This is a genomic window from Flavobacterium sp. H4147 (genome assembly GCF_029360735.1).
In the GTDB taxonomy this organism is placed as follows: domain Bacteria; phylum Bacteroidota; class Bacteroidia; order Flavobacteriales; family Flavobacteriaceae; genus Flavobacterium; species Flavobacterium endoglycinae.
The window spans coordinates 346,029-576,714 of record NZ_JARKNB010000004.1; the positions used below are offsets into that span (position 1 = coordinate 346,029).

General features: G+C 34.2%; 199 protein-coding genes, 11 tRNA genes and 1 other RNA gene (2 of these 211 only partly in view). 83 read left to right on the forward strand and 128 right to left on the reverse strand.

All coding sequences use genetic code 11. From position 1 onward, the window contains the following. From P2W75_RS18875 to P2W75_RS19005, 27 genes are all read left to right on the forward strand, one after another. Positions 1 to 1,455 carry the 3' portion of a hypothetical protein gene (locus P2W75_RS18875; RefSeq protein ID WP_276381659.1) on the forward strand. The gene continues 786 nt to the left of window position 1, outside the view, so only the last 1,455 of its 2,241 coding nucleotides appear in the window; its start codon lies beyond the left edge, outside the window; it ends in the stop codon at positions 1,453 to 1,455. Between the two features lie 59 nt (positions 1,456 to 1,514). Continuing rightward, the gene (locus tag P2W75_RS18880; protein WP_276381660.1) at positions 1,515 to 2,054 is read left to right on the forward strand and encodes a hypothetical protein; all 540 of its coding nucleotides are present in this window, start codon (positions 1,515 to 1,517) and stop codon (positions 2,052 to 2,054) included. A 62-nt stretch (positions 2,055 to 2,116) separates the two neighbouring features. After that, positions 2,117 to 2,686 (forward strand): hypothetical protein, encoded by a 570-nt coding sequence (locus P2W75_RS18885; RefSeq protein WP_276381661.1) that lies wholly within the window; start codon positions 2,117 to 2,119, stop codon positions 2,684 to 2,686. A gap of 44 nt (positions 2,687 to 2,730) precedes the next feature. Beyond that, positions 2,731 to 3,501 (forward strand): hypothetical protein, encoded by a 771-nt coding sequence (locus tag P2W75_RS18890; RefSeq protein WP_276381662.1) that lies wholly within the window; start codon positions 2,731 to 2,733, stop codon positions 3,499 to 3,501. A 3-nt stretch (positions 3,502 to 3,504) separates the two neighbouring features. Further along, positions 3,505 to 4,239, forward strand: coding sequence for a hypothetical protein (locus P2W75_RS18895; protein WP_276381663.1), 735 nt, complete (start codon positions 3,505 to 3,507; stop codon positions 4,237 to 4,239). Between the two features lie 324 nt (positions 4,240 to 4,563). Continuing rightward, positions 4,564 to 5,580 carry an RNA ligase gene (locus tag P2W75_RS18900; protein WP_276381664.1) on the forward strand — a complete coding sequence of 339 codons (1,017 nt, stop codon included), beginning with the start codon at positions 4,564 to 4,566 and terminating at the stop codon, positions 5,578 to 5,580. A 261-nt stretch (positions 5,581 to 5,841) separates the two neighbouring features. Then, positions 5,842 to 7,119, forward strand: a complete 1,278-nt coding sequence (locus tag P2W75_RS18905) for a hypothetical protein (protein ID WP_276381665.1) — start codon at positions 5,842 to 5,844, stop codon at positions 7,117 to 7,119. Between the two features lie 3 nt (positions 7,120 to 7,122). Continuing rightward, positions 7,123 to 8,307, forward strand: coding sequence for a hypothetical protein (locus P2W75_RS18910; protein ID WP_276381666.1), 1,185 nt, complete (start codon positions 7,123 to 7,125; stop codon positions 8,305 to 8,307). A gap of 12 nt (positions 8,308 to 8,319) precedes the next feature. Then, entirely contained in the window at positions 8,320 to 9,219 is a 900-nt protein-coding gene (locus P2W75_RS18915) for an AAA family ATPase (RefSeq protein WP_276381667.1), read from the forward strand. Positions 9,220 to 9,565: 346 nt separating this feature from the next. Next, positions 9,566 to 9,892: a S24 family peptidase gene (locus P2W75_RS18920; protein WP_276381668.1), complete on the forward strand. Its 327-nt coding sequence runs from the start codon at positions 9,566 to 9,568 to the stop codon at positions 9,890 to 9,892. 144 nt (positions 9,893 to 10,036) lie between these two features. After that, on the forward strand, positions 10,037 to 10,834 hold the full coding sequence (locus P2W75_RS18925) for a TatD family hydrolase (protein ID WP_276381669.1): 798 nt from the start codon (positions 10,037 to 10,039) through the stop codon (positions 10,832 to 10,834). A 91-nt stretch (positions 10,835 to 10,925) separates the two neighbouring features. Continuing rightward, complete coding sequence (locus P2W75_RS18930) at positions 10,926 to 11,639, forward strand: DUF434 domain-containing protein (protein ID WP_276381670.1); 714 nt, start codon at positions 10,926 to 10,928, stop codon at positions 11,637 to 11,639. A gap of 88 nt (positions 11,640 to 11,727) precedes the next feature. Then, complete coding sequence (locus P2W75_RS18935) at positions 11,728 to 12,414, forward strand: hypothetical protein (RefSeq protein ID WP_276381671.1); 687 nt, start codon at positions 11,728 to 11,730, stop codon at positions 12,412 to 12,414. A 2-nt stretch (positions 12,415 to 12,416) separates the two neighbouring features. Next, on the forward strand, positions 12,417 to 13,787 hold the full coding sequence (locus P2W75_RS18940; protein WP_276381672.1) for an SDR family NAD(P)-dependent oxidoreductase: 1,371 nt from the start codon (positions 12,417 to 12,419) through the stop codon (positions 13,785 to 13,787). Between the two features lie 6 nt (positions 13,788 to 13,793). Then, a tRNA-Trp gene (locus tag P2W75_RS18945) sits at positions 13,794 to 13,863 on the forward strand. Between the two features lie 2 nt (positions 13,864 to 13,865). Beyond that, positions 13,866 to 13,939: transfer RNA gene (locus tag P2W75_RS18950), tRNA-Ser, on the forward strand. Positions 13,940 to 14,112: 173 nt separating this feature from the next. Continuing rightward, positions 14,113 to 14,186 (forward strand) — tRNA-Ala (locus tag P2W75_RS18955). Between the two features lie 519 nt (positions 14,187 to 14,705). Next, positions 14,706 to 15,140, forward strand: a complete 435-nt coding sequence (locus tag P2W75_RS18960; RefSeq protein WP_276381673.1) for a hypothetical protein — start codon at positions 14,706 to 14,708, stop codon at positions 15,138 to 15,140. An 86-nt stretch (positions 15,141 to 15,226) separates the two neighbouring features. Beyond that, positions 15,227 to 20,305, forward strand: a complete 5,079-nt coding sequence (locus P2W75_RS18965) for a DUF4132 domain-containing protein (protein ID WP_276381674.1) — start codon at positions 15,227 to 15,229, stop codon at positions 20,303 to 20,305. Between the two features lie 774 nt (positions 20,306 to 21,079). After that, a tRNA-Arg gene (locus P2W75_RS18970) sits at positions 21,080 to 21,153 on the forward strand. 20 nt (positions 21,154 to 21,173) lie between these two features. Next, positions 21,174 to 21,246 (forward strand) — tRNA-Asp (locus tag P2W75_RS18975). A gap of 121 nt (positions 21,247 to 21,367) precedes the next feature. Then, positions 21,368 to 21,439, forward strand: a tRNA-Ile gene (locus tag P2W75_RS18980). Between the two features lie 84 nt (positions 21,440 to 21,523). Continuing rightward, positions 21,524 to 21,596, forward strand: a tRNA-Leu gene (locus P2W75_RS18985). Positions 21,597 to 21,753: 157 nt separating this feature from the next. After that, positions 21,754 to 22,323, forward strand: a complete 570-nt coding sequence (locus P2W75_RS18990; RefSeq protein WP_276381675.1) for a DUF5565 family protein — start codon at positions 21,754 to 21,756, stop codon at positions 22,321 to 22,323. Positions 22,324 to 22,355: 32 nt separating this feature from the next. After that, complete coding sequence (locus P2W75_RS18995) at positions 22,356 to 23,141, forward strand: hypothetical protein (protein ID WP_276381676.1); 786 nt, start codon at positions 22,356 to 22,358, stop codon at positions 23,139 to 23,141. A 121-nt stretch (positions 23,142 to 23,262) separates the two neighbouring features. Further along, positions 23,263 to 23,823, forward strand: coding sequence for a metallophosphoesterase (locus P2W75_RS19000; RefSeq protein WP_276381677.1), 561 nt, complete (start codon positions 23,263 to 23,265; stop codon positions 23,821 to 23,823). Between the two features lie 27 nt (positions 23,824 to 23,850). Beyond that, positions 23,851 to 24,396 carry a 3'-5' exonuclease gene (locus tag P2W75_RS19005; RefSeq protein WP_207295278.1) on the forward strand — a complete coding sequence of 182 codons (546 nt, stop codon included), beginning with the start codon at positions 23,851 to 23,853 and terminating at the stop codon, positions 24,394 to 24,396. A 164-nt stretch (positions 24,397 to 24,560) separates the two neighbouring features. Here the strand turns inward: P2W75_RS19005 and P2W75_RS19010 are convergent, their stop codons facing one another. The 10 genes from P2W75_RS19010 to P2W75_RS19055 form a co-directional block, all read right to left on the reverse strand. Further along, entirely contained in the window at positions 24,561 to 26,339 is a 1,779-nt protein-coding gene (locus P2W75_RS19010) for a long-chain fatty acid--CoA ligase (RefSeq protein WP_276381678.1), read from the reverse strand. 176 nt (positions 26,340 to 26,515) lie between these two features. Continuing rightward, on the reverse strand, positions 26,516 to 26,947 hold the full coding sequence (locus P2W75_RS19015) for a hypothetical protein (protein ID WP_207295280.1): 432 nt from the start codon (positions 26,945 to 26,947) through the stop codon (positions 26,516 to 26,518). Between the two features lie 261 nt (positions 26,948 to 27,208). Next, entirely contained in the window at positions 27,209 to 27,922 is a 714-nt protein-coding gene (locus tag P2W75_RS19020; protein ID WP_276381679.1) for a sulfite exporter TauE/SafE family protein, read from the reverse strand. 4 nt (positions 27,923 to 27,926) lie between these two features. Next, complete coding sequence (gene hypD / locus P2W75_RS19025; RefSeq protein WP_276381680.1) at positions 27,927 to 29,003, reverse strand: hydrogenase formation protein HypD; 1,077 nt, start codon at positions 29,001 to 29,003, stop codon at positions 27,927 to 27,929. Between the two features lies 1 nt (position 29,004). Beyond that, entirely contained in the window at positions 29,005 to 29,631 is a 627-nt protein-coding gene (locus P2W75_RS19030; protein ID WP_276381681.1) for an FKBP-type peptidyl-prolyl cis-trans isomerase, read from the reverse strand. Between the two features lie 3 nt (positions 29,632 to 29,634). After that, positions 29,635 to 31,911, reverse strand: coding sequence for a carbamoyltransferase HypF (gene hypF / locus P2W75_RS19035; RefSeq protein WP_276381682.1), 2,277 nt, complete (start codon positions 31,909 to 31,911; stop codon positions 29,635 to 29,637). Between the two features lie 11 nt (positions 31,912 to 31,922). Beyond that, complete coding sequence (locus P2W75_RS19040) at positions 31,923 to 32,432, reverse strand: HyaD/HybD family hydrogenase maturation endopeptidase (protein WP_276381683.1); 510 nt, start codon at positions 32,430 to 32,432, stop codon at positions 31,923 to 31,925. A 38-nt stretch (positions 32,433 to 32,470) separates the two neighbouring features. Next, complete coding sequence (gene cybH, locus P2W75_RS19045) at positions 32,471 to 33,211, reverse strand: Ni/Fe-hydrogenase, b-type cytochrome subunit (RefSeq protein WP_276381684.1); 741 nt, start codon at positions 33,209 to 33,211, stop codon at positions 32,471 to 32,473. A 17-nt stretch (positions 33,212 to 33,228) separates the two neighbouring features. After that, on the reverse strand, positions 33,229 to 34,965 hold the full coding sequence (locus P2W75_RS19050) for a nickel-dependent hydrogenase large subunit (protein ID WP_276381685.1): 1,737 nt from the start codon (positions 34,963 to 34,965) through the stop codon (positions 33,229 to 33,231). Positions 34,966 to 34,982: 17 nt separating this feature from the next. Beyond that, positions 34,983 to 36,110: a hydrogenase small subunit gene (locus tag P2W75_RS19055; RefSeq protein ID WP_207295288.1), complete on the reverse strand. Its 1,128-nt coding sequence runs from the start codon at positions 36,108 to 36,110 to the stop codon at positions 34,983 to 34,985. Positions 36,111 to 36,274: 164 nt separating this feature from the next. Here P2W75_RS19055 and hypA point away from each other — a divergent pair, with 164 nt between their 5' ends. Genes hypA through hypE form a run of 4 tightly spaced genes read left to right on the forward strand, consistent with a single transcriptional unit; the run spans position 36,275 to position 38,748 of the window. Continuing rightward, positions 36,275 to 36,616 carry a hydrogenase maturation nickel metallochaperone HypA gene (gene hypA / locus P2W75_RS19060; RefSeq protein WP_207295289.1) on the forward strand — a complete coding sequence of 114 codons (342 nt, stop codon included), beginning with the start codon at positions 36,275 to 36,277 and terminating at the stop codon, positions 36,614 to 36,616. Positions 36,617 to 36,624: 8 nt separating this feature from the next. Then, on the forward strand, positions 36,625 to 37,491 hold the full coding sequence (gene hypB, locus P2W75_RS19065; RefSeq protein ID WP_276381686.1) for a hydrogenase nickel incorporation protein HypB: 867 nt from the start codon (positions 36,625 to 36,627) through the stop codon (positions 37,489 to 37,491). Positions 37,492 to 37,493: 2 nt separating this feature from the next. Beyond that, entirely contained in the window at positions 37,494 to 37,730 is a 237-nt protein-coding gene (locus tag P2W75_RS19070) for a HypC/HybG/HupF family hydrogenase formation chaperone (RefSeq protein ID WP_276381687.1), read from the forward strand. Positions 37,731 to 37,737: 7 nt separating this feature from the next. Continuing rightward, positions 37,738 to 38,748 (forward strand): hydrogenase expression/formation protein HypE, encoded by a 1,011-nt coding sequence (gene hypE, locus P2W75_RS19075; protein WP_276381688.1) that lies wholly within the window; start codon positions 37,738 to 37,740, stop codon positions 38,746 to 38,748. Between the two features lie 93 nt (positions 38,749 to 38,841). Here hypE and purL read toward each other — a convergent pair whose 3' ends face one another. The 5 genes from purL to P2W75_RS19100 form a co-directional block, all read right to left on the reverse strand. After that, entirely contained in the window at positions 38,842 to 42,513 is a 3,672-nt protein-coding gene (gene purL, locus P2W75_RS19080; protein ID WP_276381689.1) for a phosphoribosylformylglycinamidine synthase, read from the reverse strand. A 394-nt stretch (positions 42,514 to 42,907) separates the two neighbouring features. Then, positions 42,908 to 44,755 carry an endonuclease gene (locus P2W75_RS19085; protein WP_276381690.1) on the reverse strand — a complete coding sequence of 616 codons (1,848 nt, stop codon included), beginning with the start codon at positions 44,753 to 44,755 and terminating at the stop codon, positions 42,908 to 42,910. 163 nt (positions 44,756 to 44,918) lie between these two features. Beyond that, positions 44,919 to 45,491 carry a hypothetical protein gene (locus P2W75_RS19090; protein WP_276381691.1) on the reverse strand — a complete coding sequence of 191 codons (573 nt, stop codon included), beginning with the start codon at positions 45,489 to 45,491 and terminating at the stop codon, positions 44,919 to 44,921. A gap of 98 nt (positions 45,492 to 45,589) precedes the next feature. Continuing rightward, positions 45,590 to 46,174, reverse strand: coding sequence for a hypothetical protein (locus P2W75_RS19095; RefSeq protein WP_276381692.1), 585 nt, complete (start codon positions 46,172 to 46,174; stop codon positions 45,590 to 45,592). A gap of 58 nt (positions 46,175 to 46,232) precedes the next feature. Beyond that, positions 46,233 to 47,741 (reverse strand): hypothetical protein, encoded by a 1,509-nt coding sequence (locus P2W75_RS19100; protein ID WP_276381693.1) that lies wholly within the window; start codon positions 47,739 to 47,741, stop codon positions 46,233 to 46,235. A 231-nt stretch (positions 47,742 to 47,972) separates the two neighbouring features. Here P2W75_RS19100 and P2W75_RS19105 point away from each other — a divergent pair, with 231 nt between their 5' ends. The 4 genes from P2W75_RS19105 to P2W75_RS19120 all read left to right on the forward strand — a co-directional run bounded on the left by P2W75_RS19105 (position 47,973) and on the right by P2W75_RS19120 (position 50,537). Then, positions 47,973 to 48,404 (forward strand): PaaI family thioesterase, encoded by a 432-nt coding sequence (locus tag P2W75_RS19105; RefSeq protein ID WP_207295298.1) that lies wholly within the window; start codon positions 47,973 to 47,975, stop codon positions 48,402 to 48,404. 3 nt (positions 48,405 to 48,407) lie between these two features. Continuing rightward, complete coding sequence (locus tag P2W75_RS19110) at positions 48,408 to 49,478, forward strand: chorismate-binding protein (RefSeq protein WP_276381694.1); 1,071 nt, start codon at positions 48,408 to 48,410, stop codon at positions 49,476 to 49,478. A 202-nt stretch (positions 49,479 to 49,680) separates the two neighbouring features. After that, positions 49,681 to 50,397 (forward strand): bacillithiol biosynthesis deacetylase BshB1, encoded by a 717-nt coding sequence (gene bshB1, locus P2W75_RS19115; RefSeq protein WP_276381695.1) that lies wholly within the window; start codon positions 49,681 to 49,683, stop codon positions 50,395 to 50,397. A 66-nt stretch (positions 50,398 to 50,463) separates the two neighbouring features. Then, a tRNA-His gene (locus P2W75_RS19120) sits at positions 50,464 to 50,537 on the forward strand. Between the two features lie 365 nt (positions 50,538 to 50,902). Here the strand turns inward: P2W75_RS19120 and P2W75_RS19125 are convergent. The 8 genes from P2W75_RS19125 to P2W75_RS19160 form a co-directional block, all read right to left on the reverse strand. Continuing rightward, positions 50,903 to 51,751 (reverse strand): neutral zinc metallopeptidase, encoded by an 849-nt coding sequence (locus tag P2W75_RS19125; RefSeq protein WP_276381696.1) that lies wholly within the window; start codon positions 51,749 to 51,751, stop codon positions 50,903 to 50,905. A gap of 92 nt (positions 51,752 to 51,843) precedes the next feature. Beyond that, positions 51,844 to 55,896, reverse strand: coding sequence for a PAS domain S-box protein (locus tag P2W75_RS19130; RefSeq protein ID WP_207295302.1), 4,053 nt, complete (start codon positions 55,894 to 55,896; stop codon positions 51,844 to 51,846). A gap of 87 nt (positions 55,897 to 55,983) precedes the next feature. Continuing rightward, complete coding sequence (locus P2W75_RS19135) at positions 55,984 to 56,778, reverse strand: hypothetical protein (RefSeq protein ID WP_276381697.1); 795 nt, start codon at positions 56,776 to 56,778, stop codon at positions 55,984 to 55,986. A 123-nt stretch (positions 56,779 to 56,901) separates the two neighbouring features. Then, positions 56,902 to 58,230, reverse strand: a complete 1,329-nt coding sequence (locus tag P2W75_RS19140) for an aldehyde dehydrogenase (RefSeq protein WP_207295304.1) — start codon at positions 58,228 to 58,230, stop codon at positions 56,902 to 56,904. A 77-nt stretch (positions 58,231 to 58,307) separates the two neighbouring features. Next, a complete protein-coding gene (locus P2W75_RS19145; RefSeq protein ID WP_276381698.1) occupies positions 58,308 to 58,997 on the reverse strand; it encodes an RluA family pseudouridine synthase in 690 nt (229 codons plus the stop codon). 182 nt (positions 58,998 to 59,179) lie between these two features. Then, entirely contained in the window at positions 59,180 to 59,998 is an 819-nt protein-coding gene (gene panB / locus P2W75_RS19150; RefSeq protein ID WP_276381699.1) for a 3-methyl-2-oxobutanoate hydroxymethyltransferase, read from the reverse strand. A gap of 50 nt (positions 59,999 to 60,048) precedes the next feature. Beyond that, positions 60,049 to 61,242, reverse strand: a complete 1,194-nt coding sequence (locus tag P2W75_RS19155; protein WP_276381700.1) for an SH3 domain-containing protein — start codon at positions 61,240 to 61,242, stop codon at positions 60,049 to 60,051. A 109-nt stretch (positions 61,243 to 61,351) separates the two neighbouring features. Next, positions 61,352 to 62,779, reverse strand: coding sequence for an L-serine ammonia-lyase (locus P2W75_RS19160; RefSeq protein ID WP_276381701.1), 1,428 nt, complete (start codon positions 62,777 to 62,779; stop codon positions 61,352 to 61,354). A gap of 282 nt (positions 62,780 to 63,061) precedes the next feature. Here P2W75_RS19160 and P2W75_RS19165 point away from each other — a divergent pair, with 282 nt between their 5' ends. From P2W75_RS19165 to P2W75_RS19175, 3 genes are all read left to right on the forward strand, one after another. Next, positions 63,062 to 65,209 (forward strand): cation:proton antiporter, encoded by a 2,148-nt coding sequence (locus P2W75_RS19165; RefSeq protein WP_276381702.1) that lies wholly within the window; start codon positions 63,062 to 63,064, stop codon positions 65,207 to 65,209. Between the two features lie 84 nt (positions 65,210 to 65,293). After that, complete coding sequence (locus P2W75_RS19170; RefSeq protein WP_239023093.1) at positions 65,294 to 65,971, forward strand: DUF2625 domain-containing protein; 678 nt, start codon at positions 65,294 to 65,296, stop codon at positions 65,969 to 65,971. Positions 65,972 to 65,992: 21 nt separating this feature from the next. Further along, complete coding sequence (locus P2W75_RS19175) at positions 65,993 to 66,358, forward strand: VOC family protein (protein ID WP_276381703.1); 366 nt, start codon at positions 65,993 to 65,995, stop codon at positions 66,356 to 66,358. 60 nt (positions 66,359 to 66,418) lie between these two features. Here the strand turns inward: P2W75_RS19175 and P2W75_RS19180 are convergent, their stop codons facing one another. The 17 genes from P2W75_RS19180 to P2W75_RS19260 form a co-directional block, all read right to left on the reverse strand. Then, positions 66,419 to 67,102 carry a 2'-5' RNA ligase family protein gene (locus tag P2W75_RS19180; protein WP_276381704.1) on the reverse strand — a complete coding sequence of 228 codons (684 nt, stop codon included), beginning with the start codon at positions 67,100 to 67,102 and terminating at the stop codon, positions 66,419 to 66,421. A gap of 5 nt (positions 67,103 to 67,107) precedes the next feature. Continuing rightward, positions 67,108 to 67,476: a DUF1801 domain-containing protein gene (locus P2W75_RS19185; RefSeq protein ID WP_276381705.1), complete on the reverse strand. Its 369-nt coding sequence runs from the start codon at positions 67,474 to 67,476 to the stop codon at positions 67,108 to 67,110. Between the two features lie 438 nt (positions 67,477 to 67,914). After that, the gene (locus P2W75_RS19190; RefSeq protein ID WP_207295314.1) at positions 67,915 to 68,382 is read right to left on the reverse strand and encodes an SRPBCC family protein; all 468 of its coding nucleotides are present in this window, start codon (positions 68,380 to 68,382) and stop codon (positions 67,915 to 67,917) included. A 106-nt stretch (positions 68,383 to 68,488) separates the two neighbouring features. Continuing rightward, entirely contained in the window at positions 68,489 to 69,070 is a 582-nt protein-coding gene (locus P2W75_RS19195) for a TIGR00730 family Rossman fold protein (protein WP_276381706.1), read from the reverse strand. 57 nt (positions 69,071 to 69,127) lie between these two features. Next, the gene (locus tag P2W75_RS19200; RefSeq protein WP_276381707.1) at positions 69,128 to 70,252 is read right to left on the reverse strand and encodes a lactonase family protein; all 1,125 of its coding nucleotides are present in this window, start codon (positions 70,250 to 70,252) and stop codon (positions 69,128 to 69,130) included. 173 nt (positions 70,253 to 70,425) lie between these two features. Further along, complete coding sequence (locus P2W75_RS19205; protein WP_276381708.1) at positions 70,426 to 71,529, reverse strand: MBL fold metallo-hydrolase; 1,104 nt, start codon at positions 71,527 to 71,529, stop codon at positions 70,426 to 70,428. A gap of 1 nt (position 71,530) precedes the next feature. Further along, positions 71,531 to 71,953 carry a DUF1801 domain-containing protein gene (locus tag P2W75_RS19210; protein WP_276381709.1) on the reverse strand — a complete coding sequence of 141 codons (423 nt, stop codon included), beginning with the start codon at positions 71,951 to 71,953 and terminating at the stop codon, positions 71,531 to 71,533. Between the two features lie 7 nt (positions 71,954 to 71,960). After that, entirely contained in the window at positions 71,961 to 73,007 is a 1,047-nt protein-coding gene (locus P2W75_RS19215) for a serine hydrolase (RefSeq protein WP_276381710.1), read from the reverse strand. A gap of 49 nt (positions 73,008 to 73,056) precedes the next feature. Then, on the reverse strand, positions 73,057 to 73,425 hold the full coding sequence (locus tag P2W75_RS19220) for a nuclear transport factor 2 family protein (RefSeq protein WP_207295321.1): 369 nt from the start codon (positions 73,423 to 73,425) through the stop codon (positions 73,057 to 73,059). A gap of 74 nt (positions 73,426 to 73,499) precedes the next feature. Then, positions 73,500 to 73,712, reverse strand: coding sequence for an ArsR family transcriptional regulator (locus P2W75_RS19225; RefSeq protein ID WP_276381711.1), 213 nt, complete (start codon positions 73,710 to 73,712; stop codon positions 73,500 to 73,502). An 8-nt stretch (positions 73,713 to 73,720) separates the two neighbouring features. Further along, positions 73,721 to 74,635 (reverse strand): AraC family transcriptional regulator, encoded by a 915-nt coding sequence (locus P2W75_RS19230; RefSeq protein WP_276381712.1) that lies wholly within the window; start codon positions 74,633 to 74,635, stop codon positions 73,721 to 73,723. A gap of 12 nt (positions 74,636 to 74,647) precedes the next feature. After that, positions 74,648 to 75,541: an SDR family oxidoreductase gene (locus P2W75_RS19235; protein WP_276381713.1), complete on the reverse strand. Its 894-nt coding sequence runs from the start codon at positions 75,539 to 75,541 to the stop codon at positions 74,648 to 74,650. Between the two features lie 122 nt (positions 75,542 to 75,663). After that, positions 75,664 to 76,149 carry an SRPBCC domain-containing protein gene (locus tag P2W75_RS19240; protein WP_276381714.1) on the reverse strand — a complete coding sequence of 162 codons (486 nt, stop codon included), beginning with the start codon at positions 76,147 to 76,149 and terminating at the stop codon, positions 75,664 to 75,666. Positions 76,150 to 76,304: 155 nt separating this feature from the next. Beyond that, complete coding sequence (locus tag P2W75_RS19245; protein WP_207295326.1) at positions 76,305 to 76,718, reverse strand: 3-hydroxyacyl-ACP dehydratase FabZ family protein; 414 nt, start codon at positions 76,716 to 76,718, stop codon at positions 76,305 to 76,307. Between the two features lie 165 nt (positions 76,719 to 76,883). Beyond that, the gene (locus P2W75_RS19250; RefSeq protein ID WP_276381715.1) at positions 76,884 to 77,333 is read right to left on the reverse strand and encodes an L-lactate permease; all 450 of its coding nucleotides are present in this window, start codon (positions 77,331 to 77,333) and stop codon (positions 76,884 to 76,886) included. Between the two features lie 164 nt (positions 77,334 to 77,497). Beyond that, a complete protein-coding gene (locus P2W75_RS19255) occupies positions 77,498 to 77,704 on the reverse strand; it encodes a helix-turn-helix transcriptional regulator (RefSeq protein ID WP_053471727.1) in 207 nt (68 codons plus the stop codon). A 2-nt stretch (positions 77,705 to 77,706) separates the two neighbouring features. Beyond that, a complete protein-coding gene (locus P2W75_RS19260; RefSeq protein WP_276381716.1) occupies positions 77,707 to 78,246 on the reverse strand; it encodes a DUF2975 domain-containing protein in 540 nt (179 codons plus the stop codon). 182 nt (positions 78,247 to 78,428) lie between these two features. Between P2W75_RS19260 and P2W75_RS19265 the strand changes: the two genes are divergently transcribed. Continuing rightward, positions 78,429 to 80,936 carry a M14 family zinc carboxypeptidase gene (locus tag P2W75_RS19265; protein ID WP_276381717.1) on the forward strand — a complete coding sequence of 836 codons (2,508 nt, stop codon included), beginning with the start codon at positions 78,429 to 78,431 and terminating at the stop codon, positions 80,934 to 80,936. Between the two features lie 35 nt (positions 80,937 to 80,971). On the opposite strand, the gene P2W75_RS19270 is transcribed toward P2W75_RS19265, so the two are convergent. The 22 genes from P2W75_RS19270 to truA all read right to left on the reverse strand — a co-directional run bounded on the left by P2W75_RS19270 (position 80,972) and on the right by truA (position 105,997). Beyond that, the gene (locus tag P2W75_RS19270; RefSeq protein WP_276381718.1) at positions 80,972 to 81,361 is read right to left on the reverse strand and encodes a DUF1801 domain-containing protein; all 390 of its coding nucleotides are present in this window, start codon (positions 81,359 to 81,361) and stop codon (positions 80,972 to 80,974) included. A 15-nt stretch (positions 81,362 to 81,376) separates the two neighbouring features. After that, the gene (locus tag P2W75_RS19275; RefSeq protein WP_276381719.1) at positions 81,377 to 81,808 is read right to left on the reverse strand and encodes a GNAT family N-acetyltransferase; all 432 of its coding nucleotides are present in this window, start codon (positions 81,806 to 81,808) and stop codon (positions 81,377 to 81,379) included. A gap of 108 nt (positions 81,809 to 81,916) precedes the next feature. After that, positions 81,917 to 82,819, reverse strand: a complete 903-nt coding sequence (locus P2W75_RS19280; RefSeq protein WP_276381720.1) for an arginase family protein — start codon at positions 82,817 to 82,819, stop codon at positions 81,917 to 81,919. Positions 82,820 to 82,910: 91 nt separating this feature from the next. After that, the gene (locus P2W75_RS19285) at positions 82,911 to 83,309 is read right to left on the reverse strand and encodes a hypothetical protein (protein WP_276381721.1); all 399 of its coding nucleotides are present in this window, start codon (positions 83,307 to 83,309) and stop codon (positions 82,911 to 82,913) included. Positions 83,310 to 83,329: 20 nt separating this feature from the next. Next, complete coding sequence (locus tag P2W75_RS19290) at positions 83,330 to 83,974, reverse strand: suppressor of fused domain protein (RefSeq protein WP_276381722.1); 645 nt, start codon at positions 83,972 to 83,974, stop codon at positions 83,330 to 83,332. Between the two features lie 178 nt (positions 83,975 to 84,152). After that, positions 84,153 to 84,662 (reverse strand): YgcG family protein, encoded by a 510-nt coding sequence (locus tag P2W75_RS19295; protein ID WP_207295334.1) that lies wholly within the window; start codon positions 84,660 to 84,662, stop codon positions 84,153 to 84,155. Positions 84,663 to 84,794: 132 nt separating this feature from the next. Then, positions 84,795 to 85,544, reverse strand: a complete 750-nt coding sequence (locus tag P2W75_RS19300; RefSeq protein ID WP_276381723.1) for a DUF2314 domain-containing protein — start codon at positions 85,542 to 85,544, stop codon at positions 84,795 to 84,797. A 138-nt stretch (positions 85,545 to 85,682) separates the two neighbouring features. Beyond that, positions 85,683 to 86,651: a DUF6620 family protein gene (locus P2W75_RS19305; protein WP_276381724.1), complete on the reverse strand. Its 969-nt coding sequence runs from the start codon at positions 86,649 to 86,651 to the stop codon at positions 85,683 to 85,685. 27 nt (positions 86,652 to 86,678) lie between these two features. Then, the gene (locus P2W75_RS19310; RefSeq protein WP_276381725.1) at positions 86,679 to 87,638 is read right to left on the reverse strand and encodes a hypothetical protein; all 960 of its coding nucleotides are present in this window, start codon (positions 87,636 to 87,638) and stop codon (positions 86,679 to 86,681) included. An 11-nt stretch (positions 87,639 to 87,649) separates the two neighbouring features. Continuing rightward, a complete protein-coding gene (locus tag P2W75_RS19315) occupies positions 87,650 to 87,892 on the reverse strand; it encodes a hypothetical protein (protein WP_276381726.1) in 243 nt (80 codons plus the stop codon). Beyond that, positions 87,892 to 88,845: an SPFH domain-containing protein gene (locus P2W75_RS19320; protein ID WP_276381727.1), complete on the reverse strand. Its 954-nt coding sequence runs from the start codon at positions 88,843 to 88,845 to the stop codon at positions 87,892 to 87,894. The genes P2W75_RS19315 and P2W75_RS19320 overlap by 1 nt, the downstream gene beginning before the upstream one ends. A 189-nt stretch (positions 88,846 to 89,034) precedes the next feature. Further along, complete coding sequence (locus P2W75_RS19325; RefSeq protein ID WP_276381728.1) at positions 89,035 to 89,592, reverse strand: hypothetical protein; 558 nt, start codon at positions 89,590 to 89,592, stop codon at positions 89,035 to 89,037. Between the two features lie 115 nt (positions 89,593 to 89,707). Beyond that, positions 89,708 to 90,709, reverse strand: coding sequence for a hypothetical protein (locus P2W75_RS19330; RefSeq protein ID WP_276381729.1), 1,002 nt, complete (start codon positions 90,707 to 90,709; stop codon positions 89,708 to 89,710). Between the two features lie 158 nt (positions 90,710 to 90,867). Next, on the reverse strand, positions 90,868 to 92,256 hold the full coding sequence (gene lpdA, locus P2W75_RS19335; protein WP_207295343.1) for a dihydrolipoyl dehydrogenase: 1,389 nt from the start codon (positions 92,254 to 92,256) through the stop codon (positions 90,868 to 90,870). A gap of 442 nt (positions 92,257 to 92,698) precedes the next feature. After that, entirely contained in the window at positions 92,699 to 93,283 is a 585-nt protein-coding gene (locus tag P2W75_RS19340; RefSeq protein ID WP_207295344.1) for an NUMOD4 domain-containing protein, read from the reverse strand. Between the two features lie 224 nt (positions 93,284 to 93,507). Next, on the reverse strand, positions 93,508 to 94,272 hold the full coding sequence (locus P2W75_RS19345; protein WP_276381730.1) for a LytTR family DNA-binding domain-containing protein: 765 nt from the start codon (positions 94,270 to 94,272) through the stop codon (positions 93,508 to 93,510). A 196-nt stretch (positions 94,273 to 94,468) separates the two neighbouring features. Then, the gene (locus P2W75_RS19350; RefSeq protein WP_276381731.1) at positions 94,469 to 95,788 is read right to left on the reverse strand and encodes a RagB/SusD family nutrient uptake outer membrane protein; all 1,320 of its coding nucleotides are present in this window, start codon (positions 95,786 to 95,788) and stop codon (positions 94,469 to 94,471) included. A gap of 11 nt (positions 95,789 to 95,799) precedes the next feature. Beyond that, a complete protein-coding gene (locus P2W75_RS19355) occupies positions 95,800 to 99,138 on the reverse strand; it encodes a SusC/RagA family TonB-linked outer membrane protein (protein ID WP_207295347.1) in 3,339 nt (1,112 codons plus the stop codon). A 15-nt stretch (positions 99,139 to 99,153) separates the two neighbouring features. Further along, complete coding sequence (locus P2W75_RS19360) at positions 99,154 to 101,748, reverse strand: zinc-dependent metalloprotease (RefSeq protein ID WP_276381732.1); 2,595 nt, start codon at positions 101,746 to 101,748, stop codon at positions 99,154 to 99,156. Positions 101,749 to 101,833: 85 nt separating this feature from the next. Next, the gene (locus tag P2W75_RS19365) at positions 101,834 to 103,405 is read right to left on the reverse strand and encodes a histidine kinase (RefSeq protein WP_276381733.1); all 1,572 of its coding nucleotides are present in this window, start codon (positions 103,403 to 103,405) and stop codon (positions 101,834 to 101,836) included. A 17-nt stretch (positions 103,406 to 103,422) separates the two neighbouring features. Then, positions 103,423 to 105,177, reverse strand: a complete 1,755-nt coding sequence (locus P2W75_RS19370) for an ABC transporter ATP-binding protein (protein WP_276381734.1) — start codon at positions 105,175 to 105,177, stop codon at positions 103,423 to 103,425. 85 nt (positions 105,178 to 105,262) lie between these two features. Then, positions 105,263 to 105,997 (reverse strand): tRNA pseudouridine(38-40) synthase TruA, encoded by a 735-nt coding sequence (truA, locus tag P2W75_RS19375; RefSeq protein ID WP_207295351.1) that lies wholly within the window; start codon positions 105,995 to 105,997, stop codon positions 105,263 to 105,265. A gap of 419 nt (positions 105,998 to 106,416) precedes the next feature. Here truA and P2W75_RS19380 point away from each other — a divergent pair, with 419 nt between their 5' ends. Together P2W75_RS19380 and P2W75_RS19385 are read left to right on the forward strand one after the other, a co-directional pair. Next, positions 106,417 to 108,333, forward strand: coding sequence for an SPFH domain-containing protein (locus P2W75_RS19380; protein WP_276381735.1), 1,917 nt, complete (start codon positions 106,417 to 106,419; stop codon positions 108,331 to 108,333). Between the two features lie 202 nt (positions 108,334 to 108,535). Continuing rightward, on the forward strand, positions 108,536 to 109,030 hold the full coding sequence (locus P2W75_RS19385; protein WP_276381736.1) for a metallophosphoesterase: 495 nt from the start codon (positions 108,536 to 108,538) through the stop codon (positions 109,028 to 109,030). Between the two features lie 2 nt (positions 109,031 to 109,032). Here the strand turns inward: P2W75_RS19385 and P2W75_RS19390 are convergent, their stop codons facing one another. The 3 genes from P2W75_RS19390 to P2W75_RS19400 form a co-directional block, all read right to left on the reverse strand. Further along, a complete protein-coding gene (locus tag P2W75_RS19390; protein ID WP_276381737.1) occupies positions 109,033 to 109,941 on the reverse strand; it encodes a sensor histidine kinase in 909 nt (302 codons plus the stop codon). A 22-nt stretch (positions 109,942 to 109,963) separates the two neighbouring features. Then, positions 109,964 to 110,626, reverse strand: a complete 663-nt coding sequence (locus tag P2W75_RS19395; protein ID WP_207295355.1) for a response regulator transcription factor — start codon at positions 110,624 to 110,626, stop codon at positions 109,964 to 109,966. A 159-nt stretch (positions 110,627 to 110,785) separates the two neighbouring features. Continuing rightward, on the reverse strand, positions 110,786 to 111,202 hold the full coding sequence (locus P2W75_RS19400) for a DUF4293 domain-containing protein (protein ID WP_276381738.1): 417 nt from the start codon (positions 111,200 to 111,202) through the stop codon (positions 110,786 to 110,788). 185 nt (positions 111,203 to 111,387) lie between these two features. Between P2W75_RS19400 and rho the strand changes: the two genes are divergently transcribed. Further along, entirely contained in the window at positions 111,388 to 113,217 is a 1,830-nt protein-coding gene (rho, locus tag P2W75_RS19405) for a transcription termination factor Rho (RefSeq protein ID WP_276381739.1), read from the forward strand. A 155-nt stretch (positions 113,218 to 113,372) separates the two neighbouring features. Here the strand turns inward: rho and P2W75_RS19410 are convergent, their stop codons facing one another. The 7 genes from P2W75_RS19410 to P2W75_RS19440 all read right to left on the reverse strand — a co-directional run bounded on the left by P2W75_RS19410 (position 113,373) and on the right by P2W75_RS19440 (position 121,321). Continuing rightward, positions 113,373 to 114,392 (reverse strand): M28 family peptidase, encoded by a 1,020-nt coding sequence (locus P2W75_RS19410; protein ID WP_207295358.1) that lies wholly within the window; start codon positions 114,390 to 114,392, stop codon positions 113,373 to 113,375. A gap of 8 nt (positions 114,393 to 114,400) precedes the next feature. Beyond that, a complete protein-coding gene (locus P2W75_RS19415) occupies positions 114,401 to 115,372 on the reverse strand; it encodes a DUF3667 domain-containing protein (RefSeq protein ID WP_276381740.1) in 972 nt (323 codons plus the stop codon). Between the two features lie 40 nt (positions 115,373 to 115,412). Then, entirely contained in the window at positions 115,413 to 116,186 is a 774-nt protein-coding gene (locus P2W75_RS19420) for a dienelactone hydrolase family protein (RefSeq protein WP_207295360.1), read from the reverse strand. 98 nt (positions 116,187 to 116,284) lie between these two features. After that, the gene (locus P2W75_RS19425) at positions 116,285 to 118,480 is read right to left on the reverse strand and encodes a penicillin acylase family protein (RefSeq protein WP_276381741.1); all 2,196 of its coding nucleotides are present in this window, start codon (positions 118,478 to 118,480) and stop codon (positions 116,285 to 116,287) included. Positions 118,481 to 118,482: 2 nt separating this feature from the next. Continuing rightward, on the reverse strand, positions 118,483 to 119,346 hold the full coding sequence (locus P2W75_RS19430; RefSeq protein ID WP_276381742.1) for a cyanophycinase: 864 nt from the start codon (positions 119,344 to 119,346) through the stop codon (positions 118,483 to 118,485). 12 nt (positions 119,347 to 119,358) lie between these two features. Continuing rightward, entirely contained in the window at positions 119,359 to 120,849 is a 1,491-nt protein-coding gene (locus P2W75_RS19435; protein WP_276381743.1) for a M20/M25/M40 family metallo-hydrolase, read from the reverse strand. 19 nt (positions 120,850 to 120,868) lie between these two features. Next, positions 120,869 to 121,321: an Lrp/AsnC family transcriptional regulator gene (locus P2W75_RS19440; protein ID WP_207295364.1), complete on the reverse strand. Its 453-nt coding sequence runs from the start codon at positions 121,319 to 121,321 to the stop codon at positions 120,869 to 120,871. Positions 121,322 to 121,539: 218 nt separating this feature from the next. Here P2W75_RS19440 and rocD point away from each other — a divergent pair, with 218 nt between their 5' ends. Both rocD and P2W75_RS19450 read left to right on the forward strand, forming a co-directional pair. Then, positions 121,540 to 122,790, forward strand: coding sequence for an ornithine--oxo-acid transaminase (gene rocD / locus P2W75_RS19445; protein ID WP_276381744.1), 1,251 nt, complete (start codon positions 121,540 to 121,542; stop codon positions 122,788 to 122,790). A gap of 258 nt (positions 122,791 to 123,048) precedes the next feature. Next, positions 123,049 to 123,498: a DUF1810 domain-containing protein gene (locus P2W75_RS19450; protein WP_207295366.1), complete on the forward strand. Its 450-nt coding sequence runs from the start codon at positions 123,049 to 123,051 to the stop codon at positions 123,496 to 123,498. 118 nt (positions 123,499 to 123,616) lie between these two features. On the opposite strand, the gene P2W75_RS19455 is transcribed toward P2W75_RS19450, so the two are convergent. From P2W75_RS19455 to P2W75_RS19530, 16 genes are all read right to left on the reverse strand, one after another. Next, positions 123,617 to 125,017: a RagB/SusD family nutrient uptake outer membrane protein gene (locus tag P2W75_RS19455; RefSeq protein WP_207295367.1), complete on the reverse strand. Its 1,401-nt coding sequence runs from the start codon at positions 125,015 to 125,017 to the stop codon at positions 123,617 to 123,619. 10 nt (positions 125,018 to 125,027) lie between these two features. Beyond that, positions 125,028 to 128,012, reverse strand: a complete 2,985-nt coding sequence (locus tag P2W75_RS19460) for a TonB-dependent receptor (protein ID WP_276381746.1) — start codon at positions 128,010 to 128,012, stop codon at positions 125,028 to 125,030. Between the two features lie 362 nt (positions 128,013 to 128,374). Next, positions 128,375 to 130,306, reverse strand: a complete 1,932-nt coding sequence (locus P2W75_RS19465) for a family 2A encapsulin nanocompartment cargo protein cysteine desulfurase (RefSeq protein ID WP_276381747.1) — start codon at positions 130,304 to 130,306, stop codon at positions 128,375 to 128,377. Then, complete coding sequence (locus P2W75_RS19470) at positions 130,290 to 131,210, reverse strand: family 2A encapsulin nanocompartment shell protein (protein WP_207295370.1); 921 nt, start codon at positions 131,208 to 131,210, stop codon at positions 130,290 to 130,292. The genes P2W75_RS19465 and P2W75_RS19470 overlap by 17 nt, the downstream gene beginning before the upstream one ends. A gap of 105 nt (positions 131,211 to 131,315) precedes the next feature. Further along, positions 131,316 to 132,236, reverse strand: a complete 921-nt coding sequence (cysK, locus tag P2W75_RS19475) for a cysteine synthase A (RefSeq protein WP_276381748.1) — start codon at positions 132,234 to 132,236, stop codon at positions 131,316 to 131,318. A 38-nt stretch (positions 132,237 to 132,274) separates the two neighbouring features. Continuing rightward, a complete protein-coding gene (locus tag P2W75_RS19480; RefSeq protein WP_276381749.1) occupies positions 132,275 to 133,933 on the reverse strand; it encodes an arylsulfatase in 1,659 nt (552 codons plus the stop codon). A 644-nt stretch (positions 133,934 to 134,577) separates the two neighbouring features. Further along, positions 134,578 to 135,165 carry a YeiH family protein gene (locus P2W75_RS19485; RefSeq protein ID WP_373921651.1) on the reverse strand — a complete coding sequence of 196 codons (588 nt, stop codon included), beginning with the start codon at positions 135,163 to 135,165 and terminating at the stop codon, positions 134,578 to 134,580. Next, positions 135,110 to 135,670, reverse strand: coding sequence for a putative sulfate exporter family transporter (locus P2W75_RS19490; protein ID WP_276381750.1), 561 nt, complete (start codon positions 135,668 to 135,670; stop codon positions 135,110 to 135,112). The genes P2W75_RS19485 and P2W75_RS19490 overlap by 56 nt, the downstream gene beginning before the upstream one ends. A 105-nt stretch (positions 135,671 to 135,775) precedes the next feature. After that, positions 135,776 to 137,392 carry a sulfatase-like hydrolase/transferase gene (locus P2W75_RS19495; protein ID WP_276381751.1) on the reverse strand — a complete coding sequence of 539 codons (1,617 nt, stop codon included), beginning with the start codon at positions 137,390 to 137,392 and terminating at the stop codon, positions 135,776 to 135,778. Between the two features lie 209 nt (positions 137,393 to 137,601). Then, a complete protein-coding gene (locus tag P2W75_RS19500; protein WP_276381752.1) occupies positions 137,602 to 138,315 on the reverse strand; it encodes a rhodanese-like domain-containing protein in 714 nt (237 codons plus the stop codon). A gap of 4 nt (positions 138,316 to 138,319) precedes the next feature. Next, positions 138,320 to 139,381, reverse strand: a complete 1,062-nt coding sequence (locus P2W75_RS19505) for a sterol desaturase family protein (protein WP_207295376.1) — start codon at positions 139,379 to 139,381, stop codon at positions 138,320 to 138,322. A gap of 239 nt (positions 139,382 to 139,620) precedes the next feature. After that, positions 139,621 to 140,214, reverse strand: a complete 594-nt coding sequence (locus P2W75_RS19510; protein WP_276381753.1) for a DUF1214 domain-containing protein — start codon at positions 140,212 to 140,214, stop codon at positions 139,621 to 139,623. Between the two features lie 25 nt (positions 140,215 to 140,239). After that, the gene (locus P2W75_RS19515; RefSeq protein ID WP_207295378.1) at positions 140,240 to 140,791 is read right to left on the reverse strand and encodes a DUF1254 domain-containing protein; all 552 of its coding nucleotides are present in this window, start codon (positions 140,789 to 140,791) and stop codon (positions 140,240 to 140,242) included. A 60-nt stretch (positions 140,792 to 140,851) separates the two neighbouring features. After that, entirely contained in the window at positions 140,852 to 142,768 is a 1,917-nt protein-coding gene (locus P2W75_RS19520; protein ID WP_276381754.1) for an arylsulfatase, read from the reverse strand. 125 nt (positions 142,769 to 142,893) lie between these two features. Continuing rightward, positions 142,894 to 144,366 carry a RagB/SusD family nutrient uptake outer membrane protein gene (locus P2W75_RS19525; RefSeq protein WP_207295380.1) on the reverse strand — a complete coding sequence of 491 codons (1,473 nt, stop codon included), beginning with the start codon at positions 144,364 to 144,366 and terminating at the stop codon, positions 142,894 to 142,896. 15 nt (positions 144,367 to 144,381) lie between these two features. Then, on the reverse strand, positions 144,382 to 147,507 hold the full coding sequence (locus tag P2W75_RS19530; protein ID WP_207295381.1) for a TonB-dependent receptor: 3,126 nt from the start codon (positions 147,505 to 147,507) through the stop codon (positions 144,382 to 144,384). A 916-nt stretch (positions 147,508 to 148,423) separates the two neighbouring features. Between P2W75_RS19530 and glp the strand changes: the two genes are divergently transcribed. From glp to moaA, 9 genes are all read left to right on the forward strand, one after another. Then, positions 148,424 to 149,596: a gephyrin-like molybdotransferase Glp gene (gene glp, locus P2W75_RS19535; protein ID WP_276381755.1), complete on the forward strand. Its 1,173-nt coding sequence runs from the start codon at positions 148,424 to 148,426 to the stop codon at positions 149,594 to 149,596. 185 nt (positions 149,597 to 149,781) lie between these two features. Further along, positions 149,782 to 150,528, forward strand: coding sequence for a sulfite exporter TauE/SafE family protein (locus tag P2W75_RS19540; RefSeq protein ID WP_207295383.1), 747 nt, complete (start codon positions 149,782 to 149,784; stop codon positions 150,526 to 150,528). 227 nt (positions 150,529 to 150,755) lie between these two features. Next, positions 150,756 to 151,322 (forward strand): molybdenum cofactor guanylyltransferase, encoded by a 567-nt coding sequence (locus tag P2W75_RS19545; RefSeq protein WP_276381757.1) that lies wholly within the window; start codon positions 150,756 to 150,758, stop codon positions 151,320 to 151,322. A 10-nt stretch (positions 151,323 to 151,332) separates the two neighbouring features. After that, entirely contained in the window at positions 151,333 to 152,127 is a 795-nt protein-coding gene (cobA, locus tag P2W75_RS19550; RefSeq protein WP_276381758.1) for a uroporphyrinogen-III C-methyltransferase, read from the forward strand. Then, the gene (locus tag P2W75_RS19555; protein ID WP_276381759.1) at positions 152,124 to 152,363 is read left to right on the forward strand and encodes a MoaD/ThiS family protein; all 240 of its coding nucleotides are present in this window, start codon (positions 152,124 to 152,126) and stop codon (positions 152,361 to 152,363) included. The genes cobA and P2W75_RS19555 overlap by 4 nt, the downstream gene beginning before the upstream one ends. Before the next feature lie 191 nt (positions 152,364 to 152,554). Then, a complete protein-coding gene (moeB, locus tag P2W75_RS19560; RefSeq protein WP_276381760.1) occupies positions 152,555 to 153,655 on the forward strand; it encodes a HesA/MoeB/ThiF family protein in 1,101 nt (366 codons plus the stop codon). Between the two features lie 96 nt (positions 153,656 to 153,751). Further along, the gene (locus P2W75_RS19565) at positions 153,752 to 154,183 is read left to right on the forward strand and encodes a molybdenum cofactor biosynthesis protein MoaE (protein ID WP_073416564.1); all 432 of its coding nucleotides are present in this window, start codon (positions 153,752 to 153,754) and stop codon (positions 154,181 to 154,183) included. A gap of 9 nt (positions 154,184 to 154,192) precedes the next feature. Beyond that, positions 154,193 to 155,107 (forward strand): bifunctional molybdenum cofactor biosynthesis protein MoaC/MoaB, encoded by a 915-nt coding sequence (gene moaCB, locus P2W75_RS19570; protein WP_276381761.1) that lies wholly within the window; start codon positions 154,193 to 154,195, stop codon positions 155,105 to 155,107. Continuing rightward, positions 155,094 to 156,101: a GTP 3',8-cyclase MoaA gene (gene moaA, locus P2W75_RS19575; protein WP_276381762.1), complete on the forward strand. Its 1,008-nt coding sequence runs from the start codon at positions 155,094 to 155,096 to the stop codon at positions 156,099 to 156,101. Before moaCB ends, moaA begins: the two co-directional genes overlap by 14 nt. A 120-nt stretch (positions 156,102 to 156,221) precedes the next feature. Here moaA and P2W75_RS19580 read toward each other — a convergent pair whose 3' ends face one another. The 7 genes from P2W75_RS19580 to P2W75_RS19610 form a co-directional block, all read right to left on the reverse strand. Continuing rightward, positions 156,222 to 156,797, reverse strand: a complete 576-nt coding sequence (locus tag P2W75_RS19580; RefSeq protein ID WP_276381763.1) for a hypothetical protein — start codon at positions 156,795 to 156,797, stop codon at positions 156,222 to 156,224. Between the two features lie 299 nt (positions 156,798 to 157,096). Continuing rightward, positions 157,097 to 157,717 carry a class I SAM-dependent methyltransferase gene (locus P2W75_RS19585; RefSeq protein WP_276381764.1) on the reverse strand — a complete coding sequence of 207 codons (621 nt, stop codon included), beginning with the start codon at positions 157,715 to 157,717 and terminating at the stop codon, positions 157,097 to 157,099. A 215-nt stretch (positions 157,718 to 157,932) separates the two neighbouring features. Continuing rightward, a complete protein-coding gene (locus P2W75_RS19590) occupies positions 157,933 to 158,298 on the reverse strand; it encodes a hypothetical protein (protein WP_276381765.1) in 366 nt (121 codons plus the stop codon). A 137-nt stretch (positions 158,299 to 158,435) separates the two neighbouring features. After that, positions 158,436 to 159,704, reverse strand: coding sequence for an alginate export family protein (locus P2W75_RS19595; RefSeq protein WP_276381766.1), 1,269 nt, complete (start codon positions 159,702 to 159,704; stop codon positions 158,436 to 158,438). Positions 159,705 to 160,042: 338 nt separating this feature from the next. Continuing rightward, complete coding sequence (locus P2W75_RS19600) at positions 160,043 to 160,702, reverse strand: response regulator transcription factor (RefSeq protein WP_276381767.1); 660 nt, start codon at positions 160,700 to 160,702, stop codon at positions 160,043 to 160,045. Between the two features lie 153 nt (positions 160,703 to 160,855). Further along, positions 160,856 to 161,962 (reverse strand): ATP-binding protein, encoded by a 1,107-nt coding sequence (locus P2W75_RS19605; protein WP_276381768.1) that lies wholly within the window; start codon positions 161,960 to 161,962, stop codon positions 160,856 to 160,858. 10 nt (positions 161,963 to 161,972) lie between these two features. Then, positions 161,973 to 162,557 carry a DUF4202 domain-containing protein gene (locus P2W75_RS19610; protein WP_276381769.1) on the reverse strand — a complete coding sequence of 195 codons (585 nt, stop codon included), beginning with the start codon at positions 162,555 to 162,557 and terminating at the stop codon, positions 161,973 to 161,975. A 374-nt stretch (positions 162,558 to 162,931) separates the two neighbouring features. Here P2W75_RS19610 and P2W75_RS19615 point away from each other — a divergent pair, with 374 nt between their 5' ends. Next, on the forward strand, positions 162,932 to 163,705 hold the full coding sequence (locus P2W75_RS19615; protein WP_276381770.1) for an META domain-containing protein: 774 nt from the start codon (positions 162,932 to 162,934) through the stop codon (positions 163,703 to 163,705). Positions 163,706 to 163,864: 159 nt separating this feature from the next. Here P2W75_RS19615 and P2W75_RS19620 read toward each other — a convergent pair whose 3' ends face one another. Then, a complete protein-coding gene (locus tag P2W75_RS19620; protein WP_276381771.1) occupies positions 163,865 to 165,157 on the reverse strand; it encodes a DUF2130 domain-containing protein in 1,293 nt (430 codons plus the stop codon). Between the two features lie 182 nt (positions 165,158 to 165,339). Next, positions 165,340 to 166,218 carry a LysR family transcriptional regulator gene (locus tag P2W75_RS19625; protein ID WP_276381772.1) on the reverse strand — a complete coding sequence of 293 codons (879 nt, stop codon included), beginning with the start codon at positions 166,216 to 166,218 and terminating at the stop codon, positions 165,340 to 165,342. A 367-nt stretch (positions 166,219 to 166,585) separates the two neighbouring features. Between P2W75_RS19625 and P2W75_RS19630 the strand changes: the two genes are divergently transcribed. Continuing rightward, a complete protein-coding gene (locus P2W75_RS19630; RefSeq protein ID WP_276381773.1) occupies positions 166,586 to 167,293 on the forward strand; it encodes a class I SAM-dependent methyltransferase in 708 nt (235 codons plus the stop codon). Between the two features lie 88 nt (positions 167,294 to 167,381). On the opposite strand, the gene P2W75_RS19635 is transcribed toward P2W75_RS19630, so the two are convergent. The 4 genes from P2W75_RS19635 to P2W75_RS19650 all read right to left on the reverse strand — a co-directional run bounded on the left by P2W75_RS19635 (position 167,382) and on the right by P2W75_RS19650 (position 170,180). Then, positions 167,382 to 167,846, reverse strand: a complete 465-nt coding sequence (locus tag P2W75_RS19635; RefSeq protein ID WP_276381774.1) for a DUF3291 domain-containing protein — start codon at positions 167,844 to 167,846, stop codon at positions 167,382 to 167,384. A 172-nt stretch (positions 167,847 to 168,018) separates the two neighbouring features. Continuing rightward, positions 168,019 to 168,297 carry a putative quinol monooxygenase gene (locus tag P2W75_RS19640; RefSeq protein WP_276381775.1) on the reverse strand — a complete coding sequence of 93 codons (279 nt, stop codon included), beginning with the start codon at positions 168,295 to 168,297 and terminating at the stop codon, positions 168,019 to 168,021. Positions 168,298 to 168,299: 2 nt separating this feature from the next. Beyond that, entirely contained in the window at positions 168,300 to 168,905 is a 606-nt protein-coding gene (locus P2W75_RS19645; RefSeq protein WP_276381776.1) for an NAD(P)H-dependent oxidoreductase, read from the reverse strand. Between the two features lie 288 nt (positions 168,906 to 169,193). Beyond that, positions 169,194 to 170,180, reverse strand: coding sequence for an aldo/keto reductase (locus tag P2W75_RS19650; protein ID WP_276381777.1), 987 nt, complete (start codon positions 170,178 to 170,180; stop codon positions 169,194 to 169,196). Positions 170,181 to 170,296: 116 nt separating this feature from the next. On the opposite strand from P2W75_RS19650, the gene P2W75_RS19655 reads away from it, so the two are divergent. Then, positions 170,297 to 171,142, forward strand: coding sequence for an AraC family transcriptional regulator (locus P2W75_RS19655; protein WP_276381778.1), 846 nt, complete (start codon positions 170,297 to 170,299; stop codon positions 171,140 to 171,142). Positions 171,143 to 171,355: 213 nt separating this feature from the next. On the opposite strand, the gene P2W75_RS19660 is transcribed toward P2W75_RS19655, so the two are convergent. Next, the gene (locus tag P2W75_RS19660) at positions 171,356 to 172,117 is read right to left on the reverse strand and encodes a C40 family peptidase (protein ID WP_276381779.1); all 762 of its coding nucleotides are present in this window, start codon (positions 172,115 to 172,117) and stop codon (positions 171,356 to 171,358) included. 67 nt (positions 172,118 to 172,184) lie between these two features. Continuing rightward, entirely contained in the window at positions 172,185 to 173,363 is a 1,179-nt protein-coding gene (locus P2W75_RS19665; RefSeq protein WP_276381780.1) for an acetyl-CoA C-acyltransferase, read from the reverse strand. A 240-nt stretch (positions 173,364 to 173,603) separates the two neighbouring features. On the opposite strand from P2W75_RS19665, the gene P2W75_RS19670 reads away from it, so the two are divergent. The 4 genes from P2W75_RS19670 to P2W75_RS19685 all read left to right on the forward strand — a co-directional run bounded on the left by P2W75_RS19670 (position 173,604) and on the right by P2W75_RS19685 (position 174,773). Next, positions 173,604 to 173,687, forward strand: a tRNA-Ser gene (locus P2W75_RS19670). Positions 173,688 to 173,701: 14 nt separating this feature from the next. Then, positions 173,702 to 173,776: transfer RNA gene (locus P2W75_RS19675), tRNA-Pro, on the forward strand. Positions 173,777 to 173,791: 15 nt separating this feature from the next. Beyond that, positions 173,792 to 173,865 (forward strand) — tRNA-Arg (locus P2W75_RS19680). Positions 173,866 to 173,981: 116 nt separating this feature from the next. Then, positions 173,982 to 174,773: a Fic family protein gene (locus P2W75_RS19685; RefSeq protein WP_276381781.1), complete on the forward strand. Its 792-nt coding sequence runs from the start codon at positions 173,982 to 173,984 to the stop codon at positions 174,771 to 174,773. Positions 174,774 to 174,804: 31 nt separating this feature from the next. On the opposite strand, the gene P2W75_RS19690 is transcribed toward P2W75_RS19685, so the two are convergent. Together P2W75_RS19690 and P2W75_RS19695 are read right to left on the reverse strand one after the other, a co-directional pair. After that, positions 174,805 to 175,581 (reverse strand): ThuA domain-containing protein, encoded by a 777-nt coding sequence (locus tag P2W75_RS19690; protein ID WP_276381782.1) that lies wholly within the window; start codon positions 175,579 to 175,581, stop codon positions 174,805 to 174,807. 25 nt (positions 175,582 to 175,606) lie between these two features. Further along, positions 175,607 to 177,379, reverse strand: coding sequence for a glycoside hydrolase family 9 protein (locus tag P2W75_RS19695; protein ID WP_276381783.1), 1,773 nt, complete (start codon positions 177,377 to 177,379; stop codon positions 175,607 to 175,609). Positions 177,380 to 177,671: 292 nt separating this feature from the next. Here P2W75_RS19695 and P2W75_RS19700 point away from each other — a divergent pair, with 292 nt between their 5' ends. Continuing rightward, entirely contained in the window at positions 177,672 to 178,493 is an 822-nt protein-coding gene (locus tag P2W75_RS19700; RefSeq protein WP_276381784.1) for a phospholipase A, read from the forward strand. Here the strand turns inward: P2W75_RS19700 and P2W75_RS19705 are convergent. Then, positions 178,490 to 179,239 carry a hypothetical protein gene (locus tag P2W75_RS19705; RefSeq protein ID WP_276381785.1) on the reverse strand — a complete coding sequence of 250 codons (750 nt, stop codon included), beginning with the start codon at positions 179,237 to 179,239 and terminating at the stop codon, positions 178,490 to 178,492. The two genes, P2W75_RS19700 and P2W75_RS19705, sit on opposite strands and share 4 nt — an antisense overlap. Before the next feature lie 222 nt (positions 179,240 to 179,461). Here P2W75_RS19705 and P2W75_RS19710 point away from each other — a divergent pair, with 222 nt between their 5' ends. Next, positions 179,462 to 180,565: a fatty acid desaturase gene (locus tag P2W75_RS19710; RefSeq protein WP_276381786.1), complete on the forward strand. Its 1,104-nt coding sequence runs from the start codon at positions 179,462 to 179,464 to the stop codon at positions 180,563 to 180,565. 32 nt (positions 180,566 to 180,597) lie between these two features. On the opposite strand, the gene P2W75_RS19715 is transcribed toward P2W75_RS19710, so the two are convergent. Then, on the reverse strand, positions 180,598 to 181,836 hold the full coding sequence (locus P2W75_RS19715) for a M20 family metallopeptidase (protein WP_276381787.1): 1,239 nt from the start codon (positions 181,834 to 181,836) through the stop codon (positions 180,598 to 180,600). A gap of 79 nt (positions 181,837 to 181,915) precedes the next feature. Continuing rightward, positions 181,916 to 183,664 (reverse strand): CocE/NonD family hydrolase, encoded by a 1,749-nt coding sequence (locus P2W75_RS19720; RefSeq protein ID WP_276381788.1) that lies wholly within the window; start codon positions 183,662 to 183,664, stop codon positions 181,916 to 181,918. 75 nt (positions 183,665 to 183,739) lie between these two features. On the opposite strand from P2W75_RS19720, the gene P2W75_RS19725 reads away from it, so the two are divergent. Beyond that, the gene (locus P2W75_RS19725) at positions 183,740 to 184,393 is read left to right on the forward strand and encodes a M15 family metallopeptidase (protein ID WP_276381789.1); all 654 of its coding nucleotides are present in this window, start codon (positions 183,740 to 183,742) and stop codon (positions 184,391 to 184,393) included. Here the strand turns inward: P2W75_RS19725 and P2W75_RS19730 are convergent, their stop codons facing one another. The 8 genes from P2W75_RS19730 to tsaD all read right to left on the reverse strand — a co-directional run bounded on the left by P2W75_RS19730 (position 184,394) and on the right by tsaD (position 191,563). Then, positions 184,394 to 184,960 carry a hypothetical protein gene (locus tag P2W75_RS19730; protein WP_207295422.1) on the reverse strand — a complete coding sequence of 189 codons (567 nt, stop codon included), beginning with the start codon at positions 184,958 to 184,960 and terminating at the stop codon, positions 184,394 to 184,396. A gap of 2 nt (positions 184,961 to 184,962) precedes the next feature. Beyond that, positions 184,963 to 186,144: a class I SAM-dependent methyltransferase gene (locus tag P2W75_RS19735; protein ID WP_276381790.1), complete on the reverse strand. Its 1,182-nt coding sequence runs from the start codon at positions 186,142 to 186,144 to the stop codon at positions 184,963 to 184,965. Positions 186,145 to 186,146: 2 nt separating this feature from the next. Then, positions 186,147 to 187,238: an AI-2E family transporter gene (locus P2W75_RS19740; RefSeq protein ID WP_207295424.1), complete on the reverse strand. Its 1,092-nt coding sequence runs from the start codon at positions 187,236 to 187,238 to the stop codon at positions 186,147 to 186,149. Positions 187,239 to 187,363: 125 nt separating this feature from the next. Further along, complete coding sequence (locus P2W75_RS19745; RefSeq protein WP_207295425.1) at positions 187,364 to 188,326, reverse strand: zinc metalloprotease; 963 nt, start codon at positions 188,324 to 188,326, stop codon at positions 187,364 to 187,366. Positions 188,327 to 188,659: 333 nt separating this feature from the next. Next, positions 188,660 to 189,157 (reverse strand): TrmH family RNA methyltransferase, encoded by a 498-nt coding sequence (locus tag P2W75_RS19750; protein WP_276381791.1) that lies wholly within the window; start codon positions 189,155 to 189,157, stop codon positions 188,660 to 188,662. Between the two features lie 10 nt (positions 189,158 to 189,167). Then, entirely contained in the window at positions 189,168 to 189,806 is a 639-nt protein-coding gene (locus P2W75_RS19755) for a DUF4159 domain-containing protein (protein WP_276381792.1), read from the reverse strand. 18 nt (positions 189,807 to 189,824) lie between these two features. Continuing rightward, entirely contained in the window at positions 189,825 to 190,538 is a 714-nt protein-coding gene (locus P2W75_RS19760) for a 16S rRNA (uracil(1498)-N(3))-methyltransferase (protein WP_276381793.1), read from the reverse strand. Between the two features lie 2 nt (positions 190,539 to 190,540). Then, the gene (tsaD, locus tag P2W75_RS19765) at positions 190,541 to 191,563 is read right to left on the reverse strand and encodes a tRNA (adenosine(37)-N6)-threonylcarbamoyltransferase complex transferase subunit TsaD (RefSeq protein WP_276381794.1); all 1,023 of its coding nucleotides are present in this window, start codon (positions 191,561 to 191,563) and stop codon (positions 190,541 to 190,543) included. A 204-nt stretch (positions 191,564 to 191,767) separates the two neighbouring features. Here tsaD and P2W75_RS19770 point away from each other — a divergent pair, with 204 nt between their 5' ends. From P2W75_RS19770 to P2W75_RS19790, 5 genes are all read left to right on the forward strand, one after another. Continuing rightward, positions 191,768 to 196,252, forward strand: coding sequence for a translocation/assembly module TamB domain-containing protein (locus tag P2W75_RS19770; protein WP_276381795.1), 4,485 nt, complete (start codon positions 191,768 to 191,770; stop codon positions 196,250 to 196,252). 309 nt (positions 196,253 to 196,561) lie between these two features. Further along, the gene (gene pfkA, locus P2W75_RS19775) at positions 196,562 to 197,548 is read left to right on the forward strand and encodes a 6-phosphofructokinase (protein WP_207295430.1); all 987 of its coding nucleotides are present in this window, start codon (positions 196,562 to 196,564) and stop codon (positions 197,546 to 197,548) included. Positions 197,549 to 197,640: 92 nt separating this feature from the next. Further along, positions 197,641 to 198,645: a type I glyceraldehyde-3-phosphate dehydrogenase gene (gene gap / locus P2W75_RS19780; RefSeq protein WP_207295431.1), complete on the forward strand. Its 1,005-nt coding sequence runs from the start codon at positions 197,641 to 197,643 to the stop codon at positions 198,643 to 198,645. A gap of 125 nt (positions 198,646 to 198,770) precedes the next feature. After that, positions 198,771 to 199,622 carry an N-acetylglucosamine kinase gene (locus P2W75_RS19785; RefSeq protein ID WP_207295432.1) on the forward strand — a complete coding sequence of 284 codons (852 nt, stop codon included), beginning with the start codon at positions 198,771 to 198,773 and terminating at the stop codon, positions 199,620 to 199,622. Positions 199,623 to 199,632: 10 nt separating this feature from the next. After that, positions 199,633 to 200,007, forward strand: coding sequence for a methylglyoxal synthase (locus tag P2W75_RS19790; RefSeq protein ID WP_207295433.1), 375 nt, complete (start codon positions 199,633 to 199,635; stop codon positions 200,005 to 200,007). Here P2W75_RS19790 and P2W75_RS19795 read toward each other — a convergent pair. Further along, entirely contained in the window at positions 199,988 to 200,368 is a 381-nt protein-coding gene (locus P2W75_RS19795; protein ID WP_276381796.1) for a RidA family protein, read from the reverse strand. The two genes, P2W75_RS19790 and P2W75_RS19795, sit on opposite strands and share 20 nt — an antisense overlap. A 24-nt stretch (positions 200,369 to 200,392) precedes the next feature. Continuing rightward, positions 200,393 to 203,128 (reverse strand): putative LPS assembly protein LptD, encoded by a 2,736-nt coding sequence (locus tag P2W75_RS19800; RefSeq protein ID WP_207295435.1) that lies wholly within the window; start codon positions 203,126 to 203,128, stop codon positions 200,393 to 200,395. Between the two features lie 49 nt (positions 203,129 to 203,177). Here P2W75_RS19800 and P2W75_RS19805 point away from each other — a divergent pair, with 49 nt between their 5' ends. The 7 genes from P2W75_RS19805 to P2W75_RS19835 all read left to right on the forward strand — a co-directional run bounded on the left by P2W75_RS19805 (position 203,178) and on the right by P2W75_RS19835 (position 210,131). Continuing rightward, positions 203,178 to 204,293, forward strand: a complete 1,116-nt coding sequence (locus P2W75_RS19805; protein WP_207295436.1) for an N-acetylmuramoyl-L-alanine amidase — start codon at positions 203,178 to 203,180, stop codon at positions 204,291 to 204,293. 51 nt (positions 204,294 to 204,344) lie between these two features. Further along, on the forward strand, positions 204,345 to 205,310 hold the full coding sequence (locus P2W75_RS19810; protein WP_276381797.1) for an MlaD family protein: 966 nt from the start codon (positions 204,345 to 204,347) through the stop codon (positions 205,308 to 205,310). A 6-nt stretch (positions 205,311 to 205,316) separates the two neighbouring features. Next, positions 205,317 to 206,654 carry a (Fe-S)-binding protein gene (locus tag P2W75_RS19815; protein WP_276381798.1) on the forward strand — a complete coding sequence of 446 codons (1,338 nt, stop codon included), beginning with the start codon at positions 205,317 to 205,319 and terminating at the stop codon, positions 206,652 to 206,654. A gap of 133 nt (positions 206,655 to 206,787) precedes the next feature. Then, on the forward strand, positions 206,788 to 207,579 hold the full coding sequence (locus P2W75_RS19820; RefSeq protein ID WP_207295439.1) for a (Fe-S)-binding protein: 792 nt from the start codon (positions 206,788 to 206,790) through the stop codon (positions 207,577 to 207,579). 101 nt (positions 207,580 to 207,680) lie between these two features. Then, positions 207,681 to 208,163, forward strand: a complete 483-nt coding sequence (locus P2W75_RS19825; protein ID WP_276381799.1) for an ABC transporter ATPase — start codon at positions 207,681 to 207,683, stop codon at positions 208,161 to 208,163. Positions 208,164 to 208,544: 381 nt separating this feature from the next. Then, complete coding sequence (bshA, locus tag P2W75_RS19830) at positions 208,545 to 209,681, forward strand: N-acetyl-alpha-D-glucosaminyl L-malate synthase BshA (RefSeq protein ID WP_207295441.1); 1,137 nt, start codon at positions 208,545 to 208,547, stop codon at positions 209,679 to 209,681. A gap of 24 nt (positions 209,682 to 209,705) precedes the next feature. Next, entirely contained in the window at positions 209,706 to 210,131 is a 426-nt protein-coding gene (locus tag P2W75_RS19835) for a protease complex subunit PrcB family protein (RefSeq protein ID WP_276381800.1), read from the forward strand. A gap of 108 nt (positions 210,132 to 210,239) precedes the next feature. Here P2W75_RS19835 and P2W75_RS19840 read toward each other — a convergent pair whose 3' ends face one another. Both P2W75_RS19840 and P2W75_RS19845 read right to left on the reverse strand, forming a co-directional pair. Further along, positions 210,240 to 210,737 carry a hypothetical protein gene (locus P2W75_RS19840; RefSeq protein WP_207295443.1) on the reverse strand — a complete coding sequence of 166 codons (498 nt, stop codon included), beginning with the start codon at positions 210,735 to 210,737 and terminating at the stop codon, positions 210,240 to 210,242. Between the two features lie 154 nt (positions 210,738 to 210,891). Continuing rightward, positions 210,892 to 211,716, reverse strand: a complete 825-nt coding sequence (locus P2W75_RS19845) for a UDP-2,3-diacylglucosamine diphosphatase (RefSeq protein WP_276381801.1) — start codon at positions 211,714 to 211,716, stop codon at positions 210,892 to 210,894. 188 nt (positions 211,717 to 211,904) lie between these two features. On the opposite strand from P2W75_RS19845, the gene aroC reads away from it, so the two are divergent. Both aroC and P2W75_RS19855 read left to right on the forward strand, forming a co-directional pair. After that, complete coding sequence (gene aroC / locus P2W75_RS19850; RefSeq protein ID WP_207295444.1) at positions 211,905 to 212,963, forward strand: chorismate synthase; 1,059 nt, start codon at positions 211,905 to 211,907, stop codon at positions 212,961 to 212,963. Between the two features lie 51 nt (positions 212,964 to 213,014). Continuing rightward, a complete protein-coding gene (locus P2W75_RS19855) occupies positions 213,015 to 214,295 on the forward strand; it encodes a dicarboxylate/amino acid:cation symporter (RefSeq protein ID WP_207295445.1) in 1,281 nt (426 codons plus the stop codon). Between the two features lie 85 nt (positions 214,296 to 214,380). On the opposite strand, the gene P2W75_RS19860 is transcribed toward P2W75_RS19855, so the two are convergent. After that, the gene (locus P2W75_RS19860; RefSeq protein WP_262898894.1) at positions 214,381 to 214,515 is read right to left on the reverse strand and encodes a hypothetical protein; all 135 of its coding nucleotides are present in this window, start codon (positions 214,513 to 214,515) and stop codon (positions 214,381 to 214,383) included. 403 nt (positions 214,516 to 214,918) lie between these two features. On the opposite strand from P2W75_RS19860, the gene P2W75_RS19865 reads away from it, so the two are divergent. After that, positions 214,919 to 217,060, forward strand: a complete 2,142-nt coding sequence (locus P2W75_RS19865; protein ID WP_276381803.1) for a response regulator — start codon at positions 214,919 to 214,921, stop codon at positions 217,058 to 217,060. On the opposite strand, the gene P2W75_RS19870 is transcribed toward P2W75_RS19865, so the two are convergent. Beyond that, the gene (locus tag P2W75_RS19870; protein ID WP_276381804.1) at positions 217,057 to 218,304 is read right to left on the reverse strand and encodes a DEAD/DEAH box helicase; all 1,248 of its coding nucleotides are present in this window, start codon (positions 218,302 to 218,304) and stop codon (positions 217,057 to 217,059) included. The two genes, P2W75_RS19865 and P2W75_RS19870, sit on opposite strands and share 4 nt — an antisense overlap. A 124-nt stretch (positions 218,305 to 218,428) precedes the next feature. Then, on the reverse strand, positions 218,429 to 219,475 hold the full coding sequence (locus tag P2W75_RS19875) for a formimidoylglutamase (RefSeq protein ID WP_207295448.1): 1,047 nt from the start codon (positions 219,473 to 219,475) through the stop codon (positions 218,429 to 218,431). Positions 219,476 to 219,572: 97 nt separating this feature from the next. Here P2W75_RS19875 and P2W75_RS19880 point away from each other — a divergent pair, with 97 nt between their 5' ends. After that, a complete protein-coding gene (locus P2W75_RS19880) occupies positions 219,573 to 220,454 on the forward strand; it encodes a hypothetical protein (protein WP_207295449.1) in 882 nt (293 codons plus the stop codon). An 88-nt stretch (positions 220,455 to 220,542) separates the two neighbouring features. Here P2W75_RS19880 and hutI read toward each other — a convergent pair whose 3' ends face one another. Together hutI and P2W75_RS19890 are read right to left on the reverse strand one after the other, a co-directional pair. Further along, on the reverse strand, positions 220,543 to 221,781 hold the full coding sequence (hutI, locus tag P2W75_RS19885) for an imidazolonepropionase (protein WP_276381805.1): 1,239 nt from the start codon (positions 221,779 to 221,781) through the stop codon (positions 220,543 to 220,545). A gap of 114 nt (positions 221,782 to 221,895) precedes the next feature. Further along, on the reverse strand, positions 221,896 to 222,945 hold the full coding sequence (locus P2W75_RS19890) for a glutaminyl-peptide cyclotransferase (protein ID WP_276381806.1): 1,050 nt from the start codon (positions 222,943 to 222,945) through the stop codon (positions 221,896 to 221,898). 88 nt (positions 222,946 to 223,033) lie between these two features. Between P2W75_RS19890 and ffs the strand changes: the two genes are divergently transcribed. From ffs to fsa, 3 genes are all read left to right on the forward strand, one after another. Continuing rightward, positions 223,034 to 223,131: signal recognition particle sRNA small type (gene ffs, locus P2W75_RS19895), an RNA gene on the forward strand. A gap of 212 nt (positions 223,132 to 223,343) precedes the next feature. Next, positions 223,344 to 224,147 (forward strand): SDR family oxidoreductase, encoded by an 804-nt coding sequence (locus P2W75_RS19900; protein WP_276381807.1) that lies wholly within the window; start codon positions 223,344 to 223,346, stop codon positions 224,145 to 224,147. 177 nt (positions 224,148 to 224,324) lie between these two features. Further along, positions 224,325 to 224,981, forward strand: a complete 657-nt coding sequence (gene fsa, locus P2W75_RS19905; RefSeq protein ID WP_202004015.1) for a fructose-6-phosphate aldolase — start codon at positions 224,325 to 224,327, stop codon at positions 224,979 to 224,981. Between the two features lie 176 nt (positions 224,982 to 225,157). On the opposite strand, the gene P2W75_RS19910 is transcribed toward fsa, so the two are convergent. From P2W75_RS19910 to P2W75_RS19920, 3 genes are all read right to left on the reverse strand, one after another. Beyond that, the gene (locus P2W75_RS19910) at positions 225,158 to 226,627 is read right to left on the reverse strand and encodes an MFS transporter (RefSeq protein WP_207295453.1); all 1,470 of its coding nucleotides are present in this window, start codon (positions 226,625 to 226,627) and stop codon (positions 225,158 to 225,160) included. A gap of 169 nt (positions 226,628 to 226,796) precedes the next feature. Next, positions 226,797 to 227,498, reverse strand: a complete 702-nt coding sequence (locus tag P2W75_RS19915) for a LytTR family DNA-binding domain-containing protein (RefSeq protein WP_207295454.1) — start codon at positions 227,496 to 227,498, stop codon at positions 226,797 to 226,799. Next, positions 227,488 to 228,540: a sensor histidine kinase gene (locus tag P2W75_RS19920; RefSeq protein ID WP_207295455.1), complete on the reverse strand. Its 1,053-nt coding sequence runs from the start codon at positions 228,538 to 228,540 to the stop codon at positions 227,488 to 227,490. The genes P2W75_RS19915 and P2W75_RS19920 overlap by 11 nt, the downstream gene beginning before the upstream one ends. A 270-nt stretch (positions 228,541 to 228,810) precedes the next feature. Here P2W75_RS19920 and P2W75_RS19925 point away from each other — a divergent pair, with 270 nt between their 5' ends. Further along, positions 228,811 to 230,686: the 5' portion of a SusC/RagA family TonB-linked outer membrane protein gene (locus P2W75_RS19925; protein ID WP_276381808.1), read on the forward strand. Its footprint extends 1,322 nt past the window's final position; 1,876 of the gene's 3,198 nt are visible here — the first part of the coding sequence; it begins with the start codon at positions 228,811 to 228,813; the stop codon falls past the right edge of the window.

Consider the following 230,686-nt stretch of genomic DNA (forward strand, 5'->3'; position numbering starts at 1 on the left):
AATCAGCACTTTCATTATTCTTTGGATACAAGTGCGCAGGCTAGAATTGCATCTAAAAAAGATTTGAAACTAAAATATTCTCGAAAAGAATGTTTAATGGTTGCCAATTGGTTAAATAATATGGAGTTGGATGTCGAAGTAATGTGCGAAATCATGCATCCAAAAAGAGGAATGTGGGTTCGTTTTATCCGAGCGTTGCGTTTGGCAGAATACAGCAAAAGAAAAGGATTTGATAAATTGAATTTTTTACTAGATGTATTCTACAACCAAGTCTACGATGTTTGGCAAAGCAAAGTGAATTCGTCAAGACTGAAATTTGATGCCGATAAAACATTTGGATTATTGAAACAACGTCCAGGTTTGTTTGCTCGTTCATTATTTTCGAATATGCTTTGGTTTGGAGCCGATGAAACAATCGCTCATTTCGAAGAAGTTATCGATAAAGTTCCAGCGAGATTGGTGTTTACCTTAAACATGTATGCGCAAAATTATTTTGATGTGAACATGCAGAGAAGTGTGAAACCTTTGGGTGGAACGAACAAACGTGTGGGATCAAACCCATTGTTGAAGTTGTACGATGATAATCAGTTGGAAACAATGAAAAATCAAATCGAAGACTTGACAATTCTGGCAATGAAAAAACGATTTGCGTCGGTTTCAAATTCAAATAAAACAATATATATCGATCCGCAATTGTTTAATATACCGGTTTCTATTGGAGACCGAAGCGAGACCATTCAAGATTTGCTAGTTGCTTTAATGGGAACACGTTTCCCAGTTGAGGGAAACGAAGTGCGATTGTTTATGCAATGGGGTAAAGACTTGCCAGCGCAGCATTTAGATATGGATTTAAGCTGTCATATTGCTTATGAAGACCGTTCAGATATTTGTTCTTTCAGCCGATTAACAACTACGGGTTGTCAGCATAGTGGTGATATCAGAAGTATTCCAAATAAAATTGGAACTGCTGAATACATCAATATCAACATCGACGAATTGGCGAAAGCTAAGGCAAAATTTGTAACTTTTACTTGTAATGCGTACAGCAACGGAAGTATTACGCCAAATCTAGTTGTTGGTTGGATGAACAGCAAATATCCGATGAAAATTTCGGAGAAAACGGGTGTTGCGTACGATCCGTCGTGTGTAGACCATCAGGTTCGTGTGACGCAAAGTGTTGCCAAAGGTTTGGCTTTTGGAGTGTTGGATGTAGCCAAAAGAGAAATCGTTTGGTTAGAGATGACTTTCGGAGGTCAGATTGTAGGAGGTTTGGATTTTAAAGGAGTTCAGGCACTATTGGCAAAATTGAACAGCAAATTGAATATTGGTAATTTATTACAGCTAAAAGCAGAAGCTCAAGGTTTAACCATTACCGAAAATGAAATCGCTGATGAAGTATACACAGCGCAATGGGCGATGAACCCAGCGGTGGTGACGCAATTGTTAATAGATTAAATTTAAGACCACGGATTCATTTCGTTGATTTCGTGGTTTTTTACCTTAAAAACAGGAATATGTTGACAATTAAAGATATCAAATACAAAGCTGAAAAAAAGTTTAAAAGAATAAAAATCAGAGATGATGTTTGGGGATTTCAAGTACAATCAAATGCTAAATTTTTAAAAGGAATAAGTAGAAAGAAAATTGATGAATTGCAAACGTTGTTTGGATTTGATTTTCCTTGGGAATACAAAGAAATGCTATTGATTTTTTCTAATATAGACACACATTTGATTTCAATTAACCCTGAAGACGAAACAGATATTGAATATGGTAGAGAAAACCTTTTTTATGAGTATCCGGAGGATTACGAAAAATCACGATGGATTATAGACGAAATTAATGAAAATAAATCGACAGCAGAATTGGTTCTTACAGAAGCGGGTTTTGATATTTCAAAAATCGTAGGATATATTCCAATGCATAATCATCGCGTTTTGGTGGTTTTTGAAGATAAATATCTTTCTCCCGTTATTTCTGCTTGGGGTGCTGATATTATTATGTTTGGAAATAATTTGAAAGAATATTTAAAAAATGAACTTTTAAGATTTTAATACATCTACACAGAATAACTGCGCAGATATGTTTGAATCTTTGAAAAAACAAATCAATAGATATGAGAAATTCAGAATTTGAAATCCATCCTTTTAATGAAGATTTCTACGTTGAATCTTTATTTAATAAAACACGTTCAATTTTGAATGATGTTGAGTCATTAAACAAATTTTGGAAAAACGGAAATCATGATTGCAAAAACGATAATGCAATTCTAGATTTACTTCAAAATATTATTCTAAATGTGGGAGGAATTTCTCGATTTTTTTGGCCTCCAAGCAGTGATGCATATCATAAAAGACGAGGAGAAAAACTAAGAGAGGTTTATCATATTAGTGATTCAAGTATTTTAAAAAATAGAGATATGCGAAATCTTATGGAACATTTTGATGAGAAATTAGATGATTTTTTAAGAAAAAATAGAATATACAAAGTGATGAAAAAATACGTCGGGCCAATAACTTACGTAGATGATGATAGAACATTTTTTAGAGCTTATTTTTATGATAAGCAGATTTTTAAAATGCTCAATGTGGAATATGAAATAAAGCCAATAATAGCTGAAGTTAGAAGAATTCATGAGATTTTGTTAAGACAAAAAGAAAATAATGGTCGATTTAAATTGGAATAAAAATCTAAAAATAAATGTGTTAGAAAATAAATAATTAATAAGAAATGAAAACCAATTTTCCATATCCCTATTACTTCTATGGTTCTGATGATTCTACAGACGAAGACGTAATTATTGTTATTTCAAAAGAAGAAATGCCTGAAAAGCAGGAAGACAGAAAAAATACAGTATTGGCACTTTTGAAAGAATATGATCTTAATTGGAATGCAACTTTGGCGGTAATAGAAAACGGAAAAATATTAGATACTATTTTTACCAAATCATGGATTGATTCACTTAACAATGCACTGTTTGAAACATATTTTTTGCATCAACAAAAACACGAATTATTAATAAAAGAAAAACATATCAGAAATAAAACATTGGCTATTTACAAAGCTGTCCGTACCGTTTTGACAATGCTGACAAGAACTGAATATCGAACTCAGATTCGTCCAATTTTAAAAGGAATTCATGATTTTAATTTAAAACTAGAAGCGCTTAATAAAATAGATTTTACTTCGATTTCTCAATTCAATCAAAAGAATACAAATGATATTGATATTTGGAAAATTATTGCTTTTTATGTCGGACAAAATATTGCTTTAATTGAGAATGATATTGAAATATATACGAAGAAAAAACTCATAAGCCATTTCCCAGATTTGGAACCATTTATTTATCGAAAAGTGCTTGTAGAAAGTGATAAAATAATATTGCAAAACCACATTAATCATTGGTTGTTGTTAATACACAATTTCGGGGAATTTAAATCGGCTGATGGATTTCTGACTTGTAAAAATGAATGTATTGATATGTTAAATGAAAAGTTTTAAAAAATGAAACCAATCTATCAAATATTCGGTTCTGAAAATTCTCTGGATCTCGATTTGGTTTTCTTTATTGAAAAAATGCCCGAAACGATACTAGAAAAACTTTCACTGTCTAAAGAACTCAGCCAATCGATTATTCCATTTTTTCCTGAAAAAGAAATCAACGCTAATCTTGCAGTGCAAAAAAATGGTCATTTAGTTGAGGTTTACAAAGGCACAACAGACGAATTGAATAATGCATTATTCTGCACCTATAAAAATCATAATCAGAAATTCGAAAATCAGATAACAAAACTTTTGGTTAGAGATATTGATTTGAAATTTTTAAGAAGTACACGTATGATCTTGTCGTTTTTAAGCAAAACCGAACACAGGATTTTAATTAAAAATGCTTTAAAAGGAAATTTAGACGAAAAGATTCAGGCGTTAGAAAAAATAGATTTAAATCAAATTACTTCTTTCGGGAAAAATACGAATCATTTAAATATTCTAAAATCAATTGCATTTCAGTTAGGACAAGCAATTTCGCTTCATGAAGAAAAAGAATTGTACACCAAAAATGAAATTGCAAATGCATTTCCAGATTTAAAAAAATATCTATTAAGAGAAGAAAATTCCAATTTTGAAAATTTACAAAAATGCTTCTCCAATTTCATTACGATTCTCAAAGACAGAAGTCTTAAAATGAAAAATAAATCCGAATATAAATATGAAGATGAAAATGATGTTTTTGAAAAATAGAAAAATTTAGATTCATCTTTTTATATGCGTCGTTCCTACGGAACTCAATTCTGAAAACGTCTTTTTTTCAACGGATTAAAATCCGTTGCTACAACATTTAGCATTCCTACGGAATTTTTTAAAGTTATATATCTTTTAATGAACCAACTAACCATGTGAAAGTTTCGTAGAAACGATTTATTTTGTAGCAACGGATTTTAATCCGTTGGAAAATAATCGGCCACAAAATAAAATTCTGTAGGAATGATAGATATTAATTTTTAAAACTACTACGCAAAATCTCTGCGCAGTAACTTTTGAATCTTTGTTCAAAGATTAGAACTCATGAATACAACATTATTAAAAGAGATGATTTCGCAGAATTATGTCAAGGTAAACAAACATCCTGAACATGATTTGTATATTTATAACTACACTCAAACGGCTCAATTTGAAAGAGTGTGGAATGAAATTACAATAACCTGCCGCGGACTTATTCTAGATGCTGAGGGAAATGTTGTGGCAAGACCTTTTCCTAAGTTTTTCAATTTGGGTGAAATGAAAAATGAAATCCTTCCAGACACTTCTTTTGAAGTATACGATAAAATGGACGGTTCGCTTGGCATTTTGTATTGGATCAACGATAAACCTTTTATGGCACGCCGTGGTTCATTTTCTAGCGAGCAGTCAGATAAAGCAAATGAAATGCTGCACGGAAAATATAAAAATACCTGGTCATTATTGGATAAAACCAAAACCTATTTATTTGAAATTATCTACCCAGAAAACCGAATCGTTTTAGATTACGGAGCATCAGAAGAATTGGTTTTACTGGCCGTTATCGATACAAAATCTGGCGAAGAATTTGAACTTGAAGATATTGGATTTCCAATAGTTCAAAAGTTTGATGGAATCAAAGATATTCATGCTTTATCAGCTTTAAATCAAAATAATAAAGAAGGATTTGTGGTTAAGTTTGCCAATCATTTTCGGGTAAAAATTAAATTTGAAGAATATCTTCGTTTGCATCGAATTATTACTCAGATTTCCAATTTAAATATTTGGGAATATCTGAAAAACAATCAGCCATTTGATGAAATTTTAGAACAAGTTCCAGATGAATTTTTCAACTGGGTAAAGCAAACAAAAGCCGATTTAGAAAATGAATTTAAAGCAATCGAAGATCAATGTAAATTAGATTTTAAAATTCTGGAATCCCGTAAGGAAACCTCTTTTTATTTTCAAACTTGTAAACATCCCAAAGTGTTATTTTCAATGCTTGACGAAAGAGATTATTCAGAAATAATCTGGAAAAAAATTCGGCCAAAATTTGAAAAACCTTTTAATAAAGAAGAAGAATAAATCTCTTGGGTGTAATTTTTCAACACATAGAAACAGAGTCTTATAAAGATTTAAAAAGACTTTTCACTAATTTAAATACACATAGCCATGTGAGGAAACCGGTTTCTTTTAGTATCTTTTTTAGACGTAAAAAAATCTATGTTTCTATGTGTTAAAATTAAATTGTATTCAATTTAAGTCAACAGCTAAAAAAATAATTTTAAACTGCGCAGAATTACTGCGCAGTGACAAAGCTATATTTGTCACAGAAAAATAAACGCCATGATTATAAAAATAAAATCAGATAATAAATGCTTTTTGGACATCCTTCATAAAAACCCCAATACAGATCAGGGACTTTATTTGAAGGAGTTGAAAAACGGAATTTTAATTGGAAATGTAATAGCCGAAAACGAATATCACTGTCTGTTTTTAGATGGTAAACACAGTTATCTGCCTGAAGAAGGAAATCAAATCGATTTTCAGAGTCATTGCAGTCCGTTATTGGCATTAAACATAATGAGCGAGTTTTTTAATCATCTGTATAAAGAAAACAACACTTTGGCAGCAACTGTGATTCCGTGGTTAGAGAAAAATTACGAAGCAGTAGATACAGAGAAATGTACAATAGAAGTTCCTACATTTTTTATTGATTCAAACTGGTACAAAAACGGAAAATATCTGTTATCAAAATATATTGACGGAATTATACTTGTCAATAAAATAGGAAACAATTTCGAACTAAAAATCGAAGGCGCTACAGTAAGAGAAGCGATGCAGAAATTCTCGTTGGTATCATTGTTTTCGCATTTTACAAACAAATATGCGGTGTACACTTTTATCGATGATCATTTCATTCAGAAACATATCACAATGTTTACCAATCTTACTGGAATTCCGTATTTCGTATTTTACCTTTTTATAAAAAGAATTATGCGTTCTCCAAGTCAGTTTGAGAAATTTAAACCTCAGTTAGAAGCCTATTTTAATAATGAAGTTCAGTTTGTATTTACAGATACACATCAGTCTAGAAAAGAATTTATTTGCAGTAGAATCAATTTTGAAGAATCTGTCTTAGACTTTGGCTGTGGCGAATTGCAATACTACAAACAGCTTCATAAAAAAGGATTTAGAGAGGAATATTATGCTTACGACGAAGTTGATTTTAAACATATTGCCGATAAAATTCAGGAATCAGAAAGAACAGAAAATCTAATCTGGGTAGAAAGCTTAGAAGAAATAAAAGACTTTGAAGGTCAGATTGTTTTAAGTGAAGTAATTGAACATAACTCATTGGAAGAAGCAAAAAACATCTTGATTTGGATAAGAGACAATACAAAATTTACCAAACTTTTTGTTACAACGCCAGACAAAGACTTTAATGTAAATTATGAATTGACAGAAGAATTTAGACATGACGATCATGATTTCGAATTATCAAATGCAGAGTTCGTATCGCTTATAAATGAAATTTTTCCAAATCCTAAAGAATTTCACGGAGTGGGAGATTGTGTAAAAGGAGTTTATCCGACAAGTGCGGTAATCATTCAAAAAAAGTAGAAAATGTTAGACTTTAGAGTAAGAAATAGAATAGACTGGTTTTGTAAAAACAAAATCAATGATTTTTCGCCAACCATTTCGCCAGCACCAAAATACAAAGCAAAAAACGAAATAGAGAGTATCGAAACAGCGATTCATTATTATATGGAAAATGGTGTGACCGAATTTGTAGTTCAAAAGAAATACATGGGATCTTACTGTACCATTTATTTGAAGAGAAATATTGAAGAAACGTACTTTGTTTCCCGAAATGGTTTCAAAATGGATCATATCGATACAGAGCAGGCAATAGAAAGTCTGAGAAATTTACATGCTAAAATGCTCGTAGATTTCCCAGAATTCGAAACCCTTTTAATTGCTTCTGAATTATTGCCTTGGAAAGTGCTTGGAGGAGGATTAATCGAAAAAGAATTCACAGGTTATTACGACGCTTTACAGACGCAAAATTTGTACTTGAAAGAATCTGGATTGATCGAAAAAATAATCAAGGTCAAAAATGACGAAGCGTTTACAACTTATGTTTCAGATAAAGAGAAGCTTTCTAGAAAAGAATTTGCTGCGAAACATAAAACGCACATTATACGTCAGTATGATGCTTTGCAGGCGATAAAAATTCCGGATTTAGAGAAACAGCAAGAATCATTGAATGTATTTAAAAATCAGATCGATACCTTTGGAATTGAAGGCGAAATCTATTTTAAACCTTTTACAATCTTAAAAGAAGTAAAAATTTCTGGTGAAGAAATATTGCCAAACAGCAATTTGACTTACGAATTGATAAACAACGATCCGTTTTTGCATTTAGAAATTAATGCTTCAAACAGAGAAGAAAAGCTAAAAGAAATTTATGCCTTTTTTGAAAAACTGACCAAAGCAAACGAAGAAGGAATCATGATAAAACCGGTTCAGAATTACATTAAAGGTTTGCCACCCTGTTTTAAAGTCAGAAACAACAATTACCTGACGATGATTTATGGAGTGAATTTCCATCAGGATTTCGATTATTATTTAGATAAAAGAAACGTAAAAAGAAAATTAGAACAGTCTATAAACGGCTGGGAAATCAATCAGAAGATGCTTCAGATTCCGTATAAAGATTTAGGAGATGAAAATTATTTAATACGTCTGCTTCTTTTGAAAAGAATCAACAATGAAGAAATAGAAAAAACATTAGATCCAAGATTATAACACGATTATAAAATGAAAAAGACACCAACATTAACGATATTAGTCGGATGCCCGGCATCAGGAAAAAGTACGTTTGCCGAATGGAAAGTGAGAACTGAAGCCAAAACCATGCGAATTAGTCGTGATGAAATCAGGTTTTCTCAATTTCAGGAAGTAATGGATCCATCTGTTGAAAGTATGATTTCTAAAATTATCAACGTGCAGATTAAAACCCTGCTTTCAAATGGATGGAATGTAATTTTGGATACTTGTAATGCTAAAGCAGAATATCTGAAACAACCTGTAATCGAATTTTCTGAAATGGCAAATATTGAATTCAAAATGTTTGATTTACCATTGGAAGAACTTTTTACCAGAAATGATAAAAGAGACCGAAAAGTGCCAAGAAAGGTAATCGAAAAGATGTATTACGAATTGAAGAAAACCAAAGAAAAATTTGATTTCAAACCTGTAAAAAAGATCGAAAAAAACTTGGAATACTGTGATCAAAATCCAGATTTGCCAAAAGCAATTATCTGTGATCTTGACGGAACTCTTGCCTTAATGAACGGAAGAAACCCTTTTGATGCCAGCAAATGTGATGAAGACGAAATCAACAATCCAGTTGCAAACGTATTGAGAAACTATAAGAAATTAGGATATGAAATATTACTGGTTTCTGGAAGAGAAGACCGATACAAAGAACCCACCTTGCGATTCCTTCAAAAACATGAAATTGAATACGATGATTTAATCATGCGTAAAACAAAAGACAGCCGAAAAGATTCCATCATCAAAACAGAAATCTATAACGAATTTATAAAAGATAAATATTTCGTAGAATTTGTATTAGATGATAGAAACCAAGTTGTTGATACTTGGAGAAATGATTTAAAACTTCCTTGTTTCCAAGTGTATTACGGAGATTTTTGATTTTGAAAGGAACAAAGGGACAGAGCAACAAAGCGGCAAAGGTTTTTTTAACGCATCAATTGTAGAGACGCACTGCAGCAGTGCGTTCTAAGATAAAGAAATTAAAACATCCAAAAGACGAGGGTTCAAATCCTTCCTGCGCAGCCAATAAGCCGCGGTAGTTTAGCAAGGGAAAATAGTTGGGTTTTTATTAAGTGTAAAGTTTGTTTCACTAAGATTGAAATCATTGTTAATCTACGGCAAAAAAACGCAGCGCCTTAGTGGCAAAATAAAAATAATAAATAAAAAGCACAAAGAGGAGAAAACCTCTGAACCTCTGCCTCTTTGAGCCTTAGCAACTTAAGAAATGAATAAATATGAGCGACTGAAAACAGAATTAGAAGCAGTCGGAAATGGAAAGATGAAAGCGTTTGGAGATTCAATGCTCCCGATTCTAAAAAATGGAAGTCTGCTGACTTTCGAAAAAAGCGACGATTATCAAATAGGCGATATCGTCTTCTGTAAAGTAAAAGGCCGATATATTGACGCCCACAAAATCATAAAAACCGATAAAAGCAAAGGTTTCCTAATCGCCAATAACCACGGATTCGAAAATGGCTGGACCAAAATTATCTACGGAAAAGTGATCGAAGCAGAATTTAAAAACCAGATTATTTACGGGAAGAGAGAATAGAGAATGAGAGAGTGGGATAGAAGCAAGAAGCAAGAGGAAAGACTTTTGAAACTTCTGTAAAATTTAAATAAGAAAAAATTAAAGACTCAAAGAGAAGAAACCTTTGTCACTCTGTCCCTTTGAGCCTTTGTAACTTTAAAAAAAATGACATATATAGACATAGGAATCAACCTAACCAACAAACAATTCCAAAACGACATAGACGATGTTGTACAAGACGCAATTGATGCCGACGTATCGCAAATGATATTAACCGGCACAAGTGTACGAAATAGTGAAGAATCGGCTAAAATTGCCCGACAATATCCAGGCGTATTATATTCAACGGCAGGAATTCACCCGCATGATGCGAAGAGTTTTGATGCACAGAGCATTTCGAAATTAAAAAATCTATTACAACAAAAACACGTAATTTCCGTTGGAGAATGTGGACTCGATTTCGATCGTGATTTTTCCCCAAGAAACAAACAAGAAGAATGTTACAAAGCCCAGCTGGAATTGGCGATTGAAGTTCAGAAACCTTTGTTTTTGCACGAAAGAGCTGCTTTTACTTCTTTTATGAACATCACAAAAGAGTATCTGCCGAAACTTCCAAAAGGCGTTGTACATTGTTTCACAGGAAGTCTGCAAGAAGCCAAAACCTATCTTGATAACGGATTTTATCTCGGTTTTACAGGAGCCATTTCAGATACCAAACGTTTCAGCCATTTAAAAGAAGTCATTCAGTACGTACCGCTCGACCGAATGATGATTGAAACCGATGCGCCATTTATGCTTCCTAAAAACGTTCCGAACAGCCTTTTAAAAAAATACCACGAACGACGATGCGAACCGTCTTTTCTGCCTTATGTAGCAGGAACAATTGCGCAGTTTAAAGGAATTGCTTTGGACAAAGTGGCGACAGAAACAACTAAAAATGCCAAAAGCTTTTTTGGGATTTAAAAGAATCCCATAGGGATGAAATATTTATAGAAATTATAAGATTATGTGAATAGAGCCCCATCGGGGTGACATATTATACATTTGCAAGATCATGACCAATCTTAAAAACCGAGGAAAAGAAGCCAGCGACGACGCTTTATTCGGAACGGCAAAAATGCAGTCCAAACTGAAAGAAGCTGTAACCGATATGCATTATTTTTTGAGCAGAGGTTACGGCGAAAAATCGACTTTGACTTTAGTTGGAAACCATTATCGCTTAAATGCACGTCAGCAGCAAGCCGTTCGTGGCATGAGCGCTTCTGAGCAGCAAATCAAAAACCGAAAATCAAAAGAAATCCAAAGCCAGGATTTGGAAGGAAAAGAAATTTGTATCGACGGATTTAATGCTTTGATTTTACTCGAAAGTACGTTGTCGAATGCTTATGTTTTTAAAGGACAAGACGGTTTTATCCGCGATTTGTCGAGTGTTTACGGAACATATAAAAAAGTAAATCAGACTTCGCAGGCGATTGAAATTATAACCGGTTTTTTCAGAAATGAAAAAATTAAAAAAGCAGTCTGGTTATTTGATAAACCCGTTTCAAACAGCGGGAAGTTAAAACAGATGATAGAAGAAGTCGCTCTGAATAATAACTTAAATTGGGAAGTACAATTAGTAAACAATCCTGATAAGGTAATTGCTGAAAGTGATTATATTGCCATAACTTCTGATGCTTGGATTCTGGATAACGCTTCTGCTAATTTCAATTTAATGAAATATGTTTTGGCACAAATAGATGCAAAAGAAACGGTAATAGATTTGTAGAATATGTCCCGTTGGGGACATTTCGTTGGTAAAAAAAAATGATAGGCAAGGTATTATGTCCCATCGGGACATTTGATTAACACAAAAAATGAATTCAAATCTTCTTTTTAATGAAATAAAAGCAGTAACTCCTCTTTTGAATAAAAGCTGGAAAGAAAGGTATGCTCGGTTTTTAACAGACGAAAATCTGTGTCTTTTTTCTAAAAACCTGATTTCATTTCACAATCAAAAAACAGAAATTTCGAGACTGCCATATTTTAAAGATGAAATTATCGTTTCATTGCAAGATGCCGTTTCCTATTTTAAAAATGCGCTGGAAAATTTTGAAAATGAATCAAATGAGTTTCAAACCAGTTTAATTCAAGCATTCGAAAAAACACCTTTCGAAAGTATTTTACTTATTTTAGGACAGCGTTTAACTCCTGCGAGTGTGCGTGATGAAAACGGAATTCCGCCTGCAAAAGAAATTCTTTTAGAAAGTTGTTTTCAGCCTTATAATAAAGAAATTTCGATAGCAGCCAGAGCTTGGGAAAAACACGTGGGAAGAAATAAAAACAGTATTTTCGGAGAAATAAAAGGAAATACAATCCAGAAAAAAGAAAAGGTAGAAAACCTCATTCAGTACATCATCAGTCATAAAACGTGGTGGAATATTTTCTACCATTACAAACACAATCTCGTATACGAAATTCGAGTAGAAAACGGACAAGGACTACGATGGACTTCCGATGGAAAACAGTTCATAGGATTTTTAGAAGACTTTTTAGAAGAATAAAAATGGAAACAAACAATAAACATAGTTTTACAAACGAAGAATGGGAAACTTGTATAAAAGTTTTGCAGACTCTAAAAGACAATCCGTTTGAAAATCCCGATAATGATTTGTTTGCGGGACTGATTACCAAGATTCATAAAAATGCCAAAAAGAATCTGCGCAGTGTTAGTTATTTTTCAAAAAAAGAAGAAGATCTTCAGGTAAGTCTAAATGCGACTTTGGTTTCAAAAGCTTTAAACGGAGAAACCTTATTTGCCGAAAAGGAAAATCCAGACGAACAGCAATTTACTGAATTGCATCTGCCTAAAAACTGTTATGCCTGCAATAAATCGTATAAACTGGCGCATAGTTTTTACACGAGACTCTGCCCAGAATGTGCCGAAGAAAATTATGAAAAGCGTTTTCAAAATATAGATCTGTCAGGACGAAATGTAATCCTAACTGGCGGACGTGTAAAAGTAGGTTTTGCAACCGCGTTAAAGCTTTTGCATAATAATGCCAATGTTGTCCTTACAACCCGTTTTCCGGCACTTGCTTTAGAACAATTCAAACAAGAAGAAGATTTCGAAAAATGGAAAGACAATCTGATAATTTACGGTCTTGACTTACGAAATTTAAACGCCATAAATGAATTTGTATCGTTTTATAAATCCAAATTTGATACTTTGGATATTTTGATAAACAATGCCGCACAGACTATTAAATATCCAGATGAATATTACACGCCTTTGATTCAAAAAGAAGAAAATCTTTTAATTGGATTTTCAGCAAATTCAAAATTAATTGCCAATAAAACTCCAGTCGCTGCCGAAGTAAAAGCGCTTGAATATGGATTTGAAGAAAAAACAGAAATAGCACTTTCACGTTTCGGGCAGCCGGTTGATAATCGTGAGAAAACAAGCTGGAATTCGACTTTGGAAGAAATTAGTATGTACGAATTGGTTGAGGTGAATTTGATCAATCAGATTACACCTTATTTTTTAATTAAAGAACTCAAACCATTGTTTTTGAATTCTGAATTTAACGAACGATTTATCGTAAATGTAACATCGTCTGAAGGGATTTTTAGTTATACCAATAAAACCATTTTTCATCCGCATACCAATATGACAAAAGCGGCTTTGAATATGATGACACTTACTTCGGCGAAAGAATTTGCAGAAGATTCCATTTATATGACCAGTGTCGATGTCGGTTGGATTTCGACTGGAGCCAAAGAAAGTCTTCGAAAGAAACAATTTGAAGAAGGTTATATTCCGCCATTGGATTCTGTAGACGGCGCGAGCAGAATTTTAGATCCAATAGTGCAGGGAATCAAAGGAAGCAGTATATTTGGCGTTCTGCTAAAAAATTATAAAGTCTCAGACTGGTAAAAATTTGGGTAGTAGTTTAATTGGAAAAACATTCCCACCAAAGGAAAAGTTTTGGGTTCGAGTCCCAACTATCCTACTAAGGTGTTAGCTCAATTGGAAGAGCGTCAGTTTGCTAAACTGGAGGATGCGGGTTCGAGTCCAGGCACACCTTTTTTTAAAAATTTCTATGTTTTTTTGTAAAAACTTGTAAAGTGATTTAACCGAAGATCACTAAGGTTACGCAAAGAATTATACCTAATTGTTTCATTTCATTTTTGAAGGAACACAAAAAAACTCTTACTCTTGATAACTATCAGGATGGTGATAAATCCAAAAATAAATAAATATGGTGTTAGTTCAACTTGGAAGAACACTTACTATGCAAGTAAGAGGCTGCGGGTTCGAGTCCCGTACACCATACTTTTTTTCTAAAGGTTCAAAAGGTATTTAAAATTTTTAATAAAAACAGCAATCCGTAAAATACAAGATGGTTTGGTAGAAAACCGTTTTTGTTGTTTTTTGCAAACCGTAAATATATTCTTTTTCTTACTTTATCAAAAGCGTTATTTTTGAAAAGAACTTCGGTTTATCAATACTTTTATCTTCTATATTTGCATTATTTAAAAATACATAATAATTTTAAAAATGACCATTGAAGATTTAAAATCCCAAAGCCTAATTCTTTTCGAAGCCTGGAACCGGAGGTGCTAAAGTAACTTTGGAAAAAATCAGCGTAGCTAAATAAATTAAACTCGTTTTTCTACCAATAAAAAGTGAAACCCTGCAAATACCAATTTGCGGGGTATTTTTTTTTATCAATTGGTAATTTTATTAGAAGTCTGTTAAAATACTTTTTTTAACACTTAAAATATGTCATTTTTGCATGTGCATATTTTATAATTTATTATTTTACACGTTTCAAATAAAAGCCAGTAAAAAATGAATATAAGCATATCAATTAAACAATTAGGGAAAAAACATCCCCTTCTTCAGGAAAAAAACATCAGTTTAGATAATACCACTTCAATCATTACTGTTCGTACTTTCTTAGAATTAATTGTAAAAAATCAAGTTGAACTTTTCGAATCTTCTTCATTTGAGTTTGAAGACGAAGACAAAATCCATCTTCCAAAAGAAAATTATTTGCCCATTCTGACCGATAACGGAAAAGTAGGTTTTGGCGCGCTGTACAATCACAACCAAGTAGATTTGGCGAAAGCGCAGGAAAATGCCATTCAAGCTTTTGAAGACGGTTTATATGCTGTATTCTACGGAGAAGATCAATTGGAAACTTTAAATGAGGAAATTGATTTATCCAAAAACAATTCCATCACTTTTATCAGACTTACTTTCTTGGCGGGAAGCTACTGGTAAAATCAATTAAAAATTAAAAATTGAAATGGCAATATTAAAAATCAATTGCAATGTCAATTCAAATCTAAAAATCTAAAATATTATCCATGACGATAGAAGATCTTTTAAAAAGTAAAGTAATTGAAAATCCAATTAAGAGATTTAAAAAAGAACTGGAAGAAATAGTAAACAGCAATCTGGTTACGAAATTATTTTCTGGATCAAAACTAAAAAAAGAGGTGGCGGAGTTTGGTCTGGAACTTTTGAAACTTCAGGACAATTATTACAGTAATTATATTTCGCTAGGATCTAAAGAAACCGAAAAGTTTGCGACTTTGGTAAAAGAGAATATCTGGGACGAAAAAAATTACTATGATTTACTGCTTTACTTTTTTGGTGAAGAAAACGCTTCATACGTAAAAGAAGCTTGGAACAGACTGCCTCAAAAAATGTATCAAACGGGTTATGCGCGTAGAGCTTTTAGAGCACCAAATCATAAGAAATATTTGTTAGTCAATCAGATCAATTTTCTGCGTTCTTTGCTAAACGGACCTTACAAATACAATTATCAGGACAGCAGTACTTTTTACTACAATTTAAGTATTGAAGATGAAGTTCGCTATGATACTGAGATTTCAAATTCGATGAATAAATTCATGGTTTGGTCTTCGGCATTGGATGCTGGAAAAGAAGGACTTTACCAATTGTTTGAAGACATTATTTTCAATAAAGATACACACGGAAAAGTATCTAGAAATATCATCAAAACGCTTTTAAACAGCGAAAAACAAGAAAACTGGGAATTGGTAGAAAAACTGCTTTTGGCGGCTCAGCGTCAGGAAGGTTTGCGCCAGACAATTCTAGAAGCTTTAGACGAAACGAGTATCGGCGCTTTGCAATACATGATTAAAGTTTTGATCGATAATAAACTGACTCGTTTTTCATCGGTTGTACGAGCAATCGACACGTGGACAGGGTTAGGTTGGGTATCAGAAAAAGAAACTACGGTTCGTACAATTATAGAGCTGGCTTCGGGTTATTTTTCAAAACCAGAAACGATTCCGACTGGCGTAAAAAGCAAAAACAACAACGAAGTCTATATGGCACTTTGGGTTCAAGGTGTTTTGGATGTAGAAAAAACAGTTCCGTATCTGCATGAATTATTAGAAAAAGGTTCTGTGGAGAAGAAATCTTTGGCATTAAAATTTGCTGGAGAAACGAACGATCCTTATATCGAAATGCCACTTTATTTTAAAGCTTTAGAAGATGAAAATTTACAGGTTTTAGCCTTTGCAGTTCCAAGAATGAATGCTTTGTTGGAAGCGAATACCAAATCGAAATTCTATATTGAAAATGCGGATTATCCGAACTTCTTTGATAAAGTTTACAATCTGGCACAAAGTATCACCGACAAAGAAAAAACTTTTGAAGGAAAAGTATTTTCGTGGCTGAATGTAAAATTCGAAAGAGATACGCTTTATGCTGCAGCCATCAATTTGGTTGGTGATAATAACGAAAGATTAGAAGCGGTTTTACAGCATTTTGAAGGTTTCTCGATCAACTTAAGAGAGAAACTGACCAGAAATTTATTGGGTAGTTTTTATCATTATTCGTATTATAGTCTAAAGGAGAATACTTTACAAGGAATGAAGACTCCTTCTGAATTCCAAAGAAATTTTGCATTACGAATTTTAAAAGATAGGGGAGAATCTCTTGTTGCTTCGGCAATTTGTGTCTTAAATAATTTGAGTTTAACAGAAGAAGAATTGACAATTTTTCAGGAATTGTTTAAGCGTAAAAATTCTCATTTAAAGAAAAATTTAACCGCAATTTTAATCAAACAAGAAGATCAAAAAGTAATCAATTTTGTGGATCAGACCGTAGAAAAAGGCGATTTAGAACAGCGTATGTCAATGTTGGACGTTATGTTGCAACTTCAGAAAAACAATAAACTGACAGATAAGGTTAACGATTGGGTAAAAGAGTATCTGGAAAGACCAAAAATTACAGAGAAAGAAACCAAATTTATAGAGCAGTTAGAACCTTCAAAAAAGCAAGATCTTTTAAGCGTCGAAAACGGTTACGGATTTTTTACGCCAAACGAAATTTCGGCTTATGAGCTTCCAAAAACAAAGTCAGATTCTCTGTATATAAAAGCGATAAAAGAACATCAATACGGTTTCTCCAAATCGATGTCGCATATTAAAGCAGAAATTGCGAAACTTTATAAATTGTTTGAAGAAAACAGAAATTACGAATACGAAATCGAGAATTACGATAATAGTAAATCGACTGTTTTATTGGGAAATTCTTTTGGACCGTTAAAAAAACTAAAAGACGAAAAGAACTCAGAAGTAGTGGCAACCAATTATCCGTTGTATGAACTTTGGGAAGAATGGTTTACAAAATCGGGTCTTGCCAATAGAGATTTGTTTTTGATGACAATGATAAGCAATTGCGATCGAAAAATTTGGAGAGACTTTCTAGAAAAGTATGTTTTTTACTTTAAAGAATTACTGCCTCATCCAAACAAAAGAGGTTACGATTGGGACAATGCTATTTTGAACATTCTGAATGCCTTACAATTGAAATATGTTTTTGAAGAAAAAGCCGATTTCTTAATTGATGCTTGCAGTACTTTGTATGCAGATCTTCCAGAATCTGTAAAAGATTTCGAATATGTGCCTGGTAAAAATGAATATTATTATTACAACAATAACAATGGAAACGGTTGGCAGAATCAAGGATTCTTCGATATTTATTTGAATAAAATTGGCTTACTTGATTTAACAGAAGAACAAAATGCTAAAGTTTGGAATCTGTACAGATGGAGACAATTAAACGGTTTAGAAAAAAATATATCGTTTACGAAACCACCTATTCATTTGTATTGCGTGGCGTTCGAACAAAAATTAATTACTGAAGGCGAATTGTACGAAGGGATTTTAGAAAGCGAAAGAATTTCTGTTTTAACCAGCGAGACCAAACATTACAGACATTTTGGAAGCGAGGAGTTAATTAAGAAGTTTCCGTTCTTAGTTCCGATGATTGATAAAATCAGAGAAACGTTTTTGGATGTTGAGGTAAAAAGAGGAGATTCTAATACTTCGGTTACGCATTTAGTACAGAGTTTCCAGAAGATTTTTGGAGCAAACCGTTTGGTTGAATTGATTACAGCACTTGGAAAAGCAAGTTTGTATAAAGGTTATATCTACTCGTGGAGTTATACCGATTTAACAAAACAGAAATTATTTAGTTTCTTATTGAAAAGATGTTATCCAGTTGCGACCGACACTCAGGAAAGTTTTAATGCTTTAATTAAAAAAGCTAAAATCTCTGAAGAAAGATTGATTCAAACTGCGATTTATGCGCCACAATGGCAAAAATTTATCAGCAGTTATTTGGATTGGAACGGGCTGGATGAAGGAATCTGGTGGTTTCATGCGCATACCAAAACAGCTTCTTACAGTGCTACCAATTCAGAATTAGAAAGTGAAGCAGCAAGATTTTCAACTTTAGATTTGCAAGATTTTAAAGATGGCGCTGTCGATAAAGATTGGTTTACATCGGCTTACAAAAAATTAGGAAAAGCAAAATGGGAACTTTTGTACGAATCTGCGAAATACGTAACAGACGGAAACGGCCACAGACGTGCTAGGTTATACGCGGATACGATTACAGGAGATTTGAAAATTAGAGAAGTTACAGCCAAAGTAAAAGACAAACGTGATCAAGATTATTTAAGAGTTTATGGATTGGTTCCGTTAAGTAAAGCGAGTCTAGAAAAAGATATTTTGTCGCGTTATGAATATTTACAACAGTTTAAAAAAGAAAGTAAAGAATTCGGTTCGATGAAACAGGCGAGCGAATCTTTGGCGATTCGTGTGGCTTTAGAAAACTTAGCAAGAAATGCAGGATATCCAGATCCAATTCGTTTGACTTGGGCAATGGAAACGAAGCAAGTTCAAAATATTTTATCAAAAGAAACCGAAGTGGTTTTAGATGATGTAACGATTAGTTTGGTAATTAATAAGGAAGGAAAAGCCGATTTGGTTACGTACAAAGCAGGAAAAGAATTAAAATCGATTCCGCCGAAATACAAAAAAGACAAAGGAATTCTGGAATTAACAAACTACAGAAAAACCATGCGAGAGCAATGGACACGTTCTAGAAAAGGTTTAGAAGAAAGTATGATTCGCGGCGATGAGTTTTTATTCGCAGAAATGCAGAATCTTTTTGAACATCCCATTATTTCGAAACATCTGGAGAAATTAGTTTTTATTTCTAATAACGATAAAATAGGTTTTTATGTCGATGGAAGTTTAGTGACTGGTTTAGGCGAAATGATTTCGTTAAACGAAAAACAGACTTTTAGAATCGCGCACTGTTTTGATTTGCATAAAAATAATGTTTGGGTCGATTATCAGAAATATTGTTTTGATAATAAATTGCAACAGCCGTTTAAACAAGTTTTCAGAGAATTGTATGTGCCAACGCCAGACGAATTGAAAGAGAAATCAATTTCAAGACGTTATGCTGGACATCAAGTGCAACCGAATCAAACTTTAGCTTTATTGAAAACAAGAGGCTGGAAAGTAGATTACGAAGAAGGATTGCAGAAAGTTTTCCATAAAGAAGGTTATCAGGTAAAAATGTATGCCATGGCCGATTGGTTTTCCCCAGCAGACGTGGAGAGTCCGACTTTAGAAACCATCGAATTTCATTCTTTAAAAGATTATAAAAACATTGCTTTTGAAGATATCAATCCGAGGATTTTCTCAGAAGTAATGCGCGATATTGATCTAGTGGTGAGCATTGCTCATGTAGGTGGCGTAGATCCAGAAGCAAGTCATTCTTCAATCGAAATGAGAGGCGTTTTATTGAGAGAAACATTGCGATTGTTTAAAGTCAAAAAAAATGTTGAAATCAAAGAAAACCATGCCATCATAAAAGGAAAACTGGCGGATTACAGCGTACATTTAGGAAGTGCGGTTGTGCATCAGCTTCCCGGTAAATATTTATCGGTGCTGCCAATTCATTCGCAACACAGAGGACGTTTGTTTCTTCCGTTCGCAGATGATGATCCGAAGTCGGCTGAGGTAATGTCTAAAGTTTTATTGTTTGCTAAAGATGATGAAATTCAAGATCCGACTATTTTGGGGCAAATTGATAAGACATATGCTTAATAGTTAAGTATTAGAAATATTAATTTTAACATTTTTGTCGTAAAATGTTAAATTAAGAAATAAAATATTACATTTGTCCCGTAATTAAAAAACAGAGAAATACATATGACACTTTCAATAGCAAAATATTTTGACCACTTAGCAGGATCACTTCCGGCTGAAGTATCAGGATGCAATATGTATTTTTATGAAATCGAAATGTAAAATTTAGAGTCAAACTCATCATAAAATATAAAAAGCGTCTTGATTTCAAGGCGCTTTTTTTTGTTTAGGACAGTAAAAAGCAAAACAAAAAATGAGTAAAAACACTTTTATCAAAAATTATTTAAAAAATTATTGCAACAAATGTTTAATGAGTAGTCAAAATAGTGAAATACAATCTTAAGAAGTAATCCAATGAGAGACAGTCATTTGATACGATTAAGGAATCTGCACCAGTATGCGGACAGGAATTTCTATCTATTTACTTAAGATGTAACTAATTGATAATCAGTAAAATAATTTTAAAAATAATTTGGATAATTGATTTTTTCGACTTTATCTTTGCCGAAGAAAATCAGAACAAAGATTTCCAGATAAAAACGATTTCAAAATATAATACAGCATATAAAATGAATTTTGATTTAAAAATATACAGTGAAAGACTACTACAATCAAGACTAGATTTTGGATGTAACATAATACAGGTGCATGAATATGGACAATAGGATAGGTATATCTTATAAATCTTGAAGCACCTTTAATCGGGTGCTTTTTTTATGCCCAAAAATAAATGATTTTGTAGCTCAGTTGGATAGAGCGTCTGCCTTCTAAGCAGATGGCCGAAGGTTCGAATCCTTCCAGAATCACTCGTTCTCTAGAAGGAACTGGCTCATTGGGGTTACTGGCTAACCTTCCCGACTGTCTCTCGGGAGAAACGGGTTCGACTCCCGTATGAGCCGCTTTTTTTATAAATGCACTGATATGCTAAGTCGCTAAGGTACTAAGGCAAAGATGTAAAGTTTAAAAGGAAAAAAACTCAGACCCTCAGAATCTTAGTTCCTTAGAACCTTAAAAATAAAAATGAGAAGAGAACGATGGTCGTTCGTCCGCCTTATATGCGGGAGGCTGCAGGTTCGATTCCTGTTTCTCATTAAAAAAATATTTTGCCACAAAGACACAAAAACTCAAAGAGAATAAAAAACTTGACGCTTTAGCGTCTTTGTGGCAAATAAAAAAGCAGGAGTGGTGAAATGGTAAACACGGCTGATTTAGGATCAGTTTTTTGAGAGTTCGAATCTCTCCTTCTGTACAAAATTTTTCTTGCGAAGATGCAGAGAGAAATTAAAAATTAAGAATTAAAAATTAAAGCTTAGCGAATCTGAGAGAGTTAGACAATGTATAGAAAAGTATACAAGAAAAAACTTAGAGTCTTATCGCCTTAGCAGCAAAAAAAACAAAGAAATAACATGAAAAAGATAAGTACATTATTTGCTAAAAACCCTGCCGATTTAGGAAGGGTAATTAATAAAATCAATATAGAAAACCATTGGGTTTTTAATGGAGAAGCCATTGCAGCCAGAAAATTTGACGGTACATCAGCAGCTATCATTAGTGGCGAAATATTTAAAAGATTCGATGCTAAAAAAGGAAGAACAATTCCAGATGGTGCAATTCCGTGTCAGGAAGCAGATCCAATTTCAGGACATCACCCGCACTGGTTAAAATGCGACCGATCAAAGTCTGAAGACAAACATTTCTTCGAAGCTTTCGACCGTTTAGAAAACAAAACAGACGGAACTTACGAATTATGCGGACCCAAAGTACAAGGAAATCCTGAAAAGTTTGAGAAACATACTTTGGTAAAACATGGTAGTGAAATCCTTGATTTTGTAAATCTTGATTTCGATGATTTGAAAAACTTCTTATTAGAAAATGATATTGAAGGTATTGTTTTCCACCACATTTCAGATGGAAGAATGTGCAAATTAAGAAAAACAGATTTTGGAATTAAACGCTTAAAACTCGAAGCAGTGTAGAAATAAAACAAGTAACATTAAAATTTAAAACGATGAAACAAAAATACAACCGAATTGCCCTTGTGGGAATTGAACAGGAAGAATATGATAGTATAAAAGCCCAATATCATGGACATATTATCTGGCACCAATCTATACCAAAAATTGTGGTAAAAGATGAGGTTTTGTATATGGAAAAATCGAACGGAATTGGAATGTTACCTGTAGATAAAGTTGTCTATTACGGAATTTACGATAATGATTTTGATTTTATTTCAGGTCTTGCGATCTGGAAAGGAGATTGTTATCCAAATCCGGCTGCGATGCTCGAATGCCGATTTAAGATTCCTTGTCTCATAAAAGCGTTATCTCTTTCGAGATTCGGCGCACCGAGAGGTTTTGTAAGCGCTGGAGCTTTTGTAAATACTACAAATGATACAGTTGCAAAATGGGGTAACTGGCATTGCGGTGAAAATAAACACCGTTTTACCGGAGAATGGGAAAGTGAGTTTACCGCTACCATTGAACCGTATTATGAAGGTGAGGCCGTTCGTATTATGATGATAGGCGATACCTATTGGCAGATTAAACTGGAAGGTGATGACTGGCTGAAATCGATTCATCCTGACAATGCTGGTTTTATGCCTGTCGATGATGATTTGCTTGCCGACACACTTAATATCAAAGAAGCTTTAAAAATGGACATGATTGGAAATGATTATATCGTGGCCAAAGACGGTTCGAAATATTTACTTGAAGTAAATCATATTCCGAATATTACTCGATTTGAAGAAGTCAGACAAGTTTATTTATCGACTGTTATCGAATGGATTAATTAATTTTTTTTACGCTGCGCAGAATAATTGCGCAGTGTAATTTGAATATTTGACAAATCAAATTAAAAAGAATGAAAAAAGAGAAATCATTGCGAATGGTTTCCATTTTAAAAATTAAAAAACAATGAATCAAAATATATTTTTTACGTCTGATCATCACTTTGGTCACACGAATATAATCAGGTTTAGTGAGCGCCCGTTTGCCTCGGTAGAAGAAATGGATGCGGAACTCATTAAACGATGGAATGAAAAGGTAAGTCCGCGGGATATTGTCTATCACTTGGGCGATATTTCTTTGGCAAGACCAGAACGAACAAAAGAAATTTTAGATCAATTAAATGGTTCTATTTTTCTTATAAAGGGCAATCACGATAAATCGGCATTGAGTTATGCAAAACGATTTGAATGGATCAAAGATTACTACGAATTAAGTGTCGCTGATGAAGATGCACCAAACGGCAGACAAAAGATAATCCTATTTCACTACGCAATGAAAGTATGGAGAAGTTCTTTTAGAGGTACATGGCACTTATACGGTCACTCTCACGGACATTTGTTCGATGATGAAACGATGCGATCTTTTGATGTTGGCGTAGACTGCCATAATTATGAACCGCTTTCTTATGATGAGGTAAAAACCCGCATTTTAGCGAAAGATTGGAAAGCTCCTTTTGGAGACAGATAATTATAAATTTTTTAAAAATTAGAAAAAATGAAAACTACAGATAAAATTATTATTATCGATTTAGAAGCCACATGTTGGCAAGGTCCCGTCCCGAAAGGCCAGCAAAATGAAATTATTGAAATTGGTCTGGCTTTACTAGATACAGAAACAGGCCAGATTTCTAAAAATAAAGGCATATTAGTAAAACCACAACGCTCTAGCGTAAGTTCGTTTTGTACAGAACTAACAACCATTACCCAAGATTTACTGGATAAAAACGGAGTATTTTTTGAAGATGCCATCAATCAGCTTATTGATGATTACAATCCGGATTTGTACACTTGGGCAAGTTACGGTCAGTACGATTTGAATATGCTGAAAAACCAATGTAAATCATTTGGTGTTCCCTATCCAATGGCAGAAGATCATATCAACGTAAAAGAACATTTTGCTGAAAAGTTTGGTCTTAACAGGCAGACGGGTATGAACGGTGCTTTGCAAATGTTGAATATTCCATTAGAAGGAACACACCATAGAGGTATTGACGATGCCAAAAACATCGCTAAAATTTTGAATTGGTGCCTGAAAAATTAGATTTTAATTTGTTAATCGCAGTTATCAAAAGGGATAGTTGATATCTGCACAAGGAAACTGCATATCTTCGTATTTGCAGTTTCTGTTTTTAGATGAATTATCAAAATATTAAAAAGGCTGTCTTTATAAGACAGCCTTTCCCTTGGTTAAATTATTTTGATTTATTAATTGTTTCCGTAGATTTTAGCGTAAAGATCTTTATAGGTCTCTTTAATAATTTTTCTTTTTAATTTTAAAGTAGGAGTAAGCTGTCCACCATCGATTGACCAAACATCTGGAGTTAACTCAAAACGTTTAATTTGTTCCCAGTGACCAAATTTTTTATTGATACTTTCTACTTCTTCGTCAATTCTTTTAATGACATCTGGATTTGAAGCGATTTCAGCGTCAGTACTTCCTAAAGTAACTTTGTGGATTTTAGCCCATTCTTTTACAAACTCAAAATTTGGCTGAATAAAAGCAGCTGGCATTTTTTCGCCTTCACCAATAACCATAATCTGTTCAATAAAACGAGATTGTTTCATCGCATTTTCAATCATCTGCGGAGCAATATATTTTCCTCCTGATGTTTTGAACATTTCTTTTTTACGGTCGGTGATTTTTAAGAAACCTTCACTGTCAATTTCTCCAATATCTCCCGTATGGAAATAACCGTCTTGTAAAGCTTCAGCTGTTTTTTCAGGATCGTTATAATATCCTAACATTACGTTTGGTCCTTTACAAAGAATTTCTCCATCTTCAGCAATTTTCACTTCAAGATTACGGATTGGTTTTCCAACAGTTCCAATTTTAAAACCTTTATTTCTTTGATCGTTTACCGCAATTACAGGAGAAGTTTCTGTTAAACCATAACCTTCCATAACCGGAATTTCTGCTGCAGCAAAAACTCTAGACAAACGAGGCTGTAAAGCGGCACTTCCAGAAACCATTAAATCTAATTTTCCTCCCAAACCTTCTTTCCATTTACTGAAAATTAGTTTGCGGGCAATTTTTAATTGAAACTCATACCAGAAACCGTTTGCTCCGTATGGCTCGTATTTTAAACCTAAATCAATAGCCCAGAAAAACAGCTTTTTCTTGATACCAGTTAATTCGGCTCCTTTGGCATAAATTTTATCGTATACTTTTTCAAGAAGTCTAGGAACAGCTGTAATAACTGTTGGCTGTACTTCTTTTAAATTGTCGCTGATTTTGTCGATCGATTCTCCAAAATAAACCGAAACACCATAATATTGATAGATGTATAGAATCATTCTTTCAAAGATATGGCAGATAGGAAGGAAGCTCAATGCAGTACTGTTTCCCGCATCAAATGGAATTCTAGGTGCGCTGTCTAAAACATTCGAAACAATGTTTTGGTGTGAAAGCATAACACCTTTAGGCCTTCCTGTAGTTCCAGAAGTATAAATAATCGTTGCCAGATCATTTGTATGAATACTTTCTTTTCTAGCTTCAACTTCATTTTGGTTGCTTTTGTCTGCTCCCAAATTCAGTAATTCTGACCAGTGTTTACAGCCCGAAATTTCATTAAAAGAATATACCTCTTTTAATGTTGGCACATTCGCTTTAATAGCATTTACTTTCTGAAGTACTTCTTCATCAGAAACAAAACAGTAAATACTGCCGCTGTGGTTTAATATATATTCGTAGTCTTCTTCAGCAATTGTTGGGTAAATAGGAACATTTTGAGCTCCTGTCTGCAAAATTCCAATATCCATTACATTCCATTCCGTGCGGTTGTTGGAAGAGATCAAAGCAATTTTGTCATCTTTCTGAACTCCCATACGCAATAATGCTCTTGAAATAGCATTAGCTTTTGCAATATATTCCTGGCTAGATGTTTTTTCCCAGACTCCGTTTTTTTTTGTTGCTAAAGCAACTGGAAGGTTGTAAGTTTCTTGTTGATAATAGGGAAAATCAAAAAGTCGAGTGATTGAAATCATGTTTAATATATTGAATTATATTGCAAATTAAATAAAAATTGGGAATGATTTTTAGTTTTCTAAAATTAAATAGGAAATTTTATGACAACTATTAAAATTTTACGAAAACGTTTTCTTTTTAGTAGAAATTCTTCCAAAAACCAATAAATATTTAATTTGAAGCCTGCTTATGACTGTTATTGTACGTTGTAATCTTCGTATTCTTTTACTCTTTCGCCCATTAAAAACATTTTTTTCTTAGCAAAATGAATGGAGAATTGAGAGTAAAACCATTCATTGCTGTCATTTGGTCTGTACCAAAATGTATAGGATTTACTATTGAAGCCTTCTTTAAAAATAGGAGTTCCTTCTTCAGTACACTCAATTCCCCAGTTGATTTTCTGTTTGCTCAAATCATCGGCTTGAATGGAACCTGTTCCATCAGGATTTAAAACGGTAATAGGCTGTTTCATGCCAATTGGGGCATAAGTTCCCTGAACAGGATAACCAATAGTTGTAGTGATGTAGCGTTCTTTAGAATTGTGGGTAATTTGATCTACTTGTACTTGAGAATAGGATTGAAAGGAAATAAAGAATACTGTTGCCGCTAATAATTGTAAAAATTTCATCTATGTAGGATTAAGTGGTTTTGTGACTGAAAAAATCGGTTGGGGTGATTTCTTTCAGCGAATATAATTCAATTTTTCAATAGAATTATAAAGTGCCTTAATATACTAGTAAATTAAATTTAGGGTAAGTTAACAGTCTTAAGAAAACGAGTAGAGAAAAAGGTATTTTTTAACATTAAAAACAGGAAAAAGCAAATTAGATTGAACTTAGAAGACTAATAATCTACACTTTGACATCTAGTCATTTTTAAAATATGATTTTCAAAATAAGTTGCTGTATATAATTTTGAATCCGAATAAAATGCAGATTACAGAAGAAATTACGATTAACGAATATTGAAGTTTTTTAGACCCCAAAACATTTTTTGTAAAAGGAATGCTGAAAAGCCCAGCAGCAGCAAACATTCCTAAAATAGAACCAATTCCAAAAATTAAAATATATACTAATCCTTCTAATGGTGTTTTCATTTGAGAGATAACGAGTATAACCAAAGATCCGCTGCCTGCCAATCCGTGAACTAATCCTACCCAAAATGCCGTCTTATAATTGGCAGTTTCAGAGTGATTATGCGGGAAGATATCTATAGGGTGAGAGTGGGTGTAGGTGTGAGCGTGCATATGAGTATGGGTAACACCATTGCTATGCGTATGCTGATGGCTGTGGTAATAAGTATGAGAATGTTTTTTCTTGTAAAATAATTTTGCCATACGATAAACTCCAAGAAAAACAAGCATTATACCCACCACAGCTTCGAGATAGCTAAAAATATTTTCGCTAATCGAAATTTTAAAACCAATCATAAGTATGCCCACAATAAATATGGTTGAAGTATGGCCAACTCCCCAGGATATTCCATCTTTTAAGGCATCTTTGATCTTGCTTCTATTGGTAACCAAATTATTTACTGCTAGCAAATGATCGGCCTCAAAGGCATGTTCTAGTCCGGCATAAATTGTAATTAAAAATCCAATCATAGTTTTACAAATAGTTGAAATATGCAGCACAAGCACCTTCAGAAGATACCATTGGCGCGCCTAAGGGATTAGAGGGCTTGCATTTTTTTCCAAATTCAGGACACTCATTGGGGCGTTTGTGTCCCGTTAAGATTTGTCCGGCAATACAGGATTGGTCTTCTTCTTTGTTTAAAGTTGCTATAGCAAATTTTTGGCTGGCATCATACATTTTATAGTCTTTTCTCATTACAAGTCCACTATTTTTAATTGCACCAATGCCTCGCCATTCTTGAGTTCCGATGGTAAAAACAGTGTTTACTACTTCTTTTGCTTTTATATTGCCTTCTTCCTTAACTAATCTTGTATATTGATTTTCTACTTCATATTTTCCTTTTTCTAGTTGAAGTACGGTATGGTAAATTGCTTGAACCATATCCGTAGGTTCAAATCCTGAAACTACGATTGGAATTTTGTATTTTTCGGCAATGGGATAATATTCTTCCAAACCAACAATAGTGCATACATGACCAGCTCCTAAAAAAGCATTTATGGTACAAAACTCATCAGATAAAATTGCTTCCATTGCGGGCGGAACCAAAACGTGAGAAACCAGTAAGCTAAAGTTGGTAAGACCTAATCGTTGCGCATAAATAACGGCCAAAGCATTGCTAGGCGCAGTCGTTTCGAAACCTACAGCAAAAAAAACGACTTCTTTGGACGGATTTTTCACGGCAATATTTACTGCTTCTAAAGGAGAATATAAAATACGAAGATCGCCGCCTTCGGCTTTGGCTTGCAACAAACTTTTTGACGATCCAGGAACACGAATCATATCTCCAAACGAACACATTATGACACCTTTCTTCATTAGCTCAATAGCTTTGTCGATTAATGAAATAGGAGTTACGCAAACAGGACAGCCAGGCCCGTGAATCATTCTGATATTTTTTGGCAGTAAATCCAATAATCCGTTTTTGACCAATGAATGGGTTTGTCCGCCACAAATTTCCATGATATTCCATGGTTTGGTCGTGATTTTATGAATTTCACTTATATAATGGTTGACCAATTCTGGATTACGATATTCAGACATGTATTTCATTTTAAACAATATTTAAGAGTTCAATAATAAATATCAAAGTAGAGTTGGGCTGAATCATTGGTGGCGCGCCTATGTGAGAATAAGCTAAGTCATGCGGAATATATATTTTCCAGCGAGAGCCTTCGGGCATTAATTGCAGTGCTTCCTGCCAGCCTTTTAAAGTTTGTGCAACCTGCATTTTTTGAGGTCCAGTTTCTTTTGTAGAATCAAAAACATTTTTATTAAGCAGAGAACCTTCGTATACAACATTTACGGTATCTGTAATTTTAGGCAACTTCCCGTTTCCTTCTACCAAAACTTCGTATTGCAAACCAGAAGGAAGTGTTACAATGCCTTCTTTTTTAGCATTTTTTTCTAAAAAAGCTTTTCCAATTTCGGCATTTTTTACTTTTAGTTCTTCCTGCAAAAGAGCAACGTAATTATTGAAGATTTCGATTGAACGTTTAGGAGAAATTTTTTCAGAAGTCTTTTCGAAAACAGACTTCATACCATCTGTAAAATCTTCGTACATTATTTCTTCAAATCCAATATCTTTTAAGCTTAATGCCATAACAACACCAGCAGAATAAGAGATTTTGTCTTTTTCTTCTGTTTTTCCTATATGTCCTAATAATTCAAGAATGTCCATAAATTATTTTTTAAAATGTAAATAATGATTAAGCTGACCAAACGAAATGTTTTCATCGTTGGGCGAAAGCATTTTGTGAAAATGTAATTTGTATTTTGTTTGCAAATGATCTTTTATGAGATCGATAAGAACGGCATTCTGAAAAACGCCACCGCTAAAAGCGATTTCTTTTGATTTGGAAAAAAAGGCAATCTTCTCAACGCATTTTACCAATGTGTAATGGAAATTTAAAGCAGCAATTTCTAGATTGGCATTTCTTTTTACTGCTTTGACCAGATTTAATAAAAGTTTTTTTGTCGGAATCGTATTGGTTATTTTTTCGTTTTGCAGATAGTCTTTCAATTTTACATTAGAGCTGTTGTAAGCTTTTTGAGCAAGATTTTCTAAATACATACCTGCTTCGCCTTCAAATAAAATAGGACTTTTAAACCCTAGTGTAAAGGCTGCCGCATCAATCAATCGTCCCACAGAAGAAGTTCTGATCGAACTGTCTTTGATATACTTGGAGTAAATTTTGATTTCGTTTTTGTCGCAGTATTGCTGAAAATATTTGTGATTACTACTGATTGAAAGTGCAGCGATTTTAGGATTTTTAGACATTTGATCGCCTAAAACCCATTTAAAATACTCTAAATGTCCAAGCCTTTCTATTGGTTTATTAATGCTGTATGCAAAAAAATCTCCACCCCAAATCTCTGTGTCATTGCCAAACCCCATTCCGTCCCAGATAACACCTAAGATTTTTGATTTTTTCCATAGTTTCTTTTCACTTAAAATGGCCGCAAAATGCGCTTCATGATGCTGAATTTTAAAGGTTTTTACTGTATTATTCTGGGTGGTGAAATCAATAATTTTTTTGGCGTTTTCGTAATCGGGATGACTGTCATAAATAATGGTTTTGGGAATGAATCCGAAAAAATCCTGATAACGGCTTATTTTTTTATCAAATCGGTTATAAGTATCGTAATTGGATAAATCGCCAATATATTCGCTCGTGTAAATTTGTTCGTTTGGTGCAATAGTGATCGTATTTTTTAAATCGGCACCTAAACAAAGCAATTGTTCTGATTTGGGAGCAGAAAAAGATAAATCAAGATTTGGGGCAAATCCTCGCGCGCGGCGCAGTATAATTTTTTGTTTGTGCTTTCTTGAAAATTTAATGACAGAATCATCCTGCGAATGTTGAATGTCTAAAGTATGATGCAGATAAAAATCAGCCACAAAGCGTAACGTTTCCATTACTTCATCTTGATCTGTACATATGGTTGATCCGTTAAAATTGCCGCTGGTTGCTACAAGCGGTTTTTGGAACAGATTTGAAATTAAATGCAAAATACCTGAATTGGGCAGCATGGCACCAATTGAATTCAGGCTTGGTGCGATTTGCTGTACCGCCAGATTGGCTTGATTTTTTAAAGGTAAAATGACAATTGGCGCTTGAACAGAGCTGATTGCTTTTTTTTCTGTTTTGTTGCAGAATAAAAAATTGTCAATTTGATCCAAATCTGTAAATAAGACTGCAAATGGTTTTGTGAGACGTTTTTTTCTGTTTCGCAATTCCTGAACAGCTTCTGGATTTGTTGCATCACATAAAAGCAGATAACCGCTCGTGTTTTTTACCGCAACTATTTTTCCGTTGTTTAGTTTCTCCGAAACGGCTTCGAAGATTTCCTTGTTTGTTCCAGAAATAACTGCTCCTGAGTTATCTGTAAATAAAATTTTTACTCCGCAATCCGGACATGAATTGGTTTGAGAATGAAAGCGTATATCTTTTGGATTATGATATTCTTCAAGACAATTTTCGCACATCTCAAATTCTTTTAAACTTGTATTTTCTCTTTCAAAAGGAAATTTGTGTGCAATTGCATATCGAGGCCCGCATGAAGTACAGCTTATAAAGGGATAGTAGTAGCGATTGTTTTCGGGATCGAGAACTTCTTCTTTGCAATTTTTACATATCGCAAAATCAGCAGTAAGCTGCGAATTGATAGAAATGTTTTTGTCGGTGGGTTTTATAATAAAATCAGGATACTCTTCCTCAATTAAAATTTCCGAAATTTTGATATTGCTTATTTGGGCATTTTTAGGATGTTTCTTTTTAAGCTCTTTATAAAAATCAGCTATAATTTCCTTTTTGTTCTGTACTATTATAATTACTCCAGATTCAGTATTGGAAACATAACCCTTTAAATCGTAGTTAAGAGCTAAATTGTATATAAAAGGTCTAAAACCAACGCCTTGCACAACGCCAGAAATTGTTATTTGAAATGTTGGAATCAAGAAAAAAGGAATTATATATTTTTAAAATTTTCAATCTGAGAAATGATTTTTGCGGTGACTTTTTGTATCGCTTTGTTTACTTTTGGCGAAAGATTTAGAGACATTGGCTCCATTTTTAATATTGTAATGGTGTACAGATAGATTTCGGGCATGGCGTTGAGCATCGATAAAATATCAACCATGTCTTTCAGTCCAAAATTATGGCCACTTAAAGATGGAGGAAAATCTTGCGTAAAACGTGGTTTTAAAAGCGTAACTGTTCCTTCTGGTTTGCCATCCATAGTGGCGTCTACAATAATTACTTTTTTATGATTTTCGATATACGGAATTAAAGTAAAACCTCCAGTTCCTCCATCAATAAAGGAAATATTTTCAGGAAATTGGGTTTTGTCTATTCTATTTATAAAATGTACGCCAACACCTTCGTCGCCCATTAAATAATTGCCAATTCCGAGCACTAAAATTTCATTTCCGTCGGTATGAAACTCATCTGTTTTTTTCGCAATAATTTCTTCTTGCATATCATTTTATTTTCGAAACCTATTAAACAATTTACTTGCTATTGCTGCTGTACTATTTGATCCTGTTTCTCTAGATTCTCGTCTTTTTTAATTCTTTCTGTTCGTACAAACTTATAACCGCTTACCATGGCCGATGTTTCGCCTAATCCTTCCAGCCAATCATGAAAGAAGACCAAGTAAATATGAACAATGGCAAACAAAATAAAAGTCCAAGTGGTAAAATGATGAATCGTTCTAACATTAAAATCACCTCCAACAAAATTGGTTACCCAAGCAAACATTTTAGGAAAAAACCATGTTGAAGTAGGAGCATACATCGCAAATCCTGTAGCAATCATGATAAGTGCCATAAAAAACATTATTAAATAAGAAGCTGCTGCCACACTATTGTGACCAACAGCTCCTGTTGGCGAACCATTTGTATTTTCGTTTTGTAGAAAAATATCATATTTAATAACATGCCACATTCGTTTGAAACCTTCCTTTTTGAAAGGAAAAAACACGCGCCAGTTGGCATATTTATTTCCTTTGAAAGCAAAATAAACTCTCAAAATCATGACAGCTGTTAACAAATAAGCACACCCAAAATGGATTTCTCGAATGTATCCAAACCAAAACTGATTTGTTGCTTCTTTTGTCGAAATGATGCCAGGCGGATGGCCGATCATAAAACCTGTTGCAACCAGTCCTGTAATAGCCCAAGCATTAACCCAATGAAAAATGCGTATTGGCAGCTGCCATATATAAGCCCTTTTATAATCGTTAGTTTTTGTTGGCATGTTGTACAATTTTTAAATTAGACGGTACAGATAGAGATGTCGTTTACTTCTTTGATAATACTGCCATTTTCATCGTATAAATGCACTGCGCAAGCAATACATGGATCGAATGAATGTATTGTTCTAATGATTTCTAAAGGAAGTTCAGGATCTGCGACAGGAGTATTTAATAAACTGCTTTCGTAAGGCGAACGCTGTCCTTTAGGATCTCGAGGTGAAGCATTCCAAGTAGAAGGAACCACCTGCTGATAATTGGCAACTTTGGCATCTTTTATTACAATCCAATGGCTTAATGCTCCTCTGGGTGCTTCTACTAGTCCTACACCTTGTGCTTCTTTTGGCCAAGTTGAAGTTTCCCATTTTTCCATATTGGCCATTTTGGTATCTCCTTTTTTAATATTTTCAATTAATTGGTCAAAGAATTCCAGATTCCAGCCTGCTACTAATTTTGATTCTAAAGCTCTTGCTGCAGTTCTGCCTAAAGTAGAAAATAAAGCTTCGGCAGGAATTTGCAGTTTTGACAATGCCGAATCTATGGTATCTTTAAATTCTTCTCTTCCAGAGGCATATCCTACGAGCATTCGCGCAAGCGGACCAGCCTCCATAGCATGGCCTTTCCATCTAGGTGTTTTAATGAAACTGTATTTTTCATCCACATTCAAATGAGTATACGGCGGTTTTGGACCTGTATAATTTATTTTGGTTTCTCCGCTCCAAGGCTGTCTTCCGGTATTGCCGTCTCCTTCATAATCATACCAAGAATTGTTTACATACTCTTCAACTGTTTTTAAGTCTCGTAAATCCAGATCGAGAACTTTTGTTAAGTCTTTATTCAATATAACCCCAGATGGAAATTTGAAGGTATTGTTATTGGTGTTGTTGTACCCTTGAGTTGGAAAATCGCCAAAAGTCATGAAGTTATGAAAACCTCCAATTGCGCCCCAGTCTTTGTAAAAACTCGCTATGGTCATAACATCTGGAAGATAAACCTGTTCTACAAATCGTTTTCCTTCTTCTAGCAGCTGTCTTACAAAAGCTAATCTTTCAGCATTTAAACCACTGGCATCATCAAGATTGATGGAACAAGCCATTCCTCCAACAAGAAAATTAGGATGCGGATTTTTACCGCCAAAAATGGCATGCACTTTTACAATTTCTTTTTGCCATTCTAAAGCTTCCAAGTAATGTGCCGTGGCCATTAAATTGGCTTCAGGAGGCAGTTTCATTTGAGGGTGTCCCCAATATCCATTTGCAAAAATTCCTAATTGACCGCTTGCTACAAACTTTTTTAATCTTTTCTGTAAGTCAGAAAAATAACCTGGCGAACTTTTTGGCCAATTGGATATAGATTGTGCCAATTGAGATGTTTTTACCGGATCTGCATTTAAACCGCTCAATACATCGACCCAATCAAAAGCATGCAAATGATAAAAATGAACTACGTGATCGTGCAGGTATAGCGAACCTAACATAATGTTTCTAACAATTTCAGCATTGGGCGGTACAACAATTCCAAGTGCATCTTCAACAGATCGTACAGATGCTGTAGCGTGTGTTGAAGTACAAACACCACAAGTTCTTTGCACAAATGCCCATACATCTTTTGGGTTTCTGTCCTTTACAATATTTTCTAAACCTCTCACCATTGTAGAAGACAAAAACGCTTCTTTTATCGTACCATCAGAAATTTCTACTTCGGCTCTAAGATGCCCTTCAATTCTGGTAATTGGATCTACAACTATTCTCTCTGCCATGTTTGTTTTTATTTAGATTATAAATCCTCTAAGTGTTTTTCGTTTTCAGTTCCCTGATTGATTCTTTGTGTAAGCTCTTTTCTTTTGGATACATTAGAAAGTATAGCATGAACTCCGATGCCTGCAGCAACACTTCCTAAAGCAATTTTTCCTAAGGTATCAGCATTGGCTTCAATATTTCCTGGATTTACAGCTGTATCTCTAGAATAAAAACTTCCTGCATCCCAAAAATCCTTCGCGCTACAGCCTATGCACCCGTGACCAGACTGAATAGGATAACTTACGCCGCCGTTCCATTTCATATTACCGCAAGCATTGTACGTACTTGGACCTTTACAGCCTACTTTATATAAGCAATATCCTTTTTTAGCATTTTCGTCATCAAAATTTTCTGCAAATAATCCCGCATCAAAATAAGGTCTGCGGTAACAGCTGTCATGAACCCTTTTGGAGTAAAAGGCTTTCGGACGTCCAGAACTGTCTAATTCAGGCAGTTTTCCAAAGGCCACTACATGAACAATAATTCCAGCCATTACTTCACCGATAGGCGGACAGCCCGGAACGTTTATAATAGGTTTGTCGGTTATAATTTTATGAATTGGCACAGCACCAGTCGGATTTGGTTTTGCAGCCTGCACACAACCAGATGTAGCACAGCTTCCCCAAGCAATAATGGCTTTTGCTCCCGCTGCCGCTTCTTTTAGAATATCAACAGCGCTTCTACCTCCAATGCAACAGTAATTTCCATCGGCACCCATTGGCACAGAACCTTCAACACAAAGAATATATTCTCCTTTGTATTTGTCCATCGTTGCCTTTTTGGCAGCTTCGGCCTGATGTCCAGATGCCGCCATTAAAGTCAAAGTATAGTCTAAAGAAATTTTATCGAGAATAATATCAGCAACAATAGGATGGTCAGAACGAATAAAAGATTCGCTGCAACAAGTACATTCCTGAAAATGTTCCCAAATCACAGGCAGACGCGGAGTGGTTTCGAGTGCTTTGGCAATTTGGCCAATTGCAGAACTCTGAACTCCCATATAGGCACCAATATAAGCTACAAACTTTAAGAAATCTCTCCTGCTGTAGCCTTGTCTTTCAATACTATTATAATAGGTTTCGTTTCCTTGTTTTTTTTCCTCCATTCTGATTCTGTTTTTAATTATCGATGAAAAAACTTTTAGTTGTTTTATTTAGGAATTTAAAATTATCTAAACCTTTACGGTAGGAATGTGATAAATATCAGTTTTTGAGATTTATTTTATGAATATCTTGCGAGATTGAAATATACTTTGAAAAGTAGATAATTATGCATGAGCTTTCGGTAGTTACGTCAATTGTAAAAATTGCAACACAAGAAGTAGATAAAATCAAGGGAACAAAAGCGCTTGAAATTTATCTTTCGATAGGGAAATTATCAGGGGTAGAAATGAGTTCTTTCCATTTTGTATGGCCACAATGCATTGATGGAACGGTTTTAAAGGATGCCGCATTATTTATTGAAGAACCAGAAGGAAAAGCAAAATGTGCTGAATGCGGTACAGAATTTCAAATTGAAAGGAGTTTTGATAATTGCCCCGAATGTAACAGCCCTTTTAAAGAAATTACCGCTGGAAAAGAATTAAAAATCAAGAAAATAATCATAAAATAAGTTGAGTTATGTGTACTACTTGCGGCTGCAGTTCTGATGAAAACGAGATTAGATTTACCAAAATTGGAAGCAAAAATTCCTATTCTCATTACCATTCGGGACATTTTCATCACCATCATGATCACGAAGACCATCATCATGAACACCATTACGATCATGACCATGAGCATGATAGCCATGACCATGAACATAATCATGATTATAAACACTCGCATTCTCACGAAATAAATGTAGTGCAGTTAGAAAAAGATATTTTGTATAAAAACCAGCTTACAGCAGAAAGAAACAGAGGCTTTTTTGAAGCACTGAATATTTTTTCAATTAATTTGGTAAGTTCTCCTGGTTCTGGAAAAACCTCTTTGCTGGAAAGAACCATTTCGGATCTGAAAGCCAAAATGGCATTTTCTGTGATAGAAGGAGATCAGCAGACGACAAATGATGCCGATCGAATTCATAAATTGAATGTTCCAGTGCTACAGATCAATACAGGAAAAGGATGCCATTTGGATAGTGAAATGATAGCAAAAGCAGTAAAAGAATTAAAACCCGTTCAAAACTCTGTTTTAATGATTGAAAATGTTGGGAATTTGGTTTGTCCAGCAATGTTTGACCTTGGAGAGTTGAAACGAATTGTTATTATATCAGTTACCGAAGGAGAAGATAAACCGCTTAAATATCCTGATATGTTTTCAGGATCTCAGGTCTGCATTATAAACAAAATAGATTTGCTGCCCTACCTAAAATTTGATTTAGAAAAATTAAAAGAATATGCCAAAAAGGTCAATCCGCATTTGATTTTCTTCGAACTTTCTGCAACGTCAGGCGAAGGACTTCAGGAGTGGTATGATTATTTGGCGCAATCTATAAAACAATAAATATGTGTTTAGCAGTTCCAGGCCGTTTAGAAAAAGTCACAGTAGAACTTGATGAAACTTTTAGAATAGGAAAAGTATCATTTGAAGGGATAATAAAAGAAGTCAATTTAGCCCTTGTACCAGAAGCCAAAGTAGGAGATTATTTGTTAGTGCATGTTGGTGCGGCCATCGGAATTATTGATGAAGCAGAAGCCAAGCGAACTATGGAGGTTCTAAAAGAAATGGGCGAACAAATTTAAGTATGAAATGAATAAGAATAGCGAAGTAATTCATCTGCATCACGGCAGTGGCGGCGAGCATATGGCTAAATTGCTCAATGAAGTAATTTTTAAGATTTTAAAAAATGATGTTTTAGAAGTTCGCCACGATGGTGCATTTTTAAACCTTCAAGGTAATTTGGCATTTTCAACAGACAGTTATGTGGTTTCTCCCATATTCTTTAAAGGCGGTAATATTGGCGAACTTGCTGTAAACGGAACGGTAAACGACCTTTCGATGTGTGGTGCTGTTCCTAAATATCTTTCTCTGGCTTTAATTATAGAAGAAGGTTTTGGTTTGGACGAATTTACCCAAATTATTAAATCCATAAAAGAAGCCGCTGACAAAGCAAATGTTCAAATAGTTACCGGAGATACCAAAGTGGTCGAAAAAGGAAAAGGCGATCATATTTATATAAATACATCAGGTATTGGTGTTGTGCACGAAAAAGCCAATATCAAAATCGAGAATATAAAAGAAGGAGATGCCATTATTATAAATGGAGCAATAGCTTCGCACGGAATGGCAATTATGTCTGAAAGGGAAGGGCTGGAATTTGAAAGCGATATTCTGAGTGACACTATTAATTTGAATCATACGATTAAAGATTTAATGGATCGTTTTGGAGATAAAATCCATTTTTTGAGAGATGCAACGAGGGGCGGACTAGCTTCTGTATTGAATGAAATAGCGGTTGATGCGAATCTCGGTATTTCAATTTTTGAAGAAAAAATAAAAGTAGAGAATCAAGTAAGAAGCGCTTGCGAATTATTAGGTTTAGATCCTTTGTACGTTGCAAATGAAGGTGTTTTTGTGTGTATAACGGCCTCTGAAATTAAAGAAGAGGTGGTGCGAATTCTACAGAAAATAAATCCTAATGCTTCTGAAATAGGATTTGTTACAGCCGAACATCCGTCAAAAATAATTATTGAAAGTGCTTTTGGCGGAAAGAGAGTCGTAAAACCTCTTGTAGGTGAACAGCTGCCGAGAATTTGTTAAAAGTTTTTCTTGTAAGGTTTCAAAACCTTGCGGAATTATAATAAAAAAAGCGCCCGAATTTATCGGGCGCTTTCTGTAATAAAAATATATTTTTTAGTTTTTCTCAATCCATTTTCTGGCGTTTACAAAAGCTTCATGCCAAGGAGAAACTTCGTCGTTTCTGTCTTTTGGATAATGCGCCCAGTTCCATTGGAAAGTTGAACGCTCAATGTGTGGCATCATAACCAAATGTCTTCCAGTTTTGTCGCACATCATTGCCGTATTGTAATCAGAACCGTTAGGGTTTGCTGGATATCCTTCATAAGCATATTTAGAAACAATGTTATAGTTTTCTTCAGCAAGAGGCAATTTAAACTTACCTTCTCCGTGAGAAACCCAAACTCCTAAAGTACTTCCTGCCAAAGTCGATAACATAACCGAATTGTTTTCCTGAACGGTTACAGAAGTAAAGATACTTTCGTGTTTCTGGCTTTCGTTATGAAGCATTTTTCCGTGAACTTCATGTTCTGGATTAATTACTTCCAATTCCATAAACAACTGGCATCCGTTACAGATTCCAACCGATAAAGTATCTTCTCTTTTGAAGAAATTATCTAAAGCTGTTTTTGCTTTTTCGTTGTATAAGAAAGCTCCGGCCCAACCTTTAGCAGAACCTAAAACGTCAGAGTTAGAGAAACCGCCAACAGCTCCGATGAATTGAATATCTTCAAGAGTTTCACGACCAGAAATTAAATCCGTCATATGAACGTCTTTTACGTCAAAACCTGCCAAGTACATTGCATTTGCCATTTCACGCTCAGAGTTACTTCCTTTTTCACGGATAATCGCTGCTTTTGGTCTTGGTTTAGAATTATCGATTTCTGGTTTTTTTCCTGTAAAATGTGCAGGGAAAGTATAATTTAAAACCTGATTTTTATAGTTTTCGAAACGTGCTTGAGCTCTTCCGTTTTTAGATTGTTTTTGATCTAATAAATAAGAAGTTTCAAACCAAACATCTCTGTAAGTTGGAATATCCAATTTATAAGTTCCAAAATCCAAACTTGCAGTTTCCTGAACCGAACCTAATTTGAAGAACTCGATATTGTTCGCTTTTAATTTAGCTTCAACTGTTGCATCTGATTTTGCTTGGAATACGATTCCGATGTTTTCCGCGAAAAGGATTTTCAATAAGTCTTTTTCCGCGAAAGCGCTGAAATCAATTTTAGCTCCAAGATTTACATCAGCAAAACACATTTCTAATAAAGTAGTGATTAAACCACCGCTTCCGATATCGTGTCCTGCTAAAATTTGGCTTTCGCCGATTAATTCTTGAACCGTATTAAATGCATTTTTGAAGAAAGCCGAATCTTTAATAGTAGAAGTTTCGTTTCCGATTGCATTTCTGATTTGTGCAAAAGACGAACCTCCTAATTTGAAGTCATCTTGAGACAAATTGATATAATAAATTGATTCTCCGTTTTTCTGTAAAACAGGTTCAACCACTTTTCTAATATCGGTACAGTTTCCAGCAGCCGAAATAATAACCGTTCCAGGTGCAATTACTTCATCATTTGGATATTTTTGTTTCATTGAAAGCGAATCTTTTCCTGTTGGAATATTGATTCCTAATTCAATTGCAAAATCTGAACAAGCCTGAACAGCTTCGTATAAACGAGCATCTTCACCTTCGTTTTTACAAGCCCACATCCAGTTTGCAGATAATGAAACTCCTTTTAACTGATCTTTAATTGGAGCCCAGATAATGTTTGATAACGATTCTGCAATTGCATTTCTAGATCCAGCAGCAGGATCAATCAAAGCCGCGATAGGAGCGTGCCCGATAGAAGTTGCAATTCCTTCCTTTCCTAAGTAATCCAAAGCCATTACACCCAAATTGTTCAATGGCAATTGTAACGGACCTGCATTTTGCTGTTTAGCCACTTTTCCTCCCACACAACGGTCAACTTTGTTCGTTAGCCAGTCTTTTGAAGCAACAGCCTCTAAAAGTAAAACGTCTTTTAAGTAGCTTTCAAAATCTCCTGCGTTGTAAGCAACATCAGCATATTTTCTGTCTACCGTTTTATCGGTCATGATGGTTTTTGGAGAACTTCCAAAGAAATCTTCCAAAGCATAATCCATTGGTTTAGAACCATTCGATTTTGATTCGAAAGTAAAACGGTGATCTCCCGTTACATCTCCAACTTCGTACATTGGAGAACGCTCTCTATCAGCGATTCTTTGTAACGTATCGATGTCTTTCTGACCAATAACCAATCCCATTCTTTCCTGAGATTCATTACCAATAATTTCTTTTGCAGAAAGAGTAGGGTCTCCAACAGGCAATTTGTCTAAATCGATCAAACCTCCAGTTTCTTCCACTAACTCAGAAAGGCAGTTTAAGTGTCCGCCCGCACCGTGATCGTGAATCGAAACAATTGGATTATTGTCGCTTTCTACCAATCCTCGGATGGCGTTTGCAGCACGTTTTTGCATTTCTGGGTTTGAACGCTGAATCGCATTCAACTCAATTCCTGAACCGAAAGCTCCTGTATCTGCAGAAGAAACTGCAGCACCACCCATTCCAATTCTATAGTTTTCACCTCCCAAAATAACGATTTTATCGCCTTCTGTTGGTTTGTGTTTTATCGATTGGTCTAATTTTCCGTATCCAATTCCACCTGCTTGCATGATTACTTTATCGTAACCAATTTTTCTGTTTTCTTCTTCGTGTTCAAAAGTTAAAACAGAACCTGTAATAAGCGGCTGTCCAAATTTATTTCCGAAATCTGAAGCTCCGTTTGAAGCTTTGATCAAAATATCCATTGGTGTTTGGTACAACCATTTTCTTTCTTCCACCGCATTTTCCCATTTTCTGTCGTCCTGAGTGGAGTCGAAGGATTTCAAACGAGAGTAAGAAGTCATGTAAACCGCAGTTCCAGCCAATGGCAATGAGCCTTGTCCTCCTGCTAAACGGTCACGGATTTCTCCTCCTGATCCTGTAGCAGCTCCGTTGAAAGGTTCAACAGTAGTTGGGAAATTGTGTGTTTCGGCTTTTAATGAGATAACCGAATCAAATTCTTTTATTTCGTAAAAATCAGGTTTATCAGCCGATTTTGGTGCAAATTGCTGCACTTTTGGTCCTTTTACAAAAGCAACGTTGTCTTTGTAAGCAGAAACAATATCGTTAGGATTTTCCTGAGATGTTTTTTTGATTAATTTGAAAAGAGAAGTTTCTTTTTCTTCGCCATCGATCACAAAAGTTCCGTTGAAAATTTTGTGACGGCAGTGTTCTGAATTTGCTTGAGAGAAAGCAAAAATCTCAGAATCCGTTAATTTTCTACCCAGTTTAGCTGAAAGATTGTTTAAGTATTCAACTTCTTCTTCGCTTAAAGCTAAACCTTCAACTTTGTTGTAAGCCGCAATATCATCAATCTCCAAAATTGGTTCTGGCTGAATGTTGATAGTGAAGATTTCTTGATCTAATTCGTTGAATTTTTGGAAAAGCATAGGATCAAAATCAGTAAAATCTGCCGTTGCCGGATGAAATTCTTCAATTCTGATAATGCCCGGAACACCCATATTTTGAGTGATTTCTACAGCATTTGTGCTCCACGGTGTGATCATAGTGGCACGGGGACCAACAAAAAAACCCGTCAGTGCGGATTTTTCGATCTTATTTGCGTCGGCAAAAAGCCAGTTTAATTTTGAAATGTCTTGAGCTGAAATTTCGTTTTGCGTTTGTACGGCAAAAACAGTTTTGCTTTGGTTTTCAAAGAAATGGATCATTGTGATGTGTAGTTTGTTGTATTGAGCTGCAAATTTAGTTTAAATAAATAGCAAGCGCAAATTTGATAACAAACTCTTTTGAAAAAAATGAAATTGAACTGAAATTAAGTTAAAAATTAAGAATGTGGTTGGTTTTTGTAGAGTTGCTAAGATGATGAGTTTTGTTTCACGCAGATTTAGCAGATTTATTTTTTTTACTGAATTAAAAAACTTTGTCTATAATATATTTTTGATCTGCTTATCTGTGGGAGAAATATTTCCCAAAGGAAGCAGAATTTTTTATTCACGCAGATTTGGCAGATTGTACAGATTTAATTTTTTGAGTCATTTAAAAATCTGTGTCAATTAATTTTTAAGTTTTAATCTGTTTTGATCTGCCAAATGCGTGAAAAAATTATTCTATTGCAATTTTCTTAGTGATCGTTTTTGAATCTTTTTGGATTTTAACGACATAAATTCCTTTTGCGAGATGACCAGCTGTAATGACAGCATCAGTACTGTTTTGTTTTTCGAAAACTTTTTGTCCTGTAAAAGAGAAAATTTCTAAGTCGTAAGGAGAATCAAAATTGTCTAAACCTATATTGAAGATTCCATTTGACGGATTTGGGAAAATCAAAACTTCATTAGATGTTTCAACCACTTCTTCTTCAATTGGGCGAGCCATTTTGCTTCCTAAATTATTGCAGGTATCTTGTGAAAACGAATCCCATTGAGCGCTTAAGTTAAAAGTGGTGCTTGGAGAAGTTACGGTTGATTTTCTTCTTAAAGTGACATCAATAGCAAAATTGGCTGTTCCGCCATTAAAGGTTCCGATGATGTCAATCAAAACGCCATTTTTGAATAAACCTACGGCATCATTTCCATTGAAAGTTAATTCGGTTGCCGTTGTTGAGATATTAGCTGAACTCGTAGAAAAACAACTTGATGACATTGAACTGTTTACCACAACAAATTTGCTTCCTGTTGCTAATGTACCACTCAGAGCCAATCCTGTGCTCCATGAACCAGCACCGTTTGTCTGTTTTTTGATCGTATAAGCAGATAAGTTTACAGAACTTCCAGTATTGTTGGCAATTTCTAAAGCTTTGTTATTTCCAGAACCTTCAATGTATTCAGAAAAAAGAAGATCTGTTGCAGTTCCTGTTCCGCTGCTGTTGGTTGTAACTGAAATAGTATTGCTTGAAGCAGAAGCATTTCCAGCCGCATCTTTTGCTTTTACATAAATTGAATAAGTGGTAGAAGCGGTTAAACCCGTAATGGTAGCTGTAGTTCCAGAAACAGTTGTTTTTAAAACGCTATTAGCATAAACATCATATCCTGTTACGGCCACATTATCTGTAGAAGCGGTCCAGCTAAGCGAAATTGAAGTTGCTGTTTTTGTGGTTGAAGCCAAACTTGTTGGAGTTGTTGGTGCTTGAGTATCTCCAGAAGGAGGAGTGCCGCCCCAAATTTGATTTACATATTCAGGATGATCGATAAACGGATTTCGGTTGTTCTGACGTGCGTAAATCGCATTGTTTCTTGCAATTTCTCTTGCGCTCACAGGGTCTTGCGCGTGCCAAGCTAAAAGCATGTTTAAGAATGCTGTCGTAAAAACTTGATTGCTTGAACCGTTAAACATAGCGTACGAATATCCCGCAACGGTGTTTTCATATCGTGTTGCAAAATAGAAATACATTCTGGCAATATCTCCTTTAAAAGCATTTATTGGTTCGAAAACTGTTCCCGAATACCCAGAAACGGCACTTGAACCCAATTTGCTTCCGTTTTGAGAAGTATAAGTAGCTGAATTTACATTTCCGTGAGGGTAGTTCGAACGCATTCCGTTTACTTTTCCGTCAGTTGGGGTAATAAAATGCGCATCCGCAACCATTGGGGACTGTTCATTAAAAACCGACTGTGGAATAATGTGTTCTCTATTATAGCAATCTCCTTCGGCAGAATAGTTTCCGCATCTTTGCGTTGTTCCTGTGGTGTAGTTATATGGATCTGTTCCTGATGGATTTTCAGAATACATGTCTAAAATAGTTCCGTCATTTTCATAAAAATTATCAACGTCAGAAGTTTGATAAGTGGTGTAAAGTCCGGCATAACCGTTATTGGTGTGGTCTTTAATAATGTTATACAATTGTGTTTTTAAAGTATAACCCGTTCCGGTTGCAGTGCTGTAATAACCCGAAGGGATTTGAGCAAAACCAATTGTGGCAAACATCAATAACAGTAAAAAGTAGTTTTTTTTCATAAATTAATAGTTTAAAATTTGGTTACGGTTTTTTGTTTTTAACTTTTAAATGTCTGAATTTTAATTGATTAAAAACGAATTGTAACAAATCTACTACTTTTATGAATGCAATACGTTAAGCGATGTTTAATTTTAGATATATTTTCTTACGGGTGTTTTGAGGTTATTTAAAGTAACTTTTTTGAGCCTGAATTTTGTTAATTGACAATCCTCTAAATTTATTTTCCTTAATAGCTTTTTCAATGATTTGAGTAGTTTTAACGCCAAGAATAAAAGATGGACTTATTTCTCTTCCGCTTCCAAAACCTACACTCGTAGAGAATATTCCTTCTTCAATTATTTTACCTGTTTTGTGAAAGAAATCTGGAACAGGAACGACTTGATCATTGTATTGATTGCATTTATTACAAAATCTATCCTTTTGCCAAGCAGAAAACTCTAAAATTTCTAAAGGTTTCATTAAAAATAAAGAGTTATCTTCATTAAGTGGAAGAAAATCAACATTAAAATTTAATCCTTCAATGTATTTTTTAAATTTTAATGATGAAATAAACCTACGTTCATAAGTGGCGCTAAAGTCGGCTTTATTTCTTATTTTAAAACTGGTAGGTAAATACGAAAAATCGATACGACATTCACACTCATCACAGAATACTGATTTAGGTGCATTTTCAAAAAAATACTCATGATTGTTAATACAGCTAAGATTGTATGCTATTGTAATATTCTCTTCCATTTTTGTCTAACAATTTGTTATGCAAAAATAATATTATTTTAAAGAAAAAACCTACTTTGTTTAATTGCTCAAAAAAAATAATGAGTTGATTCAAAGATTCACTTTTTTGCTGAAATCTTTTTAATGGCTTTCTGGTATTCTTTTTCAAAATTCTTTCCGTGATCATCAACTATTGTGATGCCATAATCGTAAATGCGGTTCTTTTTTATTTGGTAAAAGGAAACCCAATCTTGACCAGATGCAGCATAACTTTCTACAATATTATATTTTGGATTGTATGTCGGATTTTTGATTTCTTCAAAACCAATGACTTTTATAAAGTTGTTTGTTTTTGGATTGTAGAGATACAAGTTATAGGTCCAATTGCTTCTTACATCAGAAATGTTCTGAATCAAAATATCTTTTATGCCGTCATTATTGAAATCTTGGAATTCGATTTTTTGAGTACTGCTAAAAATCGAATCTTTTACTAAAACAGAAGATTTGTTATTTGTCTTTTGAATTATACTTAAAATTGAATTTTTTTCACCATCGTAACCGTCTTTTTCAGTCTCAAAGTTCTTGAGTTGTATTGTAAATCCTTTGTTTTTATAAATAGAATCACACTGAATCGTTTTGGTATTTTGTGCAAACGTGCTCATGCAGGCTAGAATAAAAACTGCGATAGAAAGATTTTTCTTCATTTGATTATCGTTTTAGATAAAAAACTTTTAAAACTTAGAGTTTATACTTTGTATCTTTTTACTTCGGAAAATCTTTACTCTGATAAGCGCCCAAATCCGGTGGAGAAGTTCTGGTAATTCCTAAAATATCTGTTGGAATGATGAATGCCTGATTCCCTTTCGCGAAAGCGGCAGAAGTTTTATCGATATTCAGCTGATTTTTTGAAACGTTGTAAAACTTCGGATTTTCATTTAAAATGATGTTGTTGTAGTGTTCTGTATCGGTTTTGAATTGATAATCAGCATTTGTTGAACTTCCAAATTTCAGCAGGCAATTGTTTAATTGATAAATGAAAGCTGCGCCTGTATTTTTGCTCAAATTGAATTCGTACGATGTTGAACCGTAAATAATGCAATTGTTGAAAGTTGCCTGTGTCAGCGGATTGGTTTCGGGTGATGCTCCTGCCAGACTATTACTTAAATTAACGGCAAATTGAGAACTGCCCGACCAATTATTGTTAAAAGTACAATGTGTAAAACTGTAATTTCCGCCATAAACACAAGATAAACCGGCTAAACCAGCATAATTAATGGCGATATTTTCTCCTGTAATATGTGCATTTTGAGCTAAAATTCCGTACTCAACGCAATTGTAAATTTGAGTGTTTTTAATTTCAATCGTATTTGACGGACTTCTGAATTCTAATCCCGTAACAGCATTTTTTAAAGTCAAATGATTGATAGAATGATTGGCACTTCCTTTTTCAAAAATCACAGATTTCCATTGTCCTGGAATATCTGAGTAAAGTGATTCTAAACGATCGCCTTCAAAAATGACTTCTTTTTCAAGTTTGTCAGTTGTAGAAACCGCTCCGTTAATTTGAAGAGAAGCCTTATCGCCAACATATAATCCTGAACCGGCATGAAAATGAACTCTTGCGCCGGCTTCAAACGTGACGGTTTTATTTTCGGGAACTCCAGCGTACCCATAAATTACATAAGGTTTCGTATTCGTAAAAAGAAGTTCATTTCCGTTTACAGCATCATTCTCGTCCAGATAAAATCCATCAACAGCTTTACCGTCGATTTGGATTTTTTCTTTTGTTCCGTCAGGATTTTGTTTTGGATATAAAAATACTGCATCTTGAATCAATGTTACCAAAGCGACTTGTTGAAGATTTGCACCGCTGTCAAATTGAATTTCATCGGTATACAAGAAATCAGTTGGATTGGCATCCGTAATATCGGCAGTGGTTTCTATAAAAATATAGAGGCTGTCTTTTGCTAAAAGTGTAACATTGTTGAAAATCTTTCCGTTGTTGCCATTCATTCCGTCAACGGTCATTCGGTATTTAGAAGCCAGACCTTTTTTCAGCTGTATAATCGGAATTGAAATGTCGTTTTTGCTTCTATTAAAGACTTTTAATTGATAAGTGCTTGAACCGATGTTTTTGAAAACAGTATCCAAATATACAGTGTCTTTTGAAAACTTTAAATCTCCAGTGCTGGCAACGGTATCAAAATCAGTTCTACAGGAACTCATCGCGATGAACAAACCAAAAATAAAAAGTATAAAGTGTTGACGCATTTGAATAGTTTTTGTCACAGATTAAAGATTGTATATTCTACATTATGCAAAAAGAAAATAATCTGTTTAATCAGTGGCAAAAAAATATTTTTCAGCCAAAGATAGTTTCCGATTGTTTTTGTAAAAATAACAAAAAACTTACATGTTTGAAGTTGATTTTTAATTTTCGAATGGGATTTTTCAATTTGTGTCAATATCTTCTTTAATTTTACGATTTTAAAGAATAATTTAATGAATCATACAAAAGAGCAGATTTTGGCGCGCTGTAATGAGTTTACAAAAAACACATTAATGGAAACGCTGAAAATAGAATATATCGATGCCGGAGAAGATTTTTTAACTGCAAAAATGCCTGTAAATCCAAGTGTTCACCAGCCAATGGGATTGTTGCACGGCGGCGCTTCGGTAGCTTTGGCAGAAAGCGTTGGAAGTGCTGCTTCTTTCTTTTTTATCAATCCAAAAGAGCAGGAGGTAAGAGGTATCGAAATTTCGGCAAATCATCTAAAAAGTATTCGCGAAGGTTATGTTTTTGGGACAGCCAGAATTATTCACAAAGGAAGAAGCCTGCATCTTTGGGAAATCAAAATTACCGACGAAGAAGGAAATCTGGTTTCACTTTGCAAACTGACGAATATGGTTTTAGATAGAAAGAAAAGTGAATAAATTATGAATCCATTTTTCTTAAAAATTAAAAATCATAAAGAACAAAATTTACCCTTTGTACTTTATTCAAAACCCAATACCGCAAACCTAATTGGGATTTTACAACAAAATAATACGCTGCACACCGTTTTTGATTATAGCGAAAAAGGATTTGTTTTTGCTTCTTTTGATGAAAAACAACTAATTCTGATCCCAGAGAATGAATCGGAAATTATTACTGCGAATAAAGAAATAACTGCATTTGAACCTATTGAAATCGATGATTTGAGTTCTGATTCGGAAGCTAAATTTCAATATGAATATTTGGTCGCGCAGGGAATTCAGGCGATTAAGAATGAAGAATTCAAAAAAGTGGTTTTGTCACGAAGTGAAGAAGTGCCTTTAACCGAATTTGATTTTATTGAAACATTTCAGCACTTGGTGCAGTTATATCCAGCGACTTTTTGTTATTGTTTCTTTCACCCAAAAATCGGACTTTGGATGGGAGCAACTCCAGAAAAACTGTTGAAAGCCAATGGAAATGTTTTTGAAACCATGGCTTTGGCAGGGACGCAGAAGGATAATAATGAAACTGAAATCGTTTGGCAGCAGAAAGAAAAAGACGAACAGCAATTTGTGACTGATTTTATTGTAAAACGTCTTCGAGAATTTACAGCTTTGGTTGTAGTTTCTGAACCTTACAGTTTAAAAGCGGGATCGATCTGGCATATTAAAACGGATATTTCGGGAGTTTTAAAGGATAATTCAACTTTAGAAGAGGTGATTGATACTTTGCATCCAACGCCAGCAGTTTGTGGTCTTCCAAAGAAAAAATCGAAAGCGTTTATTATCGAAAATGAAAATTACGACCGTACTTTTTATACTGGTTTTTTAGGCGAATTAAACAGCACTTTTGCTGGAGCTGATGCAAGTTCTGATTTATTTGTAAATTTACGATGCATGCAGATTCAGGAAACTAAAGCCATTTTATACATGGGCTGCGGTATTACCAAAGAAAGCATTCCCGAAAAAGAATGGGAGGAAAGCGTGAATAAATCCATGACGATGAAAAGGGTTTTGAGAGTTATGAGTTAGAAGTTATGAGTTAGAAGTTATGAGTTATGAGTTGTGAGTTAAAAGTTATGAATTATAAGTTTTAGAACTGAATCTCTTTAAACAAAGTTTGAATTCGTGTGTCACCCTGAGCGAAGTCGAAGGTCACAAAGGGCTTCGACTCCGCTCAGCCTGACAACTTGAAACCTGAAACCTGAAACAAAATAAACAAAAAAACAAAAAAATGAAACTAGATATATTAGCTTTTGGGGCGCATCCGGATGATGTTGAATTAGGTTGTGCCGGAACTATTTTAAAAGAAGTTTCCCTTGGGAAAAAAGTGGGAATTGTTGATTTAACGCGAGGCGAATTAGGAACGCGTGGAACGGCCGAAATAAGAGATCAGGAAGCAAAAGATGCTGCGAAGATTTTAGGGGTTCTGATTCGTGAAAATTTGGCCATGCGCGATGGGTTTTTCGTTAATGATGAAAAACACCAATTAGAAGTCATTAAAATGATTCGTAAGTACAAACCTGAAATTGTATTGTGTAATGCTGTCGACGATCGTCATATCGATCATGGAAAAGGAAGCAAATTAGTTTCTGATGCTTGTTTTCTTTCGGGTTTGATGAAAATTGAAACTTCGATTGACGGAGAGAAACAAGAAGCTTGGAGACCCAAAGTGGTTTATCATTATATTCAGTGGAAAAATATCACTCCGGATTTCGTTGTAGACATTACAGGATTCGAAGAAAAGAAAGTCGAAGCGATTATGGCGTATAAGACTCAATTTTACGATCCAAATTCAAATGAACCTGCAACGCCAATTACGAGTAAAAACTTTTTTGAGAGTTTAAATTATCGTGCGCAGGACTTGGGAAGGCTAGTTGGGAAAGATTTTGCCGAAGGATTTACAGTTGAAAGGTGTTTGGCAGTCAATAGCTTAGAAAATTTATTGTAATTTTTTCATTTTTTTCTTTGTAGAACTCAACCTTTGTTCTATATTTGCACTCGCTAAGCAAAAATGGTGGTTGTAGCTCAGCTGGTTAGAGTAGCGGTTTGTGGTGCCGCGGGTCGCCGGTTCGAACCCGGTCAGCCACCCAGATTTAAAGCCTTGAAGAAATTCAAGGCTTTTTTTGTTTTTGGCTGAAAACAAATTTCAATAATAGAAAATCCAAATTCCAAAATGTAAAGATTTGGAATTTGGATTTTTATTTTAGAATTATAAAGCTAGCTATTTTAAGATAAGGGGAAATCTTCTCAAGAAATAATTGGAATCTTTGTCAAAGTTTTAAAATTTAACAAAGATAATACGTAAGCATTATTATTAAACTTTATGAAAGCTAATTACGAAGATTTTTATCTCTTTAGAAAACCGAATTTTTTAATATTGGTATTTAATAAAAAAAAGCACAACGGTTAAGTTATGCTTTTTGGAATGGTTATTATATTTGGTTTATGTATTATCAGATTTCCTCAAATGTAGTTCCTTCTTTAATGTCGCCAGTTTTATAACCTTTTTTAAACCAGTACATTCGTTGTTCAGATGATCCGTGTGTAAACGAATCGGGAACTACACGTCCTTGCATTTTACTTTGAATAGCATCGTCTCCAACCGCATTTGCTGCACTTAACGCTTCATCAATATCATCGGGATCTAAGTTTTCTTGATTGTAATGTGCCCAAACTCCCGCATAAAAATCAGCTTGAAGTTCTAAGGCTACAGAAAGTTTATTAGCTTCGGCCTGACTTTTTCCCTGCTGATCGCGACGCATTTTTTCAGATGTTCCTAACAATGTCTGAATGTGATGTCCAATTTCGTGAGCAATTACATAGGCAATAGCAAAATCTCCGCCTTTGGCCCCAAATTTGGTTTTAAGTTCTTCAAAAAAACCTAAATCCATATAAACAATTTGATCTGCCGGACAATAAAATGGTCCAGATGCCGAAGATGCTCCTCCGCAAGCGGTATTTACAGCACCTCTAAAAAGTACCAATTTAGGTCTTTTGTAAGTCATTCCATGTTCAGCGAATATTTTACCCCAGATGTCTTCAGTATCGGCCAAGGTTACTTTTACGAAACTGCCCATTTCTTTGTCTTCCTTGCTCAAAGGTGCAGCGGCTTCAGTTTGTGTTGGCTGACCGCCTTGCATTTGTTCTAAAGCAGATCCTACAGCTTGGCCCGTTTCACCGCCAAAAACATTTAATAGCAAAATAATGATTCCAATAACTCCACCGCCAATAGCGACTTTTCCTCCAGATAAACCTCTTCGGTCTTCAACATTATCACTTTCTCTTCTGCCTTGCCATTTCATAGTAAATAGTTTTATGCTTATATGTTATTTGTTGTACGAATTTATATATTTTTTATGAATTAATTAACATTTATAAGATTTAGTTTAAAAAATTATTTCAGCCATTTTACCAAAGTTTCTTCAACCGTTCCTTTCATAATAGGTTTTGAGATATAATCATCCATTCCTGCAGAAATACATTTGTTACGCTCTTCTTTTTCGGCACCCGCAGTTACGGCTATAATGGGCGTGTTTTTGCCTAAAACGGTATTTCGTATGGCTTTTGTGGTTTCATAACCATTCATAATAGGCATCTGAATGTCCATAAATACAAGTGTTGGATTAATAGATTCAAACTGCTGTACTGCTTCGTATCCATTTTCACATTCAAAAATAAAAGCATTATTATACAGGTTTTTTACAATGGTTTTTAAAAGCAGCATATTGACTTTGTTGTCTTCAACAATTAGAAAACGGATATTTTTATTTGCCGGTTCGTCTTCATCGTCGTCATAATCGGATTGCATGTTTTTAAATTCGGCGTTGTATTTTTCGCTGATGCTTTGATTACTGGTTTTTAAATTCAAATCAAAGAAGAAGTTGCTTCCTTCGCCTATCGTACTTTCAAGCTGTAATCGGCTTTCCATTAAGGCTAATAATTGATTTGAAATGGTTAATCCTAATCCAGTTCCTCCAAATTTTCGGGTTGTGGAACTATCTGCCTGCGAAAATGCTTTGAAGATTTTCTTTTGGTTTTTTTCTAAAATTCCGATTCCGGTATCAATAACAGAGAAACGTATGGTGCAATTGTTGTTTTTGTTTTTTTCTAAAACCGAAACATTCAATTTGATTGATCCTTCATTGGTAAATTTTACAGCATTTGAAAGCAGGTTGATCAAAATTTGTTTGATTCTCACAATATCGGTCCAGATGTATTTTGGAACATTAGGATCGACGTTTAGTTCCAGCTGCAGGTTTTTCTGGTTCGATTCATACACGATTAAATCAAATACTTGCCCGAGAACTTTTTTAATATCGTATAAATCAATAAAAAGTTCTAGTTTTCCAGCTTCAATTTTAGAAAAATCAAGGATATCGTTTATAATCTCCAACAGTGAATGTGCCGACTGATTAATCGTAGTCATGTATTTCTCTTGAATTTCTTCTAATTCGGTTTTCATCAATAAATGTGTAAAACCAATAATACCGTTTAGCGGCGTTCGGATTTCGTGTGACATATTAGCCAGAAAATCAGATTTTGATTTATTGGCTGCTTCCGCTAATTGTTTGGCTTTAATAGCGTCTTCGGTTTCTTTTTTATTGGTAATGTCAAAGTAAATTCCACCCACAAATTCAATTTCGTCGCCTTTCTTAATTACGTCGCCAAATTCTTCCACCCAGATATATTCGCCTGTTTTGCGTTTAATACGGTAAACATTATGCAGAGGCATTCCGTTTTGAAGATTGTCGATTTGATTGTTAATGACTTCGTCGCGGTCGTCTTGGTGAATAAGGGATAAAAACGATAAGTTATTTTCAATAAATTCTGTTTTTGAATATCCGGTTAGGTTTTGGATTTCATCATTTAGAAAGATTTTTGTAGAAAAAGCATCAAACTTAGATAAGTAAACGGTTCCTGGGATATTGTTGGCAATAAGTTTGAATTTTTCTTCACTTTCAATGATTTTACTTTCGTTTCGGTTTCTTTCTAAAGCAGATGAAATGTTGTTTGCCAAAATCTGGAAGATGTAGATTTCTTCTTCAGACCATTTTCTTTCTTCGGTACAATCATCAAAACCAATAAAACCTGTAAATTCATCATTAACGTACAATGGCAGAATCAAAATCGATTTGATTTCATTGTCGAGCAGTAATTGTTTGAAAAAGGCATTTTCGAGTTTTCGGGTAAAAGAGCTTAAAATGCGTTTGTTTTTGGCGGCATCAAAGATTTCTTGAAGATTCTCTTCGGTCATGTGTCGCAGAGGCGTAATCTGATGTCGGATTCCTTTTCGCGACCATTTGTATTTTTGGCTGACCGTATTGGTCGAAAAATCCCTTTCGTAATAATACATATGATCTGCTTTGGAAGCTTTTCCAATTAAATCGTACGTTTCCTGAAACATTTCTTCGGTTGATTTACTCAGCAGAAATTTTTCGGTACAAAGCGAAAGTGCGGACAGCAGCTGACTCTTAAATTCCAGTCTCTTCTCGGCTTCCAAACGCATTTGGGATGAAATGGCAAGTGAAATTACGTCTGAAATAGTTCTGGCATAATTGATATCTTCATTATCCCACTCCCGCTGTTCTTTTGTGCTTTCAAAGCAAACTACTCCGGCCAGTTGCCCGCTTAAAAATATCGGAACATCAAGCATGGATTTAATTTGGTTTTTGGTGAAATAAACTCTTTCAAATTCTGAAGTTTCCAATTTGTTAAAAACATCAGGAGCGTTTATAATGGCTTTATTCTGCAGGGTTTCAAAATAAATAGGATAGGATTCCTTACTTAAAATATTTTTATCATTCAGATTTTGATTATCCATGCTGTACAAATTTTTGCAGGTAATCAAATCCTTGTTATATTTCCAAAAACTTACTCTATTGGCTTTACTGACTGTAGAAGCTTCTTTGATAATGTAATCTATAACTGTATCTAAATTATTGTAAGTGCTGAAATCTGTAGTCGAGAGTTTTTTAGTTGAATTGTTGAAAGCTTCGATTTTTTCGAGTCGTCGTTTTTTCTCGTTTTCAGCATTTTTGATTTCAGTAATATCACGGGCAATTCCCGCAAATCCGATAGTTTGTCCCAGATCGTTTTTACGGATAATGATTTTCTGGGAAATCCATAATTCCTGACCATTTTTCTTTAATATCGGAATTTCAATGATAGGGAAATTAGCGCCGTTGCTTTCAAAATTTTCATAAAAATCAACGGCACTCAAAGAATATTTTTCATGAATAAAGTTTGAATAATGTTTGTTGATTATTTCGTCTTCGGCATACCCCAAAAGCGCATACGCAAATTCATTTATAAAAGTAAAATGACCTTCTGCATCAATTTCGAATATAATATCAGTCGCGGTCTGGATAAGGTTTTTATATTGGTCTTGAACATTAACCTGTTCCGTAACATCTTGTCCAATACTGATAATCAAATCATCAGAGAACTTTTTATCTTTCCATTGAATGTATTTGAATTCTCCGTTTTTGCTTTTTAATTTTCGGGTATAAAGTTTATTTTCTTCCCGATTTTCGGGATCATTTTTTTCGCTGAATTCGTCGCTTTTAGTAAATTTCCAAAAGTTAAGTCCCATTACTTCTTCGGGTTGATATCCTAAAATTGGCGTAATAGTTTCACTGCAGAACAAGATCTGGCCTTTTTGATCTGTGGCTATAGTTAGAGAATTTCCTTTGTGAACGATTTCATTAGCAAATCGGAAATTATTTCTGTTGTTTAGTAAAACGGCATATTTTACTTGATTGATAATGAAAATCAGTATACAGAAATTGAGTAGTAAAATAGACGATTTTAACGGAATTAAATGAAATACAATCGTTGCTACTAGAAAAATAAAAATAATGCTCACAAAAGCCCAGTAAATTTTAATGGGTTTTAGAATATTGTATGAGAAGAAAAATGAAATCAAGAAAACGATAATGGGAACAACATCATTAGCTAGATTGATGATATTGAAGCATACATAACTGATGTAAAGAAAAAAGGAGAAAATAAAAATCTGCTGTATTTTATCACGAAGCCATTTTACTTTATCAGTTATCACATAGCAGAGCAAAACTGCAAAACCAATAGAAACATTTACAATCAGAAGGCTTTTGGGTCTGATTTTGAAGATTTCATTGATGATTTCTATGACAATAACTGCGATTCCAAAAAATAAGATATAAAGCTGATATTCTTTACTAACTGTTTCGGCTTCTTTTTTCTTTTCTATGAAATTACCAATTTTCGCTTTTATTCTAAAAAACTGATACACAAGGAGTCCCAAGAAACCAAACAGCGAAAGTCCAAGAATGATAAATTTTGGATTATTGTAGAAAATAATATCAGAATTGAAAACGTACCAGTTTGTCACAATTGATTTCAGGGTATTACCAAAGCGGGTAATTCCTGAAACCAATAAATTGAAAAAACTATAGTTCGTTACCATAGATTTTGAGGGACTTTGGTTTAGTATACAGCGTTTTGAAAATTTCTGAAGAGTTGGTTATGCTCTATAATCAGAGATTTTCAGTTTTTATTCAAAATCCGATTTTCCGATAAAATCAATAGAATCGGGTTGTTGTTGTTCTTCGAAAATAGCATAGTAAGTTGAATATGTGATTGAAGTATTAAAAACAATTGTAAAAATTATTCCAATACAACATCCTATCACTCCAGTCAATGAACAAAGGAATCCTACTACAAATAAAGCAAATATGGTAAACGGACTTTTACTAACTACAATAAGGCTTGATTTGATAGCTTCTATAGCTGGTAAGTTTCCAAAAATGATTAACGGTATTGTAAAAAATGTAAAATAAGAGATCACTATCGATACTCCAATTCCCACATAAGCTATTCCTAAATTATCGATAATAGTAGAAATACCATTACTTACGAGTGCCAAAATAAGCGCCGCTGAAAACAGTTGTAAAAAGTAAGGTTGTTTGTAATAGGCAAAAACACTCCCGAAATCAAATTTTTCGCCTTTGTCAGCACGATCTGCTATTTCAAGAAATCCTGCTCCTAACGGAGAAAATAAAGCGACAAATACTGATACGAAAATAGTAGATAGTATCTGCTGGCCATAATTTAATTTTTGAAAATCTAAAACATTAGTGAAATCACTTAGTATGGCTTGTAATCCATAAAACGCGGTTGCCAATCCCATTACGGCACAAAATACGATAAAGGTAAATACGGCAATTACTAATGCTGAATAAAGTGCAATTTTCTTGTAATTTTCAAAAGCATAACCGAAAATAACAGCAAAGTCTATTGAATAGCCATCTCTTTTGATGTCTTCAATCTGATCACGAGTAGATTTCATTTAAGTGTAAAGTTGTTTTATAGTATCAGGTGTTTTAATATAGTGATATCAGTCGTAAATATAATATTTTAAATTAATTCCGAGTGAAAATCTATAAAACATTACGAAATTGTTTTTCTGCTGTTACAGCCAGTCCAAAATTCGTTTTATGGAAGCTAATTTGTCTTTGTAAGGTGCGTAACGCATAGGTAAATCAAGCCAGTTTCCTTTTTTTACAATCGATTTATGATGTGAAAAAGTATCAAAACTCATTTGTCCATGATAAGCCCCTATTCCGCTTTGTCCAACACCTCCAAAAGGCAGTCTTTTATTAGAAAAATGGATTACTGTATCGTTTACGGCACCACCTCCAAAGGAGTATTTTTGAATTAATTTCTTAGCAAACGAATTATTTTCACTGAAAATGTAAAACGCGAGAGGTTTTTCGTACTTCGTAATTATGTTATGAATATCGTTTTCAGTTTCATAGGTAAGAATTGGTAAAATAGGCCCAAAGATTTCTTCTCTCATAACAGCACTTTCCAAAGATGGTTCTTCAATTAAAGTTGGAGAAATATATAACTTATCATGATTGGTTTCTCCACCAAAAATTATTTTATCGCGTTCAATCATTTGGTCAAGCCTAACCCAATTTTTAGTATTGATGATACGGGCAAAATCTGGTGATTTATCTATTTTTTTGCCATATGCTTTTATGATTTCTTCGATTAAGAAAGTAATAAAATTAACCTTCATATTCTTCTGGATCAAAATATAATCGGGTGCAATGCAGGTTTGGCCGGCATTTATAAATTTTCCCCAGACAATTCGTTTGGCAGCAAGTTTTAAATCAGCAGATTCATCAACAACACAAGGGTTTTTTCCGCCTAATTCTAATGTAACCGGAGTAAGGTTTTCGGCAGCGGCTTTGGCTACAATTTTTCCAACCGAAACACTTCCGGTAAAGAAAATATAATCCCAGCGTTCTGCCAGTAATTTGTTCGAAACTTCCACTCCGCCTTCTACCACTTCAACATGGTTGATATGAAATGTTTTTTCGACAATTTTGGCAATAATGGCTGAGGTATGCGGAGTTAATTCTGATGGTTTTACAGTAACCTTATTTCCAGCGGCTACAGCAGCAATAAGCGGACATAGAGCAAGCTGAAAGGGATAATTCCACGGCGAAATAATCAAAACTCTGCCGTAAGGTTCTTTGTAAATATAATCAGTTGAAGGAAAATTTAAGAGAGAAGGGAAAACACGTTTTGGTTTTGCCCATTTACTGATGTTTTTGATGGTATCTTTTAAATCTGAAATGACATAATTCGTTTCAGTTAAAACAGCTTCAAATTCTGGTTTTTTAAAATCATCATATAAAGCCTTAACGATTAAATCTTCGTTTTTTTGAATGTTATATAATAACTTCTTCAGCGTTTGTTTTCTGTATCCGATGTCGTTTTTATAGTCCATTTTTAAAATCAGCTTGTTTTTAGGATATGCAAGTTAATCCATAAAAACTAAAAAACGTTACATTTTAACCATAAAAGTCATATAGCATTCCAAACAGGATCATCTGGAACGGGAGCAATAATGGTAATATTTTCTTTAGAAACGGGATGCACAAAAACTAATTTTCGAGCATGCAGATGAATGCCTCCATCAGGATTGCTTCTGTCGGCCCCGTATTTTAAATCGCCTTTTATGGGTGATCCAATAGCTGATAATTGTGCACGAATTTGATGATGACGCCCCGTATGAAGATTGATTTCTAGAGCGGTATAATTCTGAAGTTCTTTGATTATTGTGTAATCTAAACTGGCCGATTTACTATCAGGAACTTCTTTTAAATGCGCTTTTGAAGTATTGTTTTTTTCGTTTCTTTTAAGGTAATGAACCAATTTGGCAGATGCTTCTTTTGGTTTGTTTTTAACGACAGCCCAATAGGTTTTTTTAGTTTCACGATTGCTGAATAATTCATTCATTCGCGATAAAGCTTTACTGGTTCTGGCAAAAGCTACAATTCCTGTTGTGGGTCTGTCCAAACGATGAATGACGCCCAGAAAAACATCTCCAGGTTTATTGTATTTTTCTTTTATATATTCCTTTACCACATCAGATAAAGGTTTATCTCCCGTTTTATCGCCTTGTACAATATCGCCTACACGTTTGTTGACCACAATAATGTGATTGTCTTCGTGCAGGATTTGTAAATTATTTTTGTTTGAAACTATTTTCATAATGAGAATTTCAATTATATGGAGAAGTTTGGCTAAAGCCTTGCGAAGCCTTAAAAATAAACCTCCAGCTTTAGCTGGAGGCAATTTATATTTTAAAACCTTTGAACCTTTGTTGCTTTGCATCTTTGAGCCTAAGAAAAAAACTTAGTATCTCAGAACCTTAGCAGCTTAGTACCTAAAAATTAATATTGTTCTCTCTCATTAGGGAAATCCTGAGATTTTACATCAGCAGCATATTGTCCGATTGCTTTTGTCATTTCTTCGTATAAATTCAAGTAACGGCGTAAGAAACGCGGACTAAATTCATTATTCATTCCTAACATATCGTGAATAACCAAAACCTGACCATCAACACCGCCTCCAGCACCAATTCCGATAACTGGTATAGAAATACTTTCGGCTACTTTTCTAGCTAATTCAGCAGGGATTTTTTCAAGAACAACAGCAAAACAGCCAATTTTTTCAAGCATTTTGGCATCTTCCATTAATTTTTCTGCTTCTTCGTCTTCTTTTGCACGAACGCTGTAAGTTCCGAATTTATAAATAGACTGAGGTGTTAAACCCAAATGTCCCATAACTGGAATTCCGGCATTTAATATTTTTCTAATTGAATCTTTAATTTCTTTTCCACCTTCTAATTTCACAGCGTGAGCACCGCTTTCTTTCATAATTCTGATAGAAGAACGAAGCGCTTCTTTTGAATCAGATTGATAACTTCCGAAAGGCAAATCAACCACAACCAAACCTCTTTCTACGGCACGCACAACCGACGATGCGTGGTAAATCATTTGGTCTAAAGTAATTGGAAGAGTCGTTTCATGACCCGCCATAACATTGGAAGCAGAATCACCAACCAAAATCACATCGACTCCGGCAGTATCAACAATTTTAGCCATTGTGAAATCATACGCGGTAAGCATAGAAATTTTTTCTCCATTGCTTTTCATTTCAATTAATGACTTTGTTGTGATTCTTTTATAATCTTTTTTTGCTACTGACATTTTAATTTTTTTTGATGATGTAAAAGTATTGAATAATTGCAAATTGGGAATCAGCAATAAAAGAATATTTCGATTGAATATAGTTTTCCATCTTTAAATTCGATTCTGAATTGGCTGTCTTCCAAAATGATAGAGTAGTTGTGCGGTGATTTGATCGAAGCTTCAATATAGGTTCCGTATTTTTCAATGAAAGCTTTTTCAGACAATGTGTGATCTAAAACTGCATTTGGATTAAATATAAGTTTATTGTTCTCGTTGATAAAAACCTTTACAATTTCGGCCTGATTTTTCTTTTCATCTACAGATGCTTGTAAATCTGGATAATAGTAAAATAAATCACTTAGGTAAACGCCGCATTCATCGCCAATGCTTTCTTTTTTAGTAGGTTGTCCAAATATTTTTACCAGATCTTTTTGAGTAAAATATAATGATTTGGTTTTTACACCTTTTAACGAATATTCAGCTTTTTGGGCAAATGCTGCAATTTGTTCTGGTAGTTTATGTTTGGATAAACCTTTGGCAATAGCCATATAAAGTTCAGTGTCGGCAATTAATTTAGGATCATTTATTTGCTTGACCACTTCAGAATATCTTTGATACGCCGGAATTAATTTCGAATAATCACTGTTCCAGGCTAATTCTACAATTCTTTCGCTTAGTGTTTTGCGATCTGCAAGTGCATTGACATCAAGTTTGTCAAAATCTTTGATTAAACTATCAAAATTCGGACGAAGCCCAATAAACTTTCTTAAGGTATATTTTGAGTATTCCTCACTAAAATTGCCGCCAATGTTTACCCAGTCATTTTCGTTTACCGGCACATAATCAACAGGAACGGGATCACCTGTAAATAAAATTTCTTTGATTTTTGAATTTTTATCAGGTAAAGCTCTTGCTTTTAAACCTGCTGCCAGAACAAAAAAATGATTCCCGCCATAATAATTATCGCCGCCTTCTAAAATTGGATTTTCAGGATCTTTTATTTTAACGTCTTTTGCATTTAACCTTGTGGCAACAAACTTTTCCTGAACATATCCTTCATTAAAATTATCTGCTTGCACTTTGTACCAGCCATTCTGACTTTCAGATAATAAATGCACTTCGGCACCATATTTAAAATATCCTAAAAAAGAAGTGGAATTTGGGGAAGTATACAGTCGAGTATCTGAATTTAGAAAATAACGTTCCTGTGAATGCAATACAAGAGAAAGAAATAATGCAATTAGAAAGTAAAGTTTTTTCATGAAATATTTTGATTTTTTTTTGCCGCGAATTTCACTAATTCCACAAATGTATGCATTTGTGTAAAAAATAAATTGTGTGAATCTTGAAATTCGCGGCAAACTTTAAATGTTAGCAATCCGCCATATTAACCGCAATTGCCAGTCCACCTTCAGAGGTTTCTTTGTATTTTGAGTTCATATCTTTTGCTGTTTCCCACATTGTGTTGATTACTTTATCAAGCGGTACTTTAGCATTTTTCGAATCGGTCTCAAGAGCAAGTTCGGCTGCGTTTATGGCTTTTATAGCTCCCATTGTATTTCTTTCGATACACGGAATCTGCACCAAACCGCCAATTGGATCGCAGGTTAAACCCAAATGATGTTCCATTGCAATTTCGGCAGCCATTAAAACCTGAGCAGGAGTTCCGCCCATTAATTCGCATAAAGCCGCAGCGGCCATAGAGGACGAAACGCCAATTTCGGCCTGACAGCCTCCCATTGCAGCAGAAATAGTAGAACCTTTCTTGAAAATACTTCCAATTTCTCCGGCAACCATCAAAAATTGTTTGATTTCTTTTTCGCCAGCATTGTGGTTTTCAATCACCATATAATACATTAAAACGGCAGGAATTACTCCAGCGCTTCCGTTGGTTGGCGCTGTTACAACACGCCCTAAAGAAGCATTTACTTCATTCACGGCCAAAGCAAAACAACTTACCCATTTTAAAATCTGGCGGAATTTAACTTCCGTTTTTCTGATTTCTTCCAGCCAGGACTGAGGGTCAGTATAATTAGAAAGTCCGATAAGATTTTGGTGCATGTCAAAAGCTCTTCTTCGCACGTGTAATCCGCCCGGAAGAATGCCTTCCGAATGACAGCCAATGTACATACATTCCAACATTGTATTCCAGATACGCATCAATTCGGAATGAATTTCTGCTTCAGAACGCATTGATTTTTCATTTTCATATACAATTTCAGAAATCGATTTGTTTTCAGAAACGGTATAATTTAATAACTCCACCGCGTTTTGAACCGGAAACGGGAAAGCACATTTTATGACTTCTTTTTTCTTTGCATTTTCGCGTTCTTCTTTTACCACGAAACCACCGCCAATAGAATAAAAAGTAGATTCGTATTCCGAACCGTCATTTTTATATGCGGTAAATTTTAATCCGTTAGCATGAAAAGGAAGAAACTCTTTATTGAAAACAATGTCCTGAAGAAAATAAAACGGAATTTTATATTCATCAGCCAGATTGATTTCGTTTGTATCTTCAATTGTTTTAATAATTCCAGCGATATTTTCTACCGGAATATATTCAGGATCTTGTCCGCTTAAACCCAGCATTACTGATAAATCAGTAGCATGGCCTTTTCCGGTTAAAGAAAGTGACCCATACAAATCGACTTTTACTCTCGAAATCTGATCTAAAATAGCTTCGTTTTTCAGCTCTCCCAAAAAACGTTCTGCGGCTCTCCAAGGACCCAAAGTGTGTGAGGATGAAGGTCCAACACCAATTTTAAGCATATCAAATACAGAGATACATTCTTCCATTGTTACAATTTTGTTATTACAAAGATAATTGAATAATGCAATGATGAATCGTTTTTGATTGTTAATGTTGCGGTTTTGTTAAAAAAGATATTAAATTTTAATAATTCGGCAACGAAATAAATTTAATTCCTTAATATGCAGATTGCGTAGAAAGTTCCCGTTTTTTCGGTATTTTTGTGAGGAAGTTGAATCTAAAAAATAACCCTTTCTGATGATGCTTTTCTTTCGTTTTAATTCTGAAAAAAGTCTTTCTACGATTATTAATACCACAAGAAGTTACCTATGATAGAATTTTTCAGACATCTATTACACGAATTCGAATTACCACTTAGCAATCCAGTATTAATTTTTTCATTGATACTTTTCATAATTCTGCTGAGTCCAATTTTATTAAAAAAGATTAATATTCCCGGAATCATTGGTTTGATACTTTCAGGAGTTGTTATTGGTCCGCATGGTTTAAATATTCTGGCAAAAAACTCAGCCGTTGATTTATTCTCTACAATCGGACTTTTGTATATCATGTTTATTGCCGGACTTGAACTCGATATGAATGAGTTTAAAGCCAATAGAAATAAATCGCTCTTATTCGGTTTTTTTACCTTTATACTGCCGCTTTCCATAGGATTTCCGGTTTGTTTTTATTTACTCAAATACGATTTTAATGCTAGTTTTTTAACCGCTAGTATGTTTGCCACGCATACTTTGGTGGCGTATCCTATTGTAAGTAAAATGGGAATTGCCAAAAATCAAGCAGTTGCCATAACAGTGGGAGGGACTATTTTGACTGATACCGCGGTTTTGATTATTCTGGCAGTTATCATGGGAAGCAGTCAGGGAAATTTAAATCAGGCATTTTGGATCAAATTAGGCATTTCGCTGGCTATTTTCTCAGCCATTATGTTTTTGGTAATTCCAAGAATTGCCAAATGGTTCTTCAAGAAACTGGAAAGTGAAAAACACGCCCATTATATTTTTGTGCTTTCGGTAGTTTTCTTTGCGGCATTTTTAGCCGAAGTAGCAGGAGTAGAGCCTATCATTGGTGCCTTCGTGGCCGGATTGGCATTGAATCCGTTAATTCCGCATTCTTCTGCTTTAATGAACCGAATTGAATTTATAGGGAACTCCTTGTTTATTCCGTTTTTCCTGATTTCTGTGGGAATGCTGGTTGATGTAAGCGTAATCTTAAGCGGACCAACTGCTTTAATTGTCGCTGGAACATTAAGTGTCGTGGCTATTTTCGGGAAATGGATTGCAGCCTTTTTTACACAAGTTGTTTTTAAATATTCGAAAACCGAAAGACAGTTGATTTTCGGATTGAGCAGTGCACACGCTGCCGCAACTCTGGCCGTAATTCTAGTAGGTTTTAAAGCTAAAATCCTTGATGAAAACATCTTGAATGGAACCATTATTTTAATTTTAATTACTTGTATTGTAGCTTCTTTTGCCACCGAAAAAGCAGCGAAAAAAATTGCGATCTGCGAAGAAGAATTTTCACATGAAGATGCCGAAAAAGATCAAATTTTAGACGAACATATTTTAATTCCGCTGGCAAAAACGTCGGCAGCAGCCAGTTTATTAGATTTTGCGCTTCTAATAAAAGATAAAAAATCATCAAATCCTGTGACATTATTAACGATTGTTCCGAATAATAGTAAAGCCGAAGAGAACATCATGAAATACCGAAAAGCAGCGGATAAATTTGTGATTCAAGGTTCTGCTTCGGAAGTAAAAATAAATACAATTGCCCGAATCGATCATAATCCGGCAAGTGGAATCGCAAGGACTTCAAAAGAAATCATGTCGGATATTGTGATTGTAGGCTGGCCGAAAAAGACTGGTTTCTTAGATAAAATTTTTGGAGAAAATGTCGATTCTATTATTAATAATGTCGATAAGAATTTGTTCATCTGCCGATTCCCTAAAAATTTTATTGAAGAAAAAAGACTCGTTTTTATATGTCCGCCTTTTTCAGAAAGAGGTGCTGGATTTCATTTATTATTGCAGAAGATTTCCCGATTATCGCAGGAATTAAGCATTCCGATTGTACTTTATGCCGATGAGAAAACAAATCAGGCCATTCAGAATATTGCAAATCATCTGCGTTTAAATGCTAAAATTGGTTTCAAAAATGTTTCGGACTGGGATAGTTTTGATTCCATTTCAAATGATATAAAACCAACAGATTTAATTGTTTTTAATTTGTCGAGAAAAGGTTCTGTATCGTATCTTTCTATTTTTGATCGATTGCCCCAAAAATTTGATAAGCTCTTCAGTGATAATAACATTCTTTTGGTTTACCCTCAAGATGAGCGAAAAGAAAGTGCCATGGATGCTTATGAAGATTTCACAGCAACACCTCTAACGAAAGGTTTGGAAGCTATCGAACAGATTAGCCGAGGCTTGGGGAATATCCTAAAAAAGAATTAAAGAATAATCCTGTAATTAATGACAAGAAAATTTTCGTTTATCGCATTGCTATTGATAAATTTTTTTACCACAGCACAAAATAAAATGAAGAAAGTAGAAGAACTAATAGATAAAAATGATCCAGGCTGGGTACTTGTAGAAGACTGGATTAAAACAGCACAAAACAAGGTTGAAATCTTACCCGTTGATCCTGCTAAAGCAAAAGACGCTTTGTACAAAACGCAGGTTACAACCCGTTCATCAATGGGAGCAGTTGTGTACATGACTGGCGGACTTTTGGTTGATGACGGATGGATTAGAATTTTAGGTTCTGGAAATGCCAAATTTAACCGCTCGCTTCCGGATTGGAATAAAGGAAAAGCTTTTAACGAATTTGGAGAAGCTGCGCCTTATCTGTTAATTGCCGATGATGCTATTGGCGGGTTTTATCTTTTAAATGGAGGCGGATTAGGTGCCGATACGGGAAAAATTTACTATTTCTCTCCTGACAATCTTGAATACGAACCGCTTGATATCACGTATTCGGAATTTTTAGGGTTTTGTTTTAATAATGATCTGGATAAATTTTATGAAGGAAATAGATGGAACGGCTGGAGAGATGAAGTTTCTAAAATAAAAGGCGACGAAGTTTTTAATTTTTATCCGTTTTTGTGGACAGCGGAAGGAAGCGATATCAATAAAAATTCACGAAAAGTAATTTCTATTCAAGAACAATATAGTTTGAATTTAGATTTGAGAAAGCAACTCGGATTTGCTAAATAATAATTTCAAAAGACATACAAAATGAATCACAATATAAAATCAATCAGGCCTTTTATTGGAGCGAAAAATTTTGAATTATCAAGAAGTTTTTATCGTGATTTGGGATTTGAAGAAGTTGTTCTAGAATCTAATTTTTCGGTTTTTAAAAGCGGCGAAACTGCTTTTTATCTTCAAGATTATTATGCCAAGGAATGGATTGAAAACACAATGATTTTTGTAGAAGTTGATGATGTTGAACGTTATTACAGCGAACTTTTAGCTTTACATCTTCCTGAAAAATACGAAGGAGTAAAACTGACACCCATTCGATATTTAGATTGGGGAAGCGAATGTTTTCTGCACGATCCCTCTGGCGTTTTATGGCATTTTGGCGTATTTAAAAAGTAAATTTTTGTTAGCCACGAATTCACGAATTTTTCATTTTATTTCATGAAAACGAAATTCAATTTATCGTAAACAAAATTCGCCTAGAACTTTTGTATTGTTTTTGCGCTGGTACCAATCATTGTAAACCAATTCTAAACTTTTTACATTAAATTCTCCAAAATCATAATCACGGAATTTATCTGCAATTTGAATTAATTTTTCTGGATTATGAAGTTTTTCCTGAAAACGCATTATCGTAGAATGCGCCGTTGAAATCGTGTAGCGGCTGTCGATACTTTGCTGTAAATCTGAATTTTTAAAATCTTCGCGGAGTTTATTTCGTAAATTATTCAAAGTTTCATCAGTTGGAAATCCTTGAATCATTAAAGCAGAAGGTGAGGCTGTAACCCCTTTCAATTGAATCGTGATTTTATCAACATCTACCATGCTTTTACAAATGAGCTGAATGTAATCGTTTGGCGAAATCTGATTTAAGGTAAATTGTTCCGAACAAGAAATAATCGACATTACAGTAATATGAATATCAGAATCTGGGTAAAAATATTGTTCGGGTTCAGCTTCTTTCAATTCCTGCATGAAAGATTGAATATTGGTTTTTATTTCCTCGTTTGGACGAATAAGCAATGTAATTCCAAATCGTGAATAGGATTCTTTTTTAATCTCAGAATCTATGGAATACTTCCCTTTTGAAATAGTTTCAGAAGATGTTTTGTAAAGCTCGTTGTAATGTTCGGTTAAATTCATTGAAGTTATTTCTTTTTCGCTTTTTCTAGATTTTCTTTCACTCTAAATTTTACGATTTTGGTAATCAAATCATAAGGCATCGGATCTTTTAAAGGAAACTGAACAGAACCTTTACCGGATTTGTATTTCGAAAGTTGCTCCTTAAATTCTTCATGTCCGCTTGGAAGTGCATAAAGTCCGATATGATTTTTAAAAGCAGCAAAATACACCACGATTCCGTTTTGTTCAAAAGCCGGCATTGAATAGCTGATTTTTTCTTTGGCATCTGGAGCCGCTTTTTGAATGGTGTTTCTGATTTTTTCTAAAATTTCTTGAACATCATTTGGAAAACTACCAATGTACTCGTCTATGTTTTCTGGTTTTTTAACTTCCATAACATTTTTTTGTTTTAAGTTTAGGTTTCAAGTTACTTTCCTTTGCGGTTAAATTTTTTACGCAGAGTTCGCTAAGATATTTTAATTACCAACTTAAACTGTATCTATATATTGAGTTCGCAAAGGAGTTTTGTGTAAAAAAAGCTTTGCGATCTTTTCATTTAATGATTCTCAAAAAACAACTTCGCGTTCTTTGCGTAAACCTTTGCGTTCTTTGCAGCTAAATTTTTTACGCAGAGTTCGCTAAGATATTTTAATTACCAACTTAAACTGTATCTATATATTGAGTTCGCAAAGGAGTTTTGTGTAAAAAAAGCTTTGCGATCTTTTCATTTAATGATCCTCAAAAAAAGAACTTCGCGTACTTTGCGTAAACCTTTGCGTTCTTTGCGGTTAAATTTTTACACAGAATTGATAAATCTTTTCGATTAAATAGAATTAAGCAAGTCCTTTCGGAAAACGATCTAAAACTAAATTCAATAGTAAATTGTGTTCCAAATAGGCTTTTGCACCAGCTAAAACTAATGTAAAACCTTCCGTTGAATTTCGGACTTGATCGATTATTTTATCAGTATCGCCTTGAAAACCAGAGTTCGTGATACTGACAAAAGTTTCGTTTTCATCCAGCGGACTAAAAACCCATTCTACTAAAGTTATTTCATCAGGATTTCCCCATTCAATCACTATTTTTTTATTTTCTTGTACAACCAACGTGGTAACGGAAAGCGAGAAACCATACATTTCCCAAGTCCATTCTGTTTTTTGATTTTCCTCTAATTTCCCAGAACCTTTTGTAAACCAGAATTTACGAGTGATTTCGGGATCAATAAAAGCTTGAAAAACTTCAGAAACAGGTTTTCTAATCAGCATTTCGGCCTTTGCATATTTATTGTTTTCTGTTTTCATTGTTTTATAGGTTTGAAGTTAAGTGTTAGAAGTGAAACGTAAATATAATTCTAAATTTTTTATTTTCACATTTACTCTTTTAACACATAACGTATAACTTCATAACTTATGACTTTTGCGGGTCAATCCATTTACCAACGGTTGGCGGTGTATAATTTCTCATTTTCTCCAGCAGATCGTCGATATTGTCACTTACCAAAAGCATTTTTTGGTTGGCTTCTTTTAGTAAACCTTTTTCAGTCATGGTTTGCAGTAATTCGATAAGCGAATCGTAGAATCCGTTTATATTCAATACGGCAATTGGCTTTTTATGAAGTCCTAATTGTGCCCAAGTAATCATTTCGAAAAGCTCTTCCAAAGTACCAAAACCACCCGGAAGCGCAATTACACCATCGCATAACTCATTCATTTTGGTTTTTCGTTCGTGCATGCTCTCTACTAAAATCAACTCGGTTAAACCAAGATGTGCGATTTCTTTTGATCTTAGAAAATTTGGGAGAACACCAATTACGGTTCCTTTTTCGCTTAAAGCGCCATCGGCCACAGCACCCATTAAACCTACGTTTGCACCTCCGTAAACCAAACCTAAATTTTGTTTTGCCAGTGTTTTTCCTAGTAATGCTGCTTGTTCTCTAAAAATTTCATCGGTACCAAAACTGGAACCGCAGAAAACGGTTATATTTTTCATGTTTTTTATTTTTTGTGAATTTGTGAAAATGTCCAGATGTGAAAAAATATTTTATTTCTAAATCTTCTTAATCTGCACGCAGGAAACGTTTTCCATTTTAATTTGTTTTCCTGTTTTTCTCAGAAGCCCAGTTTTCAAATCTCTTTTAAAAACGATTATATTTCCAGTCGTAACATTTGTAGCCACTAAAAATTTCCCGCTTTCATCAATTGCAAAAATTCGAGGATGTTTTCCTAAAGTCGATTGATAACCAATATTTTTTAGCAGACCATTTTCATCAATTGAAAAAATGGCAATATTGTTTTCTTTTCCGCGGTTTGTGGCGTATAGAAATTTTCCATCCGGTGAAATATGAATATCAGAACTTTCAAAACCTTCTTTTATGTTGTCAGGATGTGTCGCAATGCGCTGAATTTTGTTTAAAATACCATTTTCGTATTTGTAAACACTTATTTGACCTGCCATTTCTTCAATACAATATCCAAATTTCTGATTGGGATGAAATGTAAAATGTCTTGGTCCAGCTTCAAGATCAGTTTTGGTGAATGGATTTTGCGTTTCCACTAAAGGTTTTTTCAGATTAGAATCGAATGCGTAACAACGAATTTTATCGGCACCTAAATCGGGTAAAAACAAAAAATCACATTCTGGGGAAAACACAGCCGAATGCACGTGAGATCTGGTTTGTCTCTCTTTATGAGTGCTTCCATCCATGTATTGAAAATTCTGTACAATAGAATCGATTTTGCCGTTTTCTAAAAGCGGATAAACGGAAACACTTCCTTCTGTATAATTGGCATTGGCGAGCCATTTTCCGTTTTTATGAACGCTGACATACACTGGATTTTCGCCAACGCTTCTCTGACTGTTTAAAAAAGTCAATGTTTTATTTTCGGGATTAAATTCAAAACTGCTTACGCTTCCGGCGTTTGGCGTTTTGGTATCGGTACATGCATAAACGTATTTTCCATTTGGAGAAACGGTTAAATAAGAAGGATTAATAATGTTTTTTGCCGAAGTTACTTTCGTCAGCTTTCCATTTAAGGTATCCAATTGATAGATTTGAATGGCTTCCGCCGATTTATCACGATTATAAGATCCTAAAAAGACGTAAGTATTTTGAGAGAAAGCGGAAATAGTAATGAAAAACAAAAGTGCTGTTATATTGATTTTTAGTTTCAAGTTTAAAGATTTAAGATTAGATATGTCAGACTGAGCGAAGTCGAAGTCCGATTTAGTAACTCGAAACTTTATTTAGAACCAAACTTTTCGCCCTTCGACTTCGCTCAGGGAGACATGTAAAATGGTAATTTTCAAAGTTTCAAGCCAGGCATTTCACAACTTACCATTCACAATTAATTTATGTTTTTCCACCATTGTTGAAATACTTGTTTATCATTTTTTAATTCAACAGCTTCACCTATCATTGGCGTGATTAATAAAATAGGGTTTTCAGATAAACTATTCAATTCAGTTACAGTTTTTAAAGGTTCGTCCCAAGCGTGAAGCGATAGGGCAAACTTAGACGAATGAACAGGAAAAGCTCTTTTGGCTTTTAAATCTTTCATGGCTTTTATCACATCTTCTGGCATATTATGAATGTATTTCCAGTTTTTGTTGTATTGCCCGTTATCGAGTAAAACAATATCAAACGGACCGTATTTTTCGCCGATTTCAGCAAAATGGGTATCGTAACCGCTGTCGCCGCCCAGATACATTTTGAAATCGTTACTTTCTAAAACAAAAGATGTCCAAAGTGTGTTGCAGCGTTTAAAACTTCTGCCCGAAAAATGTCTTGAAGGCGTAGTATGCAGCGTTAAATTTTCATCTAATTTGATTGTATTGTACCAGTCTTTTTCGATGATATTTTCAGAAGGAAATCCCCAAAACTCAAAATGCGAACCCACACCCAGTGCGGTGATTATTTTTTTTGTTTTTGGTTTAAGTTTTAAAATGGTTTTATAATCCAAATGATCGTAATGATCGTGAGTGATCAATAAATAATCGATTTCCGGCAAATCATCAACCGTATAAATATCTGATCCTTTAAAAGATTTTGTAGTGCCGGGAATAGGAGAGGCGTTACCGCTGAAAACGGGATCGATTAAAAAGCGTTTTCCTTCCAGCTGAATAAAATAAGACGAATGTCCAAACCAAACTAAAACATCTTGATGAAGAGGAAGTTCTTTTAAATTGGTTTTTACAGACGGAATCAAATCGGTTGGGATTTTGCGGTTTACTTTTTTGAAAAAGAATTCAAATAAAACTTTTGAAAAACTTGCCCCTTCAGCTAAATCGGGAGTAAAAGAAAGGTTTTCAAATTTTCCGTTTTTGTATTGCGGCGAATTTTGAATTAAAGTTAAACGTTCGCCATTGGGTGCTTTTCCGAATTTTGGATGTTGTAAAAAACCGTAAGTGGCAACGGCTAGTAAAAATAACAGAATTAAAAATGTGATCATTTTATTTTGAAGGATATAATTTTTGTAAATAAGAAACCGAAACTGAAATCATTTCTTTTAAGATTTCAGGATCAATATCGTCTAGTTTTTTAATGTAAATACAGCTTTTTCCAGCTTTGTATTTTCCAAATTTAGAAAGTAATTCGTCTTTGTTTTCAAAAGAAGAAGAAAGATAAAGTGAAATGGCATCTTTTCTGGGAGAAAATCCCACTAAAGGCGCATCACCTTCATGTCCGCTGTCGTATATGTAATGATAACTTCCAAAACCAATAATGCTGGGTCCCCACATTTTGGATTCAAAACCAGTTGTTTTTTGTATAATTTTCAGCAGTTCAAAGGCGTCATTTCTTTTGGTTTCATCTGCTACAGCGTTTATAAAATCAGTAACACTGTTTTCGGTTTCGGTGGTTTTATTTTTAGCCATTTTCAGATTATTTTTTTAATACTTCGCTTCCTAATAGAATGTCTTTGATTTTAGCTTCGGAAGCATAATACAAATTCGAATCTTCATTCATTTGATTTTCCAAAACAATCAAACTGATATCACTTTCAGGGAAGTATAAATTTACAGAAGAAAATCCATCTCCTAATCCCGTATGTCCAAGATATTTAACAGGTGCTTTTTCGATAATCCTGATGCCGTAACCATAGCCTTCTTTTTCTTTTCCGAAGAAATTATGCTGCGATAGAATCGTGTATTTCGTCATTAGTTTGTACGATTCTGGTTTCAGGATTTTGCCTTTATGCAGATTATTATTCCAAATTGCTAAATCAGAAGCGGTTGAAATAATGCCGTCTGCTCCCAAACTTTCAGGAGTAATCTGACTTGTGGTAACGGGCTGCAATGTGTTTTTATCATTAAAATACCCAGTTGCGAGATTCTGGGTTTTATCTTTTGAATAACAAAAAGTATGGTTCATTTTTAGTTTCTTAAAAAGCGCTGCTGTCACTTCAGAATACTTCTTTTTGGTGCTGAATTCTACAATTTTGGCGACCAGATTAAAACTTAGATTTCCATATTTATAATCCGTTCCGGGTTTAAAAGCCAATGGTTTTTGCAAATCGACAATTCCGTGCGAATGATTTAAAAGCTGGTGAACTGTAACCGAATCTGCCCAGTTTTGTGTCAATTCTGGAAGGTATTTTTTGATAGGAGAATTTAAATCGACATTGCCTTTTTCTACTTCGAGCAAAAGCATGGTGGCAGCAATCAATTTGCTGTTCGACATGATTTCAAATTGAGAATCTGTTGTTAAAGGTTTTTTAGTCTCGAAATTGGCAAATCCTTTCGCTTTAGAATATAGTGTTTTTCCGTTTTTAGAAATAAGAATCACGCCATTAAAAACGGGAGAAGTACTATTTTGAATAATGCTGTCAATTTTTGAAGTATACGTATCTTTTTTTTGTGCCGAAGAATGACAACCAGAAAGAATAGATAATAGCAATAAAAGATAAGAAAATTTAAAAATTGAATTCATTTGATTATGATCGATCTAAATAATTTATAATTAACAATTCACCATTAAACTAAAACATTCCGTTTTCGTTAATGGTTTCAGCGGGAATTGGCTGTCCTAAATCCCAGAGTTCGACTATTTTGTTGTTTTCGAATCTAGCGATATGAACTACAGCAAAACCAAGATCATCAGAGTTTTGTTTGAGATGGGAATGAACAGAAACTAAATCTCCATCTTCTAAGATATTATGTATGGAGAAAATCTTATTTGGATTTTTTCTGGCAGATTCTTCCATCGCCAGCATTAAAGTATTGGCATCACCTTTAAAATAGGCATTGTGGTGTTTGAAATTTTCTCCCGTATGCAGTCGGAAAGCCTCGTGTGAATGTCCACTGGCACAAAGATGCAGGAAGTTTTGGGTAATTTCTTTCTTAGTCATACTTTAAAAGTTTTAGAGCAAACTAAGTTATGAAATTTAAAGGCAGTTTTTTCAATTAAATAAAAGCGGGATTTTTATATTTTTTCGGATTTTATTTGACTTATATCCAAACCCAGTTTTGAGAATTCTTTTTCTCCTAAACTAGTAATATAAAAATGTTTATCTGCTCGGTCTTTTTTAGCAATCCAGCCCTTTTCTGCAAAAGTTACGGCAAGTAACTGTCCTAATTTACCACCAATGTGTTCGTAACACATTTTGGCTGGTTTTTCTTCTGATAATTTAGTCATAATAATTTTTAATTAAAAGATTGTCTGAATTCTAAAGGTGAAATATTGGTTTTTGTTTTAAACAATTTACTAAAAGACTGCTGATGTTCAAAGCCCAGTTCGAAAGCAATTTCACTGATAGATAATTGGGTTGTCGAAAGTTTTTCTTTGGCTTTTTCAATTAATTTATTGTGAATGTGCTGCTGTGTGCTCTGACCAGTATGTAGTTTTAATAATCCGCTTAAATAATTGGGGGAGACATTTAAATTGTCGGCAATATAGGGTACTGTAGGAAGTCCTTTTGTAATTAAAACAGTATCGTTAAAATATTCTTCCAGTAGTTTTTCAAGACGTGCAAGAATCTGGTGGCTGCTTATTTTTCTAGTAATAAATTGTCGGTTGTAGAATCGTTCGGCATAGGTAAGAAACAATTCAATTTGGGCAATAATAACGTCCTGACTGAATTTATCAATATTCGACTGGTATTCCTGCTGAATGTTTTTGATAATATCAATAAGCATATTTTCTTCTTTTTCAGAAAGATGCAGCGCTTCATTGACAGCATAGCCAAAATATTCGTACTGTTTGATTTTGTGTGCCAAAGCTGTATTCCATAAAAAATCAGGATGGATCAATAATGACCATCCTGTGTGTTTCATTTCGGAATTACCTTCTATGGAAAAAACTTGTCCCGGCGAAATAAACATTAAAACGCCTTCATTAAAATCATATTCCTGCTGGCCGTAACGCATTTTTGCATTGGCATTTCTTTTCAGCGCAATAGAATAAAAGTCAAGAATGAGACTTTTAGGTTCTTCTTCATTCAGATATTTTAAATCTTCAAAATTATAAACGCTCACCAAAGGATGTTCAGGTTTAGGCAAATCCCGAAACTGGTGGAATTCGCTTATAGTTTTGAATCTAAGAGGTTGCTGATTTGCCATAGTTAAAGTTACTTAATTTTGATTGTAAAACGAAGCAAATTCTGCGGCATAATCTGCCAGTTTTGTTTTTCCCATCGAAGGGCGGTTGCGGTAATAATCTTCACCTAAAATACCGTTGTAAAGTGCGGCATACATTTCAACCAAACCTTTTGCAATTTTAGGCTGCATTCCGGCAGAAACCAATCCTTGTAAAGTTTCTTCATCGCTGATTAAATTCCATTTTAAATCTGGAATACCGATTGCTTCTCCTAAAATGCGGGCAGTTTCATGTCCTGTAAGTTCCTCGCTTGCTACATAGCGTACTTTTTTTCCGTCAAGCGGAGTGGTGATTTCATCGGCAATGGCTTCGGCAATATCGTTTGGTGAAACCCACGGAATCATTTCATCGGCTCCGTAATTGGCATTAATACTTCCTTGTGATTTTATCATGAATGTATAAGGAAGCAGGTTATAATAAAATGAAGTTGGACGCATAAAAGTGATCGCAACATCTGAAAGTTGATTTAGAACGGCTTCAATTTCGTTGTAACGCTGGATAATTCCTGAATTCTCTTTTAAATGCGCTCCAATACTGCTTAAAAACACCACACGTTTTACTCCCGATTTTGCAATGGCTTCGGCATAATTATTCCCAATCTGACGGGTAAACGCATCCAGATCTAGATTTGGATCGAAGTAATTGGCGCGCGGAATCATGCAGTAAACCGCATCTGCTCCGGTAAAAGTTTTCGTTAAAAATTCGGCATCGTTTACAGAACCTATCGCTGCGGAAGCACCAAGAGATTCAATTTCAGATTGTCTTTCAGTACTGCTGGCAATTACAGTTACTGAATGTCCTTGCTGCACTAACTCTTTGGTTAATGGTTTGCTGATGTTCCCTAAAGAACCTGTGATTGTAATTTTCATATCGCTATTTTTTGATATTACAAAGTTGTATATCATTTAGCGACCTATTTTATCCAAATCTACGAATGGTGTAGTCTTTTTTTAAGATGCTAAGGTTCTGAGATACTTAGATTCTAAGTTTTTTAGCTTTTGGATAATTTTTTTTCGTTTTCGGTTTGAGGTTTTCCGGTTGCATTTGGCTCGCCTTTTCCAGTTTCAATGAGTTTTTTCAAGCTGTTTTGAATATAGTTGGTCCAAGCATCTCTACAGATATTAAAGCATTCGTAATCAGGAACCAAACCAAAATGGGTAAAACGAAGTTCGGTTTTTCCATCTTTCTCGGTGATTTCAAAAGTAGGATGGGTGTTTGTCCATTCAGTTTTGTCTTCTGTAAAATTGAAATAGTTTTGTTCGATGAGCCAAACTACTTTCTTATTGGGAATTACTTCGATGAGTTTTATTCTACAGCGATGGACCTCTTCATAATGATAATCAAACTGATCGTTTAATTGGGCTGTGTTTCCTTCGATTTCTTCTGACCACCAGCCTCGTACATTGGTAACGGCTTCAAAAACTTTCTCTGGAGATTTATCGGTTGTAAATGCTGTGGTAAAATCTAATGCATTCATTTTGATGACTTTTACGATTTGTATACACAAATTTACATTCTTAAAATCAATACGTTAGGGTGCTAAAAAGACAATTGTAAGGTGTGTTTCAGACAGATTTCTAATTTTAGATTTTTGACGTCAGACTTTTTACTTTTTTTCGTGCTTAGTCTGAATTATGATATTTTCACACACATCCAGCTTGCTTTTAAAATAGCAGTATCTTCAATGTATGCTGTTCCTTGTTGTTTGATGATTTTTTCGCTTAAGCGGAGATTTTCTACTACAAATTTTATTTTATCTCCAAATTTAGCTCCTGCAAAAAATTCGGCACTTTCAATACTTACTAAACCAAATATTCCATCGGTAACACCTAGAAGTTTTACACCTGCGCCGCCGCATTGCGCCATAGATTCTATTAGAATGGTTCCGGGAATATAATCAAGATCAGGAAAACTGCCTTTCAGCCAATAGTCATTATCGTCAAAAGTTTTAAATCCAATAATCGTCTCTTTAGTGTATGATGCTATTTCATCTACAAATAAAAATGGAGCCCTATGGGGAATCAGGCTTTCAATATTTTGTACCATGAGTTGTAATTTTGTTTTTGCAATATAGGCAAATTATAAGGATTTTAGGGCAGAGATTGCGAAACATAAACTTGATTTAACTTTCAAATCAGGCTATTTTATTGTATTTCTTTAAATTAGAAAATCCTTCGATTGCTTTGCAAACAAAATTAATTGGTTTAGGGATTATACTTTAAGTAATGAAATTATAAATACTAAAGTAAATAGAAAAACAAAAGTTGGGATAAGAGCTAGTATTGAGATTCCAATTGTTCTTGCCCAGCCAAATTCTTCCCCACCATTTTTGAGATGTTCGTTGATATCCTTTTCTTGATATTTTTTTGTAAAATACCCAGCGATCATCATATAGATTAGGGGAAAAATTATATTAGGGAAATTAATGTCTTCCGGAATTAAACTTGCAATTGTAAAAGTAATAACCGCAGTAATTATAGTAATTAACCAAGTTTTAGTGACTTTGTCGAAATCATTAAAAGTTTTGAAGTTTTCGGTTAAAAAATATGCGCTGACAAAAGGACCTCCTAAAAATGTACCAACTCGTATTGCCTTCTGTGAATAAATTTTTCTATCTGGTATTTCTTGAAAATTAGATTTTTCTGCAGTTTCTGTTTCCATTTTTTAATATTAGAATTTGAAGGCAAAAATAAATCTTTTTTAATTAATTATAAGAATATTATTACTTTTAGTCGCTCTAATTTTGAATTTGTCCCGAAATTTTGGAATAAATAAAAAAGAGAACTTAAAAGTTCTCTTTAAAATACAAATAAAATTTAATTAGGTTATTCTTCTACAAACTCTAAAATATCGCCAGGCTGGCATTCTAGAACTTTGCAAATGGCTTCGAGCGTACTAAAACGTACTGCTTTTGCTTTTCCGGTTTTTAAAATAGAAAGGTTGGATAAGGTTAAATCTACCTTTTCAGAGAGTTCGTTTAATGACATTTTTCGTTTTGCCATCATCACGTCCAGATTTACTATAATAGGCATATTTAAATCGTTAAGTCGTTTTCTTTTTGCAGTTCGATTCCTTTCGCAAAGAGTTGTGAGATGAAATATAAAATTCCGGCAAAAAATAATAATGCACTGCCCAAACCAATATGTTCCGTTAAGTTGGGAAGCTGCACTCCAAATGTGGTAAATTTTGCCGAGTATTCTGAAGTAATATTACTTAAAATACCCGCAAAAAAGGCAAAAATGCTCATTTTCTCAATTAGTTTTCCAATCGTTTCATGAAACGGACTAATAAAATTAATCTTTAAGAAAATTTGAATAACGCAGTAAAAAACCAGCGCTTCAAAAATCGTAATCACAGTAAGGCAGAAAACCATAATCGAATAATCGATAACGTCGTATGCTTTTAAATGCGATAAATCCAGACCAAGCTGTAGATTTTTGGCACCCACTTCGTTTATAAACATACTCACTCCGTAAGATACGATAAGAGTTCCGGCTTTAATACAAAGCCCAATAAAAGCAATCCATGAGATAACATTCAGGAGCTTCAAAATGAAATTTGGTTTTGATGACATCGTTTTTTGATTTAGAAAATTAGATTACAAATATATAAAAATTTATTGTTTATCAATAAATATTTATTTTTTATTGATTAAATTTTATTAATTAACAAGCTGGTGTATGATTATTTGGTGATGCTTTCAAATATGTAGAAGTTAATTCTTATTTTTAACCAACAGCAAACCAAAAACCTATTATGATAAAAAAACTTTACGCAGCGTTATTTCTCGTAACTTTTACAATTTCTGCTTGGGCGCAGTTAAAATCACCGTCGGAGTTTATCCCTAATTATGGAAAACAAATAAGTTATTACCATGAGGTAGAAAATTATTTTGATTATCTAACGGAGAATTCGGCTTTGATAAAAAAACAGAAGTATGGCATGACCAATGAGCAGCGCGATTTAAATCTGTATTTTATTTCGAGTACCGAAAACTTGAAAAATCTAGAACAAATCAGGATTAACAATCTGGCTTCTATTGGACTTTCAGATTCACAACCCGCTGCTGTAAATGATAAAATAATCGTCTGGCTGAGTTTCAATGTTCATGGAAATGAATTTGCAGGAACCGAAAGTGCTATGACAGTTGCGTATGAACTTTTAAATCCATCGAATGAAACCACAAAACAATGGCTTCAAAATACTATCGTAATTCTTGATCCATGTATTAATCCCGATGGATATTCGCGATATGGAAATTGGCTGAGAGAAATTTCAGGAAAAAAAACACATCCGGGGTTATATGATAGGGAACACATGGAAGTATGGCCGGGTGGAAGATACAATCATTATCTTTTCGATTTGAATCGTGATTGGGCTTGGCAGACACAAATTGAATCCCAGCAGCGTATTAAAATGTACAATCAATGGATGCCCCAAGTTCATACTGATGTACATGAAATGAGTTATAATTCGCCGTATTTTTTCCCGCCTGCAGCTGAGCCTCTGCATGAGTTTATAGAACAGTATCAAAAAGATTTTCATAACGAATTAGGAAAAAATATTTCACAGAAATTCGACAAACAAAACTGGATGTACAATACAAGAGAACGTTTTGATTTGTTTTACCCAAGTTATGGCGATACATATCCGACTTATAACGGCGCTGTAGGATTGACTCTAGAGCAGGGCGGAATAGGTGCCGGACGTGAAGTTACAATGGAAAATGGTGTCAACGTAACTATTAAAGACCGATTGACACATCATGCAACAGCGGTTCTGACAGTGGTAGAAAGTGCAGCAGAAAAAAGAGAGATTCTTTTAAAAGGATTCCGAGATTTTCATGTCAATTCGCGTAAAAAAGCAAAAGGAATTTACAATATGTATGTTTTAAAAAGCAATCCAAAACTGGAACAGCTTACTGAATTACTGAAGAAAAATGATATCGAATTTAGTTATGCCGATGCTTCTGCAGGTGCTTCGGGATTTCATTATCAGAATAAGAAAAATGAGAGTTTTAAAATCGAACCGAATGATTTGATTATTAAAGCCGATCAGCCGAGATCGGTTCTGGCACAGGTTTTATTCGAACCAAATCAGAAATTAAATGATAGTTTATCGTATGATATTACGGCTTGGGCATTGCCTTTGGCTTACGGAATTGAAGGTTATGCTGTAAAAAATAATCTTTCGGTAAAAACAAAAGCGAAAATTGAAACTGCTGAAAAAACAGTTCCTGCGAGTGTGTATGCATTTTATGTTCCTTGGAATAACAGGGTTTCGATTCAAGTACTTTCGGCACTGCATCAGGCGGATATTAAAGTTCGTTCGGCAATGAAAAAAGCTGTTTTTGGTGAACTTACCGTTGAACCAGGAGGTTTGATTATAAGCCGAGCTGATAATCCAAAACTGGCTGATTTTGAAAAAACAGTAAGCAATATTGTCAAAGTAAAAACTGATTATACGTTTATCACAACTGGCTTTTCTACGAATTCTAAAGATATTGGAAGTGAAAACTTTAAACTTTTAAAAGCTCCAAAAGTTTTAATGTTATCTGGAAAAGGAATTGTTTCGACAGAGTTTGGCGCCAATTGGTTTTATTTTGATGAAACGATTAGTTATCCTGTCAGTATTGTGGAAGTGTCGAATTTCAACAGAGTAAAATTATACAATTACAATACTTTGATTCTTTCAGACGGTACTTATGATTTATCTGAAGACCAGAAAAAAGAAATCGACGGCTGGATTAAAAATGGTGGAAAAGTAATCGCTATGAGCAATGCTATATCGTTATTTGAAGATCGTGAAGGTTATGCCTTAAGTTTGTTTGCCAGCAAGGAAGACAAAGAAAAATCAGAAAAGGAACAAAAAGAACTTGAACTCAAAAAACGTTTTTTAGATTTTGAAGGGATAGAACGACGAGGTATTTCGGGTTCGATTCCGGGTGCGATAATCGAGAATAAACTGGATAAAACATATCCGCTGGCTTTTGGTTTGGGCAATTCGTATTTTAGTTTAAAGAGCAACGAAAGATCGTATTCTCTTTTAAAAAACGCTATTAATGCAGTTTATATTCCAAAAGAATATATCAGTTATGGTTTTGTGGGAAATGATATTAAAAAGAAATTAAACGAAACAGTAAGTTTTGCAGTCGAGAAACGTGGCGATGGAAATGTTATTTATATGATGGATAATCCGCTTTTTAGAGGATTTTGGGAAAACGGAATTTTGCTTTTTAGCAATTCACTTTTCTTAGTTCATTAAAAAGAAAATGCTCTTCATAATCTGAAGAGCATTTTTTATTTCAACCTAATTAAAATTCCTTTGCGCTTTACAATATTTTTATAATCCCATTGAATCTGTCTTGCTTTTTCAAGCCATCTTTTTAAATCTTCAATATTGATTTGGTCAGAATTAGTATAACTTTTTTCAGCTGCTTTAAAGCTTCCTTCGTTCTTCAGATCATTTTCTTCAAACGATTGTCCGCTCCAGAATAACAATTTGACAGCATTTTTTTGTTTGCTGTAACCAGCAACAGGATTTCCATCTAAAAACCAAACCGGATGGCTGTGCCAGATTTTGCTTTCGGCTTCCTGAAGAAATTGATTAATTTCTGTGCTTAAGATATCGCATATTTTTTTGTCTTCTGGACTTTTTGAGTCGTTGTATGCTTTTATTTCTGAATTCATAACTTTAAATGTAAACTAGGTTATTTCTCGGTTTAACTGAAATAAAATATAAGTTCCGTTTGGCGATTCGCCTTTTCCCTTTTCGATAAATCCTTTTTTAAGATAAAATTCAACCGCTTTTGTATTTTGTTCAAGACATTTTAAAGTAAGCGGAAATGCTGCTTTTTCATTCGCCGCTTTCAGTAATTCAGTTCCAATATTTTTTCCCTGATGTTTATGATCGACATACAAATGATGAATAAAATTATTCGGCATCCAGATTGAAATAAATCCAGCAGGAATATCATTTATAAAAGCAGTTAAAACGAATTCTCCCTGTGTTTGTTTATCGAAATCTTCTAATTGAAATTCTGATGTATCAAGCCATGAAAAAGTTCTTTTTCGTTCTTCTAAAAATAACTTTCGTAAAGGTGCAAGATCATTTTTTCCGGCTTCGGTTATTTTCATGTATTCTTAAATTTTCCAATCAATCGGCACTTTCTCAGCTTAAACTAAAATGGTATTTGTGAGTAGTAAAAGTAACTTAAAAAGCTGAATAGTAATGTTATTTTATTATCAGCGGTTAAAATAATTATTGAAAGTGTTGGTAAGGTTAGAAACAAATTCTTTTGTGTATTGCCCAGTTGGGTCTAAATCGGGATCAAGAATGGTAATTTCAAGTCCGCTGAGTTTTGGACTTTGAAATAAGATAGAGGTAAGTTCGTTAAATTCTTCGTAAGTCAGTCCATCTGGAGTTCGGCTGTCAACGCACGGCATGATGGAGTCGTTTAAAACATCAACATCTATATGAAGCCAAAAACCATCGAGATTTCTGTTTTGTATCTGTAAAAGAAAGGCTTCAGCACAGTTTTTTATGCCTTGTTTACGGAGTTCAGAAAGACTGACATAAGTCGCTTGTGACTTTCTAATTTCGTTTTCGTATTCATCATCATATTCGCGATTGCCCACACACCAGAGATTTTCTTCTTTGATGTAAGGAGCTAAATTAAAAATGTTAGTTAGTTTTTCAGGTCCGTTTCCAGTAACAATCGATGCGGCCATCCCGCCTACGCCTCCAGTTTGGGACAAAGAAACATCCATAAAATCAGTGTGGCCGTCAAGATAAAATAGGCCGTAATTTCCTTTTTGTTTTAAAGCTATTGCCGGACCAAGCAGAATGCTGCAGTCGCCGCCCAGAATAAATGGAAATTTATTCTGGCTCAGTAAATTATTTATGAAATAAGCTTGTTCTCTTGCGTAATCGATGAGAGAAGCGGCATTGAGTATTTGGGTTTCGGGATCTTTTTGATTGGAATATCTCGGCGGATCGACGGTAAGAATATTTTTTGGATTGATGGATTTATGCAGATTATGTCTCGACAGCCATTCAGGCAGACGGTTTACGCCGGGCTGTTTTCCCGGCTGAGGTTCTTTTAAACCCAGATTAGAAGGGAATTCTACAATGCATATTTCTTTCATAATCCTATTTTTTTGAATATAAAGTTATCAAAAATGAAGACTTTGAAAAGCTTTTTAACATTCAAAAAAAAGAATTGCTTTGGTTGTGGTATTACATATTTTGGAAAATGATAATGTCGTTAAATTTTTCAATTTGTTGTATTATAAAAAGACTGTCATTGAAATAATCCATATCTAAATCAGGATCTCCCCACATTTCAAATCTCTTTTTAGAGGCTTTTAATTTTTCTTTATCATAAAGGTTTTCATTGAAATCTGTTTCCAAATCATCAGCAATTTCTAAGGCTTCTTGATTGACATGTTCTTCCGTTGCTAAATAAATATAAAAGTTATATTCATCATCAAAGGTTATTTTTATTTCGTTGTCGGAAAGTAAAATTTCAGGATTTTCTTCTTGATAAAAATCTTCAAGATAATCCTTTAAAACTGTAATATCTGCATTTGAAGATGGAGTTATGTAAGCTGAATAAGAATAAAACGTATTTGCCATGTTTTTCGAAATTTAAGAAACTATTTTCTATTTAAATCTGTAATTAGTAAAGGATTATTCTCTTTTAATTTGTTTACCAACTCTTCTCTTATTTCGGGATTCGCTTTGATATCTTCATATTCCTGTGTGGTTAGGCCTACTATTTGTAAAAATGAAACTTCTCCGTGCGGAGTTTGTTTTTTTTCTATTTCAGGATCGTTTACAAAGACTATAGCAGTAATATCAGTGTCGGTTTCTAGACGAATAGGACCATTTGCAGGCATATAATGAAATTCTTCAAACCAGTTACCACTTTTAAAAACATATTTAGCAATGTTTTGCAACATTGAAATTACCCAAGTCGGATTTCCATTATCAGCATCAAATGGTTTTAATCTGAAAGTAAGTTCAAATCCCCATTTACTGAATTCTCCGTTTACTTTTTCTTCATTGTAATATAACTCAGAGAATCCGTAAGTAATAAAATGATAATGATCTTCTTGTTTTTTGCTTTCGTAATAACTTATTCCGTCAAGTGGATCCTCTCCTCCGAGCATATATGGAAGTGGTGGAGCAAAATGTTTAGGTTCTTGATTTGGATAGAGATGATCAAATTCTTTGTCTATTTCCAACCACCCAACCGCATCATCTTCTGAAAATTCTTTTTTATATTGTTCTAGTGTCATTTGTATTTGTCCTTATTTTTTAATTGCTGAAATACAGTTTTTTAAATTCTAATCAAAAATAAAAGTAAAGTATTTACTACGATTTTAATAACCGAAATTTGTTTTTAAAAAATATTTAACAAAAAAATCCGATTTGAATTTCAAACCGGATTGCGTATTTATAATCGTATCAAAGCATTTAATTTGGTTGTAATTTCTTCATGAATTCATTTGAAGCCAATTCAAGTGCTTTGTAATAATCTCCCTTTTTTAATTCAGGAACTGCATACGTACTGACAATGTTTTGTGTTTCTTCGTTGTTTAACTTGTATTTGATAAAATCGACACTTAGGACCTGGATTTGTCTCAATGTTTTACTAACCATAATAAGCAGAGTAGGATCTAGCCTCGGATCTTTAGAAAGAAATTTATCGATATCCATTGCAAATTCTTCAAAGGAATTAAATGGTTTGTACGAAGGTGTTGTGATGATTACAATTTTGTATATATACTTCTTTTCAAAAGCGCTTAAAGTTGTATTTAAGGATTGAACTTCAGCTGGTGTCAAGATTTTTTCGAAGTCGTTAACACAGTCAGTTGATTTTGCAAATGTATTTTTTAAATCGGCAGCAAAATCAGTATCATTTTTAGTTTGGGCAGATAAAAGAACTGATGAAAACAGTATAAGCGTAAAGAATAATTTTTTCATTCTATGCAGAATTAGATTTGGTGGAGCAAAAGTAACATATTCTTTGTTTTAAACAGATGAAAAAAAAGGTTAGTTTTTAGTTTTGAAATAAAAAATCCGACTGCGAAAAAGTCAGTCGGATTTTTCTGTTTATTATTGAAGCAAAGGCAGTAAATGTTCCCATTTTAATTCTTTTGCATAATCGAATGCCGTTTTTCCCAAATGATTTTTGAGGGTTTTATCTGCACCAGATTGTAAAAGAATTTCTACTGAAGTACCATTTCCGGCAATGGCTTCTTTGTGTAAAAAAGTATAACCAGACGGATCTTGTGAAGTTATTTCGTCTGGATTGTTTTTTAGAAAATCAATCAGACTTTCTTTCATGTTTTTGCTCATTGGGTGTTCAACAAGGTTTTCTGGTTTTTCTTTTTGTTCAAAAACCACCTGAATATCATCGTAATCACCAAAATCCATACCCCAAGCTTCATCATGTTCATTTCTTTCTTCTTCGCTCATTTCAGAACGCATCGCTTGAATAGTAAAACCTCCATACGTTTTGCCATCTGCTGCAAATAACCAGTCGCTGATTTGATTGATTGGGATTTCAATTTCATCACCGTTTTGTACATTGGTAAGGTCATTAGGATCGTTTACTAAAACACCGTAGATTTTTTCTCCATCAAAACCTATATCGTTAATCCACATATGTTCTACAATTGTTTCGCCGTCGATTTCCTGAGTGAAAGCCAGTTTTACACAGGCAACATCAAGAGCTGGAATTATACGACGGTTTTCCCAAGAAAGTTCCCTCCAGAAATATTTAAAGGTTTCTTGAGCTTTTTGATAGGCTGCAATCATTTTTGGGTCTTCTCCGTCAGCAAAAAATATTTTATTTTCTTCCATTATTATATATTTAAAATTTTTCAAATGTATTATTTTTATTACAAAATAATAAAGGTTTTATGTTTTTATTATAAACTAAAAATCCGACTGTAAAGTATACAGTCGGATTTTTAAATAATTATAGAAAAAGAATTTCTATTAGAAATTCACATCATCTGCAATGTTTCCGCCTTGTTCTGCAGCAAATTTTGCAGCGTATTCTTTTTGTTTTGCCTGCTGGTAATCGTGATATTCTGTAATATCAGCAGAATTCCAGTTTTGGTTTTGTTCTGTAAGCCATTGCATTGCTACAGATTGGAAATCAGCAAGATTGATTCCAAAGTTATCCAAAATCCACTGCGCGCCGTCAAGTCCATATTCGTAAGCAGCTTGTCTAGCTCCAGCAAGTTCTTCATAGAAGTAACGATCTGTTTTAAGTCTGTCAAGATTAGCTTGTCCTTCAGCAGAAATTTCAGCTTTTACGTTTTCTAATTGAGGAACGGTTACATTTTCAGCATAATATTGTCCGAATAAAGTAGTTACCGTAAACGAAGTATCTTCACCCATACGCTGAGGCCAGATTGTGTTTAATTCTTCCCAGATTGCAGGTTCAAATCCCATTGCTTTGCAAACTTCAAGGTAATCAACTCCTGCACTTATTTTAAGACACATAGCGGTGTATGTTCTTAAATCTACACCGTGAACCGGCTCAAGATACGGATTGTTATCGTCTACTTTTACAAAACCAGAAGTTTGAATGCCGCTGTATTTTAATGAATTCGCATGTTCAAAACGAATCATTTGATCAGAATCGCAGTTGTTCCATTCTGTGTAAACTGTTCTTCTGTAGTTAAAATAAATGTTTTGAATATCTTTCTCATCTAGATTCTCACCACTGTCGCGCTCATCCTGAATCCAAGCTTCAGATCTTCTAGCAACTTCTGCATCAAAATCTTCAACGCTATAATGAGTACCGTGCAGTGTTTCTGGATCGTATTCTACTTCCTGATATCCATTATCGTAATCATCTTCTTCATAATTGTCATTTGCTGTTTCAGGCTGCTCATAGTGGTTCTGAGTTTCTTTTTTGTTGTCTCCAGTTAGAGATCCGAAAAGTTTTTTAAACATTGTTCTATTCTTAAGAGGGTTAATAAATTATAAATTGTTTAATTGATTCTGATACATTTTTTCGTTGTGTTCTTTTAAATCCGGTGTGATTTTGTTCCATTCGTCATACATGGCTCTTAAGTAAACCTGATGCAGTTTTGGAGCATTTTTAATCACGAATTGTCTTTGTTCTTCGAGTTCGTCCATTTTTGCCTGAATTTCACTCAGCACTTTTTTATCTGATTCGTGAATTTTACTTATACTTAATTCGTGGCGCTCGTGGTATAATTCTCTTTCTCGATTGTATTCTGTTTCGTATTCTTCATACAGATGCGCTGTACGTTGTTCTGCAAGTCCTCTGGCAATATTCTGCAGATTTCGAGCTTGTGTACTTGGTGCAAAAGTATTTTGCGTCTGGCAGTACGGACACGAAATGTAGGTTTCTATTAAAAAGATTTTATCGATGGTAAGATTACCTCCGCATTGTGTACAGCTGAATTTATCTTTTACCGTTTCAAATTCGTCCAGAATCTTTTTGTATTCGATTTCCAGATCGCGTTCTTGAGCTTTTTCAATTTGTTTTCTCCAATAATTGTATTTGTTTTCAAACTCTTCGTGACGGTCTGAACAAGCACTTCTGAAATCTGAAATTAAATCATGGTTTTTGTCTAAAACAGAAATTCTTGCATCAAGATCGTAGTATATGCTGTCTATTTTTTCTTCGTAAGTATCTCTGGCTTTTTCTCTAATATTGTTTAGCTGCCCCATTACACCCGAATATACTCTGTGAAAGGTTCTCTTGTAAAGATCTTCGTCATCTTGTAAAACCTGTTTTAATTCTGGAATCGCAGCGGTTGCCAGTTCTTCCATTTTGGCTTCTAGTTTTTCTGAAAAAGAAAACCATCTTTGCTGCGCTTCTTGAAGTTCAGCATACCAATCTGGAAGTGATTCCTGTTTTTGGATTTCTTTTTTTTCGTTGTTTTTTGATTTTTTGAATAGTCCGAACACGTTATAGGATTTTAAATGGAATTATCTTCTTTTTTAATATATACTCCGTCAGTAAGTTTTACATTTAAAAACTCAAATCCGCAATAGGCGCAATGTGTTAAGCCGTCTTGTTTTGCTCTTCCAGCACCACAATTTGGACAATCTTTCAGTTTCATTTGGGCGTCGTTGATTTCGGTTTCGCCGCCGTAATTAGACTGGTTTTGTGCTTTTTCTTTGAGTCTGTCAAGAAATGATGATACTTTTTTCTCTTCCATTATAATTGACTTAATAATTCTGTTTTTTTAGATTTGAATTCGTCTTCATCAATTAAACCGGCATCAAATAACGATTTTAATTTTTGAAGTTTAGAAGTTAAATCGTCCTGAGTTTCTTGTTTAGGCGTTTCTTTTGTTTGCTGTAATTGATTTAAAAGAATTCCCATACTCAATGCATTTTGTGTAGCATCGTGAAGCGCTGTTCCTTTATCGCCAATTGCGGTTGCTGTGTTGAATTTGGTAAATTTATCCATATCGGTTACCATATTCATATTGGTGATTTTATCGTAATGTGCTGTTACTTCTTCCGGTAAAGTGACACTTGTGATTACAAATTGTGTTAATTCAATCCCGAATTGAAGAAAATATGGTTTTAAGTAAGGTTCGATTTTTTGTCCTAATTGGGTAATGTTTCCAGCAACATCAGTTACGGTGATATTTTCATTAGCCAGCACTTCTCCAAATTTGGGTGCAACAAAATCTCGTAATTGGTTTTGCAATTCAAAAATGGTAAGCTGCTGGTAGGTTCCCGCGTATTGACGGAAGAATTTGGCAACATCTACAATTTTTATATCAAAACTTCCAAAGGCTCTTACTCTGATTTGTCCGAATTGTGGGTCGTTTAGCAGAATAGGAGCGGGAGTTCCCCATTTGTTATTGATAAATTGATGTGTGTTGAAAAAGTAAATATCAACTTTAAAAGGGCTTTCAAAACCGTATTTCCAGCCTTTAAGTTTACTTAAAATAGGAACGTTTTCTGTAGATAAAGTATGAAGTCCCGGCGGGTATACATCTGCAAGTTGTCCTTCATTTAAAAGCATTACCTGCTGGCTTTCGCGTACGGTAAGTTTGGCTCCGTTTTTAATTTCTTTATCTTCATCATAAAACTTCCACATTAATAAATTAGGATCGCTTGTCGTGGCTTCGATTATTTCTATAAAAGGTAGTTTCATCACTTTGCTTATTTATAAGGAATAAAAATAAGAATTTTAGCACGACGAAAAAGCTTTTTTATGTCAAGTTTTTAACAATTTTTTATTTACTAAAATTTAATAAATTCGACATTATATCATAAAATTCTTAATTAAAAATTGAGTAATTTACTTTTAATTAAATATTTATAAAAAAATGCTTTTCTATATCTATGAATTAATTTTTTGGGTACTGATTTTTACTATAAAAATTACTAATGAAATAAGTAAGGCGATAAAGAAAATTGTTGTGATCCAGCTTTTTAAAATTGTACAGATACTGGTAATTTGTGAAATCAAGACTGAATTGTGAGGGTAGGTATTTAAGAGTGTTATTATTCCTAAATTTTCACAATAATCAAAAATGCCTGCAAAGATAGGAAGGTAGGAGATGGGAAACCAATAAGATTCTTGCTTGTTTAGTTTTCTTAGTATGTAAGTGAAAAGAATTGAGTAAGTTATAGCAAATAACAAGGGATATATCATGTCTAATGGTATTTGCTGATATAAGTATACGCTTCTACCTTTTGTGCCCATAATACTCAAAAGCGAATTCACATATTCAGAATTGTACCCAAAAGGCATCATGTCTAATAATTTACTTCCATTCGTGTATTGCATAACTTTTGGAATAGTAATAAATAGCATAATTGAATAAATTATGTTTGTTAGAACAAAAAGAATAATAACCTTTTTTCTATCTGCATTTTTTTTAATGATGTCTTTCATTCTTTAATGAATTTAAATATGGTTTTTTTACTACTATTCATTTGTAGTTTTTATATAAACATTCTAAGTATCCAAAAAAATCCGACCTGTTTTCGCAAATCGGATTTTTATAAATTTAATTAGATTTCCACTTTGTTAAAATTTCTAAGAAATCATTTCGCATACTTTCAAAATCATAAATGATTTTTTTCTTCTTAAGCTTCTCAATTGTTGTATTTAAAGAAATCGAAATATGTTCAGCTATAGTCTGTTTCTGTTGAATATAATTCAGATCGCTTAACTCTTTTTCAAACTTTATTTCATTTGTTATTTTTCCTTTTTCAGAATTGAAATTACCATATTCGTATCGGTTTCTTAGAAAATATCCGTTCTTTTCAATCTCTTGTTTTGAAAATATTTTGAGTAGTTCCGGATAAAAATCTTTTTGTTTTAATTTCAAACTTTCATCAGCAATAATGTAATTTGTTTTACAAGAATTGTTGTCATGAAAGCTATAAGAACATGAAAATATTATTTGATTAATAGCTGTACCATATTTTTCAGGTTTCATCTTTAAGTCTAATTCAGGTTGAAGCTCTTTATCTATGCTCTCAATAACTGATTTAGAATTTTCATAACAATTACTAATTGTACGTGTAATTAAAATAGGATTTTTAGGAATCCAATTTCGTTGATTGGCTAAAATTAAATCTTGTATATCTTCTTGAACATTATATTCATTTAGAATTGTCTTTTTTTTAGATAACATTGGACTTTCAAAATAGGATGTTCTGCCTTTTTCCATTGTGAAGCCATCTTTTCTTTTTGACCATATAGCCTCTACAAATCTTGGTTCACGAAATTTGTTTATAAAATAGGTTTCTGGATTTCCGTTAAAAAACATTCCTTTTACAGCTTGTAATGGTTCATGTTCTCCCCATCCAATTATGGCAAGGCTTTCGCAAATTTTTACTGCATTGTTCCAATCACTTACATTCTTATATTCTGCAAATTTTAAAAACTCATTAATTAGTTCTTCTCTTAATGATTTTTGATCTTGTTTTTCTAGATATTCTTTGAGTTCTTGAAGAGTATCTAAACTGTATATTGAATTCATAATTAAATATAGTTTTTGCAAATATATAAGTTTTGTATTACAAATTAGGAATTGATTATTAAAGATTAAGAAATTCATTTCCATAAAAAAATCCGATTCACTTTCGCAAATCGGATTTTTATAAATTGAAAATTATATATAACTCCGTAAAAACGTATTCGTTTTTACATTGTATATTTTTACAAGTGAATTACTTCGCCGTAAGCATCAGCTACAGCTTCCATAACAGCCTCGCTCATAGTTGGGTGAGGGTGGATCGATTTTAAGATTTCGTGACCAGTAGTTTCTAGTTTACGTGCTACAACTGCTTCAGCAATCATATCTGTAACACCAGCACCAATCATGTGGCATCCTAACCATTCTCCGTATTTAGCATCGAAGATTACTTTTACGAATCCGTCAGCAGCTCCAGCAGCTTTTGCTTTTCCAGAAGCTGAGAATGGGAATTTACCAATTTTTAATTCGTAACCTTTTTCTTTTGCTTGTTTTTCGGTTAAACCAACAGAAGCGATTTCTGGAGTTGCATAAGTACAACCTGGAACGTTTCCGTAATCGATTGGCTCAACATGTAAACCTTTGATTTTTTCCACACAGTTAATTCCTTCAGCAGAAGCAACGTGAGCTAAAGCCTGACCTGGAGTAACGTCTCCAATTGCGTAGTATCCTGGAATGTTGGTTTCGTTGTAAGCGTTTACTAAGATTTTATCTCGGTCAACAGCGATTCCAACTTCTTCTAAACCAATATTTTCGATGTTTGTTTTGATTCCAACTGCCGAAAGTACAATATCAGCTTCAAGAATTTCTTCTCCTTTTGCTGTTTTTACAGTTGCTTTTACTCCGTTTCCTGTAGTGTCAATTTTTTCTACAGAAGAGTTTGTCATGATTTTTACGCCTGCTTTTTTCATAGAACGTTCCATTTGCTTAGAAATGTCTTCGTCTTCTACAGGAACGATGTTTGGCATGAATTCTACAATAGTAACTTCTGTTCCCATTGAGTTGTAGAAGTGAGCGAACTCAACTCCAATTGCTCCAGAACCAACAATAATCATAGATTTTGGCTGTTCTGGTAATGTCATTGCCTGACGGTATCCGATTACTTTTTTACCGTCTTGTGGTAAGTTTGGAAGTTCGCGAGAACGAGCTCCAGTTGCGATGATAATGTGGTCAGCGCTATATTCAGTAACTTTATTGTCTTTGTCTGTAACGTCAAGTTTTTTTCCTGGTTTTAGTTTTCCAAAACCTTCGATAACGTCAATTTTGTTTTTTTTCATTAAGAACTGAACTCCTTTGCTCATTCCTTCAGCTACACCGCGGCTGCGTTGAATAACTGCTGGGAAATCTTTATCGAATTCAGAAACTTTTAATCCGTAATCAGAAGCGTGTTTTAAATAATCAAAAACCTGAGCTGATTTTAGTAATGCTTTTGTTGGGATACATCCCCAGTTAAGGCAAACTCCACCAAGATTTTCTTTTTCTACTACAGCTACTTTAAAGCCTAATTGAGAAGCTCTAATCGCTGTTACATATCCTCCGGGACCACTTCCTAAAACAATAACGTCGTATTTCATTTTTTTGGGTTTTAGTATTAGCTACCGAAAAATGAATTTTTTACAATTCCGAAACTCATTTTTCGATTTTATTTCTTTTGTTATTTGTGATTGCGAATTTAAGGATTTATTTTAAATGAACGCCTTTAAATTTGTTTTTACCGATACAGACTTTGGTCTTTTCACAGAAACCGAAGTAATTGTGAATTGTAAATTATGAATTGTGAAGTAATTTTTGGGATTTGGTGAGTAATTGTTGATGGTTGATGGTTGATAGTTTTTGGTTGATTGTTGATTGTTGATTGTTGGTTAATTGGGTTAGTCTTTGCTGAAAAAAAATAAGCCACAGATTATAAGGATTAAAATGATTTTAAAAATCAGTGTTAATGCTAATAATCTGTAGCTTTATGAATTGTAATTTATGATTGGTCCATCAACTATCAACCAAAAACTATCAACAAAATTAAACCTTCACGTGTCCCCAGTTTTCTCCGCTTGCAATTCTACGGATCTGCATTTCGCTTACGCCGAATTGTTTGGCAATCATTTTTAAGCGGGTTTTTTGTTCTGGTCTTGAAAGGATTTTTTTAATAAGCATCACTTTTGTGGTGGTTAACTTTCTGCCGTCGGCTTTTAAGTTGTGTTCGATCAGGTTTTTTTTCGCCTGAATTACACGCGGACTTTTGCGACTGTGGGCCATCATTTCTTGTTTGGTTGCCCAGCGTAAATTTTTTACGTCGTCGTTACTTCTGTTATAATCTAAATGAAGTACATAGGTTTGATCTTCAGAATCTTTTGGGATGAAATATTGGGCAACTAATTTGTAGAGAAACAAATATTTATTGATGATTTTGTCGTCTTTTTTGACTTTAAATCTAAAAGTTGGATATCCATCGCTTAAACCTCCTTTTAGGATTCGTCCGTTTTCAATTTCGTCTGTAAAACTAATTAATCGGCCTCTGTTTGAAATGGCATATTTAAGCTGCAATGATGCGTTTATTTCTATTTCTTTGAATTGTTCATCAGGATAAAATCGTGTGTGTGGCATAGCTCTTTTTCATTTGAATTTGTCTCTCAAAGATAAATAAATGGAAAATGAATATGGCTATACAGCTGCCTGCAAACCTTGAATTTTATGATTCTTATAACGCTATTTTAACGTTTTAAAGTGATTTTAATACTTTTTTGAGAGATTTTAATTCACAAATTAGGAATAATTCAGTTTTCTAATTTTAGAAGAAAAGTTAAATTTTAAGAAAAATGAACTAAAAATTACTGATCGAGCCAGTTTTTAAAATTGGTGATTTCTTTTTTACTAATGATGATTGGATCATTTTCGATTGGAGGTACTGTAAGGATCAATTCTATTTTTTGGTGAGAGTGTTTTATAACCTCTTTTATAATATGTCGGCTTACAATATATTTTCGGTTTACTTTAAAAAACAGAAACGGATCGAGACTGTTTATAATATCGGTTAGTGTGCTGTTGTATAGAAAGCTGTTGCCCGATTTTACGTAAATAAAAAGGTGTTTTCCCGAAGCTGCAAAAAAAGTAATATCGGATTCGTTTATCGAAATGAGTTTATAGCCGTGGTTTACCAGAAAATGACGTTGAATTTTATTGGTTTCAGGGTTTTCTATTGCAACTAAAGATTGCAGGGTAGCATCGGGATTAAAGCTGTCTTTTATTTTTTTGAATTTTGTCAGGGCTTCTAATAGTTCCTGTTCTTCAAAAGGTTTTAAAAGATAATCAATTGTAAAGTGTTTGAAAACCGAAATAGCATAAGAATCATAAGCAGTAACAAAAATTACGGGACATGCTATAGTTGCTTTTTCGAAGATTTCAAGACTTTTTCCATCGCCTAGATGGATGTCCATAAAAGATAAGTCGACATTGTTTTCGCTAAAAAAGACGACGGCTTCTTTTACAGATTTTAAAACTGTAATCTCGGCAATCTGCAAAATGTCCTGCTGTTCTAAAATCGATTTTAGATAATCTGAAGCAAGATATTCGTCTTCAACAATGGCAATTCTCATTTGCTTTTGGATAAGTTATAGGTTCATTTTTGATGTGAAACCCTATTTTCATTTTGCAAATATAATTTTCTCTGCTTTTTTTACAAGTATGTTTTTAATGTTGTTTTAATTTTTACTCTAATTCAGAATTATTTTATGGTTTAGAAACAAAAAAGGCCCAGTTTTAAACTGAGCCTTTTTCAAGATTTAATAGGTATTATAGATTGGGATTGTTTAATCTCGCGTTTGCAGGATAAATAATCGTGTAACGCGGATCGTTTTGCATCAAAGTAAAATTGTCTCCATCAAATGTGTGAACGATTTGTTTTTGAGACGTTCTTCTCAAATCAAACCAACGTTGTCCTTCAACAACAAACTCACGTTGTCTTTCTGCATAGATGAAATTGGTTAAATCAGCAGCATTCATTGCGCTAACTTCAATTTCAAGCTGTACATAAGCAGCTGCCGTATATCTGTTTTTGATGAAACTTAAAACAGTTGTTTTTGCATCGGCAATGTTATTTAGTTTTAATGAAGTTTCTGCTTTTGTTAAATACAATTCTGAAGTTCTAAATGAACATTTTTGATCGTCATTTCCTCCTTTTTGAATTCTGAAACGGCTTCCGCTTGCTAAAAAGTAAAGAGGGAAACGTAAATCAGCAGTTTTGTTGTAAGCCGCAATTAATTCTGGAGAAGCATATGAAGCTCCTTTAAGTCCATTAATGTAACCATCTTCAAGTGCTAAAATAGATTCTTTTGAATCGTATTTAGTAACAAAAACAGAAGTTGCTTTTAAGTCAACAAGTTCACTTTTGATTGCTAAACCTTTGTTTGCCGCATCTAAAGATTTCTGCCATTGCTGTACGTGTAGGTAAACACGGCTTTCTAAACTGTATAAAGCCACTTTAGAAAAACGGTAATTAAGTCCTTTTGTTTGAGAAGCAACATTAATTAATTCTTCTGCTTTGTTAGTGTCAGAAATAATCTGGTTGTAAATTACTTCCACACTTTGTGGAACGAAAGCTTGTTCTAGATCTATTTCTAAAGCCAAAGGAACACCTTTGTCTGAACCAGCTGTTGAAGCATTGTAAGGTTTTCCGAATAGGTTAACCAAATCAAAATAAGCCATAGCTCTTAAAGCATACGCTTCTCCTACTAATTGATTTTTTTCTGGTGAATCAGCTAATTTTACTGATGCTTCATTAATGATTACGTTAGTATAAAAAATTACACTATAAAGATCTTGGTACTGAAAAGTCGCAGTAAGACGATCAGGATTGGTATCTTTCCAAGTGTAGATGTCTTTAAAAACGGTAATTTCATCTGCAAACTCGTTCATTGTTAATTCGTCTGTACGAAGCGCAGTTAATGACTTGTGTTCAGGGTACAGATAATATCCATTTGTTAATACGGCACGATATTGATCTAAAGTTTCTGGAATAACTCGACCAACTGGCTGAATATCCAGATAATCATCGCAGCTTGTTACTGTAATTGCAGCAACAAAAAGTACTATATATTGTGAGATTTTTTTCATCTTTAATTGTATTAGAAAGTTACATTACATCCTAAAGTGAATGATTTAGGAACTGGTTGAGCATAAATATTTCCAAAAGTTTCAGGGTCAAAGTAACCTTTGTAATCAGAACTGATTACGAATAAGTTTCTTGCCTCAACATTGAATCTAATGCTGGCAATATTGATTTGGTCTGTAAAGGCTTTAGGGAATGTATATCCTAAACGAATACTGCTTAATCTCATATAACTCATTTCGCTAACCCATGTATCTAAATAATTTAGGGTAGTAATTTGATTTGCACCAGAGTACCATAAGTATGCCATGTAAGAATCTCCAGCTGATAAATCTTTACCGTTAATTGCAGGTAAGTTAGAAGATGTATTTGTTGGTGACCATGCATCTAAAATGTCTCTACTGTAGTTTTGACCTCTGTCTACTAATGTTCCGTTGTATGGAGGAGTTCTGGTTACAGTCTGCTTAATATTGAAAGAAGCAGCAATAGTTAAATCAAAATTATGAACTTTAAAAGTATTCGTAAGACCTCCTGTAAATTTAGGATCTCTGTCGCCTAAATAAGTAAACAAATCTCTAAACTCACTTGAAGTTAATTTTGATTGCGTAAGTTCTCCTGGGAAGAAGTCAGCAAAAGGATCGTATAAACCAAAGAATGTTTGTGTATTTACTGTTTCTCCTTTTTTGTTTACAAATAAAGGATATCCATTTTCATCAATTCCATTTGTTTTAAATCCAAATACAGCATTTACAGGACGACCTTCTCTGCTTGGGAAATAATCTGTGTCACGAACTGCTATACGATCAACATTACTTTTGTTGTGAGAGAAGTTAATACTTGTATTCCACTTAAAGTTTGGACGGTCAATGTTTTTTGTAGACAAAGTAATCTCATAACCTTTGTTACTTACTTGTGCCCAGTTCATGTTTGTATATTCAAAACCATTTTCTAATGGAAGAGATCTTAAACCAATTAAGTCAGTACTTTTTCTTCCGTACAAATCAGTTACAATGCTAATACGGTTGTTGAAAAGTCCAATATCAGCTCCAACGTTTGTGTTTGTAGTTTTTTCCCAACGTAATTTTTCATTAGGCGGACTGTCTACATTAATGATTGGTTCAGTTTGTCCTGGTAAAATAACAACAGATCCATTAGTACCCATTACATAAGGAGAAGTGTTTTTGTCGATATTTCCTTGTAAACCGTAAGAAGCACGAAGTCTTAAGTTAGAAAGTGTTAAATTATCTTTTAAGAAATCTTCTTCAGAAACTGCCCATGAAGCAGATGTTGACCACAATGGTAAATATTTGTATTTTGGATCTACACCAAATAAATCTGATCCGTCGTATCTAACACTACCAAAAACACTATACTTTCTGTCGTATGTATAAGAAGCTGTTGCGAAGAATGATGCAAAAGCATTTTCGTTATCGGTTTTAGTATAAGTTCTGTAATCAGGATTGTTAATATTAGTAGTATTAGGGAAAAGAATCTGCTGTGTAGTTAGATTATTTTTATCAAAACCAAATCCTTTTGTAGAAACACTTGTATTGTAATTTCTTCTTAACTCATTACCAACCATAGCTTCAACTTCATGTTTTTCATTAAACGTTTTGTTGTAATGAACCATTGTTTTTAGGTTGTACTGGAAAAAATCTGTGTTTGTATTTTGAATAATACCTCCAACAGGTAAGAAATAATTGAAAGCACCGTTACTAAAATAACGTGTTTTTTCTCTTTGTTTTCTAGTATAATACGTGTCTTTAGCAGCATATTTTTCACTAGATGTATTGTCTAACTGTAAACCTAATTGCGAAGTTACTTTTAAGTCTTTAGTTATTTTATATTCGGCATCTAATAAAGCTTTTAAAGCTCTTGTTTTTAAATCATAAGAAGTGTTTGCTCTTTCTTCTAAGAAGTTGAAAGGAACGTAACGCTCTGAGTAACCCGCGATATCTTGATCGTATTTATAACTTCCATCAGCATTGTATGGAGTTAAATATGGATTTACGTTTCTTGAATAGTTAGCAGGATTTGTAAATGCATCTGTATCTGTTAAGTAAGATGTAGTTTTGTTTTCAGAACCAAAGATACCAATACCAACCTTGAATTTATCTGTGATTTCGTAGTTGTTTTTTAATGTTAAGTTGTAACGTTTGAACCCTGTTCCAACAGTTGTTCCTTTTTCGTCGAAGTAACCTACAGAAAAGTAGTAATCTGATTTTTCACCACCGCCAGATAGACTTAAACCATGCTGTGTATTGATAGCCGTTTGGTACAATAAGTTACCCCAGTTTGTGTTATTTCCTCTTAAAGAATTGATAGATTGTTGTGTTGCAGGAGTTAAAGCAGAAAATCCGCCAGTTCTGTAAGCATCTAATTCACCAGACCCGTTTAGGATACGAGAAATGTCTCCACCAGTGTCTCTGTATGTTAATTCTGGACGACTTGCCATGTTAAGTTCTAAATCAACTTTTTCGCTTGCATTCATCAAGTTTAATTTAGAAAACTCAGGTCTTTGTGTAATAAAAGTATTGGTGTTAAAACTTACCACCATTTTACCTGCTTTACCTCTTTTAGTAGTAATTACGATTACACCATTTGCAGCACGTGCACCATAAATAGCCGTTGCAGCGGCATCTTTTAAAATTGTAATGTCTTTAATATCATCTGGGTTTAAACCAGCGATTGAATAATTAGTAAGATTGTCAATGTTGTCCTTATCGTAGTTTTTTGGAACTTCATTGCTCTCTAATGGTAAACCATCTAGTACCCATAAAGGATCTTGTGTACCATTAAGAGAAGCAGTACCCCTGATTCTAATTTTAGCAGGTGCTCCAGGAGCTCCAGATGGCGTACTTACAGCAACTCCGGCAATTTGTCCTACCAATAATTGGTCAATGCTCGAAACCCCAGTCTGCTGGATTGCAGCCATGTCGATTTTTGTAACCGCAGCAGTAAGTTTTCTTTTCTCAATTTTTTGGTAACCAGTTACAACAACCTCTTGAAGTTTTGCTGTTTCAGATTTTAAGTTGACTGTATAATTTTTTTGACCGTCTAATTCAAGAGTATACGATTTGTATCCCATGAAAGTAACTCTCAAAGAAGTAATATTTTTTGCGATTTTCAGGGAAAATTTACCGTCGAAATCTGTAGTAGTTCCAATAGCTTCACTCTGAATAATACCTGCCATAGCAGTTTTGTTTGAGATCGAATTATTCTCAACGAAGATAGACGCACCCGGAATTGGCGACAAGTCTGCTTCATCTTGAATGATCCCCGTAATAGTTCGGGTTTCCTGCGAGTATCCTGCGATGGCCAGGAACAGCAGTAAGGCATGTAAAATTTTTTTCATGTTTTGGGTTATGTATTAAAAGGTTGTATTATTTAGGGCTTTATCGATTCGTTGTATCAAATCGCGGTAATGGTTTTGAGTAGAAAGGTCTCCTGTACTCTTTTTAGTTCGTAATAATTGAAGCACTTTATTCAATTCTCCCTTTTTATCAGATGTTACTTCTGTAACTCTTTTTAAGAAAGAATTATTAATGTTTCTCGCCATATGTGCATCATCTACAGAGCATAAATGAGGCATTTGTAATGTTTCTTGTATTTGGATTGTTTTTTTAACATCCGTTTTTTCAAATAATTTATTTGTTGAAACAATTAAAACATCTACATAATTCTTTTGTGTCATACGTTCTAAAATGCTCAGCGATTTGTTTTGAATAGTTCCTGCAAATACACTTTGATGTAATTTTTGGAATAAATCATTTACGGTAAAAACCTTCTCATTGGTTTTATTTCGCTGGTATAATTCATTTTCTGTCATTCGAAGTAAACGGTCATCGCTGAATAAGCTATACATAACGTCGTATTGTAATGCTCTTGACATTGTGTATGGTGTGTATTCATAAGGCCCAAAAGGAGAATCTTTCAGCGGATTTGTTTTGTCTAAAACGTCATTAAAAAATAACCATTGCGGAATTGTAATTACATTTTTAACTAAATAATCTACCGCTCTTTTTTGCATTGCTGCAGGAACCGGAACATAACTTTGTTTGTTATCGCCATGAACCGTTGGGTTTAAGTAAACACCGCCAATATTGGTTAATACATGACCATTGTACGTTTGCCATTGTCCGATAGCTCCAATATAAAGTTTACCAGTTTGGTAGTAAGACTGATCTTTATCGTAGGACCAGTTTAAGATATTATCGACCACACGTTTTAAGTTTTTTAAACCATATTCGCTGGCTTTAACCGCATCGTTACCTAAATCTTCTGATTGAGAGCGAGGATCGATTACGTTTTCCTGCTGTTCGCCATAAAAATAAATGGGGTCATTTTGATGTTTTGTGATTAAGGCGTTCAGTCTTGCAGTTTCATTTTCGTTAGGCGAATACCATCTATAACCCCATTCAATAGCATATTTATCATATTCTCCAATTTTTGGAGTAATAACCGTTACGTTATCTTCTGGCTGAGCTACATAATTGTAACGAGCGTAATCCATAATTGACGGAGCTGTTCCGCCCATTTTTGCTGTAAATTCTTTAGAACGCAATGATTCTACATCATAAGCAAAAGAAGAACCCATATTATGTTTTAGACCAAAAGTATGTCCCACTTCATGCGATGATACAAAACGGATTGCTTCTCCCATATGTTCATCACTAAATGTATTTCCTCTCGCTTTTGGGTCGATAGGTCCAGTCTGGATACGCATCCAGCTTTGTAAAGATGTCATCACATTATGCCACCAGATAATATCTGCCTCTATAATCTCTCCGCTTCTTGGGTCAACAACCGATGGGCCCATAGCATTTGATTTTGGAGATGCAGCATAAGTGATAACTGAATAACGTACGTCGTCAATGTCAAAATCCAAATCAGCTTCAGTAGGTTCTTTTGCAATAATGGCATTTTTAAAACCAGCTTTTTCAAAAGCAGCCTGCCAATCGTGTACCCCGTCAATGATGTACTTTCTCCATTGTTTTGGAGTAGATGGATCTATGTAGTAAACGATTGGTTTTTTAGGCTCTACTAATTCTCCTTTTAAATATTTTTCTTCGTCTTCTTTTTTAGGTTCTAAACGCCAGCGTGTAATCAGTTCTTTTTCAACCATTGCCTGCTGCGCGTCGGCAAAATACCAGTGTTTTTCACTGAAAAAACCAATTCGGTTATCGGCATAACGAGGTTTCATTGGCTCTTTGTCCAATAGAATAATGTTACTTGTAACACCTAGTGTAACCGATAACGTTGGCCCGCCTTCACTCACTGAAGTCGTAAGTTGTGATTTAACCACTATGTTTTTAGGGAAAGATTTTAATCCTTCTATATATGACAAATCAGATTTTACAGAACCACCAAAACCAATGTTGCTCAAAACATCATTGAAACTTTTTTGTTTTCCGTCGAAAATCTTATTTACTTTAATAACTACTGCACTCGAGTCATTATTTTTGGTTTCAATGTCAAAAACTTCTATAATAGATTCAGAGAAATTATCAATAACCGATGCTGTGATGGCATCTTCTTTAGGTGAAGAAACTTTAGGTACGTATGATTTTACCCAGACTTTCTTTGCAATTGTATCTTTGTAAAAGGAAATAACTTTATTCTCATAATTCATTCCTTTATTTAATCCGGCTTCATTAACTTGAAAGGGAACTTGCGACAATTTGTTTACAACTAGAAATTCCCTTTTAAATAAACTGTCCTGAATTTCAAAATAAACATCGGTTTTAACTTGAATGATGTTGAAAAGTCCTTTTTTAACCGTTCCCTTTTTTACAAGATCATCGTATTTTTTACCTTTTTTGGCGTCAGTAGAATCTTTTTTTACAACTTCACTTTCTGTTTCTTTTTTCTTTTTCTTTTGGGCAAGAACTGTAACAGGAATGAACAATAATAAAATTAGTAAGCAGAATAATTTTATAGTATGCAGGAATGCCTTTCCCCTCATTTTGGTGTTAAGTTTAAGTTAATTTTCGTCGAAACTATTCGATTTTGATTCAGAAAAAAAACAAAACGGAGTGAATGGCTTTTTTTTAGGAGTGAATGGATATTAATGGCAGAATACATACGAATTTGCCGTCTTTTTCTGAAATTGTTAAATTGGTTCTGGAGTAAAAATTATAAATGCTCGATAAGTACTTTAAACCAAAATTAGTTCCTGGTTCGCTCTGAGCCTTTTTTTGAAGATTGTTGCTGATAATTACTTGGTTTTCTTGAATTAGAATTCCAGTAATTAACGGATTTTCCTGAGTTGCTCTATTGTGTTTAATGGCATTTTCGACCACTATCTGGAAAGCCAAATAGGGAATGTGTTTTTCTAAAGCCGTTTCGTTTTCAATCTTTATCGAAAAGAATAATTCTTCTTTAAAGCGTGTCTGCTGTAAAAAGATGTATTTCTCAATAAATAATAATTCGTCTTTTAACGGAACAATGTTTTTTTGTGGCGGATCAATTAAATAACGATAAATACGAGATAAGTTGAGTGTGAATTTCTGTGCTGTTTTTACATCACTTCCCACTAACATATAAAGAGAGTTAAGCGAATTAAATAAAAAATGCGGATTAATCTGCTCCTTTAATTGCTGAAGCTGCATAAGCGCTTTTTCTTTCACGATTTTTTCATTCTCTACGAGAAGTCGGTTTTTTTCTTTAATTGCAATTCCCTTTTCTCGATAAGCACGTCTGTTGGCATACGAGAACAAATAAAAAATAAGCAGAAGCATTACCGTTGTAATCGAATAAATCCATGTCGAATACTTTTTGATCGACGTTACATTTTCATCAACAACATTTTTTGGGAAATTTACACATATAAACCAATGTGAATTCTTAAGGTCTAATTTTTTGGTAAATCGGATAACGTCCAATTTTAAATATTCAGACATCGTAACTCTTTTTACATAATCTTGCTTTTGGGTAAAGATTGTGTCGATTGAGCGGGTAGAAGAGATCTCATAAATATTTTTTCCTATAAAATTCGATTCGGGATGAAAAATACATCTTCCTGATTTATCAAAAATAAAAGCATAATTATTAGTCGATCTAATATCTAAAGTAGAAAAATAAGCAAGAAGTTTTTTTAAACTGATGTCGTAACCATAACGTACTGTTGTGTTTTTTGAAGTGAGTTTGAAATAAATTCTCCAGACCCATTCTTTTCCCTGCGGAATAATAATGCTGATATGCTCTTGATCTTTATTTTTTTGAATAAAATCTGCAGCATCTTTTTTTACAGCATCGGAAATTGAATCTGTTCCAAACTGAATTTGATTATCGTTAATCTGAAACCAATTATCAGCTACTAATAAATTTATGTTTTGTACCGAAGACAATACATGTATGTTCGAAGCGAGATCTTCTGGTCTGCTTATTTTTAAAACGTGTTTAATTCGGTTTTCCTGCTCCAGAAATTTTGAAAATTCCTGCGACATGAATTCCTGCTTTTTTACGAAGTTACGCTGTGCCGTATCTTCATTTGCTTTCTCAGTAAGATCAGTAATTAAATTACTGAGCATGTAAACAGAAGAAACCGTAATAAGAATAGAAACGATGACGTAAATTACGAAGGCACGTTGTGATGTTATTTTTTTTAATCTAAATTTCAAAAATGCGTATGTTTAATCTAATTCGCTGCCGAAAACTGTGAATCATATAAGTTTTTATAATAGCCGTCGGCTTTGGTTAATAATTCCTGATGTGTCCCTTGTTCTACAATTAAACCTTTGTCCATTACTACAATTTTATCGGCATTTACAATTGTAGCCAAACGGTGTGCAATAATGATAGATGTTCTTCCTTTGGTAATCGTTTCGGTTGCGCGCTGAATTAACTCTTCAGAATAGGTATCGATTGACGAAGTCGCTTCATCCAAAATCAAAATACTCGGATTGCTGACATACGAACGTAAAAATGCAATCAGCTGTCTTTGTCCTGACGAAAGCATAACGCCACGTTCTTTAACATCAAAATCATAATTGTCCGGAAGATTCATGATAAAATTATGAACTCCGATTTTTTTCGCAGCATCTATAACCTGTTCACGGGTAATTTCGGGGTTATGAAGTGTGATGTTGTTGTAAATCGTATCGGCAAACAAAAACACATCTTGAAGAACTACCGCAATTTGTTTTCTAAGTGAAGCCAAAGTATAATTCTCGATATTGTGTCCGTCAATGCATATCGTTCCGCTGTTTATTTCATAAAAACGGTTCAATAAATTTATAATCGTAGATTTTCCTGCACCAGTCGAACCTACAATAGCAATTGTTTGTCCAGCAGAAACCGATAAATCAATTCCTTTTATAACTTCTTCTTCTGGAATGTACCCAAAACGAACATCTTTAAATTCGATGCTTCCTTCAAAATCTGGAGCTTCAATAGTTCCTGTATCCTGAATATGATCCTGCGTATCTATAATATCAAAAACACGATTGGCCGCAATCATTCCTAATTGCATCTCATTAAATTTATCAGCAATTTGACGTAGCGGATTAAACAACATTCCAATAAACATGGTGTATGAAAATAAATCTCCAAAAGTCGTAAAATTGTCTCCGTTTAAAATTTTAAATCCTCCAAAAACAACAACCAGACCTAAAGTAATCGATGAAATAATATCGGCAATAGGGAAAAAGATAGAGTTATACAGAATTGTTTTAATCCAAGCTACACGATGTTTGTCGTTAATCACTCTGAAATTTTCGGCTTCGATTTTTTCTCGGTTAAAAAGCTGTACGATTTTCATTCCCGTTACTCGTTCCTGAACAAATGAGTTCATGTTGGCAATTTGTGTTCGCACTTCTTCAAAAGCTACCTGCATTTTGCGTTGGAAAATTCTAGTAATGTAAACCAGAATTGGCATTGCAACAACTACAATCCAGGTAAGTTTCCAGTTCATGTAAAACATAAAAATCAAAACCACGAGCATTTTCATCAAATCACTTATAATCATAAACAATCCCTGACTGAAAATACGAGCAATTGATTCAATATCCGAAACCGCTCTGGTTACCAATTGCCCAACTGGAACCAAATCGAAATATTTCATTCTGAAACTCAAAATGTGTTTGAAAAGTTTGTTACGAATATCTTTTACAATATCCTGTCCGAGCCAGTTCGCCCAATACACAAAATAGAACTGAGAGAAAACTTCCATCAGTAAAACTGCTCCCATTAAGATGATGTACATCAACAGCCCCATTTTATCATGAGTCTTGATATAGCCGTCAACCGTTTGCTTTAATAAGTAAGGGCGGAGTGCTGCAAAAATAGATAGCGATACGGCAAAAATAATGACACCGTAGTAACGCCATTTATAAGGTTTGGTATATTTTAAAATTCGTTTAAATAATCCAGTATCAAATGCTTTTGCTTTCATTTATTTTTTTTAGTGCTGTAAGTTTTAGGCAATACGTGTAACATTAATGTTAACGTCAAACTGCTTATACCGTAAAACTTACGGCTTATAAATAATCGTAATAAATATTGGTTAAATATAAACCATGCGCCGGAACCGAAAATCCGGCTTTTTCTCTGCTTTTGCTGGCAATGATAGTTTCAAAATCTGCCAGCGTGATTTTGTGTAAACCTATATTAATAAGTGTTCCTACAATGGCACGAACCATATTTCGTAAAAAGCGGTTAGCCGAAATCGTAAAAACCAATTTGTTGTTTTCTTGTTTCCAATATGCCTCAAAAATCGTGCAGTCAAAAGTATTTACATCCGTATTTACTTTCGAAAAACACTGAAAATCGGTATGTTTCAATAAAATCTTTGCGGCTTCATTCATCATATTGACATCTAATTTTTGGTTTACATACCAGCTCAATCCTTCTAAAAACGGATTTTTTACAGTATTAATATGATATTCATAAGTTCTTTTTGTGGCATCAAATCTACAATGTGCATCATCATGAACCGGAATAATATTAAAAACAGCAATATCCTTTGGTAAAAATGAATTGAGTTTGTGAACCAAAACCGAAATGTCTAAAGGAGTTTCAAAATCAAAATGGCCATACATTTCAGAAGCGTGAACTCCGCTATCAGTTCTTCCAGCTCCCATTACATTTATTGTTGAATTTAATAAAACAGAAAGTGCTTTATTTAAAGTTTCCTGAACAGAAGGAGCATTAGGTTGAAACTGCCAGCCGTTGTACTGCGTTCCGTTGTAAGCAAATTGAATAAAATATCTCATTTTAAGGGACAGAGGTTCTAAAGGGGCAAAGGTACAAAGGTTTTTTTTAAAAGCTGCTAAGGTTCTGAGATACTAAGGTTCTAAGTTTTTCTTTCAATTATGGTAAACAAATTATACCTATTATATATAGGTGTAATATTTTGAAAATGATTTAAACCATTATAATAAAAATCCAAAAATAAAAACCGAGACCCTTAGTCTCTTAAAAGCTCCAGATATTGTTAAAACCGATCAAAACCTAAAATACAAATCATAGTTTGTTTAGCTGAAAATGAGGTCAGAAATTGACAATTCCAACGATGTAGAATAAAACTTTTTTTAACATTTTTAGGAAGAAAATTCCAAATGTTAATTTTTAAAATATTTCATTTTAACAGTTCGTATTTCTCCTATGTTTGTACCACTAAATATCAAAAACTATGAATGAAATTACCTCTTATTGGTGGATACTGTTAATCGTATTTGCCATACTTTTTTACAAATTTATTTTACGCGTTTTCTTCGGAATGGTAATAGTTCCCGAAGATAAAATTGGTTTAGTAACCAAAAAATTCGTTTTGTTTGGTGCCGACAAATCGTTACCCGACGGCCGAATTATTGCCACAAAAGGCGAGGCTGGTTATCAGGCGAAAACACTTGCCCCAGGTTTGTATTGGGGAATGTGGATCTGGCAGTATTCAATAGATATGACCAGTTTTACATTGATTCCAGAAGGGAAAATTGGATTGGTTTTAAGTAAGGATGGAAAAGAAATTCCAACTGGACGAATTCTGGCAAGAAGAGTCGAAAGTGACAACTTTCAAGATGCTACAGCGTTTTTGGACAATGGTGGTCAAAAAGGACGTCAGACTGCTTTTATTACAACAGGATCGTATCGTATTAATACATTCTTGTTTGAGATTGTAATTACAGATCAAATTAAGATTTACGAAAACATGATCGGGATTGTAACGGCGCTTGATGGAGAACCCATTCCGCAGGGACAAATTGCCGGTAAATTTGTTGAAGACCACAATAACTTTCAGGACTTTGATAAGTTCCTTGAACATGGCGGAAATCGTGGTTTGCAACCACAGGTTATGCTTGCTGGATCGTACTATATTAATACTTGGGGAATCTTGATTGAACAGAACCCAATGACAGATGTGCCAATTGGTTATGTGGGAGTTGTGATTTCTTATATTGGCGAAGATGGTCAAGATGTTACTGGAGATACTTTTAAACACGGAAATATTGTTTCAAAAGGACAGCGAGGCGTTTGGATGGAACCGTTTGGTCCTGGAAAATACGCTTTGAATAAATACACAACAAAACTAGAAGCAGTTCCTACTACTAACTTAGTTTTAAACTGGGCAAACGCAAGAAGCGAATCGCATGATTTAGATAAAAACCTGTCGACAATTACCGTTCGATCAAAAGATGGTTTCCCATTTAATCTAGATGTTGCGCAGATTATTCATGTGCCAGCTGCAGAAGCGCCGAAAGTAATTGCTCGATTTGGAAGCATGAACAATCTTGTTTCTCAGGTTTTAGAACCTACTATTGGTAACTATTTTAGAAACTCGGCTCAGGATAGCGATGTAATTTCGTTTTTAACAACCAGAAAAGAACGTCAGGAATCAGCAAAAAATCATATTAAACTGGTTTTGGATGAATATAACGTAAATGCAGTTGATACTTTAATTGGAGATATTGTTCCGCCAGATTCGTTAATGAAAACTTTGACCGACAGAAAACTGGCAGAAGAGGAACAAAAAACGTATCAAACCCAAAGAATGGCACAAGAACAGCGTCAAGGAATGGAAAAAGAAACGGCAATTGCAGATATGCAGAAAGAAATTGTACGTGCATCACAAAGTGTTGAAATCGCACAGCGTACAGCAGATGCTACAGTTAAGAAAGCAGAAGGAGACGCAACCAGCTTGAAATTAAATGTAAATGCTGAGGCTGAAGCTACAAAAATGCGTGCTAATGCCGAAGCCGAAGCAACCAAAGCAAGAGCAGGAGCACAGGCAGAAGCGACAAGATTAAATGCCAGTGCAGAAGCCGAAAAAATCTCAAAAACAGGTTTGGCTGAAGCAGAGAAAATTATGGCAATTGGTAAATCAACTGCCGAAGCGTATCAGTTGCAAGTTAGTGCCATGGGCGGCGATAACTTTACCCGTTATAAAGTTACCGAAGAAATTGGTAAAGGAAACATTAAAGTAATTCCAGATGTATTGATTACTGGCAATGGTGGTTCTGATGGTTCTATCAGCGGATTGTTAGGATTAAAACTAATGGAAATGATGGATACCAAAGAATTAAAAGACGGTAAAAATCCTAAAAAACAATAATTATTTTTAAAGAAACCTAAGAGGTTTTTAAAATCTATTAGGTTTGTGATCAGCATATTTTTAAATCCGATTTGTGAAAACAAATCGGATTTTTTTGATTTAAATTTTTCATTCAGAAAAAAAACTTTGTTACTTTGAACCTTTGCCCCTGCAAAGAAAAACCTTTGTACCTTTGCCTCTCAAAACCTCTGCACCTTAAAAAATGACTAAAATCCTTCTCCTTTCAGATACACACAGCCACATCGATGATACTATTTTAAAATATGTCGCTCAAGCAGATGAAGTGTGGCATGCAGGAGATATTGGAGATTTGAACGTTACCGATACCATAAAAAAGCTAAAACCGTTGAGATGTGTTTATGGTAATATTGACGATGCAAAAGCCAGAATTGAATTTCCGCTTCATAACCGGTTTATGTGTGAAAATGTTTCTGTTTGGATTACGCACATTGGAGGTTATCCGGGAAAATATAATCCGGCAATACGAGAAGAAATGGCCTTGAATCCGCCGAAATTATTTATCTGCGGACATTCGCATATATTGAAAGTGATATTTGATAAAAAGAATAATCTTCTGCATATGAATCCCGGAGCAGCAGGAAAAAGTGGTTTTCATCAAATGCGAACAATGCTTCGTTTCGTAATTGAAGGTGATAAAATAAAAGATCTGGAAATTATCGAGATTGGTAAAAAATAAATTTACGAAATCGGAACTTTTATTTTGATAGAAGTACCGCTGTTTTCATCAGGTCTTGAAATAATAGAGAAAGTACCTTTCAGTTTTTTTATTCTCACCCGGATTCGGTTTAAGCCAAAACCTTCGATTTCATCTATTTTTTCGGCATTAAAACCTTTGCCGTTATCATGAATAATGATGATTAATTTATTATGATGTTCGTGCAGTGAAATTTGCGCTTTCTGGGCACCGCTGTGTCTGATAATATTACTGCACAATTCTGAAATAATAAAATACAGTTTCATTTCAAACTTTTCGGAATAACGTGTTTCTGTAGAAAGCGAACTTGAAAATCGAAACTGGATATCTGAATTTGAATTCTTTTCGCATAAATCTTCTAATGCGTAAATTAGCCCAAAACGCACCAAAAGAGTAGGAATCAGATCGTGGGAAATGTCACGTAAAAGAACGTGCGCTTCCTGTAAAATTGCTTTGGCTTTTTGAATTTCTTCGGATTGAATATTATTCTTAGCTGTAAAGACATTCAAATGCAGTCCAGCAGAAGACAAAAGCGAATTAACATTGTCATGAAGAAATGAAGCTATTTTTTTCTGTTCGGTTTCCTGACTGTCAATTCCTGCATCAATAACGTTTAGGAGTATTTTTTGCTTGGTATCTTTCCGCTTTATTTTTTGTTTCAGTTTATTGTTTTGATACACATAATAGAAAAGAAAAAATAATAGAATAATCAGTATGATAGATAAACTTACCACTTTTTTATTTCGAAGCTGTTCCAGTTTTTGATTTTTAGAAACAGTCGTTTTTTCTACATTTTGCTGTGCCACATAATTTGGATCAGCCGAAGAAAGCTGCGCGGCCTTTGTCCCGTTGAAAGTAAAAAAGAGAAATAAAATGAAAATTCTAATAAACATAAACTGAATTTTTTAATCGAATTTATGGGTTAATCAAATTGTTTTTTAAAGCATATTTTACCAGTCCGATAGTGTTTTTGATATTCAGCTTTTTCATAATGTTTTTGCGGTGAGTTTCCACGGTGTTTTGACTGATAAAAAGCTGTTCACTAATTTCTTTCCCGCTGTATTCCAAGCAAATTAAAGTCACGATTTCCATTTCCCGCGGACTTAAAACAGGATTTTCGATTAAAACATTTTTATTTAATTTGGGATTGTTCTTTGAAAAGATGCTGAAAATTTTTTCACGCACAGCATCCGAAAAATATTCCTGTCCTTGATTGACCGCAATAATGGCTTCAATGATATTTTCGCCGGCACATTTTTTAGTCAGATATCCTTTTGCACCTAATTTCATTACTTCTTTTATGATTTTCAAATCATCATAACTCGATAAAATAATGACTTTACAGGGAAATTCTTTCTGAGTAAATTCTTTTAATACTTCGATACCATCTTTTTGAGGCATACTAATGTCAAGAATTAAAATATCGGCTTCATCTTTAACCACATCATCATATATAGATAAACCATTCAATGAACTGCCCACAACTTCAAAATTTGGAACAGTTTGAAGTAAGTTGCTCAATCCATCAATAAGTACTTGATGATCATCGGCAAGATGTATTTTAATTTTATCTGACATAATTGTTTTTGGTACAAAAATGCAAATTTATGAAAAAATTATCTTACAAAATGGTTTTGCGGCTGATTTTAATGAGACTTGAAAAAGAAGAGTTTATTCCATAAAAAAACCCGAATAAAAATCCGGGTTTTCGTCGCACAAAAAATTAAGTTTATAGGTTTATCTCAAACGATCTACAGATTTTACAAGATCTTCATCCTTCTTGATGGCCTTATTAGCTAAAACTAATAACACGATAGAAACAATCGGCATGAACATCCCAATACCTTTCTCAGAAACAGCGTTAACCGTTTCTCCAGATAAATTTAGAGAGCGATATACAAATAATCCTAACAAAATTAAGTTTAATATTATGTTCAGTCTGTTCATCACAAACTGATTTTGTCTTTTTTTGAATGATATAATACTAACGATTGTAAGCATTGTGCTTAATGCTAGCAATACTGAGTAAACCTGGTCTTGCATAAAGTAAAAAGGCTTACCTGTATTTAATGTCCAAAGCGGCATAAAAAACAGTAAAACCCCAGTAACTACAAAGGCAAGAATTAAATATACGGTCTGAATTCGCTGTAACATAACTTGAAATTGTTTTACAAAAATATATTTTCTTTTTTTAAAATACTATTGTATGATTAAATTTTATTCGTATTATTGCATCAAAATACCGTAAGCACTTCATACTCTGCGGTCAATTGAAAAAAAATATCTACCTATTCTTTTTACAGTATTTCCTTTAAAATAATTAAACTCATAGAACATTCATGTTTGATATTTCTGCATTAAAAGAAATGAAGCTTTCTGAGCTTCAAGAAATAGCTAAGCTAGCTAAAACTATAAAGATTAATGGCGTTAAAAAAGATACCCTGATTACTCAGATTTTAGCGCATCAGGAGGCGACTACAGCACCACCGGCAGCTACTATTGCAGAAAAAGAAGTTACTGAAGTAAATGCTGAAAAACCAAAAAGAGCCAGAATTGCTCCAGTTAAAAAAACAGCTGCCAAAAACGCACCTGTTTTGGAATTCGACAAAGTAGAGGAACCAATAAAAGAAACTGTAACTCCTGTCATTGCTGCAGAACCAGCAAAAGAAGAGGAAGCAGTAGAAAAAACTACAGATAAAAAAGCACCGAAAGGTAAATTTAATAAACAGGCCTACGAGAAAAAGGTTGCACAGCAAAAAGAGAAAACAGCTGTTAAGGACTTGACTCCAAAAGAAGTAGAGCCGAAATTAGAAACTGAAGAAACCGTTTCAACAGTTACAGAAGCTGAAAAAACTGAAACTCCTGCACAACCGGTTAAAAAGGTTAATCCTAACCAGAATAAAAACCAAAATCCAAACCAGAATCAAAATCCGAATCAGAACCAAAATCAAAATGGCAACGGAAATGGTAATGGGAACAATGGAAATCAAAATCCTAACCAAAATCACAAGAATAAAAAGAACAACAATAATTTCAGAGATTCAGACTTTGAATTTGATGGAATTATCGAAAGTGAAGGAGTTCTCGAAATGATGCCTGACGGTTACGGATTTTTACGTTCTTCGGATTATAACTATTTAGCTTCTCCAGATGATATTTATTTATCAACTTCACAAATCCGATTATTTGGTTTAAAAACCGGAGATACTGTAAAAGGAGTGGTTCGTCCGCCGAAAGAAGGCGAGAAGTTTTTCCCTCTTGTTCGTGTATTAAAAATTAACGGACATGATCCGCAGGTAGTTCGTGACAGAGTTTCTTTTGAACATTTGACACCTGTTTTTCCTTCTGAAAAATTCAAATTAGCCGAAAAAGGCAGTTCTATATCAACCCGTATTATCGATTTATTTTCTCCTATCGGAAAAGGACAGAGAGGTATGATCGTGGCACAGCCAAAAACGGGTAAAACCATGCTTTTAAAAGACATTGCAAATGCAATTGCGGCTAACCACCCTGAAGTGTATTTAATTGTTCTGCTAATTGACGAACGTCCTGAAGAGGTTACCGATATGCAGCGTAGTGTGCGTGGTGAAGTTATCGCATCAACTTTTGACAGAGAACCGCAGGAACACGTTAAAATTGCTAATATCGTTCTTGAAAAATCAAAACGTTTGGTAGAATGCGGACATGATGTTGTAATTCTTTTAGATTCAATTACACGTCTTGCTAGAGCTTACAACACAGTTCAGCCAGCATCTGGAAAAGTATTAAGCGGGGGTGTGGATGCCAATGCATTGCAAAAACCAAAACGTTTCTTTGGAGCTGCTAGAAATGTAGAAAACGGTGGTTCGTTAAGTATTATCGCAACAGCATTAACTGAAACTGGTTCTAAAATGGACGAGGTTATCTTTGAGGAATTCAAAGGAACTGGAAATATGGAACTTCAGTTAGATCGTAAAATTGCTAACAAACGTATTTTCCCAGCTATCGATCTTACTTCTTCAAGTACACGTCGTGATGACTTATTACTTGACGAGAAAACATTACAAAGAATGTGGATCATGCGCAAATACCTTTCAGACATGAACCCAGTTGAATCAATGGATTTTGTAAACGACCGTTTCAAGAAAACCAAAAACAACGAGGAGTTTTTGATTTCGATGAATGACTAAAAGAGAGGTTCTGAGGGACTAAGGTTCAAAGGTTCAGAGGTTTTTCTTTACAGATATAAAAACAAAAAAGGATGAGTTTTACTCATCCTTTTTTGTTTTGCTTAGAGAAGAAATCTCAGAACCTTAGCCCCTCAGAACCTCTGTGTCTAAAAAAACTATTTCTTATCCACTACTGGTCTATTTTCTCTATTGGCTAAATCCCAAGCCAGTACAAACGCTAGTTTTGTTCTTTTGGTTAAAGCGTCGTATTCGATTTTTTGAGGTTCGTCGCCTTTTCCGTGGTAATCTTCGTGAACTCCGTTGAAGAAGAAGATAGAAGGAATACCATTTTTAGCGAAGTTGTAGTGGTCAGAACGCTCATAAAAATGATTTGGATCTTTTGGATCATTAAATTTGAAATCTAAGTCCATTTTGATGTATTTGTCATTTTGTGCCACAACGGCATTATGAAGATCAGATGATAAACGGTCGGCACCAATAACATAAACGTAATTATTAGTATTCGCATGTTCTACATCACGGCGTCCGATCATGTCGATATTGATATCCGTAATGGTGTTTGCAATTGGAAATAATGGATTTTCTGAGTAAAAACGAGATCCGTGTAAACCATGTTCTTCACCTGTAACATGCAGGAATAAAATAGAACGTTTTGGTCCGTGGCCTTGTTTTTTAGCCTTAGCAAAAGCTTTTGCCATTTCAATAACCGCTACAGTTCCAGAACCATCATCATCAGCTCCGTTGTAAACATCACCATTTTTAATACCTACGTGATCGTAGTGCGCTGAAATCACCAAGACTTCATCTGGTTTTTCAGAACCTTCGATATACGCCCAGATGTTTTCAGAATCTGGTAAATTTTGGTTGCGTTTTGCATTTAAATAAGATGCTGGGATATGCTGGTAAAAATCTGAAGCACCTTTTGGAAATGAAATACCGCTTTTTTTGTATTGCTCGATCATATAAAGACCCGCTTTTTTCTGTCCAGCCGATCCAGTTTCACGACCTTCCATTTCATCAGAAGCAATAACATAAAGCATTTCTTTTAAATCTTTTTCAGAAATATATTTTACATATTTGGTTGGATCTGAATTGTCTTTTGAAGCTGCCGACTGTGAGTTTTTGCAGGAAAACGTTGTTGAGGCAATTAAAAATAAAATGAGTAATTTTTTCATTCTTTATTTTAGTGTAAATTAATAAATGTATATAAAACGTAAAAGATCAGTAAAAATAGGATAAAAAGTGAGTTTATGATGAATAATGTTACACTTTTAACAAACGATACCAATCTAGATTCGCCATAAAAGCGGTGATGAGCGGGATAGAAATAATAACACATCCAGATGGTTCCCGCAAAAGTGGTAATTCCAGAAATGAACTTCAACGGATTTTCGGGACCAAATATGCCGCATATTCGGTCTACAATAAACATAATCAGGAAGATGAGCAGCAGGAACGAAAAATAATGCAGTGTGAAAATACCATGATCAAAATAATACCATTTCTTTTTGTTGTGGAAAATCCATAGAGTAAATGCAAAAAACGGCATAATGATAAACAGGATTTTCGGGATATTGTGGAAAAAAGACTCTACAAATTTTTCAATAATCTGTTTTTTGGTATTATGTTCCGTAACATGAGATGCTTTTTCGTAAACCCAATATTCGAAATCAGAAAATTTTTCATTTTCTTTTCCGTATTTCTGGATCGAATCAATTTCTTTCATCGGCCTTAATTTGAAATACTTTTTATCGTCTTCTTTTTCAGCGTTTTCTTTAACCGGATTTACAATGTTTTCATTTAGTTTTTCTTCGTTGTCATCAATTTGTTTGTTTACTTTACTGGGAAAAAAAGAAATAAGCAAGAAGGTCACAAAACTGATAAAAATATACAAACGAACGGGTGCCAGATACGATAATCTCTTTCCTGAAAGATATTCCTTAGTAAGCGTTGAGGGTTTAAAAAGAAGATTTCTTATCGTTTTCCAAAACGCATTTTCGTAATGGGTTAAATCTTCAAAGAAATGAATAAATAAGTGGTGAAAGGTCTTTCGTGTATCACTATTTTCCTGTCCGCAGTTTGGGCAAAACTTTTGTTCGACAACATGTCTGCAGTTCAAACAAGTTTTGTCTTCTCTAATTTTGTTATGTGACATTGGTTTATTTGGGTTGTTTTGGTTTTGGTGAGTTTTGATTTTACTTTTTAAGAACCTCGTTCAGAAAAAGCTTTAAATGTTCAAAAGATCTTTTAGCAGCAACTGGGTTGTAAGCAGCACCTTTTGAATTGTCATTTCCTGCCTCAGGGTTGGTAAAAGAGTGAACAGAATCTGCATAATAAATCATTTGCCAATCTGCTTTTGCATCACGCATTTCCTGTTGGAAAGAAGCGATTTCTTCTTTAGAAACAAAAGGATCATCTGCTCCGTGGCAAATTAAAACTTTAGTAGTAATGGGTTCTGTTGGTCTAGAAGCATCTTTGCCTAAACCTCCATGAAATGACGCAACGCCTTTTACATTCAAATGTCCTCTGGCAGCTTCAAGAACTCCCGTTCCGCCGAAACAATATCCTGTAATGACAATATTGTCTGCGTTTGCTCCAGATTTGATCAGTTCTTTTAAAGCGGCATCAATTCGTTTTTGATAGGCTTCATAATTGGTTTTGTAAAATCCGGCTTGTTTTCCTGCTTCGCCTGTGTTTTTAGGATAGTTGCCTTCTCCATAAATATCAGCGATAAAAACATGATAGCCTAATTTTGATAATTCTTCTGCAATTCCTTTTGAAGCGTTGTCGATTCCAAGCCATGCTGGAAGCATTAAAATTCCCGGATTGTTAGGGCTTTTTTTAGCCGATTTTATAAACAAACCATTAAGAGTTTGATTTCCTTCAGAATATTTTACGGGTTTTAATTGTGCCATAATTGTAGTAGAAAACAATAAGGTTGCAAAAATAAGTGTAGCTGTATTTTTCATTTTTTACAATTTTTAACAAATATCAGAAATATTATGTTACAAAAAAACCTCAAAAGCTATTTCTTGTGAGGTTATTTAACAGATTTATTTGGGCGGAATTATTCGCCTGGATGGTATGTTTTTTCAGCGTTTTTTTCTACATCTTCTTTGTAAAATAAAACCTCTTTAAATTGACCTTTCTGGTACATTTCGGCTTGATCGGTAAAATGTTTGGAATGAATATCACCGCTGTTTCCACCTGCTAGTAATGATTTTGCTTTTATTTTAGGACCAAATTCTACCGCACATACAAAACTATTTCCGTTGTAACCGTAACGTTTTTTAGAACCATTTTGATAACTGCTTTTAAAAGAAGGAAGGCTTCCCCAAGATCCCGGACCAAAACCAATTGGCAAGCTTGGAAGATTGTCGTCGTATTTTAAATCAATGTTACCGCTGGAACGTTGAAAACGATTTGTTTCGCCCCAAGTGACTTTCCAAGTTCCCCATTTCGATTGAAGTTCTTTTAAAACGGTCTGCAATTGCGGAATCATTTGCGAAACCGTTGCGTTTTTAGCAAAATTAGTTGTGTTTTCGACCTGATCTAATTCTCCTTCGTCAATATAGGCTTTTTGAATAATCGGGTCTAATTTATACGCCCATTCTACTGCCAGAGTTGTAGCAACAGAGTTTTCTTTGGCATAATAATCCCAGTTTTTCAAAATAGAAATGGGTTCTTTTAAAGCTTCATATTCTGGAGATTCTGGTTTAATATTCTGTTCAAAGACTTTTACCAAACTCGGAATCAGAAGTTCGAAAATAGATAATTTAGTATCATAACCATCGGCTATGACTTTGTCTAAAGTGTAATGATCGCCTTTGCTGAAAATTCGAACGGCATTTACGCCTCTAAAGTTTTCACCATCTGGCGCCATGTACGGAATATAATCTGCTTTTTTTGGGCTGTTTGAACCCGCCACAGAAAAAGGAGTAGAGTTGCAATTTTGTAACCAGCCGTTTGAAGGATTGTACACATGAACCGTTTCATCGACTTCATGTAAACCTTTCCATTGTGTGGCAGAAATCGATCCGTCAATTACTTTTGACCAGTTTAGGCTTTTCTCGCGGATAGGAATAAAATTGCCATGCCAGTAAGCAATATTTCCTTTGTTATCAGCATACACCGTATTATTGGAAGTATTGGCTTTTAAATCCATTGCTTTTTTGTAATCATCAAAACTTTTTGATTTGGTTCGAACCCAGCTTTGAATTAAACTTGTCATCGAGCGGTTCATCGATTTTAAACTAATCCATTTTCCATCTCTTTTGGCCATAATCGGACCATTATTTGTAAAATAGGTTTTGAATTTCTTCGGAATCAGTTTTCCATTTTCGGTATACTGTATTGTGATTTCTTTTGTAATTACTGGGAAAAGTTTTTGATCGAATTCGTAAAATAATTTTCCTTTTTTCTCCACAATTTTTTCAGCATACATATCGGCAACATCAACATTTGAGGAAGTATGCATCCAGCCGCAATTTTCGTTAAAACCTTGATAGATAAAAAACTGTCCCCAAGTTACTGCTCCGTAAGCATTTAATCCTTCTTCACTTGTTACCTGAACTTCAGGTCTGAAATAAAAAGTTGTATGCGGATTGATGTATAAAATTGCATTGCCGTCGGCTGTTTTTGATGGCGCAAAAGCAAATCCGTTAGAACCTGTCTGAACATATTTTTCTCTTTCAACATACGCCACTTTATCATTATTTCCAGAATAAAAAGCTTTTAATTCTGCTGTAGAAAGATCGGCGGTGCTTATGGCTCCAATACTTCCGTCTGTCCAAAGCAACGGAAACCACGGCTCAAAATGCGTTAAAAGCGCTGGTTTAACTTCTGGATGTTTGTACAAATAAAAGTTGATGGCATCTGCATAACTGTTTAATAGTTTTTTTAACCAAGCCGGCGCTTTTTTATAATCGGCTTTTGCTTCTTCGGTATCAATTAAAAGCTTAATTTCTAAATCATTATACAAAACGGATTGTCCTTTGATTTCTGACAGACGACCCAGTTTTTCGATATAATTCATTTCGATTCTTTTGAAATCATCCTCACACTGTGCATATAAAAGCCCGAAAACAGCATCAGCATCAGTTTTTCCGTAAATATGTGGAATTCCCCAATTGTCTCGGATTATAGTTACTTGTTTGGAAAGCTTTTCCAGTCGGTCAATCTCTTTTTTATTGAGGCTTTGTGCCGAAATCTGAAAACTCAGAAAAACAAAAGCCAGCGGTAGTATTTTGGAGTAAAAATGCATAATTACTTGATGTTAAATTTTTGTCCGGGAGTATAAATGCTCATTTGCAGGTTTTCAATTGAAATCAAATTATTCTTTTTTGATTTTTGAATGCCTTTTGGATTTCGAACGACAATAACTTCGCTTTCTCCGGCAACTTCAACCTGATTGTTTCTCACGATAATTGCTGTAGCTTCATCAATACCAATTCCGGTTAAAGAAGGAAATTCAACCAAAGCTGAAAGCAATCTGTTGTAACGATTTCTTTTTAAAAAATGCTGATCAATAACGGCAGTTTTCAATAATCCCAAACCTTCGGAAGTTTCAAGATTATCATATCGAATATTGTCAAAAGTTCCAGAATATTCTTTTTGTAGTTTCTGATTTCCAGTAATCATTTTTTCAGACATCACGGCTGCACCAGCGCTGGTTCCAGAAATGGTGCTTCCGTTTTCGTATGCTTTCAAAATCGCTGTTTTGATAGGAGTATTGTGTACCACTGACATGAATCGGGTTTGATCGCCGCCGCTTATAAAAATCAATTTTGCTTTTTGAACAGAATCGGTTAGTTTTTTATTTTGAACAGTTTCTTTATTGAAATTCAGCATTACAATTGGATGCTGTGTCAATTTTACCATTTGGGTTTTAAAGAAGATAAACGAACTGTCTGGTTCTTCGCTAGACATTGGCAAAACGACGATATAATCTTTTTTTCCTAATTCGGCTACAGCCAAAACCTGTTTCATTAATTCGTCAGAACGATCGCCGCCGCCGATAATAAATAGTTTTCCTTTGGGATTTTGCGCCTGCAGTATTCCGCATGAAACGAACAATAAAATCAATATGATTTTTTCAAACGAAAACGTAAAATGAAATTGGTTTTTCATGGTATTTTGGATTTAGTTAAGCGGTTTTTCTAAAAACTTTAAAAGAGAATTATTGACAATAAAAAGCACGTCCTGAACTTTATCAAGATCTACTTTTGAAGCTTTATCGTTTGGGGTGTGATAATCGTCGTGAAAACCGCTGAAGTAAGTCATAATAGGAATTTCTTTTGTGGTAAAAGAAGCGTAATCACTCCCAGAATGACCGTTGGTTTCCCATAAATCCAACGAAAATGGATTTTTAAGTTGGACGTTGCATTCAGTGGCTATTTTTCTCAAATTGTCGTTTTCTTTTTCGGTGCCGATGCTTAAAATTCGATGTGTTTTATCTTCTGGTGCACTTCTCGAAATCATGTCCATATTGATGGCAAGTATTATTTTTTGACGACTGAAATCAAAATTTCGAACAAAATATTCGCTTCCTAAAAGTCCCATTTCTTCAGCGGTCCAAGAAGCGAAAAGGATATTACAAGGCGGTTTGGTTTTAGATTCCGACCATTTTTTGGCTAAAGCCAACATTCCCGAAGTTCCAGATGCATTATCATCGGCACCATTATAAATTGAATCTTTAATAATGCCCAAATGATCGTAATGCGCACCAATAATTATGGTTTTAGTGGTGTCTTTTCCGGTAATCATTCCTAAAACATTTCGAACCGGAAACGTTTCGGTTTGTAATTCGATAGAAAAATTGATTGTACTATTTTTAAGCAGGGCAGAAGAAGTCTGTAATTTTTGGGCTTTCTTTTCAAACGTTGTTATATAGGTTTGAGGAAAAAGCTTCTCTGCAGCCGATTTGCTAATTTTAAAAACCGGAATTGCTACTGTTTCTGAATTTTCTAAAGAATGAAAAACAGCATCTTCGGAATGCTTACTTGGTTTGAATGTTTCTTTAGAATCGATAATTATCAAAGCTGCTGCGCCATTTTTGATGGCAGTCTGCAATTTTATTTCTTCTAAATTATTTTCTTCTGGAAATAGTTTTTTAAATTTTTGAAAGGTTGTCGTCGTAGTATCTCTGTGACTTGGAAAACCTTTTACAACAATTACAATTTTATTTTTAACATTCTGATTTTTATAATCGTCGTAACCTTCATTTGGGATGCATAAACCATATCCTGCAAAGAGTAAGGAAGTTTCGTTTTGTATTGATTTTGTAATTGGCATAACGCGAAAATCAGCTTCAGAAAGTGAAATAGTTTCTTTTCCTTTTTTGATTTGAAAAGTTGATTTTTGAACAGTATGTTCTTGTATTTTAAAATCTTGGTAATAATCGGTTTGGGAATTATACGGTTTCAGTTGATACAAACTCATCAAGGAAGCAATGTATTCTGACGCCATAAAACCGCCTTTTTGTGTGGAACCGCGTCCTTCCATCCAATCGGAAGCTAAAAAGGAAAGTGTTCCCGAAAAATCACTTTTGGAAGGATTATGAATTACAGTCTGCGAAAACAGTACTGAAGTACAGCAAAAAAAAGCCGATAAAAACAGTATTCGCAAACGCATATTTTTTATTTATAAAGTTTTACAAAGTGATATTTCTTTTGAAAGCACAGCCTAATTCAATAATCGAATCGGTTTTGGCAATTCCGGGAATACTGTCGATTTTTTCGTAAAGAATTTTACGCATATGTTCGTGGTTTTTGGCAATAATTTTAATGTAAAGTGTGAAAGACCCCGTTACATAATAACATTCCGTAATTTCAGGAATTTTTTTCATTTCTTCGATAATACGATCGGAATCAGAGTCTTTATTCAGTGTGATTCCCGTGAAGGAAGCCCAGTCGTAACCAATGTTTTTTTCTTGTATAATAGGTTTTATACCGCCAATAACACCTTGCTCAATCATTCGATTAATACGCTGATGCACCATTGTGTTTGATATTTTTAAATTGGCCGCAATTGCAGAAAAAGCCATTCTTCCGTCTTTTTCTAATTCCTTCAATATATTAATATCGAATTCGTCTAATATATCCATTCTTTACAAGTGATTTAAATCTTTTTTGATTCATAAAAGTAACCATTTTTTTCAATAATGGGCAATAAAATTGAATTTGGTGTTTGAAGTAATTTGATTTAAAAAACGTGTATAAAAATTAATTTTGACTTATTTTGTGTGTTTTTGCGGTTAAATTTAATTTTTAAAGTTTGTATTTGATATTTTTTGATACTTTTGTATTTGAAAAATACCAAATTATGATACATACAGAAAATACACTTTCATCAAAATCTGAAGTTTTGATAGAAAAAGAGAATAAATACGGAGCTCATAATTATCATCCGCTTCCTGTGGTTTTAGAAAAAGGAGAAGGTGTGTATGTATGGGATGTCGACGGGAAAAAGTATTTTGATTTTCTTTCGGCTTATTCTGCTGTAAACCAAGGACACTGCCATCCTAAAATTGTTCAGGCAATGGTAGATCAAGCACAAAAACTAACACTTACTTCACGTGCTTTTTACAATGATAAATTAGGAAATTACGAAGAATACATCACGAAATATTTTGGTTTCGATAAAGTGCTCCCTATGAATACTGGTGCAGAAGCCGTTGAAACTGCGCTTAAAGTTTGTAGAAAATGGGCATATGAAGTAAAAGGAATTCCAGAAAATCAAGCGCAGGTAATTGTGTGTGAGAATAATTTTCATGGAAGAACGACTACAATCATTTCGTTTTCTAATGACGAAACGGCACGCAAAAACTTCGGACCTTTTACAGATGGTTTTATAAAAATTGAATATGATAATCTAGCTGCGCTTGAAAATGCACTTGAATCATCAAAAAATATTGCTGGGTTTTTAGTAGAACCAATTCAGGGTGAAGCAGGAGTGTATGTTCCATCTGAAGGATATTTGGCAAAAGCGAAAGCACTGTGTGAAAAACATAATGTTTTATTTATTGCTGATGAGGTTCAAACAGGAATTGCCCGCACCGGAAAATTATTAGCAGTTCATCACGAAAATGTACAGCCAGATATTTTGATTTTAGGGAAAGCCATTTCTGGAGGTGTTTATCCAGTTTCTGCAGTTTTGGCAAACGATGAAATTATGAATGTAATTAAGCCGGGACAACATGGTTCTACTTTTGGAGGAAATCCGGTTGCTGCTGCGGTAGCGATTGCCGCACTTGAAGTAATTAAAGACGAAAAACTAGCTGAAAATGCAGAACGTCTTGGTGTTATTTTAAGAAATGGGCTGAATGAAATTGCGGGAAGAAATCATTTAATTACACTGGTTCGTGGAAAAGGTTTACTGAATGCGATTGTAATTAACAGTACTGAGGATTCTGATCTGGCTTGGGAAATCTGCTTGAAATTTAGAGATAACGGATTATTGGCAAAACCAACGCACGGAAATAAAATCAGATTGGCTCCGCCATTGGTAATGACCGAAGAACAAATCAAAGAATGTCTTGAAATCATTGAGAAATCGTTGAACGAGTTTAGATAATATTTCTTTACAAGATCAAAAAATAGAAAGCTGTGGAAATTCATTCACAGCTTTTTTTATAAATACCATTTTGCAGAAGTCTAAATTATATAACAATGGAATTTAATTATATAAATTTTAAAATGGGTCTCTAGATTAGATTTGAACCTGATTAAAAGATAAAACCAAAAATAATTTTCAATACCAGTTTATTGATTTTAAGCTGAATTGATACGCAAGCACCCAAACTGAATTGTAAACTTTATACCTTGTAAAAAGATGGCTTATGCAAATAGTATTACTCGTTTTTTAGATGCGCAGAATAAACTTTATCTTACTGCTTATTCAGAGATTAAGAAAGGAAAGAAACAAACACCTTGGATGTGGTGTATTTTTCCTCAGATTAAAGGTTTGGGAAAAAGCGATCTTGCCAAATATTATGCAATTGAAGATTTGAAAGAGGCAGAAGCATTTTTAAATCATCCGATTTTGTCAAAACATTTAATTGAAATTTCACAGCTTTTGCTGAATTTCAGAAATAAATCAATTGAAACCATTCTAGGAGAACTTGATGCTCGTAAACTGCGTTCGTCTATGACGATTTTTTCTCAGGTTGAAAATGCGAATCCTATTTTTCAGGAAGTACTAGATGCGTTCTTTTCAGGATATTCAGATCCAATTACTTTGTCGATTGCCCATGCTTCTATAGAAACTTTAGCAGAAGCTTAAATTTTTAAAACATTAAAGAGACCTAATTTTTTCAATTTTACTTATCTATATATTCAATTCAAATAAAAAACCATTCGCTGCCAACGAATGGTTTTTTTTATTTAAGTTTTTGAAATTATTAATTAGCTCCTGTGTAACCCGGATTTTGAGTAATCAGTTTATTAGCATCTTTTTCTTTTAACGGAATTGGGAATACTAATATATCGTCATCAAAAGGAATTAAATCAGAACCATCTCCATTTGTACTAACATCTATAGAGCGTTGTGTTCTTCTGATGTCATGAATAAGAAATCCTTCCATACCTAATTCTAATTCTCTTTCTAACCAGATATCATTTATAGTAACAGCAGTTAGATTATCAGCATGTGCTCTTGATCTGATGATGTTTATATCGTCAAGTGGAGTGTTTCCAACAGCTGTACCTTCTTTAAGGTTTCCTTCAGCTCTAATTAAATACATTTCGGCCAAACGAATGATTCCAACATTAGCAAACTGATCGGTAAACTTAGAAGTTAAAATTCTTCCATTTGCGTCATTCTCATAGTTAAATACCGCTCTATCGTCAGGATCGCTAAATTTAGCTAAATAAGCATCTCTAATAGAGAAATCTCCGCCACGGCCTCCATTGTTTTCAGAAGCATAGAAAGTTACAGCATCATTAACACCTGTTTGTTTGGTAATTTGGATTGCAAATACGTCTTCTGTCTGATCCGTGTCATGATTAAATGCAGCGCCATAAGTCTGAGATAATCCATGACCGCTGTTTTCAATTACATCATCTGCGGCGTCTCTGGCTAAATCGTATTTTCCTTGTTGTAAATAAACCCTTGCCAGTAATGCCTGAGCTGCATATTTATCAGCGTAAAAACTATTATCAGCAGGCAGATTGGCATACGCTAGTTTTAAACCGTCTATGATTACTTTGTATGTTTCTTCAACGCTGCTTCTTTCTTTAGATAAATCGACACTGAAATCATAAATGGCATTTGGTCGTATTACAACTCCTAATTGATTATTGGTCTGGCCACTTACGTATGGTTTTGCAAAGAAACGCACTAAATCAAAGTAAGCTAATGATCTAAGGAAATTAGCTTCACCAATCATTACCGCGCGTCTGTCTGGATCTTTTACTTTGTCGATGTTTTCAATTACAGTATTTGACGCATTTATAATTTGATATAATCTCGCATACGTTCCTTCGATGATAACATTATCTGCTAACATATTCTTGATGTACATCTGTCTTAATTCACCAAAGGTACCTCGCCATCTTAAATCCGTTGTATTTAATGCGCCGCTTACACCAAGTAAGTCTGCATATAATAAAATTCTTCCTCCGTAAGCATTTCCATTTGCGGCAAGTGCATAAGTACCAGTAAGCACATTAGTTACACCAGTTTCTGTGCTTAAAGTTTTGTCTGCATCCTCTCGTTGTTTAGGTTCTATATCTAGTTCGTTTTCACAGCTTGTAAAAAATACTGCAAAAAGTATCAATAGGATTAATTTATTTGCTTTCATCTTGTTCTTTTTAAAAATTAAAGTTTACACCAATTGCTGTTGTTCTTGCCGGTGGTGCAGAGTAAAAATCTTCCCCAATTCCCGTATCATCTCTTCTTGCTTCTGGGTCGTTACCTTTGTAGTTAGTAAAAGTTAAAAGGTTTACAGCAGTGAAATAAACTCTTAAGCTGCTCATACCTAAATCTTTCAATACATCTTTAGGAAGTGTATATCCTAAAGTAAGGTTTCTTAAACGAACAAAATCGGCTTTGTCAAGATAGCGGGAAGAATCCTGTGTCCCGTTTGAACCTCCAAAACGCGCTTGAGGTACATCGGTAATATCACCAGGTTTCTGCCATCTGTTTAACTGATCTGCTGTTTGGTTATCAAAGTAATCAGCAGCAGTTGATTGGTAAATTCCTGCCGAGTTGTAAATGCTAGCTCCCCATTCTCCTTGGAAAGTAAATGAAAAATCAAATCCTTTATAAATAATCGTGTTTGTTAAACCCGACATTAAAGTTGGGAATGGATTCCCCATAATAACACGTTGTGCTTCACTATAATCGTTTGTTTTGGTGCGGTCAAGTGTACCATCAGCCTTTTTAGTGTTTTTGTAAAATAAGGCATCTCCGTTTTCTGGATCAACACCTGCGTATTCTACTAAATAAAAAGATGAAATGTTTTCGCCAACTCTATTGATGTTGTATGAAACAATAATATCTCTGTTGTCATTCGGAAGTGATTTTACTTTCGATTGGTTTGTAGTAAGGTTAAAGCTTGTGTTCCATTTGAAGTTTTCTTTGTCAATGTTTTTAGTATTTAAAGTGACTTCAAAACCATTGCTTCTAATTTTTCCAATGTTTTTATTAATAGATGCAGCTCCAGAGCTTATTGGAAGCGGTACTTCGAAAAGCAATCCGTCAGTATCTTTTTGGTAATAATCTGCTTCAAGCGAGAATCTGTTGATAAATCCAACTTCAATACCAAAATCAGTTTGAGCTGATTTTTCCCAAGTTAAATCATTATTACCCGGCTGATCGAATGTTAGTCCAGATTTCAAGTTATACGGATTTGGTCTGTAAAGCTGGCGTGATGCAAAATTTCCAATTTCGGCATTTCCTAATTTTCCCCAGCTTCCTTTAACTTTTAAATTCGTCAGGACATTATTGTCTTTTAAGAATTCTTCCTGAGAAATAACCCATCCGGCAGAAAAGGCTGGAAAAACTCCAAAACGTTCATTTTTACCAAAACGAGAAGATCCGTCGCGACGAATACTAGCTTTTAAAAGGTATTTACCCATGTACGAATAATTTAATCTCCCAAACTGAGAAACAAATGCATAATCTGTTTCGTTTCCGTGCCCTTCGTTTACCTCGGCACCACCATCAACAGTTTGAAAATCATCGCTTGAGAAATAAATACTGTTTACATCTTGATATCTTCTGTGGTATTTGTTGAATTCCATACCTGCAACCACATTTAAATTGTGCTTTTCAGCAAATGTTTTATCAAATGTGAAGTAGTTACTCGAAACATAGTTTTCTGTGTTTACAGAAGTTGCAAATACAGCTCCATCTGTTGCCATAAAAGGAGCGTTTTTACCCTGCCAGTAATCTTCTGTTTGGGATAAAAGGTCATATGAGAAGTCAGAATTAAATTTTAGAGAAGACAAGATTCTAAATTCTCCAAAAACTTTTCCGGTTAATCTTCGCATTATGGTTTTCCAGAAAGTGTTGTCTTTTGCTAAAAGATAATTTGAATATTCTGTATTTGGGTTAGCACTTCCATCTTCTAATCTTGCAGGCGAAATTGGTGCTTGTGCAACTGACTGCAACGGTGAAGAAAACGAGTTGTCATCTTGAACTCTGTGAATTAAAGATCTAGAAAATCCAAGGTTCATTCCTAAAGTAAGACGATCCGTAACTCTATGTGATACGTTGGTTCTTGCTGTAAATCTTTCTAAAGTATTACTGTCTACAATACCAATTGTGTTGTTGTACGCACCTGAAAAGAAATATTTTGTTTTATCGTCTCCTCCAGAAGCAGAAAAATCAGCATCTGTTGTGTAACCTGTTTTTAAAGCGATATCCTGCCAGTCGGTATCTACTGCGCCATTTCTCCAGTCTGTTCCTTGAGAAAGATATTCCAGTTCATCTTCAACTGATTCCAAATCGTCAACGTTACGTCCTGCTTCTTGCAATAATTCAACGTATTGTTTTGCGTTAAGCCATTTTCTTTTATGTGTAGCTTCGCTAACCCCTTGAGAAAGATTTACAGTAAAAGATCCTTTTCCTTCTTTTCCTTTTTTAGTGGTAATTAAAACCACCCCGTTGGCTCCACGTGCTCCGTAAATCGCAGCAGAAGAAGCATCTTTTAATACATCTATCGATTCGATTTCGTTGGTGCTCAAAGTCAGCAATGGGTTGGTTGGCGCACCGTTACTAGATTCATCATCATTAATCAAAGGAATTCCATCTAGTACATACAATGGCTGTGTTCCGGCGCTGATACTTGCCGCACCGCGCACACGAATGTTAATTCCTCCGTCAACTTTACCATTGGTCTGTGTAATCTGAACCCCTGCCAGTTTTCCAACTAATGCGTTCTGCACGTTTGAAACTGGAATCTGCTGAATATCTTTAGCAGTTACTCTAGCGATATTGTCAGTAAGGTTTCTTTTTGATTGTGTTCCGTATCCTACAACGAGTACAGCTTCTAGTTCGTTTTGAGTTTCAACCAGTTCTATAGTCATTTGGTTAGCAGCTGGAACTTCTACCGTATTAAAGCTTACATAACTTACGGTAAGGATCTGGCCTTTTTTGGCCGCAATTTTAAACAAACCGTCAAAATCAGTTTGAGTACTTATGTTTGTGCCTTTTAAAATGATATTTACACCAGGAATTGGCATTCCTTTTTTATCGATTACTTTTCCGGAAATTGATTCCTGTTGAGCAGCGGCAATCTGTACAAATAGTATTGAGATCAGCCATAAAAAATGCTTTAGGTTAATTTTCATATTCATTTCGTTTAAATTAGTTCTTTCAAATATCCTAAATTACTGTTAATTTTTAAAGGTTTTTTAACAATAAATTTCACAATAGGATTGGTTTTTGTGTTATTTGTAACTAAATAAAATATTTTTGTAAGTTTCTGTTAAAAGAAAAGCCCTTTTTTGATAAAATGTTAAACAAAAAAGAATCATTCGCGTTTTATATGATGATATTTAACATAAAATGGCCTTTAAAACCGCAATTTTAAACCGTTTTACTGATAATAATTTAGGTTTTAAATAAAAAAGCGATAGTGATTGAACTATCGCTTTTGGTCGTAATTACTTAAAATATCAAAAAAAAGTAGTTATCGGGGGAGGAATAGATTTTAGAATTTTACTTTTTTAAGTTCCCAAAGTGTTTTAATAAACGTATCGACATCTTCGGTTGTATTGTAAAATGCCAGTGAAGGCCGTACAGTGGTTTCAACTCCCATTCTTCTTAGAATAGGCTGCGCGCAATGATGTCCGGTTCGCACCGCGACACCTTCACGGTTTAAAGCTTGTCCAACCTGATCGTTGCTGTAACCTTGTAAATTGAAAGACAATACACTGGCTTTGTCTTTTGCCGTTCCAATTAAACGAACGCCCGGAATTTCTTTTAAAAGTCGGGTAGCATATTCTAGTAAAAAATGTTCATACTGTCCAATAGCTTCAATTCCAAGTTTGGAAACATAATCTATTGCAGCGCCAAGTCCAATCGCATCAGCTATGTTTCCTGTTCCGGCTTCAAAACGATTTGGTGCTTTGTGGTATTTGATTTCTTCAAAAGTGACATCTTGAATCATATTTCCACCAGATTGGTAAGGCTCCATTTCATTTAAAAGGTCTTCTTTTCCATATAAAGCTCCAATTCCTGTTGGGCCAAATAATTTATGACCTGAAAAAACCAGCCAGTCTGGATTTAAATGCTGTACATCCACTTTCATGTGCGAAACCGACTGTGCGCCATCTATTAAAACTTTTGCTCCAGCGACATGAGCCATTTCGACTATTTTTTTTGCCGGAGTAACCGTTCCAAGTGCGTTTGAAACTTGGGTAAAAGCAACTAAACGCGTTTTCGAATTCAGTAGTTTTGCATATTCATCAAGAAGAATCTGACCATCATCATCTACTGGAATTACTCTTAGTTTCAATCCTTTTTTATCCGCCAGTCGCTTCCACGGAACAATGTTGGCGTGATGTTCCAGATTGCTTACTATAATTTCATCTCCAGAAGATAAATTATGTTCGCCCCAAGTCGATGCTACTAAGTTAATTCCTTCTGTAGCGCCTCGTACAAATACAATTTCGTTAACTGAATTGGCATTCAAAAAAGTTTTTACTTTTTCACGTGCCGCTTCATAAGCGTCAGATGCTCGTGCTGCCAGTTCATGTGCCGCACGATGAATATTTGAATTTTCATGTTCGTAGAAATACGCAATACGATCAATAACCGATTTTGGTTTTTGAGTTGTTGCCGCATTATCAAACCAAACCAATGGTTTGCCGTTTACGGTTTCATTTAGAATAGGAAAATCCTTTTTTACCAATGCAGCATCAAAATGAGTTGCTTTAAACAAAGGAATTTCTTTTGTGTCGAATGAATTTCCCACAATTATATTGGAACTTCTTCTGTCAAAAGCAAAAGGATTCTGTTCTAAAAAATAGTAAGCAGCGGCAGTTTCATTTCCATTTAATGGGAAATCCACACGCTTTCTAAACTGTGTATCAACAGAAGCTAATGCGGTTTGTAATTCTATTTCAAAAGAAGAACTTTCAGTCTGAAACGGAAGGTATTGATTATTCAATGCTATGGATGAAAAAATACTTTCTTCATTCAGCTGCGGTGTTCCGTTATTCAAATTGATATCGTAAAATCCTGTTTGCGGATTGTTCAGATTTAAGTTTTGATTGTCATGAATTCCTTTTGAATAATTTTCACTTTGCGGATCAAATCCTGCACCAGCATTTGGATATAAAACAGAGGCTCCTGTATGACCATAATCGACAACTGAAGGAGAAACGCCAAAACCACTGAAAGAATGCTGCGCAGTCTGTACATTTGACGGAACTGCCAGCGGTACCTGATTTAAAGAATCAGTACTTCCGGTATGCAATATCGTTTCTGCCAATTTTGCAGCACGAGGATGTTCGCTTTTGTCTGGACTTAATGAAATTTCTTTTGGAAATTCATTAGGCAGGGCTTTGAACAATTCGTTAGCCAACAACTGCAGATCGTCAATATTTGGTAAACCGTTGTTGTTAATATTTGTACTCATGATACTTTCCTATTTCTACATCTTCTAAAACAGCAATAGCATCATCTACCAAAATAGCCAGTGAGCAATAAAGAGAAACTAAATAAGAAGCAATGGCTTTTTCATTGATACCCATAAAACGTACTGATAATCCCGGAGATTGTTCTCCTTGTAAACCAGGCTGAATTAATCCAATAACTCCTTGACGGCTTTCTCCGGTACGAAGTAAAATGATTTTTGATTTTCCATTTTTGATTGGCAGTTTATCAGATGGAATAAGCGGAATTCCTCTCCATGTTAAAAACTGAGATCCAAACAAAGAAGTCGTAGGGGGCGGAACACCACGGCGTGTACATTCGCGTCCGAAAGCGGCAATTGCCAAAGGATGCAAAAGGAAGAATCCCGGTTCTTTCCAAACTTTCGTAAGCAGTTCGTCTAAATCATCTGGAGTTGGCGCGCCGGTACGTGTTTTTATAATTTGAGAAGGTGCTACGTTGCTTAATAAACCGTAATCTTTGTTGTTGATTAATTCGCTTTCCTGACGCTCTTTTATGGTTTCGATTGCCAGACGAAGCTGTTCTGAAATCTGATTGTACGGTTTGCTGTATAAATCAGAAACACGGGTATGAACATCCACAATAGTTTGAACAGCTGCCAGATTGTATTCTCTTGGGTTTTCTACATAATCGACAAAAGTATTAGGTAAAACTCTTTCGTCGCGTGCCGAACAATCTACTTCGATGTGATTTGCGTTTTTCACTTTATTCAAACGAAATACACCTGATTCTACTGGAACCCAATGCAGTAAATGTGTCAGCCAGCGTGGTGTAATAGTTCCAATTTGAGGAACGGTACGGGTTGCAATTGCGAGTTGTCTCGCTGCAACATCGCCTAAAGCGGTCTGTTGTTTTTGTAAATCTGCCATAGTTTTAAGGTTTTTCGGTTAATTTTTTTGTTTCTTCTAATTTTAAGTATTTAATTGTTAAAATTAAAGATTTTATTTTAGTGTAATGGTTTGGTATTTAGTTTTTTATGAGAAAAAATCGAATAATTCCTCAACAGAAAGATAACGTTCTCCAGTATCGTAATTAAATGTAAGGATTACGGCATCTTCAGGGATATTTTTTATCTTTTTTGAAACAGCTGCTAATGCCGCTCCTGTGGAAATTCCACCAAAAATTCCTTCTTCTTTCGTTAGTTTTTTGGCAAAATTGAAAGCATCATTCTTTTCGATTGTGATAATTTCATCAATATAATCTCTGTTAAAAACTTCAGGAATAAATCCAGCTCCAATTCCTTGTAAAGGGTGAGGTGCCGCAATTCCGCCGCTTAAAACAGGCGAAAGTGCTGGTTCTACCGCAATGGTTTTTAAATTAGGGAAATGTTGTTTCAGAATTTTAGAAACTCCGGTAATATGCCCGCCCGTTCCTACGCCGGTAATGAGATAATCAATTCCGTCTGGAAAATCGGCTAGGATTTCCTGTGCAGTAGTTCGTTCGTGAACTTCAACATTGGCACGATTAGTAAATTGTGATGGCAGAAAAGCGTTTTTAATAGTCGAAGCCAATTCGTTTGCTTTTTCAACAGCACCAGAAGTTCCTTTTTCTCTTGGAGTTAAAACATATTCTGCGCCGTAAGCTTCGATAATTTTACGTCGTTCAACACTCATTGATTCCGGCATTACAATAATTACTTTGTAACCTTTTACGGCCGCCACCAGCGATAATCCAATTCCGGTATTGCCAGACGTTGGTTCAATAATTATCGAATCAGGGTTTAAAATTCCTCTTTTTTCGGCATCTTCAATCATAGCCAGAGCAATTCGGTCTTTTATGCTTGATCCTGGATTGGCTTTTTCTAATTTAATCCATACCTCGTGGGTTTTAAAAAGCTTGTTGAGCTTTATGTGCGGCGTATTGCCAATGGTTTCTAAAATGTTCTGATATTTCATGTGTTTGATATTTTACTAAATAAGTTTTGTGCGAGGCTTTACTTTTTCAGTGCGGCACCGCCCGGCATGGTTTCGGGTTTAAGTTTGAATTTACTGTATTCAACAACTCCGGTTTTATCTGCCCAGTCAAAATATAAGGCAGAAAGTTTGTTTACAATTCCCGGATTCTGCTGAGCGACATTGGTGGTTTCACCTCGGTCAGTTTCAAGGTTGTACAATTCCCATTCGTAAGAAGGATAAATAGAAACCAATTTCCATTTTCCGTCACGAACAGCTCTATTTCCCGCTCTTTCCCAAAATAATGGTGTGTCTCTTTCTACCTGCGAAACATTATCAAATAAAACAGGCAACAAACTTTTTCCAGCCAAAGCGTTTGTTAACACACCATTATATTCTTTTGGGTATTCTATTCCGGCAAGTTCATAAAAAGTAGGAGCAAGGTCAATAATGTGTCCCGTTCCTTTATCGATTCTTCCAGCTTTTATTTTTGATGGAAACCAAGCAATAAACGGCGAACTGAAACCGCCTTCGTGCATATTGTTTTTGTATTGCTGTAACGGAGTGTTCGATAAATAAGCCCAGTTTTGTTCCTGATAATCAAATGAGCCCGACGTTCCCACAGGTCCATCGTTTCGGACTAAACCTCTTCCAAGGGGATTGTAAGTGTTGAATCCGCCTTGAGCGCCATTGTCTGAAATGAAAATAATCAGGGTGTTTTTATCTTTTTTAAGTGCTTTTAGTTTGTCTAAAACCTTTCCAACATTCTGGTCCATATTGTCGACCATTGCGGCGTAGACTTCCATTTTGGCTTTCCAGAATTGTTTTTCGTCATACGTCAATTTATTCCATTCGGGTACTTCAGGATCTCTTGGCGCTATCGTCTGATCTGCTGGTAAAAGGCCGCTGGCTTTTAGTTTTTGGATTCTTTTTTCTCTTAAAACATCCCAGCCTTCATCAAACTTTCCTCTGTATTTTGCAATATCAACTGGTTTGGCTTGTAAAGGCCAGTGCGGAGCTGTAAAAGCCAAGTACAAAAAGAAAGGCTTATTTTCTTTGTTCTGCTCGTCTAAAAAAGTAACGGCATTGTTTCCAATTTCATCTGTAAAATAATACGAATCATCTTTAGGATGCAGTTCTTCATTATTGCGGATTAATTTTACCGGATAAGGTGTTTTTCCGAAAGGAAGCGGTTTTGTGTCAAAGTAGTTAGAAGCCCCTTTTAGAATTCCGTAAAATTTGTCAAAACCTCTTTGATTTGGCCATTGCGACTGATCTTCGGAACCCACATGCCATTTTCCTGATAAAAGTGTGCTGTAACCTCCAGAACGGAAAACTTCGCCTAATGTTAAAGATTCTTTGTTTAAATAACCTTGATAGGCAGGAAGTCCTAGATTAACATCGAAGAAACCAACTCCGGCTTTATGCTGATATTGTCCGGTTAGGAGGGAAGCTCTTGTAGGCGCACAAATCGAATTGTTGTAAAATTCGCGTAGACGTAAACCTTCTGAAGCCAGTTTATCTAAATTTGGCGTCTTGATTTCTGAACCGTAATTTCCTAAATCAGAATAACCCATATCATCTACCAGTATTAAAATAATATTAGGTTTTGATGATGTGGTTTGAGCGTTCGAATTGTGTGAACCTAACATTCCTGACGCGACGATAGAAAAAAACAATCTGGTAAATTTTGTATTCATTGTATTCTGTTTTTTGTTTGTTTAGTGATAAATATTCTTTTTAAAAAGGATCATTTCTGTTGCCGCAGAAATGATCCGGAGTAATCAAAAACAATTTTTAGTTTGTCGGCTTCATTTCATTTTTGATTTTATAACAGCGTAACTTCTCCTGAAACAAAATGTCTCAAACAGTTATTTACGGATCAATAAAAATTGGAATATAAGTTCCGTTAGATTTGTGTTTTTTGATTTTGGTTTTCAAAAGAATCATAACGGACAGGTAAAGGAATTAACAACAGCTGCACATATAACAAAAGGTGTTATAGGTGTATTTTTTAGGAAGAATGTAATACGTTTTGGTTGCTGTTGTTTTCAAAATGTAAGTTTTTAATTTTAAACTCTACTAATTCTATAGACAAAATTATATTTAAAATTGTGAAATCCAAATTAATCTTTCATTTTTTTTGAAAAAAGAAAATTATACTCTGATTAATAGGTATTTATGGTTTTTATTTGAAAAGGTTAAAATGAAAAAACCTACAGGAATTTAAAATCTGTAGGCTTTGTTAGTTTGGAATAAGTTGGATTACTGTTTTTTTATTTTTAAAATCAGCCGAAAAGCAAAAAGGCAATAATCAGCGTTACAATTACATTAAATAATTGGGCTATAAAAAAGCGAATAAGGGCTTACGGCTGTTATGAGCTAGTAAATCTTTAAAATTAGTTTCTAGCCCAATACTGGTAAAGGCTAACGCAAACCAGATTCCCTGCAGAGTTTTTAAACTGTCTTTTACAGTATCTCTTACTTCAGGTGTAATTAGAAAGGAAAAAATTAATGATGCTGCAATAAAACCAATTACAAATTTTGGAAAGCGCTCCCAGATTACTTTTAAAGTTGGTTTTGATTCAACCGCTTCAGCCGATGTGTTGTGACTATAGGTCCAATAAACTGAAATAGCAAAAGCAGCTAATCCTAATAAAACATTTTGAGAAAATTTTACAATCGTGCTGATTTTTAAAGCCGTTTCGCCAACCAAAGTGCCAGAAGCAACTACTGCTCCAGATGTATCGATGCTTCCTCCAAGCCAGGCTCCCGTAACTTCTTCGGGGAAATTGAAATACCGTGCGATTACCGGCATGAATATCATCATGGGAATTGCCGTAACCAAAACGATGGAAATAACATACGAGAGTTTTTTAGAATCCCCTTTTATAGCTCCCGAAGTGGCAATGGCAGCAGAAACACCACAGATTGAAACTGCACTCGGCTTTTAGAATGTCTGAAAAGATAACACTGGTTCCTAATAAGACCAATCCAATTTTTACGAATAATTCGGTCGAAAGTGCATTTCGGAACCAATCTGGAAGTTTGAAGAAATTCCCAATAACGAGACCGATAAGCAGACTGAAAATTACGGCTTCTAAATTGAGTGCTTTTATTTCAGAATTTCCAGCAGCGAGAAGTGCCAAAAGTGTTAGAATATATACTATTGGGAATACTGCAAGAAAGTATTTTACTGATTTTCCGACCAAAAAGGTGCCAACAATTCCTATTGCAATAAGATACAAGAACTGGATGCCTATGATTTGCAGATTTTCGGAATTGAGAACTTTTTCTTTTAAGTCTGATACACTTGACCAGATGAAAATAGGAATTTCAGGAAGAAAAATAAAAAGCGAAATTCCAATTATTAAAAATCCTAAAATTACGACTGTCCAGTCTTCGTGGATATTAAATTGTTTTGTTGAGTTTGACATCGTATGTGTATTTCCTTCACGGTTTTAAACCTTGAAAATATTGATTATATATCCTTAAAAATAAACTGCAAGGTTTTCAAAACCTTGCAGGAGTAAAAATGTTAGTTACAAATCGACAAAGTATTTTTGTTTGCCGAAATCAAATTCATAATGCATTAAATTAGGCCATAAAGGTTTTACAAGTCCTTTTTCCCAAGTTTGCAAAGCAGCCTGAAGTTCTTTTACTTTTTGAGGATTCTGAGCTGCAAGATCGGTTTTTTCAAATTTGTCTTTCGATAAATCATACAGCCAGGTTTCGTGCGTTTTACCGCTGATGATTAATTTCCAGTTGTCGCTTCGAATAGCTTTTGCATCGCCGGAACGCCAGTATAAATTTTTATGCGCTTCTTTATTGTTGTTTACAACATCAACTAAATCAATTCCGTCGTAAACACGGTCTTTTGGAAGATCAGAATGTATCGCTGCAGCAATAGTGCTGAAAATATCTAGGGAAATTACTGGTGTTTTGTAAATCGTATGCGGTTTGATTTTTCCTTTCCACGAAAGTGCAAAAGGAACATTGATACCGCCTTCAAAATGAGAAAATTTTCCGCCTTTTAGTGGTGCGTTTGTGGTGGCAAAAGTATAATCGGCGCCGCCGTTGTCGCTGGCAAAAAAGATCAACGTGTTTTCTTCTAAACCTTCTTTTCGCACTTTTTCGCGAATTCTTCCAATAGCATCATCTAATGCGCTGATCATAGCAAAATAAACACGTTTGTTTTCGTCTTTTACATTTGGAAAACGGTCGTAATATTTTTTGCGGACTTGAAACGGCGTGTGCGGTGCATTGAACGGAACATACAGCAGAAACGGTTTGTTTTTATTTTTATCGATGAAAGCTTCGGCTTCGTCTGCAAATTTTTCAGTCAGATATTCTTTTTCGTCAATAATTGTATTGTCTCTGCGAATTTGTCCAATCCCAACTCTTCCTTGTCCCCAGATTACTTTATCGGTAAAATCTTTATGGTGATGATTGATAATATCGGGATTATTATCTTCTGGAGCAAAAAGCGAGAAGGCCTGATAAAATCCGTAATGATAATCGAAACCTCTGTCTAAAGGGAAAAATCCTTTGTTATGTCCGAGATGCCATTTTCCAATAATTCCTGTACTGTAGCCTTTTCTTTTAGCTAAATCGGCAAAGGTAATTTCAGACTGAGGAAGTCCCTGCGTGGCAATAGAAGCATCGTTTGGATATTCGATTTTTGGATTAAGTCTCCAATTGTTGGTGTTAATCAAATATTTGAAGGCATAATATTCTAAGTTATTTTTTGGATAACGGTCTCCTGGTTGAAATTCATGTCCAAAACGTTCCTGATAACGGCCTGTAAGTAATCCGGCGCGCGATGGTGAACAAATAGGAGCAGAAACATAACCTTCGGTAAAAGTAACGCCTGATGCAGCTAGAGAATCAATCTGAGGTGTTGGTGTTGATTTTCCGCCGTACAACGAAATATCGTATTTGCCTAAATCATCGGCAAGGAGAATGATAATATTGGGTCTTTTTTCTATTGTAGAAGTATCTTTCTGCGATAGAAAAGCAGTTTTTCCTTCGGCTAGTTTTTTATTGTCTTGGATTAAATTTTCATTGGTATTTATAGGCCAGAAAAAGAAAGCCGCCAGAAGCAGAAGTACGACTAAAATAGATACAACAATCTTGGTTATTTTTTTATATGCTGCCATGGTTTTTGGTTGGTTGTTAGTGGTTTAACACATAGAAACATAGAATTTGACGTATTTGAGAGAAGGTATAGGGAATGATTATTTCAAAATAGCACTATATGGCTTATTCGCAACGAAATGCCTTTGACATAAACTTTAAAACTATGTTTCTATGTGTTAAAATATTTTATTAATTGTGTAATAAATGCTTTGTGAAAGTTTTAAAGCATTTATCGGGAAGCCAAAGCCGTATCGACATCATTTTTCAAATCTCCTAAACCATCTTTTTTGAAAATGATTTTACCGTTTTGATACAGAATTAAGGTAGGGAATACTTTTACGTTTTTTAAATCGGCAATGACCTGCGGGCTTTCTTCCAATTCAATTTCGATAATTTTTAGCTTTTCGCCGTATTGGCTTCTAAGTGATTCTAAAATTGGCTTTACGGTTTTGCACGTCGCACAATATTTTGAACCAATATCTACTAAAACATATTGATTTTCAGAAAGTATTTTTTTGTATTCGGGCAATGATAATTTGCTTTTTAAATTGCTGTAAAAAGGTTTCCCGCCTCCAATCCAGCTGGCAATACCGCCTTCTAGAATATAGACTTCTGTAAAACCTCTTTTTCCAAGATCAGCAGCCAAAAGTCCGCTTCTATAAGCTGCAATCGAATAAATAAATACGGGTTTTGACGGATTTAAAGCTGTAACGTGTTTTTCATAATCTTCTGATTTGAGATTGAAATTAACTGCACCTTCAATGTGATTAAGTGCAAATTCTTCGGGACCTCTTGCGTCAATTATCTGCGGTTGTTTTTGGGCTTTTACTTTTGTGTAAAAAGCATCCAGCAGTAAATTGGCGCTTTGTCCTTGTGAAAAAACAGCAATTGTAATGAAGAATACAATTGCTGTTAAACTGAATTTTAGTTTTAAGCTTTTCATTTTACTATTGAACCTGTTCTAATACTGGAACTGGAGTTTCTTCAATTGGAATGGCTTTTGGTTTTGATGGAAGTGAAAGCACACCTTCGGCAAGAGAACTTCCTTCTTTTTTAGATTTAAAAATCGGCCAAAGAAATTGTGCATACCATTCTTCCTGTTTATATGATTTTGTTCCGAAAGATTTTGGATACTGACGTGTGATTAATCCTGTTCCGAAAATAACGTCCCAGATAAAAAACATGTTTCCGAAATTTCCTTTAAAATGGCCAACACCGTCTCCGCTCGTATCAGCGTGGTGTGCGTGATGTGTTGCAGGAGTAGAAATTAGTCTTTCTAAAACCCATGCAATTGGGTGTAAAACTTTGTATTTGTAAAAAGGTTTGTCCCATGGAATACTTGAGTGCGCTCCCAAAGTGATGAAACTTTTAATTACTAAAACAAACAAAGCTGGAAGTCCTAAACCTAAATAGGTTAGTGTTGCTGTTAGGTAAATCTGCGAAAAGAAAACTGTATAGATAAAATTTTGTCGAGAAGCCATTGCCATTCCCATATACGGAGCAGAATGGTGTGTTCTATGAAAACGCCACAAAAACGGAACCTGATGGTGAAGCCTGTGATACCAATACTGTGTTAAATCATCGGCAATTGCGATTAGGAAGAAACCTCCCCAAAACGGAACCCATGATAATGAATTGGCCAAATTTGGTAATAAATACGGCAAAGCAGTTAAGCTGAAAAATGCAATTACAGGAGGTAAAAGTAATTTTGGCGCTAAGAAACAAACAATGTCTATTTTACGTTCTTCGCCAGTCCATTCGTCATCGTATAAACCTGCAGCAAATTCTATAATTCCTAAAACGATCATAAACACCGTTAATCCCCAAGTTCGAATATTAGCAAAAACAGGCTGCGCAAACTCTAGAAAAGGAGGCAGTGTTAAGTGCGATTCACTTACAGCTCCGCCTGTTAATTTAAAATAAAGATAAATTGCCACGACCGGCAATGAATAAATAAAGAAGCTTATTGTTAAGTCTCTCGTTAGTTTTTCTTTTTGAACTATTGCCATGATTTCTTATTTTAAAAATTGATTTACTAGTGATAATCCTCCAGCTAAAATGGCCAGCGGAACTAAAAACAAGATTATCCCAACGACAATCTTTTTTCCTATAATTTCATAATCTACTCGTTTCATATCTATTTGAATTTTAATTCTTTAATGTAAAACTAAATAAAATAACTGCTAATTCTATGGATTTTATAGAATTTAATCATTTACTTTTTTAGTTTTTTGTTATAATTTTCATGTTATTTCACTTTTTGAATGCTTGGAAGCGTTTCAACCGTTAGATTTTCTCTCAATTTTTCTGAAGGTAAATACAAACGGATAATTAAAGTTACTTTTTGTACATTATTGATTGGGAGCCAGTTTTCTTTCTTTTCTGAACCCGAAAGATTTATTTTATAAGAAGTACTGTCGGCTTCAAATTTTACATCTTCTAGATTGTAGCTGTATTTGTTGATTGGGTTTTTAATTAAAAATCCATTTTCATCATAAGCGGTGATGCTCCAATATTTTGCATCCAGCTTTTTTCCATTAATGATGTAATCTGATTTTGGGTCTATTGCATTTCCTTCACTGTCGGTATTTGTGCTTAAATAAATTACTTCTTTTTTAGTTAGAGCATAAGGTCCGTACACGGCAACTTGAGCAATTGTAAGCAAATCGGCTGTATTTAAGTCTTTATCTTTATCGACTGTTTTCCAATTTCCAATTGTGCGCTGCGAATCGCTTTTTCCTGATGCTATTTTATAAATGCCTATACCGCTTCCTAGAATTACAGCCAGAAGAATTAATCCTATCGCTGCTGCTATTTTCTTTATTTTTTGATTTAAAGCCATTTGAATTAATTTTAAAGTTGAAATATTAATTGGCTATTTTTTCGACTTTTACGCCGTGCTGCAATTGCGCTAACGTTTTTACCGGATAAGCCTTTGAAACTAGATAGCGAAAAAGGATTAATCCTTTTGTTGTAGGGCTGTAGATAATTTTTTCTTTTGGAATATCTTTTAATGCTGCAGAGGTACTTCCTTTGGGAGCCAGATAATATTCGAATTTTGATTTTACCTTTTCTTCGTTTTCAACAAAATAATTGGTTGTGTTTTCCTGATATGCAGATATTGACCAATAGGTTGAATCAGGAACAATTCCAGATATTTTGAGAATGTTTTCTTTTAAATCGTAATTAATCGTCGAATATAAAAAATCAGGATTTGGTAACGGAATCACTCTGCTGTTTTCTGCATTTGGCTGTTCTCCAAATCGGGGTGTATTGATGTAACCTTCGCTTTTTGAAGCAAATTTATTTTGAACGTAATACGGCGTTGCCCATATCGTTAAGTAGTAAAAACTTACTGCAATTACTACAAGAACCAAAGCGAAAATGCTTTTTTTAATAATTGGTTTAGTTGCTGCCATCTTTTTACTTGATTTAAATTTCAGAGCTATTATAAATAAATAGCTCTGAAAAAGTTTTTTTTAATTAGTTGTACCTCCAGGTTTTGAAGCCTGTTTGATTAAATCAGAAACTGTTTTTCCTTTATCAGCTCCTGTATTATGAATTCTTCTGTTGTAAACATCCTGCCAGTCAATCAACGGATATAGATTGTTTTCTTTTGCCTGTTCATCAAATAATTTTTGAAGTTCAGCTAGTTTTTCAGGATATTTTTTTGCAAGATTGTTACGTTCGTTGAAATCTTCATTTAGGTTGTATAATTCCCAAACATCTGTATCGAAATTACTTGGAGCAGGTTTTTCGTTGTTTCCTAACGATTTTTTCACGGCAAATGAATCTGGTAAATGTGCTGCCGCTGCTTTCCATCCGTCTTTATAAATTGCTCTGTTTCCGAAGATGTAGTAATACTGCACTTTATGCAGCGATTCAGCTTTTGGATTGTCTAAAGAAGCTTTGAAAGTTGAGCCCTGAATAATATCTTGTTTGATATTTTTGATGTATTCTGGTGCTTTGATTCCCACAATATCTAAAGTTGTAGGCAGAATATCAGTTACGTGGCTGTATTGATTTCTGATGCCGCCTTTGTCTTTAATTCCATTTGGATAGAAAACAATCAGCGGATTACGGGTTCCTCCTTCAGAATGAGCATCTTGTTTCCAGTTTTTGAAAGGAACGTTTGTTGCCTGCGCCCATCCTAACGGATAATTGGTATTTAAACCTTTTGCAGTTCCAATTTCTCCAATATTGTTTAGGTTGCTTTGAAAATTTTCTTCATCGGTTTTTCCTTGAGAGAATAAACTTTGATTGATGGTTCCTTGTAAAGTTCCTTCTTTACTGGCTCCGTTATCACCAATAGCCACAAAGATTAAGGTATTGTCAAGCTGACCGCTTTCTTTTAAATAATTAACCACTCTTCCCACTTCAGCGTCTGTATATGTTAGGAATCCAGCATACACTTCCATGAATCTTGCATATACTTTCTTTTGATCTGGAGTCAGCTTTTTCCATTCTGTGATGAGAGGATTACGTTCTGGAAGCACAGCGTTTTGAGGAAAAATTCCTAATTTCTTTTGGTTTGCCAATACTTTTTCGCGGTAAGCATCCCAGCCTTCGTCAAATTTTCCTTTATACGGTTCAACCCATTTTTCAGCAACTTGATGAGGTGCATGAACGGCTCCTGGAGCATAGTACAAGAAAAATGGTTTTCCCGGCGCTGCTTTTTGTTGTTTTTGAATGTAGCTGATCGCTTTATCAGTAATTAATTCATTTAAATGACGTCCATCTGGTTTTATATGAACTTGATCTTCCACTAAATCAGGATTGTACTGATCGGTTTGAGAACCTAAGAATCCGTAGAAATGATCAAACCCTTTTCCGGTTGGCCATCTGTCAAACGGACCAGCATCTGAAGCATCTTCATCTGGTGTAACTCCGTATTTTCCAACAGCAAATGTGTTGTAACCGTTGTCACGAAGGATTTCTGCAATAGTTCCTTTATCAGAAGGAATTCTTCCGTCCCAGCCAGGAAAACCAGCTGATAAAATAGTATGAGAAAATCCGCTTACGTGAACTCTTCCAGAATTTCTTCCCGTTAATAAAGCGGCACGCGTAGGGGCACAGATTGCAGTTGTGTGAAAGTTGGTATAACGTAAACCGTTATTAGCCAGATTCTCAAATGTTGGAGTAGAGATTAAACCTCCAAAAGCGCTTGATGCTCCAAATCCAACATCATCTAATAAAATCCAGACAATGTTTGGAGCTCCTTTTGGCGCTGTTACTGGATCTGGCCAGTATTCTTTAGAATCGGCTAAGGTTTTGCCAATTGTTCCTTTAAATTCTGATTGTTCTTGTGCTGTTCCTAATTGTGCAACTAGAAAAGCAGTAAGCAAAAGTCCTTTTCTAGAACTTTTGGCTATACTATTGATTTTTAATTTTTTCATGTTACTAGTTTTTTAGTTAAGGGTTTTTGGATAAGCGTTTTTTCAACACATAGAATCATCGTTTTGTTTCGAGTCTTTTTATCTGGAAATAGTCCTATGTTTCTACGTGTTAATATCATTCGCTGTTAATAACCAGGGTTTTGTGGTAAACCAATCGGATCAATATTTCTTTCGCTCTGCGGAATTGGATATAGGTTGTTTTTTTCTGAAACCGAGTTTTTAGCCGTTACTTTTTTAACTTCGGTAACCAAAGTTCCCCAACGAACTAAATCGTACCAGCGTTGTCCTTCCTGAACAAATTCTTTTTTTCGTTCTTCCTGAATCGCTGCTCTAAAGGTTGTTTGGTTTAAACCTACCAAATCTACGGTTGGATCCGGTGTTGTAATAGGTTTTCCGTATGCTCTTCTTCGTACTTGATTAATTAGCTCAAATGCTTCAGGAGTTGGTGTTCCTTGTTCGTTTATGGCTTCTGCCAAAGACAATAAAATATCGGCATAACGAATTATCGGAAAGTTGATTGCCACATTTGAAGGAGTTGCGAGATTGGTTAAATCCAAGTATTTTTTGAAAATTGGTTTCGGGAATGTGTATAAAGTTCCAGTTGTTGGGTTAAGGAGCTGTTTTGCGTAGCTTACATCTCTTCTTTTGTCTCCAGCTTCATAGATATCATAAAATAAAGCTACATCCGAGATAATATCTGCAGGCTCTGTGGCTGTAAATCCAGTAAATGAAGTGGCTTGAAAAGTACTTCCGCTAGAACCATTTCCAGCTTGATTAGGTTCAAACTGCACTGAGAAGATATGTTCTTTTCCGTTCTTTTTAGTTTTGGTAAAAATATCTTGAAAGTCTTCGAACAAGGCATATCCGTAACCCCCATTTATTACTTCTCTTGATTTTGCAATAGCATTAGCCCAATCTTTTCTCGTTAGGTAGACTTTTGCCAGAATTGCTTTTGCAGCTCCAGAAGTTGCTCTTCCAGCATCTGCAGAAGTGTAGGTAGGGGGTAAAGCTTCAGCATCGGTTAAATCTTTGATGATTTGCGCATATACTTCGTCTACAGTAGCCCTTTTTGATTTTAAACTTTCCAACTGAATAGAAGTTGGCTCGTGTAAAACAATTGGAACACCACCCCAAAGGCGAACTGCTTGAAAGTATAGAAGCCCTCTTATGAATTTTGCTTCATTGATTAATCTTGTTTTTATTACTTCTGATCCAGAAACTTTCGGAATGTTGTCAATAGAAACATTGGCTCTGTTGATTCCGGCATAAATTTGTCTCCAAGCTACTTGTACACGATCTGAAGTTGCATCATGTGTTAAACTGCTCAAAGCTCTCACTTGCGGATTCGTTGCCGAAACTCCGGCAGCAGCATAATCTGTTGCCATATCGGTTAAGAAATACAGGTTTCTTCCAAATAAACTTTGCTCACCCGGATCTATGTTTAAAGAAGCATATACAGCAGTTACACTTGCCACAGCATCGTCCTGAGTTTTAAAGTAATTATCTTCGGTAGTAAAGGAAGTTGGTGTTACTTCCAGCTCCGTGCACGATACCAATAAAACGGTACTTAAAAGGAATGTTAGGATAATCTTTTTCATTGTATATTTTTTTTCTTAGAATGTTACGTTCAGACCTGAAATGAATGTTTTAGAGTTTGGATACGAACCAAAATCGATTCCAGGATATAAGTTATTTTGTTCGTATGAACTTACTTCTGGATCATATCCAGTGTATTTTGTCCATGTAATTAGATTTTCGGCAGAGACATAAAACTTCACGCTTTTGGTTCCCAGTTTTTTAGAAACACTTTTTGGAAGTGTATAGCCAAGAGTGATTAATTTCAATCGTAAGAAAGAAGCATCTTCTACATATCTTTCAGAAACAATTCCTAAAGGAGAACTTGTTGCTCTCGGAATTTCATTGCTAGGATTTGTTGGCGTCCAACGGTCATTTAAAGTCGCAGCCGCGTTCGTTCCAAGAGTTGAGATTTCTAACTGCTGGTTTAAAGCATTGAAGATTTTTGCGCCGTAAGATCCTTGGAAAGAGAAGTTCAAATCAAAATCATTGTATGAAATCGTATTGCTGAAGCTTCCCACAAATTTTGGCTGTGAAGAACCTAAACTTCCTTTGTCCAAAGCTGTAATTACACCATCGCCGTTTGTGTCAACATATTTTCGGTCACCCACTTTTGTATTAGCCAAACTGTTGATTTTAGGCTGTGTATTTACTTCTTGCTGCGTTTGGAAGATTCCATTTGTTCTGTATCCCCAGAAAGTTCCCAATGGCAGGCCTACTTTTACAATAACGGGCTGCTGTTGTAATAAGGAACCGTTTGGTACTACTGGAAAAAATTGATTTACACCATTTCCTATGGCAGTTACTTTGTTTCTGTTGGCAGAAAAAACAAGATTAGAATTCCATGAGAAATTTTCTGTTTTAAGATTTTCAGTAGTTAAACCAATTTCGATACCTTTATTTTCAACGCCTCCAATGTTTTGAAGAACAGTTGCATACCCCGATGTTAACGGTACTGGAACATTGATTAATAAATCTTTAGTTTGTTTGTAATACACATCAAACACAAAATTGATTTTTCGATCTAATAATGATAAGTCTAAACCAACATTATATTGATTGGTTCTTTCCCATTTTAAATCAGGATTTGCCAATCGGGTAGGAGCTAATCCCGTATAAGTTGTTCCTCCGAAAGAGTAATTTACAGAACCCATAGAAGCTAATGAAAGGTAGTTTCCAATTTCTTGGTTTCCGGTTGTTCCAGCTGTAAGTCTAAGTTTTGCTTCGGTTACGCCTTTAATGTTGTTTGCAAATTCTTCATCTGTAATATTCCAAGAAAATCCAGCAGATGGGAAATACCCCCAAAGTGATTCAGAACCAAATCGTGAAGAACCATCGGCACGACCTGAAAGCGTAAAGTTGTATTTTCCTTTATACGAATAGTTTACTCTCGCCAACCATGATTTTAAAACACTTTCGAAAGCATCACTTCCAGGTTTTGTTGGTACTCCATCTTGAAGGGCATCATATGTAGTATTGTCATTAATAAAAGTATTAGCGCCCGCAGTCACAACTTCTCCCTGAGTATATTGAAGTGTATAACCTGCCAATGCTGAAAATTTATGGTTTTCACCGAAGTTAGTATTGTAATTCAGTGTGTTTTCATTTAATACCGAGCTTACTACACGATCTCCAACAGCAGCAGAACCTTTTGTTCCCGCTCCATTTGAAGTATTTGCAGGAGCATAATAGTTTTGTTTGGTATTCAATACGTCACCGCTTACAGCCACTTTTGCGGTTAGTTTTTTAGTGATTTTATATTCACCAAATAAACTCGTTAAAATTCGGTTGATTTTAGTTTCGTTGATCGTATTTTCCAAATCATTAATTGGGTTCGGAACATAACCGTTTACAGAAGTAGCGTATGGGTTGTTAGTCACATTGTAACTTCCGTCTTCATTTCGAATAGGAACAACCGGAGCAGTAAGATTCACACTTACAAGCGGATTTGGATTTCTTCCACCGCTTCCGTTTGATGCAATACCGTTAGAAATAGAATTGCTGTAATTAGAATTAACCCCAAATTTGAAGTTCTGAGAATAGTTTCTTTCATAATTTGCACGAAGTGAAATTCTTCTGAAATCAGAACCGATAACAATTCCTTCCTGATCAAAATATCCAGCAGAAATCGCATATCTTGATCTTTCGTCACCGCCTGAAAAAGACAGTTGGTGATTTTGAATTGGAGCCGCTGTTCTAAAAGCTGCCGACTGCCAGTCGTAGTTTCCAGAAGTTTTAAAAGCTTCAATTTGAGCATCTGAAAAAGAAGGCGCCTGACCAATACTTGCCTGAACATCATTACGTAAGCTTGCCCATTCGCTGGCATTCATAAGTTTTAATTTCTTTGAAACGTTTTGAAAACCAAAATATCCTTGATACGAAATATTATCTTGTCCTTTGGTTCCCTTTTTTGTAGTAATGATGATAACTCCATTCGCACCTCTTGAACCGTAAATGGCTGTAGCAGAAGCATCTTTTAAAACTTCCATAGATTCAATATCCGATGGATTAATTGTTGACAAAACGTTTAAGCTTGCTCCGGCATTTGCAACTCCGGCAGAACTATTATTATTGTCGTTGTAAATCAAGATTCCGTCTACAACATAAAGCGGTTCGTTACCTGCTGTAATAGAGTTTCCTCCACGAATACGCACACTTGAAGAAGCGCCTGGACGACCCGAACTTTGTGTAACTACCACACCCGAAACAGCACCGCGTAATAAATTATCTGCTGATGAAGTAACTTGAGATAAATTAGCTTTTGGAACAGAAGCTACAGAACCTGTAATGTCTTTTCGTTTTTGTGTTCCGTAACCCACAACAACCAGCTCGTCTAATTCCTGTCTTTCTTCTTTTAAATGAATAATAACTGGATTTTTCTCTACTACAATTTCCAGTTTTTTATAACCTATATAGCTTACGATTAAAGTGTAAGGAAATTTCTGACCCGTCTGAAAATAAAATTTTCCTTCAGTATCTGTCTGTACCCCGTGAGTTGTGCCTTTTATATTTACTGAAGCGCCTATAATCGGCTGATTTGTAATGTCATCGACTACCGTTCCATCGAGCTTAGACTGAATAAGCGGTGTCGTATTTTGCGCCTGAAATTGCAGGGATGTCAACAAAAATGTAACCCATAAAATGAGGTTTATATTTTTTTTCATTTCTTTGTAATGGTTTTAAGTAATTAACAAGGCGCCCTGGACACTGATTTTTCAGCATCCTGCAATGGGTTTCTTGATTTAGTGATAAATATTCTTTTAGCCTTGCCATTTCTGTTGCCGCAGAAATGGCTTTTTTTTATCTGCAACAGCAGCTTGTCATTATTTTCATTTTGTCTTTTTTAGTTGGTTAATTATTTTCTTTTTTAAAATGCAGGTACAATTCAATTATCCTTTTAACGCACCAGAGGCATCAAATTGATAGTGTATGTTCAATATTAAATAGGTTGTGAAATTGAGATTTCGTCTTTAGATTTAGAAATAATCTAATAACGAATAGAGTTACGCTAGGAATTAACAACAGAAGCACATATAACAAAAGGTGTTATAAGTGTATTTTTTCGGAAGAATGTAATACGATATGCTTTCGGTTGTTTTCACGATATAGTTTTTTAAGGTTTTAAATAATGATTTATAACTCTACTAACTCTATAGACAAAGTTAATTTTAATATAATAAAAACCAAAAGTTTAACGCATTTTTTTTGAAAATAAAATTCTTCTGAAGCAAGTTGCATAAATTTATTTTTATTTATATCATTGTAAATCAATTATTTATGTTTGTATTTGTAGTGTATGAATTTGTTAAAAATTTATGGATCTAGAAATAAAATTGTAGTATTTTATCAGTAATTTTCCAGTTGCTAATCCCTTAAAAAATTCAAAATGAGAGCGGTAAAGATTCATTTTTTGTCTTCAATTATGATTTTTAATGAATATATTACGCTATTTTTAAGATTGACTTTAAGTAAAATGAAGTAATTTTATAATATTAAAATAAATTTTAAATTTCTAATCAAGCTATAATTTAATACTATATTTGTTTAATAAGTATTTGTACTTAGTTTTAATTTTCAAAAATGATAGAAGTCAGCAAAGCCATTGAGATAGTAGAGGCCAATAGCATTAAAATGCCTGTTCAGAAAATATCCGTAAAGAAAGCTTTGGGGTATGTATTAGCAGAAAAAATACTTTCGCCTATTAATATGCCTCCTTTTCGACAATCGGCTATGGATGGATATGCTTTTACACACAGCATCAGACATCAGTACGATATTGTAGGAACTTCTCAAGCTGGAGATCATTCGAATATAAAATTAAAACCGACCGAAGCAATTAGAATCTTTACAGGTGCTTTTGTTCCCGATGATGCTGATACAATTGTAATGCAGGAGAATGTAATGGCCAATGAAGATTCTATTCTGATTGCCACAATGCCTGAAAAATTGGCTAATGTGCGTCCGAAAGGAGAACAAATTGCTAAAGACGATGTGGTTTTTGAAGCCAATACGTTAATAACGCCTGCTGCCATTGGATTTTTAGCTTGTCTGGGAATTACTGAAATTGAAGTCTATAAGAAACCTAAAGTTGCCATTCTAGTTACAGGAAATGAATTGGTCGCTCCTGGTAAAAAACTAAAAAAAGGAAAGATATTCGAAAGCAATTCTATCATGCTTCAGGCAGGACTTAAAACAGCCGGAATTGAAAAAACAAAAGTGTATCGAGTAAAGGATAATCTGAAATCGACAAAAAAAGCCTTAAAAGAAATTCTAAAAAAATATGACATCATTCTTATTTCCGGCGGAATTTCTGTTGGCGATTATGATTTTGTAAAAGAAGCTTTACTGCAAAATGATGTAAAAGAGCTTTTCTACAAGGTCAATCAAAAACCTGGAAAACCAATGTTCTTTGGTTCTAAAAAAGAAAAATTGATTTTTGCCCTTCCGGGAAATCCAGCTTCGTCGCTGACTAATTTTTACATTTATGTGTTACCAGCGGTTAAGAGCAGAATGGGACTTTCTGAAATTCATAAAACAAAAGTAATTAGAAAATTAACTTCGGATGTTAAAAATACTATTGGAAAAACATTATTTCTAAAAGCAAAATACGACGAGACAAATGTGACGGTTTTAGACGGACAAAGTTCTGCCATGCTAAACACATTTTCTGTTGCCAATAGCTTGCTAATCGTTCCTGAGAATATAGAAAATTATGTAAAAGGACAATCCGTTACGTTACTGCCGATTGATTAGTTTTTTTAGAAAATAGAGGGAAGAGGGAAGAGGATAGAAGAAAGAAGAAAGAAGAAAGAGGAAAGAAGAAAGAAGAATTCGGGAGAAGATAGATTTTAGAAAGATGATGAAAACCGTTATATAAATAAAAACATATAGTCAAGAAAAACGATTAAACAATTAACCAAATAAACGATTAAACGAAAATGAGTCTGCTAAGTTCCGAAAATATATTTTTATTCAGTTTTGCTTTAATTGTCATCGCATTTTTATATTCAAGTGTGGGGCACGGCGGAGCATCGGGATATTTGGCATTGATGAGCATTTTTGCTTTTCCGGTTTCGGTTATGAAACCATCGGCTTTACTGCTTAATTTGTTTGTGTCGAGTATTTCGTTTTTGTTTTATTATCGAAACAATTATTTCAAACCAAAGCTCTTTTATCCGTTTGCGATTGCTTCGATTCCAGCAGCATTTATAGGCGGTTTTGTAACATTGGACAATGCAATTTATAAAATCATTCTCGGAATTGTGTTGGTTTTTGCAGCGCTGAGATTATTCGGAATATTTAATTTTAAAGAAAAAGAAGAAGTAAAAATAAACCTTCCGTTTGCTTTAGCCATTGGTTTTGCCATCGGATTATTATCGGGAATGCTGGGAATTGGAGGCGGAATTATTTTAAGCCCAATTTTATTGTTTTTAGGATGGGCTTCGGTGAAAGAATCAGCGGCGATTTCGAGTTTATTCATCTTTGTGAATTCATTTGCCGGAATGCTAGGATTCTTTTTAGGAGGAAAAACAATCCCAATGGAGAGTTTTTATTTGGTGCCAATTGCCATTGTAGGAGGAATGTTAGGCGGATTTTATGGAAGCGGGTCATTTTCAAACAAAACCTTAAAAATGGTTTTAGGAACCGTAATTTTAATGGCAAGCGTTAAATTGATTTTTCCTTGAGAGAATAAATTAAAATTAACCGCAAAGTACGCAAGGAATTTTGCCAATCGGTTAAGAAAAATGCAAAGCACGCAAAGCTTTGTGTAGATTTAGCTTTGCGAACTTATTTAAGGCTAACGATGAATAAAAAATCTTAGCGCCCTTTGCGGTAAATTTTTTCGCATACTTGAAACTTTAAACCTGACTCAAGGCTGAAAGCCTAACTGACGAAGTAAACAAAAAGAATTATGGAAACATTATCAGTATTTATTCTTTGCGGAGGAAAAAGCACCAGAATGCAGTCAGAGAAAGGATTGGTTTTGTTTCAAAATAAGCCGTTTATTGAACATATCATTCAGGCGATTCTGCCTATTACAAATAATATAAAACTAATTACGGCATCACAAGAATATGATTATTTGGAATATGAAAAAATCCCAGATTTAATTTTAGACAAAGGTCCGTTAGGCGGAATTTACACCGCATTATCGCATTCTGAAACCGAATTTAATTTGATTTTAAGCTGTGATATTCCGTTAATTTCAACCGAATTATTGCAGGAATTAATTTCAAAACATACAAAAGAAGCAGGAATTACAGTTTTTGCTTCTGAAAGTAAAACACATCCTTTAATCGGAATTTATTCGAAAGAAATTTTACCAATTGTAAAAGAAGCAATCGAAAACAATGAATTGAGATTAATGGATTTATTAGCGAAATTACCGCACCAGATTATCAATATAGAAGAAAGTGAGAACTCTCCTTTAACCAATATCAATTCGGCCGACGAATTAAATGACCTGAATATCAATTAACTTAAAGACTATGCGAAATTTAAAAACACCAAAATTGACGATTGTAGGCGCAGGTCCAGGTGATGTTGAATTGATTACCTTAAAAGCAATTAAAGCTTTAGAAAGCGCCGATGTCGTTTTGTATGATGCTCTCGTAAACGAAGAACTGCTGGAATATGCCTCAAATGCAGAAATTATTTTTGTGGGAAAACGTTTGGGTTGTCATGCTTACACACAAGCTCAGATCAATGAATTGATTGTTTCGATGGCAAATCGTTACGGACATGTGGTGCGTTTAAAAGGAGGTGATTCATTTATTTTCGGAAGAGGAAGCGAAGAAATTGATTATGCAGTAAAATTTGGTTTAGAAACAGCTGTGGTTCCGGGAATTTCTTCGGCCTTAGGTGTTCCAGCTTCTGCAGGGATTAGTCTGACGCAGCGAAAAGTTGCCGATAGTTTTTGGGTAATCACGGGAACCACTTCTAATCACGAGTTATCAAACGACGTTCATTTGGCTTCAAAATCAGCTGCGACGGTTGTGATTTTGATGGGAATGCATAAATTGGATGAAATCATTTCGATTTATCAAAAGAACCGAACAGATGACCTTCCAGTTGCCATTATTCAGAATGGAACGAAAAATTCTGAGCAAAAAGTAATCGGAACTATCAACACAATTACTAAATTGGTATCCGAAAAAAATATTTCATCACCAGCGATTATTGTGATCGGTGAAGTAGTGAAAAATACATCAAAACTAACTGAATATTTTCAAGAGCATTTTGATGATGAATTTATTTTTCAAAATTTAAATTTAGAAGAATGATCGAGGTAAAATATTTTGGGGCTGTTGCCGAAAAGACAAAATGTGAATTCGAAAAATTATTTTTTTCAGAAGAAATGTCACTGCAAAAATTATTGCGGGATTTAAATGAAAAATACGAATTCGAATCGCTGACTTTTAGTGTTGCAGTAAATCAAAAAATAGTTTCAAAATCGGCGGATTATACTTTGCAGACTAGTGATATTGTGGCTTTATTGCCGCCGTTCGCTGGAGGATAATGTGAAATAAAAATATCTTAACACATAGAAACATAGTTTCTTGGGTTGAAAAAAAGAGATTAGAAGCAGCAAGTTTCCACACATAGATAATCTATTTGTATTTAGAGTAGTGAAACGCCTTTTTAAAAGTTATAAAAAACTATGTTTCTATGTGTTAAAAAAATATAAGCGCCGGCTGAACTAAAGAAGAAATGAAAGAATCAACACGATATAACCGACAAGCCATTCTTCCTGAAATAGGAGCAGAAGGCCAGCAAAAATTATCAAAATCTAAAGTTTTGGTAATTGGTGCGGGAGGTTTGGGCGCTGCAATTTTGCCTTATTTGGCAGGGGCAGGACTTGGTGAAATCGGAATTGTAGATGATGATGTTATTGACGTTTCGAATCTGCATCGTCAAGTAATTTACAAAACTTCGGCAGTTGGAAAATCGAAAGCAGAAGAAGCCAAATGGATGATTTCAGAATTAAATCCGGAAATAAAAGTCAACGCTCTTTCTGAAAAATTATCAGGAAAAAATGCTATTGCATTATTTGAAAAATACGATATTATTGTTGATGCAACAGACAATATTTTCATCAAATATTTAATTAATGATGCTTGTATCTTAACCCAAAAACCAATGGTTTATGGATCTATTTTTCGATTTCAGGGACAAGTTTCAGTATTTAATTATCAAAACGGACCCACATATAGATGTTTATATCCAGATGAAAATTCGAATGCTTTAAATTGTGAAGATGCAGGAGTAATTGGCGTTTCAGTTGGTATTATTGGAATGTTTCAAGCCAATGAAGTCATTAAAATGATTCTCGGAATTGGAGAAGTGTTAAGTGGGAAAATATTAGTTTATAATGTTCTCAAGAATGAACAGCATACATATAATTTCGAAAAGAATTCAATTTTAGAAATGACTAAAGAAGATTTTGATCAAAAATACAATTCAGATGAAAATCAAATAGAAGAAGTAAAATTTGAATTGCTTTTGGATGAAATAGAAAATGATGCCGTTTTGTTTTTAGACGTTCGTAATGAAGACGAATTGCCAAAAATCAAATTGAAAAACAGCATTCAGATTCCGTTAATGAGTCTAGAAAACGAAATAAAAAAACTGGATTCAAGTCAAACGATTTATGTTTTCTGCCAATCTGGAATCAGAAGTAAAGTGGCAGCTGAATTGCTTCAGAAAAATCAATTTCAAAATGTAAAAAGCATTATTGGCGGAGCTTTAGCAATGCGAAATTTATTAGAAGAAAAAAAGGATAGCCACGAATTCACGAATTTTATTTTTTAAATCTATACGCAAAGTATTGGATTAATTCGTGAAATATGAATTACACAAATGATTAAGTGATAATTCGTGAATTCGTGGCAGAAAAAAAACATAAAAATGAGTAAAAATGTATTTGTAGAAGGACCGATTTCTCCAGAGTTTATTGCAGAATCGATCGCGAAACACCAATCCAAACATACAATTGGAGCGCATAATATTTTTCTGGGGCAAGTTCGCGCCGATGTTATTCACGACAATACAGTGGTAGCAATTGATTATTCGGCGTATAAAGACATGGCGAATGAAGCTTTATACACGATTCGTGAAAAAGCTTTTGCCAAATTCGATCTAACCTGCATGCACATTTACCACAGTTTAGGCGTTGTAAAAGCAGGCGAAATCTGTTTGTTTGTCTTTGTTTCGGCAACACGCCGCAAGCAAGTTTATGAAGCTACGGAAGCGATCGTAAATTGGATAAAAACCGATGTGCCGATTTTTGGTAAAGAAATGTTTGAAAATGATACCTTCACTTGGAAACAAAATACCTAAGAAATTATAATGGTAGATATTACGCATAAAATAAGCACGTTAAGAGTTGCAACCGCAACCGCAGTTGTCAAAGTCAGCAAACAAGAAACAATTGATGCTATTGTGAACAACTTAGTGCCAAAAGGAAATGTGTTTGAAATGGCAAAAACTGCCGGATTATTTGCGGTAAAAAACACGCATTTATCTATTCCAGATTGTCATCCGCTTCCAATTGAATTTACTTCGGTAGAATATAATATCGAGGGTTTAGACATTCATATTATCTTTAAAGTAAAAACCGTTTACAAAACCGGAGTTGAGGTTGAAGCCATGCATGGAGCATCGATTGTAGCACTCACAATGTACGATATGCTGAAACCAATTGATAAAGAAATCGAAATTTCGACCATCAAATTAATCAATAAAGAAGGCGGAAAATCGTCTTTCAAAAATAAATTTCCGAATGCAATAAAAGCCGCAGTTTTCGTTTGTTCCGATTCGATTTTTGCTGGCGATAAAGAAGACCGATCTGGAAAAGTAATTGTAGAAAAATTAGAATCACACGGAGTCGAAACTTCTCATTACGAAATCATTCCAGACGAATTGGATATTATTCAGGAAAAAACAAAAGCTTTCGCTGAAGAAAATCAGCTGGTAATTTTTACAGGCGGAACAGGATTATCTCCAAGAGATGTAACTCCAGAAGCTTTAGCACCATTATTAGAAAGCAAAATTCCAGGAATCGAAGAAGCCATTCGCAGTTACGGACAAGAAAGAATGCCGTATGCAATGCTTTCTAGAAGCGTTGCGGGAACTTTAGGAAAAACATTGGTTTTGGCTCTGCCAGGTTCAACAAATGGAGTGAGAGAATCGATGGATGCCATTTTTCCGCATGTATTGCATGTTTTTCATATTTTAAAAGGAAAAAACCATGACAGCCTATAACACTATTTTAACGGATAGTTTCGGGCGCAGACATAATTATCTGCGTATTTCGTTGCTCGAAAAATGCAATCTGCGTTGTACGTATTGCATGCCGGCTGACGGAATTGCACTTTCTCCAAAAGCAAGTCTTATGACCACTGAGGAGATTTTTGCAATTGCTGAAACTTTCGTGAAAAATGGTGTTGACAAAATACGATTAACCGGTGGTGAGCCTTTGCTTCGAAAAGATTTTCCAGAAATTATTTCAAAATTATCGACTTTAGATATTTCACTTTCTATTACCACAAACGGAATCTTAATCGACCGACATATAGATGTTTTGAAGCAATTTAATGTCAAAAAAATCAATTTGAGTTTAGATACGTTGGTTGCTTCAAAATTTCAGTCTATAACGCTTAGAAATCAGTTTGAAACAGTAATTAATAATCTGCATTTACTTTTGAATAATGATTTTCAGGTAAAAGTAAATGTTGTTTTGATGAAAGGTTTTAACGATAATGAAATTGCCGATTTTGTAAAACTGACTCAGTTTCTGCCGATTTCTGTTCGCTTTATTGAATTTATGCCGTTTGCTGGAAACGAATGGGATAGGAGCAAAATGGTTTCACAGCAAGAGATTTTATCTTTAGTTGAAGACAATTTTTCATCAGATGATATTCAAAAACTAGAAGACGAAAAAAACTTTACCTCAAGAAACTATAAAATAAAAGATTTCCAAGGCGATTTCGGAATCATCAGTTCGATTACCAATCCGTTTTGTGACAGCTGTAACCGTATCCGCTTGACGGCGGACGGGAAAATAAAAAACTGCCTTTTCTCAAATTCTGAAACTGATTTATTGACTGCTTTTAGAAATGGAGGATCCATCAACGATTTGATTTCAGCATCTATTCAAAATAAAAAGAAAGTCAGAGCAGGAATGTCGACTGTTAATGAAATAAACGATCCTGCACTGCATTCAGACAATCGAAGTATGATTGCGATTGGCGGCTAGAATTATTTAAGAGCGCTTCACTTTTCTCGAATCCATTTTAATGTGATTGCTTCTTTGTTCACAATGAATTATTAGAATGCATAAAAAAAGCTCAACTTTAAGTTGAGCTTTTTTTATGTATTATTTTTTCTTTTTAGCTTTTGCCTTTTTTTGAGACTTTGCTTTCTTCTTAGCGATTTTTTTAGCTTTAGCTTTGTCTTTAGCTTTTTTGGCTTTTTCCTTTTTCTTCGCCTTCGCTTTAAGTTTTGCTTTTTTAGCTTTTGCTTTCTTTTTATCTTTTTTAGACTTTTCTTTTTTCTTATCTGCTTTCTTTTTGTCTTTTACTTTCTTCTCTTTCTTGTCAGCAGTTTTTTCATTAGAAATCACTTCTGTCACTGTTGCCACATTTTCTTCAACAACTGGTGTTTCAACTACAATAGGTTTAATAGTTGGTGCGGTAATTTTTTTAGCAGGAGTTCTGCGAACTGTGGTTTTAGTTGAGGTTGTAGCTGCAGCTGGTTTTACAGGAGTTTTTGCCGCTGTGGTTTTTACTGCTGTAGTTTTAGCAGCTGGTGCGGTTCTCGCAGGAGCTTTGCGTACAGGTGTTTTTGAAGGTTCAGCGCTTTCCGTTTTTACATTTTCTTCAGCAGACTGATTGTTTTCAGCAGCTGGCGAATCAATCTTCTCAGGAGTAATTTCTTCGTTCTTGTTTTCCATATTAATGTTATTTTGATGAGGATGTAATTATCAATGTAACTAAATTGTTAAGTTTCAGTTAAGTAAAGATAATTATAAAACAAGCTTTCTAATGTTAAGTTTTTTGATAATTTTTACAATTAATTATCTGAACATAAGTTAGTTAGATTTTTGTCTAAAAATTAAAAACCAAATTTCTTAACAATTCTACATGAAAAATAAGCCATTTTGCTGTATAATATTTTGAAATCGCTTTTGGAGTTCAAAAGTTCGAAGTTTTTTTGCAGAGACGCTCATTCGGGCGTCTCTAACTGCCGTTTTTATTTTTTTCTTCCTACAAATCGAATTACGGAACCCGTTCCGTTATGGAATAAACCTTCGCTGAGTTCGATTTCTTTTTCTTCTAATTCAATGATTTCATAATTAGGAAAATCAGCTTTTATTTCTTCTATTGAAAATAAAGATTCAATGTCTTTTGGTCCGCCAACTTTTTCATTTTTGGTTACATATTCTAAATGCATTTTGCTAAAAGCTTCAAAAATTAGAATTCCGTCTTTGCGTAAAAGATTATCAAGCTGTTTATGAATTTTAGATTTTATAGCAGCAGGAAAGTGTGCATAAATTAACCCAATGGCATCAAATTGTTCAGTTTGAAAATCTAAAGTTTCCAATTCGCCAACCTGATAATCGATTGAAACATTATTGTTTTTTGCTAAAAGAAGCGCTTTGTTTCTGCCTTCTTCACTAATATCAAAAGCCGAAACTTGCCAGCCTAATTTTGCAGCAAATATGGCATTTCGACCTTCGCCTTCAGCAGGAAAAAGTATGGTTCCAGTTTCTAATTTTTCAATTTGTTCTTTTAAGTAATTGTTGGGTGCTGTGCCGTATGCAAATTCTTCATTTTTGTAACGGTCATCCCATCTTTGAGTCCAGGTGTTCACTAATAATTTAATTAAATTTTTAAAAACAATTTAAGAAATCCAAGTTTCTTCAATTTTATCTATAATCCATTTTGGATTCACTTTTAAAAATAAAAATGTAATTCAAATATAAATATTTTGCTATAGAATTTAGGACAAAAAAATACCCTCTTTCAAAACCTGAAAAAGGGTATTTTGTATAAAATTCGATTATAAAATTGCTTTGTATTTAAATCTTAACCAACAAGTTTTGTTAGTCCGCTGTTTATATCAATTTCTGCAAAATGATGTTTTCCCATAACGATAAGTAATTTGTCTGTATTATAACCAACGTATCGTATTTCGGGATTTCCAACTTTTGGTTTTCCGCAAACAGAAATTACATTGGTCTGCCATTTCAATTTACTTCTTTTGTAAGCAGATATGGTTTGTAAATCATTTTCAACATAATAGATCATGTTGTTTTTTTTGATTCCTCTTTTTTGAGTTTTTGCAAAATTTATTTCTGAGCCTTTTGAAATTAAAGCGTCATTAATTTTTTGCGCAATACCAGTTTGGGTAACCATAAAGGTTAGCATAGATAATTTTAGAAATGGTTTCATTTGGATAGGATTTGGGGTTCACAATCGTTTCAAATATAGATAATTAAACCATATAAACAACTTTTAGAGATAAAAAAAAATACCCATTTCCTATTTTAGGAAAAGGGTATTTTATAGATGTTAATTTTGAATAAAATTTATTTTTTCCAGCTAAAAATTTTAGGATTTACAGAAATCATTAACCAAGCCCAATTGTTGGTGTGATTAGCATCTCCATTTTTAATAAATTCTAAAGTTTTAGAACCAAACATTTGAGAATAACCTCCTGTTATTGTAATGTCTTTTTTGAAATTATATCCAAAAGTTGCATCAATCTCTGTTCCTAAATAAGAATTTAATTTTTCATTTAAAGGTGTAACTACATCAGCAGCTGCTAAAAATACGTGCGGAATTAAAGCAAATTGCCATTTGTTTGTATTGTAATTTAATTTAAGGAATGCATCCTGTAAACCCACACTGTTTAAGTGATTTCCAACATAAAAATAATCCATATAACCATTGAATCCGTGGTTGGTTCCAAAAATGGGATTGAACGATTTGATTACAGTACTTCCGTCATTTGTAGATTTTCCAGATAAAAACTCATAACCTAATCCTAATTTAAAAGCTTCAGTTACGTTATAACCAAAATTAGCGGCAGCATTCCAAGCGCTTACTTGCAAATCAGTGCTTTTTCCAGTTTGTCCGTACAGCCAAAAATTGGTATCTATTTTACTTGTTTTATATGCTACATAAGGTCCAAAAGTTTGTTTGTAATCAACTATTAGTTTGTTATCAGGATTTGGGTTAGGAGCATATTCATAACCTGTATTCAATACTAAAAAACTTGCTCCTAAATGTTCATTAAATTGATTGTGGTACCATGCATATTGTAATGTTTTGTAATTAGCAACGGTATAAGGTGTTTGTACAGTGTTTTCAGCTGTTGAATTGTAAGCACCACCAAAATCTAATTTTTGTGTTTCTGTATGAAATGAAACCGTCAATGCATCGTGACTTTCTGCCTGCTGAGCCCAGTCCATTTCACCAAGAATACGCTGGTTGTCATAAGAAAGTACTTGGCGTCCCATTCTCGCACTCCATTTTTCTGTGAAGTTATATTGTGCCCAAGCTTCAAAAACAGCCACTCCATTTTTATCAGCCACTGCTGTGGGAGCCACATCGCCCCAGGTTCTGGTATTTTGAAGAGTTAGCTTTACAATCAAATCGTCTTGTTTGTAATTGAAATTTAAGCGCGAACGCTGCGAAATTTGAGAAGTACCTTTTTGTCCTTCTGGAAGCAAAGTTTTGTACCCGTTACGATATTCAAAACGTGGTCTAATTTGTAAATTTACATCTAACTCTTGCGCCTGAATTTCGAAACTCAATCCTGCGAAAAGTAGTAGAACTAGTTTAAGTTTTTTCATAAAATTGGTAAGTTTTTTCTAGGGTAAATTTATAAGAAAAAACCCGCGGTTACTATGATTTAAATCATAATTCTAATTTTTTTTTAATTTAAATTTAATATACAAGTTCTACTTTTGCCTTACTTATTTAACTTATTTTGGTTTAGATAGTTGTGTAATAGTGTACTACAATCAAAAACTAATAGCCGAAAGATTAAAATGAAAATCCATGAAGATATTCCCTAGCTGTTAGAATAGCGATAGAGAAACATTAGAATTGTAAAAGTAAGTACTATAACTTAGTTAGAAAGTGCTAAAACGCAGTTTTTGAAAAATAAATACGTATTTATATGTGTTTTTTAGATTAAAGAATACTCTGCTGCCTTATTCGAAAGTTCCATTAAGTTTTTTACTTTCAGCTTTTTCATTAAGTTGAAACGGTGTACTTCTGCAGTTCGTTTACTGATTTCAAGTGCTTCGGCGATTTCTTTATTTCCTTTTCCTGATAATAAAAGAGTCAATATTTCTTTTTCTCTTTTAGTAATCATCATTTCTTGACTTAAGGTTTGTTTAGGTTCTAATGATATAGAAGAATTGGTCAGCTGACTGATTAAAATCGAAGAAATGTCACCACTGAAATATTTCCCGCCGGCAGCAACAGTGTGTAATGCTTTTAAGAATTCTTCTTTGCTTGAACCTTTTAATAAATAACCGTCAGCTCCCGCTTTTATAGATTTCAATACATATTCTTCTGATTCGTGCATTGAGAGCATGATGCTTTTTACGTTGTTTTTTTCGTTTCTAAGTTTTTCTACTACCTCAATACCCGTTAAATTTGGCATACGAATATCTACTATAAGTAAATCAGGATTTGTAGAGGCAACCACCTCGAGAGTATCTGCACCATCGATTGCTTCGCCTACAACCTCGATATTTGCTTCGTTTTCTAGTAAAGATTTGATTCCGTCTCTAACAAAAACATGGTCATCTGCCAATACTACACGAATGATATTACTCATAGTTTACTTAATTTAGAATCTGGATTTTTACGTATATTCATCTATAACGAAGACGCTAATATACGTACTTTTTTTAAAGTAAATTCCAAGATTAAAAAATCCTTAGAAAAGTAAATTCCAATTTTTGAAATTCCAAATTCCAAAAATTGGAATTTACTTAAGAATAGGGATGTTGAAAGTAATCCTAGTTCCCTCTTCAGGAATAGAATTTATAAATACTTGACCGTTCATATATTGAATTCTTTCTTTCATAAACAAAAATCCCATTCCAGATTCGCTGTTGTGTTTTTTGTTGACGGAATTGATGTCGAAACCTTTTCCATTATCTTCTACAATAATACTCAAAAACGTATCGCTGTGTGAAAGATGTAGACTAATATGCGATGATTCTGCATATTTGATGGCGTTGTTAATCGCCTCTTGCGCAAGACGATAAATGTTGATTTCGATTAAAGAATCTAAACGTTGGTCAAAATTGGTTTTGTTGTAGAAAAGGATTTCTTTTCCGGTTAATTTGGATAGTTTTTGAGTGAGTTTAGAAAGAGAAGAAGCTATTCCGTTATCGCTTAATTCTGGAGGCATTAGGTTGAAAATTGCTGTGCGAACGCCTTTTATAATATCCGAAGAAAGAGTCTTTAAATACTCAATTTTTTGTTCCGATTTTTCTCTGTCATCCAGATTGATGCTTTCTAAAATGAATTTTAATCCCGTAAGCATCTGGCCTATTCCGTCGTGAATTTCTCTAGAAATTCGGTTTTGTTCGTTTTCTTGATTTTCAACAATTTTGCTTGAAATTATCTTTTGCTGATTGATTTTTTCAGTTATAGATTCTAGCTTCAAACGTTTAATTTCTCGTTCTGCTTTTTTGTATTCTGTGATGTTACAACATACGATCAAAAGTTCCAATTCTTTTTTTTCGATCATTACAGGAACCATCGATAAATCGAGCCAGATTTCTTTTTCTTCTTTATTTACAATCTTGATTTCGCCCTGCCAGCCGCTGCTCTGTTTTTCGAAAATCAAACGATCGAAATTAAGCTGTTCTTTTTCATTGGAAGTAAGAACTTCAGAGAATTTTTTATTAGATGAAAATTCGGTATAATTTAAAAGTTTGGCAAATTTTTCTCCCATATGAACGATAGAACCATTTGGAGAAATTCGGCAATACAATAAAGCGTTTTCCATCGCATAATTGAGTTTTAATTCTTTGGCTGAATGTTCTTTTATATCGATTAATGCTTCTCGATCACATCTCTTCATTTAAATCTTTTTACAATCCCAAAGAAGCTTTTATAAGATTTAAATTTTCTTCAGAGTAATTGATTTTTAAAGCTTCCTGATGCCCTTTGTCTGACATTTTATCCCAAGTTTTCTTGATGATGTTTTTTAGCTTTTCTTCATCATGTTTGTGAACGAAAGGCTCTAAGTAATATTCTAAAAACACTAGACAAATCACATCTTCTAATAATTGGGTTTCGGCATCTTTTTTAAGCAGTTTTTTTTCAATTAAAAAGGTAACACGATCAATGAAAATTTGTTCGTATCCAGCCTTCTCTAATATTGCAGCAGTAGTTTTGGCGTGAAATTTTTTGAGTTCTTCTCTCCATTTTAAATAACCAACGCGATCCATCGGATAGGATTCGCGGGCAATTTTCCAACGACAGATATGCTGCGCTTTTGAAGCAATCTGAATTTCTTCTGAAGCATTTGGTTCAAACTGCATTAGTTTTTTATACATCCTATTCGAATACAATAATTCTTTTGGATATTCAGTATTGTGGTCTAATTCGATGTTTGGATCCTGAGCGTTTTCAGCATCAATCCATTCACTTGCTTTTTGAAAAGGTGTACTCATTTTTTTTGGGTTGGATAATAGATTTTCAAAGATACGTAATTAAGTAGGAAGGTGGATAAAGAGATGGAAGAAGAAAAGATGAAAGAAGAAAGAGGCAAGATTGAAATAGTGAAAAAAATTATATCTGAAAAATTATGTTTACTTTCTAATCTTTCTTCTTTCATCTTTCTTCTTAAAAAGGTCTAATTTACAATCCCCACAAAACTTCGCCTTCTACAATTTAATTAGATTTATATTTAGTGCGGGTTTGAATGAATTTCGCTTAATTAGTTTTTAAATTTGAAAGAATTCTAAATAAACGTTTCAAAAAAAATCGTAAATTCATAAGAATTTTATAGCTATTTTACAAAAAGAGCATTTTAAACTTAAATCTCATGAAAAAAGTACTTTCAATATTGTTGTTATCATTCTTAGTCTTGGGATGCAAAACGGCAGCAAACAAAGATTCTGTTGCAACTTCGACAACAAGTTCTACAGAAGAAGATTTAAAATATTATTTTAAAGGAACCGGAAATGAACCTTTTTGGGGAATCAAAATAGGGAATGAAGAAATTGTTTTTACATCATTAATTCCAGGGAAAGAAAAAATCTCTTTTCCATCTGTTGAAGCTATTAGGACAATGGATGCTAATGTGAAAATGTATAAGGTAAGTAACGAAACCACTTCGGCAACTATTACAATACAACAGTTAGATTGTCAGGATTCGATGTCTGGTGCGATTTCGCCGTATAGTGTAAAAGTCGAAATTAAAAATAATTCGGAATTAGAAGCGAAAAAATTAAGCGGTTGTGGAAAATATCTAACGGATTATCGATTACACGATATTTGGGTTTTGGAAGAACTTAACGGTTATAAGGTTTTTGCAACCGATTTTCAAAAGGAATTCCCAAGAATTGAGATTAATTCAACAGAAAATCAGTTTATGGGATATGGCGGTTGTAATTCAATAACGGGACAAATCTTTTTTGAAAAAGATCTCCTTCGTTTTACAAAAGTAGTTTCCACATTAATGGCTTGTCCGCAAGGAAATAAAGAGGGCGAATTTTTGAAAGCTTTACAAAGCACAACAACATATTCTATAGGAAATAATCAATTGACTTTGTCGAATCCTTCAGGGAAATTGGTTGTTTTTAAGAAGGTGGATTAAAAGTTTTGTTTATTTTGTTTCAGGTTTAAAGTTTCAAGTTGCTGTTGTCATTTCGACTGAAAGGAGAAATCACACTAGTTTGTCGACAAAGATTGAAAATATTCTTTGCGGAGTTTCGAGTGTGATTCCTCGTTCCTCGGAATGACAAAACTTGATCTTTTACTCAAACAATTCCTTAGGTTCTTCATCATTTTCCGGTTCTTCTCCCTCAATAAAATCCAATTCCAAAGCTCTTACACTTTGAACTGCATTTCCGGCAATACCGCGAATCGAACCGTACATTCCTAAAGTATTATGAACTACTTTTTCGATTTGTTTTTCTCTTTGTTTCCAAATTCTCTGCATGGCTCTTTTTTCAGAATCCAGATCGCTTTGCATTTGGGTGAAACCTTCTACAATTCCCTCAATCTGCAAACGGAATTCGTTGCTCGTTAAGAAATCATACAACATCGACATTTTGTCGCCTTTGTTTTCTTGCGCTTGAACCGCTTGATTAATTTGAATTAAAGACTGACGCAAAACCGCACTTAAACCTTTAAATTCTTCGTATGTACAAATCCAAATTCCGTCTCGCATTCCCATTCGGTCCATTCCCGAAGGCATTACTTCGGTAACCAAAACTCCAATATTGGCTCTTTTGGTTCGAATATCGTTTTTGAATTTCTCAATCCAAGATGGCTGAAACGCTTTGGTTCTTTTACTTTCGTAATAAATAGAACCGCAATTTTGATGTTCTCTTGTATTAACCACTTGAAGACAGTCGGCACCGTTGGCTCCTTTTTTAACTTCGTCAATACTGTCAAGCGGGAAATTGTTGGCCAGCCATTCTTCAATTGCTAATTCCATTACTTCGCCTTGCAATTGCATCGAACCTTGTTCTTGTTTGCGTTTCATTTCTTCAGTCAGCTTTTTTTGTTCTTCCAGCTGTTTCTGAAGTTCTTTGAATTTCAGTTCGTTTTTATCGTCTTCCTGTTTTCTGATTTTTTCACGTTCCAAAGCCAATTGAGCGTTTAACTGCTTTTCGGCTTCGGCCTGAATGGCTTCTTTCATTTCCAGTTTTTCGCGCTGTAATTTTGCGATTTCACCTTCCATTTTATTCAATTCCCTAATTTTTTCAGACTTTTCAGAGAGTTCCTTTTCCATGAGTAGTAAACGATCTCTGTTTTCTTCTTCCAATTTGGCTTTTAATTTTTCTGAAATTTCTTTTTCAGCTGTCTTTTTCTCGCGCTCCAAACGTTCAGCAAAAAGTTCGTTTTCCTGTTTTTTCTTCGCTTCAAATTCGGATTTGGCTTTTTCCAATTGTTCGTTTTTAAGCTCCAATTCACGGTTTTGAATATTTGCTTTTTGTTGAAATTCTTTACGGATGCTATCTTCCAATTGATGCTTTAAAACATCATTGACATCGATAGGAGTTCCGCAGTTTGGACACTGAATTGAAGATTGTTCAGCCATTTTGTATTGATTTTTATGGAATGGAATTATAATTTGCTAAGGTATTTAAAAGTTCTCTTTTTCTGATGTGGATTTCTGTACTAAATTGTAACGAATTTTTGTTATAGATAGCCACGAATTCACGAATTTATTTTGAAAACTTTGCGCATAGATTTTAAAAAAATAAATTCGTGAATTCGTAGCTATTTTTCCGCTAACAAAAAGGCAACAGCAGATTGCGTGATTTCAGAATGATCGTCTTTTGAAGTTATTATGGATACATTTGTATATAAATTAACTTTTTTCAATTCGATAAAAGCAATTTCTGAATCCTGATTGTTTTTCGCAATGTTTGACGGAACAATCGAAATTCCCAATCCATTTTTGACCAATTGCACTATTGAATTGATATTATTGGCTTCGTGAATAATCTTCGGCGTGAAGCCATAAAAAGCGCAAAGTTCCAGCAAAACTTCATGATAATGCGGCGCGTAATCCTTATTGAAAAAAACAAACGTTTCATCTTTTAATTTTAAAATATCATTTTCCGATTTTATCTGAAAAGCGTTTTTATTATAAACCAATGAAAATCCGTCTTTAAACCATAAATGTGATTTTATTTTTGGCGAATGAATGGGCGATCTAATAATTCCCATTTCGATTTTTCCTTGTTCTAAAGCGTCGATTTGTTTGGTGGTGGAAATTTCGAAAAGTTTGAAATTGACGTAAGGAAATTGTGCTTTCAGATGTTTTATTAAATCGGAAATAATAGAAGAATAAATCGAACTGATATAAGCAATTCTGAATTCGCCCGAAACGTTCTCTGCAATCTTTTTTGTTTTGGATGAAATGCGATCTAGATTCTGAAAAATTGCGGTAATTTCTTCTTTAAAATACTTTCCTGCTTCGGTAAGTTCTACTTTTTTATTGTTTCTGATGAAAAGTTTGGCGTTAAGTTCTTCTTCCAGTTCCGCTATTTGCCGGCTTAACGGCGGCTGAGAAATGAATAGTTTTTCTGAAGCTTTAGTAAAATTTAGTTCTTCAGCTACAGCTAAGAAATATTTTAGATGACGTAATTCCATGATACTTTTAAAGTATTATTAATTGATAAAAATAGTATTTTTAAAGTATTTATGAAAGAAGTAGTTTTGAAAAAATAAAATATTTCTCTCGCAGATTTAAACAGATTTAGCAGATTATTAATTTTTAGATAAATCATCTTAATCATAATAATACCCGATCATATAATAGCAAAAAGATTCGCCCAATCTGCTTGATCTGCGGGAGATTAAAAAAGAAAAAAATAAGTTTCTCGCAGATTTAACAAATTTAAGCTGATCAAATCAGATTTTTTTATTTGAATCGTCAAGAATAAAAAAGAGAATCATTTTAAATCTGCGTTAATCTATTTTAGATCTGCGTGAAAATTTTAAAAAAAAATAAAAAACCATGAAAAAATCAACCATCGAAGAAATCAAAGAACGATTTGACAATGATGTCGAACGATTTTCAAATTTAGAAACAGGACAGGTGGCTACAATCGACGCTACTATTTCTTTAGAATTAATAACGGAAGCTTCAAAACGAATTGTTCCGAATGCCAAAAACGTTTTGGATGTGGGCTGTGGCGCAGGAAATTACACTTTGATGATGTTGTCTAAAGTGCCGAATTTAAACTGCGCTTTAGTTGATTTGAGTTTGCCAATGTTGGATCGTGCTTTTGAACGGGTTTCGGCAGTAACAAATGGAAAAGTAGAAATAAAACAAGGTGATATTCGTGAGGTAGCTTTAGAAGAAGAAAGTTTTGATATTATTTTGGCGGGTGCTGTTTTACATCATTTACGTGATGATAACGATTGGGAAACGACTTTCACTAAATTATTCAAATTATTGAAACCAGGCGGCTGTTTGATGATTTCAGATTTAATCACACAAGATACTGATTTGTTGAATGAATATACATGGCAGCGTTATGGCGAATATTTGGAAGGAATAGGAGGGGCAGAGTATCGCCAAAAGGTTTTGGATTACATTGAAAAAGAAGATTCTCCGAGATCGATGAATTACCAGTTAGATTTGATGAAAAAAGTAGGTTTTTCAAAAGTCGAAATTTTACACAAAAACATGTGTTTCGGAGCTTTTGGAGGAATTAAGTAGTTTTTATAGCCACGAATTCACGAATTTATTTTTTTACAATCTTTGCGTAAAGATTTTAAATTAATTCGTGAATTCGTGGCGGAAAAATCTACGCTTCAATCGGCATCGGATATTTGTTTCTTAGATCGAAAACTAATTCTGAAGGGCCATTTTTCTGTAGGTAATCTAATTTTTCTACAGCCTCTTCCATGGTTGGAATTTGACCTTTTGGAATCCACCACATGGCTGTATGTGCTTTTCCGAATTTATGAAACCATTCTTTTCGGCGTCTTAAAAATTCGCTGTGAAACGTTTTGTACATATAATGTTCTAAAGTTTCGATGCTTTCCCAAACCGATACATTGATGATAATCTGCTCATCGTTGTACGGATTCAGACTTGTGGCATTGTAACTGTTGGTATCGTCTTTTAATCTCCAGACAAAACCTTCGCTTTCTTCTGCTAAAGTGTTTACAGCATCTAAATTATCTACAAATTCTTTCATTATTGGGTCGTTAATATCGACTCCTTTCATTTTGGCAACATTAATTTCTGCAAGATGATAATGACTCATATTTTATTTTTGTGAATGAGAGGCAATTTAGCTTTTTTCTGAATATTATGTAGGATTTTTTTTCTGCCACGAATTCACGAATTATTTTTTTAAAATCTATGCGTAAAGTATTTAAAATTAATTCGTGAATTGCTTCGCCTGTTTGCTATCGCTCGGGTCGTGGCGGAAAACTTTACAGAATCTGAGCGGTTTTATATACTTGAATTGGTGTTGAAACCAATGTTTCAGTTTGTTTAATGAAATCTTGCAGGTAAGACTGGTTGTTATGTAAATCTAAACCGGGTTGGTCTTTCCATTCTTCCCAAAGAATAAAAACATTTTCTGAAGTGTGTAAATCGTAACGAATGCATGCGGCTTCTTTTCTAGTTTCGGTTACTAGATGCGTCAGCATGTTTTGAACTTCAATTAAATGCTCTGGTTTGCTTTTTAAAATTGCGGTAATTGAGATCATAATTATAAGTTTTTGAAAGTTTCTTCTAAATGTTTTGTGTAATTCTCTTTAAAGATAACGATATTTTCTGGTGTTGCGCCTTTTTCAACATCATGGAAATGAAATCCGTTTATGCGTTCCATTCCTGTGAATTTGTTCATTTTATGAAAACCAAACATTACGCCATCATCAACAGAAGTTTCGTCGAAGAATTCACCAGAAAGTGTAAAAGCCGTTGCTGGTGCGTTCCAGCTTGTGGTAAGCATGTACTTGCGTCCGTGTAGAAGTCCGCCAGTTCCGTAGTTGATATCTGGGTTTACACGGCTTCTTCCGTCGCTTTTGTAAATTCCGTTGTTGTGCCCCTGTGTAAAAACATCATCGATGTATTTTTTAAAAAGGTTTGGCAATTGAAACCACCAAACTGGTGTATGATAGATAATTAAATCTGCCCAAACGAATTTTTCTACTTCTTTTTGAAGGTCAATTTCGTCTTCTACATGAGTGGTTTTGATTTCGTAATTGTTGTTTTTAGATAAAAATTCTACTGTCCAGTCCTGAACGGTTTTGTTGAATTTTCCTCCTGAATGTGCGAATTTTTGTCCGCCGTTAATTATAAATATCTTTTTCATTTTAATTGTTCTTATGAAAACGGATGTGTGAGGGATAGAGGCGGTATCCTTTTGCGAAATGAAATGGAGCAAAAGATATAGCCGAAAGCCCAGTTCGCCGCGGCGAACACACCCAAATTATTTTTATGTTTTAAGTTTTGAGATTTTTTAAACACATAGAAACATAGGTTTTTCTTTTTTGGAAAGGAAGTTGAAAGAAACTAGTTTCTAACACATAGCTATGTGTGATTATGAAAGTGAAACGCCTTTGTAAACAAAGGGGATCTATGTTTCTATGTGTTTAAATATTTATTTTATTTTAGAAATTGCCTGATTGATGAATTCCAATTCTGAAGCTGATAAATCGAAATCCATTGTTTTGGCGTTTGAAATGGCTTGTTCTGCGTTTCTTGCTCCTGCTAAAACTATTGCAATTCCTTTTTGTAAAGAGGTCCAGCGTAAAACTAATTGTGATAAACTTGCTTCTTTGGCATGTGCTAAAGAGGTTAATTCTTCGACTAAAGTTTTTACTTTTTGAAGATCGAATTGACCGAAATAACCGTTTCTATGGTCGTTTTCTTTTAGTTTGCTGTCTGTGAAATATTTTCCAGTTAATAAACCTCTTTCCATTGGACTGTAAGCAATGATTCCGATGTTTTCAGCTACAGTGAAAGGAATTAGTTCGTCTTCAATTTTGCGGTTCAGCATGCTGTATGCCACTTGATTTGAAGCGATTTGAACTGTTTTTTGCGCTTCTTGAATTTGTGCAACGTTGTAATTACTTACTCCGAAAGCTCTAATTTTTCCTTGCTGAATTAAGCTTTCTGCTGCTTCCATTGTTTCAGAAATCGGAGTAGTAGAATCAGGCCAGTGAATTTGAAGTAAATCAATATAATCGGTTTGAAGACGTTTTAGGCTTTCCTCAACTTCTTTAATTACATTTGCTTTTGATGAATATTTGTAAATCGGAACTTTTTTACCGTTGTCATCAGCATCAAAAAAGAAATCGCCTTTTCCGTTGTTGCTTCCGTCCCAAACCAAACCAAATTTGGTAAGCAATTGAATTTTAGAGCGATCTTGACTTTTAATGGCTTCTCCAATCATTTCTTCGCTTAAACCAAATCCGTAAAAAGGAGCAGTGTCAATTGTAGTTACACCGTGGTCAATTGAAGCGTGGATGGAGTCGATTGAATCCTTCTTTTCTGTTCCACCCCACATAGTTCCACCAATCGCAAAAGCACCGTAAGTAATGGTTGATAATTCCAATTCTGAGCTGCCTAATTTTCTATATTCCATGATAGTGATTTTTTCTGTTTAAAATTGATGAGGCAAAATTATACTGTTTTTAAGATTCTTATTTGGTATATATTTGTCTTTTTTAGGTATATTTGCATCTTCAAATAAATAGAATTATGAAAAAAGAAAACTTATATGAGCCGTTTACAGTTTCTTTTGAAACGCTTAGTGAATATCCGGATGTGGGAGATCGTCATAATTTTTTCGAATTAGTTTATATTCTGGAAGGAACAGGAAGACAGTGTATTAACAAAAATATTTTTGAATATGATCCGGGGCATTTGTTTTTATTGACGCCTGAGGATTGTCATAATTTCACGATTGAAACGGAAACGAAATTCTTCTTTTTAAGGTTCAATGATATTTATTTGAAAAATTCGAGTCTGCAGAATGAAAATATTCAGCGCTTGGAATATATTCTTCAAAATGCCAATCACCAGCCGGGCTGTATCTTAAAAAACGATCCTGATAAATGTTTGGTAAAAGTGATGATTGAAGCGATTTGTCGTGAACATCAGGATAAAGATGTGTATAATCAGGAATTGATTCAGCAGTTGGTCAATACGCTGATTATTATTGTGGCGAGAAATATTGCGAAATATCTGCCGGAACAAGTAACGATAAATACGGAAGCTAAAGCAATGGATATTCTGCAATATATTCAAAACAATATTTACTACCCTGAAAAAATTAAGGCGGAATCGATCAGCGATTATTTCGGGATTTCGAATACGTATTTAGGACGATATTTTAAGAAACATGCGAGCGAAACGATGCAGCAATACATCAGCAATTATAAAACAAAACTGATTGAACATCGTTTGCAATTCAGTGATAAGCGTATTAATGAAATTGCTTATGAGTTTGGTTTTACGGATGAAAGCCACTTTAATAAATTCTTTAAAAAACAAAAAGGAAATAGTCCGTCTGAGTTTAGAAAGACAGTTCGATTGAGTGCTTAGTTTTTTTTAGCCACGAATTCACGAATTTATTTGTACACAATAAGAGTAGTAAATGATTAATTTCACGAATAGTTAGCTATATTATTTAAGCGGATTTTAAATAGATTAAAAAGAGAAAAAATAAATCTGCTAAATCTACGAGCGAAAAAAATAAAAAATCGGTAAAAAATTCGCGTTTTCGCAAAGCGAATCTGTTTTATCCGCCTGCTTTTTTTAGATAATCTTTTTAATTACCCGAAGTTTGTGAGTGTGTTTGTTTAATTCGGGATTGTAAATTCCGGTGTGGTCCAAACGGTCAATGCGGACTTTTCCACTTGCGTGAATGATGTAATTATTGTCCATAATGATACCTACATGGGTAATATTTCCTTCATCATTATCAAAGAAAGCCAAATCGCCTGGTTCACATTCTTCAATAAAACTTAACGGATCTCCTTCAAGTGCCTGCTGTGATGCATCGCGATGAATTTTATAACCGTTTAACTTATAAACCATCTGGGTGAAACCAGAGCAATCAATACCAAAAGGTGTTTTTCCACCCCATAAATAAGGAGCATTCAAATACATAAAAGCCGTTTTGATTAAGCTACTTTTAGGTTTTGTACCGCTGGTTTTGGTGCCTTCGAAATCAAAGTTTGAAATATTAATTTCGTTATTGTTTAAAAACGATAAGGAAGCCCCAAGCGGAATTGGAAGTAATAAATTATTAGGAGCTGTGATATAATCGATTAAGTCGGCATTTAAAATAATTGCTTCTTTGCTTAAAAGATTAAACTGCTCTTTGGTAATTTCCTGAATTTGTTTAGAATCAATCCAGCCTTCGTAATCATCAAATTGAATTCTGATTTTAGCCCATTGATTATGGCGTTCTAAAATTTCAACATGTTCGCCAAATAAAAGCTGTGTGACAATTTCACTTCTATCGCTGGCTTCGGCTCGAACGGGTACTATGGCTAAATTGCAAATTCCAAACATCTAAGGAAATTTATTAGTTGAAAATCAGGAGCTATAGGTATAACTCCTGATTTTTTAAGATATTGTTTTAAGCTCTTTCGATAACAATTGCTGATGCACCACCACCGCCATTGCAAATGGCAGCAGCTCCTGTTTTTGCATTGTTTTGTTCTAAAACATTCAGTAAAGTTACGATAATACGTGCTCCAGAAGCTCCAAGAGGATGTCCTAAAGAAACTGCACCACCGTTTACGTTTACCTTATCGTTATCAAGGTTTAATATTTTTGCATTGGCTAATCCAACAACAGAGAAAGCTTCATTGAATTCGAAGAAATCTACGTCTGAGATTGAAATTCCTGCTTTGTCTAACGCTTTTGGTAACGCTTTTGCTGGACTTGTTGTAAACCATTTTGGTTCTTGTGCAGCATCTGCATAGCCTTTTATGTAAGCTAGAGGTTTTAGCCCTAAAGCGCTTGCTTTTTCTTCAGACATTAAAACTAAAGCAGCAGCTCCGTCATTGATTGTTGAAGCGTTTGCAGCAGTTACGGTTCCGTCTTTTGTAAAAACAGGATTTAAAGACGGAATTTTATCTAATTTTACATTAGTGTATTCTTCGTCTTTAGAAAAAATGATTGGTTCACCACGTCTTTGGGGTACTTCAACAGGAACCACTTCGTTGTCGAATTTTCCAGCGTCCCAAGCTTTTGCACTTCTTTCATACGATTGAATGGCGAAAGCGTCTTGTTCTTCACGGCTGATTTTGTATTCAGATGCACATAAGTCAGCGCAAACTCCCATTGCGTTGTTGTCGTAAGCATCTGTCAAACCATCTTTCTGCATTCCGTCAAGCATAGTTGCTGGACCAAATTTGTTTCCGGCACGCATTTGTACATAGTGAGGAATTAAGCTCATGCTTTCCATTCCGCCCGCTACTACAATTTCAGCGTCGCCGCATGCGATTGCTTGTGCAGCGAACATTACAGCTTTCATTCCAGAGGCACAGACTTTGTTTACTGTTGTGGCAGCAACTTCTTCTGATAATCCGGCGAATAATGCAGCTTGGCGTGCTGGTGCTTGTCCAACTCCGGCCTGAATTACATTCCCCATGAAAACTTCATCCACTAATTTTGGGTCTAGGTTAATTTTTGAAAGGGCTCCTTTTATAGCAGCAGCGCCTAATTTTGGTGCAGGTACAGTAGATAACCCGCCCATGAAACTTCCGATAGGTGTTCTAACGGCAGAAACGATAACAACTCTTTTGTTCATTTTCTGTTTAATAATAGTTAGTAAGCAAATTTACTGTTTATTTGAATAAATTCAAATTTTGTGTTGAATAGGGTAGATTTTAAATTTAAGGTGAAATTTTTGTTAATTCTATTCGTTTGATTGTGAAGCGTTTTAAAAAAAAGATGCAAAAAAGTTTAAAAAAAGCGCAAAAATAGTTGTGAGAAATAGAATGTTGTTATACATTTGCAACCGCAAAACGGGAAGCAATTCCTTGAGCAAGGAGAGGTGCCAGAGCGGTAATGGAGCAGATTGCTAATCTGTCGACGGGTAACCGTCGCCAGGGTTCGAGTCCCTGTCTCTCCGCTTAAATTTTGCCTCGGGGTGTAGCGTAGCCCGGTTATCGCGCCTGCTTTGGGAGCAGGAGGCCGCAGGTTCGAATCCTGCCACCCCGACTACACTGAAATAATGGTCGCATAGCTCAGCTGGATAGAGCACCTGCCTTCTAAGCAGGCGGTCGAAGGTTCGAATCCTTCTGCGATCACAAAAAGCCACTCAATTTGAGTGGCTTTTTTGTTTTTACGCGATCTAGCTCTTTTTTATTATTTAATTGAGTTTAGAATTGTATTTTTATAGTAACTTTTCTAATACCACAAATCAATGGAATCTCTTATATTAAAATATAAAAGTTTAGGAATTACTGATGTATTGCATTACGAGAAATTCAATTTGATTTCTATAAGCCACCATTCGACAAAAATTGAAGGGTCTACTTTAACAGAATTGGAAACCCAAATTCTGTTAGATAATGGTTTAACTCCCAAAGGAAAACCTATTAATGATACTTTGATGGTGACAGATCATTTTAAAGCACTCCATTTTATTATTGATAAAGCTAAAAACCAAGTTTCTATTACTACAGATTTGGTTAAAGAAATTAATTCTTACGTCATGAAAAGTACTGGAGGTATTTACAATACTATTTTAGGAGAAGTAGATGCCAGTAAAGGAATGTTTAGAAAAGGAAATGTTACCGCAGGAGTTTCTTATTTTCCCAATTATGATAAGGTTGAGAGATTAACTGATGAATTGACTAAATTTATCAATGCTAAAATGAATGATAATTTGACGATTGATGAAAAATTGTATTTATCATTTGATGCACATTTTAATCTAGTAAGTATTCATCCATTTTATGATGGTAATGGAAGAACGTCAAGATTACTTATGAATTATATTCAAGCTTTTTACGATCTGCCACTCGCCATTGTGAACAGTGAAGATAAACAAGAATATATCCAAGCGTTAATTGATACTCGAAAAGAAGATAATATTCAGATTTTTAGAGATTTTATGAGAAATCAATATGAGCGATACCTTTTAAACGAAATCAAAAAGTTTGAAGATGGTTTTTCATCAAATTCAAATAAAGGATTTAGTTTTCTTTTTTGAGGGACTTTTCTAATTTAGTTTTTAAACAACTTCATCTTTTTGCTGCTGCCCAGAAAATAGAATTTCGAATCAGAGTAGTGTAAGCTTCGTTTTCAAATAATTCGGGAGCGTGTCCCATAAAAATATAGACATTTTTGGAGGTAAAATGATCATTTGTCCACACTACAGGATGATCGCCCATTTTTATCTTTGAATCCGGTTCATAAGTCGATTCATCTACTGAAGCCAAAACCTGAACATTCTCTCGCGGACTTTTGTCATAGGTATACCATTCTTCTTTTTGAACCAGAAAATCTGCGGGAATACCTTTCATAACAGGGTGAAGTTTATCTTCTACATGAACTTTCGCACCTGCAAAATCGGGAATGTAATTGACAAATCGAATACCGCCCATAAAATCAGAAAACCATTTCCACATTGGATACCCATCAAATTCTCCCAATAAAGTGGCATGATGCAATCCAACCCATCCGCCTTTTCCGCTGTACATATAATTTTGAAAAGCCTGCATCGATTCTTCGCTCCAAGTATAAGGAGGATAATCCATTTGTATAAAAACCTGATATTGCTTTAAAAGTTTTTCATTTATAGTTTTGGTGTTTTCGATATAATCAATTGTAAAACTGCTGTCGGCAGCGAGTTTGTTCAGCCACGGTTTTGCCGCTTTCGTAAAAGCTAAATGGTGTCCGCCATTTTCGTATAAAACTAAAGCTTTAAAGCGTGATTTTTTTGTTTTTTGAGCCAGACTGTCTGCCGGCGAAAAACAGTTTAAAAACAGTAAAGAAACTAGCAGTATTAAATTTTTCATGTAATTGTTTTTTAAACATTTCAAATTACGGTTCAACAGTTGCTGTAATGGCTTGTAAAAACCAAGCCGAATGTGGAATCCATTGTTCTGTCCAGCGCCATTCATCATTTCCTTCTACATCCATCTTAAAATCAATTCCTGAACCATCTGGATTTCCTTCTTTTCCAGTAACTCCATTTGAAATACCTCCTTTTTCGGAGCCATGTCCGTAATTAGAATGCATGTAAGGAACGTTTTTTTCTCCAAATTCATACATAAAACACACCGAATACGGATTACAGCCTAAAATCCAAGAAAGCTGCTGCGAAGCAAATAGGTCCAGTGATTTTTTGGTGCTGTCGTTCTTTTTGAAAGATAATACTTTTGGACCTTCAACGGCTGCAGTCGAAAGAGAAGCTAATCGGGCGTTTTCGCCCTGCCACCACCAGCCGGTTTCATTTTCATGCGGAATAAAAAATCCATCTTTAATTTTGCCTTGAAATAAAAAGCTTTGTCTCGCATATCCAAACGGATTGCTGACATTGTTTGTAACGGCTAAATTATAATCTAAAGCTTTTTTGATAACCATTGTAGCGGCGTTTCTTTCTTTGGTGTCCGTTTCTTTTTTCAAATAACGGGTTAAAGCCACTACAGGTAAACCGGCATCTGCGGCATGCCAAAACGGACGATTGCCATCATTGCTTTTAAACCAGCCTTTATCAGTCATTCTGTTTTCGAGTTTGTGTGCCCATTTTCGAGATTCTTCTTTGTAGAAATTATCATTCGTGGCGATCCATAATTCGGTTGCTCCCATTAAGGCACAATATTCGTCGATGATGTTTTCTTTTCCGTCATCGTCATATTTGGTGTTGTATTTTAAAAGATGGGCATAAGCACGTTTGGCTCCGTCGAGATATTGCTGAGAGGTAAATTCGCCGTTTTTCTTCCATTGTGAAATTCGGGCAAGAGCCGCAATTGCCATTCCTGCGCCTTCGCGAAAAGCACTCTGATATTCATCTGTAGTTACGCTGTTGGCATGCAGTCCCACAATTCTTCGAGCCGCGGGATTTTTATCAAAATAGCTAAACACAATCATATAAAAATAATCTTCATCAGATAAACAACGCATCATGTAATCAGCGCCCCAAAGCGCTTCGTTATCTAATGAATCTTTTATGTTCCATTGTACGAGTTTTTTCGAAATGGTTTCAGAAGTATTAATAAGCGACCAAGTTACCAAAGGGGTCTGCTGCGGCGATACAAAATTGGCATACGCGAGATGCGAAAAGTATTTGCTTACATCACCAGATGCATCGCACCATCCGCCACGTACATCGACTTTTTTTGTGCTTCCGTACAAAAGAATGTTTTTATCAGCTTCAAGTTCTTCGGGTGTGTTGGCTCTTTGTTTGTTGTAATAATGTACAATCGAAGAAATAGTTCGTTTTGCCAATATATTATCTTCAATAGAAAAAGTGGCTGAACTATAAGTTTGATTGGCAATTTTTATTGTGATTTTGTAATTTCCGGGTGTTTGGAAAGATGAAAAATCGGCTTTGAAAAATAATTTTCCAGGCTTCCATTCGTCTATACTTTCGGGAGAACCAACGGCAGCGTTAAAAACAGCTTTTTGAGATGAAATATCAATAATATCAAAACTTGTGTTAGGCAGTTTGCTATCATATTCTATTAGAGCTATTTTGGGACTTTTTGGATCGAAACCAATTTGATTGACATAAATAGAAGGCTGACTATACGCAAATACAGAAATTAAAAAAACTACTGCCAGAAATTTTAATGGTGTACCGGTTTTTACCATAGTTTGTTTTTTAGAAATAAGAGAATGAAATAATGGTTTTTAAAAAGCAAATTACAAAAAAGTAAAAGTTTAGATCATTTTATAAATCAAACTAAAAAATGAAAGTGATTATAGAAAAGGCTTGTTTTTGCTGAGGTTTGATGAAAATAAACGATCAAAATGATGTGTATTTGATGGGATTTTAGGACCTAAAAATGTACTAGAAAAGTGCTCGCAAATTTTTTACGAATTGAGTAAAATAGTGTAACTTAGTGTAAATACTAAAATTTTAATACCAATTTAATCTATAAAAATGCACTCTAGATACCTTATACTCTTTATTATTTTTTTTTCAATTAAAGTAAATTCCCAAATTATAGAAGAAAAGAAAAACTTCCGCGCGGCAGATTCATTATTAAAAGAAAACAGCTTTTCGGTTCATCGTGACAATTACTTTTTAACAGGAGTTCCAATAAATACGGATATTACCCGAAATACTGCCGACGTAAAATACCAAGTTAGTTTTAAACTTCGATTGACTTCAAAACCTTTGTTTGGCAGTTTTTTCCCTTATTTGTTATACACACAAAAAGCGTTTTGGGATATTTATGCCAGTTCAAAACCTTTTTCGGAAATTAATTTTAATCCCGGTGCTGCTATTGTTCGTCCGTTTTATTTAAAAGGCGGACGACTTACGTATGCTGCGATTTCATTTGAACACGAATCAAACGGAAGAGATTCTATTTATTCCAGAACTTGGAATATGCTGGCGTTTTCATTAAAATCTCAGGTCTCGCCAAGATGGACTGTGGGTATAAGAGGATGGGTGCCGCTGGTTGATAAAGATGATAATCCCGGATTGACTCAATACGTTGGTTATGGAGAAGCCAGTGCGAGTTATTTAATACAACCCGGACGCTGGAGCGCCGATGTACTTTTTAGAAAAGGAAGTGGACTTATTAATTACGGATCGCTGCAGACACAGCTAAACTGGCGACCGTATCGAAATGAGAATTATTATGTCACGCTTCAATGGTTTGTGGGCTACACCGAAAGTTTAATTGACTATAAAGAACATAAAAGCATGATCCGGTTAGGATTTACAATCAAGCCTGAAAATATGGGGATTTTTTAAAAGCTGTTAATAAGTGGTAATAAATTTTCTCTCTTTCCATTTTTTAAATGGATGACATCGAATTTTTTGGTCGATGAAAATGAGCCAATATCACTATCGCTATTAATTAAAACTGCACCAACAAGAATAATGTATCGGCAGTTGTATTGGGTTGCCGATACTAATTCTTCGATTCTTTTATCGATGGATTCATAAATAATTTCAGTGGTTTCATAAAGGGGAATTTCAGCATTCAGGATTTTATCTTTCTGATGGTAAAGAATCTGTTCGATGGTGTTCATCTGGTAATCCATTTCGGTAATATGACCAGGCAGAATGTCGTTATTCTGAAGTTTACTTAAAGCGCCATGAGCTGCACCGCAACAGCTTGAAGCGTGCATTTGCCCAAAACGGTTGATTTCTCCAATTTTGCCTTCTTTCGAAATACCAATGTGTGGACCATAATAAATGAAAACTGCGCCATCATCTGGAACATGACTTGCAAATGCCTGCATTCCGGTTAATCCAGTAAATGGAAATCCATCTAAACCTCCCATTTTAAAAGGGCCGAGAAATTCATTTGCTCTTACAGGATATTGTATGCTGTTTACATCGTCGCTGCAAATACTGTCTGCATACATAATTTGTCCGGGTTCGAGATCTAGTTTTTCTTCAACGTAATCGATTATTTTATTAATGAAGTCAATAGTAGTTAAAGCATTAGGATAGTATTTTCTAATGATTTCTAGTTTTTCTCTTTTTTTCATTTTAAGAAATTTGAATTTTCCGTTTCAGGCAGATGGTAGATTTTACGGAATAGTAAAGTTATGAAATTCTGATATTTTATTTTAAAGAATAAGTGTTTATCTCAAAACAGGGATTGGTTTACTCATTTTTAATGGTTATAGTTTTACTTCTAATGGTTTGCTTATGTGAGTTTTAACTTTTTTTTATTAAATTTGATAGTACAATTTCTAGCCAATACGATTATGGAAAAATTAAAACGCCCGGTTTATTCCAAAGCTGGTTCAGATGATTTTTTTAAGAAGATGCGCACAGAAGTCAACGAAACTGTTTTGCAAAACGAATCACTCTATCGTTTAAACGTTGTAAAATCTATAGGTCTATTGGTTTTGTATTTTGCGTTTTATGGCTGTATTTTATTTTTCGGCAATACTACTTCTCTTTTGTATTTGTTTTATGTTTTGTGTGGTTTTACCATGATTGTGCTTTTTATAAATGCCTTTCATGATGCGGCTCACGGAGCATTGTTTAAAAAAGCAAAGCATAACGAATGGTTTTTGTATGTGCTGGAACTTTTTGGGAGCAATCACTGGCTTTGGATGCGCCGTCATATTAATCTGCATCATGCGTACCCAAATGTACAAGACTGGGATATCGATATTAAACAAAGCAATATCATTCGTATTTTTCCTAACAGTCCGTTATTTAGTTATCATAAATACCAGCATATTTATATGTGGTTTATTTACCCGCTTTACAGCTTGAACTGGATTTATATTCGGGATTTTAAGGATTTCTTCGGAACTAAAAATAATTATGTGAAGAAGGTTGTCGATACAATTCCGAAGAGGCAAATTTTTCTATTGTTCACGGCTAAAATTATCAATCTTTTTTATATCCTTTTTATCCCAATGTTTTTTCTCAATCAGCCTTGGTATATTGTTTTAGGAGGCTGGTTTGCGATGCACCTATGCGGAAGTGTTCTTGGAGTTGTAGCTTTGGTATCTACTCACGTTGATGAAGATGCTCAATTTCCGGGAACGGATGAAGAAGGAAATCTTTCAGCAACTTGGGCCGTGCATCAAATGATTGTGACCAAAGATTTTAGCACCAATAGTAAATTGGCGAATTTTTTATATGGCGGTTTTACGCATCATGTGGCACATCATCTTTTTCCGGGAGTAGGACATACGTATTATCCGTACATAACACCGATTATAATGCGTTATGCTGAAGAATATGATCTTCCGTATACTTCATATCCTTTTTATCATGCCGTACGTTCCCATTTTAGAATGTTGAAAGGCAAAGGAGTTAAAGAAAATATTTTAATGACGGGTGAAATTTGAGGTTCAAATCCCTCCATGGTCATAAGATATTTTTATTTCCCTCTTTCAAATAGTAATGACGAAAATGTCCTAACTCCAGTTCTAATGCATTCTTCATCGACTTCAAAATTTGGAGCATGATTTATAGCGATGATTCCTTTCTGGAAATTAGAACCTCCAAGGAGAAAATAAACGCCAGGGATTTTTTGCTGAAAATAAGCGAAATCATCATTAAAATAAGGAACTTGTCCGTAATCTGGAACAACAAATCCTTTTCCGAAGATTTTATCTAAAATATTTATAGAAGTCTTTGTTAAGTTTGGATGATTTAAAACAGTTAGATTTTCTTTTATAAACGAAACAGAAAGCAATTTTGAACCATAATTATTGTCTGTAATTACATTTTCAACAGTTGGAATAATATTTTTCAATCGTGTTGCATCGGTTTCATAGATTTCTGCATTTACACGAAAAGTATCATTTTTAGAATAACTTCTGAAATTTTCTTCAGTAATTAAATAGTCTTTAAATATGGTGTTTGGATTCGTTAATCCAATTTTAGGATCTAAAATAGATTGAATTTCCCAAGGGTTACTATCATTAATAGTTCTAACCAAAGACTTGCGGATTTTGGCAGAAAGATCTTTTACTTCTTCGTTCGATAATGCAGTTTTAAATTGTATTCCTATTTCTTTTTGGTAAGCAAACATTTCGTTTGGTTTTACCATTATTTGTCCAGTTGGTAAAGCCGTTACATGAAGCGCAAAAATCTCATCGATTTTAAATTTTGAAAAAATCTCATTTTCGACCATTTTTTTAGCTCCAATAAAGGTCTCTTCTTCTGGTTGAAAAATAAAGTAAACCGTACCATGAAGTGACTTTTTATTTTTTACTAAAACTTCTGCAATTCCTAGTGCAATTGCCATGTGCACATCGTGTCCACAACCGTGCTGAACGCCTTTTGTTTTGGATTTAAAACTAGATTTATCAGGAAAATCATTTGGAAGAGCATCCATATCGGCTCTCCAAGCTATTCTTTTTCCTTTTTTGGCACCTTCCAAAATACCTACAACGCCATAACCATAAATATCGGTTTCAACCTTAAGACCTAAATCAATTAATTGTTTTTTTATGATTTCCTGCGTTCTTTTTTCTTTTCCGGCAAGTTCTGGGGTCTCATGAAAATCCCTTCTAATTCCAACGAGCTTGTCGAAAATTTTATCTGTTTCAAGCTGAATAGATTTTTGAGTTTCGATTTCACTTTTGTTGTTCTGTGCGACTATACTCGACATGAAAAGTGAATTAAGAAAAAGTAACGCTAATATGGTTTGTTTGTTCATTTTATATTTTGTTAAAAAACAGATAGGTAAATTATTTTAAAACCGGAATTTTTATAAAGCTGTCGTTATACCACTGAATTTTTAAAGGTTCTTTGGCATCGCGTATAGTTTCGTCGCTAACGTCTTTTCCAGTTCCGTAATTTAATTGTGAAAAAGGATTTTTATTAACGGTCAAACCAATCAAAAGTCGGCTTCCTTTACTTAATTTTTTGCTCACAAAATGGGTATTCGAAAAAGAAATTGTTTCTATTGTGTTCGGTTCTAAAAGCTGTCTTTTTTCAATATCTTTTGCATAACTGGCACGGCCAATGTAATAGGAAAGATGAAAATATTCTCCGTTTGGTGTGACTTCATAAACTGTTATGCCTACATCCAAATCTTTTTTGTTGATGCTTAGTTTAATTTCTCCCAGAAAAGAACCGTTTACTATTAAAGATTCAGTCAAAGGTTCGCTGATAAAAAAGTAACCATCATTTTTGTTGACTTCTTTCTGAATAATTGGACTCGGATAGTAATTGTTATTGCTGATTTCTCTATTAGCAAAATCAACTTCTTGTGTTAGAAATTCTTTCTTTTTTGGTTTTTTAAAATCTGCTAAACGAAAATCTTGTGATGGAGCCGAAGTCAAATAAAAAGTCAGATATTCATTGTGCATCTTTTCAAATGAAGGAGCGCTTTTCCATTCATTGGCGCCCATAACTTCATAATTGATTTTGTCTTTCAGGATTTCTGGTTTGGCTCCATTTTTCAAAATATAATCAAACCATTCATAAGTGATTTTTTTTATATCGATTAAAGAAACAGGATCGACTTTGTAATCGTTTAAAACGGCTTCACCACCAATCTGGGTTCCAAAATGTCCATAAGGACCAATTACCAGATAAAAAGGCGTTTTTGGACTGTATTTTTGAAGTTCTTTTAAATAGTACAAACTCGAGTTTTGAGAATCATTATAATAACCGTCAAAAGCTAAAACAGGAATATTGATCTGAGCAAAATCGGTTTTATAAGGCGCCATTTTCTGCCAGTAGGAATCAAATGAAGGATGCGTTATCCATTTTTGAAACCATCTGTTTGGTTCGCCGTCAATGCTGTCTAATGTTTTGTACGCTGTTCCAGATTCCCACCATCTAAATTTTAAACCTCTAAAACGAGGTCGGTTATTATTGGTTACAGTATCAAGGTATTTGTTGTTTCCCACATAAAATGCCCATTCATAGTTTGGATTTATAAAAACATTGTTTTCCATAGGAAGTCCCATTCCGGGTCTGTTTGCTACAGCAGGAACGATTGTTTTAAGTGCGGAATGCATTTTTTTGCAGGCTGCCCATTGTGTAAATCCGTTGTAACTGCCTCCGTACATGGCGACTTTTCCGTTGCACCATTTTTGTTTACTAATCCAATCTATAGCATCATAAACATCATTAGCTTCGTCTTCGTATGGATTAATTTCATTAGCACTGAAGCGTTTTCCTCTTGAATATACGATAATTCCAGTATAACCTTTATCTACAGATTCTTTAATGGATTTAAGATCTCTGCCTTTATCGCGAACATAAATGGTGTACTGCAGAATTACAGGTTGTGGTTGGGCATCGTTCTTTTTTCGGGCGATCATAGCAGATAATATGGCACCGTCACGAGTTTTAATCGACACGCTGTCCTGAATGTCATACGTGTTTTCTTGATCTGCTGCTTTTGCAGTTTTGGTTTGCTGTGCAGAAACAGAAATCACCGCAAAAAATAAATTCAGAAATAATAATAGCGCTTTATGAATCATAATTACTAGTTTTTTGGGTTAAAGGAAGTTAATTATTATTTCTATATTTACATAAAAGACGTCAATTATAACTTTATGTTACATTTTATCAAAACTTTATCTTTATCACTTCTTCTTTTAGGAACGATTTCGGTCTGCGCACAGCATGAAGCTTATGAAGTTCCAACAGAACAACAAATTGCTGATACTACTTTTGTAAACTTAAAAGATTACAGTACAGATTTTGTGTATGATATGAAATATGCCACTGAAGATAATTTCTTGAAAGCCAAAGTATATGACTGTGCCGAATGTTTGCTGCGTTTAAAAACAGTGAAAGCATTGGTTGCTGCCAACAAAGATTTTATTAAAAAAGGGTATAAAATAAAGCTCTATGATTGTTATCGTCCGTTGTCGATTCAAAAAAAAATGTGGGCAATTGTATCGAATCCCAGCTATGTGGCAGATCCAAAAAAAGGCTCCATCCACAATAGAGGAGGAGCCGTTGATATTTCGTTAGTTGATGCTGACGGAAAAGAACTTGATATGGGAACTTCTTTTGACTTTTTTGGTCCCGAAGCCGGTCACAACTATACTAAGTTTTCTAAAAATATTTTATCAAACCGAAAGTTTTTGAAAAAAATAATGATTCAAAACGGATTCAATTCATTTGATTCTGAATGGTGGCATTATAATTTAAAAACAGGTTTGAAAGATGCTGTTTCGAACCAAAAATGGAATTGCAATTAATTACTCAACACATTTAATGTTTTCCATGAAATAGGTGTTTGGCTGATACGTTTTGCCATTCAGCTCCGAAACTAATTCACGCTTAACAATATAATCTTCTACATTCGTTAAGTATTTCACTCTCATAATTAAAATTGGAGATTTTTTCAGTTCTTCAAAATTGTCTTTCATAAACATAAAAATCCCTGTGTTAACGCGGTTGTCAAAACCTTTATCGTCACGGATAAGCGTTCCGCAGCTTTCTTGGTCAATGTGCATTAAAGTCACAATTTTACCATTTTCTAACTGAAGAAAGATTTTTGAATTTTTATCAAAACAATTCGCTTTGATGAAATCTTTACTTTTTTGAATCAATTGTAAATTCAATGTTGGAAGTCCGTCTGTTTGTGCCAGAGAAAAGAAAACATAACTGAAAGTTCCTCCAAAGTTTTTCTCGCTTATTAAATATTCGTTGGTTACTTTATAAGATCCAATAGAGTCATTTACGTTTACGCTGTACTCACATGGTTTTTGGGCAAATGCGGTAAAGGTTAATAAAAAAAGAGTGAATGTAATTAGTTGTTTCATTGCTAAGTAATTTTTGTGCAAATTAAAACTATTTTGTTATCATTTTTATCAGTTGTAAAAAAACAATATGTATTTCCTCCATTTTTTATTTTCCACTTTTTGCGGATGTTTTCTACCGTTTCCGGAAAGTTGCGTGTGGTAACGTTTGCCTGCTGGTTTAAAAGTTCTTTTTTCATTTCATTTTTATGGTACGAAATGACTTTTTCGATAGCAAAACTTCTTCCGGGAAAATCGATTAAATTTTCCGAAGTATATAAATGCGAATGTTTATGCAGTTTGTTTATTTGAAAAAACGCGCTGACTTCATCAAATCCGCCAGATTTCATAATGGCCGAATTGGGTTCATAAAGATATTGCTGCGGCAGATTATAAGATGAAAACTGATTTTGAGCATCTAGAATAAATTCAAATGTTTCTACTTTATCTTTTAGAATATTGGCTGTTTTTAAAGTGATTTCGCCTTTATAATTTTTATGAATTTCGAAAAGAAGTTCTTTTACTTCATTTTCTAAAGCAATAATATGAATGTTTTTTACAAATTTCAATTCTGATAAACCGGCTGAAATATCCAATAATGGAGCTGTTTTAATTAAAATAGAATCGGCTTTTTCAAAATAAAAATCTAAATTTTCGGGAACATTCGGTAAACAGTCCTTCAGCATAAAAACTTTGCCTTTTGCATCATTTCTTCTGGAAGGATCAATGTAAATCCAATCCCATTTTTTGTTTAAATTATTTAAAACATTCGAAGAATCATCGGCATAAAAAGTACAATTGGTAACCTTTAACTGCTCATAATTATATTTTACAATTTCAGATAAATCCGGATTGATTTCGCAATGTGCAATGGTTTCAAATTTCTTCGAAAAATAATAATCATCCACTCCAAAACCTCCTGTAAGATCGATTATTGATTTACCGTTTATTAAGGAAGCTTTGTAAGCAGCTGTTTTTTCTGATGAGGTTTGTTCAACCGAAATTTTACTCGGATAAATAATGTTTTCAGCACTAAACCAAGTGGGCAGTTTTTCTTTTGCTTTAGCTTTGGCTTCAATCTGATTTAAAATCAAAATCCAATCCGTTTCCGGAAATGGATTTTTCTGAAGCGCTAATTTTTTAATATCTGCACCGCTGTTTCGGGTTATAAATTCCTGAATGTCGGGATGCAAAATAGAGGTATTCAAAGCTAAATTCTTTCGGTTAATACGGACACAATTTTATTGTCAGGAAAAAATTCTTTTAAAATTACTTTAATCATGGTAAAAGCAGGAACGGCAATGATCATTCCGACAATTCCAAACGTGATACCGCTGATTAAGATAATTAAGAATATTTCTAACGGGTGCGAATTTACACTTTTTGATGAAATTATAGGCTGGCTGATATTATTGTCGATTGCTTGAACTATCAAAAAGCCTATTACGACATAAATAGTTTTGGGCAGAATTTCTGATTGAAAATCCATTCCAATCATGCTAATCATGGTTAAGATTGCCGCTAAAGTAGTTCCTATAATTGGCCCTAAATACGGAATTATATTTAGTATGGCGCATAAAAAAGCAATTACAAAAGCATTTTTATTTCCAAATATCAGTAATACAATCAGATAAAGAACAAATACAACGATTAACTGCAGTAATAAACCAATAAAATATCGGGTTAGTAAATGATTGATTTTTGTAATTGAATTCAGGATTTTATCTTCATTAGAATCAGGAAGAATTCTTCTGGCTTGATCTTTAAAAATAGTCTGGTCTTTTATAAAAAAGAAAGTAATAAAAAATACCGATACCAATCCCATTCCCATGTCGGCCATAAAATTGATAATTGAATTAATAAATCCAGTAAAATAGCTAAAATCTAATACCGAAGTCAATTTAGAATCTTTTATAACTTTATTTAAATCAATATGCTGAATATTAAAGTATTCTTCAAGATGCTTTTCTGTTTCCATAAATTTAGTCTGCAGATGAGCCGTATCTAATAAAGCTAAATTATTTGCCTGAGAAATAATTAAAGGAACAAACAGTAAAATAAAGCCCACAATTAGAAAGATAAAAAAGACAATGGTAGTGGTGGCAGCCATTGAATTACTGAATTTTAATTTATTTTTTAAAAACAGTACTAAAGGATTTGCAATTAGGCAGAGTAGTAACGAAACACACAAGTAAACGATTACAGTTTGTATTGAGTATAAGAAGTATAAAACGATACCAATTATTAAGATGGTTGCTAAAGCTCGTAAGATCCCGTTAGAGATAGTTTTTGACGTTATCATATTTAAATTTTAAGATTATAAATATAGGAAAAAGCTTTTATATTTCTAATGTTTTGGGCGTTCTAAATAATGAGCAAAAAAAAAGGCGAGATGATTTCATCTCGCCTTTAATTAGATTTTTTTTATTAAGGTTGTGCAAAAGAAGCTCTTGCTCCGCCGCTTGTAAATATGGCAGCAATTCTGTTTTTCTGTCCAGTTGAGAACATGTACATTGCAGCATCATCAACATAATCCATGTAGTTCATTGTCATTTCTACAGGAGTACCAGAACAAGTACTGTAGTGAGGATATGCAGGAACACCATAGTTAGCAGTATTGTGAGTTGGTGTATCTGATACTAAGTCGCTTCCGCAAGTTGCATCTCCCCAAATGTGACGTAAATTCATCCAGTGGCCTACTTCGTGAGTAGCAGTTCTTCCTAAGTTAAATGGCGCGTTAGCAGAACCAGATAAACCGAAGTATTTTGGATCAATTACAACTCCATCTGTAGAAGAAGCTCCTCCAGGGAATTGTGCATATCCTAAAATTCCTCCTCCAATTGTACAAGACCACATATTAAGTTTTGTAGTTGGTGAAGTAGGAGCAATTCCTCCCTGAGCTGTTTTTTTCATGGCATCGTTAGTTCCCCATGAAGTTTTAGTAGTAGATTTTCTAATTACCTGATCTAAAACAAATGAAATTCCAATGTTTGCTTTTACGCCTGCGAATAATGCTGGTACATTATTGTAATCAGAGTTTAAAGCGTTGAAATCTTTGTTTAAAACATCAATTTGAGATTGAATTTGAGTGTTTGAGATATTCTCTGCAGTTGTTCTGTACAAAACGTTTACCACAACAGGAATTTCAATTTTACCATTTACAAGACGGCCTTGGAATTTTTTGTCACCATGCTGGATTGTAAATTCTTCGATTTCATTCATTGTAATGGCAAGAGCCGGATTAGCTTTCAATTGAGCTTCTAATACGTCCTGGGTGGCACAGGCACGACGGCTTGCAACTGCTGCTTCAGGAGCTGAAGATTCAGTTTGGTCATTTTGACAAGAAAACAGCACTAATGCTGTAATTGCAGAAATAATAACTTTTTTCATAATAATCGGGGTTTTTTGTTATAAAATATTAGTTTTGGTTAACCAGATCGCAATTTTATAACAAATTCATTTTGTAGCCAAATTTTTATAATGATTTATTTGTGAGAATTTTACAAAGCCTTGTAAATTCTGGTTCTTACAAAAATGTTAAATTTATTTTTATGATGTAATTTCTTATTATTTAATGTTTTAACACCTAAAAAAGTCCTTAAATCATCTTAAAAATACTTTACCAGAAGATTGTTTAACTTAATTTTAAGATTTATTCCCAATTTCTAAACACTAATTGGAAATGAAATCAGTAAGGACCGTCTTTTTACGTAGGAAGATATTTTATAAAGAAGTAATCTCGTATAAAGCAATACTTGCTGCCTGAACTACATTCATGCTGCTGTTTTTTCCATACATATTGATGTGGACAATTTGATGTGAAATTTCTAAAAGATCTTCTGAAATGCCACTGATTTCGCTGCCTATTAAAAGTGCAGTTTTCTTATTTTGAGGTATAACAACTTCTTTCAACGGTTTGCTGTTACTTGCGATTTCTAAGGCAATAATTTCGAAATCATTTTTCTGCAGATATTCGATTAATGCTGCATTTTCTTCAATAATCTGATGCGGTACATGAAGATGTGTGCTTCGGGATGTTTTGTTGATTTTTCTTGGCGTAAGCGGAATATATTTTCCTAAAAAGATGATATTTTCTACGCCAAAAGCTTCTGAAATTCTAAAAAGTGAACCAATATTCTGCTGAAAATAAATATGATCGCAGACTAAAGTTATCGGAAAAGTTTTTCGTTCAAACTGGTTTTCTTCGTGGGTAAGCTGCACTTTTTAAATGTTAATTGGTAAAAATATAATTAATGATATTCGCACCCATCTTTAAGGCTTTTTCGCGAACATTTGCGGGATCGTTGTGTACTTCGGCATCTTCCCAGCCGTCTCCTAAATCACATTCGTAAGTATATAATAAAACCAGTTTATTTTCTACAAAAACTCCAAATGCCTGCGGACGTGTTCCGTCGTGTTCGTGTATTTTCGGCAGTCCATTTGGGAAAGAAAACGGCTTTTGAAAAATAGCGTGATTGGCTGGAATTTCAACTAAATCATTATTAGGAAATATTTTTTTGATTTCTTTTCGAATGTATTGATCCATTCCATAATTATCGTCGATGTGAAGAAATCCGCCTCCGTTTAAATAATTTCTCAGATTCGTAATATCAGAATCGCTGAAAACCACATTTCCGTGTCCAGTCATGTGTACAAATGGGTAGGACAATAAATCAGGATTGTTTGGTTCTACTGTTGAAGGTTTTGTTTTTATACGCGTATTGATATTCGAATTGCAAAAACGAATCAAATTTGGCAGTGAAGTCGGATTGGCGTACCAGTCACCACCGCCGCTGTATTTTAATAAAGCGATTTCCTGAGAAAAGGATGGAAGAGAAACTAATAAAAATAAAAGCAGTAGTTTTTTCATAGTTTATGCAACAATAATTTAGTTTGAGGTTTCATTAAAAAATACCACACTATGACAAGCCACAACAGCAGCAGTTTCCGTTCGTAAACGTGTATTTCCTAAAGTTACTGGCTGATAATGGTTTTCTATTGCCAGTTTTATTTCTTTTTCGGAGAAATCTCCTTCAGGGCCAATTAACAAAGTCACATTTTCATTTGGCTTTAAAGTTTCCTTCAAAGATTTTTTGTCTGTTTCTTCGCAATGTGCAATAAATTGAAGTCCTTGATTTTGTTGTTTGATGAATTCTTTAAATGAAACTGCTTCATTTAATTTAGGCAGAAACGTTTCATTTGATTGTTTCATAGCAGACAAAATAATTTTTTCAAAACGGTCTAAATTCACCACTTTTCTTTCAGAGCGGTCGCAGATTATAGGCGTGATTTCTTGTATGCCAATTTCAGTAGCTTTTTCTAAAAACCATTCAAAACGATCGTTCATTTTGGTTGGTGCTACTGCCAGATGCAAACGAAATTTTGGTTCGGGCGATTTGGTAATCGAAATAACATCTACAATACATTTATTGTCTGAAGCCAACGTGATTTCGGTTTCAAACAATATACCTTTTCCATTAGTAACATGCAGTATATCTGAATCTTTTTTACGTAAAACTTTTATAATATGTCGGCTTTCTTCTTTATCAAAAGAAAAACTTTGGGTTGTTTCGTCTATATCAGGATTAAAAAATAACTGCATACTTAAAATTGAATTCTCGCTTTTGAAACCACAGCAGACGTTTCAAAACGGTTAGATAAAAATTTTTGATAGCCTACAATTCCAATCATAGCAGCATTATCTGTAGTATATTCAAATTTCGGAATAAAAGTTTTCCAGCCGTATCTGCCTTCGCTTTCTTTCAGCGTGTTTCTAATTCCTGAGTTGGCCGAAACACCACCGCCAATCGCAATTTGCGTGATTCCGGTTTCTTTGACAGCCAATTTTATTTTGTCCATCAAAATTTCGATAATCGTATGCTGAATAGAAGCGCAGATATCATTGAGGTTTTCTTCTATGAAATTAGGATTTTCCTGTTTGTTTTTCTGAATGAAATATAAAATAGCCGTTTTTAATCCAGAGAAACTAAAATCCAATCCCGGAACTTTAGGTTTTGTAAAAGCAAATGCTTTTGGATTTCCTTCTTTAGCATATTTATCAATTAAAGGTCCGCCTGGATAAGGCAGTCCTAAAATTTTGGCACTTTTGTCAAAAGCTTCTCCTACGGCATCATCAGTCGTTTCGCCAATGATTTCCATATCAAAAAAACCGTTGACTTTTACGATTTGTGTATGTCCGCCGCTGATAGTTAATGCTAAAAATGGAAACTCAGGTTTGTCATATCCTTCTTCATCAATAAAATGAGCCAGAATATGAGCATGCATGTGATTAACAGCAATTAACGGAATATTTAAGGCTAATGATAATGATTTGCTGAAAGAAGTTCCCACGAGTAAAGACCCCATTAAACCCGGACCTTGTGTAAAGGCAATGGCGTTTAGCTGTTCTTTTTGTACATTTGCCTTCTTAAGGGCAGCATCGATTACGGGAACTATATTTTGTTGATGGGCTCTCGAAGCTAATTCTGGAACCACACCACCATATTGATTGTGAATTAACTGATTGGCCACAACATTTGAGAGTACTTTATCGTTATGTAAAACTGCAGCAGCAGTATCATCGCACGAACTTTCGATGGCTAAAATAAAAACCTCTGAATTTTGCATATAAAGGCACGATTTTGGATTATATTTGACAAATAAATTTATTAATTTTATTTGTGTAAAGCAGATGCCAAAATTAAAGAATTTTTATCAATAACAGCGGTCCTTTGTCTGTTCAAATTAAATTAACAAAAACAATAATAAAACAAGGTTATCAAAAAAGTAAAAAAAATAGTATCCAGAACTCTGATTGGCTTAATTTTACTTTTGCTGGTACTTGCTATCACCTTGTCCCTTCCGGTTGTACAAACCAAAATTGCCAATTATATTACTAATACCTTAAATAACGATTTTAAAACCGATATTACAGTTGAGCGAACTGCTATTAATATTTTTGGCGGTGTAAAACTTAAAAAAGTCCTTATACGCGATCATCATAAAAATACTTTGATTTATTCGGATATTATTTCCACTGATATTTTGAGTATTAAAAGGATGCTCGACGGTGATTTGATTTTTGGTGATCTTCGTTTGACGGGATTGATTTTTAATCTGAAAACCTATAAAAACGAGGATGAAAACAATATTAATAAGTTTATTAAATTGTTTGAAACCGGAAAAAAGAGTCAGTCAAAAAGACATTTTTTGATGACAGCACGAAATGCTTACATCTCAAACGGAAGTTTTTCTGTGGTAGATGAAAACAAAAAAACACCTCAATTTTTAGATTTCAAAAAGCTAAACGCTTACATCAGTGATTTTAAAATATACGGACCAGAAGTAAATACAACGATTCACCGTTTTTCATTTTTAGATCACAGAGGATTGTATGTTTCCAACTTTGCCGGTAAATTCAGTTATAATAAAAAACAAATTAAGGTTGAAAATTTAGCTATTAAAACCAAAAGGTCTTGGATTTACGGAAAGGCAATCTTAAATTATAAAGTTGGCGATTTCCTCGAGTTTACAGATAAAGTAAAGTTTGATGTGGCTCTGGATTCTTCTTCTATTGCTTCAAATGACATTCGTTATTTTTACGATGGTTTGGGTAAAAACCAGCATTTTAAAGTAAAAACCAAAATCAAAGGACCCTTAAATAATCTGAATTTAAATCATCTTAGACTTAGCGATACCAACGGTTCTAAAATTTACGGAACGATTAATTTCAAAAATCTTTTAGGCGATAAAACACAGAAATTTTCAATGGACGGAAAGTTTGATAAACTGCTTTCCAGTTATGATAATTTAGTTGTGCTGCTTCCTGGAATTCTGGGAAAAAGTCTTCCAAAGGAACTTAAAAAAATCGGGAAGTTTAATATTATAGGTAAAGCGAAAGTTACAACTGTAGATCTCGAAACGAATTTTAAAATGGCAACCGATTTAGGAAACGGAAAAGTCGATCTTCATATGAATAATATGGATTTTATCGACAAAGCTTCGTATTCTGGAAATATCGTGTTGGATAATTTTAATATTGGTGCTGTTTTAGATCGAAAAGACCTTGGAAGAACAACTCTTAATCTGGATGTTGATGGAGTTGGTTTTACAAAAAAATATCTAAATACCATTGTAAAAGGAGACATTAGTAAATTGTACTATAATAATTATACCTATAATAATATTGTAGTAAATGGTAATTTCAAACTTCCTTATTATAAAGGTAAAGTAAATATTAGCGACCCAAACCTGAGTTTGACATTTGACGGATTGGTAGATTTAAGTAAACGTGAAAGCCGTTACGATTTTCATATCAATGTCGAAAATTCAGATTTGCGTAAGCTGAAGTTTATTAACGATTCTATTTCTTATTTTAAAGGAGATGCGGTTGTGCAGGTAACTGGAAATTCAATCGAGAATCTTCAGGGTGATATTTATATTAAAGATGCTGAATATCAAAATCCAAAAGCAACGTATGCTTTTGATGAAATTACTGTAAGTTCAAATTTCGATGCTGATAAACTGAGAACTATAACCATAAACTCTAATGATGTTGTAAATGGTAAAATTATAGGGAAATTTCAGTTTGGGCAGTTGGATAAACTGGTTATGAATTCCGTTGGAAGTTTGTATACCAATTACAAACCGTATAAAGTTAAAAAAGGACAATTTTTACGTTTCAATTTCCACGTATATAATAAGGTAGTCGAAATGCTGTATCCTGATATGAAAATTGATTCGAGTACCGTTGTGCGCGGAAAAATAGATTCAGATCAGCAGGAATTTAAATTCAGATTTAGATCTCAGCAAATTACCGCTGATAAAAATACATTCGATAATATCCGAATCAATATCGATAATAAAAACCCGCTTTATAATGCTTATGTAGAGCTGGACAGTATTAAAACACCTTATTATAAGATCCGTGATTTTAATTTAATCAATGTAACTTCAAAAGATACTTTGTTTGTTCGTTCGGAATTTAAAGGTGGAGATAAAGGACAGGATTATTTCAATCTCGATTTGTTTCATACTATCGATAAAAATAAAAACAACATTGTAGGAATTAAGAAATCCGAAATGAAGTTTAAAGATTATTTGTGGTATTTAAATGAAAATGCAGAAAAAGATAATCAAATTGTTTTTGATCAGTATTTTAAAAACTTTACCATTAATAATATAGTCTTGTCGCATGAGAATCAAAAAATCGATTTGAATGGTATTATTAAAGGTAAAGATTATAAAGATGTTGTCCTCAATTTTGAAGATGTTGATATCAATAAGATTACACCGTTTAATTCCAAATTTGTCTTTAATGGTAATTTGAACGGAAAGATTAATTATAAGCAGAATAAAAATGTCTATCAGCCCACGGCAACTATTGTAATTGATCATCTAAATTTAAATAAAGTCGATCTCGGAACTTTGAATTTTGATATTTCTGGTGATGAAAGTTTTCGAAAGTTTACTGTAAATTCCTCTATTGTAAATGGTTTTGCAGAATCGTTTAGGGCAAATGGTACTTTTGCAATCGAAAACAAAGAAACCATACTGGATATGAGCTTAAAACTCGAAGGTTTCAATCTGGCTACGTTAGGAACGGTTGGAGGAGATGTCTTGTCGAATATTAGAGGATCTGTTTCAGGAAACGCTTCGGTTGTTGGAAATTTAAATAAGCCGGAAATAAACGGACGTTTGTATGTGGAAAAAGCCGGAATGACAATTCCGTATCTAAATACTGATTATGAGTTAAGCGATCGAACCGTAATCGATTTGACCGACGAAAAATTCTTGTTTAGAAATAATCAGTTAACCGATACTAAGTATAAAACAAAAGGATTGCTAAATGGAACGATAGAACATCATAATTTCGGCGATTGGAAACTCGATCTTACCATAACATCCAAACGGTTATTAGCTCTTGATACAAAAGATAGTGAAGATGCGGCGTATTTTGGAACCGCTTTTATAAACGGAACTGCGAGTATAAAAGGACCAACAGAAAGTTTATTTATTAAGGTAGATGCCAAATCGGAAAAAGGAACCGAAGTAAAAATTCCTATTAACAACGCGCAAAGTGTTGGAGAAAGCAGCTGGATTCATTTTGTAACGCCAAAAGAAAAATACAATCTCGCCAATGGCATTGTAGAAAGAACCCGAAACTATAACGGTTTGGAACTTGAATTTGATTTTGATATTACGCCAGATGCCGAAGTAGAAGTAATTCTTGATCGAAATTCCGGCCACGGTATGAAAGGAAAAGGGTACGGATCGTTATTATTTAAAATTAATACACTCGGTAAATTTAATATGTGGGGAGATTTCCAGGCATACGAAGGAACTTATAATTTTAAATACGGCGGTTTAATCGATAAAAAATTCGCAGTTAAAAAGGGAGGTTCTATTATTTGGGAAGGAAACCCTATGCGTGCACAGCTGAATTTAGAAGCCGTTTATAAAACTACGGCGAATCCTGCAGTTTTATTAGATAACACTTCATCTTTCAATAAAAAAGTACCAGTAGAAGTTGTGATTGGATTAAGAGGAGATTTGGCAAGCCCGGAACCTAATTTTGATATTCAGTTTCCATCCGTAAGTAATGTATTGAAATCAGAGATTCAGTACAAACTGGATGATAAAGATATTCGTCAAACACAAGCCTTGTATCTATTGTCTACCGGTTCGTTTATGAGTACCGATGGTTTTAGTCAGGGAGATTTTTCAGGAACGCTTACTGAAACGGCTTCAAGTTTATTAGGCGGTATTATTAAATCAGATAATGATAAAGTAAATATCGACTTGAATTATGTGTCTGCAGATAGAAGAATGGGGCAGGAGGCTGACGGACAATTTGTAGCTAATATTTCATCTCAAGTTAATGAAAGAATTACCATCAACGGAAAACTTGGAGTTCCGGTTGGAGGAGTAAACGAATCGGCGATTGTGGGAGATATAGAAATTTTGTATCGTGTAAACGAAGACGGTTCGATGAATCTTCGATTGTTCAATAAAGAAAACGATATCAATTACGTAGGACAAGGAATTGGCTACACACAAGGTGTTGGTATTTCATATGAAGTCGATTTTGATACTTTCAGCGAATTGGTAAACAAAATATTCAAGAGTCATAAATTGGAAAGAGCGATTAAAAACTCTGATGATTTTCAAGATTCGAATTTAAATCCTGACTTTATTAACTTCAATAAACGAAAAGAAGAAGAGAAGGATAAAAAGAAATCTGAAAAGAAACAAGAGGAAAAAAAGACGCCGCCAAAAAGCAATAATGAAGCAGTGATTCCAGATAATGATTTTTAAATGACTGTTAAAAGAAACCTATATCTAACCCCATTATTTTTATAATGGGGTTTTTATGCTACTTTTAAACTTTTTATAACTTTTTGGTTTCTAAACCATAAGATGCTATTTTTATAACACTTCATTTGGGTATTGTTAATTTTAAACATTTAATTAAAAAAAGTGGCTTTTATTATTTTAAATGAAATTTTTACCGCTAAAAAACTTATTAACGAAAACGTTTGAATTTAACAGATTTTATTAATTTATAATAAACAGAACCGGAAAAGTGCTGAATGTTTGCTAATTTTACACTTTAATACTTAAATAATGTCAAAAACAATAAAAAAAGTAGGTGTTCTAACCTCAGGGGGAGATTCACCTGGAATGAATGCTGCCATACGATCTGTTGTTCGAACATGTGCTTTTCATAATATAGAATGCATAGGGATTTATAGAGGGTATCAAGGAATGATCGAAGGAGATTTCAAAGAAATGGGCCCTCGAAGCGTTAATAACATTGTAAACAAAGGAGGAACGATTTTAAAATCGGCTCGTTCAGTTGATTTCAGAACACCTGAAGGTAGAAAGAAAGCGCACGAAAACCTTTTAAAAGCTGGAGTGGATGCTTTGGTTGTAATTGGTGGTGACGGAAGTTTTACCGGAGGTTTAATTTTTAACTCTGAATATGATTTTCCTGTAATGGGAATTCCTGGTACAATCGATAATGATATTTATGGTACAAGTTTTACTTTAGGTTACGACACTGCTTTAAATACTGTTGTTGATTGTATTGATAAAATTAGAGACACTGCAAGTTCTCATAACCGTTTATTCTTTGTAGAGGTAATGGGTAGAGATGCAGGTCATATCGCTCTTAATGCCGGAATTGGTGCAGGAGCAGAAGAAATCCTTATTCCTGAAGAAGATTTAGGATTAGACAGATTGTTAGACTCTCTTCAAAAAAGTAAAGCTTCAGGAAAATCATCAAGTATTGTAGTTATTGCTGAAGGAGATAAAATTGGTAAAAATGTATTCGAATTAAAAGATTACGTTGAAGCTAATTTACCTGAGTACGATGTAAGAGTTTCAGTATTAGGACATATGCAGAGAGGTGGTTCTCCATCTTGCTTCGACCGTGTACTGGCAAGCCGTTTAGGAGTAAAAGCAGTTGAGTCTTTATTAGAAGGAAAATCAAACTATATGGTTGGTTTAAAAGAAGATAAAGTAGTTTTAACTCCATTAGAACAAGCTATTAAAGGAAAATCAGAAATTGATAGAGAATTATTAAGAGTGTCAGACATCATGTCTACATAATCTATATAAAGTTTAAAAAGAAGAGAAGTTTATTGTGAGGAAATTAGACTTTGAAAATAGTGTAATAAAAACAAAAGCAAAAATTTAGTAAAATGTCAAAAGTAAAATTAGGAATAAACGGATTTGGACGTATCGGAAGAATCGTTTTTAGAGAGTCTTTTAATAGAGATAATGTAGAAGTAGTAGCGATCAACGATTTATTAGATGTAGATCACTTAGCTTACTTATTAAAATATGATTCAGTTCACGGTCGTTTCAACGGAACTGTAGAAGTTAAAGAAGGAAAATTGTATGTAAACGGAAGAAATATCCGTATTACTGCAGAAAGAAATCCTGCTGACTTAAAATGGAACGAAGTTGATGTAGATGTAGTAGCTGAATGTACTGGTATCTTCACAACTATCGAAACTGCAAGCGAGCACTTAAAAGGAGGAGCAAAAAAAGTTATCATCTCTGCTCCATCTGCTGATGCTCCAATGTTTGTAATGGGAGTTAACCACGAAACTGCAAAAGCTTCTGATTTAGTTGTTTCTAACGCTTCTTGTACTACAAACTGTTTAGCTCCTTTAGCTAAAGTTATCCACGATAATTTCGAAATCGTTGAAGGTTTAATGACAACTGTTCACGCAACTACTTCAACTCAAATGACAGCTGACGGACCTTCTAGAAAAGACTGGAGAGGTGGACGTGCTGCTGCAATCAACATCATTCCTTCTTCAACAGGTGCTGCTAAAGCGGTTGGAAAAGTTATTCCATCTTTAAATGGAAAATTAACTGGAATGTCTTTCCGTGTTCCTACTGCTGACGTTTCTGTAGTTGACTTAACTGTAAAAGTGGCTAAAGAAACTTCATACGAAGAAATTATGGCAGTATTGAAAAAATCTTCTGAAACTGACTTAAAAGGTATCTTAGGATTTACTGAAGATGCAGTCGTTTCTCAAGATTTCATTTCTGACAAAAGAACTTCTATCATCGATGCTACTGCAGGAATTGGTTTAAATTCAACTTTCTTCAAATTAGTATCTTGGTACGATAATGAGTACGGATACTCAAGCAAATTGATCGATTTATCTGTTCATATCGCAGGTTTAAAATAATATTATATATTTTTGCAAAATCCCGTTCGATGCGTCGAACGGGATTTTCTTATTTTGTTGCGTCTTTAATTAATGTAAAAAATACACTTATTGAGGAAAAACTAAACCAAAAAACAAAAAATAAAATGAAATTAATAGTTGATAGTGGGTCTACTAAAGCCGATTGGATTGCAATAGATGATAATGGAAAAGTATTATTCACGACACAAACATTAGGATTAAATCCTGAAATACTTGACGGTCCTGAAATCATTACAAGATTAAATGATCGTTTTGATATTTTACAAAATAAAAAAAATGCAACTCACTTATTCTTTTACGGAGCTGGATGTGGAACAGACAGAATGAAAGAATATTTGAAACAAGTTTTTCAAGAATATTTCTCTAACGCAATTGTAGACGTTCAAGAAGATACTTATGCAGCGGTTTATGCTACGACTCCAAAAGGAGAAGAAGCTATTGTTTCGATTCTTGGAACAGGTTCTAACTGTAGTTATTTTGATGGAAAAGTATTGCATCAAAAAGTTCAGTCATTAGGATATATCGTAATGGACGACTGCAGCGGAAATGTTTTCGGAAAAGAATTGATTAGAAAATATTACTTTAATAAAATGCCTAAGGAATTAGCTGTTGAACTTGAAAAAGAATACGACGTTGATCCAGATTTTATTAAAAATAAGCTTTATAAAGAGCCAAATCCAAACGCGTATTTAGCAACTTACGCTAAGTTTTTAATCAAACATAAAGATACAGATTTCTGCAGAAAAATTATTTTCAAAGGAATGAAGTCTTTCGTTAAAAACTACATCAAACAGTTTGATAACTGTAAAGAAGTTCCTGTTCACTTTGTAGGTTCTATTGCATTCTATTTAAAAGATGAATTACAAGAAACTTTTGATAAATACGAGCTTAAATTAGGAAATGTTTTAAGAAGACCAATCGACGGTTTAATTGCGTACCATGTTGCTAACCAATAGTTCCGGATTTATGGAAATTGCAATTATAGCTCATGACGGTAAAAAGGCAGATTTAATAGAGTTTTTAATTAAAAATGCTGATATTCTTCATAATGAGAAAATCAAACTAATTGGTACCGGAACAACCGGAGGAAAAGCCGAAGCTGCTGGATTTAAAACGCAAAGAATGCTTTCAGGTCCATTAGGAGGTGATGCGCAGATTGCAGGAAGAGTAGCGGAGGGAATTACTAATATGGTTTTCTTTTTTAAAGATCCTTTATCAAGTCATCCGCATGAAGCAGATATTAATATGCTGATTCGTGTGTGTGATGTACATAATGTGCCGCTGGCCACGAATGAAGCAACGGCACAATTATTATTAGATGCTATTGCACAGCAATTATAGAAATCTCAACATTTACATTCTTAGGCAGACATGCCACTTGAACCGTTTCACGTGCTGGAGCGGTTTTTTCGTTAAAATATGAACCATAAATCGTGTTGATCGCTCCAAAATTGTTCATATCCATAATGAAGATTGTAGCTTTAACCACATTTTCAAAAGTCATATCTGCAGCCTCAAGAATAGCAGCGATGTTTTCCATTACCTGCTTCGTTTCATCGTTGATGTTGTTAGTAACAAGTTCGCCTGAAGTCGGATTTATAGCAATCTGGCCAGAAGCATAAAGTGTATTTCCAGCTAATACAGCCTGATTATAAGGTCCAATTGGAGCTGGAGCCTTCTCTGTAAAGATTATTTTTTTCATGATAGTTGTTGATTTATAAATATCTTATCGGTTTGAGACACTTCTTTTATTCCATTTAATGTCGCTCAACATTCCAGATTTAATTCCAATAAAGAAGTTCCAGTTAGAATTTGTTCCAAGCGGCTGATAGTTAAAAGCCATTCTCCAGCTTAATAAATCTCTTTCAAAACGGAACTGAGTAAAAGTAACTCCTTTTTGTACGAAATCATATCCTGTAGATACACCACCTTTCCATTTAGGCGTAATATCAGTGTTGATAGAAATCATGATGGAGTTTCCAGTAATCTTATTTTCTCTGGCCGCGTTCGAATACGTCAATGAATACGCCATAGTCATATCCCATGGTATTTTTGCACTGAAAAATTCGCTGATAACATCATCGTCTCTTTCCGGTTCATTTGCAAATTGGCTGTTTCGGCTGTCGTTTAGGTCAGTATTTGTTCCGAATAAGTCGTCATTACGACCACCATTTCGCTGACTCTGCGCATTTTTTTCCTTTCCGGTTCCCTTATTCGAAAACGAATAATTCATCGTAACGTTTGCACTCGTCATTCTAAATAAACTTCCGCCATTGTCGATGTTGAACTTGTTGATTACGTTTCCAGCATTATCAATCGCATACGGGTTTAAAACTGCCCCGAAATTCATATTTAGTTTATTGTCAAAAAACTGTGTTCCACCACTTACTACAATTGGCTGCCAAGCTAGAGTTTCTTTTCCGTTTGCATTAAAATTATAGCTTGTATTGAAGTTTAAGTTGTTTAAAAGCATAATCTTCTTTGGTTCCGTTTTCGTGCTGTCGCTGTCTCTTACTTTTGCTTCAAATGTGTTGCTCAATGTAAAACCAACAATACTTGAATTATCCTTTCCTGGTGCGCCGTAAATTCCATTTGCAAAGCGGCTGTATTCATCTGTAGAGATTCTTCCTGCAGCATCCACAGTATAATGATCGTAATATCTTTCGAAACTTGGTGTATACGAATACGTAATACTTGGTCTCATGACGTGACGAATAGACTGGATTTTTTTATCTGCTCCAAAATTGAACGTACCGTAAATAGTAGTTCCTAAGTTCGTGCTGAAGTTGTACGTTCTGTATGAATCAAAACCATTAACCGTTTTATCAACCACTTGACCTTTGGCATCGTCGTAATTTTTATCAATCGTTTTGGTTACCCAAGTTTCTTGATAGTTTGTAGAAGCTCCAGCACTAAAATATTTAAAGATTTTAAAGTTGGTGCTGATTGGAATAGTATGCTGCATTCCAATTTGAGCATCTCTAAACATCTGAGGCTTGAAAAAAAGCGAATCAGTAGTTTTAAAATTGTTTTTTCCTGTTACGTTATATTGTAAGTTGATGTTTTTGAAAAAACCTTTTTTAACGCCGTTTTTGCCAACAAATGGGTAAACACGGTCAATACTTCCCTGAAAGTTAGGTAACGTCATCGTGATTTCTTCTGTCTGCGTATTCTGCTGGTGTGTTGCAGAAAGCGAAATACGAGATCCTGGAATGGTATTAAATGTTTTGTTGTACGAAATAGAAGAACTCAAAGTATTGTTCAGATTGGAACCAATATTGGCTTGATTAATCGAACGCTTAAAGTACTTACTACTACCCATGTTCACAGAAGCAGAGAAGCTTGAATTTGGGTTCGATTTTGTGTCTTTAGAATGCGACCACTGAATGTTATAAATGTTTTGTTTTGAATAATCAGGATAACCTCGTTCACTGCTGATTAAGTTCTCAAAACGAATATTCACATTTCCACGATACTTATACCGTTCGGCATAAGACGATTCGAAACGCATGGCATAACTACCATTCGTATAATAATCTCCTAAAACCGTTAAATCGTAATTATCGCTCAAGGCAAAATAATATCCTCCATTTTGTAACGAGAAACCTCTTGTGTTGGAGTCATTATAACTTGGGATAATAATACCCGAAACGCTTCTTTCCTGGCTTAATGGAAAATAACCATACGGTAAAGCCAGTGGAGTAGGTACATCAGCAATAATCATCTGGGTTAAACCAGTAACGATTTTTTTTCCAGGTATAAATTTGATTTTGCTCGTTAGAAAATAGTATTCGGGATTGTCAATATCTTGTGCAGTTGTAATTCTGGCGCCTTTTAAGAAGTAAACAGAATCATTTTCCTTTTTTGTAACAGCAGCTTTAATGTTTAATTCTCCCTGTTTGGTTCTTGAATTGTAGATTAAAGCTTTCTTGGTTTTAAAGTTAAAACGAATTGAATCTGGCTGGACTTCACTTGTACCTTGCTTGAAATTAGGATATTGGACTAGAACTCCCGAAGAATCTTTTATTCTTCCAGCATATACTTCGTCCTTTTCGTAATTTAGAACAATGATACCCGATTTTAACTCAACATCTTTATAATATAATTCACCCTCATTATAAAGAGTGATTAATTTTTTCTTCTGGTCGATTTTTGCATAATCTTTGGCCTTGTATCTTACTTTCCCATCCAAAAAAGTCTTGGTAGCCCTTACGGTGTCAAGCTTTATAGTATCATTTGGAATTATTTCAGGTTTATCTGTTTGTTTTCCAGAAGGTAAAGGCTTTTTTTTAGATTTTATCTCTTGCGAATATAAATTACCACATCCTATAGATAGGAAAAATGATATTAAAACGATATTAAATAAGTTTGTATGCAAAGGTTTAAATACTATTTTTGTAAAATTATGGCTTGTTTTTTGACATGTCAAACTTACATATAATTTTTTGGCAAAAATAATCAATTGTAAAAATTATAACAGCTGCGTTTTATTAAAATTAACTTTTACATTTATGAATAAACTAAACAAAATTAAAGTAATCTTTGCTTTTTTTCTAACTATATCGTCATTTTTTGCTTACAGTCAATCAAATGTTTTTAAGGTTACGCTCGATGCGGGACACGGTGATCACGATTTTGGAGCAGTTTACAGTGGCCGGATTGAGAAAAACATTGCTTTAGCTATTGTTTTAAAAGTCGGGAAAATATTAGAGCAGAGTCCTAATGTTAATGTTATCTATACTCGTAAAACCGATGTTTTTGTCGATTTAGTAGAAAGAGCCAATATTGCTAATAGAGCCAACTCAAACATTTTCGTTTCTATTCACTGTAATGCCAATAAAAATACCGCAGCAGACGGAACAGAAACATATGTAATGGGTTTGAGCAAAGTTGCATCGAATCTTGAAGCGGCGAAAAAAGAGAACTCGGTAATTACTTTAGAGAAGGATTATAAACGTAAATATGAAGGTTTTGATCCGAATTCACCGGAATCAATGATTGGAATGACATTAATGCAGGAAGAATATCTAGACAACAGTATCTCTTTAGCAAGTAAAATTGAGGATAACTTTGAAAGATTAGGCAAAAAAATCCGCCATGGTGGTGTAAAACAAGCACCTTTTATGGTTCTTCACAAAGCGTATATGCCAAGAGTTCTGGTAGAAACTGGTTTCGTTTCAAATCCAACAGAAGGGAATATATTAAATTCAGACGAAGGTCAGGATGATATTGCAAAAGCAATCGCAGAAGCTATTTTAAGTTACAAAAGAGAATATTTCGGTTCTGGCGCACAAGAAGTAGTAGAAGCAAAACCAGTAAAAGACACTTCTACACCAAAAAAGGTAACACCACCACCGACAAAAAATACACCTAAAGGAACTTTCTTTAAAGTACAGTTGATTGCTAGTATTAAAAATACGCCATTAGAACCTAAAAATTTTAAAGGTTTGAAAAACGTAACAATGGTTTTTGAAAACAATATGTATAAATATTTCTACCAAGAAACTTCAAATTATGAAGCTGCTAAAAAATATTTGGAAGAGGCTAAGGATAAGGGATATGGCGCCGCTTTTTTAGTAGCAACTAAAGATGGAGAAAAGATTAGTATTCAGGACGCGATTAAATAATTAAGCACAAGTTCGAATATTTATATTAAATTTGTATAAACACTAAGAATTTTGAAAGTAACAAGAGAAATTAAAACGGCTGTATTAGTCATCGCGTCAATTTTATTATTTATTTGGGGCTACAGTTTTTTAAAAGGCAGAGACCTTTTTACGAATTATAAAGTATTATATGTTCAATATGATAATGTTGAAGAACTTTCATCTTCAGCTCCGGTAACTTTAAACGGACTTGGAATTGGAAAAGTAAGCAAGATTACAATTGATGAAAACACAGGAAAACTATCTGTTGAACTTCAGATTAAAACTGATTTTCCAATTTCTAAAACAAGTACAGCAGCATTATATTCTCCAAGCTTGATTGGAGGAAAGCAAATCAAAATTATTCCAAATCTTGCTGATAAAGAACTTGCAGAAGACGGACAAGTATTACAGTCTTCTGTAGAGCTGGGACTTACTGAATCTTTAGGAGGAAAGATCGAACCGCTGCAGGTTAAACTGGATAAAATGCTTTTAAATATTGATGTGCTGGTTACAGGCCTAAACAATACTTTAGACAAAAACACACAAGAAAATTTAAAGAAAACTATTGCTGAATTGAGTCAGACAATGGAACAGTTTCACAGAGCATCGGGAAGTCTTAATAACATCTTAGATACGAATAAAGGGCAGATTAATGGAGTTGTGAGTAACTTCAATAAAATGTCAAATAACTTCAATAAAATATCTGATTCTTTAAATAAAGCTGATTTAGGAAAAACAGTACGTAACCTAAACCAAACTTTAGCTAAAGTGGATGGATTAATGGCTAATTTGAATTCAGGAAAAGGAACAGCTGGTAAATTATTAAATGACGATGCATTGTATAATAACTTAGCTAAAACTTCTAAAGAACTTGAATTGCTATTACAAGACGTACGTCTTTACCCGACACGTTATGTAAACGTTTCGCTTTTCGGAAAGAAAAACAAACCTTACGTAGCACCAAAAGAAGAAACAAATTCAACGGATAAAAAATAGACATAAATGAGTTATTTAGATAATATTTTATTTGCTATACTTCTTATAGCTGGTTTCGGTTTTTTTGCAGCGAGCGTAAAAAAAATCATCCGAAATATAAAGTTGGGAGTTGATGTAGATCGAAAAGATAATCCTAAAGCTCGTTGGAAAAATATGGCTTTGATTGCCCTTGGGCAGTCAAAAATGGTAAAACGTCCCGTGGCGGGGATACTTCACATATTTGTGTATGTAGGTTTTATCATTATTAATATCGAATTACTCGAAATCATTATTGACGGGTTATTTGGAACACACCGAATTTTTGCACCTTATTTAGGTGTTATTTACGATGTTTTAATTGCTTCATTTGAAATTTTAGCTATTCTGGTTATTGTTGCTGTAGTGACTTTCTGGATTAGAAGAAATGTAATTCGATTAAAACGTTTTATAAATTCAGACTTAAACGGATTCCCTAAAAGCGATGCGAACTACATTTTGTATTTCGAAACCGTTTTAATGATTCTGTTTTTATTAATGAATGCTTCAGATCTGCATTTGCAGAATGTTCCAGGAGGATATTCTCATTTTCATCAAGCAGGAACTTTTCCTGTAAGCCAATTTATTGCACCAATCTTTAACGGAATGTCAAATGATTTGGTCGGGCTTTTATACGAAGCTTTCTGGTGGTTACACATTACGGGTATTTTAGTTTTTATGAACTATTTATACTTCTCAAAACACCTGCATATTCTATTGGCTTTTCCAAATACATATTTTGCAAACCTAAAACCTGAAGGGCAGTTTGATAATTTAGCATCAGTTACAAAAGAGGTAAAACTGATGATGGATCCAAATGCTGATCCGTTTGCAGCAGCTCCAGCTGATGAAAATGCAAATCCGGCTAAATTTGGTGCAAGCGATGTTCAGGATTTAAACTGGGTGCAGTTGTTAAACGCATACACTTGTACAGAATGCGGACGTTGTACTTCAGCTTGTCCAGCTAATCAAACTGGTAAAAAATTGTCTCCACGTAAAATTATGATGGATACTAGAGATCGTTTGACTGAAGTTGGAAAAAATATTGATGCCAATAAAGGAACATTCGTACCTGATAATAAAACGTTGTTAAACGATTATATCACACCGGAAGAATTATGGGCTTGTACATCTTGTAATGCTTGTGTAGAAGAATGTCCAGTAAATATCAGTCCATTATCTATTATTATGGATATGCGTCGTTATTTGGTGATGGAACAAAGTGCTGCTCCAATGTCATTAAACGCCATGATGACCAATATTGAAAATAACGGTGCGCCTTGGCAGTACAGCCAACAGGATCGTTTAAATTGGAAAAACGAGAATTAAAAATATTTTAATTGGTTAATTGTTTAACCGTTTAATCAATTTTAAAAATAATATTTCGGTTTTGTAGAATTGTCAGTTTGTTTTTGACGATTAAACAATTCCACTACAAACCGATTAAACAAAAGTGAGAGAAATGTCAGAAAGTTTAGTAGTGCCAACAATGGCAGAAATGCTGGCCGAAGGAAAACAACCAGAGGTTTTGTTCTGGGTAGGTTGCGCAGGAAGTTTTGATGATAGAGCAAAAAAAATTACTAAAGCATTTGTGCGTATTTTAAATCGTACGAATGTTTCTTTTGCGGTTTTAGGTACAGAAGAGAGTTGTACTGGCGATCCTGCAAAAAGAGCTGGAAATGAATTTTTGTTCCAAATGCAGGCTATGATGAATATTGAGGTTCTAAATGCTTATGAAGCAAAAAAAATCGTAACCGCTTGTCCGCATTGTTTTAATACTTTAAAAAATGAATATCCTGAATTAGGAGGAAATTACGAAGTTATTCATCATACTGAATTCTTGAAATCATTAATTGATGAAGGAAGATTAACAGTGGAAGGCGGACAATTTAAAGGTAAAAAAATCACTTTCCACGATCCTTGCTATTTAGGAAGAGCGAATAAAGTATACGAAGCTCCAAGAGATTTAATCCAGAAATTAGACGTTGAATTGGTTGAAATGAAACGTTCTAAAGCAAACGGATTATGTTGTGGTGCTGGTGGAGCGCAGATGTTTAAAGACGCGGAACCAGGGAACAAAGAGGTGAATGTTTTACGTACAGAAGATGCTTTAGAAACGAAACCAGATATTATTGCAGCTGGTTGTCCTTTCTGTAATACCATGCTGACTGATGGAATTAAACATGCACATAAAGAAGGCGAAGTAAAGGTAATGGATGTGGCAGAGCTAATTGCGAATGCGCAGGATCTTTAATTAAAGTTGCAAAGTAACATAGTGACAAAGGCTCAAAGGTTTATTTGAAATTTTAAACTTTAAGAAATCTAAAATCAACAATCTAAAATCTAAAATTAAAAATGTATATACCTTTTGAAAATTTACCGGGTGAATCAAGAGTTTGGATTTACCAGTCGAACAGAAAATTTTCTGAGGAAGAGTTTTCTGAAATTGAAACTGACTTAAAAGCTTTTGTAGAACAATGGGCAGCACACGGCACCAGTCTTGAAGCTTCCTTTTTATTGAAATACAACCGATTCATTATATTGGCTGTAAATCAAGATGTACAAGCAGCGACAGGCTGTTCAATCGATAGTTCTGTAGAATTTATTCAAGGATTAGAAAAAAAGTACAATGTTGATTTATTGGATAAAATGAATGTTACTTTTAAATTAGGAGAACATATTGCTCATAAACCATTAATTGACTTCAAGAAAATGGTAAAAGACAAGGCGGTAACTGGAAATACAATAGTATTTAATAACTTGGTTACTAATATTGAAGAATTTAACGATGCTTGGGAAGTTCCTGCTGCCGACAGCTGGCACAGCAGATTTTTCTAAGAGAAATTTTTAAAGTATTAAAAGGCATGAAATTTAATTTTATGCCTTTTTTTGTGGGTCTAACTTTGTCAAAATTTTAAACTTTGACAAAGTTGATTTAGTGAGTTAATTTCATTTGAAAACAATAACGTCTCTTTTAGCCCCGATGGGAGCGATATCCTTTTTCTGGCTTCTTTAGACAGAAAAAGATAAAGCGGACAGCGGGAAGGTTGGTTCTTTTGAAAACAGTTTTTACTGCTCCTTATAAAAATAGGAGAAAATTTTAATCAAAAAATCTAACTGTCTAATAATCTGACTGCTCTAATATTTACAAAAATCTAACAATTTAAACGGTCAATTCAACGCTATTTTTGAGTATTTTCGTAGAATTAAATTAAATACATGAAAATAGCAATTGTTTGTTATCCTACTTTTGGAGGTAGTGGTGTAGTAGCCACAGAGTTAGGTCTCGAATTAGCCAGAAGAGGACACGAAATACACTTTATAACTTACAGCCAGCCCGTTAGATTGGCGCTTTTAAATCCAAATGTTCATTATCACGAAGTAAACGTTCCGGAATATCCTTTGTTTCATTATCAACCGTATGAATTGGCATTGTCAAGTAAACTGGTTGATATGGTTAAATTGTATAAAATTGAGCTTCTACACGTACATTATGCCATTCCTCATGCGTATGCAGGGTATATGGCAAAACAAATGTTGAAAAATGAAGGGATTAATCTTCCGATGATTACAACTCTTCACGGAACAGATATTACATTGGTTGGAAATCATCCGTTTTATAAACCTGCGGTAACTTTCAGTATCAATAAATCAGATTATGTGACTTCGGTTTCTCAGAGTTTGAAAGATGATACTTTGAAATTATTCAAAATCAAGAATAAAATCAAAGTGATTCCTAATTTTATCGAATTGGATAAAGTAAAAAAAGATCCTAGCGCGCCTTGCCACCGTTATGTAATGGCAAATGAGAACGAGCGTATTATTACCCATATCAGTAATTTTAGAAAAGTAAAACGCATTCCAGATATTATTAAGATCTTTTATAGTGTTCAAAAAGAAATTCCTGCTAAACTGATGATGGTAGGAGATGGACCTGAAAAAGAAAAAGCAGAAATTTTGTGTCAAGAATTAGGCATCTTAGATAAAGTTATTTTCTTTGGGAATAGCCATGAGATCGACAAAATTTTATGTATGACCGATTTGTTCCTGCTTCCTTCTGAAACTGAAAGTTTTGGTCTGGCAGCTTTGGAAGCTATGGCTTGCGGAGTTCCTGTTATTTCTAGTAATTCTGGCGGTCTGCCTGAAGTTAATTTTGACGGCGTTTCGGGGTATTTAAGCAACGTTGGCGATGTAGAGTCAATGGCTGCAAATGCAATTAAAATCTTGAAAGACGAAGATACTTTGAATGAATTTAAAGCGAATGCATTAGAAGTGGCAAAAAAGTTTGATATTAAAAATATACTTCCTAAATATGAAGCTTTGTATCAAAAAGCAATTGACGATTATAAAGATTAAAACATTAATTTAAAATTTAAATGTATGAAAAAAATAATTTCAGTTTTGATAGTTTTTGTTTTGATTTCCTGTGGCGCTAAAAAGACAACTGGTTCCACTGCATTGTACGAAGTTTTAACCGAGCAGTCTAATGGAGGCGGTAATATTAAGTTCTTTGAAATTCTAACAGAACCAAACGAAATTAAAATGCTGCAGAATGATCCGCTTTTGGCTCATAAAATGAAAGATGCCGATATTGCAAATTCCAATTATGTAATCCTTAATATGGGTGAGAAAAACACAGGAGGATATTCTATTGGAGTAGAGAAAGTGGAAGAAACTGATAAAAATATCATTATTACGGTTAAAGAAAACAATCCATCGCCTGATGCAATGGTAATACAGGTAATCTCATATCCGTATACAGTGGTTAAAGTACATTCTAAAAAAGAAATTATTATTAAAGAGTAAAAAGAAAATAGATAAATGCGAAATGTTATTTTTTCATTAACTCATAAAAAAAACCTGTCGTTTAAGCGACAGGTTTCTTCTTACAATTTTTTTTATCTTTTATTCTGTTTAGAATCTGAATTTAACTCCTAATCCGACGTCAAATCCAAAATTATCATCATCATAATATCCTGAACCAATTTCAGGTCTACCGTCTAATGATAATGTAATTGGCACTTCTTTAAATCTATATTCGATACCAATGTCTCCGGCAGCAAACACATAAGTTCCGCTGTCGCTATATCTTAAATTGTTGTAACGGTGATCGTAGTCCCAGGCAGCAACTCCACCACCTACACCAGCGTACCAGTTAAAACCTCCATCGATGTTCCAAACCCATTGGTAAAGCGCAACGGCTTTTATGGCATCTACATCACGGCTGTTTCTCCATCCTAAATCAAACTCAAGTCTGTTTTTTTGATTTAATCCTAATTGATAGGATACTTCGCCTCCAAATCCGTTATTGTCTCCAAGACGTAATCCTAAAGCGTTTTTTGAAATTTCTTGTGATTGTGCGGTAAATGCAAAACCAAAGATCATAATGGCAGATACTATTATCTTCTTCATAAAAATGGTTATTAATTTTCGTCAAATTTAATTTTACTTGTTTATGAAGAACGTATAATATTTTTAGAAATTGTTATATAATTCACATTTTTTGGCAATTTCGCTGGTATCAAAAGTTAAAAACATTGCTTACAGGGCTTTAAAACAAGGTTTTCTATTTTTTAAGAATGATATTTGATAACATTTGGGAAGTTAAAATATCTTCCATTTCAAATAAATTTTCCTCTTCAGTAAAATTGGTATGAGTGTACGAATATAATTTCCAGCGTTTTTTATGGTATTCTAAAGCAGTTAAATTTTCAACCCAGTCACCAGAATTTAAATACAAAGTCGATCCATATTTGTTTTCCTTATTTAAGATTTTTGGTTCGTGAATATGACCGCAGATTACATAATCGTATTTTTTTTCAATAGCCAGATCGGTTGCAGTAGTTTCAAAATCCGAAATAAATTTGACCGCTTTCTTGACGCTGGCTTTTATTTTTTTTGAAAAAGAATAAGGCTCACGACCTAATTTAGCCAGGCACCAGTTGGCAAAACGATTCATAAGAATCAGATAATCGTAACCTAAGCCTCCTAATTTGGCAATCCATTTTGAATGCTGAACAGAAGCATCAAATACGTCTCCGTGAAAAATCCAGGCTTTTTTATCGTCTAATTCTAAAACTAATTTATCGACCAAAGAAAAATTTCCCATACTCATGTCGCTGAATTTTCGAAGTATCTCGTCATGATTTCCAGTAATATAGTACACTTTTGTACCCTTTGAAGCCATCCCGATAATACGTTGAATAACTCTTAAATGCGCTTTTGGAAAGTAGGATTTTCTAAACTGCCACGCATCAATTATATCTCCGTTTAAGATTAAAGTTTTGGGTTTAATGCTTGAAAGATAGTTGTTTAGTTCTTTAGCGTGACTTCCGTAAGTTCCCAAATGGACATCTGAAATTATGACCAATTCGACGTTTCTTTTTTTCAATTTTTCCTAATTTGAAGTTTAGCAAATGAAAGAAAATTGAGCTGGATTTATTTTATCAAAAGGTTATTAAAAACACTTTAATTTTACCAAATTGTGATTTTTAAACTGTTTAATGTTTAGTTAATAATACCAATTTTAAATTTTTTAATTTAATTCATAAAACTTACATTTGCTCAAAACTATAAACAATGGCAGGAAACAGCTACGGCACCCTATATAAAGTAACAACTTTTGGAGAATCTCATGGTGAAGCATTAGGCGGTATTATTGACGGATGCCCTCCAGGAATACAACTTGATTTTGAAGCAATTGAAGTTGATATGGCAAGAAGAAAACCAGGTCAGTCAGCAATTGTGACGCAAAGAAAAGAACCAGACAGTGTTCAATTTTTATCTGGGATTTTCGAAGGCAAAACTACTGGAACTCCAATTGGGTTTATTATTCCAAATACCAATCAAAAATCAGACGATTATTCTCATATAAAAGATAACTACAGACCAAGTCATGCTGATTATGTATACGATCAGAAATATGGTTTTCGTGATTACCGCGGCGGCGGAAGAAGTTCTGCACGTGAAACAGCGAGCAGAGTAGTAGCAGGTGCTATTGCGAAACAAATGCTTCCTGAAATTAAAATTAATGCTTATGTATCTTCTGTTGGTCCAATTCATTTAGAAACACCTTATCAGGAATTGGATTTTTCAAAAATTGAAAGCAATCCAGTTCGTTGTCCAGATGAAAAACAGGCGGCGATTATGGAAGAATATATTCGTGACATCCGTAAACAAGGTGATACTGTTGGAGGTGTCGTTACTTGTGTGATTCAAAATGTTCCTGTTGGTTTAGGAGAACCGGTTTTTGATAAACTTCATGCTGAATTAGGAAAAGCGATGCTTTCTATAAATGCCGTTAAAGGTTTTGAATACGGAAGCGGTTTCTCTGGTTCTGAAATGAAAGGAAGCGAACACAACGATTTATACAATCCTGACGGAAGTACAAAAACAAATCTTTCAGGTGGAATCCAAGGCGGAATCAGCAACGGGATGGATATTTATTTCAGAGTAGCCTTTAAACCAGTTGCTACTATTATGCAGACTCAGGATTCATTAGATAATCAAGGAAATATTACACCAATGACCGGAAAAGGACGTCATGATCCGTGCGTGGTGCCTCGTGCAGTGCCAATTGTGGAAGCAATGGCTGCCATTGTTTTGGCTGATTTTTATCTAATCAACAAAACATATTAATAAAGTTAAGGCAGTGAGGGTCTTAAATTTTAATAATTAAAAAATAAATTAATGCAAGTTACAGAAACTAAAAAAAAATCATTTCTTTCAGGATTAACAGGGCAGATTTTAATTGCAATGGTTCTTGGTGCAACACTCGGAATTATACTGCATAATTATATTTCACCTGAAGCAGCGCAGTCATTTAGTACCAAAATTAAAATGCTTGCTACAGTTTTTATCCGATTGGTGCAGATGATTATTTCTCCATTGGTTTTTACTACACTGGTAGTAGGAATTGCAAAACTTGGAGATATAAAAACAGTAGGAAGAATTGGAGGTAAAGCACTTGGATGGTTTTTTACAGCTTCTTTTATATCCTTATTAATTGGATTATTTTACGTAAATATTTTAGAACCTGGAGTAGGTTTGAAATTAGGACACGTTGATATGGGAGCTGCTACAGAAGTAACAGCAAAAACGCAAAATTTATCATTCGAAAACTTCGTAGAACATATTGTTCCTAAAAGTATCATCGAAGCGATGGCAACTAATGAAATTCTTCAGATTGTAATTTTCTCAATCTTTTTCGGATTAGCGGCGGCTTCATTAGGATCTACTGTAAAACCGGTTATCGGAGCTTTAGACAAAATATCACATATTGTATTAAAAATGGTAAACTATGTAATGAACTTCGCTCCAATTGGAGTTTTTGGAGCCATTGCAGGAGTATTTGCAATTAGAGATGCAGAAGAATTAATTATTACTTATTTCAAGTTTTTCGGTTCTTTTTTATTAGGAATTGGGACACTTTGGGTGGTTTTAATTGCGGTTGGTTATATTTTCTTAAAAGGAAGAATGACCAATTTATTAAAAAGAATTATTGGACCATTGGCAATTGCTTTTGGAACTACAAGTTCTGAAGCTGTTTTTCCTAAATTAACAGAAGAGTTGGAAAGTTTTGGTGTGAAGGATAGAATTGTATCTTTTATGCTGCCGCTTGGTTATTCTTTTAACCTTGACGGAAGTATGATGTACATGACTTTTGCTAGTATTTTTATTGCACAATTCTACAATGTGCATCTGGATTTAGGAACACAAATGGCGATGCTTTTGGTATTAATGTTAACCAGCAAGGGAATTGCAGGTGTGCCACGAGCTAGTTTGGTTGTGGTTGCTGCAACCTGCGGAATGTTTGATATTCCAGTTGAAGGAATTGCATTAATTCTGCCAATTGACCATTTCTGCGATATGTTTAGAAGTGCTACAAATGTTTTAGGAAATGCTTTAGCAACTTCGGTAGTGGGACAATGGGAGAATAATAAGGAAGAAAATTTAAATTCGGTAGAATAATAAATATACGACCTTTGCCATAAAAATAAAGCCGTAACATTTGTTACGGCTTTATTAATTTATAACGTTTAGAAAGCATTTTTTACTAACTAGCGGCTACTTTTCCTTTTCTAGGATGTATGCTTTCATCTTCAACTGGTTCTTCACCACCTGTAACAGATTTTTGCTGTGCTTTGGTTAATTTTTCTGCTTCTGCGAATTTTAAAAATTTTTCAGACATAATTGGGTTGATTTTTAGTACTTCAATCTCATATAACACTTGAAGTTTGTGTTGGTAAGTTTGTTAAAATTAAAAATATTTTTTATTTGTTTGATGGTTTTTATTGATATTTATTAACAATACAGGTTTGAAACTGTGAATTTAATTTCGGGGACTGTATTGAAATAGCAGAAGTGATTGATATTAGGTACTAAATATTTCAGCATAAAAAATGGAAATTTCAGAAGGATTTAAATTGTAACCAACATTCAAATTGGAACATTCTGCTGTCCAATGTTAAATCTTTATCTTATTAAGGTAAATACTGTTATTTTGTATTACTATAATGATGTATATTTGAAAATCGATATTCTAAATTATGCATCATTATAGGGTTAGTTTTTTTCTATTTCTATTTCTTTTTATGGTTTGTCCTGACTTGTCTGCTCAGAACAGTGCTGTATCAATAGCAAAAGTTAAAGAATTAACAAAAGAATCTTGTGATTATTTAGATCAAACCAACTATGAAAAATCCCTAAAAAAATCCGGAATTGCTCTTAAGTATGCTTTCGACCTGAAAAATGACACCTTGATTTCGAGGAATTATAACATCATCGGAATTAATTTTCATGATTTAGGCGAAATAGAAAAAGCTATTTTCTTCTATAAAAAAGCACTCTTCTACGCAGAGAGATCTAATATTGTCAGTCTCAAAATGATGATTACCAGTAATCTTGGAAATCTGCATTTTTTTGAAAAGAAAATGTACAAAGAAGGGATTGCATATTACAAAGAATCCTTAAAATTTGGGCAGCAGGAAAAATATCTCAAAGAAGTTGCCATAACAAATCTTAATATAGTTTGGTCCTATTTTAAAGTTGAAAACTACAAAGAAGGTCTCCCTTATCTAAACTATATTAATGCTCATCAAAATGATTTAAAGGGAAAATCAGATGATATTGCTTTGAATTTTTTAAACGGAATGTATTGGTCAAGTGTAAATGATACTGCCAAGGCCAACATGTATTTCTCTAAAGCTGTTTCTGCCAGCAAATCGACAGAAGATAAGCAGGATTTGTCTTTTGCGCATTTGGAGTATTCTAAATTTCTAAACAAAATTGGAAAATACAAACAAGCTTACGATAACCTTTTGATGTATAATACCATAACCGGCGAACTGTATAACGAAACGAAACTTAAAAAAGCTTCAATTGCAGGTTTAAATTTAGAACTTGATGAATATAAAAGACAGATTGAGAAAATCGAAAACGAAAAAACCTCACAATCACAAAGTCTTAAAAAATCACGAATTATAGTGATTTTGTTTATTCTGATTTCATTTATATTCCTTTTTTTAATTATTACGTTAATTAAAAATATCAGGTTTAAGAAAAAACACAATTTAGAGCTTCTGGAAGCAAAAGAAATTGCGGAAGAAGCTTCTCTGTTAAAAACACAATTTATTTCGACTATAAGCCATGAATTACGCACACCGCTTTATGGTGTGGTTGGAATCACTAATATGCTTTTAGAAGAACATAAAGAACTTTCAGAAAGTGAACATTTAAGTGCCCTGAAGTTTTCTGCAAGGTATTTACTTTCACTGGTCAACGATATTTTACAAATTAATAAAATAGAAGAAAACAAAGTTGTACTCGAAAGTCTTGCTTTTAATATGTGTGATGAGATCACAATGATTAAGAATTCACTGTCGTTTTTAGCTCAGAAAAATAATAATAATTTCAATATTGAAATTGATGAAGAAATTCCAGAATACTTAATTGGAGATAAGCTAAGACTTGCGCAGATTTTAATTAATTTAGTGAGTAATGCACTAAAATTTACAAAAGACGGTCAAGTCGATGTCATTATTAAGATTGACAAAATTGAAGGAAGTTTTTATCATCTGGATTTTTTAATTAAAGACAATGGTGTTGGAATCGCGGCTGTCGACCAGAATAAAATATTTGAAAAATTTGTTCAAGTAGGGCGGAAAGATGAAGATTATCAAGGAACAGGATTGGGGCTTAGCATCGTAAAACGTTTGTTGGGGCTTTTTGGCAGTTCAATTAAATTAGAAAGCGATTTGGGTAAAGGAACTGCATTTTCGTTTAAAATTCCTTTCGAATACAATACGCTTAAAACACAAAAAATAATAGAAGATATAGAAGTTGATTTGACCTCAAATGAAATTTATAAAATACTGATTGTCGAGGATAATCTGATTAACCAGCTGGTGACTAAAAAAATCATCGAAAAAAACAACTATGTATGTAAGGTTGTAGATGATGGGTTTGCCGCGCTTAAAATATTAGAAAAAGAACATTTTGATCTTATTCTGATGGATATTAATATGCCTTTAATGAACGGATTTGAAACAACTAAAAGAATTCGTTTAGAAGGAGTGAAAACACCTATTGTGGCACTTACTGCTTTTGATAAAGATGAAATTACAGATGAAGCTGTTTCTGCGGGAATGAATGATATAATAGTGAAACCGTTTGAACCAGTTAAACTATTCAAAATTTTAAATTACCTTATTACTGAAGCAAAAAAAGCTGGTTAATACCAGCGTTTTTTGTTTCTTTTTGATGCGTTTGACTTTCTCGATTTGTGAGCGTCACCGCTTCTATTTGAATTTTTAGGTTTTTCTCCCGGTTCGGGACTTCCAGCATGCCACGGATAAGGATGATCTGAAATGACTTTTACATCAACCTTAATTAATTTTTGAATGTCTTTCCAGTACGGATGTTCGTCTTTTCCACAGAAAGAAATAGCAATTCCTCCATTTCCAGCGCGGCCTGTACGACCAATTCGGTGAACATAGGTTTCAGGAATATTCGGAAGATCAAAGTTGATTACGTAAGGAAGCTGTTCGATATCAATTCCTCTTGCGGCAATATCGGTTGCTACTAAAACGCCTACTTCTTTGTTTTTAAATGCATCCAAAACACGCTGCCTTGCATTTTGAGATTTGTCTCCATGAATAGCTTCTGCTGGAATATCTTTTTTACGCAATGCTTTCACCACATTATCAGCGCCGTGTTTAGTTCTTGAAAAAACCAACACGTTTGATAAATTTTCATTTTTAATTAAATGATACAGCAGATTTCTTTTTTCTGTTTTGTCGACAAAATAAATACGCTGTTCAACATTTTCTGCAGTTGATGAAACTGGAGAAACTTCTACTTTTTCAGGATCCTGCAAAAACATTTCTGCCAATTCGCGTATTGCCAAAGGCATTGTAGCAGAAAACAATAATGTCTGTCTATTTTTTGGAGTCAGTTTTATAATCTTTTTTACATCATTTATAAAACCCATATCCAGCATTTGATCGGCTTCATCTAATACTAAAGTGTGCAGATGATTCAAATCTAGAAAACCTTGTTTGTGTAAATCCAATAAACGACCTGGAGTAGAAACCAGAATGTCAACACCATTTTTTAAAGCTTCAACTTGCGGAGTTTGCGAAACTCCTCCAAAAATAGTGAGTTGTACTAAATTGGTATATTTAGAATACGTGTCAAAACTTTGTCCGATTTGTACTGCGAGTTCTCGTGTAGGTGTAACTACAAGAGCGCGAATTTGTTTGGCTTTTTTTGATGAGCCTACAATTCGGTGCAATTGATGTATAATTGGAATAGCAAATGCTGCCGTTTTTCCCGTTCCCGTCTGTGCACAGCCAATTAAATCCCTTCCAGCCAAAACAATCGGAATGGATTTTTCTTGAATTGGAGTAGGATTTAGATAGCCTTCTTCAAATACGGCTTTTTGTATACTTTTTGAAAGTGATAAATCTTCGAATAACATATCTTACAAATTAAGATTTTTAGTTTTAAGTACTAAAATCTGTGCAAAGATAGGTTTATTCAGCCAATCGTTTATTTGAATCTCGTATTATTTGGGAAATATGCGGTTTTAAGCCAGTTGACCTTCAGTTAAGTTTTTCTTTTTCGTTATTGGCTTTTATGAAATCCGTGATTAAATAACCAATTAATTTTCCAATTAAATTATTATTTGGAGAATCTGCTAAATCCGGAGCGCCTTCGCAGATATGCAGATAGGTCGCATTTCTGTTTTGCCCGAAGAAAGAAATAAACTGTCGTAATTCTTCAACCGAAAACCCGCTGATTGTCATGGCACTGCTTGCAATATTAGGTATCGCATCGAGATCAATCTCAATTCCAAAAGCATCTGTTTTAATAAACTCCAGTGCAAGTGCCATTTCTCTAGTGAAATCTTTTTCTTTGCGAATATTCACACTGTCATAAGTATTGTAACGAACACGATCCTCAAGTTTTTTGATGATATCTAAAACGCTTTTTGAAGTATAATTTTCATGTAGACCAAAGATGAAATATTTTTTGAGGAAACCTTCTTCGTAAGCATATGAAAAACCATTGCCACTGTGTCGTCCTTCTAAAATTCTGAAATCAGAATGCGCATCAAAATTGATAGCGTTAATAGGTTTTCCTTTGGCTAAAGCCGAACCTTTAATATTGCCATAAGCATTATTATGTCCGCCGCCAATAATAATAGGGGTTTTTCCGGCTTTTATGATGTTAAAAATGATATGCGAAACTTCTTTGTCGATTTTTTCAACCAGCTGGCTTAATTTAGAACGATCGTCAATATCATTAAAGTCCAGATTTTCTACCTCGCGCATTTCTTCCGCTACATTCAGTTGTCCTAAAATAATAATCTGACTGCCTTTGGCAAAACGATTGTGCTGTATGTTGGCAATACTTTTAATTGCATTTTCCCAAGCTGAAGCTGTTCCCGGACGACCGTAGTTAGCACGCACGCCAATATCTTCTGGAATACCAAAAAGTACATACTTCGCCTCAGATTCTTGTAAAAATTTGATTTTGTCAGTTCCTGTTGGAATGATAATCATTTTTTCACCGAATTTTATTTCACCACTACGATGATTTGTGACTTTTGCCAAATCATTGACAGTAAAAGGAATCAATTTCTCCATTAAAAAAAAATATTTTCCAAAAATAATATAATTGTTACAACTTACGTTATTACGATATATTAATTCTTAAATTTGTTTTAAAGAAAATTATTTAAATATGGAAAACCCAAAGAACAACAACAATTCGAGTCTAAAAGCGGTAATCGCCGTTCTAGCAGTCCTACTGATTGGTAGCTTAGTGTATATTTTTAAACTTTCTTCTGATACTGACGTAGTTCAAACAGAATTAACAACAACTATGACAGAAAAAGAGTCTGTTATGAAAGATTTACAGGAATTAAAAGCAACTTACGATGCTGCAATTGCTGAAAATACTTCAATGTCTGATGAATTAATTCAGGAAAGAGATAAAGTTGTCGCTTTGATGGATGATTTAAATAAATCAAAAGGGGACGTTTCTAAATATAGAGCTCAAGTTCAGGCTATGCAGGGCAAAATGAAAACTCTTGTTGCGGAAAACGATGAGTTGAAAAAACAAAATGGTGTTTTAACAACTCAAAGAGACAGTACGATTGTGGTTTTAGGAGAGTCTAAAAAATACAATGAAGTACTAGTTGGCCAAAACGAGGAGTTAGCAAAAACAGTTGAAAGAGGTTCTAAATTATCGATTTTGAACACTAAAACATCTGCTTACAAGTTAAAAAGCTCTGGAAAACAAATCGAAACAGATAAAGCAAGCCGTGCAGATATCTTAAAAGTTAGTTTTACAATCGCTGAAAACCAAATTGCTAAATCTGGAGATAAAACGTATTATGTTCAGGTTATTGATGCTAAAAACAATGTTTTAGGCGAGAAAAAAACAGAAAATTTTGGAGATAACTCTTTAACTTACAGCTTTAAAACAACTGTAAAATACGAGAATAAATCTGTAAATGTAACAGAAGATCTTCCTGGAAAAGATTTCGCAAAAGGAACTTATTTTATCAACGTTTTCGATAATGATGAATTAGTTTCTAAAACAAGCTTCAGCTTAAGATAATTCAGCCAAAGGGATAAAAATACCACTTAAGATATTAAAGGTCTGTGATTTTCACAGACCTTTTTTATTATGGTAAAATTTCAATTTATTATGTTAGAAGTTTTCCTTCTATAAAAACATTTTCAATCAAATTGCTTCCAAAAGCGTATGGAATTTGATAATAAGAAGAAATAGGTTTGGTAAGAATTAAATTAGCCTTTTTTCCTTTTGTAATACTTCCATGTGTTTGCGATAATCCCATAGCATAAGCACCGTTTATGGTCGCTGCATTTATAGCTTCTTCAGGAGTCATTTTCATTTTGATACAAGCTGTGGCAACAACAAAATTCATATTTCCTGATGGAGTAGAACCGGGATTAAAATCTGTAGCCAATGCGAGTGGTAATCCTGCTTTTAGCATTTCTCGGGCTGGTGTATAAGGAATGCTTAAAAAATAAGAACAAGAAGGCAATGCCACAGGCATCGTTTCAGTCGCTTTTAAAGCTTCGATATCTTCGGGATTCATAATTTCAAGATGATCTACAGAAAGAGCATTATACTTAATTCCTGCCTGAATACCGCCGATAGAATTAAATTGGTTAACATGAATTTTTGGCTTTAAGCCGAATTCAATTCCAGCCTGCATAATTTTTTCAGTTTCTTCTACAGAGAAATAACCGCTTTCGCAGAAAACATCAATATAATCTGCCAGTTTATTTTGCGCAATTTCGGGAATCATTTTGGTAATGATTTCATCGATATAGCCTGTTTTATTTTCTTTATAATGTGCAGGAAATGCATGAGCACCCAAAAAAGTGGCCTTAATTGAAACCGGATAGTTTTCAGCCAATTTTTTGATTACACGAAGCATTTTCATTTCGCCTTCGATGGTTAATCCGTAACCTGATTTTATTTCTACAGCTCCAGTTCCTAACCGCATTACTTCTTCGAGACGAAGTTTTGACTGTTCGTAAATTTCTTCTTCAGATGTTTCGTTTAATTTTTTAGCCGAATTTAAAATTCCGCCGCCACGGTTTGCGATTTCTTCATAAGAAAGTCCGTTGATGCGGTCTACAAATTCCTGTTCGCGGTTTCCTGCGTAAACAATGTGGGTATGGCTGTCGCACCAAGCAGGAAGAACAACTCTGCCAGAAGCATCTATAATGGTATCAGCATTGATTTGAGGAAGATTTTCCATTAAACCGAAGTCTTCAATCAAATTGTCTTTTATAATTAAAAATGCATTTTTTAGGGTTGGAAGTTTCGCCATTTCTGCTCCCGAAATTTTCTCTATAGAGGTTTCGCGAACTTGGAGTAACTCTTGTATGTTTTTTATTAATGTTATCATTAGCGTGGTTGTAAAACACAAATTTGCTTCGCCTATTCCCTACGGTCGAGTCACAAATTATCACGAACTAATGCGTGCCATTTGTGAAATTCGTATTTTTATTGTTTTGTCCTTTTATTCTGAAACTGTTATTTCAAACATTTTATCCCAGTATTTACCAGTTACAAAAATAGTTTTGGTGGCAGGGTTGTAAGCAATACCATTTAATACTTCAGCATTTTTAGCTTTAAGGAATTTACGTAAACCTGATAAATTGATAATACCTTCCACAGCACCAGATGTGGGATTTACAACTGCAATAGCATCTTTCTGCCACACATTTGCATAGAATTTTCCGTTGATTAATTCTAATTCATTTATAGCTTTAATTTTAGAACTTCCAGAGTACACATTGATATAATCAATCAATTTTTGAGTCTGTGGATCCATTTTCCAGATTTTTTCTGTTCCGTCAGAATGATAAATATATTTGTCGTCATGTGTCATTCCCCAGCCTTCAATATCTTTATCGTATTTGAACGTTTTTTCTAATTTGAATGTTTTGGCATCATAGATAAAACCTGTTTTTTCCTGCCAGCTCAACTGATAGATTTTATCATTAAAGAAAGTGATTCCTTCTCCAAAATATTCTTTAGGAAGATCTATTTGTTTAATTACTTTTCCAGTTTTATAATCTACAGATCTAAAATAAGAATCTTCTTTTTGACCAGTACTTTCAAATAAAACACCATCGTGAAATTCTAAACCTTCTGTAAAAGCAGTTGTGTCATGTGCAAAAGTGTTTACGATTTTATAGTTTAAAAGTTTTGGTTCAACACTAGAAACTAATTCAATACGTTTTGTCGCATCAGATGAATTTCCTCCGTAATAAACGGTTGCTTTTAAATACTGATACCCTAATTTTTGATCTTTTAATTCAAACTTAAATTTTTCAGCACCTTTTGTACTTCCCACTTTTTTATCATTATTGAAGTACACAATGCTGTCGATTTCTTTCGAATTTGGGTTCAAAATTCCTATTGAAACTGATTCTTGAGGTAAAAAATGGGCTGGAAAAGCAGAATCATCAATATTAAATAAAGAATTTTCACCTTTATTTTTATCTCCGCATCCAATTAAAGTGATTCCTAATAAAATGACAGATAGGAAGTTATATTTTTTCATAGTTTAAAATTTGAATAAGCCAATATACAACGATATTTTTATAGCAACAAAGGTCTTGCAAAAATATAAAAAGATTGTATATTTGCACCGGCAAGTCCTACACGACCAGCTCCTGCAGACTCCCCCAGGATGGGAACATAGCAAGGGTACGCGGTTGAGCGGTGCGATGTAGGTCGCTTGCCATTTTTTATTTTTTGTTTTTCCTGAACCTGTTTCAGGATTTTTTTTAGAATTTATTTAAATGTAGTCTTCCTTCGGGAGGATTTTTTTATTTTTGAACCTTTCTGATGTTACATGTTATTGGTTAGAAGTTCAATGTTAACTGCTCAGATTTCAGTTTTCAAAAAAACAAAATCCAAAAACTTATAACTCATAATCTCTAACTTATAACTTAAAAAATGAGTAAAGTCGTTTTAATTACCGGAGGTTCCTCAGGAATTGGAAAATCTATTGGTGAATTTTTGCATAAAAAAGGTTTTGTAGTATATGGAACAAGCCGAAATCCTGAAAAAATACAAAACTCTGTTTTTCCTTTACTGGCTTTAGATGTTCGAAATTCTGAAACTATTAAATCTGCTGTTGCAGAAGTTATTAAGCTTTCAGGAAGATTGGATATTGTAATTAATAACGCCGGAGTAGGAATCACTGGTCCGCTTGAAGAAATCCCGATGGAGGAAATCAAGAATAACTTCGAAACCAACTTTTTTGGTCCTATAGAAGTTATAAAATCGGTTTTGCCTCAAATGCGTGAGCAGAAATCAGGCTTAATTATCAACATTACTTCCATCGCAGCTTATATGGGGTTGCCTTATAGAAGCGTTTATTCCGCTTCAAAAGGGGCTTTAGAATTGATTACAGAAGCTTTACGAATGGAGGTAAAACAGTTTGGAATTGAAATCACAAACGTTGCTCCGGGAGATTTTGCTACAAATATTGCAGCAGGTCGTTATCATGCTCCAGTGGTAAAAGATTCTGCTTACGAAAAAATATATGGTGATGTACTTGCCACTATGAACGAACATGTTGATGCTGGAAGTAATCCAAATGAAATGGCAGAAGCAATTTATAAAATCATACAAAATGATAAGCCGAAAGTTCATTATAAAGTTGGAGTGTTTATGCAGAAGTTTTCAATTGTTTTAAAACGTGCACTTCCTGATAAAATGTATGAGAAAATGCTTATGAATCATTATAAGCTGTAGAAAAATGTAAAAAACACACTTATTTTTAACATATAATTTCAAAATGGTTTTGATTTTAAAAACGTTATTGATATTGATTTTGTAATTTTGCAGCTAGATTTTCTTTTGATGATTTATTTGAAGAAAATTTATTAAGATATAAATACGAACAAACCATTTTTAATTAAACAAATAATTATGAAATTTTTTATAGACACAGCTAATTTAGCTCAAATTAAAGAAGCACAAGCTTTAGGTGTTTTGGATGGTGTAACTACTAATCCATCATTGATGGCAAAAGAAGGCATTACTGGAAAAAACAATATCCTTAAACATTATGTGGACATTTGCAATCTTGTTGATGGTGATGTAAGTGCTGAAGTAAACGCTCTTGACTTTGAGGGAATGGTGAAAGAAGGTGAGGAGTTAGCTGAATTACATGAGCAGATTGTTGTAAAACTTCCTATGACTAAAGAAGGTGTTATGGCAGCTAAATATTTTTCTGATAAAGGAATCAAAACTAACGTAACACTTGTGTTTTCTGTAGGGCAGGCTATTTTAGCAGCAAAAGCAGGAGCTACTTATGTTTCTCCATTCGTGGGACGTTTAGATGATGTTTCTACAGATGGATTAAACTTAATCCAAGAAATTAGAGAAGTTTACGATAACTACGGTTACGAAACTCAAATCCTTGCCGCTTCTGTACGTCACACTATGCACATTGTAAACTGTGCTAAAATTGGTGCTGATGTTATGACTGGACCACTTTCTGCAATTTACGGATTGTTGAAACACCCATTAACTGATATTGGATTGGCTCAGTTTGTTGCTGATTTCGAAAAAGGAAATAAGTAATACTTAGTATATTATAATTTAAAATCGTCTTTTCTGTAATAAGAAAAGGCGATTTTTATTTTCTCCCAAATGGATTTTTATTACAGAATAAATAGGTGATTTTTTTTTTTCGGATAAGACACAAAAAAACTCCCATTGAGAGAATGGGAGTTTTTTTATGCTTTATATTTAATTTTTTAGTGCCCACCGCCTTCACTTTCGACGTGGCTGATACCTTGTTTTTTAAGTATTTGTGGACAGTAGAAACCATAGAATGCTAAATATGCAAAACCTAATAATGGTACAATATAAGAGAAGTGTGTCCATGAGATTCCTAAAATACCTTCTGGTTTTGTAATATCAAAATCACAGATACTTCCTTGAATCAATGGAATAACTCCACCACCAAGAATCATCATGATTAAGAATGAAGAAGCTTTTCCGGTGTTTTTTCCTAAACCAGCAATTGCTAAGTCGAAGATAGAAGGCCACATGATCGATAAAAATAAACCTCCAGAGATAAAGAAGAATTTAGCAATTTCAGGATCTGGCCAAGCTAATCCAGCAATCATCATTGTGATTCCTGAAAGACCAAAAAGCATCAACGTTTTTCCTGCATTTTTTCCTCCTATAAAACTTACTCCAATGAATAATAAAATCCAGATTGGGTAAATGTAAAATGAAGATACATCGTGAGCAGCAAAAATATTAGCACCAATGATTACACCAAATGCAATAGCCGGTACGATGAATTTTAGTGCTGTGTTTACCAATTTTGATGTGTCAAAAACGTTAACACCACCATTCCAACGACCAATCATTAAACTTCCCCAGTAAAGGGCGATAAATGGCGCAACGGCATCTTCTAAAATATTTCCAAATTCGTGAGTATGTAATAACGCTGGTAAATTACTAATAATAGTAACTTCTGTTCCAACATAAATGAAGATCGCAAGCATTCCAAGATATAATTGTGGATAATCAAGGATATTAAAGCTGCTGTGGGCGTCTTTGATAACGGCTTCTTCTAGTTTTTCAGGATCTTCGATTTTTGAGAAGTTCATGAAAATAGCAACTGCGATAAAAGCAAGACCAAGAATAATAAATGGTAATTTGATATCTTCTAAGGAAAGAGCTGTTTTTTTGTTATCTCCCATTCCAAATAAAGCGATACCTAATAAGATAGCTCCAATTGTGGTTCCGAACGAGTTGATACCTCCAGCCAATGTTAAACGGTGCGCTCCGGTTTGAGGGCTTCCCATTTTAATAGCTAATGGATTGGCTACAATTTGTTGAATTGAAAATCCTAAACCAACAGTAAACAAAGCAGTTAAAAAGAATGGAAAGCTTTCCATTGTCGCTGCTGGAACAAATAAAAACGATCCAACTGCTGAAAGAACTAAACCAGCTGAAAGTGTTTTTTTGTATCCAAATTTTTGAAGGACATCTAATTTTAAAGAAACTAAAAAGAAGATAATTGATCCCACAAAATAAGCAGCATAAAATGCCCAGGCTACTAACTGTGATTGTACTTGTGATAAAGTAAATACTTTTTTGAATACTGGTATCAGGATATCATTGGCAGAACCAACAAAACCCCAAAAGAAGAAGACGATTATCAATGAGATAAACTGCCCCCACTTGGTTTGAACATTTTCTGAACTCATAATTGTAATTAAGGTTAATTTTTAATAAAAATTGTTTTTTGAAGACCGTAAATATATTTGTTACGTTAATCAAAAAAAAATTATTGATTGAAAATAATGTTAAATTTAAACCAACAGCGTTATTTATTCAACAATGTGTTAGTTTATACAGAGTTAGAAATGTTAAAGTTTATTCGAAAATTCTGTTTTTTACGTCTTTGCTGTAATTTCTTCCAATTGGTATCGTGTAAGACTGGATTTGAATGCGGTTTCCTTCAATAGATTTTACCTTATTTACAGCAATTACGTACGATTTGTGAATACGCAGAAAACGGTCGCCAGGCAATTCTTCGGATAATGATGTTAATGATTTATGAGTAATATAGGTTTTGTCTGGTGTTACAACTTTGATATATTCCTTCATTCCTTCTATAAAAAGAATTTCTTCAATATTAATTTTCATCATCTTTTTATCGACTTTAATAAAAATATGAGAATCGCCTTTTACAGCATCAATTTTAATATTGTTTTTTAAGTTGTACTCCGTGGTAATCTTGTTGATGCATTTTATAAATCTTGGCAGCGGAATGGGTTTTACAAGATAATCTAAAACATCAAGATCATAACTTTCTGCGGCAAATTCCCTAAAAGCTGTGGTTATAATAACCTTGGTTTTGTTTTCAATAAGACTTATCAATTCAAAACCAGTCATCATAGGCATATTGATGTCTAAAAAAACGGCATCTACAGAAGTGCTGTTTATAAAATCCAGTGCTTCTAAAGAATTATTGAATGTTCCTATAACTTCAAAATCTGTGAAATTAGTAAAATAATTTTGCAGAACTTTAATAGCTAAAGGCTCATCATCAATCAATACGCATCTAATTTTCATTCTGAATTGGTATTTGCAAACGGATTATATAGTAATTTAGTTTTGTTGTGTCTTTTAAACTGAAATGATTTTTGTAAATTAACTTTAGTCTTTTCTTTGTATTAACTAAACCAATACCGCCTTTGGACTTTCGATTTTGTGAAATTACAAAATTATTTAAGATTTCAAAGTACAACATTTTATTGTCGACAACTTTGCAGTTGATTTTGATTTTGAAATTATTGTTGTTAACTCCGCCATGTTTAAAGGCATTTTCAACCAATGAAATAAAAATTAACGGGGGGACAACAACATCTTCAATATTCGATTCTAAATTGATCGTAACTTCAACATTCTCAAAACGTAATTTTTCTATTTCAATATAATTTTGAATGTAATCTATTTCTTTTATCAGCGGTACAAACTTGGTTCCTTTTACATCATACAATACATATTCCATCAAATTGGAAAGTTTGATAATGACATCTGGAACTTTATCTGAAGATTCTAAAGATAAAGCATATAGATTATTTAAAGTATTGAAGAAAAAATGAGGCTGGATTTGATTTTCAAGATATTTCAGTTTGATTTTAAATTGATTTTCTCGTAGCGATCGGTTTCTTTCCCTTTCGCGAAGCCACGTTAATGTAAGATAAACTGAAGAAGCCATTGCAAGTACATACAACTCTCCAATACAAACTGCTACAATATGATTTATTTCAAATGGATGATATTCTCTATTGGCTTCCGGCCAGATATTTTCGGATACTATATAATAGGTAAGAGCAGTTTTTAATAAATAAATTCCGAAAAGACTAACTAATAACGCCAGTGTATAAGTAATGTACTTCTGTTTTAAGACATATTTCGGAACTAAAATAAATAGATTAAAATAAACAAGTGGAATATGAAGCGAAAATTCAATAAGGTTTGATTTAAACGAATAGGGATAGTCGTTAAAATAAGCTCCCCATCGTAAAAAGTTGAGAGTAAAGTAAGTTCCCCAGAACCAAATGTGATTTTGAAGTTTGATGTCAAATTTTAGTTTTTGAATTTCTTTCAACTTTTTCTTTAACTTTTTATTATTTGTTTTGGATGGTTCGAATAGTTGTGCAACTTTACATAATTAGTTGATAAAACGCAATTCTTTTGAAGAAAATTTTGAAATAAAACGATATTGATATTTTATTTAATTGGAATAACGTTTTCGTGAAACATATTGTTGAATGTTTTATGTCGTTTGTTTAAAGATAATGACTGTTTGTATAAAATATTTTTTTTAACAGTACCTTAACAATAAATTTATCCCTAACTAATCAAAACCATGATAAAAATGAAACAAATTATGTTAATCCTTATGATTGCCTTTACGGCGCAGGTTTCGCTTGCACAAGTAAAGACAGTTAAAGGTTTGGTAAGCGATCAAAATGGATTGCCGCTGCCAGGGGTAAGTATTCTTGTTCAGGGTACGAAGACGTCAAGTCAATCCGACTATGACGGTATGTATACGATTCAGGCATCAGCAGGAGATGTTCTGGTTTTCTCGTATATAGGTATTAAAACTAAAACAGTAACAGTTGGGACTTCAGCAACAGTAAATGTAGTGTTGACTCAGGACACACAAAATCTGAATGAAGTTGTTGTTACGGCTTTAGGTATCAAAAGACAAAAGAAAGAACTTGGTTATGCTGTTCAAGATGTAAAAGGTGAACAATTGAATAAGGCAATTACAACCAATGTAACTTCTGCTTTATCAGGTAGAATTGCCGGTGTAGATGTTTCTATACCAGCAACAGGAATCGCAGGAAGTACAAGAGTTATTATTAGAGGTATTTCTAGTATTGGTGAAAGTAACCAGCCTCTATACATTGTAGATGGTGTTCCTATTGATAACTCAGGTTTAAATAACGATCAGGCAGCTACCAGCAAATGGTTTGATGGCCGTGATAACGGAGATGGGATTTCAAGTATTAACCCAAACAACATCGAAAGTTTAACGGTACTTAAAGGAGCTGCTGCTGCGGCTTTATACGGTTCACGAGCTTTAAATGGGGTAGTTTTAATTACAACTAAAAAAGGAAGCAAAGGTAAACTTCGCGTTGAATTAACAAGCGGAGTAAATTTTGACAGAGTAAATGCAAAATACTCTGATTATCAAACAGAATACGGAACAGGATCCAACGGTGCTCTTCCAGATCCTGCAAAAGCACCAACTGAAATTTATGGGTACACTACTAATGCGTGGGGACCTAAATTTTCTGAAAGTGTAGGACAACAGGTTAAAATTTTCGACGGTTCTATGAGACCTTACGCTAGAGTAGAAAACAATATTCAGGATTTCTTTAGAACTGGCTTTACTACTACAAACGGAATTGCGGTTTCTGGAGGTAATGACAGCGGATTTGTGCGTTTTGGTTTCAATAACTTGAAAAACGATGATGTCGTTCCAGGATCTGGATTAGAAAGAAACGACGCGACTTTAAATGCGACTTTAAAATCAGAAAAATTTACGTTAGATGCTAATGTGAATTATATCGCTGAAAATACAAACAATAGACCAGCTTTAGGAGATTCTCCAAATAACGTTGGATATTCATTAAGTGGTTTAGCGCCAAATATTGATCAAGCTTGGCTGAAAAATTATAAAAATCAAGACACTGGACAGATTTATCCATGGAACAACAATGTTTATTTGTTGAATCCTTATTTTGTAACCGAAGAAAATCATAATACATCAGTTAAAAATCGTTTCATTGGAAATGTTACAGGAACATATCAATTGAAAAAATGGATCGCTTTAACTTTTAGAACAGGTCTTGACACTTACAATTTTAGTGCAAAAGATTTCATGGCGGCAGGAAGCACCTGGCCGGGAAGAGATGAAGGCTATCTTGGTTTAAATAATATTAATGTATCTGAAATGAATACTGATATTATTGCCACTTTGAGCGATATTAAGTTAGCAAAAGATTTAACTTTTTCTGGAATTTTAGGTACAGCAAGAAGAGATTTTAGAAGAGAGCAAAATTCAAGATTTGGAACAAAAATTATTGAGCCGGGAACTGAATACATCAGCAACTTTGTAAATAAAACAGAAAACGCTCCCGTTGAAACAAAAACAAGAACAAATTCAGTTTACGGATCTGCGAAATTTGATTACAAAGGGTATCTTTATGCTGAGTTTACAGGAAGAAATGACTGGTTTAGTG

Excerpts from the sequence above, each read along its gene's own strand:
- P2W75_RS19500 (WP_276381752.1), bottom strand. The coding sequence starts at position 138,315 with ATGAAAAGCTTAAAACTAAAATTCAGTTTAACAGCAATTGTATTCTTC.
- hypD (WP_276381680.1), bottom strand. The coding sequence starts at position 29,003 with ATGAAATACATGTCTGAATATCGTAATCCAGAATTGGTCAACCATTAT.
- P2W75_RS19010 (WP_276381678.1), bottom strand. The coding sequence starts at position 26,339 with ATGATTTCAATCACTCGACTTTTTGATTTTCCCTATTATCAACAAGAA.
- P2W75_RS19665 (WP_276381780.1), bottom strand. The coding sequence starts at position 173,363 with ATGAACAAAAGAGTTGTTATCGTTTCTGCCGTTAGAACACCTATCGGA.
- P2W75_RS19070 (WP_276381687.1), top strand. The coding sequence starts at position 37,494 with ATGTGTTTAGCAGTTCCAGGCCGTTTAGAAAAAGTCACAGTAGAACTT.
- P2W75_RS18915 (WP_276381667.1), top strand. The coding sequence starts at position 8,320 with ATGAAAAAGACACCAACATTAACGATATTAGTCGGATGCCCGGCATCA.
- P2W75_RS19890 (WP_276381806.1), bottom strand. The coding sequence starts at position 222,945 with ATGAAAAAATATAACTTCCTATCTGTCATTTTATTAGGAATCACTTTA.
- P2W75_RS19700 (WP_276381784.1), top strand. The coding sequence starts at position 177,672 with ATGCACTCTAGATACCTTATACTCTTTATTATTTTTTTTTCAATTAAA.
- P2W75_RS19345 (WP_276381730.1), bottom strand. The coding sequence starts at position 94,272 with ATGAGAATTGCCATTGTTGAAGACGAATATCTTGCTTCAGATTATCTA.
- P2W75_RS19860 (WP_262898894.1), bottom strand. The coding sequence starts at position 214,515 with ATGTCTGAAAAATTTTTAAAATTCGCAGAAGCAGAAAAATTAACCAAA.
- P2W75_RS19805 (WP_207295436.1), top strand. The coding sequence starts at position 203,178 with ATGAATAAACTAAACAAAATTAAAGTAATCTTTGCTTTTTTTCTAACT.
- P2W75_RS19555 (WP_276381759.1), top strand. The coding sequence starts at position 152,124 with ATGATCGAGGTAAAATATTTTGGGGCTGTTGCCGAAAAGACAAAATGT.
- P2W75_RS19205 (WP_276381708.1), bottom strand. The coding sequence starts at position 71,529 with ATGATCACATTTTTAATTCTGTTATTTTTACTAGCCGTTGCCACTTAC.
- panB (WP_276381699.1), bottom strand. The coding sequence starts at position 59,998 with ATGTCAGTAGCAAAAAAAGATTATAAAAGAATCACAACAAAGTCATTA.
- pfkA (WP_207295430.1), top strand. The coding sequence starts at position 196,562 with ATGTCAAAAACAATAAAAAAAGTAGGTGTTCTAACCTCAGGGGGAGAT.
- moeB (WP_276381760.1), top strand. The coding sequence starts at position 152,555 with ATGAAAGAATCAACACGATATAACCGACAAGCCATTCTTCCTGAAATA.
- aroC (WP_207295444.1), top strand. The coding sequence starts at position 211,905 with ATGGCAGGAAACAGCTACGGCACCCTATATAAAGTAACAACTTTTGGA.
- P2W75_RS19015 (WP_207295280.1), bottom strand. The coding sequence starts at position 26,947 with ATGAAATTTTTACAATTATTAGCGGCAACAGTATTCTTTATTTCCTTT.
- P2W75_RS19420 (WP_207295360.1), bottom strand. The coding sequence starts at position 116,186 with ATGAAAAATACAGCTACACTTATTTTTGCAACCTTATTGTTTTCTACT.
- P2W75_RS19460 (WP_276381746.1), bottom strand. The coding sequence starts at position 128,012 with ATGAAAATTAACCTAAAGCATTTTTTATGGCTGATCTCAATACTATTT.
- P2W75_RS19510 (WP_276381753.1), bottom strand. The coding sequence starts at position 140,214 with ATGGCTTTAAATCAAAAAATAAAGAAAATAGCAGCAGCGATAGGATTA.
- hutI (WP_276381805.1), bottom strand. The coding sequence starts at position 221,781 with ATGATAACATTAATAAAAAACATACAAGAGTTACTCCAAGTTCGCGAA.
- P2W75_RS19495 (WP_276381751.1), bottom strand. The coding sequence starts at position 137,392 with ATGGCAGCATATAAAAAAATAACCAAGATTGTTGTATCTATTTTAGTC.
- P2W75_RS19355 (WP_207295347.1), bottom strand. The coding sequence starts at position 99,138 with ATGAAAAAAATTTTACATGCCTTACTGCTGTTCCTGGCCATCGCAGGA.
- P2W75_RS18885 (WP_276381661.1), top strand. The coding sequence starts at position 2,117 with ATGAGAAATTCAGAATTTGAAATCCATCCTTTTAATGAAGATTTCTAC.
- P2W75_RS19180 (WP_276381704.1), bottom strand. The coding sequence starts at position 67,102 with ATGAATTTAACCGAACATTACAACGAGCTTTACAAAACATCTTCTGAA.
- P2W75_RS19320 (WP_276381727.1), bottom strand. The coding sequence starts at position 88,845 with ATGAAACTACCTTTTATAGAAATAATCGAAGCCACGACAAGCGATCCT.
- P2W75_RS19275 (WP_276381719.1), bottom strand. The coding sequence starts at position 81,808 with ATGAAAATAACCGAAGCCGGAAAAAATGATCTTGCACCTTTACGAAAG.
- P2W75_RS19020 (WP_276381679.1), bottom strand. The coding sequence starts at position 27,922 with ATGATTGGATTTTTAATTACAATTTATGCCGGACTAGAACATGCCTTT.
- P2W75_RS19825 (WP_276381799.1), top strand. The coding sequence starts at position 207,681 with ATGTATATACCTTTTGAAAATTTACCGGGTGAATCAAGAGTTTGGATT.
- P2W75_RS19900 (WP_276381807.1), top strand. The coding sequence starts at position 223,344 with ATGAGTAAAGTCGTTTTAATTACCGGAGGTTCCTCAGGAATTGGAAAA.
- P2W75_RS19760 (WP_276381793.1), bottom strand. The coding sequence starts at position 190,538 with ATGCAGTTATTTTTTAATCCTGATATAGACGAAACAACCCAAAGTTTT.
- P2W75_RS19300 (WP_276381723.1), bottom strand. The coding sequence starts at position 85,544 with ATGGAAGAAAATAAAATATTTTTTGCTGACGGAGAAGACCCAAAAATG.
- P2W75_RS19505 (WP_207295376.1), bottom strand. The coding sequence starts at position 139,381 with ATGGCAATAGTTCAAAAAGAAAAACTAACGAGAGACTTAACAATAAGC.
- P2W75_RS19130 (WP_207295302.1), bottom strand. The coding sequence starts at position 55,896 with ATGGTAACGAACTATAGTTTTTTCAATTTATTGGTTTCAGGAATTACC.
- P2W75_RS19685 (WP_276381781.1), top strand. The coding sequence starts at position 173,982 with ATGGAATCTCTTATATTAAAATATAAAAGTTTAGGAATTACTGATGTA.
- P2W75_RS19315 (WP_276381726.1), bottom strand. The coding sequence starts at position 87,892 with ATGGAAGAGAAAAAAGTATCATCATTTCTTGACAGACTCAAAGAAAAA.
- P2W75_RS19110 (WP_276381694.1), top strand. The coding sequence starts at position 48,408 with ATGAATCCATTTTTCTTAAAAATTAAAAATCATAAAGAACAAAATTTA.
- P2W75_RS19370 (WP_276381734.1), bottom strand. The coding sequence starts at position 105,177 with ATGAAAGCAAAAGCATTTGATACTGGATTATTTAAACGAATTTTAAAA.
- P2W75_RS19250 (WP_276381715.1), bottom strand. The coding sequence starts at position 77,333 with ATGGAAACAGAAACTGCAGAAAAATCTAATTTTCAAGAAATACCAGAT.
- P2W75_RS19695 (WP_276381783.1), bottom strand. The coding sequence starts at position 177,379 with ATGGTAAAAACCGGTACACCATTAAAATTTCTGGCAGTAGTTTTTTTA.
- P2W75_RS19540 (WP_207295383.1), top strand. The coding sequence starts at position 149,782 with ATGAGTCTGCTAAGTTCCGAAAATATATTTTTATTCAGTTTTGCTTTA.
- P2W75_RS19645 (WP_276381776.1), bottom strand. The coding sequence starts at position 168,905 with ATGAAAAAGATATTTATAATTAACGGCGGACAAAAATTCGCACATTCA.
- P2W75_RS19545 (WP_276381757.1), top strand. The coding sequence starts at position 150,756 with ATGGAAACATTATCAGTATTTATTCTTTGCGGAGGAAAAAGCACCAGA.
- moaCB (WP_276381761.1), top strand. The coding sequence starts at position 154,193 with ATGGTAGATATTACGCATAAAATAAGCACGTTAAGAGTTGCAACCGCA.
- P2W75_RS19600 (WP_276381767.1), bottom strand. The coding sequence starts at position 160,702 with ATGAGTAATATCATTCGTGTAGTATTGGCAGATGACCATGTTTTTGTT.
- P2W75_RS19910 (WP_207295453.1), bottom strand. The coding sequence starts at position 226,627 with ATGAGTTCAGAAAATGTTCAAACCAAGTGGGGGCAGTTTATCTCATTG.
- P2W75_RS19400 (WP_276381738.1), bottom strand. The coding sequence starts at position 111,202 with ATGTTACAGCGAATTCAGACCGTATATTTAATTCTTGCCTTTGTAGTT.
- P2W75_RS19415 (WP_276381740.1), bottom strand. The coding sequence starts at position 115,372 with ATGTCACATAACAAAATTAGAGAAGACAAAACTTGTTTGAACTGCAGA.
- P2W75_RS19085 (WP_276381690.1), bottom strand. The coding sequence starts at position 44,755 with ATGAAAAAAAACTACTTTTTACTGTTATTGATGTTTGCCACAATTGGT.
- P2W75_RS19290 (WP_276381722.1), bottom strand. The coding sequence starts at position 83,974 with ATGACACTAGAACAATATAAAAAAGAATTTTCAGAAGATGATGCGGTT.
- P2W75_RS19100 (WP_276381693.1), bottom strand. The coding sequence starts at position 47,741 with ATGCGTCAACACTTTATACTTTTTATTTTTGGTTTGTTCATCGCGATG.
- P2W75_RS19430 (WP_276381742.1), bottom strand. The coding sequence starts at position 119,346 with ATGAAAAACCAATTTCATTTTACGTTTTCGTTTGAAAAAATCATATTG.
- P2W75_RS19380 (WP_276381735.1), top strand. The coding sequence starts at position 106,417 with ATGAATGAAATTACCTCTTATTGGTGGATACTGTTAATCGTATTTGCC.
- fsa (WP_202004015.1), top strand. The coding sequence starts at position 224,325 with ATGAAATTTTTTATAGACACAGCTAATTTAGCTCAAATTAAAGAAGCA.
- P2W75_RS19590 (WP_276381765.1), bottom strand. The coding sequence starts at position 158,298 with ATGAAACCATTTCTAAAATTATCTATGCTAACCTTTATGGTTACCCAA.
- lpdA (WP_207295343.1), bottom strand. The coding sequence starts at position 92,256 with ATGAAATACGACGTTATTGTTTTAGGAAGTGGTCCCGGAGGATATGTA.
- P2W75_RS19390 (WP_276381737.1), bottom strand. The coding sequence starts at position 109,941 with ATGTTTATTAGAATTTTCATTTTATTTCTCTTTTTTACTTTCAACGGG.
- P2W75_RS19175 (WP_276381703.1), top strand. The coding sequence starts at position 65,993 with ATGAATCACAATATAAAATCAATCAGGCCTTTTATTGGAGCGAAAAAT.
- P2W75_RS19530 (WP_207295381.1), bottom strand. The coding sequence starts at position 147,507 with ATGAAAAAAAATATAAACCTCATTTTATGGGTTACATTTTTGTTGACA.
- P2W75_RS18925 (WP_276381669.1), top strand. The coding sequence starts at position 10,037 with ATGACATATATAGACATAGGAATCAACCTAACCAACAAACAATTCCAA.
- P2W75_RS19385 (WP_276381736.1), top strand. The coding sequence starts at position 108,536 with ATGACTAAAATCCTTCTCCTTTCAGATACACACAGCCACATCGATGAT.
- P2W75_RS19580 (WP_276381763.1), bottom strand. The coding sequence starts at position 156,797 with ATGGAAAACAAGAACGAAGAAATTACTCCTGAGAAGATTGATTCGCCA.
- P2W75_RS19525 (WP_207295380.1), bottom strand. The coding sequence starts at position 144,366 with ATGAAAAAGATTATCCTAACATTCCTTTTAAGTACCGTTTTATTGGTA.
- P2W75_RS19515 (WP_207295378.1), bottom strand. The coding sequence starts at position 140,791 with ATGGCAGCAACTAAACCAATTATTAAAAAAAGCATTTTCGCTTTGGTT.
- hypE (WP_276381688.1), top strand. The coding sequence starts at position 37,738 with ATGAATAAGAATAGCGAAGTAATTCATCTGCATCACGGCAGTGGCGGC.
- P2W75_RS19520 (WP_276381754.1), bottom strand. The coding sequence starts at position 142,768 with ATGAAAAAATTAAAAATCAATAGTATAGCCAAAAGTTCTAGAAAAGGA.
- tsaD (WP_276381794.1), bottom strand. The coding sequence starts at position 191,563 with ATGCAAAATTCAGAGGTTTTTATTTTAGCCATCGAAAGTTCGTGCGAT.
- P2W75_RS19840 (WP_207295443.1), bottom strand. The coding sequence starts at position 210,737 with ATGAAGAAGATAATAGTATCTGCCATTATGATCTTTGGTTTTGCATTT.
- P2W75_RS19865 (WP_276381803.1), top strand. The coding sequence starts at position 214,919 with ATGGTTTGTCCTGACTTGTCTGCTCAGAACAGTGCTGTATCAATAGCA.
- hypA (WP_207295289.1), top strand. The coding sequence starts at position 36,275 with ATGCATGAGCTTTCGGTAGTTACGTCAATTGTAAAAATTGCAACACAA.
- cysK (WP_276381748.1), bottom strand. The coding sequence starts at position 132,236 with ATGAAATATCAGAACATTTTAGAAACCATTGGCAATACGCCGCACATA.
- P2W75_RS19630 (WP_276381773.1), top strand. The coding sequence starts at position 166,586 with ATGAAAAAATCAACCATCGAAGAAATCAAAGAACGATTTGACAATGAT.
- bshB1 (WP_276381695.1), top strand. The coding sequence starts at position 49,681 with ATGAAACTAGATATATTAGCTTTTGGGGCGCATCCGGATGATGTTGAA.
- P2W75_RS19220 (WP_207295321.1), bottom strand. The coding sequence starts at position 73,425 with ATGACTAAGAAAGAAATTACCCAAAACTTCCTGCATCTTTGTGCCAGT.
- P2W75_RS18940 (WP_276381672.1), top strand. The coding sequence starts at position 12,417 with ATGGAAACAAACAATAAACATAGTTTTACAAACGAAGAATGGGAAACT.
- P2W75_RS19285 (WP_276381721.1), bottom strand. The coding sequence starts at position 83,309 with ATGGCAAATACGTTTTATTCTTATTCAGCTTACATAACTCCATCTTCA.
- P2W75_RS19435 (WP_276381743.1), bottom strand. The coding sequence starts at position 120,849 with ATGCGTTTGCGAATACTGTTTTTATCGGCTTTTTTTTGCTGTACTTCA.
- P2W75_RS19565 (WP_073416564.1), top strand. The coding sequence starts at position 153,752 with ATGAGTAAAAATGTATTTGTAGAAGGACCGATTTCTCCAGAGTTTATT.
- P2W75_RS19055 (WP_207295288.1), bottom strand. The coding sequence starts at position 36,110 with ATGGAGGAAAAAAAACAAGGAAACGAAACCTATTATAATAGTATTGAA.
- P2W75_RS19440 (WP_207295364.1), bottom strand. The coding sequence starts at position 121,321 with ATGGATATATTAGACGAATTCGATATTAATATATTGAAGGAATTAGAA.
- P2W75_RS18900 (WP_276381664.1), top strand. The coding sequence starts at position 4,564 with ATGAATACAACATTATTAAAAGAGATGATTTCGCAGAATTATGTCAAG.
- P2W75_RS19185 (WP_276381705.1), bottom strand. The coding sequence starts at position 67,476 with ATGGAAGTTAAAAAACCAGAAAACATAGACGAGTACATTGGTAGTTTT.
- P2W75_RS18935 (WP_276381671.1), top strand. The coding sequence starts at position 11,728 with ATGAATTCAAATCTTCTTTTTAATGAAATAAAAGCAGTAACTCCTCTT.
- P2W75_RS19005 (WP_207295278.1), top strand. The coding sequence starts at position 23,851 with ATGAAAACTACAGATAAAATTATTATTATCGATTTAGAAGCCACATGT.
- P2W75_RS19615 (WP_276381770.1), top strand. The coding sequence starts at position 162,932 with ATGAAAAAAGTACTTTCAATATTGTTGTTATCATTCTTAGTCTTGGGA.
- rho (WP_276381739.1), top strand. The coding sequence starts at position 111,388 with ATGTTTGATATTTCTGCATTAAAAGAAATGAAGCTTTCTGAGCTTCAA.
- P2W75_RS19660 (WP_276381779.1), bottom strand. The coding sequence starts at position 172,117 with ATGTTTGGAATTTGCAATTTAGCCATAGTACCCGTTCGAGCCGAAGCC.
- P2W75_RS19030 (WP_276381681.1), bottom strand. The coding sequence starts at position 29,631 with ATGGACATTCTTGAATTATTAGGACATATAGGAAAAACAGAAGAAAAA.
- P2W75_RS18990 (WP_276381675.1), top strand. The coding sequence starts at position 21,754 with ATGAAAAAGATAAGTACATTATTTGCTAAAAACCCTGCCGATTTAGGA.
- P2W75_RS19465 (WP_276381747.1), bottom strand. The coding sequence starts at position 130,306 with ATGAGTACAAATATTAACAACAACGGTTTACCAAATATTGACGATCTG.
- P2W75_RS19000 (WP_276381677.1), top strand. The coding sequence starts at position 23,263 with ATGAATCAAAATATATTTTTTACGTCTGATCATCACTTTGGTCACACG.
- glp (WP_276381755.1), top strand. The coding sequence starts at position 148,424 with ATGATAGAAGTCAGCAAAGCCATTGAGATAGTAGAGGCCAATAGCATT.
- P2W75_RS19450 (WP_207295366.1), top strand. The coding sequence starts at position 123,049 with ATGGCTTATGCAAATAGTATTACTCGTTTTTTAGATGCGCAGAATAAA.
- P2W75_RS19745 (WP_207295425.1), bottom strand. The coding sequence starts at position 188,326 with ATGAAAAAAGTTATTATTTCTGCAATTACAGCATTAGTGCTGTTTTCT.
- P2W75_RS19425 (WP_276381741.1), bottom strand. The coding sequence starts at position 118,480 with ATGCATTTTTACTCCAAAATACTACCGCTGGCTTTTGTTTTTCTGAGT.
- P2W75_RS19235 (WP_276381713.1), bottom strand. The coding sequence starts at position 75,541 with ATGAAAATTACAATCACAGGTTCTTTAGGGAACATCAGCAAACCATTA.
- P2W75_RS19195 (WP_276381706.1), bottom strand. The coding sequence starts at position 69,070 with ATGAAAAATATAACCGTTTTCTGCGGTTCCAGTTTTGGTACCGATGAA.
- P2W75_RS19090 (WP_276381691.1), bottom strand. The coding sequence starts at position 45,491 with ATGGAAGAGAATATTACAATAGCATACAATCTTAGCTGTATTAACAAT.
- P2W75_RS19455 (WP_207295367.1), bottom strand. The coding sequence starts at position 125,017 with ATGAAAGCAAATAAATTAATCCTATTGATACTTTTTGCAGTATTTTTT.
- P2W75_RS19705 (WP_276381785.1), bottom strand. The coding sequence starts at position 179,239 with ATGAAAAAAAGAGAAAAACTAGAAATCATTAGAAAATACTATCCTAAT.
- P2W75_RS19225 (WP_276381711.1), bottom strand. The coding sequence starts at position 73,712 with ATGACTAAATTATCAGAAGAAAAACCAGCCAAAATGTGTTACGAACAC.
- P2W75_RS19625 (WP_276381772.1), bottom strand. The coding sequence starts at position 166,218 with ATGGAATTACGTCATCTAAAATATTTCTTAGCTGTAGCTGAAGAACTA.
- P2W75_RS19260 (WP_276381716.1), bottom strand. The coding sequence starts at position 78,246 with ATGTCATCAAAACCAAATTTCATTTTGAAGCTCCTGAATGTTATCTCA.
- P2W75_RS19690 (WP_276381782.1), bottom strand. The coding sequence starts at position 175,581 with ATGAAAAATTTAATACTGCTAGTTTCTTTACTGTTTTTAAACTGTTTT.
- P2W75_RS19145 (WP_276381698.1), bottom strand. The coding sequence starts at position 58,997 with ATGAAAATAGTTTCAAACAAAAATAATTTACAAATCCTGCACGAAGAC.
- P2W75_RS19715 (WP_276381787.1), bottom strand. The coding sequence starts at position 181,836 with ATGTCGAGTATAGTCGCACAGAACAACAAAAGTGAAATCGAAACTCAA.
- rocD (WP_276381744.1), top strand. The coding sequence starts at position 121,540 with ATGATACATACAGAAAATACACTTTCATCAAAATCTGAAGTTTTGATA.
- P2W75_RS19105 (WP_207295298.1), top strand. The coding sequence starts at position 47,973 with ATGAATCATACAAAAGAGCAGATTTTGGCGCGCTGTAATGAGTTTACA.
- P2W75_RS18895 (WP_276381663.1), top strand. The coding sequence starts at position 3,505 with ATGAAACCAATCTATCAAATATTCGGTTCTGAAAATTCTCTGGATCTC.
- P2W75_RS19755 (WP_276381792.1), bottom strand. The coding sequence starts at position 189,806 with ATGAAAAAACTACTGCTTTTATTTTTATTAGTTTCTCTTCCATCCTTT.
- P2W75_RS19820 (WP_207295439.1), top strand. The coding sequence starts at position 206,788 with ATGTCAGAAAGTTTAGTAGTGCCAACAATGGCAGAAATGCTGGCCGAA.
- P2W75_RS18920 (WP_276381668.1), top strand. The coding sequence starts at position 9,566 with ATGAATAAATATGAGCGACTGAAAACAGAATTAGAAGCAGTCGGAAAT.
- bshA (WP_207295441.1), top strand. The coding sequence starts at position 208,545 with ATGAAAATAGCAATTGTTTGTTATCCTACTTTTGGAGGTAGTGGTGTA.
- P2W75_RS19740 (WP_207295424.1), bottom strand. The coding sequence starts at position 187,238 with ATGATAACGTCAAAAACTATCTCTAACGGGATCTTACGAGCTTTAGCA.
- P2W75_RS19490 (WP_276381750.1), bottom strand. The coding sequence starts at position 135,670 with ATGTCAAACTCAACAAAACAATTTAATATCCACGAAGACTGGACAGTC.
- truA (WP_207295351.1), bottom strand. The coding sequence starts at position 105,997 with ATGAGATATTTTATTCAATTTGCTTACAACGGAACGCAGTACAACGGC.
- P2W75_RS19650 (WP_276381777.1), bottom strand. The coding sequence starts at position 170,180 with ATGGAATATAGAAAATTAGGCAGCTCAGAATTGGAATTATCAACCATT.
- P2W75_RS19325 (WP_276381728.1), bottom strand. The coding sequence starts at position 89,592 with ATGAAAGACATCATTAAAAAAAATGCAGATAGAAAAAAGGTTATTATT.
- cybH (WP_276381684.1), bottom strand. The coding sequence starts at position 33,211 with ATGCCAACAAAAACTAACGATTATAAAAGGGCTTATATATGGCAGCTG.
- P2W75_RS19730 (WP_207295422.1), bottom strand. The coding sequence starts at position 184,960 with ATGAAACAACTAATTACATTCACTCTTTTTTTATTAACCTTTACCGCA.
- P2W75_RS19875 (WP_207295448.1), bottom strand. The coding sequence starts at position 219,475 with ATGGAGAAATTGATTCCTTTTACTGTCAATGATTTGGCAAAAGTCACA.
- moaA (WP_276381762.1), top strand. The coding sequence starts at position 155,094 with ATGACAGCCTATAACACTATTTTAACGGATAGTTTCGGGCGCAGACAT.
- P2W75_RS19835 (WP_276381800.1), top strand. The coding sequence starts at position 209,706 with ATGAAAAAAATAATTTCAGTTTTGATAGTTTTTGTTTTGATTTCCTGT.
- P2W75_RS19915 (WP_207295454.1), bottom strand. The coding sequence starts at position 227,498 with ATGAAAATTAGATGCGTATTGATTGATGATGAGCCTTTAGCTATTAAA.
- P2W75_RS19295 (WP_207295334.1), bottom strand. The coding sequence starts at position 84,662 with ATGAAAAAATTATTCTTTACGCTTATACTGTTTTCATCAGTTCTTTTA.
- P2W75_RS19040 (WP_276381683.1), bottom strand. The coding sequence starts at position 32,432 with ATGCAAGAAGAAATTATTGCGAAAAAAACAGATGAGTTTCATACCGAC.
- P2W75_RS19270 (WP_276381718.1), bottom strand. The coding sequence starts at position 81,361 with ATGAATTCAGAAATAAAAGCATACAACGACTCAAAAAGTCCAGAAGAC.
- P2W75_RS18910 (WP_276381666.1), top strand. The coding sequence starts at position 7,123 with ATGTTAGACTTTAGAGTAAGAAATAGAATAGACTGGTTTTGTAAAAAC.
- P2W75_RS18930 (WP_276381670.1), top strand. The coding sequence starts at position 10,926 with ATGACCAATCTTAAAAACCGAGGAAAAGAAGCCAGCGACGACGCTTTA.
- P2W75_RS19610 (WP_276381769.1), bottom strand. The coding sequence starts at position 162,557 with ATGAGTACACCTTTTCAAAAAGCAAGTGAATGGATTGATGCTGAAAAC.
- P2W75_RS19605 (WP_276381768.1), bottom strand. The coding sequence starts at position 161,962 with ATGAAGAGATGTGATCGAGAAGCATTAATCGATATAAAAGAACATTCA.
- P2W75_RS19790 (WP_207295433.1), top strand. The coding sequence starts at position 199,633 with ATGGAAATTGCAATTATAGCTCATGACGGTAAAAAGGCAGATTTAATA.
- P2W75_RS19395 (WP_207295355.1), bottom strand. The coding sequence starts at position 110,626 with ATGTCAGATAAAATTAAAATACATCTTGCCGATGATCATCAAGTACTT.
- P2W75_RS19635 (WP_276381774.1), bottom strand. The coding sequence starts at position 167,846 with ATGAGTCATTATCATCTTGCAGAAATTAATGTTGCCAAAATGAAAGGA.
- P2W75_RS19720 (WP_276381788.1), bottom strand. The coding sequence starts at position 183,664 with ATGATTCATAAAGCGCTATTATTATTTCTGAATTTATTTTTTGCGGTG.
- P2W75_RS19480 (WP_276381749.1), bottom strand. The coding sequence starts at position 133,933 with ATGAATACAAAATTTACCAGATTGTTTTTTTCTATCGTCGCGTCAGGA.
- P2W75_RS19725 (WP_276381789.1), top strand. The coding sequence starts at position 183,740 with ATGTTACATTTTATCAAAACTTTATCTTTATCACTTCTTCTTTTAGGA.
- P2W75_RS19880 (WP_207295449.1), top strand. The coding sequence starts at position 219,573 with ATGGAAAACCCAAAGAACAACAACAATTCGAGTCTAAAAGCGGTAATC.
- P2W75_RS19410 (WP_207295358.1), bottom strand. The coding sequence starts at position 114,392 with ATGAAAAAATTACTCATTTTATTTTTAATTGCCTCAACAACGTTTTCC.
- P2W75_RS19470 (WP_207295370.1), bottom strand. The coding sequence starts at position 131,210 with ATGGCAGATTTACAAAAACAACAGACCGCTTTAGGCGATGTTGCAGCG.
- P2W75_RS19050 (WP_276381685.1), bottom strand. The coding sequence starts at position 34,965 with ATGGCAGAGAGAATAGTTGTAGATCCAATTACCAGAATTGAAGGGCAT.
- P2W75_RS19140 (WP_207295304.1), bottom strand. The coding sequence starts at position 58,230 with ATGGACTATAAAAACGACATCGGATACAGAAAACAAACGCTGAAGAAG.
- P2W75_RS19170 (WP_239023093.1), top strand. The coding sequence starts at position 65,294 with ATGAAGAAAGTAGAAGAACTAATAGATAAAAATGATCCAGGCTGGGTA.
- P2W75_RS19190 (WP_207295314.1), bottom strand. The coding sequence starts at position 68,382 with ATGAAAACAGAAAACAATAAATATGCAAAGGCCGAAATGCTGATTAGA.
- P2W75_RS19795 (WP_276381796.1), bottom strand. The coding sequence starts at position 200,368 with ATGAAAAAAATAATCTTTACAGAGAAGGCTCCAGCTCCAATTGGACCT.
- P2W75_RS18880 (WP_276381660.1), top strand. The coding sequence starts at position 1,515 with ATGTTGACAATTAAAGATATCAAATACAAAGCTGAAAAAAAGTTTAAA.
- P2W75_RS18965 (WP_276381674.1), top strand. The coding sequence starts at position 15,227 with ATGACGATAGAAGATCTTTTAAAAAGTAAAGTAATTGAAAATCCAATT.
- P2W75_RS19155 (WP_276381700.1), bottom strand. The coding sequence starts at position 61,242 with ATGAAAAAACTTTACTTTCTAATTGCATTATTTCTTTCTCTTGTATTG.
- gap (WP_207295431.1), top strand. The coding sequence starts at position 197,641 with ATGTCAAAAGTAAAATTAGGAATAAACGGATTTGGACGTATCGGAAGA.
- cobA (WP_276381758.1), top strand. The coding sequence starts at position 151,333 with ATGCGAAATTTAAAAACACCAAAATTGACGATTGTAGGCGCAGGTCCA.
- P2W75_RS18995 (WP_276381676.1), top strand. The coding sequence starts at position 22,356 with ATGAAACAAAAATACAACCGAATTGCCCTTGTGGGAATTGAACAGGAA.
- P2W75_RS19620 (WP_276381771.1), bottom strand. The coding sequence starts at position 165,157 with ATGGCTGAACAATCTTCAATTCAGTGTCCAAACTGCGGAACTCCTATC.
- P2W75_RS19125 (WP_276381696.1), bottom strand. The coding sequence starts at position 51,751 with ATGAAATGGCAAGGCAGAAGAGAAAGTGATAATGTTGAAGACCGAAGA.
- P2W75_RS19595 (WP_276381766.1), bottom strand. The coding sequence starts at position 159,704 with ATGAAAAAACTTAAACTAGTTCTACTACTTTTCGCAGGATTGAGTTTC.
- P2W75_RS18905 (WP_276381665.1), top strand. The coding sequence starts at position 5,842 with ATGATTATAAAAATAAAATCAGATAATAAATGCTTTTTGGACATCCTT.
- P2W75_RS19305 (WP_276381724.1), bottom strand. The coding sequence starts at position 86,651 with ATGTTTAAAAAACTTTTCGGATCTCTAACTGGAGACAACAAAAAAGAA.
- P2W75_RS19870 (WP_276381804.1), bottom strand. The coding sequence starts at position 218,304 with ATGTTATTCGAAGATTTATCACTTTCAAAAAGTATACAAAAAGCCGTA.
- P2W75_RS19855 (WP_207295445.1), top strand. The coding sequence starts at position 213,015 with ATGCAAGTTACAGAAACTAAAAAAAAATCATTTCTTTCAGGATTAACA.
- P2W75_RS19165 (WP_276381702.1), top strand. The coding sequence starts at position 63,062 with ATGATAGAATTTTTCAGACATCTATTACACGAATTCGAATTACCACTT.
- P2W75_RS19350 (WP_276381731.1), bottom strand. The coding sequence starts at position 95,788 with ATGAAAAAAATCTCACAATATATAGTACTTTTTGTTGCTGCAATTACA.
- P2W75_RS19640 (WP_276381775.1), bottom strand. The coding sequence starts at position 168,297 with ATGATCTCAATTACCGCAATTTTAAAAAGCAAACCAGAGCATTTAATT.
- P2W75_RS19210 (WP_276381709.1), bottom strand. The coding sequence starts at position 71,953 with ATGGCTAAAAATAAAACCACCGAAACCGAAAACAGTGTTACTGATTTT.
- P2W75_RS19360 (WP_276381732.1), bottom strand. The coding sequence starts at position 101,748 with ATGAGGGGAAAGGCATTCCTGCATACTATAAAATTATTCTGCTTACTA.
- P2W75_RS19245 (WP_207295326.1), bottom strand. The coding sequence starts at position 76,718 with ATGGTACAAAATATTGAAAGCCTGATTCCCCATAGGGCTCCATTTTTA.
- P2W75_RS19280 (WP_276381720.1), bottom strand. The coding sequence starts at position 82,819 with ATGAAAGAAATATGCATTGTAGAATTCCCTTCTAATCTGGGTTTAAAA.
- P2W75_RS18890 (WP_276381662.1), top strand. The coding sequence starts at position 2,731 with ATGAAAACCAATTTTCCATATCCCTATTACTTCTATGGTTCTGATGAT.
- P2W75_RS19265 (WP_276381717.1), top strand. The coding sequence starts at position 78,429 with ATGATAAAAAAACTTTACGCAGCGTTATTTCTCGTAACTTTTACAATT.
- P2W75_RS19655 (WP_276381778.1), top strand. The coding sequence starts at position 170,297 with ATGAAAAAAGAAAACTTATATGAGCCGTTTACAGTTTCTTTTGAAACG.
- P2W75_RS19240 (WP_276381714.1), bottom strand. The coding sequence starts at position 76,149 with ATGAATGCATTAGATTTTACCACAGCATTTACAACCGATAAATCTCCA.
- P2W75_RS19815 (WP_276381798.1), top strand. The coding sequence starts at position 205,317 with ATGAGTTATTTAGATAATATTTTATTTGCTATACTTCTTATAGCTGGT.
- P2W75_RS19710 (WP_276381786.1), top strand. The coding sequence starts at position 179,462 with ATGGAAAAATTAAAACGCCCGGTTTATTCCAAAGCTGGTTCAGATGAT.
- P2W75_RS19785 (WP_207295432.1), top strand. The coding sequence starts at position 198,771 with ATGAAATTAATAGTTGATAGTGGGTCTACTAAAGCCGATTGGATTGCA.
- P2W75_RS19255 (WP_053471727.1), bottom strand. The coding sequence starts at position 77,704 with ATGCCTATTATAGTAAATCTGGACGTGATGATGGCAAAACGAAAAATG.
- P2W75_RS19095 (WP_276381692.1), bottom strand. The coding sequence starts at position 46,174 with ATGAAGAAAAATCTTTCTATCGCAGTTTTTATTCTAGCCTGCATGAGC.
- hypB (WP_276381686.1), top strand. The coding sequence starts at position 36,625 with ATGTGTACTACTTGCGGCTGCAGTTCTGATGAAAACGAGATTAGATTT.
- P2W75_RS19340 (WP_207295344.1), bottom strand. The coding sequence starts at position 93,283 with ATGCCACACACACGATTTTATCCTGATGAACAATTCAAAGAAATAGAA.
- P2W75_RS19160 (WP_276381701.1), bottom strand. The coding sequence starts at position 62,779 with ATGGAAGAATGTATCTCTGTATTTGATATGCTTAAAATTGGTGTTGGA.
- P2W75_RS19215 (WP_276381710.1), bottom strand. The coding sequence starts at position 73,007 with ATGAATTCAATTTTTAAATTTTCTTATCTTTTATTGCTATTATCTATT.
- P2W75_RS19230 (WP_276381712.1), bottom strand. The coding sequence starts at position 74,635 with ATGGCAAATCAGCAACCTCTTAGATTCAAAACTATAAGCGAATTCCAC.
- P2W75_RS18960 (WP_276381673.1), top strand. The coding sequence starts at position 14,706 with ATGAATATAAGCATATCAATTAAACAATTAGGGAAAAAACATCCCCTT.
- P2W75_RS19135 (WP_276381697.1), bottom strand. The coding sequence starts at position 56,778 with ATGAAATCTACTCGTGATCAGATTGAAGACATCAAAAGAGATGGCTAT.
- purL (WP_276381689.1), bottom strand. The coding sequence starts at position 42,513 with ATGATCCATTTCTTTGAAAACCAAAGCAAAACTGTTTTTGCCGTACAA.